The following is a 225,859-nucleotide window of genomic DNA, read 5'->3' on the forward strand; positions in this document are numbered from 1 at the left end:
CGCCCGGGCAAGATGCCCAGCGCGTACACCGGGCGGTCGTAGACGGCCTTGAGTTCCCGTGCGAGCACGGGCATCCCGCCCGATCCTGTCCCGCCGCCGAGGCCACCGACCAACACGATGGCGTCGGCCTGGGAGGTGATCCGCCCCTCCAGAGCGTCCATGACCTGATCGGCGTCGGCGTCCATGACCTCCGCGCCGAGTTCGTTGTCGCCGCCGACGCCGTGGCCCTTGACGCGGTCCTGGCCGATCAGTTGTGTCTCGATGGTCAACGACTGGAGGTCCGCGCGGGCGGTGTTGACCGCCAGCGCGCCCGTCACCGCCCCGAGATCCATCTCGTAATCGAACTCCGCGATGGCCTGGGCGAGTTTGCCCCCGGCCTGGCCCACCCCGATGAGAACGACCTGCATACACAGCCACACGTGGCCCCCACAGTCAATCGTTTCGGGACGTCACTGGGGCCGAGTCACTTTTGCCGGTCGCGGCCTAATATTCATGTAGTATGGGTTTCGGTAGTTACGACGAGTCCGAACAAGACAACCAGGAGTACGACACGGACTTCGAAGACGACGACGGGGTCTCGACTGCCGAAAACACCCACGAGGGCGACGTGGAATACGAATTTTCGGCCTCGAACGACGAGTTGCTCGACCAACTCGAAGACATCAAAGAGACCTGAGGCGGTTCGCGCGTGAAGTCGGGAGCCCGCGTGCTCGGCATCGCCGCCTCGGACGCCGACCGAACGAGTACAATTGCCGGCGCGGTCGTGCGAATCGACCGCGTCGTCGACGGTGTGACGCTGGGGACGATTTCTGTCGGTGGGCGCGACGCGACCGCGAGCGTCCAGTCCGTCATCGACCGGGCGGATCGCCCGGACGTCGCCGCCGTGCTGATCGCCGGCATCGCGCCCGCGTGGTTCAACGTCATCGACCTCCACGCGCTCGACGCGCCCGGCCCGGTGATCAGCGTGAGCTTCGAAGCGAGTCCGGGCCTCGACACCGCGATCGAACGGGAGTTCGAGGGATCGGCCCGGGAGTGGCGCCTCGCGACCTACCGTCGCCAACCCGAGCGGCACGCCGTGTCGGTCGACGGCGAGACGCTCTACGTCCGATCGGTCGACGCGTCCCCCGACCGCGCTCGCGTGATCGTCCGCGAAACGACACCGGAGGGCGGCCGTCCCGAACCACTCAGAGTCGCACGCCTGATCGCCCGGGCCGCCGCCGAGCGTCGGCGGTCGGAAGACTCCTGACGCTCGCTCTCGACGCAACGGTATGGACGACTGTACGGTCGATTCGTGTCGGAAGTGTGACGGTCTCGTCGCGTCACGCTCGCGGATCGTGAACGGCGTGGGGCCGACGGATGCGGATCTCGTCTTCGTCGGTGAAGCTCCCGGGGAACAGGAAGACAGCGACGGCGAACCGTTCGTCGGGCGCAGCGGGTCGATACTCGACGAGGCACTCCGCGATGCCGGGGCCGAACGGGCCGCCGTGCGGATCACGAACGCCGTGCGCTGTCGCCCGCCGGACAATCGCGACCCCCGAGCCGGGGAACTCGCGGCGTGTCGTGACCATCTCGATGCGGAACTCGCGGCGATCGATCCCCGCGTGACCGTCGCGCTCGGGAAGGTGCCCGCCGAACACCTTCTTGGACGTTCAGTCGCCGTCACCAGCGAGGCCGGATCGGTCGAGACGGTCGCGCTGGGGGGCCAGCCACGCGACGTGATGATCTCGGTCCACCCCGCCGCCACGCTGTACGATCGCTCCCAGCGCGACACCTTCGACGCGACGATCGCAAATGCCGTCGAAATTGCCGATATCGGGTCCGATCAGGCCAGTATTGCTGATTTCTGAGTCGCATCGAGATCCAAAGCCAAATTACCCGGGCATACGTTTGGTCGCTTATGAGTGGAGATTCCGATCCGTACGAAAGCTTCCGATCACAGGTCGAAACGGCGGCCGAACACCTCGACGTCAGCGACGGCGAACTCGAACGACTCTCTCGGCCCGAGCGCCGCCTCGAAACGAACCTGACCGTCGAACTCGACGATGGGAGCCTGGAGACCGTTTCGGCGTTCCGCTGTCAGTTCGACGGGTCGCGCGGCCCGTACAAGGGCGGCCTGCGCTATCACCCGGCGGTCAACCGCGCCGAGGTGACCGCACTCGCGGGCTGGATGTCGATCAAGACCGCCGTCGTCGACATCCCGCTGGGGGGCGGGAAAGGCGGCATCGCGATCGATCCCGCCGACTACAGCGAGGACGAACTCGAACGCCTGACGCGGGCGTTCGCGACGGAGCTCCGGCCGATGGTCGGGCCCGACCGCGACGTGCCCGCGCCGGACGTCAACACCGGGCAGCGCGAGATGAACTGGATCAAAGACACCTACGAGACGCTCGAACGCACGACTGCACCGGGCGTCGTGACGGGCAAGAGTCTCGCGAGCGGCGGGAGTCTCGGGCGCGTCGAGGCGACGGGGCGATCCGTGCTGATCACCGCGCGCGAACTCCTCGCGCGTGAGGGCCGCTCGCTGGAGGACGCGACCGTCGCGGTCCAGGGCTACGGCAACGCCGGGTGGATCGGTGCGCGACTGCTCGACGAGGCCGGCGCGACGATCGTCGGCGTCTCCGATTCGAGTGGCGCGGCCATCGCCGAGGACGGTCTCGATCCGGTCGCCGTCAAAGAGCACAAATCCGAGACCGGCAGCGTCGTCGGTGCCGCGGGGACGACCGAGGGCACCAACGAGGACGTCCTCACGATGGACGTCGACGTGCTGGTGCCCGCCGCGCTGGGTAACGCCGTCGACGCCGATCTGGCGGCCGACCTCGAGGCCGACGCGATCATCGAGGCCGCGAACGGCCCGCTGACGCCCGACGCCGACGACGTGCTGGCCGACCGAGACGTCGAGGTCGTGCCGGACGTGCTCGCCAACGCCGGTGGCGTCGTCGTCTCGTATTTCGAGTGGGTTCAGAACCGCACGCGCAACCCGTGGAGCGAACAGCGCGTCAACGAGGAACTCGACGACGTGATCGTCGCCGCGTACGACGACATCTGCGAGACCCGCGAGCGCATCGGTGCCGACCGGAATCGGACCGCCGCGTACGTCGTCGCGCTCGAACGCCTTCGGACTGCGGCCGACCAGGCCGGTCAGTTCGCCTGAGACTGCGCCGTCGACGCGGTCGATCGCGACCATTTTAAGCGACCGGGCGAAGCGCCTGTATGCCACGCGACCGATCCGACGTCGACGATCTCCGCCCGTTCGAGTTCAGAGCGCCCGACGAGGTGCTCGACGCCGACGCGGTGTACACCGTCTTCGAAATCGCCCGTCTCCTCCAGGGGCTGGACCCGGACGCCGACCTCGACCCTGGCACCGAGGACGTCCTCCTCGACTGGGCGATTCCGTGGATGGTCTGCAATCGCGAGTCATTCGTGTTTGCCGAACCCGAATCCGCCGACGAACCCGGCTATTACGGTCTCGCGGACGCCTGAGCCGGTCGCTCACCCGGATCAGTCTCGATCGGCTTTCACCGGAATTTGGCCGCTTGCAAGGCGAGTTCGACGTCGTGCAGTGGGTCGGTCGTGACACTCGGCCCGTGTCCACAGTGCATCGCCTCGAAAGCTCCGTCCCCGACCGTGTCGAGGACATACTCGATCGACTCGATCAACTGGCGGCGATCGCCACCCTCCAGGTCGGTCCGCCCGAATCCACCGTTCGCGAAGACGAGATCACCGGCGAACGCGATTCCCGGGTCGGCGGCGTACAGCACGACGTGATCGGGCTTGTGTCCCGGTGTATGGAGCACCTGATAGGTGTGATTGCCGATCTGCACCCGATCGCCGTCCGCGAGTTCGCGATCCAGATCGTCGACGCTCGAATCGTACGCGACGACCTCGGGATCGAACGCCGCGCGGACGGCCCCGAGCGTGCCGACGTGGTCGGGATGGGTATGCGTCAGAACGACGGCGTCGAGGGTCTCGACGTGGGCCTCGATTTCCCCGACGGCGTCGAAGTCGTTGCCCGCATCGACCAGGACCGTCCGCTCGCCCTCGACGAGAAAGGCGTTGCTCGAAAACCCCTGCACGGTCGCCGCGATGTTGGTGATCATACCAGGAACTCGACCGTCGGCCTGTTGAGCGTTGTCGTTTTCGAGCACCGGCACCGTGACGGGACACCCACACTGATTTGTACGAGGAAAGCAAACCTTCCGAAGAGTGCCGATGTCAGAATCTGATCTACCCGTCGTGCTCATCGTCGAGGACGAACCGGACGTAGCAGAGACATATAATCTCTGGCTCGAGGAAGCGTACGACGTCCGGATGGCCCACGACGGCGACACCGCGATGTCGAAACTCGACGAACAGGTCGACGTCGTCCTTCTGGATCGGATGATGCCTGGGCTTTCGGGTGACGAAGTTCTCGAACGGATCCGGGACAGCGGGTTCGACTGTCGGGTCGCGATGGTCACCGCGGTCGAACCCGATTTCGACATTCTGGAGATGGGCTTCGACTCCTATCTGACGAAGCCGATCCGCAGCGAGGAACTTCGGACGACCGTCGACAAACTCCTCGATCGGTCGACCTACGACGAACTGCTCCAGGAGTACTACTCGCTCGTCGAGAAACAGGCCACGCTCGAAGCGACGAAGAGTAGCGCCGAACTCGCTGACAGCGAGGAGTATACGAATCTGACCGAACGCATCGCTGAACTCCAGGACGAACTCTCCGAGACGCTCGGGAGCATCGAGGACGACGACGAGTTCGTCGCCCGCGTGTACGATCTGGACAATGGCCACGAACAGTAACACCACCGAGACAATGTACGATCTATCTGCCGTCGTCGACATCGACGCGCTGTCCGAGGTCAGGCCGGGGTCGAGTGTCCTCGTCGCCGGCCCGGCGATGACCGGCAAGGACGACCTCGTCTACGACATTCTGGCCGAGGGGAGTCGCGAGGGCGAGGGTGCGGTCATCGTCTCGACGGGGACCCGCGCCGAGTCGGTCGTCGAGCGGTATCGCGAGCGCGTCGGGTCCGACGAGTTCGGCCTGGGTGTCGTCGACTGTGTGTCGGACTCCGAAGACACCGATTTGGAGGACGTCATCACCCACCACGTCAACTCGCCGGGCGATCTCACCGGGATCGGCATCGGGATCACCAAAGCACTGGACGGCCTCCAGAACCGTGAGATCGACCGGGGTCGCCTCGCACTCACGTCGCTGTCGACGATTCTGACCTATACCGATCAGAAGACGGTCTTCAAGTTCTGTCACGTCCTCTCTTCGCGCCTGGAGGCCGCCGACTATCTGGGTCTCTTCACCATCGACACCGGGGCCCACGAAGACCAGACCGTCCAGGTCATCAAACAGGCCTTCGACGGCATGATCGAAATTCGCGAACGGGACGGGAAGCGCCAGGCCCGCGTGCAGGGGTTGACGCCCGCGCCGACCGACTGGGCCGATCTCTAAGGATCGACGCTACTGGGCGTCGAGATCGCGCTGTCGGCCCGTTGGCAACTGCGAGCGCAACTCGCCGTGGAGGTACAGTCCGACACCGATGGGGATGCGTTCGCCGTCGAGGTCGTGGGTGACGATGACGTATCCCCAGTCGCCGTCCCAGTCGAGGTCCTGGCTGTCACCGGCGAGGAAGCGCCTCGCCGGCGTCTCGTCGAGGTTGACGACACACTCACTCGCCGCCGCACCGAACTGCTGGGCCGCACTCGTCGTCGGCTTCCAGTGTTTTTGATCGGCGCGCAAGACGACCATGCCCAACGCTTCGATTTCGACCGGCGAGTCCAGATCGCCACGGAACGCCCAGATCTTGCCCTTGCCGCGCTCCCAAAAGGAGTACTCGTCGAACACGGCAGGCTCGATCCCGAATCGCTCCGCGAAAAACTCACAGATTGCGGCCCGAGAGGGGCGATGCTCGCGGTCGCGCTCGGCCTCGGTCTTCGCGACACGGTCGAATCGCGTCCCGACGTGGTCGTCGGTCATTCTCCCACCGCCAGTTTCGCGACGAAAAACCCGCCCGTGTCGTTGTGGTGTGGGTAGACCCGTCGCGTTCGCGTGAGTCGATCGTCGAAGTCCTCGCCGTCCCACGCGGTCAGGCCGTCGGTCCCGTCGAGGGGCAGATCGATTGCGACAGGTCTGCAGGTCTCGGTCTCGACGACGTGATCGACGACGCGTTCGTTTTCCTCGGGCGCGAACGTACACGTCGAGTAGACCACCGTCCCGCCCGGCCGGGTCGCCTGGATCGCCCGCGAGAGAATTCCCTTTTGCACGCCCGCGATCGAGCGGACGCGATCGAGCGACCACTCCTCGAAGGCGTCGGGGTTCTTCCGGACCGTCCCCTCACACGAGCAGGGCACGTCGACGAGCGCGTGATCGTACGAGTCGCCGCCGAACGGGGCGAGACTGTGGGTGCGGGCGTCCTCGTGGGTGATCGCGAGGTTCGTCACGCCGAGTCGTTCGGCGTTCGATCTGAGCGCAGAAATGCGCCCGAGATTGGCGTCGGTGCCCACGAGCAGGCCACGATCGTCCATCAGCGCCGCGAGTTGAGTCGTCTTCGAGCCTGGTGCGGCACACGCGTCCCAGACTCGATCGCCGGGACTGGGGTCGAGCACGGTCGCGGGCAGCGCCGAGACTTCCTCCTGGCCGTGGAGCCAGCCGTGAACGTACGGCCAGTTCGCGCCCGGCTGGTCGTCAGGCAGGCGTAACAGGTCGGGATGCCAGTCGACGCGCTCGGTCGCGATGTCGCTTTCCGCGAGCTCGCGTTCGGCGGCCGATCGCGTCGCGCGAAGCGTGTTGACGCGGACCACCGTGGGCAACGGTCGCTCGCAGGCCGCCCGGAACGCCGGGACGTCGTCGATAACACTCTCGTAGCGGTCCAGCGGATCCATTCGTCCGCACTGCGCGACCCGATCGTTTGGCCCTTGCGAAAACCCAGGAGCGGCGGTGCGGTCTCGACACGGACCGCCTCAGACGGCGTCGCGGGCGTCACGGATCGCCGCCTCGAACTCGCTCACCAGATCGGTCGCGCGGTCGGCGGTGTCGGCCTCGGCGTAGATTCGAACCAGCGGTTCGGTCCCGCTCGGGCGGGCGAGCACCCACCCGTCGTCGTACTCCAGGCGGAACCCGTCGGTCCGATCGACGGTCGCGCCCGATTCGGTGGCGACGCGTTCGATCGCGTCGAGCATCGCTGTGCGCTCGGCCTCGGAGTCGTAGTGGACGTTCTCTCTGACGATGTAGCTCCCCGAATAGGGCGCGACGACCTGACTCGCGGGCGCGTCTGCGATCAACTCGCAGAACCGCGCCGCGGTGTACGCGCCGTCCCGGATCGCACCGTAGGCTGGAAAGAGGATGCCGCCGTTGCCCTCGCCCGCGATCGGGACAGATCGACCGTCGGATTCGAGGTCGGCGATCCGGGAGACGATGTGAGTCGACCCGATCGGGGTGTACTCGACGCTCGCACCCGCGGCGTCGGCGACCTGGCCGAGTCGGCGGGACGTGCTCACCGCGGTGACGACACTGTCGCCCGCGCCGAGTTCGGCGTCGGCGAGCGCCGCGAGCGCGGCATCGCCCTCGATCTGTGTGCCCGTCTCGTCCACGAAGATGGCGCGATCGGCGTCGCCGTCGTGAGCGATGCCCAGGTCGGCGTCCGAACTCGCGACCGCCGCGCGAAGATCGGCCAGGTTCTCGGGGACGGGTTCGGGGTTCCGGCCGGGGAATCGACCGTCAGGCTGGGCGTTGATCGTCCGGACCGTACAGCCCAACTCGCGGAAAATAGCGGGGCTCGTTACCGATCCAGCGCCGTGGCCGGGGTCGATCACGACTGTCAGGTCCGCACTCGCGATGCGCTCACGGTCCACGGCGTCGACGACCCGCTCGACGTATCGGTCGCGGGCGGTCTCGACGGTTCGGATCTCCCCGAGTGCGTCCCAGTCGGCGTTGGTCGTCGCGCCAGATTCGAGTCGCGTCTCGATCGCTTCGAGAGCGTCGATCTGGAGTTCGAGGCCGTCGGAGCCGACGAGCTTGATACCGTTGTGTGCGGGCGGGTTGTGCGAGGCCGTGATCATCATCGCCGGGATCGATTCGGTCGCGGCGTACGCCTGGACCGCCGGGGTGGGGAGGACGCCCAGACGGTCGACGTCGAGGCCCGCACTCGCGAGCGTCCCCGCCACCACGCTCGCCAGCGCCGGCCCGCTCGTTCGGGTGTCGTGGCCGATGGCGATCCGGTCGGCACCGGCCGCGTGCCAGTGCGCCCCGACCGCAGTCGCCAGTTCCATGACCGAAGCGGGCGTCACGCTTTCGTTGACGACCCCGCGCGTCCCACTGGACCCGAACACTTCCATTGGATCCCACCGTCGGAGACCGGCGGGCATAGAGATTCCGGATTCGGGGCCGGGACGCCATCCAACAACTATTCCCGGCGTCGGGCGAACCCCGAGTCATGAGCCAGGACCTCGCGGCGACGCTCCGCGCCGCCGACGCCGTCGAGTTCGGTGAGTTCGAACTCGCTCACGGCGGCACGAGCGATTACTACGTCGACAAGTACCGCTTCGAGACCGATCCCGACTGCCTCTCGACGATCGGACAGGCGTTCGCCGCCGCGATCGACACCGACAGCGTCGATAGCGTCGCAGGCGTCGCGCTCGGGGCGGTCCCGCTGGTCGCCGTCACGAGCGTCGAGACCGGCCTGCCCTCGGTGATCGTCCGCAAGTCCGCCAAAGAGTACGGCACGGCCAATCGGATCGAGGGGTCGATCGCAGAGGGTGATCGCGTGGTCGTCCTCGAAGACATCGCGACGACGGGCACGAGCGCCCGGGAAGCCGCCGAGGCGCTCGAAGCGGCGGGCGCCGAGGTCGTGCGCGTCCACGTCGTCGTCGACCGCGAGGAGGGCGCCCGCGAGACGCTTGCCGAGGCGGGGTTCGAGATGGCGAGTCTGCTCACTGCGAGCGACCTGCTGGACGATCGGTCCGCGTGAGCGGTCGGGGAGGATCGATGACAGGGCTCCCGGCAGGTCCGGTCGGGACCGAGGGCCTTTCGAGGGGCCCGCCCCAATCGAGTGTATGAGCGAGATCGAACTGTACGAACTGCCGGGCTGTCCCTACTGTGCGAAAGTCAAGCGGAAACTCGACGACCTCGATCTGGAGTACGAGATCCACCAGGTCCCCGCCAGTCACAGCGAGCGCGAGGCCGTCGAGGCCGTCTCCGGGCAGACGGGCGTGCCCGTCCTCGTCGACGAGGCCCACGACGTCGAGGGCATGCCCGAGAGCGCCGATATCGTCGCGTACCTCGACGAAACCTACGGCGACGGGGCGGCTTGAGCGGACCCGGACCCGACCGTTCCGAGGGGTCAAGTGCGTGGATCGCGTGCAAAATCTATCCATCGATTAGCCAGCTATGAGTGATGACGTCATCGAAGTTCGCGGTGCCGAGCAACACAACCTCCAGGACGTGGATCTGACGATCCCGCGTGAGGAACTCACCGTGGTCACAGGGCTCTCGGGGTCCGGGAAGTCCTCGCTCGCGTTCGAGACCATCTACGCCGAGGGCCAGCGCCGCTACATCGAGTCGCTGTCGGCGTACGCCCGGAACTTCCTCGGCCAGATGGACAAACCGAACGTCGAGTCGGTCGAGGGGCTCTCCCCGGCGATCAGCATCGATCAGAAAAACGCCGCGAACAACCCCCGATCGACCGTGGGGACCGTCACCGAACTGCACGACTATCTCCGACTCCTCTATGCGCGCGCCGGCACGCCCTACTGTCCGGAGTGTGGCCGCGAGGTCGGCGAGCAGTCGGCCTCGACGATGGTGGATCGCATCCTCTCGCTGCCGGAGGGGACGCGCGCGAAGATCGCCGCGCCGGTCGTCCGCGACCAAGAGGGTGCGTTCGAAGACCTGTTCGACGAGTTGGTCGGTGAGGGGTACTCCCGGGTGGAGGTCGACGGCGAGACGGTCGATCTGACGGTCGATCGGCCCGCCCTGGACGAGAATCTCGCCCACTCGATCGACGTGATCGTCGACCGGATCACGGTCGACCCCGCGGCCAGAGCGCGGATCACCGACTCCGTCGAGACCGCTCTGGAGGAGAGCGACGGGCTCTGTCGTGTGATCCTCCCCGACGCGCCGGACCTGGACTTCGCGGGCACCCGGTCGCGTTCGACGGGCGACCTCGCGGACGACGACGAGCGGTTGATCGTCGATTTCTCCGAGGAGTTGGCGTGTACGCACTGCGGGATCGACTTCAGCGAGATCGAGACCCGATCGTTCTCGTTCAATTCGCCGCACGGGGCCTGTCCGGAGTGTGAGGGACTGGGCGAGACCAAAGAAGTCACCGACGACCTCGTCGTCACCGATCCCGAACAGCCGCTCAAACACGTCTTCGAGCCGTGGAGTTACGATCGAACGTACTACAGTCGACAGCTCGACAACGTCGCCGCGCACTTCGGGGTCGATCTCGACACGCCGTTCGCGGACCTCGACGAGTCGATTCGCCGGCAGTTTCTCTACGGGACGGACGATCTGGTCCACTTCGAGTGGACGACCCGGAACGGAACCCGCGAGAAGACCGAACGCTTCGAGGGCGTGATCCCCAATCTCGAACGCCGGTACGTCGAGACCGACAGCGAGGGCACCCGCGAGCACATCGAGGAGTACATGGCCACGACAACGTGCCCGGCGTGTGAGGGCACGCGGCTCAAACCCGAATCCCGGTCCGTGCTCGTCGCCGGCACGTCGATCGACGAGATCGGCGAGATGTCGATCGGCGAGGCCCGCGCGCATTTCGAGGATCTGGAGGCCGAACTGGACGAGCGCGAGCGGACCATCGCCGCGGAGATCCTCAAGGAGATTCGCGCTCGGTTGGGCTTCATGACCGAGGTCGGCCTGGAGTATCTCACGCTCGATCGTGAGGCCTCGACGCTGTCGGGCGGGGAGAGCCAGCGGATCCGCCTGGCGACCCAGATCGGGTCCGGCCTCGTGGGCGTGCTCTACGTTCTCGACGAGCCCTCGATCGGGCTTCACCGCCGGGACAACGAGCGCCTGTTGAACACGCTCGAAGAACTGCGCGACCTGGGGAACACCCTGCTCGTCGTCGAACACGACACTGCGACGATCCGCCGGGCCGACCGTGTCGTCGACATGGGGCCCGGCCCGGGTCGGCGCGGCGGGCGCGTCGTCGCGAACGGATCGATCGAGGAGGTGATCGACACCGACGAGTCGATCACGGGCGACTATCTCGCGGGGCGGCGGACGATCGACGTTCCCGACGAGCGTCGCGATCCCGATGGGACGCTCACGATCCGGGGCGCGCGCCAGCACAACCTCGGGGACCTCGACGTCGAGATTCCGCTCGGGACGTTCACCGCGATCACGGGTGTCTCGGGGTCGGGCAAGTCGACGTTGATGCACGACATTCTCTACAAGGGGCTCGTCCGGCGGATGAACGACACCGACGTGAACCCGGGTGACCACGACGCCATCGACGGCATCGAGAACATCGAGACCGTCCGGCTGATCGATCAGTCCCCGATCGGGCGGACGCCGCGATCGAACCCCGCGACCTACACCAACGTCTTCGATCACGTCCGCGAGTTGTTCGCGGAGACCGACCTCGCGAACCGGCGGGGCTACGACAAGGGTCGATTTTCCTTCAACGTCTCGGGCGGGCGGTGTGAGGCCTGCGGCGGGCAGGGCACCGTCACTATCGACATGAACTTTCTCTCGGACGTGGAGGTGCTCTGCGAAGAGTGTGACGGGCGGCGATACAACGATGCGACCCTCGACGTCACCTTTCGCGAGAAGACGATCGCGGACGTCCTCGACATGGAGGTCAGCGAGGCGCTCGACTTCTTCGACTCGCACCCGGGCATTCGACGGCGTCTCCAACTCCTGGAGGACGTGGGCCTGGGCTACATGCGCCTGGGTCAGCCGTCGACGACGCTCTCGGGCGGGGAGGCCCAGCGGATCAAACTGGCAGAGGAACTCGGCAAGCGCGACACGGGTGAGACGCTCTATCTGCTCGACGAACCGACGACCGGCCTCCACCCCGAGGACGAGCGCAGACTCGTCGACGTGCTCCACCGCCTGGTCGACGACGGCAATACGGTGGTCGTGATCGAGCACGAACTCGATCTGGTGAAAAACGCGGATCGCGTGATCGACCTCGGCCCGGAGGGCGGTGTCGACGGCGGTGACCTCGTCGCGCACGGCACGCCCGAAGCGGTCGCGCGCACGGAGGCGTCTCACACCGGGCGGTACCTGCGCGAGTTGCTCCCTCGGGTCGACCTCGACGGGCCCGCGGCGGACGATCGCGCAGCACCGCCGGCCGCCGACGACTGATCGAGCGGCCCGAATATATTCGACACAGGAGGGACTGGGGCAGTCCCGTCTGAGCACCCATGTCGACAGCGTTGGATGTAGACGGGACCGTCGATTCCGACGCGGTCGCCCGTCAGGTGTCCGCCCGTGCCGAATCGATCGAACGGACGCAGATCGATGTCGCGATGTCGAAACTCGACGAACAGCATCGCGAAACGGCGGTCGCGTTCACGGATCCAGTCGTCGAAGACCTTCTCGACGGTCCGCTCGACGCTCCCCGGCTGAACAGACTCATCGGTACCGACTCTTTTTCCTCGATGTCCCTGTGCTCGGTGCCGAAAAGGGCCGGGCCCGATTCTCTCGCCGGCACGTCTGCCGAGTGGACGCCAGCACCCCAGATTCTATATAGCGACATACACTTTATATACGCAATTTCGAACACAGTCGTGTGTCGTCATACCGTACAATCGAGCGCGACACTCGACAGAATCCGATTCTCGGACTGCCTTCTGAAGACTGATCGGGACTCCCGTTGGCCCATCGTCCGTACTACTCCCGAGTGACGTCGACCCGACCACAGAGTTTTGGCGATCGCTTTCGATGCTCGACTGAAAATGGAGAGAGCGTGGCACGCAGCAACCAGCGAGGAGACACTCGACGCTCTCTCGACGAGTCACGAGGGATTGAGCAGTGACGAAGCGGGGGATCGCCGCGACCGATACGGACCGAACACCATCGGAGAGGGCGACGTCATCAGTCCAGTCTGGATTTTCCTCCATCAGTTCTCGAGTCCCCTCATCTACATCTTGATCGGGGCTTTCGGGGTCACGATCGCGATCGGCCATTACGCCGACGCGATCGTCATCGCACTCGTCCTCGTGATCAACGCCGTCATCGGGTTCGTCCAGGAATACCGCGCAGAAAACGCGATGGCAGCACTCGCGACACTCGTGTCTCCGAAAGCACGAGTCCGTAGAGCGGGGCGCGTGTCCAAAATCGACAGTGCGGAGCTGGTGCCCGGCGATGTCGTGTTGCTCGAATCCGGCGACATCGTCCCGGCAGACCTCAGATTACTGAACACGACCGAGTTACGACTCAACACCGCGATCTTGACCGGAGAGTCCGCACCCGTCTCCCGTGCGACGGCCCCTGTCGACCCCGAGACGAGCGTCGTCGATCGGCAGAATATGGCGTACATGGGGACCACCGTGTCCTCGGGCCGGGGCGTCGGTGTCGTGGTCGAGATTGGTGAGGACAGTCAGATCGGGACGATCGCCGGGCAGGTCAGAGCGACCGAGCGCGCACCGACGCCGCTCCAGACACGGATGCACCGATTCGGCAACCGGATCAGCGTCGCCGTCCTCGGCCTCGCGGTCGTCTTGATCGCCATCGGGCTCTGGCAGGCGATCCCACTCGCGGACGTCTTCTTGCTCGCGGTCGCCACCGCGGTCTCTGCGATACCCGAGGGGTTGCCGGTCGTCATGACGGTCGCACTCGCCGTTAGCGTTCGCCGGATGGCCGGGCGGAACGCGATCATCCGGCGGCTTCCCGCCGTCGAGACGCTGGGTTCGTGCAGCGTGATCGTCTCCGACAAGACCGGGACGATCACCGAGAACCGCATGGCGGTCCAACGGCTGTGGACCGCCGACGGCGTCGTCGACGTGGGTGCCGCCGAGGATCCGGACGGCGCTTTTCACCAGCGCGACGGACCCGTATCGATCGAGTCCGGATCACCGGTGTACGACACCTTACTCGCTGCGACGCTGGCGAACGAAGCGACGATCGACGAACGCGACGACGGGTCGTTCGAACCGGTGGGTGACCCCACGGAAACCGCCCTTCTGGTGGTTGGCAGGAAAGCGGGTCTGGATCAGGACGAACTCCTGGAAGACGCCCCACAGATCGGTCATCTCCCCTTCGAATCTGATCACCGATACACAGCGTCCGCACATCTCGTCGAAGGCGCCCCCGTCACATACGTCAAGGGGGCTCCCGAGCGCGTCGTCACGATGTGTGAGACCATCGAGACGGTCGACGGGCCCGAACCAATCGAAGAGCACGACGTCCTTGCGCACGCCGACGACCTCGCCGGCGACGGCCTCCGCGTCATCGGGATGGCTCGTGGCGACGGCGACCTGACGAGCGGCGAGCCAGAGGGGTTGACGTTTCTCGGGTTCGCGGGGATCATCGACCCGCCACGCGAGGGCGTTCCCGAAGCGATCGACGCGTGCTATCGCGCTGGAATCGACGTCAAGATGGTCACCGGCGACCACGCAGCCACGGCGAAAGCCGTCTCCGAACAGGTCGGCATCGCGTCCGAACGTGTTCTCACTGGTGACGAAGTGGCCGCCCTCTCCGATGCGGAACTGACCGATCGTCTCAGGACGACGGCCGTCTTCGCTCGCATCGCTCCGGCACAGAAACACCGGATCGTCACGCTTCTACAGGCCGACGACGAGATCGTGGCCGTCACGGGCGATGGCGTCAACGACGCGCCGGCGCTGAAGGCCGCTCATATCGGGGCGGCGATGGGGATCACCGGCACGGACGTCGCGAAAGAAGCGAGTGAGATGATCCTCACCGACGACAACTTCGCGACGATCTACGCCGCCGTCGAGGAAGGTCGCACCGTCTTCTCGAACATCCGGAAGGCGACGACGTTCCTCCTCGCGACCGGGGTCGCGCTCGTGCTCGCGATCCTCGCCGCGTTCGGCCTCGCCGTCGGTGGTGTCATCCCGCGGGACGGGGCGGGCCTCTTTCCGCTATTGCTCGTCCCCGCACAGGCGCTGTGGTTGAACGTCGTCAACAACGGCATCCAGGACGTCGCGCTGGGGTTCGAACCCGGCGAGCGCGAACAGTTCGAACGCCCACCGTACCGCCCCGACGCGGGGATACTGTCGCGCCAACTCCTCGAACGGACGATCGTCGTCGGCATCTGGCTCGCCGTCCTCGCACTCGCGGTCTTCTGGTACGAGTTCACGCTCGGGATGACGCTCGGCTACGCCCAGACGGCAGCGCTGACCACGATGGTCGTTTCGATGGCGCTGTTTCTCGGGACCTGTCGGTCCGAATCCCGATCTGTGTTCGAGAAGAGCCCGTTTTCGAATCCGCTCCTCGTCGGCGGGACGATCGCGGCACTCGCTGTCCACGGTATCGCTATTCACGCTGGCCCAACGCAACTCCTACTCGGGGTCGAACCGATCGCTCTCGACACCTGGACCCGTATCCTCGTCATCACACCGACCGTCTTGGTCGTCGCAGAACTGCACAAACACTGGCGATCGGACTGAGCGGCCCCGATATCGGTGTGGACAGCGCTTGTACCGTGGGTATCGACCCCACCGTCTGGCAACGCCGCTGTGTATAGCGATATATGATTGATCTATCGTGACTGGGCCCGCGATGAGGGTCGAACCGAGCGAGCCCATGTATCGAGTCGAGTCATCGGTCCGTGATGGCGAGAACGATGCTCACCATCGCGGGAATCGACGTGGTGAATGGCCGATCGACCCGTTTTGACGCCATCCTGGAGGCCCGTCTTCGTCGTTCGAACCCCTGGGGTCACGTCCGGAAAACACCATCGCTCGGGAGAGGGCCATCGACACGTTCGCGTGCCCGATGTGCCTGAGTGGCCGACGGTCGCAGTCCCCAATGGCCCCACTATACAGAATAAAAGCACTTATTTTGAGTATCGGGACCAGTAAACTGCCTCTGAACGCAATCTATTTGCGTTTGTAGGCCCATATTATGGGCACGATGGTACCACAAAAAAGGATACGAAATTGCGGTCGCCATCACCACTCTCACCATCGCTCCGGAGGGATCTCTCGATGAGTGACGCGGACAGCGTGGTGAAGACGTACATGCCCGAAGCGCAGAAAGACGAGTGGCGCGACCACGCCGACGAACTGGACATGAGTCTCAGTGAGTTCGTCCGGACGATGGTCCAGGCCGGGCGGCGTGGCTTTCTCGACGACGTGGGGTCGACAGCCAAGAACGATGGCCTCGACGAACGGGTTCTCGCGGCGCTCTCGGAGGAGCCACGGTCCTGGGACGAACTGCGAGACCACCTCGTTACCAGCGTCGAAGACGACCTCGAAGCGACGCTGACACGGCTTCAGGACGACAGTCGTGTGCGATACAGCGGCCGGGACGGAGGGTACACGATCGTCGATGACGCCTGAGTTGGAGACCAAGGCGACACGATCGTACCTCGACGACCTCTCGGTGCAGGGCCGCAGCGATCGGACGATCGACGCGTATCGACGGGTGCTGGCGGACTACGAGGCGTTTCTGGATCGCCGGCACTCGGCCCCCGACGAGGCGACCTATCGTGACTGTCTGCGCTGGGTCGACTCGATCCGGTCCGATCACGCCGAGAGCACGGTCGCCACCTACGCCTCGTATCTCCACCGGTTTTACGCCTACATGACCTCGATCGGCGCATTCGACGACAACCCGATGTCGATGGTCGTCGAGGAGATGAGCGAATCGATCGATAGCGATCCCACACGCCGCGATCTCTCGATCGAGGACATCCGGGCACTGGTCGCCCGGATCGACCATCCCCTGGAGGTCGCCGTCGTGATGACGTTGCTCAAGACGGGGATTCGCGCCGGAGAGCTGTGCAACCTCGATCAGCGCGACCTGGTCCTCGCGGACGACCCGCGCGATGTCACGGTCCGTGGCCAACTCGAATCCCGCGAGGCGGCCCTGTACATCGATTCTCAGCCGTCTCGGGGAGCCACGACCAACGGCGAACGCCGCGACGAGTCCAACAAGCGCCAGCGAGACACGATCATTCCCGTCGACGACGAACTAAGCGGTGTCCTCCGGCGCTGGCTGGCGATCCGGCCAGACCCGCGAACGGCGGCCCGCCCGCTCTTTACGCGGACTGGATCGGGCTGGGGCACCCGCCTCCGTATCGAGACGGTCCACCGCATCGTGACCGATCACGCCGCTGCGATGGGGTGGTATCGCGACGGGGCGTCGGCGGGCGAGAACGTCACGCCACACTATTTCAGACACTTCTTCACGACGTATCTCCGGGATCGCACGGGTGATCGTGGGATCGTCCAGTATCTCCGGGGCGACGTCGCCCAGGACGTCCTCGACACTTACACGCACAACTGGGGCCAGCGGGTGCGTGAAGTGTATCTCGACGCGATCTATGCACTCGATTGAGGCGTTCTCCCGCCCGATACGGCAGTTATAAATCGCATATCGCTATACAAAAGCGACTATAGGCTGGCCGGGTGGGCCACTGATGCAGCCACACGCTGAGCCTACTGTGTGGGCGAGAGAATCCATCTCGACGAGGTCGGCGCCGTCTCCGAACAGATCTGCAAATCCGACGCGCGCCAGAAACGATACCAACTGAGCGACGGTGATCGGGAACCCACGAATGCAGAGGCCTGGTCTCGGGAGGCCGAGAATCCACGAGTGATCGATCGACCGGGATTACCGCCGGCAACGACTTCACGTTCGTCAGCTACCCTGGCGAGGAGTTCGCTTCGAGGCCTCCTGGGTCCTCGGCCCGTCGGTTCGTAACTTTGGACGATCCGAGGCGGAGTTCTCGGCTCCATATCAATCTCCCAGCCAGGCCTGTCGCAGTCTCTCGACCTCCACGTCGCTGATGGCCTGACTCGCACGGCGATCCGGCGTGGCATCGACACCGGAGCGTTTCGCGACGTGGACCCGGATCGCACAGCCCAGTTTCTGGTGACGATCGTGCTGAGCGGTCTGTTCCGCCGAGCGACGGCAGATACCGTCGATACCGAGGCCGTCAGGGCCGAAGTGGACGCGTACATCCAGTCGCGTCTCTTGGCGTAGAGCACGGTTCGACCCGATGGCCCGGTTGGGGTATGGTCACATATACCCTCTATCAGTTGAGAGCTTCGACGCGCTTAACCGCCCCGCGTGACTATTCTGGCGAGAATGAGCGGAGCCGTTGCGGTCATCGAATTCGTACTCACCGCCCACGCGTACAACGAGACCCCGAGTATGGACCCGGACGACCTCCCCCCGGCCCACCGTGCGGTCTACTGGGACGGCGGCGAGATCGAACGTCCGCTGACCCCGAGCGTCGAGGGCGCTCGCGAGGCGACCGGCGTCGAACAGCCCTGGGAGACCGTCGCAGAGCTGATGTTTACCGACTACGACGACTTCAACGACGTGCTCTCCCTGACCGACGCCGAGATGGCCGACGAGTGGCTTCTCGAACGCATCAGGGCCGACGACCTCCGAGCGAATCCGGTCCTCGCACGTCGGTACGAAGCGGAGTTCGACGCGATCGACTACGAGGAGGTCCGCGATCAGGCGCGCCCGGCCCGGGCCGACCGCGTCTGGATCGATACGCTTCTCGAAGAGTACTTCGACGAGGAAGAAACCGAGGAGATGCTCGATCTGGTGGACATCCGCGCGCCCGAAGAGGTCGATATCCGGATGGAGCATCTCGTCCTCACCGAAGACCAGGAAGACGAGATCAACAAGTTGGTCCAGGCGATCGAACATCGCGATTACCTCGCTCGCATCGGGTTGCGCGAGATCGGGAAACTCCTCTTCGTCGGCCCGCCGGGCACCGGGAAGACCTCGGTCGCCCGCGCGCTCGCCCACGAACTCGACCTCCCCTTCGTCGAAGTGAAGCTGTCGATGATCACCTCCCAGTATCTCGGTGAGACGGCCAAAAACGTCGAGAAGACCTTCGAGGTCGCCAAGCGCCTCTCGCCGTGTATCCTCTTCATGGACGAGTTCGACTTCGTCGCGAAGACCCGCTCCAGCGACGAACACGCCGCGATCAAACGAGCCGTGAACACCCTCCTCAAATCTATCGACGAGGTGAGCCTGATTCAAGATGAGGTCCTCCTGATCGGCGCGACCAACCATCCCGACCAGTTGGACGCTGCGGCCTGGCGGCGCTTCGACGAGATCGTCAACTTCCCCAAGCCCGACCCCTCGATGCGCTCCGATATCCTCCGGATCGTCACGCGCGATATGGAGATCGACGACTTCGATCCGGACGCGCTGGCGAACGTCACCGAGGGACTGACCGGGAGCGACCTGCGACTCGTGCTCAGAGAGGCCGTCCTCGAAGCGCTCACCGAGGATCGGACCACACTCACACAGGACGACCTCGAAGACGCCGTCGCGAACTTCGAAGAGCGTGACAACTTGAAGAACCTCGATATGATCGAGGGCGATCACGACGCGCTCGTCGCCGGCGGGACGCCGGGCGAGCACGACCACGACCACGATCACTGATCGACGGCGATCTGTCCGGTCGCCAGCGTCCACCGACCCACCAGACCGGCGGACCATTTATGGGCCGTCGCTGGCAACACGGAGGTATGGTCCAGTGTGAGATGTGCGGGGCGGCGACGGCGGATCCGAAGACGATCAAAGTCGAAGGGGCCGAACTCGAGGTGTGTGCGGACTGTGTCGACTTCGGCACCGAAGTCCGGACGAACACCGGGTCGAACACGTCGACGAAGTACTCGACCAGTTCCTCGTCGTCCGAAAGCAACTCGACCACCACGACGACGAGTTCGAGCAGTAGCGGTGGCGGCGGCACAGGCCCGGACATCTTCGACGACCTCGACGAACTCGCCCAAGATTACGACGAGCGCGTGCGCGAAGCGCGCGAAGCCGAGGACCTTAGTCAAGAGGACCTCGCCAGTCAACTCAACGAGAAAGCCAGTTTGATCCGGAAGATCGAACGTGGCGAGACACTGCCCAGCGACGACGTCCAGCAAGAGCTCGAAAGCGAGTTGAACATCGACCTCTCGGCGGGCGGATCGGGCGCCGACGAGGACTGGGAGAGCAGTTCCGCAGCGAGCGGAACGACACTCGGTGACGTCGTCGAGCGCAAGGAGTAGTCCGACACCGACAGGGCGTCGCGACCGTCTCGAAACCTATTTTCCTGCGGACGGCGGGGATCCGACTGGATGTTCGTTCTCGTCAACCTCAAGACGTACCCGTGTGACCCGATCGCGGTCGCGACCGCCGCGGCCGACGTCGCCGACGATACCGGCGTCCGCGTGGGCATCGCCCCGCAGGCCGCCGACATCGCCCGCGTCGCTGAGACCGGTGTCGAGACCTGGGCCCAGCACGTCGATCCGATCGACTACGGGTCGAACACCGGCCACACGCTGGCCGAGACCGCTGCCGAGGCCGGTGCGACGGGCACGCTGATCAACCACAGCGAGCACCGCCTGAAACTCGCTGACATCGATGGCTCGGTTCGGGCCGCCGAGCGCGCGGACCTCGAAACCTGCGTCTGTGCGAACAACCCCGATCAGATCGGCGCCGCGACCGCCCTCGGCCCCGATTCGGTCGCCGTCGAACCGCCGGAACTGATCGGCGGCGACGTTTCGGTCGCGACGGCCGACCCCGACATCGTCACCGACGCCGTCGAGGCCGCTGGCGCAGTCGACGAGTCGGTCGACGTGTTCTGTGGCGCGGGCATCTCGACGGGCGACGACGTCGACGCCGCGGGCGACCTGGGCGCGACGGGCGTCCTGCTCGCCAGTGGCGTCGCGAAAGCCGACGATCCCCGGGCCGTCCTCGAAGACCTCGTCGACCCGGTCGCCTGAAACGACTACCTGCCGCCCTGACGGGCAGCTATCGCACCATCGTAATGAGCAGTTTCGTCCGCTCTGTCGCGTCGACGGCGTGGGGTACCTCCGCCGGCATCAACATACTCTCGCCCGCTACGAGGTCGTGCTCGTCGCCGTCGAGTGTGATCGTCACCGTCCCGTCGAGCACCTGGACGAGCGCCTCGTGTGGGGCGGTGTGCTCGCTGAGCCGTTCGCCAACGTCGAACGCGAACACCGTCAGCGTCGCGGATTCGCGGTCGATCAACGTCCGGCTGACGACCGCGCCGTCCTGATAGTCGATCAGGTCGTCGAGCGCCAGTACCTCGCCAGCGATGTCGTCGACTGCGTCGGTCACGAGCGGGCTTCGGCCCCCAGGTCCATGAGTCGTCGGGGGAACCTGTTCGGGTCGTCGGCAGTGCCGCTGCCGCGATCAGAGCGTTCAGGCGCCTAGAGGGCGTAGCCCTCTCTGTGCCGGACGGGCACCTCCCTGGCGTCGACACCGGGACCGACCGGATCGTCGCCCACGTCGACATGGACTGTTTCTATGCGGCCTGTGAGCGACGCCGCGAGCCCGAACTGCGAGGCGAACCCGTCGTCGTCGGGATGGGCTACGAGTCCGGATCGTCGGGTGGTGTCGTCGCGACCGCGAGCTACGAGGCCCGTGCGGTCGGCGTCGAGAGTGCTCAGCCCATCGAGACGGCCCTCGATCGTCTGCCGCGACGAGGAGGCGAGAGCGACACCATCGAGAGTGACGCGGACAGCGAGACCGACGCGAGCGATGCGAACATCGAGACCGGCGCGGACGGCGACACCGACGCCCCAACCGGGATCTACCGGCCGGTCGATCTGAACTACTACGAGTCGGTCAGCGACGAGGTGATGGCGATCCTTCGGGAGCGCGCCGACCGCGTCCGTGCCGTCTCGATCGACGAAGCGTACCTCGACGTGACCGATCGCACAGATTGGGACGACGTCGCGGGCTTCGTCGACGACCTTCGAGCGGCAGTCGACCGCGAGGTCGGTGTGACCGCGAGCGTCGGTGTCGCGCCGACGATGAGCGCCGCGAAAGTCGCGAGCGATCGCGACAAACCCGACGGCTGTACCGTCGTCCCGCCGGGGTCGGTCCGGGAGTTCTTCGCGGAGCTGGACGTCGAGGCGATCCACGAGGTCGGCCCGACGACCGCGCGCGAACTCCGCGAGATGGGCATCGAGACGGCGGGCGATCTGGCCGGCGCAGACGTCTCGACGCTCGAATCGAGATTCGGGGAGCGCGGACGCACGATCTGGCGCTATGCCCGCGGTGAGGACGACCGCCCGGTCGAACCGATGGGCGCCCCGAAGAGCTTCTCGCGGCAGTCGAGTTTCGCAGCGTCGACCGCCGATTCCGAGCGGCTCCACGACCGTCTGGACGACCTCGCCCGCGCGGTGGGCGATCGCGCCCGCCACCGTGACGCGCTCTACCGGACGATCGGGGTGCGTGTGGTCACGCCGCCGTTCGACGTGCACACTCGCGAGCGCAGTCTGCCCGGCCCCGTCGCGGATCGCGATCTCCTGGTCGAGACGGTCCACGACCTCGCCCGCGAGTTCGAGGGGGATCGGGTCCGCAAGGTCGGCGTCCGCGTGTCGAATCTGTCCTTCAGCGAGCGCGAACAGACCGCACTCACGGGGTACGGGGGCGGCGGCGATCGACGCCGGCCACCGCAGCGCTCACTCGCGGACTTCCGAGACGGGTCGGACGATCACCTTTAGGGGCTCGGCCCCGCGAACGCGGGTATGGACGTCGGCATCGTCGGCCAGACCGACAAGCCACGCGTCGCTGACCTGGTCGACCGACTGATTACGGTGATTCGAGACGCCGGAGCGGCCCCGATGGTCGAGTCGGTCACGGCGTCGATCGTCGGCCCCCACCGGGACGACGTCGCACGGATCGACCACGCCGATCTCGATACCTGCGATCTCGTCGTCAGTCTTGGTGGGGACGGCACCTTTCTGCACGCCGCTCACGGCGCCGGAACGACGCCGATCGTGGGCGTCAATCTGGGGACGGTCGGGTTTTTGAACGCGATCACGCCCGAGGAGGCGACCGCGACCGTCGAAGCCATGATCGTAGACTGGCGGGCCGACGCGCTGACCGTCCGCGAGCGCCCCCGCTTGCGCGCGGAGACGCCCGACGGATCGCTCCCGCCGGCCGTCAACGAAGTCACCGTTCGTGGCCGGCGTCGCGGCCCCGGTGGCCGATTCGATGTCGCGATCGCGGTCGACGGCGACGCGTATCACACTGCTCGTGTCGACGGTGTCGTCGTCGCGACACCGACCGGGAGTACGGCGTACAACCTCTCGGAGGGCGGCCCGATCGTCCACCCCGATTGCCCGGGCACGATCGTCACGCTCCAGGCCGCCGAGCCAGGGATGCCCTCACTGGTGGTGCATCGCGACCAGACGGTCTCGATCACGGTCGAGGCGGCCCCGAATGTGGCCGCAGTCAGCGACGGCCGCCGATCCGAGTCGTTCGACCCGCCCGTGACGGTCGATCTCCGCCAGGACGGCCCCACGCTTCGTATCGCCGGCCCAGACGACTCGTTTTTCGACGGCCTCGACAAACTCCGGTGAACGGAGTTCTCGATCCGTCGATCGATACGCTTTCCGGGGTGGGTCGCCAGCGATCGGTCGATGACCGAGGAGTTCGAGGTCGTGCCGGCAGTCGATATCGAAGACGGACGAGTGGTCCAACTGGTCGGTGGCGAGCGCGGGACCGAGACGGCCTATGGCGAACCCAGCGAGGCCGCCGAGCGATGGATCGAGGCCGGGGCGGAGCGACTCCATCTCGTCGATCTCGACGGCGCGTTCGACGGCGAGCGCGCGAACGCCGACGCGATCGACGCGATCGTCGACCGCGTCGACGTGCCCGTCCAGATGGGCGGCGGGATTCGACGGCGGTCGGACGCCGCCCAGTTGCTCGACTCGGGCGTGGATCGGGTCATTCTCGGGACGGCCGCGATCGAGACGCCCGAACTGGTGAGCGATCTGGCCGCAGAGTATCCCGACGGTGTGATGGTGAGCCTGGACGCGAGCGCCGGCGAAGTCGTCGTCGAGGGCTGGACCGAGGGCACCGGGCTGAAACCGATCGAGGCCGCTCAGACGTTCGCAGCGAAGGGTGCAGCGGCCATTCTGTTCACCGACGTCGACACCGAGGGGCGGATGGACGGCGTCCGCGCCGATCGGGTCGCGGAACTGGTCGAAAGCGTCGACGTGCCCGTCATCGCGAGCGGCGGCGTTGCCGATCTCGACGACGTTCGCGCGCTCGCAGCGGCCGGTGCGGCGGGCGTCGTCGTCGGGACGGCGCTGTACGAAGGCGCGTTCGAACTGAGCGAGGCTCAGGGCGCCGTTCAGCGCTCCTGAAGCGTGACTTCGACGGCGGCGTACGTCTCGAAGAAGGGTTCGAACCCGCCGGAGTGACTCCCGACGGCCCGACGCTCGCCGTCGATTTCGACGACCAGACTGTTCTCTGTCGGGAACGCCGTCGTCGGGTCTCCGACGAGGCTCTGGCGAACCTCGACGATCGGAATGTCGTCGTGGTGTTCGCGGTCACCGGACTCGACGTTCTGGACGACGAGGTCCGCCGCGAGGTCGTGGCCCTCCATCTGGTGGAGCGCCGCGTTCGTCACCGAACTCCGGAAGAACCCGTAGGTGTGAGGGAGTGGGTCGGGCGCGGAGATGAACTCGGTGTCGCCCATCGGCCAGACGTTGCTCATGATGTTGCCGAGAAAGCCCCCGGCGATCGTCGGCATCGTAAAGGAGAGTGCGCTCTCCTCGCCGTGACGCCCCGAGAGCACCGCATAGGGCCCGACGACGCCCCGCGTTTCGTCCGCGATGACCGTCACCGGCGGTTTCGCCGACCAGGTTCGAAGCACACGCGAGACCTCGCCCGGATCGTCGAGGTCGTCGAGCGTCGAGGAGACGCCCGGCGGGACGAGCATGAGATAGACGATCACGCCACGGTCGACGGCATCGGAGAGCACGTCTTTCAGTTGGGCGAACTCCGTCGCGGGGACGACGACGAACACCTCGCCGTCGGCGGTCTCGATCGCTGACCGGGCGCGTCGGCGGACCGTCGATCGCGAGCGGACGATTTCGAATCCTGCAGGTTCGTCGCCGCCGCCGTAGGCGTCCTCGATCGCGCCTTCGAGGTCTTCGATCTGCGCGGTGAACTCGGCGCTGACCTCGTCGGGGGGTCGGGCCCGGACGGTCGTCGGACTCGTCGACTCGTCGATGGTGACGAGTTTGCGATCCGAGAGCGTCTGGACCACGTCGTAGATGTAGCCCGTCGAGACGTCGGCGCTGTCGGCCAGGTCACCGGTCGTCTTCGTCCCCGATCGCAAGACGGCGAGGTAGGCGTCGATCTCCTTTTCTGAAAGGCCGAAGGTCGTGAGGTGCTGGCGGATGATTGCGGCGGTCATGATTGATTATCTTTATTATTTCAGCAAAATATTTTTCCGTGCTGGGAACGTGTGCCCGATATGCCCGATACTCGCGAGTCCACCGGTCGGGACGCGTCCGATCGACGGTGGACGGTCGCCATTCTGGCCTTCGTCGCGCTCTCCGGTCTCGGGATGCAGATGCGAGGGGCGCTCATCCCCGAACTGCAGAAAGCCGGCCAGTTCGGTATCGGTGAGGGCGTCGCCGGACTGATCGCTCCGGCGGGCACGCTGGGATACGTCGTGACCGTGCTCGTCGTCGGAGCGATCGCGGGTCGACTGGCCGCGCGGCGTACCATTCTGGTCGGACTCGCCGTATCGGCGGTCGGCGTCCTCGGCATGGGGCTGGCCCCGGGATTCGGCGTGTTTCTGGGACTGCTCGTGGTTCGTGGGCTCGGAACCGGCGTCGTCCGCGGGCTGGATCGGCCGATTCTGAGCCATTTATATCCAGAGGCACGCGGGCGCGTGTTTAATCTTTATGACCTGGCCTGGGCCATCGGGTCCGCACTCGGTCCGGTCGTGATGAGCGTTGCCATCGGCCTCCAGGGCGCAGCCATCGTCTATCGCGGTGCGTCGATCAGCGTCGGCCCGGTCGACGTACTCACCGCGGGCCAGTCACTGCTTTCGGGTGGCTGGCGACTCGCCTATCTTGGGATGTTCGTCGGATTCGTCGTCCTCATTCTCGGGATCACGAGACTCGACAGCCCCTCGATCGATCAGGAGCGCGCACTGGACTGGGACGCCGTCCGCGAGTTGGCGCGCGTTCCGGCGGTCGTCGCGACCGTGCTCGCACTCGCCTTTCACACCGGGCTCGAAGGCGCGCTGTTCATCTGGTTGCCCACGTTCGGCATCCAGGTCAGTGACCTCGGACAGGCCCAGGCGAACGTCCTGTTGAGCGTGTTTACGGTCGCGTACGTCCCGGGGCGGGCCTTCTATACGATCACGAGCGAGCGGTTCGGCTACGGCCGACTCGTGGTCGCTATCGAACTGCTCGTCCTCCCGGTGTTCGTCGGGACCTTCTTTTTCGCAGAGGGGTGGGCCGTCTTCGCCGGCGTCGCCCTGCTGGGTGCGCTCGTCTCGGGGGTCTTCCCGACGGTCGTCGCGTTCGGGACCGAGGCCGCCCCGGAGTACAGCGCACCGATCAACGCCGTCTCGCTCGCGACCGGGTCGATCATGCTCGCGGTCGTCCCGGTCCTCATCGGCGTTCTCATCGGTCAGGTCGGCATCCGTGCCGCGTTACTCGTCCCGCTCGCGATGAGCCTCGCGGTCGCACCGGTCGTCCTCGCTGGGTTGGTCGCCCGCGACGGGAGTCTCCGGGCGGCGCTCGCGGCCTGATAGGCTGCCGGGATCCACACCGTCTAACCGTTCCAGGGCGAAACGTGAGTATGCAGAACGCGGGCTGGCAGGCGGGACTGGGTCGCGTCGAGCGGGCGATACTCGAACAGTACCAGAGTGGCTGGCCGGTCGTCGAGCGACCCTTCGAGGCGATCGGTGCGGCCGTCGACGCCCCCGAACCGGCGGTGAGCGCGGCCGTCGAGGGCCTCCTCGATCGGTCACTCGTCCGCCGGGTCGGGCCCGTGTTCGACCCGCCGCGCATCGGTAGTTCGACGCTCGCGGCCGTCCGCGCTCCCCCCGACCGCGTCGACGCAGTCGCCCAGACCATCGACGCTCACGACCGGGTGACCCACGATTACGAGCGGGACTCCGAGTGGACGCTCTGGTTCGTCGTCACCGCGGGGTCACGGGACCGTCGCGACGCCGTCCTCGCAGACATCGAGCGCGAGACCGGCCTCGAACCGCTCGTCTTGCCCATGCAAACCGCGTATTACGTGGATCTGGAGTTTCCCGTGCTGGGATCGGACCCGCTCGCGACCGGCGAGCGCACGACCGTCGACCCGACACCGATCGACGCTCACGCCGCCGACGATCTGACGCCGCTCGACGAACAGATCATCCTCGCGAGCCAGGACGGCTTGCCCCTGTCGACCACGCCGTATCGAGACCTCGCGGAGACGATCGACGCCGACCCCGACCGCGTCCGGGCCCGCCTCGACTGGATGCTCGATCGTGGCTACGTCAAGCGGATCGGAGCGGTCGTCGACCACCGAGCGACTGGCTTTACCGCCAACTGTATGGTGGTCTGGGACGTTCCAGCGGCCGCCCTCGACGACGTGGGCACGACATTCGGCGCGGATCCCGCCGTGACGCTGTGTTACCACCGCCCACAGCGGCCCGCCCGTGACTGGCCCTATTCGCTGTTTACGATGATCCACGGCCGCGATCGGGCAGCGGTCGACGCAAAAATCGACGCGCTCGACGCGTCGGTCCCGTACGGTCACCAGCGCCTCTATACCACGGCCGTCCACAAACAGACCGGCGCGCGCTACGAGGGCCTGCTCGACTGACTCAGAGTCTGGAGCGCGTCACTCGCGGTCGGCTTTGAACTGGGGCGAGCCGTCCTCGTGGAGACGGCGTGAGACTCGCGCCACGTCGGCCTGGCGGTCAGCATGCAGCGCTTCCAGCCGATCACGGAGGCCGTCGTGCTGGCGAGCGAGGATCTGGACCGCCGACAGCGCGGCGTTGTAGGATTTGCCCGCGTCGACGGCGACGATCGGCGCGCCCTGGGGCATGCCGATCACCGAGGGGAGCGACTTCTCCTGGACGGGGACGCCGATCACCGGCAGCGGGTAGGCGATCGACGCCGTCATGTTCGGCAGGTCGGCGGACTTCCCGCCCGCGCCCGCGATGATCACGTCGATCCCCCGGTCGGCGGCGGTCTCGGCGTACGTATACATCAGTCCGGGCGTGCGATGCGCCGAGACGACGAACGTCTCGAAGGTGAACCGGTCAGCGGGCGGATCCGAATAGCTAGTTTGCTCGGCAAAGCCCAGCGCCGTCAGCGCGTCGTAGGCGCCCTCGCGGCCGGTCTCGGAGCCAGCCATCACGTCGAGATCCGAATCCGAACCCATGATGATGCCGATGTCGGGCGTCACGGCGGGGTCGCGATCGCGGTCGGCCTCCGCACGCAGGTCAGCGTCCAGTGCGTCGAGCGGTTCGGGTGTCATGGGCGAGACTGACCGGGCGGCGATCAAAACCGTTCCCTTTCGGTCCGCGTACGCACGGTCCTCCGGACCGCTCGTGTTCCACGGTCCTCCGGACCGCTCGTGTTCCACGGTCCTCCGGACCGCTCAAGTCGCTGGACGCCAAAGCCCGACCGTGTCTGCGCTCGATTCGGCTCGTGTCGTGCTTCGTGACCTACTCGGTCGTGGTGACGATCGACCACTCACCGAGCGCGTTCGGGATCTCGACACTGGCGATCGCGTGATCGCGATCGTCGGGTGTGAGGCCCTCAGCGGTGACGTTCGAGCGACGCGGCCCGACGCGGCCGTGATCGAGACGAGCGAGCGGCCACTCGTGTTTGCGGTCGAAGGCGACGACGTCCTTGCGATCGAGCGCGATCCCGAACGACTTCGCGGGCGGGTCGACACCCTCGACGTGCTCTAACAGCCTTACTCGAACGAGAGCGAGTCGCGATGGTGGCGGATCCGATCGAGAGCGAGGTCCGGTTCCATACCAGCGTCGTCGACCGTCGTCAGGTGCCCCATCTTCCGCAGGGGTCGAACCTCCCCTTTTCCGTACCAGTGGAGCGCGACGCCCGGTGCGGCGAGCACGTCGTCGACGCCCAGTAGCGTCGCCGGGCGGGACTCGCCCGCACCGAGAACGTTCGCGCTGACGGTCGTGGCGCGCAGGTCGGTCGCGCCGAGCGGCCGGCCCGTCACCGCGCGGGCGTGCTGTTCGAACTGCGAGGTGATCGCGCCCTCGATCGTCCAGTGTCCGGAGTTGTGCGGGCGTGGGGCGACTTCGTTCAGCAGGATCTCACCCTCGGAGGTCTCGAAAGTCTCGACACCGAAGACGCCACGCCCGTCGAGTACGTCGAGGACGCGTTCGGCAACGTCGGCGGCCTGATCGCGTGTCTCCGCACAGGTCCGCGCGGGCGCGACCGTCTCGCGGAGGATCTCGTCCTCGTGGATCGTCTCGGTGACGGGGAAGGTGTCGCGCTCCCCGTCGCCCTGGCAGGCCATCACGGCGAGTTCGCGTTCGAAGTCGACGAACTCCTCGATCATCGCCGGGCCGGCCACCGCGTCGAGCGCCTCGGCCACCTCGCTGTGGTCCTCGACGAGGACGTTGCCACGCCCGTCGTACCCGCCACGCCGGGCTTTCAACATTGCGGGCGTGCCGAGTTCGTCGAGTGCGTCGCGGGCCGATTGCTCGCCGTCGACGGCCCGGAATTCGGGGACCGGGATGCCTGCGTCAGCGAACGCCTGTTTTTGCTCGAATTTGTCTGCGATCGTCGCGAGCGTGCTCGGTTTGGGGTGAACCGGCGTCCCCGTCTCCGCCTCGATCGTCGCGAGGGCCCCCTCGTCAGCGAGTTCGATCTCGTAGGTCAGCACGTCGGCACGCTCGGCCACCTCGCGGATCGCGGCCTCGTCGTCGAAGTCGGCAACGATGTGATCGGTCGCGACGGGGGTCGCGGGCGCGCGCGGTGTAGGATCGAGAACGACGACGTCGATACCGAGCGGACTGGCCGCCTCGGAGAGCATCCGGCCGAGTTGGCCACCGCCGACGACACCGAGCGTCGGCCCGGGAGTCGAGAGTGTCATGCGCGCGGTTGCGAGGGCGGCGATAAAAGCCGACCGAAACGGGGCCCGGTCAGACCCACGCCGGGTTCGGTGGTGCGTCCAGGCCCGCCGCGTCGAGCGTGGGCTCGTGGAAGAACATCACGAACGGATCGGCGCTCGGGTTGTCGGGTGACGACGCGCGTAGCCGATAGGTCGCGCTGACGTACTCGTCGGTCGTCTGGCGGACGAACTGGTCGTCGGCACCGTCCATCGTGACGATCACCGGCACGTCGTTCTCGATGGCAGTCTGGAGCCCACCCGACTCCACGTGGCATTCGAGGGCCGGATCGGGGTAATAGAAGTACCACCCGAGCGGGAGCGTGTCCCACCAGCCACCGTCTCCGTCGCCGTTCCGGCCCATACACAGCGGTCGGGTGTACCGATAGGTGTCGAGATCACCGACGATACCAGAACCGTACAACACCACGTCGGTGCCGTCGTTTACCTGGACCAACCGGTCCATGGTGTCCATTCCCTGGCGCATCTCCATGTCGGCGGGTTGGGCGTACTGAACGAGCGGGTCGTCGTCGGGTACGGGGTCGATGAAGGCCGCGTTCACCCCCGTCGTGGCCATGTAGCCCCCGGACGCGAGGACGAACACGACCGCCAGGCCGACGCTCAGCGCGTCGTGGTCGAGATGCGCCGACCACCCCGCTCTGATGACGGTCCCGAGACCGATCGCGGCGGGGATCGAGAGTGGGACGAGGACGTGTGTCGCGATCCACGCCGCCTCGATGTCCATCCCGGCGGGGTAGCCGACGATCGATGCCGCGCCCGCATAGGTCAACATGGTCGGGACGACCCAGTGGTCACGCCCGGCGAACCGAAGCGCGACGAACCCGATCAGTGCCGCCGCGAGCGTCGGCCAGGTGTACTTGCCGAGGACCTGTAGGAAGAACCCCGCATGGTCTTTGTACTCATCCGTGAACGCTGGTTCGTCGTCGGCGCGGTCCTCACCTACCGCCGGGAGCCACTCCTGGTACTCGCTGATCACCCGGTCTGTGGTGTGCCCGATCATCTCCGTGAACTTCCACTCGACGACGCCATCGAGCGCCCCCTGTGGCCTGCCCGGCAGGACGTTCATCGGTTCGATCTCCCCCGGGTAGACGTTCGGGATGTCCGTCACGCCCTCCCAGAAGCCCACGGTGTCACCGACCGGATACTCACCGGTATCTGAGGGTGGGTTCACGCCAGCCATACCGGCCCCGCGCGGCGCGAACATGAACAGCAGGACGAACAGCAAGACGACGATGGCGAGCATGACGTCTCCGGCGTAGCGAGCGGCGTAGTACTCCCCGACCGGGACGGTCAGCTCCGGAATCGAAGCGTCTGCGACCTCGCCACGGGACCGACCGACGGCGACGGCCCGCTTTCGCATCCCGCCGAGAAGGTGAGCCCGTACGTCCCGGCCGCCGAGGACGGCATCGACCGGGCCAGCGGCCATCGAGGGGAGCGACTCGCTCAGGCGATCGGTCTCGACGCGGTGAAGCAGTTCCCGGACGACGAGATGTCCGAGAATCAGACCGAACCCGCCGACCCACGTCAGGGGATAGAGAATGCCGTTCTCTTTCGAGGCCAGCCCGAATCCCGCGAAGATCGCAGCGACGTAAAAGTACTCCACTCGACCGGTATCAGCGAGTTTGACGAGTGCGCCGAGCGCGACGAACATGAACGTCGCGACGAGCAGATCGCTCCGCATGAACCGCGAATAATAGAGGAGAATCGGGCTGATCGTGAGGATGATCGCGGCGATGAGGACCTCGTGATCTCTGAGATGGTTGCGATAGAGCAGCGTCCCGACCGGGAGCAGGCCGCCGACGATCGCCACCGGCAACCGCATGGTGAAGTCGTTCGCGCCGAAGAGGTAGAACACCCAGCGGCCGACGTGCTGGACGAACGGGCCGTGGATGATGTGTCGATACTCGAAGTGCCCGGTGTCGAGGAAATGCAGCGTCCAGTGAGCGACCCGGCCCTCGTCGAAGTGGGCCGGACGCGCGCCGAGCAAGACGATTCTGGCGATCAGACCGACGATCGCGATCGCGACCACTCCCAGCACGATCGGATCGCGATCGGCCAGAATCGGCGGCAGACGGCCCTGGAGCGCTTGCCAGCGGTCTTCGATCCCCCGATCGAGAGCGTCACCCATACACATACCAGACTGGTCCTGCCTAAGAACGGTTCCGGTTCAGGACGGCGTTCGAAGACGGGTCACAACGATTACGGGTGGCCCTGTGATAGTCTGCGTATGGCCGATCACGCTCGACTCGTCGTCATCGGATCGGGGATCGCCGGACTGACCGCCGCGATCTACGCCGGCCGATCCAATCACGATCCACTCGTGCTCAGCGGCGACGAACCCGGTGGACAGCTCACGCTCACGACCGATGTCGAGAACTATCCGGGTTTTCCCGACGGCGTCGATGGGACCGAACTCGTCCAGCGCATGCGCGAGCAGGCCGAGCAGTTCGGCGCGACCGTCCGATCGGGCCGAGTCGCAGACATCGACGCTTCCAGCCGACCGTTCCGACTCGAACTCGTCCACGGCGACGTCATCACCGCCGACGCCGTGATCGCCGCGAGCGGGGCGAGCGCACGCACGCTCGATATTCCCGGGGAGGAGGAGTTGATGGGGTTCGGCGTCTCGACGTGTGCGACCTGCGATGGGGCCTTCTTCCGTGGCGAAGACATGGTCGTCGTCGGCGGCGGCGACGCCGCGATGGAGGAAGCCGCCTTCCTCACCAAGTTTGCCGACACGGTCACGCTCGTCCACCGCCGCGAACAGTTCCGCGCCGAAGACTACTGGATCGATCGTATCGAGGACCACGTCGACGCGGGCGACGTCGAGATCATGCGAAACACCGAACTGACGGCGATCGAGGGCTCAGAGGAGGCGGGCGTCGATCACGTCGAGATCGTCTCTCATCCCGAGGGCCACCCCAAGCGCCGCCAGGCCGACGGGGAAGTGGTCGACGAGGACACCCTCGACGTGGGGGCGGTCTTCGTCGCGATCGGACACGTCCCCAACACGAGCTATCTCGAATCGACCGACGTGCGCCTCGACGACGCGGGCTATATCCACGTCGCGGGCGGGCGTGGCGGTGGCCAGACGGCGACGGACGTCGAGGGTCTCTTCGCCGCCGGCGACGTCGTCGATCACCACTACCAGCAAGCGATCACCGCGGGCGGGATGGGCTGTGAGGCCGCGATCGACGCCGACGCGTTCCTCGAAGACGAGTGATCGACCGGAAGGACCTTCCGACGCGACGGCAACGGTCAGACATGGACGCAGAGTCCCTCGATACGACGACCGTAACGCTCGACGCCGACGGTGAATCGATCGAACTCGACGTTCCGACTGGCGTGTTCGACGTCCTCGCGGAGGACGAACCTGCCGTCGAGGTCATGGCCGACCTCGCGCTGTTCGAGTTGACCCGGAACGTCCACGCTGCGGCGAATCACAGCGAGATCGAGACCGACGTGCCGCTCGACGACGTGGAAGACGAAGTGCTCGACCTGTTCGAAGAGCGCTTCGAAGTCTCCTTTGCCGAAGCGACCGGTCACCAGCACTGATCGCACGCTGAGATCCCGTGGTCTGAGCCGGGTGAAATCAGCTCCTCAGTCTGTTTTGATGTCCAATAGGTCGCTGTTCCGGATCCAATCGAGATACTCGGCCAGCCGATCGGCCGACTGGAGCGCGTCGATCGTGTCGTACGATGCGCGCAGTTCGTCGTTGGAAAAGACGGTGTGGATCTGGTCGTGACACGGCCGACACAGTTCGACGGTCGGGCTCTCGGCGCGCTCCTCGGGGCGGAGATGATGCTCCTGGATCACGCGTGGGTCGTCGATGCGGTCGTCGGGAACCACGCGACCACAGAGTTCGCACGTGGTGGTCATCTCGGTTGGCAATACGTGAGACAGCCACCTATGGATGGTGCCGACGGACACGTTCGACTCCGATACGTCGTGACAGGGCTTCTGCTCACTTCGTTTGCAGAGGCTTGCTCACGGCTCACGAGTTCGCCGTTCGCATAGAATCGAGGCCTCACTCCGTTCGGCCTCGCAGTCCGCCCTCCCCGATTTGAACACCGGAAGACGACTCCGCTCGCTCCGCTCGCGGATTGCGACTTCCGAGCACGAAATCGGCTCGGTCGGATTTGCGTCGCAAATCCGCCCTCCCCGATTTGAACACCGTGAGACGTTCCGGGCGTGCGGCGCGACGCGCCGTTCCGGGACTGCGACTCACGAGCTCAAATCGTGTCGGCTGTCCCTCACGGTCAACACCGTTCGCTATCGCTCACGGATATTGTAGTTCAGTCCGCCCTCCCCGATTTGAACACCGGAAGACGCTCCCGCTCGCTCCGCTCGCGGATTGCGACTTCCGAGCACGAAATCGGCTCGGTCGAATTTGCGTCGCAAATCCGCCCTCCCCGATTTGAACGCCGTGAGACGTCCCGGGCGTGCGGCGCGACGCGCCGTTCCGGGACTGCGACTCACGAGCTCAAATCGTGTCGGTTGGATATTTCTGCTCACTTCGTTCGCAGAAAATCCGCCCTCCCCGATTTGAACGGGGGACAAGTCGATCTACAGTCGACTGCTCTACCAGTCTGAGCTAAGGGCGGGCACAGACGAACGCATGATAGCGTCGGGTTTAACGGTTTCCGTTCGTCGCCGTGACCGCCCCGGCGCCACCAGATCTCGACTGGGGACAGCACCGATGAGACAGGCGACGTATACACCGGCAACGACCGCGTTCAGTCGAGAGCACGTCGAATCGGGGTTCCAGAGTCTACTACAAAAATTGATTATGGTAGCCAAACTTTTATCCCTCACGCCGTTGTGGTACGAAGCGCGTAAGACGACCGTCTTACACGCACCCTGATCCGGCGGGAATCGACTCCTGCCGTGTCCGAGGGCGTGTAAAACGCGGATCGGCAACTGACCGGCCCGTCTTACCCCAACCCCCCCCCAAATAACCATGGAGCGTGTGACCCTGCGGATCCCCAAACAGCAGATCGAGGACGTTGAGCGAATGGTCGAGACCGGTGAGTACCCCAACAGAAGTGAAGCCATCCGGGCTGCCGTTCGGGAGATGCTCGACGAGCGCGATACCGGCCCGACTCGACCCTCCGAAAAACGCAAGCGGCGCAACTACGCCCAGGTGTAACCATGCAGGACATCGTCCAGGAGGCGCTCGAACACGAGGAACAGGAAGAGCGGTCGGTGGACACCGACGTCGACGGGTTCGGTGACCCACGGATCGTCATCGTCGGGTGCGGTGGCGCCGGCAACAACACCGTCAACCGACTGTACAATCTCGGTGTCGACGGCGCGGACACCATCGCGCTGAACACCGACAAGCAGCACCTCAAGATGATCAAGGCCGACACGAAGATCCTCGTCGGCAAGTCCCTGACCAACGGGCTCGGTGCCGGTGGCGACCCCTCGATGGGCGAGCGCGCCACCGAGATGGCCCAGGGCACGATCAAAGAAGTGCTGGGCGACGCCGACCTGGTCTTCGTCACCGCCGGCATGGGTGGCGGGACCGGCACCGGTGCGGCGCCCGTCGTCTCGAAGATCGCCAAAGAGCAGGGCGCGATCGTCGTGGGCATGGTCTCGACGCCGTTCAACGTCGAGCGCGCCCGCACGGTCAAAGCCGAGGAAGGCCTCGAAGAGTTGCGCACCGAGGCCGACTCGATCATCGTCCTCGACAACAACCGCCTGCTCGATTACGTCCCGAACCTCCCGATCGGGAAGGCGTTCTCGGTGATGGACCAGATCATCGCTGAGACCGTCAAGGGAATTAGCGAGACGATCACCCAGCCGTCGCTGATCAACCTGGACTACGCGGACATGACCTCCATCATGAACCAGGGCGGCGTCGCGGTGATGTTGGTCGGTGAGACCAAAGACAAGAACAAGACCGAAGAGGTCGTCAAAGACGCGATGAACCACCCGCTGCTCGACGTGGACTACCGCGGTGCGTCGGGCGGCTTGGTCCACATCACGGGTGGGCCCGATCTCACCCTCAAGGAGGCCGAGGGCATCGCCCAGAACATCACCGATCGGCTCGAAGCGGACGCCGACGTGATCTGGGGCGCGCGTATCCAGGACAACTACAAGGGTAAAGTCCGCGTCATGGCGATCATGACCGGCGTCAAGAGCGCCCACGTCCTGGGCCCGACCGCTCAGAAGCAGGCCAACAAGTCCCGCGCAGCGATCGAGGACGAAGAGACCTTCGACGCCAGCCAGAATGTCGGCGGGCAGTCGAGCGGCCAGTCCGCCCCGAGCGCAGAGTTCGGCCAGACCGACGGCGGTCGCGAGACCGTCAATCGCACGAACGGCCTCGATGTCATCCGGACCGACGACTGACGACCCACGCAGTACTGTCGCTCGAAGATCACTCTTTTCGTCTGGCGCACCGACGCCGCAGTGCACCCGCCAGTTGTGGTCACGACGATACCTGCCCGGGACCTGCAGGCGTTTATCCCTCCGGGAGCTAAGGCGGCCAATGAACGATAGCGTTCTGGAGACGATCGGATCGCCGCTCGTCCGGATCGGCGGGCCCACCGGTGCGACCGTCGCCGCGAAACTCGAAGGATTCAATCCCGGAGGATCCGCGAAAGACCGGCCGGCACGGGCGATGATCGAGGCCGCCGAGCGCGATGGCGTCCTCGAACCGGGCGATCGGATCGTCGAACCGACCAGCGGTAACACCGGCATCGGCATCGCACTCGTCGGCGCAGCCAACGGCTACGACGTGACACTCGTGATGCCCGCAGGGAAATCCGCCGAGCGCCGCCGCCTCATGCGGGCCTACGGCGCCGATCTCGAACTGATCGAGGGGTCGATCTCGGACGCCCGCGAGCGGGCCGCCGAACTGGCCGACGAGTCGGGTGTCGTCACGCTGGATCAGTTCGAAAACGCCGCGAACCCGGGCGCTCACGAGGCGACCACCGCGCGTGAACTGCTCGATCAGGTCGACCGACCGATCGACGCGCTCGTCGTCGCCGTCGGGACGGGCGGGACGCTCTCTGGGCTCACACGAGGGCTCAGAGCAGGTGGTCAAAACCCGCTGATCGTCGCCGTCGAACCCGACGAGAACGCCTTGCTCTCCGGGGACGACCCCGGCGACGACGAGTTCCAGGGGATGGGCCCGGGCTTCGTCAGCCCGAATCTCGACGAAAGCGCGATCGATCGGATCGAACGCGTCGCCATCGGCCCTGCCGAAGACGAGTGTCGTCGACTCGCCAGCGAGGAAGGAATTCTCGTCGGCCAATCGTCAGGTGCAGCGAGTCTGGCAGCGAAACGCGTCGCGCGCGCGTTCGTGGGTGGCGAACTCGACACCGACGCCGACGACCCGCTGGTCGTGACGGTTTTCCCCGACAACGGCGAGCGATACCTCTCGACGGGGCTGTTCGATCGAGAGGAGTAAGGTTAGACGCGTGCCGTCAGTGGCTGGCGTCTTCGTACACCCAGGGCTCGTCCGCGCGCTCGTAGCTGACGAGTTCCTCGTCGTCGAAGAAGAGGTCGATCTCGCGCTCGTTCGCGCCCGGATCCTCGTGATCGGAGCCGTGGATGATGTTCTGCGAGAGGTCCAGCCCGAAATCGCCCCGGATCGTCCCCGGTGCGGCCTCGGCGGGGTCGGTCGCGCCCATCATCTGGCGGACCTGGCGGGTCGCGTCCGCACCTTCCCAGACCATCGCGAGCACCGGGCCCGAGGTGATAAACTCGACCAGATCGTCGAAAAAGGGCTTGTCCTCGTGCTCGGCGTAGTGCTCGTGGGCCAGTTCCTCGCTAATCTGCATGAACTTCGCGCCCGCGAGTTTCAGCCCACGCGTTTCGAGCCGGGAGACGATTTCGCCGGTCAACCCACGCTGGACGGCGTCGGGCTTGGCCATCACGAAGGTGCGCTCGTCGTGGTGGCTCACCGTTCGTCCTCCGTCCATTCGAGGGACTTGGATTTTCGCCCGAGGTCGCTATTTTTCTCGCACTTCGAGGAGCAGTAGACGAGTCTCGTCCCGTCCGTGCGGACGAACATCGTCCCCGTTCCGGGTTCGATCTCGCTGCCGCAGTAGTCACACTCGCGCGTCCGCGGCATGGTCACTGCCCCCCGATGGCGTCGGCCTCGCGAGCCGTCTCGCGCAGCTGGATCACGTCACCCTCTCGGACCGGGCCGAGCACGTTACGAGTGATGATCCGGCCCGTGTTCTCGCCCTCCTGGATCCGGCATTTGACCTGCATGGCCTCGCCGTGCATCCCGGTCCGGCCCACGACCTCGATGACTTCCGCGGGCGTGGAACCGCCGTCGGCGGACTCTTCGGCGCTCATCGGTGATCAGCCCCGGAGTTCGTCGACCTTGTCAGCGACGTCTTCGACGTCGCTTTCGGCGTCGCCCGAATCGGTGATCGCCGCCGCGGCACAGCCGACGTCGAGACCGATGGCCTGGCCGATATCGTCCTGAGCGCCGACGAAGACGAACGACACGTCTTTCTCGTCGGCCAGGTCCGGCAGGTGCATGACGATCTCTTCGGGCTGGACGTCCTCGGCGATGAGTGCCAACTCGGCGTTGCCGCGCTCGACGGCTTTGGTTGTCTCGTTGGTCCCTTTCTTGACTCGGCCTGTGTCCCGAGCGACTTCCAGGGCGGACAGTGCGTCCTCCTGAAGGTCGACCGGCACGTCGAAATCTGCGTATACTGGCATTGTGGTCACCTCCCGCGCGTGGGCTCACACTCCCCCGCCGTCGGGGTCACCGCGACCCCGGGTGGCCGTCCACCGGGTCCGAAACTGGCTAGGAGCATCATCAACCCCGCGCAGGGTGTACTCGTGGGTGGTCGGCGGCCCTTCAAAGGGGTTTCGAACGCAGACCGCGATCCGCTCTGCGGCGCCCACAGGATCGATTCTCACCCGTTTTCTCACACGAATAGTGTCGTCGACGGCTGTGAACGAGCGTGGTTCGGCCTCACGATAAAGTAAATGTAGCTATATAGAATCGTCACGTCGCCGACGCACACCAGTTCGAATTCTGATTCGGTTCGCAGCGGACGAGTTCCAGGTTCTGAGCCCCCTCACTCCGACGAATCGACGCTCTCCGCACGAAACTCCGACGCGTAGTCCTCGACGAACGTTCGCACGCTCCGTGGCTCACGACCGAGGATTCGTCGGCAGTCAGAACTCACGCGGGCAGCCAGGCCGACCCGCGCTACAGTGTAGATACCACACATGAGCGCGACGAACGTGAGCGGGTGTCCCCGTCGGTACATCCGCCACGCGAACGAGAACAGCGACGGCCGCGAATAGGAAATGGGCCGATCCAGAACGTCCGCGAAGATCATTGCGACGGCGTCGTAATCGAGCGCCTCGGGCCCGGTCAGGTCGTACGCCTGGTTCGCGTGGCCGGCCTCGGTCACCACGGTTGCAGCCACTTCACCGACGTCCCGTGCGTCCACGAAACTGGTTGTCCCGGTGCCCGCTGGCACGAGGATCTCGTCGTTCTCGACGATGTCCCGTCGATGGACGCCGAGGAGATTCTGCATGAAAAACGAGGCTCGCAACAGTGTGGCGTCGAGGTCTGCCGCCAGAACGTGCTTCTCGATGCGGTGGTGTGGGACGAGAACGTTCGTCTCGGCCCCGAGCGTCGAGAGATAGGCGATCTGGGTCACGCCGACACGATCGGCGGCGTCGACGAATGAGATGACTGCTGCGGTGTCCACGGTCGGTGGCCGCATGAGGAAGACCTGATCGACGTCGGCCAGCGCCGCGCCCCAGGTCTCGGGCTTCGAGAAGTCGAACGCGACCGTCGCTCCGGCAGTCTCGATCTCGGCGGGCACCGACTCTGGATCGCGAACCCCGCTTCTGACCTCGACGTCACGGTCCGCGAGCGCGCTGACCACGTGGTGGCCGACCGTCCCCGTCGCGCCCGTCACGAGGATCCGCTCGGTCACGGGTCGGCCCCCCAGGATCTCCGCGGCCGAATGGCGGGTGCAGTGTCCATATTCGACAGAAGGGCGCCAGGGAAGTATACGATGGCGTCGGCGGTGATCGAACGAGTCGACTCGGTCTCCTCTGCGGGCGACACTCAAGGGCCCGGAGTGCAAAGCAAGACCGTGACCACCCACGTGCTCGTCGCCCTCGACGGGTCGCCACTCGCCGGAGACGCACTCGATCACGCCCTCGAAACGTTCGACGGGCCGATCACGGTCCTGAACGTCGTGACACCGATGGACAATGCGATGAGCGAGGGGGCGATCCTCGACACGGAGTCCGACCGGATGGCCGAGGCCGAAGACCGTGCGAACGAACAGGTCGAGGCCGCCTGTGATCGGACCGATTCGGCTGACCGGGAGGTCGAGACGATCGTCGAGACGGGCGATCCCGCCGATCGGATTCTCGACGCGGTCGACGCTCACGAGATCGATCACGTCGTGATGGGCTCTCACGGCCAGCCACGTGGCGAACTCGCACGGCGATTGCTCGGGACAGTCTCGACGGCGGTGCTGGGCGAGGCGAGCGTGCCGGTGACGGTCGTGCGCTGACCCGAGCTGACGAGCGAGCGGGCAACGAGGCCCGGACCAACAAGCTATTATCGTCCTGGCGGCGAACTGAGGGTGATTCGATGGTCGTCGGCTCAGGTGTCGTGACGCTCGTGATCGCCGCGATCGCGAGCGCCTTCATGGCGTGGTCGATCGGGGCAGGATCGAGCGGATCGACACCATTCGCGCCCGCGGTCGGAGCGAACGCGATCACCACGCTCCGGGCGGGATTACTCGTCGGACTTATCGGGTTCGCGGGCGCGGTCCTCCAGGGCGCGAACGTCTCGGAGGCCGTCGGGCGGGAACTCATCGGTGGCGTCACGCTCTCGCCGGTCGCCGCGACGATCGCGCTCGTGATCGCGGGCGGTCTCGTCGCGATCGGCGTCTTCACGGGCTACCCGATCGCGACGGCGTTCACCGTAACGGGTGCGGTCGTCGGGACGGGCCTGGCGATGGGTGGCGCGCCGGCCTGGGACAAGTACCTCCAGATCGGGGCGCTGTGGGTGCTGGTCCCGATCCTCGGCGGCACCGCGGCGTACGCCCTCGGGCGCGTGCTCAAGGATCGACTGGTTCCCGCTCGGGTGGCCGTCCCCCTCCTCGCGGCAGTCGTCTGGGCGATCGTCGTCAACATGCAGTTCGCACTACTCGGGCCGGCGGGCGAGGGCCGATCGACGGTCGGTGCGATCGCCGCGAACCTCGACGGCGGGACGGCAGCTGTCGGTGTATCGACACTTCTGTTCGCACTCGGCGCGGGCGTGCTCGTCTACTGGCGCATCCAGGGCGATCCCGCAGCCACGAATCGCGAGTTCTTGCTCGTCCTCGGCGCGCTGGTGGCGTTCTCGGCGGGCGGCACACAGGTCGGGTTGGCGATCGGACCACTCGTTCCCTTGCTCGACCCGTACGGCATCCCGCTCGTGGCTGTCCTCGTCGGTGGTGGCCTCGGCCTCCTGATCGGCTCCTGGACCGGCGCGCCGCGCATGATCAAAGCGCTTTCACAGGACTACTCGTCGCTCGATCCCGACCTCTCGATCGCCGCGTTGATCCCCTCGTTTGCGATCGCGCAGGTCGCCGTCTTCTTCGGCATTCCCGTCTCCTTCAACGAGATCATCGTCTCCGCGATCGTCGGTGCCGGCTTCGCCAGCACGGGGAGTGCAGTCAGTCGCGAGAAGGCCGTCAACACCGTCGGGGCGTGGGTCGGGTCACTCGTGCTCTCTCTGGTGGTCAGTTTCGGTGCGTACTCCGCCGTCGCGGCCGTCCTGGTGTAGCGGCGTTATACGATCCCGTCGATGTCGATCGGGTCTTCGATGTCGCCCATGACGGCTTCCAGCAGGTCGGTCACGGTTACCATCCCGACGACCCGTCCGTCCTCGATGACGAGCGCGAGTTCCTGGTGTTCGGCCTGAAACTGATCGACCGCGTCGCTCACGTCGACGTCCGGCGAAAGCGTCATCGGCGGGGCCGCGACCGTTTCGAAATCGAGCGTGCCGTCGAGGAGTTCGTCACGATGGCTCGCGAGGATCGGCACGTAGACGATCCCACGGAAGTCCGTCAACGTCTCACCGATCAACGGGTATCGGGTGTGTGGCTCCGCAGACAGGCGATCGATGTTCTCTGCGAACGTGACCTCGGTCGAGAGTGGAACGATGTCTTCGGCGGGAACCATGACCTCTCTGACGGGTTGTTCACCGATATCGAGGGCGTTCATCACCTCTTCGCGCCGGTCGTCGGAGACGCCACCGCGTTCGAGGATCGACCCGAGTTCGGTCCGCAGGTCCGCTCGTGATTCGATGACGTCGGTCTCGGCCTCCAGCCACGCACCGGTCATCTCGACGCCGAACAAGCGCAGCGTCGCCTTGGCGACCCCGTCGCCCAGCGTGATGATCGGTGCGATCACCCAGTGAAACCAATAGAGCGGGCCAGCGCCGTACCGACAGACGAAGCGCGAGCGCTCGACACCGAGGTACGTCGGGGTCTGCTCGCCGTGGGTCAGGTGGACGAGATTGATCAACAGGAAGGCCAAAATCCCACCAGACCCGACGCTCGCGAGCGCCGAGTTCGCGAACAGCGGTTCGAACACCGCCGCCAGCGCGGGTTCGGCCACGATCCCGACTGCGATCGACGAGGCGGTGATCCCGACCTGGCAGGTCGTCAAGTAGAGTTCGAGGTCCTGGGTCATCGCCCACGCGCGTTCGAGACCCCGAGACCCGTCGAGAAACTCCGCTTCGGTGAACTGTCGGGCCCGTGTGAGCCCGAACTCGATCGCGACGAAAAACCCGTTCGTGAGGATCAACCCCACGCCAGCGAGGATCCGCAGTGTGATCTCGATCGAGTCCATCGGGCGACGGTTCGAACGGCACCATGAAGAAATCGATGGTAGGTGTCGACCACAGCGGCCTTGTGCGCCCGCCGAGTGGTGGCGATATGCTCGCGGACCTGGCGGGACGACTGCGTGCCGAGGCCCGCCGGACAGATCATCGACGCCTGCTCGTCGTCGCTGGATCCCCAGAGCGAACCAAAAAGCGACTGCCCGACGCTCTCGATGGAGCGGACCTCGACCCCGCGCGGACGACCGTGATCGGTGATCGCGATCTCTGGACCTGTGAACGCCTGGCTCCGAACGCGTCGAGTGATCTGCTCGGGACGACCCGGGAGGCCGTCGTGATCGACGCGCACACCGCGATCCGCCCGAACGCACTCGGGCGTGGCGTCGGGGCGGTCGAGGGAGGGGGACTGGTCGTCCTCGTGACGCCGCCGTTCGAGGAGTGGCCCGAGCGTCGCGACGCCTTCGACGCGACGATGGCGGTTCCGCCCTATCAGACCGACGACGTGACGGGCCACGTCCGTCGCCGCCTGATCGAGACGCTGCACGCCCATCGTGGCGTCGCGATCGTCGACGTGGACCGCGATCGGGTGATCGACGACGGCAGTGTCGATCGCGATCCCACGGCGGTCGCGACCGACGACGGACCAGCGGTCCCCGACGACGCGATCTTCCCCGCGGCGGCCTACGAGGCCTGTCTGACTGGCGATCAAAGCGACGCGCTCGCGGTGTTCGAGGCGCTCACCGACCCGCCACAGGCGATCGTCCTCGAAGCCGATCGCGGCCGTGGGAAATCGAGCGTCCTCGGACTGTCTGGAGCGGCGCTGGCGGCCGAGGGCCGTGACGTCCTTCTGACGGCGCCGACGGCGCGCAACGCCCACCCCGCGCTCGATCGGGCCCGTGCGCTGGCGGACCGACTCGGTGCGTCCGAGCCGACTGCCGAAGGCGACACGATCGCCGTCGGTGACGGTCAGGTCCGGTTCGAACCGATCGCTGACGCCACCTTCGACGCGGACGTGATCCTCGTCGACGAGGCGGCAGCGGCCCCCGTGGATCGGCTGACCGAGACGCTCGACTGCGATGCCGTCGCGTACGCAACGACACTCCACGGCTACGAAGGGACGGGCCGCGGGTTCGAGGTGCGCTTTCGCGAGCACCTCGACGACTCGCGGCACGCAGTCCGTGACGCGTCGATCGCACGCCCGATCAGGTGGGCCCCCGCCGATCCGATCGAAGTCTGGCTGTTTCACGCGCTCGCGCTCTCGGCCAGCCCCGCTCCAGACGCACTCGTCGCGGACGCGACCCCCGAGACGGTCACCGACCGCCATCTCGACGCCGTGACACTCGCCGGCGACGACCGCCTGCTCGGTGAGGTCCTCGGCCTGCTCGCACTCGCACACTACCGGACCGAACCCGACGACGTGGTTCGGATCCTCGACGCACCGAACACGTCCGTCCGCGCTTTGTTGGTCGACGGCCACGTCGCCAGCGTCGCCGTCCTCGCCGCGGAGGGCGGCCTGTCGGCGGACTGGCGCGAGCGCCTCTACGGGGGCGAACGCATTCGCGGGCACATGCTCCCGGACGTGTTGACCTCGCAGTGTCGCGACCCCGACGCCGGCCAGCCCACGGGCGAGCGCGTCATGCGCATCGCGACCCATCCCGCCGCCCGCCGCGAGGGCCTCGGAACGCGATTGCTCGACGCGATCCGGGCCGACACCGACGCCGACTGGGTGGGTGCGGGGTTCGGCGCGAATCGGGGCCTGCTCGCGTTCTGGGATCGCGCGGGCTTCGACGTGATCCACTGCTCGCTCACGCGCAACGATCGCAGCGGCGAGCACTCCGCGATCGTGATCGACGGCTGTACGCCCGCCGGCGAGCGCCTCCAGGAGCGTCACGTCGCGTGGTTCGCCCGTCGGATCGGTGGCGTCCTCGGCGACCCACTCGATCACCTCGATCCGGATCTGGTCGCCGCCGTCCTCGCTGGCTGTCCCGCGACGGTCGACCCCGATCTGAGCACTCCAGAGTGGCGCGTCCTCGCTGGCGCGGGATCGGGACAGGGCCTCTACGACGCCGCGCCACGGGCCTTCCGTCGTCTCGTCCTAACGGCGCTGATCGCGCGCTCGGAGCCGCTCGACGCTACCGACCGCCGACTGCTCGTCGGAAAGGCGCTGCAGGGCCGCTCGTGGGACGCGGTCACCGACCTCGTCGACGTGCACGCGCGCTCGAACGCGATGCGATCGTTTGGCGACGCGATCGATCGGCTGCTGGCCGATCACGCGCCCGACTGGGTCGTCGAGGGCCGCGATCGACCGGAGTGACGCTCGGCGGCGTCGGGATCGCGCTCCGACGCTCGGTGCCGTGTCGCGCCACGACGGTGCTCGATCGAGGGGGCTCCGACACACTCAAGCGGGCGCGTCCGGACCGAACAGGCATGGAGTATCACGAGGCGGTCTCCTCTCTTTTCGATCTCCACCGCTACGGCACCCGGCCCGGAACCGACGCCTGTCGGGATCTCCTGGCCGAACTGAGTGATCCACACGCCGATCTCACCGCCGTCCAGATCGCCGGATCGAACGGCAAGGGCTCGACGGCCCGCATGCTCGAATCCGTGCTGCGTGAGGCGGGACTCACCGTCGGCACGTTCACCTCACCACATCTCGAGGACGTGCGCGAGCGCGTCAGAATCGACGGCCGGCCGATCAGACGCGCCGAACTGACCGCGTTCGTCGAGCGAATCGATCCGATCGTCACCGATCGCGCCCAGTCGGGTGCGGCCCCGACCTTCTTCGAGGCCGTGACGGCGCTCGCGCTCTGGGCGTTCGATCGGCACGCGGTCGACGTGGCGATCCTCGAAGTCGGCATCGGCGGGCGCTACGACGCGACGAGCGTGGTCGACCCCGCCGCGAGCGCGATCACGACGGTCACGCTCGAACACACCGACACGCTGGGCGAGACGATCCCCGAAATCGCGCGCGACATGGCCGCCGTCGCGCCCACCGATCGGCCGCTGGTGACGGCGACGAGCGGTGAGGCCCGGGCGGTGATCGACGACGAGACCGCGATCACGACCGTCGGCGGACCCGACGACGACGTGTGCGTGACCGATCACGGCCGCGAGGGCCTCCGCTGGGGCGTCGGCCTTTCTGGCGGGGACTGGTCGGTCGAGACGACCCTCGACTTGCTCGGCCCCCACCAGACGCAGAACGCCGGCGTCGCCGCCGCACTCGCCCGCCAAATTGCCGCTCCGGACGAGCGGGCGATCACCGACGGCCTGGCGCGGGCGACCTGGCCCGGCCGGTTCGAGGTGCTCGATCGCGACCCGCTGGTCGTCCTCGACGGCGCACACAACCCGGGGGCGTGCGAGCGACTGCGCGAGACGCTCGCGGCCTTCGAGTTCGATCGACTCCACATCGTCGTCGGCGCGATGGCCGACAAAGACCATCGCGGCATGGCCGAGGCGCTCCCCGAGGCCGATCGCATCGTCGCGACCCGGCCCGCGAACGATCGCGCCGAGACGCCCACGGTGCTCAGTGAGACGCTCGGTGACGCTCACCCCGGCGCGACGCGAGTGATCGAACCCGACGTCGAAGACGCGCTGGAGGTGGCGCTCGCTGGGGCCGAGCCGTCGGACGCCGTCGTGCTCGCAGGGTCGCTCTATGCGGTCGCCGAGGCGCGCTCGGGGTGGACCCGGACCGTCGTCGAGCCCCGAATCGACGATGACCCGTCGCTCGACGCGCTGTTCGACCGGGCCAGCGTCGCGGACAACGCGATCGACGCGCGACAGCGAACGCTGCACACCCGATTGCCCGTCGCCCACGCCCGGGCGCTCGACCACGCGATCGAATCTGCGGGCGGATCGTGCTGGATCTCGGGGTACGCCGACCGGACGGGTCCGGTCGACGTCGTCGTGATGGCGACCGAGGCGACCGTTCGGCGAGCACTGAATGCCGCCGACCTGCCGACCACGGTCGAGAACCGCCTGCGCGATCGGATCGGACGTGCGGGAGCAGGTGAGGTCGCTCCCGACTGGCCCTGGGCCGACGACCCGGCGATCATGGGCATTCTGAACGTCACGCCCGATAGCTTCCACGACGGCGGGGAGTACGACGAGGCCGCCGACGCGATCGACCGCGCCCGCGAGATGATCGCGAACGGCGCCGACATCGTCGACGTGGGCGGCGAGTCGACCCGTCCGGGGGCCGATCCGGTCGACGCCGCGGTCGAGCGCGACCGGGTCGTCCCGGTGATCGACGCGATTGCCGACGACGTCTGTGTCTCGGTCGACACCCGCAAGGCGAGCGTCGCGCGCGCGGCGCTTGCGGCTGGCGCGGACATCGTCAACGACGTCTCGGGCCTGGAGGATCCCGCGATGGTCCCGACGGTCGCCGACAGCGACGCGGGCGTCGTCGTGATGGACAGCGCCGACACGCCGGTCGATCCCACGCGATCGGTCGCCTACGACGACGTGGTTCGGGACGTGATCGACGCATTGCGCGATCCAGTCCTGCGCGCCGAACGCGCCGGCATCGATCGCGATCGGATCCTCGTCGACCCCGGCCTGGGGTTCGGAAAGACCGCCGCAGAGAGTTTCGCGCTGCTCGATCGCATCGACGAGTTCCACGCGCTGGGCTGTCCGGTCATGGTCGGGCACTCCCAGAAGTCGATGTTCGAGGCGGTCGACCGGCCCGCCGGGGACTGCCCCGACGCGACCCAGGCGGGCACGACGCTCGCGGTGGCCCGCGGCGCGGACGTGATCCGCGTCCACGACGTCGAACGCGCGGTCATCGCCCGCGACGTCGTCGAGACGGCCCACGCGACCCGGTTCGATCACTGACCCGCCAGTAGTCATTACTGTCCGCCGCCCCTCCGTGGCGTATGGCATCGGCCCCCTCACCATCCGTGCTCGTCGTCGACCCCGACGACGACCGGCGGGCAGCGACCGTCGCGGATCTCGAACACGTCGATCCGGACCTCGACTGCAACGAGGCCGGTGACGAGGCTGCCGCACTGGAAATCGTCGAGAATCGCAGCATCGACGCCGTGATCACCAGCGCAGATGTCGATGGCGTCACCGGGCTCGAACTGTCGGCGTCGATTCGCGATCGTCAGCCTGATGTCTCGATCGTGCTCCACAGCGACGACATCAGCAATCTCGACACCGAGTCCTACAGCGACGTCATCGTCGAGTATCTCCCCCGTTCGATCCCCGATCGTGGGGCGGCCCTGCTCACACTCGTTCGTGATCTGGTCAGCGAACACCGGCAGGTCGCATACCCCGTTCCCGACGACGAACGACAGCGACTGGCCTCGCTCCGGCGGTACGACGTGCCAGGCATGAAGATCCAGACGACCGCCGACCGCCTCTCCGAGTTGGCTCGTGGCCACCTCGACGCGACGATCGGGTTCGTCGGACTCGTCGACGCCCACTTCGAGGAGTTCATCGGCTGTGCCGGCGCGGACTGGGGGTCAGAGGACCGCGAGAAGACGATCTGTACCCACACCGTCTTCCAGAACCGGGCCCTCGTCGTCCCCGACGTGCACGACGATCCGCGATTCGCGGGCATCGAGTGGTTCGAGAAGGAAGGCATTCGGTCGTACGCGGGCGTTCCCATCCGGTCCGAAGCGGGTGAACCGATCGGAAGCTTCTGTGTCGTCGACGACGCTGTTCGGGCGTTCACCGATCGCGAGGTCGAGATTCTTTCTGAATACACGACCGAACTCGAAGAACAACTCGAACTGCGCCACGCCGTTCTGAGTGGTGATTCGAGTGGCGTCCTCGGAGGCGCCGATGAGTGACGCCTACACCGTCGACGGACTCCCCTTCGACCCGATCCCCGCCGGGCGCGCGATCCTCGTCGTCGGATCGGGCATCGGCGGCGCACGAACGGTCCAGTCCCGACTGCTCGTCGGGCCACCCGACGAGGCAATCCTGATCGTCGCCGCCGATCGCGGCGTCGTGACGACCGTCGAGAGCCTCCGCGAGGTCGATCCGGACCTCGACGGCGACCGCATCGTCGCGATCGGCTGTTCGGGCGAAGAGAGCGGGACCGACGGGGTCCGCACGCGATCGGTCTCGACGCCGACGGATCTGACCGGCATCGGCATCCAGTTCAGCGAAGGCCATCGCAATCTTGAACTGGCGGGCTACGACCGCGTGCGGTCGGGGATCGCCTCGCTCACGACGCTGGTCTCGACGGCGACCGAACTCCGCCCGATCTACCGCTTTCTGCACTCGTTTACGGGCCACGTCAGATCGCGAGACGGGTTGCTCGTCTGTACGATCGACGACGCCACCGTGACTGACGACGTGTTCCACACCATCGAGAGTTCCTTCGACGCCCGGATCGACGTCGAGGCCGACGACGAGCGGCGGGTTCGACTCCGGGGACTGGCCGGTCAGAGCGACGAGTGGCTGCCGTTCGAATAGGGGATCGACAGGGTTAACGAGTGCGACGACCGCTCATCGATCGATGACGGCCTACACCGCGACCGTGACGGTCAGTCTGAAGACGGGCGTCCTCGACCCCGAGGCCGAGACCACCGCCCGATCGCTGGATCGACTCGGGTTCGACATCGAGGATCTCCGCTCGATGGACCGCTTCGAGATCGATCTCGACGCCGAATCGGCCGACGCCGCCGCCGAGCGCGTGACCGAGATGACCGAGCGCCTGCTGGCCAACCCGACGATCCACGATTACGAGGTCAGTGTGGCCGACCGAGACGCATGACGGTCGCCGTCGTCCAGTTCGGCGGGAGCAACTGCGATCGCGACACCGTCCGCGCGCTCGCGGATCTCGGCATCGACGCCGAGCGCGTCTGGCACGAGGACGGTCTGCCGAGCGATCCCGACGGGATCGTCCTCCCCGGCGGGTTCTCCTACGGCGATTACCTCCGGGCGGGCGCGATGGCCGCCCACTCGCCGGTCATGGAGTCGGTGCGTGCGGCCGCCGCCGAGGGCGTCCCCGTGCTCGGCATCTGCAACGGCGCACAGATCGGCTGTGAGGGTGGGCTCACTCCGGGAGCGTTTACCACCAACGAGAGCGCGCGCTTCCAGTGCGAACACGTCCACTGCCGCGTCGAGAACGGCGACACGCCCTGGACCCAGGCCTACGACGAGGGCGAGATCATCACGCTGCCGATCGCCCACGGTGAGGGGCGCTACGAGATCGGCGACGACCGCCTCGCGACCCTCGAATCCGAGGATCGTGTCCTGTTCCGGTACTGCACGCCCGACGGCGAAGTGACGCCCGAGGCCAACCCCAACGGCTCGAAACACAGCGTCGCGGGCGTGATCGGTGACGCGGGCGATCACGTCGCCGTGATGATGCCTCATCCCGAGCGCGCGACGCTCGAAGTGCTGGGTCAGACAGAAGGGCGCGGCGTCCTCCAGGCGTTTTCGCACTGATCACTGTCGCGACGCCGGGACGCGGATACCCTGGCGGTCGTTGCGACGGGGTCAGAGGTGGTCAAGCAGCGCCGCCGTCACCGCCTCGCGCTCCTCGAAGTGGACCCAGTGGCTCGCCTCGGGGAACCGCTCGACACGGAGGTCCCCAATCCAGTCGTGGTGGTCCGCGACGAGCGCCGGGACAAGCGCCTCGTCGTCCTCGCCCCAGCACAGCAGCGTCGGAACATCGACGGGGTACTCCGGGACGCCGCGGGCACGGAACAGTTCCCGAGCGTACCACCGGCCGACGCCTCGATACCAGTTGACGACGCCGGTTGGGGTGCCAGGCCGAGCGAAGGCACGCCGTAAGCGCTCGACATCGTCGGTCGTGAGGGCATCGGGATCGACGGTTCCGTCGTAGATTGATTCGAAGATGGCGAAGTCGTCTCGAGCGAGGCCCCACTCCGGAATCTTGGGTATCTGAAAGTACCCCACGTACCACGAGCGCCGGAGTTGCGCGAGGGTCGTGAGGTGATGGCCGTAGACGGAGAGGTGGGGACTGTTCAGAACCGCCAGGCGCTCGACGGCGTCGGAATGGACGTGGCCGAGGTGCCAGGCGACGAGGCCACCGAAGTCGTGCCCGACGATCCGAGCGCTCTGGCCCCCGAAATGCTCTATCAAGTCCAGCACGTCGCCGGCGAGATGATCGGGCCCGTAGGATCCGGCACTGGCCGGCTTCGAAGACCGGTTCGCCCCGCGCATGTCCATGGCGACGACGTGGAAGCCCGCCTCGGCGAGGGCAGGTATCTGGTGGTGCCAGGTCCACCAGCACTCCGGGAAGCCGTGGAGGAGTACCACGATCGGGCCGTCGCTGGGCCCGGCCTCGACGTAGTGAATGTCGACGTCGTCGAATTCGGCGCTGCCGTGAGTCCAGGGCGCGTCCTCGAAGTCTGCATCGATCGGCTCCGCGTCCGTGAGTGACTCGGTAGCCATTGCGTCCGCTTCACCGGGTCACAGTGTGATGGTTTCGATCCGGCCCGCCCCACGGAACGCAAGCGGTTTGCGCGGGCCACGCCGGGTCTCCGGCAATGGCCACGTTCACCGCGACGGTGCGACTCGAGTGGGGCAAACTGCGACTGCCATTCCGTGGTCGCGCTGGATCACGTCGCGGTGATGATGCCCCACCCCGAGCGTGCGACACTCGAAGTGCTGGGTCAGACGGAGGGTCGCGGCGTTCTCACGCCGTTTTCGCACTGATCGACGCATCGATCCGCTCTCGGGGGTCGAGATCGCGGCGGTCGCCCCGTCAGGCGTCGAGCACCATGCCGTACGATCGCTCGCGATCGAGTACTTCCTTCCAGGTCTGTTCGCAGTCACAGTCCACTTCGTCGAACACCGCTGGCTCCTGGCGGCGGTCGAAGTCCTCGATCGCCCGCGCGACCAGGTCGTCACACTCTCCGCAGTTGTGGGGCCCGCGATCGCTGCCCTTCCCCACTGGGTCGGAGACGACGATGGCGTCGGTGTCGGCGGTCCGTTCGAGGACGCTGGCGACCGACCACAGCCACGGCGGGCGGTAGCCGTCGGCGTGGTACAGGTCCTCGACGAGGGTGTACTGCTGGACGTTCGTCGGATTGACCGAGACGGTGTGGGCGTGGTCGGCACACCGCCGCACGGACTCGACGGCGTCCGCCAGGGCCTCGCGCTCCGAGAGGAACGGTGGCTTGAGCAGGAGATACGCCTTGATGCCGACGTCCGCATCGGCGGCGACCTCGCTCGCGGCGGCGAACTCTTCGAAGGTGAACACCTTGTTGATACACTCCTGGCGGATCCGATCAGAGGCCGTCTCCAGGCCCACGGCGATGTCGATCTGGGGGCCGATCGCCGCGAGCGGGTCGAGTCGGTCCGCGGTGATGAACTCCGGGAGCGACTCGACGAGCACGCGTTCGCGGTCGCCGAAGCGTTCGACGATCGCCTTTCGGGTCGCTCCAGACAGTTCGCGCTCGTCGAGAAAGGATCCGGAGGTGTACAGTTTGACCAGCGGGGCAGGTTCGTCGAGCGCGTCGGCCTCGTGGGCGGCGATCGCGTCGATCTGTGCGAGGATGTCCTCGCTGGCGACCTCGCCGTCGGGGACCGACTCGGCGACGTAGCCACACATCGTACAGCCGCCGGCACGGGCCCACCGACAGCCACCGGTGTTGAGGACGGCGGTGAGACTCGTCCGGACGCCGTCGGGGGTCAGATCCTCGTCGGTCCACACTCGAATCGGCTCGCGGGGGTCGTACTGCTCGTCGTTGCGCGCCCGGATCTCGCGCATGACGCCGTTGAAGGCGTTCGTCGCGTCGGGGCGGCCCTGGCTCATGGGGTCGATATCCCGGCCACGGCCTTAGGCGCTCCGACGCGGCACGGCTCTGCGACGCGCCCCGTTACTTCAGCGTCGTGCCGATCCGCGTCGCGCTCTCGGAGCTCTCGACGCGCTTCTCGCGCGTGAGCGGATCACGGAGTGTAAGATAGGCGAAGACGACGAGATTCGGCAGGACCTGCCCCGCCGCGAACCACCGGTCGAATCCCGTGCCGACGGCGATCGTGTAGGCGTTCAACGCGACGAGGACGACCAGTACGACCAGCGCCAGGATCCGAGCCCACCGCTGTTCGAAATACAGAGCCATGGCGACGCTGGCGAGTGCCGTCCCCACTGCCGTCGTTCCGACCGCACCGACGATCGAGAGTGTCGTCGCGTCCCCGAACGCGACCACGACGTCGGTCATCCCGTCGACGAGCGTTGCAAGACCGAGGATCGCGAGATAGAGTGCAACCACGAGCCCGCGCATGCGAAGTGTCATCGTTCGTGTCGGTGGACGCGAGAAAACAAGTTATAGGTATCGGAAGACAACTCGCCCGTGTCGTCGGACGGTCTCAGACGGCGGGTCCGTGCCGTCTGGTGATCGCCAGCGCTCCCTGGACACTTGTGCGGGCACAGTGGCGCGGTCCGTCTGGGAGTTCCAGTCAGTGACCGTCGCTCGTGTCGACCGGCGATTCGAGTCGCGATCGACGGTGCGGGTCGGGCGTGGGCTCGTATCGAGCCAGGAACGCGCCCGAGAGCGCCGTGGGGGCGAGCGAGCAGAGCGCAGCGACCCACAGAATCGGATCGACGAGAACAGCAAGCGCCCCCGCACTCAGCGCGGCGAACGCCGCCGCTGCGACCACTCCGATCGGGCGCGCCCACCGGTGTTCGGAGTACAGCGCGATGGCGGCCGCGACCAACGCGACACCGATCGCGAGGACGAGGGCTGCCCCGATCAGACCGAGAGCGTCCGCGAGCGGTGTCGTCCGAGACACCACGGCTTCGAGTAACGCCGATCCCTGGTGGAGGACGACGATGCCGGCGCTCCCTAGATACGCGCCGACGAGCAGACCTCGCGTTCCGATCGCCATCGATGGGTCTCGGGCCCGCGACCCCAAAGGGACGTCGAAGCAGGAACTGGCCCCCGCAAGCCCCTACCGCGTCTCGACGTGACGGACTTCACAGGCGATCCCGCGCGTACTCGCAGCCATCTCGGGGCCGCTCATCGTCGCGCGCCCGACGGCGAACGCCGAGGGGCCCTCGAAGACCACTTCGTCACCCACCCGAATGGCGGGATCGGCGTCGACGACGCCCGGCGCGAGGACGCTGCCGTGCGGAACGAAATCGTCGATCGTCGCCGTGAGCGTCGGCACGTCGGCGTCGAGCCACCGCCGCGCGCCCGCGAGCGAGAGCGCGAGCGTGCCGTATTCGGGGACGACCGCCGCGAGTTGGGTGCCGTCGCTGGCGTGCGCGCGGAGTTTGGGGTGGAAACTCTGCACGGAGAGATCCTCGAAGATCGCGTCGCCCGCGCCCGCACCGAACTGGTAGTCCGCGATCGAACGAACGATCGCGTGCTGGCGGGCGCGCTTGCGATACCGCTCCTGGCCCGCGAGTGCCTCGTCCAGGCGGTCGAGCGCGCTTTGATCGCGCGGGTGGGTCTCGTCGGCGGTCCAGACGATGGGGAGATCCAGGTCCCGGGTCGCGCGCTCGACGATCGGCCGGTAATCGGCGGGCACGTGAGCGATCACGCGCTCGTACTCTTGTGCCCTGAGATACCGTTCGAGCGCGTCGGCAACGACCGCCACCTCCGTGTCGGTCCAGGATCCCGTCACGACGGTGTCGTAGTGCTGGGCGGGATAGGTCAGTTCGAGTTCCTGGGGGACGACGCCGAGCGGCGAGGTGAGCGAGACCTTGTGCGCGCGGTAGTCGATCGCGCCGCGGAACTGGCCGTGACTCGGGGAATCGCCATAGGGTTTGGTCGCAGAACAGGGAACCAGGACGGCCGTCTCGGAGAGGCGCGCCGAGAAGCGTTCAGCGACGCGCTCGGCAAACCGGCGGATCTCGACCCGTCGGAGCGTCGCGTCGCCGGTCGCGGTCATCGATGCGTTCCGGACGAGTGGGGTGCGCTGTTCGAGGTAGTCAGTGTCGTCCAGCCGTTCGATCGCCTCCGCCAGCCAGCGCGCCTGTTTGGACTGGCCTTCGAGGTAGTCGCGCAGACGCCCCTCGTGGATCCGCTGGCGAACCGTCGCGATCGCGGCGTCGAGTGCGGCGACGTTGTGTGTGACACAGTCGTCACGATCGAACGTGTCGGGCGTTGCCGATCGGCAGGCCGAACAGGCACACGGGAGATCGGTGAGGTCCTGCAGGCGGCGCGACCCCTCGACGGTGAGATACCGGCCCTGACGCCCCGCGACGACCGCGCGGTCGGCGTCGAAGAGGTCTGCGCCGGCATAGGCGAGTGTGGCGACGAGCCGTGGCGTCGCGAGCCCCGGAAGGTAGAGCGCGGTGTCCGAGGGGATCGCCTCGCGGACCGCGACGACGCGATCGACGATCGCGCGCGCATCCCTGTCGACGGCGGGCGCACCCGAGAGGACGTACGCGTCGGTGCCGCGATCCCGGGCGGTCTCGGGCGTGACGACTGCCGCCGTCGGCGCGTCGTAGTCGGCGGTCGGCTCGTCGAACGTCGTCTGGATGTCGGTGGGCGTGCCCGCCGGGAACGCCCGGTGGGGCAGGACGGTCAGCGCGTCGCTCGTTGGGTCGACCGATCGGTCGGTGACCCACTCGCTGCCCGCGTCGACGAGCGCGTCGTCGACCCGACCGGGTGTCTGGAGTGGGTCGTCCAGGCGGACGGTGCCCAGGCGTGCGGGCCCGTCGCGCCGAGTGACTTCGAAAAACTGGGTCATGCCGTCGTGTCGGGATGGGTCCTCAACACCCTTTCGGGGTGGATCGATCGACCGCGATCCAAACGCAATAGACCCCCCGGGCCGAACGGGCGGGCAATGACAGCGTGGTTTCGCGTCATGACCTACAACGTCCGGTACGACAACCCGGACGATGGCGCTCACGCCTGGCCGAATCGCCGCCGATCGGTCGCCGGAACGCTCCGGTTTCACGATCCCGCACTGATCGGCCTGCAGGAACCACTCGATCACCAACTCGACGATCTGAAAGACGATCTCTCGGGGTTCGCCTGGGTCGGCCGGCCCCGCGTCGACGGCGATCGAGACGGTGAGTACACGCCGATCGGCTACCGGACCGATCGGTTCACACTCAAAGACCACGACACGTTCTGGCTCTCCGAGACGCCCGAGGAAGCGGGCAGTCTCGGCTGGGATGCGCGTCACCCACGGATCGTCACCTGGGCACGCCTCGAAGAGGCCCGGACGGGGACGACGTTTCTCCACGCGAACACCCACTTCTCACACGACGGGCGAAAGGCCCGCATGGAGAGCGCACGCCTCGCCCTCGATCGGCTGGACGACCTGGCCGACGGCGCACCGGTCGTCCTGACGGGCGATTTCAACGCTGCGGTCGACGATCCCACCTACGACGCGCTGCTCGATGGGCCGCTCGACAACGCCATCGACCGGTCTCGCCATCCCCACCACGGGCCGAAGACGAGCGTCTCTGATTTCGAGCGACTCGTTCCGAGCCGAAAGATCGACCACGTCTTCGTCACCGAGGACGTCGACGTACGCCAGCACGGCGTCTGTGCCGATCTGCGCTCGGAGACCGCCTATCCCTCCGATCACTTGCCGGTCGTCGCGGACTGTCGGGTCCCCGAGTAGTTGGCCGGTTCGGAGACGGTCCACAGTGCGACCCCAGCGAGTCCGATCGTCACGGCCCCGACCGCGAGCACGAGATACAGCGTTCGAATCGTCGTGAACTGATAGACCGGGCCAGCGACGAGTTCTCCGATCAGCCGACCGAGTCCGATCCCGAACGCCGAGAGGACGGTCTGTGCAGTGGCGTCGATGCCCTCGGGTGAGAGGCGGTGGGCGAGTTGGACCGTCGCGTAGATCATCGAGGCCGCGCCGAACCCGACGAACACCTGCGCGAACAGCGCGGTCGGGACCGCACTCGTCAGCCCGAGCGTCGCGAAACCGACGACGAACGCCACCGCCCCGAGCACGACGGCGCGTCGGTCGTCGACGCCCTGGCGTGCCAGCGCGACGAGCAGACTCGCCTCCGCGACGGTCTTGACCAGCCACGCGACACCGGTGAGCGCCTCCCACTCAGCGATCGTCCCGAGATACACGGAGAGGTAGACGTCGCCGACGATGGCGACCGCGCCGTAGAGCGCTGCCGTCCCGAGCAAGACCGCGTACGGCGGGTGCGTCACCATCGCGATGGCCTCACGACCGATGTCGACCGAGAGGTCCGCCTCGGGCGCGGGGACGCCCCGGACGACCACGACCGTCAGCGCCATCCCGACCGCGTAGACGACGAACACCGATTGCAGCCCAAATCCAGGAACGACGACCGGGCCGAGAGTGAGCCCAGAGATTGCGATCGGGCCGAGCACGAGGCCCGTCACGACGAGGCCGCTCGCGAGCGCGCCGATCCCGTAGGCGATCGACCCGAACGCCCGGACCGTCCCGAAGGGGAGTCCACGCGAGATCACCATCGCGTTCGCCACGGGGACGATCGGTGCGCGAAACACCGAGACGATCAGCGTCGCGCCGGCGATCACCAGGAAGGTCACGGGCAGCGATTCGGCAAGTGGGCTGAGGAGTGTCGCGGACAGCGACTCGGCGGCCGGATAGACGAGTGCGGCCAGCCCCGAGACGACCGCGCCGGCGACGAGGACGGCCTTCGTGCGCCCGGTGCGATCAGCGATCACGCCCCAGACTGGCTTGGCGAGCAGGCCGCCAGCGACGAGTAACCCGCCCAGCACGCCCATCTGCGTGCCCGTGAGGCCGATCGATTCGAAGAAATCGTTTCGATACGTGAGAAAGACGTTCGCCGCGGCGAAGTAGACGAAATAGACGAGTTGATACCGACCCTGCGGACCGACCCCGGCCCAACGGCTCGCGAGCGACGACATACGGCCGGTTGATCATCGCCCGGGGAAACTGTTGCGCACCGCTCCCGAATCAACAGATCAAGACCTATATCAGCGGACGGGCCAACCCTCAAACATGGACGTCGGACTCATCATCCTCGACGGTTGGGGCATGAACACGGACTCGAACGTGCGCGACGCCGTCCGCTCGGCTGACCTGGAGAACTTCCCGCTGTACTGGAAGATTGGCGCGCAAAATCAGCTCGATCCCTCGGGTCGGCGGGTCGGCCTCCCGGACGGCCAGATGGGCAACAGCGAGGTCGGCCACCTCAACATCGGTGCCGGCCGGGTCGTCAAACAGGACACCACCCGGATCACCGACGACATCGAGGCCGGCACGTTCGTCGAGAACGAGCAGTTGGTCGCCGCGATGGACTACGCCGACGCGAACGACGGTCGCGTCCACTTCATGGGCCTGCTGAGCGACGGCGGTGTCCACTCCCGACAGACCCACCTGCACGCGCTGATCGAGATGGCGGCCGACCGTGACGTCGACGCCGTCACCCACGCCTTCATGGACGGGCGCGACACCTCACCGACCGCGGGCGCAGGCTATCTGGAGGACCTCCAGGCCGTGATCGATGCGGCCGGCACCGGTGAGGTCGCGACGATCACCGGACGATATCACGCGATGGACCGCGATCAGAACTGGGAGCGCACGGTGAAAGCCTACGATGCGATCGTCGAGCGCGAGGCCGAGTTCACGGCCGCCGATCCCGTCGTTGCGGCCGAGGACTCCTACGACCGCGACACCACCGACGAGTTCATCGAGCCGACGCTGATCGAGGATCGCCCGGCACTCTCGGACGGCGACGCGGTGATCTTCTTCAACTTCCGGTCGGATCGCGCGCGCCAGTTGACGCGCATGCTCAACGCGATCGACCCGGACTGGGAGTACGAGTTGGATCAGCCCGAGATCCACTACGTGACGATGACCGAGTACGACGAGACGTTCGACCTGCCGGTCGCGTACGCCCCGAACCAGCCCGCGAACACACTGGGCGAGGTGCTTGCCGACACGGGCCACACCCAGCTTCGCATCGCAGAGACCGAGAAGTACGCTCACGTCACCTACTTCCTCAACGGCGGGCGCGAGGTCGAGTTCGACGGCGAGATTCGCGAGATCGTCCAGAGCCCCGACGTGCCGACCTACGACCTCCAGCCCGAGATGAACGCCGAGAAACTCACCGATCGCGCGATCGACATCGTCGAATCCGACGACCCCGACGCGATGGTGCTCAACTACGCCAACCCCGACATGGTCGGCCACACCGGCGACTTCGAGGCCGCCAAGGAGGCCGTCGAGGCCGTCGACGAACAACTGGGTCGCCTGGTCGACACGCTCAAAGACGCCGGGAGTGACATCCTCATCACCGCCGATCACGGCAACGCCGACGACATGGGCACTGAGGAGGATCCCCACACCGCCCACACCACCAACCCCGTCCCGATCGTCTATCTCTCGGAGACCGGCGACGACGGCGGGCGCGACGTGCGCACGGGTGGGTCGCTGTGTGACCTCGCGCCGACGATGCTCGATCTGATGGACGTCGAGCAGCCCGAAGAGATGACCGGCGAGACGCTGCTGGAGTAGTCTCGCTACGGCGGACAGGTCTTCTCGATCAGCGCGACGAAGCGATCGATCGCATCCGAATCGTATTTCTCGACCGCGTCGACGGTCGGCCTGGCGTTGGTCTCGCCGACGACCGGCCCGTCGGGCCCGACGAGGAGGTCGACCCCGAGGAAGTCGACGTCGAGCGTCGCGGCCACGCGTTCCGCGAGGGCTCGAAGGCGCTCGTCAAGGTCGACGCCCTCCGCTCGGGCCCCACGGTGGACGTTGTGTCGCCAGCGCCGATCGTCGGGGTGCCGACGCTCGACACCCCCGACACAGGTGCCGTCGATCACCATCGCGCGGACGTCGCGGGCCTGGGGAACGAACGCCTGGAGCAGGTAGCTCTTGTCGCCGGTCGCCGCGTAGTCCTGGACGAGATCGATGTAGTCGACGATGCCCGCGAGCGTGTCGGGGTCGGGCGCACGGGTCACGCCAACGCCACGCGTCGTCGAGGTCGGCTTCACGACGACGGGATACCCGATTGCGTCGGCCGCCGCAAGCACGGCTGCGCGATCGGCGGGATTCGAGACCAGTCGTGTCGTCGGCGTCGGCAGGCCGGCCCGCTCCAGGCGGGCGTGGACGGCGGCCTTGTTCCGCGAGGTCAGCACGTCGCTCCGATCGTTGATCCAGGGTCGGTCGGCCGCCGCCGCGAGTGCCGCGCCTTCGACCACCCGTGAAGGAAAGACGAGTCCGATATCGAAGGCTGGCCAGTCCGGATCGGCCAGATCGATCACGCGGCCCGAGACCGGCAGGCCGACCACGGTGATCCCGTGATCGTCGAGGACACGGTCGAGACGCTCGAAGGTCTCGCTCTGTGTCGCCATCCCGAGCGTCGTCATACCCGTTGGGTGATCCGAGCGGCATTAAATTCCAGGATTGGGGCGACGGACCGTCGGCACGGAACCCTTTTCGGCCGTGCTGGCCTACGACCGGCAACGATGGGACTCGGCGGCTCGGATATGTACCGACAGCAGATCCTCGATCACTACAAGAACCCGCGGAACTACGGCGAACTCGACGACCCGACCTTCACCCACGAAGGCGAGAACCCGATGTGTGGCGACAATATCACGATCGACGTCGCCCTCGACGAGAGTGAGTCGACCATCGAGCGCGTCGCCTTCCACGGGGACGGTTGTGCGATCTCACAGGCGTCGGCGTCGATGCTCACCGACCGCCTGGAGGGGATGGCGATCGAGGAGTTAGAGGCGATGGACCGCGACGACGTCATCGACATGCTCGGCGTCGACATCTCGCCGATGCGGGTGAAGTGCGCGGTGCTGGCCGAGAAGGTCGCTCAGGACGGCTACGAAATCTACGCCGGCGAGAAAGACCTCGATCAGACGACGACCGAAGAGTAATGGGGTGAGCAGGGATACCGACCGGAATTTTTCTGTAGATTCAGTATTCCCGGTATGACCCAATACAGAATAGTATCCAAAAGTCATCTGACAACGATTGAAACCCTTTTGCCAAAGAATACGCCAGAATGGGTCTCCTCTAGCAGACGAGCCCCATACAGAGATTAATTCCAATAACCACTCAAATCAGAAAAAGTAAGATCTTTGGATTTTCACAGTTTCTTCCAAAGATAAATCTCCCGTTAGATAATCGTCTTTTGAATCTAGCACATCACTAGGGTTGAGAACATCATTTGGCTTGTTTTTTGATCTATAGTAATTGAGTAAAGAACCATCAACGGGAAGAGAGTCTTCCATCGAAACTGACTTGTCAACAACATCAGGACACTCCCATGATGTTTTTTCCCACGGATTCGAACCACATGGGTTGTCCGGAAGCTGAATTGGTTTTTCATCCGGGAATACCTCGTTCCGCACCGTCGCATTCAATCGGCGTCCAGGCAAATACAACCCATAATCACGATACGTCGGAGGGAATATTCCAGAGTCTGTCGACGGTTCACCATCCCATTCTGAATATGGTGATTTACTCGGTGGCATCCATCCATGTCGGAAAACCACTCTGTGGAACTGTCCATCAGCAGGTACTTTAACCTCAACTTCATCGACTTGTATCTGAAAGTTTGGCAGAATACTATCAGAGAAAACGAATTTGTCCGAGCAGGGATGATACTCTTGTTTCCAGGACGAATCCTTGTCTATTTCAGTCAGTCCACAATCATCACCATCGCTGCTAAGACCGCTCACCAGTGCCTGTGCTAAAGCGGCAGCCCCTGCGGCATAGGGGTAATTAAAACTTGCAGCTGTAATTATTGTAGACAAAGCAGCGGACCCAATACTATATCCTTTATTTTCGATTTCGTTAGATAATTCCTGAGTTAATTCCTCGACCTGATCTTCGGGTAGTTTTCCATCAGTCGGTTCGATAGAACTGTCAAATATATCGCTCCAATTCGCTCCCCCATCATATCTATCATCAGCAAATCCACCCCAACTAGCTTCTTGTTTTGTATTTTCGAATTCGTTGCGCCATAAGCTTATATTCACTCCAGATTCAGCTTTGAAACGGTGTAGTAACCCACTTACACCGGATATTTTCGCATCTCCAACTATTGTTCTCGGCTTGTCAAATCTGTTATTACTAGCAGGCCAAAACTCATTCACTGCCGTTACCAGGACAAACTTGTGCGAAATTTTAGCGTCGTTCTCATTGTGGTTGAACCCCTTGTACCCCAAGTTTGTATTCGACTGAAGCCACACGTCTTGATTGGTGAGGTCACTGTCCGACTCATCAGGGTTTCCACCGAACCGTCGATAAACCGTTTTATGTGACCGTGGAACCTCCCAGATGATGTCTGATTCAGATTGATCAGTCGCTGCTTCGACCGACGTTGATGCTGCCGTAATCGAACCCATCACCCCAGCGCCGACAGTAATATTTCTGATGAAATCCCGCCGACTCAGGTTGGTTGGATCAACCATAATTGTGAATTTACTCCAGCTTTAATAAGGTTTTCCTTGCGCGAATTATCCCTCCAAGCGAACAGTCGAAAGCTATCGTTTCTACTTATGTTATACCTTACTCGAACGTGCCGACGACGCTACTGTACTCTTCAGCGACGGCGTCCCAGTCGACCACGTCGAAGAAGGCGTCGACGAAGTCACCACGTGCGGGGCCGTAGTCGTGATAGTAGGAGTGCTCCCAGACGTCGAGCGCCAGGATGGGGTGGGCCCCCCAGAGTGCGCCCTGGTCGTGTTTGTCGACGACGACGTTGCGGAGTTGGCCAGCCTTCGAGTCGTACACCAGCAGCGCCCAGCCACCGGCAGCGGACGCGGCGGCCTCGAACTCGCCTTTCCAGCCCTCGTAGGAGCCGAAGTCTTCTTCGATGCGCTCGCGGAGCGACCCCGACGGCTCGCCGCCACCGTTCGGGGACATGTTCGTCCAGAACAGTTCGTGAAGATACGCACCACAGCCGTTGTGCGTGACCGAGCGCAGCGCGGCGCCGCTCGACGCGAAGTCGCCGTTCGCGCGGTTCTCGGCCAGCGTCTGCTCGGCCGCATCGAGGCCGTTCACGTAGCCCTGGTGGTGGGTGTCGTGATGCCAGGTCAGCACTTGCTCGCTAATCGACGGTGCGAGCGCGTCGTAGGCGTACGGAAGGTCGGGGAGTTCGGGGTGGGATCGTTCGGACATTGCAGGTCGGACCTGTAGCGGGGGCGAGAAAAAGATTGAGATGGGAAACGTTACCAGGGGCCGGACCGGCACCGGTCGGACACGATGACGGATCTGGTCGAGACGGCAGTGCCGGCCTGGATTCCAGCAGTAGGTGCATAGCGCCCGCCCACGGCCTCGATCGAGTCATCGGCGTCGCCAGACGACGATACCGACGAGGACGACGAATACGAGGCCCACGATCGCGACGGTCGCCGACCGGTGCATCCACGGATACCGGGCGACGTGCCACCAGGGATACGAGAACGCCGCACGCGACGCGGACGACGCCGAGTCCGACCGGTCGGCGCTCGCGTGGACGCCCACGATCGACCCGTCCCACGAGCTGATCGCGACAGTCCCGTTCGCGACGGCCGGTCGCGAGTAGATCGGTGCCCGGACCGTCCGCGTCCACACCATCGATCCGTTCTCGATGGCGATCAGCGAGCGATTCGCCCGCGATCCCGGATCGATCGCGCCCTCGGAGAGGCCTGCCCCGTTGTTCGTGCCGACGTACACCCGATTACCTGCCGCAGTCGCCGGGCTGAGTCCACCACCGTCGATCGGAGTGCGCCAGCGGCGATCACCGGTCGCGGCGTCGAGGGCGACGATCGCCGGGTCCGTCGAGACGTAGAGCGCGCTCCCGTCGTGGGTAAGCGCCGTCGGCCGGCCGTCGAGATCCGAGACCGCTCGACTCCAGCGCTCGTCGCCGGTCTCGGCGTCGTAGGCACCGAGTGTGTCGTCGTCGAAGACGTACACGGCCTCGCTACTGGTCGCCACGGGCGCATCCCACTCGTTCAGCTGTCGCCGCCACCGTTGCTGACCGGTCCCGGGGTCGAGCGCGGTCAGGTTCCCACGATCGGCGTGAATATCGTCGGACCGCACGATCAGCGAGTTACCGGCGACTCGCGGACGCGTATCGGGATGGGGCCCGCCAGGTTTGTGCCATCGAATCGATCCGGTCTCGACGTCGAGTGCGTACAGGCCCGACTGATCGACGTAGGCCACCCCGAACGCGACCGTCGGCGGGGCCACGCCGGTCGCCCACCCCTCCGTGAGTTCACGCTCCCACCGTCGGTCGCCAGTCTGCGCATCGACCGCGATGGTGTGCGCCCCATTGAGCATGATGGCGACGACTCCCGACCCGACACCTGGCTCGATCGACATCGAGGGTGTCGATCGGTTCCACCGCTCGGCGCCGGTCTCGGCGTCGACGGCCACGACCGACGCGGTACTCCGCGCGTAGAACCGCTCGCCGTCGGTGACGGGGGCCGTCCCGGACGGCGATCCGAGGAACTGCTGCCACCGCTCGGTCCCGGGGGCGCCCCTCGCAGCGATGCGGCGTCGCCGGGTGTCGGTCCGGCCGCGACCGTCCGTGATCGCGAGGCGAACCGTCTGGCTGCCGACCGCTGGCGGGTCGACCGTGATGGTCGACTCGTCGGTCGCGCGCTGCTCGCCGTCGACCCACCACGTCGTGCGTTCGATCGTACTCCCCGGCGTGAGCGACTCGGTCGCCGAAACGCGAATCTCCTCGCCCGATCGATCGACGGTCATGCGGGCGTCCGGCCATCGGGGGCCGGAGTCGTTCGACCGGACCGTCGAGTCGGCCGGCGAGACGCTCAAAGAGTGCCACTGGATCGATAGATTCGACCCGTTCAATTCGATCGGGGTATCGCTATCGGGGTCGAAGTCGGTCCGTTTCGCGTGGATCCTCCCGGTCTCACGATCGAGAGCGAGCAGTTGGTCGGCTTCCTGCGTGTAGAACCCGGTGAACACGAACAGTTCTCGCGGACCGAGTGCCAATGGATCGTATCCGACGTCCGTCGCGTTCGTTCGCCATCGAGTCCGGCCGGTGGCCCGATCGAGCGCGACGACCGAATCGCTCTCGGAGGCATAGTCGGCCGGAATCGTGGCGTAAATCGTCTCGTTGGCGAGGATCATGTTGAACCCCCCAATTCGGTCACGGTGCCACTCGACGACGCCCGTGTCGATGTCGACCGCTTGAATCGAGTCGCTCTGGAGGAACAGTCGCCCGTTCGAGACGGCCGTCTCGTGGATGCCCTCCCGTCTGAACGCCGACTGCCACTCGATCGATCCATCGACCGCGTCGAGAGCGGTCACGCGATCTTGTGTGAGATCGCGTTCGGGCACCCGCAAACACCCGAGTGTGGAGACGAGAACCGTTCCGTTTCCGACGTGTGTCGTCTGGACGCAGGCACCCCGCAGGTCCGTCGTCCACTGAATCCGACCGGTCTGAGCGTCGATCGCGTAACTGGTGAGGTTCCGCCCGTCGGGCCCCGGGGTCTGTGCCGTCACGTACAGCGACCCGTACGCTTCCTCGATCGCCGTCGGGTCCTGACCGTCGAGGGCGACCCGCCACCGTTCGCGGCCGCCCTCGCGGTCGAGCGCGCGGACCGTTCCGTTGTCGTCGACCACGTAGATCGCCGCGTCAGTTCGAACCCCGACCGATTCGTTCGGTCCGATCGACGGACCCGCCCCGCCGTCGAGTTCGCCGCCAGCGGTACCGTCGTGGGCACTGTCAGCACTAGCGGTTCCCACAGTACCACCGATCACGAGCAGTGCCACCGTGACGAGAACTACGAGGACTGCGATCCGTACGATCGACGAAGACGACCGCTGAACGGGCCTATCGAAATCGAACGATAACGCAGCATTCATACGTCGATGGGGTCGTTCGTCTCGACTATCGACGAACTGATGAATAGTCCTTTCGTTTCGCCAGGGAGATCACTCGTCACCACGCGCCCGTTCGAACGTCGCGAGCGCACGCTCGCGGGCATCAGCGTGATCGACGATCGGGTCGGGATACGCGGTGTCGATCCGATCGCGCGTCGACTGATCCAGGTCGGGCCATTCGTGGATCGTCTCGGTCGAGACCTCACGGAGTTCGGGGACGTACTCGCGGACGTACTCGCCGTCTGGATCGTGGCGTTCACACTGCGTCGTCGGGTTGAAGATCCGGAAGTACGGCTGGGCGTCCGTTCCCGTCGAGGCCGCCCACTGCCAGCCACCGTTGTCGTTGGCGGTATCGTGGTCGATCAGGCGCTCGCGGAACCACTGGTAGCCCTCGTACCAGTCGATGAGGAGGTCTTTGGTGAGAAACGCGGCGACGATCATGCGCACGCGATTGTGCATCCACCCCTCGGCGAGGAGTTGGCGCATCCCTGCGTCGACGATCGGATAGCCCGTTTCGCCGTGTTTCCAGGCTTCCAGGCCGTCGGAGTCCTCACGCCACATGATGGGGCGGGCGTATTCTTTGAAGTTCTCGGTGACGACTGACGGCTCGAAATACAGGACGTGCCGATAGAACTCCCGCCAGGCGAGTTGATCCTGAAACTCGAAGACACTCTCCTCGGCGTCCCCGTCGGGCGCGGCCGCGCGGGCCTCCTCGGTTTCCCGGTAGACCTCCCGGGGGCCGATCAGGCCGAAGGCGAGATACGGCGAGAGCCGTGAGGATCCGTCCCCGGCCGGATAGTCACGCGCGTCGGCGTATTCGTAGATCGGCCCATCACAGAACGTCGCGAGGCGGTCGCGAGCGGCGCGCTCGGTCGCGGCCGGGACCTCGGCGTCGGGGGGCTCCAGATCTAGCGCGTCACGAGTGGGCATCTCCCCGTCGGCATCGACGAACCGGTCCGCATCTGGGGCCGCATGAGGGTCTTCGACCGGCCGATCGTGCCACTTCTTCGAGAAGTAGGTGAACACCTGATAGGGGTCGCCGTCGTTTGTCGTGATCGTCCCGGGGGCCTGCAGGAGGTCGTCTTCGACCGCCTCGCGGTCGATCCCACGCTCGTCCAGCGCGCGGCGAACGGCCGCGTCACGCTCGCGGGCGAGGCCGGAGTGGCCCCTGGCCCACGTCACCAGGTCGGCGTCGTGGGTCGAGGCGAGACGGGGGACGAGCGTCCGCGGATCGCCCCGTTCGACCAGGAGTGTGCCGCCGTGTTCACGATAGGTCTTGCGCAGCGAGGCGACGGCGTCGTACAGGAAGCGTAGCCGGGCGGCACCGGCGTAGTCCATCAATTCTGGATCGAAGACGAACAGCCCCAGGAACGGTCCGTCGTCGGCCGCGAGCGCGGCGTTGTCGTCGACTCGGAGGTCGTCGCGATGCCAGTGGATGCGCATAGCCAGGTCGGCGGGCCGGCCGACAATAATCGCTTGGGCTGGTCAGGGATCGTCGACTCCGGCCCCACCAACCTGCCCTAGATGCGCTGTTCGGCGTCCTCAGCGAGTTCTTTCATGCGTTTGCCCACCCGACCCGCCTCGGAGAATTCGTCGTCACTCATCGCGTTCGCCAGCGCGTTCCCGAGGACGAACACGGCGTGTTTGTGCTCGCTTTTCGATTTGTGAACGTCGTCGGGCGTCACGTCGATGTCGCGGTACGGGTCGAACAGACTCGACGGAATGTCGTCCTGTCGATCGAAATACCCCATAATAGTGACCATATTGCCGTGGAGTTCGAGAAGCTCGTCTTTGTGCATCGTTGAATTCGATACGGCCGAGAAGACATTAAACGTTGTTCGAGAAGGGTTCGCAGACCGGAACGACCGACCGGTGAGGAACGCGCGAACCAGTTAGAAGACGTACTCGTCGTCGTGCCCCATCATCCCGTCCTCTTCGAGGCCCGGTTCCTCCTCGTCGTCCATCGGCCCGCTGGTCTTGTACGCTTTGAGCCCCGTCGAGAGGAGGTCCTCGATAGCCTCCTCACGATTGACGAACTCCCCTTGTTCCACCAGTTGGGCGATCTGCATTTCGAGATGTTCGGGGATGGTGATTTCGACTTTCGGCATCGGATAGTTCCCCGTTCGACTCTTGGTCCTTAAGGCTAACGGGGATGGTACCACGAGCGATACCAGCTACGCCGGTCGACGAATCGAGTCGTGGACGAAAACGACGACCGACCGGTCACCCGCCTCGTCGAGGTCGTGGTGAGTGCCCCGGTAGTCCTCACCGAGTCGACCACGGAGATCGTTTTGCAGACTGGTCGTCGTGATCACGATCGGTGGCGGTGTGTCCCCGACGGCCGAGACGCTCCGGACACTCGCGAGGTCGGCGTTGGACTGTTCGGTGTACCAGGGCAACGGCATCCGGGCGTGCCACGCGCCCGTCGCCGGCGGCAGGTCGACCCGCGATTCGTCCATCTGGAGGCTACTCCCGACGAAGAGGACGTCCGGGCCCGCACGGTCCGCACTCGCCACGCGATCGATGGCGTCCGTGACGGTCCGGAGTTCGCCCGGCGGTTGGGCGTAGTAGACGATTTCGTGGCCCGTCTCGCCGTGGGCGCTGTCGTGGGGGGCGACGTAGCTGGTCTGGACGACGATCGCACCCATCCAGACCGCCGCCCCGACGAGCACGAAGGCGAGACCGACGGTCGCGACCGATCGCGTCACCGACTGGTCGTCGGCGGTCGCGCGTCGCTCATCGAGTGCCCGAATCGCCCGGCCGGTCGCCGCGATACCGACCGCCGCGGGCACCGCCAGCGGGACGATCGCATGCACCGTCGACCACGGCACGGGCAGGTTGTTCGCGAGGGGATAGCCGAGTGTGGCCGCGCCCGCACAGAACGCATAGAAGGTCACGATCGGACGCGAGGGCTCTCGATACCGATCGATCAGCGCGCCGATGGCCCCGAACACGGTGACGACCGTCGCGCCGGTCAGCATCGTCTTGAACGTATCGACGAGATAGGGGAGATACGCGTGCTCCTGGATCCCGCCGAGCACCCAGTAGTCGATGGCGTCGAGAAACGCCTGGCCGGTCGCCGCCCACAGCACCGCCGGGAGCGTCAGAAACTCACCGGTGAGTGCGGCCCAGAGTCCGATCTCCTGGCCGGGGCCCGCCCGGGGCGCGTAAAAAAAGACGATCATCGCGACGGCGAGTACGGCAGCGACGACGCCGTGATGAAACCAGAAATCGAGGTCGGCAAGTCGACCCTCTCCAGCGTCGTCCGAGGTGTGGGCCGTGCCCGCTGCGGCCGGCCAGAGCGTCGACCGGACCGTCCGAGAGACCCACCACGATCGTCCCGCTTCGAGCATCCGCGTGTCCGCGACGAACACCAGACCGCCGACGATCGTGATGATCCAGAGGAGGAAACTCTCCTTGGTCGAGGCCGCGACACCCAGACTCAGACCTGCGCCGTAGAGGTACCGGGGATCGCGGGTGTCCATCGTCCGGACGACCAGGCCGACCGCGACGAAGATCAGCGCCGCGAGTGGGAGGTCCTTGCGCATGAACCGCGAGTAATAGAACAAGACGGGGTTTGCCGCGAGCAGCGCCGCCAGCGCGACGAGTTCGCCGTCACTCAGATGCTCACGGTACAGCCACGCCGCCACCGGCAACAGGCCGCCCATCAGCGCGGGCACGAGCCTGGCCGTCGCGTCCGAGACGCCGAACAGGTCGAAGACGAGCGGGTTCACGCGGACGTAAAACGGGCCGTGAAGGATGGGACGATAGCTCCAGGATCCGTTCTCCATGAATCGGAGCACCCAGTAGCCGAACCAGGCTTCGTCGTAGTAGAACACCCGAAAGCCCAGTGCGATCAGCCGAACGGTGACCGCGAGCAGTGCGATCAGAACGATCACCGAGAGCACCGGTCGGTCGCGAATGCGATCCGGGAGCCAGTCCCACCCAGGTGGCGTGTCCATCACTCACAACGTGGCCAATATCGGTCAAATGTCTTCTGTTATACTGTCGGTCCCGAGGTCACTCCGCGACGGGGAGATCGAGCGGTGCGCCGTCGACGGTGACGGTTGGATCGCGAACGACGCCGTCGAGGTGGATCGAGGCCTCCGTGGTCCCGCCGATCGAGGCGTCGTCACCGATCGCGAAATGGACCGTTCCGGCCGCCTTCTCGTCGAGCAGGACCGATCCGACGAGATCGGCCACGGCGGTGTTCGTGCCGATGCCGAACTCCGCGAGGTTGTACGCGCCGTCGCCCGACGTTTCGGCCGCGGCGTCGAGTTCCGCGCGGAGTGCGTCGTCGTCGACGTACGTGACCGTCCCGGCAGTGACGTCGATCGAGAGCGTCCCGTCGATCGCACCGTGGGGCATCATCGTCCCGTCGACGACGATCCGGCCCTCGACGTGGAGCGGGCTGACGAACACCTCGCCCGCCGGCAGGTTCGAGAAGTCGCCCGGGCCGTGGACGATCCCGGTATCGCGATGCCACGCGCGATCGCCCGGTCGAACGGTCACGTCGGTCCCGCGCGGCGTCGTAATCTGGATCTGTTCGGCGCCGCTGACGGCGTCGTACACGCGATCGCTGGTCGATGCGATCGCCTCGTAGTCGGCGTCGAGGCCGGTCTCGAAGACGGGTTCGGTGATGCCCGGGAGTGTCGCGATGCGTGCGCCCGCCTCACAGGCGGCTTCACGAGCGCGCGTGTGACTGATGCTTTTCGTCGTCGGCGCGAGCACGACGTCGGCGTCGGCCATCGCCGCGCCCACGGGGGCCGGTGGCTCCTCGCCGTGCTGGTCGCCCGGCGTGTAGGTGAGCATCGAGGCCGCATCGGTTCGCTCGGCGGCGGCCGCTCGGAGCGCCGCGCCGATCGCCTGGCGCTCATCGTCGGTGACGATCAGACAGGATTCGTCGCTCGCGAGGCCCATACACTGATCGATCGCCGTTCTCGCCGGCCCGCGGAGTCGCTCGTCGACGGTGTCCATGGCCGCGCTCGGGGGGCGGGCCCATTCAGTCCATCGGTCAGGACACCGACAGCGTCTCGACCGCGTCGGGACCGACCGGTGCGGTCGTATCGAGGATGGCGACCGCCGGATCCGCGGGGGCCTGTGGGAACGGGAGGCCGCCGGGATTGATTTCGACCGTGCCCGACAGGTCGTCGAGCGTGCGCTCGTGGGTGTGGCCCCGGCAGACGTAGTCGTATGCACCGCTGGCGAGCAGCGCTTCGACGATCGGTTCGCTCGTGCCGTGGTAGACCGCGAACTCGCGGTCGTCGAGGGTCAGGTGGGCGAACTCACCGTGATACGTTCCGAACGCGTCGATCGTCTGCGCGAGCGCCCACTCGCCGTCGTTATTGCCCCGAACGGCGTGGAACGCGAACGATCGATCGAACGGCGTCGCCGCGAACGGCGCGACGATATCTCCACAGTGGATCACGGTGTCGACACCGCGCGATTCGAACGTCTCGACCGCCTGATCGACCGCCGAAAGATCGTCGTGGGTGTCGGAAACGATGCCGACGAGCATGGAGTGGACTGCGACCGGCGACGGAAAAGGGATGGCGATTGCGTCGACTCGGTCACGACGTCGACTGGGTCACGCAACCACTCGATCGGCGTGTCGACCCGATCGGGCCGTCACTCGATCAGGCCGTCTGGGTCGCCTGCTCGATCAGCACTTCGGCGGCTTCGAGTTCCTGGCCCGTGAGCGCGTTGAGGTACGCGCCACCGGCGATCGAGATGTGGTCGTAGTCGTCTTCGCTCAGGCCGTACATCTTCAGCGTCCGAGCGGTGTCGCCGCCACCGATCACTGAGAAACAATCGGTGCGACCGATCGCCTCGATCAGTTCGACCGTCCCGTCCGCGAAGCGCTCGTCCTCGAAGACGCCGACGGCGCCTTTCACGAAGACGGCGTCCGAGTCCTCGATGATCGGCACGTACGAATCGATCGTGTCGTGGCCGATGTCGAGGTACGGATCGGTCTTCTCCGTGATGTCGTCCAGTGCGATCTCCGCGCGCTCGCCCGAATCGTCTTCGAAGGCGAAGTCAGTCGGGAGTTCCAGCTGGTCACGGCTGGTCTCCAGGATGTTCGCCAGCGTGTCCTCGGTCTCGGCGTACTGGTCGTCGAGCAGGTCCATGTCGCCGACGTCCATGCCGACGGGCTTGCCGTCCGCGCGGTGGAACAGTTCGCCGGGAAGGCCACCGACGAGGAACGTGTCGATGGCGTCACCGAGGTTGTTGATGACGCTGATGACGTCCTCACTCTTGTTGCCGCCGAGCACCATCGTGACCTGTCCGTCGGTCTCGCGGGCGCGTTCGGCGACGCCGGTGTTGTACTCGTACTCGCTTTCCATCACGCGACCGGCGTAGGCGGGCAGGACGAGCGGGAAGCCGACCGTCGAGGCGTGCGCGCGATGGGCCGCCGAGTAGGCGTCGTTGACGTACGCGTCGAAGTAGGGCGCAAGCGTCTCGACGAACTCGCTGTCGGCGTGTTCTTCGGGCGGTTTCTCGGGGAGTTCGTCGTCGTTCATCCGGGTGTTCTCCAGCAGGAGAATCTCGCCCGCCGAGAGCCCCTCGATCGCCTCGATTGCGTCGTCGCCGTACGTGTCGGCAACGAACTGGATGGGTTTGCCGACGTACTCCGAGAGGATATCGGCGTGCTGGTCGAGCGAGACGAACGTGTCCCGACCGGGGCGGCCCTGGTGGGCCATCAGCACGACCCGATGCTCCGAATCGGCGAGTTCGCGGACCGTCTCGGCGTACCGGTCGAAGCGGTGGTTGTCCTGGACTTCGCCGTCTTCGACGGGCGAGTTCAGGTCGATGCGCACCAGGACGCGCTGTCCGGGTTCCAGATCGTCGAGTGTGTTGAATTCAGCCATGGGTTGAACGGAACCGAATCGCGAGTGATCGAAAAGCGGTGCGTCTCTACGCGACGTGTTCGGCGACGCGGAGCATCTGGCCCGTGTAGCCCATCTCGTTGTCGTACCAGGCGAAGATCTTCGCGAGTTTGCCACCCTGAACGGTCGAGGTCTTGTTCAGGTCGACACACGAACCGTACTGCCAGCCCAGCACGTCACGCGAGACGATCGGGTCCGAGGTGACGCCCATCGACCCTTCGAGTTCGCCGTTGGCGTACTCCTCGAAGGCAGCGTTGATCTCCTCGACGCCCGGATCGCCGGGCAGGTCGACGACGATTTCGGTGATCGATCCGCTCGGGACCGGGACGCGAATCGCCATCGCCTCGAACTTGCCCTGCAGTTCGGGGAGGATCTGCGGGGTCGCGGTCGAGGCGCCGGTCGTCGTCGGCACGATGTTCTCGGCGGCGGCCCGGCCACGTCGGGTCTTGGATTTGGGGCCGTCGACGATGGACTGGCTGCCCGTGTAGGCGTGGATCGTCGTCATCTCGGCAGCGTCGACGCCGAACTCCTCGAGGAGGACGTACATCGGCGGCGAGACGCTGTTCGTGGTACAGGAGGCGGCGGAGACGACGTCCTCTCCGTCGTACTCGTCGTCGTTGACGCCGTAGACGAACTGCGGGACGGGGTCGTCGCCTTTCGGCGGGGCCGAGATGAGTGTCTTGTCGGCACCGGCGTCGAGGTGGGCTTCGGCCTCGTGTTTCTTGCGGAAGATCCCGGTCGACTCGACGGCCACGTCCACGTCGAGGCTGTCCCAGGGCAGGTCAGTGGGGTCCTGAATGTTGTACAGGGAGATGTCGTTGTCGCCGACGGTGAGCGTGTCACCGTTCAGGTCGACGTCGTATCCGAGGTTGCCGAGCACCGAGTCGTATTTCGTGAGGTACTCGGCCTGCTCGAAGTCCATGATGTCGTTGATCCCGACGACTTCGACGTTGTCGTTCTCGAGAGATGCGCGGAGGGTACAGCGGCCGATACGGCCGTACCCGTTGATGCCGATCCGGACGGGGTCAGATGCACTCATTTTTGAAGGCTCCACTTTGAAATTGCTACACATACGAGTAAATGTTTTTCGATTCCGCCCGGCGGTGACGAGACGGGTCGTGAACCGATTGGTGGCCCGTGGAGACTGGCCCCGTGATCGCAACTGTCTCGAACTCGGAGTGACGCCGACAGAAGGCTTTTGATTCCGACCAGTCAACACCGGGTATGCGACGAGACGATCGCGACGACCCCTTCGACGACTTCTTCGAGGACATCGAGCGGATGATGAACAACATCATGGGCGGCGATTTCGACATGCACGTCGAACACTACGCGGGCCCGGGCGCGCCAAACGGGGTCCCCAACGAGGCCCCCGGGGAGACGGCCACCGACGCCCACGTCGACATCTACGAGGAAGACGCCATGCTCCGCCTGGTGGCCGACCTCCCGGGCGTCGAGAAAAGTGACATCGATCTCAAGTGTGACGGCGAAGTCGTCACGATCGAGGCCAGCGGCGAGCGCCACAACTACGACGAGCGCGTCCGACTGCCCTGTGCGGTCGACGAGACCTCGGCGTCTGCGACCTACAACAACGGTATCCTCGAAGTCGAGTTCGACCGCGCGGACGACCCCGGCGCGAGCATCGATCTCTCCTGACTCGACCGGACGCTTTTACTCACTCGGCCGCCGACGCGTCTGTATGTCACCGACAAACCGTCTCGCGGTCACCTGTCCGGCCTGTTCGCCGGATCGGGAGACCGTCCACGAAGTGCTCTCCGAGGGCGGACAGTTCACCGTCCGGTGTAGCGAGTGTGATCACGTCCACAAGACCGACCCACCGAGCGAGGAGACTGCCTCCAAATCGGTCGTCGTCTCCCAGGACGGCGAGTCCTGGACCGCCTCCACGGAGGTGCCCGTCGACGAGACGATCGCCGTCGGTGAGGAGTTCGTCCTCGAAACCGACGCAGCGATCGTCACCGCGCGGATCACCAGTCTCGAAGTCGAGGACGGCCGGGTGTCGAGTGCGCCCGCCGACGAGGTCGAGACCATCTGGACGCGCGCAGTCGGGAACGTCACCGTCGACGCGACGGTCCACCCCGCCAGCGGCACTCACGACGAGACCGCGAGCGCGACCCTCCAGGTGCCGGGCGACGAGGAGTTCGCGGTGGGCGAGACGATCACCGTCGACGACCGAGAGGCGACCCTCCAGCGCTTCCAGTTGCGCGAGGACGCCCGCGGCTACGATCGCCGGCGCTACGAGCGTGACGGCGACAGCGCGCCCGCCAAAGACCTCGATCGCATCTATCTCCAGTCGACGGACTCGACGGCCTGGTCGGCCTGGTAATGCCCGGGGAGCGAGCCGACGAACGCGCCGACCTCGTGGAACGCCTGCGAGCGCGCGTCGACGACGACCGGGCGCTGGGTGCGATCGAGCGTGTCCCACGTCACGCGTTCGTTCCCGCCGCGCAGCGCGCGGCGGCCTACGAGGATCGGCCCCTGCCGATCGGGGACGGCGAGACCATCTCCGCGCCGCACATGGTCGCGATCATGCTCGCGGATCTCGACCTCTCGGCGGGTGATCGCGTCCTCGAAATCGGGACGGGGTGTGGCTATCACGCCGCGGCGACCGCCGAACTCGTCGGGCCCGAAAACGTCTACAGCGTCGAGTATCACGCCGATCTTGCCGAGCGCGCTCGCGAGACCCTCGCCGCGACGGGGTACGGGGCGATCAGCGTCCGCCACGGCGACGGCCACGACGGCTGGGCCGCGCATGCCCCCTACGACCCGGCGTATCTGACCTGTGCGGCCGACGCGATTCCCGACGCGGTGCGCAAACAGGTCCGCGAGGGTGGGATCGTCCTCGCGCCGATCGGCCGGGGCGTCCAGCGGTTGATCCGGGCGGAGAAGACCAGCGAGGGGTGGACCGAATCCGATCGCGGTGGCGTGCGCTTCGTCGAGATGCACGGGTGACCGTTTGGGCGGACCGTCCAATCGGCCGGCAGCATCGATCGAAGCCGACCCGCTCTACGACCGCAACGCCTCTTCCCGTTCACTCCCCTCCAGCGTTTGCTCTTCCAGATCGGTCGCGACGACCGCTGGCTTGTACGCCGCGCCGTCGATCGGACCGCGATCGCTGACCGACGATTCGACGTACCGCTGGAACGCCCGCCGCTCGGGAGGCAATCGCCCGTAGAGGACGTCGTCCTCGACCAGGTCGTACACCGGAATCCGTGGCGAGAGCAGCGTGTTCTCACCGACGACCGAGCCCGCACCGACCACGAATCCGGAGGTGACTCGGGTCCCCGCGCCCAGCGCGACGTCGTCTTCGACGACGACCGGCGTGCTCTCGACGGGTTCGAGCACGCCACCGATCGTCGTGTTCGCGCCCAGTTTGACGTTCTCACCGATCTGTGCACACGATCCGACCACGTCGTTCGAGTCGACGAGCGTTCCGTCGCCCACGTGGGCCCCGATGTTGACGAACGCGGGGCTCATCAAAATCGCATCGCTCCCGATCGCCGCGCCACGGCGAATGACCGTCCCGTCGGGGGTGTTGCGCGTCCCCCGATCGGCCAGATCCGCGGTCTCGCGCAGCGGGAGCACGTCGTGGTAGGTGACGCCGCCGTGCTCGCGTGGCTGGGTCTCGAACAGCGTAAAGGTTAGGAGAATGCCACGTTTCACCCACGCGTTCGCCACCCACTCGCCGTCCTGGCGCTCGGCGGCACGGATCTCGCCCGTTTCGAGCGCGTCGAGAAAGCGGTCGAGCGTCGCCAGATCCTCCGCGGTCGCACTCGCGGCGTCCAGGCCCGACTCGGAACGCTCCCAGAGCGCGCCGACGTCGCGTTCGAGGCTCATCGGTCGCCCTCCACGTCGACCACGTCGGCAAAGTCGTACCAGCCCGGATCGCGGCCGTCGATCCAGGCCGCGGCGTCGAGTGCGCCCGCGGCGAACACGCCACGGTCCTCCGCGCGGTGGGCGAGCGAGACGACTTCGTCGTTGTCCGCGAGCATGACCTCGTGTTCGCCCCGGATGGTGCCGGCGCGGCGGACGTGAACGCCGACCTCGTCCTCTTCGCGCGGCTGGATCCCCTCGCGCCCGTAGACCGTCTCGTGGGCGCGCTCGCTGTCGATCGTTTCGAGGATGGTCTCGGCGGTGCCGCTCGGGGCGTCACGTTTCCCGTTGTGATGGGTCTCGGTCAACTCGATGTCGTAGCCCGGGAGCCCCCGCACGGCGGTCTCGACGGTCTGGAGGAGGACCTGGATCCCGCGCGCGAAGTTCGCGGCTTTCAAGACCGGCACCGACTCGCTGGCCGCATCGAGGGTCGCGCGGTGGTGGGCCTCCAGCCCGGTCGTTCCGGTGACGATGGCGACGCCCGCCTCGGCACAGACCGGCGCGGCCTTTGCGATCGCTTCGGGAATCGAGAAGTCGACGAGCACGTCGACCCCTCGATCCGCGAGTAGCGTCGCGAGGTCGTCACTGGCTTCGATCGGTGGCTGTGCGTCGGGTCGTGGCTCGGCGTCGACGGCGGCGGCGAGGTCGGCGTCGTGGCGATCCGTGATCGCCTCGACGACGGCCCCACCGGTTCGTCCGTCCGCTCCGAGCACGGCGACGGTCGTCATATCGGGGGCTGCGGACGGTGCGGACAAGAATGGGTCGATCTTACGTCGAGACCGTCGAGGGGCGCTCCGCACCGTCGAGATCGGCCAGGACGCGTTCGAGGTGCTCGCGGTGGTGCTCCGAGAGGCGCGTCAGCGGTGAGCGAACGACGCCGGTGCCGTGCCCGCGGATCGCCATCGCCTCGGTGACGGGGATCGGGTTGGTCTCGACGAACAGCGCACGCGTGAGCGGCCCAAGTTCGTGATGGAGCGCGCGAGCGCGATCGAAATCGCCGGCGCGGGCCGCACCGACCATCGCACAACTCCGCTCGGGTTCGAGGTTCGCGAGGACGCTGATCGCGCCCGTCGCGCCGATCGACAGCATCGGCAGCGTGAGGCCGTCGTCTCCGCTGAGCACGACGAACTCCTGCTCCCGCGTGCGCTCGACGATCTCGGAGATCTGGCCGAGATCACCCGAGGCGGCCTTCAGCGCGACGATGTTGGGGTGATCGGAAAGCTCGACGACGGTGTCGGCGGCGACGTTCTGCCCGGTCCGCGAGGGGACGTTGTAGACGATCTGTGGGCAGTCGATCGCATCAGCGATCGTTCGGTAGTGATCGATCAACCCCGACTGTTCGGGTTTGTTGTAGTACGGCGAGATGAGAAGCAGGCCGTCCGCGCCCGCCTCGACGGCACGCTCGGACAGCGAGAGCGCCTCGCGGGTGTTGTTCGACCCCGTCCCGGCGATCACGGGCACGTCCTCGACGGCGGCGGTAACGGCTTCGATCACCTCGACGTGCTCGTCGTGGGTGAGTGTCGCACTCTCGCCGGTCGAGCCGACCGGAACGAGGCCGTCGACGCCCGCGCGTTCCAGTCGCTGGGCGTTCGCTCTGAGCTGGTCGAAATCGATGCGTTCGTCCTCGGTGAACGGCGTCGTCATCGCTGGATAGACGCCTTCGAACTGGTGGTCTGTCATCGGTGAGTGTGTGGGTTGTGTGACGATCGGTGAGCGCACGAGGCGTCGATTCGGACCGACCCGCGACGGGAGTGCTAGGCCCGCCGCGAGTCTCGCTATCGACGCTTCGGACGCGAGGAAAGGACACGGACCCCCCGGTGGCGAGCCTGTGGGGTCGCGTCGGTCATACATGACGGTGACCACTGGGCTCTATTCAATGTTCCGACACGGAGATACCGACAGCCCGACCGGGTACGTGGTCCAGCGAGCACCGTCTTGAGCACAATCGTTATTGCATGGGAAAAACAAGACTATCGTATGACCGACGATTGGCGCGACGAGATCGAGGCCCAGCGCGACCGCAAGACCGAGTACTTCCGCGACCATCCCCGGTCGCCTGCACCCGACGATTTCGCCGGCCTGGATTTCTACCCCATCGACGCCGACTACCGATTCGACGTGGTCCTCGATCCGTACGACGATCCCGAGACGGTCGCCGTCGAGACGACCGCCGACGGCGAGCAGCGCTATCGCCGCGTCGGGTCGTTCACGGTCGAGATCGACGGCGAGACGGTCACGCTGGACGCGTTCGAACCCGTCAGCGGTGAGGACCGACTGTGGGTCCCGTTTCGGGACGCGACCAGTGGGGCCGAAACCTACGGTGCGGGACGGTATCTCGACCTCGAACCGGAGAGCCACGAGACGGCAGCAGGCTGGATCCTGGATTTCAACGAGGCGTACAATCCGACGTGTGCGTACAATGCGGGCTACGAGTGCCCGCTCGTGCCCGCGTCGAACTGGCTGGAGGTGCCGATCGAGGCCGGCGAAAAGGACTATCCCGGTGACCCGGCCGATCCGATGGGCCACCAGCACTGAGTCGACTCCGGGCCGAGTGTACAGTTTCAGTTCTCGCGCAGCGTGAACCACCAGTCGCGGGCGTCGTAGCCCTCGGCGTCGGCTTCGTCGAGACGCGCTGCGGCCTCGGCTTCGCTGCTCGGCGGCGGGAGGAGCACGCTGTCTCCGAACGTCTCGTTTGCGGGCCAGTCGGCGGGCGTCGCGATACCCTCGTCGTCGGATTTCTGGAGTGCACGAATCGAGCGGAGGATCTCGTCGATGTTCCGCCCGATCTCTTTGGGGTACTGCAACATCTGGCGGACCGTCCCCTCGGGATCGACGATCAGCACGGTCCGGACGGTGTTCGTCCCCGTCTCGGGGTGGAGCATGCCGAGTTTCGCGGAGACGATTCCCGTCTCGTCAGCGATGACCGGAAAGCCGATGTCGACGCCGAGTTCCGCCTCGATCCAGTTCAGCCACTCGATGTGGCTGTGCACCCGGTCGACCGAGAGGCCGATCAGGTTGACGCCGAGTTCCTCGAACTCCTCGCGGCGGTTCTCGAAGGCGACGAACTCCGTCGTACAGACTGGCGTGAAGTCACCGGGATGGCTGAACGCGACGAACCACTCGCCCGCGTAGGCATCGGGGAGCGTCAGTTCGCCCTGCGTGGTCTGGACCTCGATCTCGGGAAACGACTCGCCCAGCATCGGTGGGCGCGGCGTGTAGGTATTCTCCATACGATCAAGCGTAGGCCCGCCGTCGACAAAAACGACCGTGGTTTTCAGTGGGTTACAAATCCGCTCCGAATCCGACGGCTGCGCCGTCGTCGCGGGCCCGGGCGGCCGCGTCGTCGATGTCGAACTCACGGACGACCGATCCGTCCTCGATCAGCGGTTCGAGCAGCGGTTCGCCCGCGGACTCGTCACCGGCGCCCGCGCGCGTGATCGCGTGGCCACCCTCGGGCGTCCGATACACCTGCTTCGCGCCCGAGAGCTTGCCGCGCTTGGCCGCCGGTTCGCCCTCGACGGCGACGATGTCGAGGCCGAAATCCAGCGGGTCGGCGTTGCTGACGTAGCCACCGACGCCGAACCCGTCGACGTGCGCGCGGAGCGCTCGCAACTCGTCGGGGCCGAGCCCACCCGAGACGAAGATGCCGACGTCGTCGTGGCCGCGCGCGTCGAGTTCCCAGCGGACCTCCCGGACGATGCGTTCGAAGTCACCACGGCGCGAACTCGTCGTGTCCAGCCGAACGCTGTCGAGGCCGTCGACGGCTTCGGCGGCCCGGATCGCCTCGTCGACCTCGTCGCTGTAGGTGTCGGACAGGGCAACGCGAGGGACGTCCGGATCGACGGCGGCGTCGAACGCCTGCCAGGCGGCCTCCTGTTCGCCCCGCCCGAAACAGATCATCAGTGCGTGGGGCATCGTCCCGCCGGCCTCCCGATCGATCACCGCGCCCGCCGCAACGTTCGAGATGCCGTCCAGCCCACCGATCAGTGCCGAGCGCTCGACGACCGCACCGAGACTCGGGTGGACGTGCCGAGAGCCGAAACTCAGCACCGTCGAGTCGGGGGCAGCGTTTCGAACCTCCAGCGCGCGCGTCGCCATCCCGGACGCGTGTGAGAGAAATCCGAGTAGCGCGGTCTCGTACCGTGCGAACGAGGCGTATCGGCCCTCGATGCGCATGACGGGCCCGCCGTCGAACAGACGACCTTCCGGGATCGCGAGCACGTCGATCGGCAGGCCCTCCAGGAGGTGGGCGGCGTCGTCGAGACCCGCGAGCACCGACCAGTCGCCGGAGGGGAACTGCGAGGCGTTGACCTCCGCGACGACGTGTGGATTCCGTCCGGCGTGTGCGAGCGTGCGTTCGGTGCGATCGAAGTACGCGTCGGTCGCCGCGCCGGAGGCAATGGCGTCCTGATCGACGACGGTGAACGGACCCTGGGTCATAGCTGTCGGTCGATCGGGGTGGAAAAAAGCAGTCGGATTCGGTCGGCGGCTACGCGCGTCGCCACCACGTCAGGCCGACCAGTGTGACGGTCGCGATAACGAGTGCGAGGACGGGGCCAGGGCCCGGGCCGAAGCCAGTCGACTCCCGGGTGATCGGTTCGAGGTCGCCGCGCTCGGCGGTGCCCGTGGTCGGGACTTCCCGTACCGATCCGGCGTGGACCGCATCCAGAGCGTCGATCGACGGGGCGTTGACGATCCGCACGGTCGCCCCGTCGCGCTCGACGGCGAACGCGTCCGCGAACGGGCCCTCGACGACCCGATAGACGTTCTCGTAGCCTACGACGGCCTGCGCGTCACGCACACCGAGCAACTGCCGGTAGCCCTCGTGAAACTCCCGGGCCTCTTCAGGAGAGTCCCAGACGGTCTCGACGACGTAGCCCGTCTCGTTGGTCGCGGCCGACTCGTCGGTGACGTAGGGGACCATCCGATCGCCGTCCCACCCCGCAGTGTAGCGGTGATCGTAGGCGTAGGGGGCCAATGCGTCGACCTGGCCCGTCGAGTCGTTGTATCGCAAATGGTCGGATCGCGGGATGACGCTCCGTTCGCCGTCTGTCTCGTAGGACGGATACCACATCGCGACGAACCAGCCAGCCTCACCGAACGAATCGTCGTTCGGCGCGTCCGTCCGGTTCAGCCGATCCCAGGAGTCGTTACTCCGGTCTTCGATCGTCACCGTGGTCGGATCGTCGGTGCCGTACGCCTCGGGGTGGATGATCTGCTCGGTCGAGTCGGGTGGGTCGTCGTAGACCGCGTCGACGGCGTCCCAGCCTTCCGTCTCGCGGAGGTGGCGGACGAACGCCGGGCCACTGCTGTAGGGCATATACTGGATCTGGAACAACCCGATGTGTGGCTCCGAGGAACTGTTCGCGCTGGACCCTCGATCGTCGGGCTGGAGGCAGGTGTCGGCCCAGTCCTGGGTACACCGCCGCTCGTAGAGGTGATCGACGTAGTTGCCGTCGCCCTCGACGATGCCGTTCCGGGCGTTGACCGCTTCGGTCGTCCGGTTTTCCGGCTGTGGAATGTCGAACTGCTGATCCTGGAGTGCGTGATACAGCTCCTGGGAGAGCGTGATCTCGTCGATCTTGGGGTGGGTCGCGTTCTCGGAGACCAGCGTGATCGCCTCGTCGCTGGGCGCGTAGTACCCCTGGACGTTCCCCGTCGAATGACGCTCCTGGATCGCCGCCACGTCGGTCGACTCGCCCACGAGAAACAGCGACTCGGCGGCGACGTTGTCGAGGAGGCGTTCCTCCCGCGAGACGTTGGCGTACCCCGAGGACACGTCGGCGGCGTGCTCGTCGCGGGTGATCACCCGGACGGGCGGCCGACTCTCGAACTCGACGCCACGGATCACCTCGACGCGCGCCATCGTGCGAGCGACGACCGCCTCGCGCTCGTCGGCGTCGAGGCCGTCGTTCGCGTCGACATCGATCGATTCGTTGTACCAGACGCCGTCCTCCCAGCCGATAGGGTCGCCGGCCGGGTCCGGGGGTGCCGCCGTGACGACACCCGAGAGCGCGGCGATCGCGAGGACCGCCAGTGCCAGTCCGGCGATCACCCGAACGCTGTGCATGGACTCCCTTCCGGGCCTGTCGACATAACTGGTGCGCCGACGCCAACGACGTGATCGACGGCCCGGCGTCACGTGATCGACGGTCCGGCGTCGGCCGAACGTTCAACTGGCCCTCGATCGAACGGCGGCGTATGGACCCCGATCGCACGGCGCTGATCGTCGTCGACATGCAGCGGAGTTTCTGCCATCCCGACGGCAGTCTGTACGCCCCGCCCTCGGCGGACGCCATCGACCCCTGTGCCGACCTCGTCGAGCGCACGCGCGCGGCGGGCGGGACGGTCGTGTTCACCCGGGACGTCCACCCGCCCGACCAGTTCGACGACGCGCATTACTACGACGAGTTCGACCGCTGGGGCGAACACGTCGTCGAAGGGTCGGCCGACGCCGCGCTGGTCGACGCGCTCGATCCCGCGGACGCCGACCTCGTCGTCGAGAAACACACCTACGACGCGTTCTATCGGACGCAACTGGAGGGCTACCTCGACGCCCACGGGATCGACGACCTGGTGATCTGTGGCACGCTCGCGAACGTCTGTGTGTTGCATACGGCGTCGAGTGCGGGCCTGCGGGATTTCCGCCCGATCCTCGTCGAGGACGCGGTCGGCTTTCTCGACCCCGACGATCGAGCGTACGCGCTCGATCACGCCGACTGGCTGTTCGGTGAGGTCCGCACGCGCGACGAGATCGACTTCGACTGATTCAGAGCCGAAAGAGCCCGATGGCGACGATCGAACAGTCTCGACCGAGCGTCACACTCCCTCCTGGAGACGGTCGTACCGCTCGACGAACGCCGCTTCGCAGTTCGGACAGCAGAAGTGATAGACCCGCCCGTCGATCCGGCGGCGTTCGCCCTCGCTGGTGACGCTGTTGGAACACTCGACACACGAGATATCGAGGGTGGCGTCGTCGAGGGCCACCGTCGAATCGACGTCGGTGAGCACCGAGACCTCGACCCCGTCGATCACCGAGCGGTCTGTGTGGGCGTCGAGAAACGCCCACGCGTCGATCTCCTGGAGGTATGCGACGACGATCAGATCGCCGTCGGCGGTCCGGTAGCGGTGATCGACGGCCGACACGTCCGCGAGATCACTCGCGACCGTCTCCATCGCGGTCGGATCGGGCGAGATCCGAATCTGGACGGGCGTCCCCGCGTCGAGAATCGATCGATCCACGTCGATCGTGAACCGCTGGATGACACCCATCTCTCGAAGCCGGTCGATCCGGTCGGAGACTGCCGGACCGGAGAGGTCGACCGCGTCAGCGATGTCGCTGAACGGCCGGCGACCGTCCGAGAGCAGGAGGTCCAGAATCGTTCGATCCGTCTCGTCGAGTCCACGCATGGCGTACCAATACCACCCCGTTCACAAACCGGTTGTGACCGCTCGCGGGCCCACGACACCGGAACCTGCGCTGTCGAGGCCCGCAGTGGGGCGTGAATCTTTTCATCCGTTCGGCACCTACGAAGAAGGGATGACAACATCACGAACTGGGATCGCTCTGGTGGGGATCGTGGCGGCGTTGCTCGTCACGAGTGGGGTCGCCGTCGCGGCCCCGTCGATTTCGGCGTCGGCCGGCGACGCCGCGCCCGGCGAGACGGTCACCGTCGAGATGACGGTCCAGGAGGTGGGAGTCCTGTCAGTGACGGGCATCCCAAGCGACTGGGAGATCGAATCGTACGACAGCGCGGGCGGAACACCGCAGGTCGGGACGACCGACGGCGCACAGAAGATCGGGTGGACGTGGAACGAGGACCGATCTGCCGACATCTCGGTGACGCTCGCCGTGCCCGACGACGCGAGCGACGCCTCGCTGACGATCGAAGCATCGAACATTGCCGACGAGACTGTCACGGAGTCGCTGACGGTGGCCGTCGAGGACGGGAGCGACGACAGCGAGAGCGACGGTGGCGATGGTGGGGTCGGCGGTGGTGAGAACATCGACATCGAGACCGACGACCCGACGACGGAGGCGAGCGACGAGTCGACCGCCGAGGACACCGAAACCGAGTCCGAGGACACCGGGGCTGACACCGACGAGGCGACGACCGACGACGCTGCCGACGTGAACGAAGGCGGCGCGGAGTCGTCCCCGACCGAACAGTCGGACAGTTCACCGACCGACGCCGGCGGGCCAGGCTTTTCGGCCGCGCTGGCGCTGATCGCACTGGTCGCTGTGGCGGCACTCGCCCGGCGTGCGTGATGGGTCAGATCGCTGTTTGAGCCTCAGACAGACCCTTGACGGTCGGGGCCGTGGAGCGTGTATGGGACGGCTGCTGGGGATTACGCACCGAACGGAGACTCCGCCGGACGGACCGCGCGTGCTGGATCTGGACAGCCCGGACGGCGAGGCCGCGATCGACGCGCTCGCCTCCGAGACGGCGCGACGACTCCTCTCGGAGTTGTACGAACAGCCAGCGACGCCGCCGGAACTCCGTGACGCGGTCGAGACCTCCCTGCAGAACGTTCACTACCACCTCGACCAGCTTTCGGAGGCCGGTCTGGTTCGTGACGGCGGCGTGAGCTACTCCGAGAAAGGCACGGAGATGACGGTGTACGAACCGGCGGGCGAGGCCCTGCTCGTCGTCGCGGGCGAACGGTCGGTTCGCGATCGGATACGGGTGCTGGTGACACGGATGCTCGGGAGCGTCGCGGTCCTCACGGTCGCGACGCTCGCGTTCGCCGTCGGGATCGACCTGTTCGGCGTCGGTGGGTCGGCCGACTACGGTGACGGAGCTCCCGAATCGGGCGGCGACGTCGGACTCCAGGCTCAGGACACCGCGAGTCAGGCGGCCAGCCAGACGACGATCGATCCCGTGCTCGCCTTTGCCCTCGGGGGCCTGGTGATCGTCCTCGTCGTCGGTGTGGTCTGGGCCGTCCGGTCCGCGGACGTGCAAATCCGGACATAGTAAGGCGTTTGGCCCCGACCGACCCAGATCGAGTATGGAGCCCGAGTCCGTCTCCGAGATCGGTCCAGAGCGGCGAGAAGCGCTGTTCGAGCGGGACTCCGGGATCGGTGAGATCCGCACGGACGCCCGCGAGATCGTCGAGCACGTGCGGGCCGACGGTGACGACGCGCTCCGGGAGTGCGCCGCGAAATACGATGGCGTCGAGATCGACGCGATCGAGATCACCGACCGGGCCGCCGACGCCTACGACGCCATCGATACGGCTGCTCGCGAGGCGATCGATCAGGCCATCGCGAACGTCGAAGCGTTTCACGCGCGCCAGGTGCCCGAGGACTGGGATCTCGAACGCGAGGGGGTGCGTCTGGGCCGGCGGTATCACCCGCTCGATTCGGCGGGCGTGTACGCACCCGGCGGGACGGCCGCCTACCCGTCGAGTGCGATCATGGGGATCGTCCCCGCGCGCGTCGCCGGCGTCGATCGTGTCGTCGTCGCGACCCCGCCCGCCGAACAGATCAACCCCGTGACGCTGGCGGCGATCGACGCCGCCGGGGCGGACGCCGTCTACCAGATGGGTGGGGCACAGGCCATCGGCGCGCTCGCCTACGGCACCGAGACGGTCGCTCCGGTCGACGTCGTCGTCGGGCCGGGCAACCGGTGGGTCACCGCCGCCAAGGAGTACGTCCGTGGCGACGTCAACATCGACATGCTCGCCGGGCCGAGCGAGGTGATCGTCGTCGCCGACGAGACGACCGACCCCGATCGGGTCGCCGTCGAGATGCTCGCCCAGGCCGAACACGACCCGAACGCCGCCTGCGTGGCAGTCCTCACCGACCGGGAGGTGGCCGAGCGATCGATCGAACGCATGGAGGCACGGATTCCCGACCGCGAGCGCGCGGACATCATCCGCGAGGCCCTGGCCAACGAGTCGAGTGGCGTGTTCGTCGCCAGTTCGACGGCCGAGGCGATCGCGTTCGCGAACGAGTATGCGGGCGAGCACATCTACGTCGACACGGCCGACCCCGAGGCGACGATGGCCGAGATTTCGAACTACGGGAGCGCATTCCTCGGCCCGTACACGCCCGTCGCAGCGGGTGACTACGCCAGCGGGACGAACCACGTCCTGCCGACCGGCGGGACGGCCAGTCTCCAGGCCGGCCTCTCGGTGGACGACTTCGTGCGGTCTGCGACGGTCCAGCGGCTGGATCACGAGGGTCTCGCCGACCTGCGCGAGACGATCACGACGCTCGCTGATCGTGAGGGACTGGAGGCCCACGCCGCGAGCGTCGACGCGCGGTTCGAGGAGTAAGGGGCGGTCGGGACCGCCGCCGACGATCGGTCAGGACGGCAGCGGATAGAGTCGGCCGTCGGCCCGGACGACCCGAACGGTCTCGCCGGCGTCCAGATCGTCGGGCCGCGGAATCGAGACGGTCTCGTAGCTGTCTGGATCGATCACCTGGATTGCGTTCGCGTCTTCGACGGTGACGAGTGTCGTCTCGGTCGCGTCCGCGCGGTTTCCGAGCACCTCGAACGATTCGTCCGCCTCGAAACGCTCGGGCGCGCCGGTCGCGAGTCGCCGGCCACGATAGGTCTCGCCAACGCTCTCGATCACGAGCGGACCGTCGCCGTCCGCGGGATCGACGATCGCGCCCTCGCTGTGGGCCGGCAGGCGAACGGCGTAGGTCACACGATAGACCTCGTTGCCGTCGCCGTCTTCGGTCACGAGCGTACTCGACTCGCCGATCCGGCCGCCGAGGTCGTCCTGAAGGCGACGAGCGACCTGTCGGCCGAGTTTCGGCGTCGAGAGTTTGGCGTCCAGGCCCGCTTCGACCAGGCCGCACTCGGTCATGAACGCGTCGCGATCGCCAGATTCGGCGGCGTCTGCGACGACCGAGCGGACGATCGCCTCCGCGTCCGCACACTCCTCGTCGGTCGGGGTGCGATCGATCGCGCGGAGTTGGACGACGCTGCCGTAGGAGCCACCGGCGATCCGCCCGCAGCGCGTACAGGTCCCGTGGCCGATCTTGACCGGGACCGTCACGGTCTCGGAGACCACCTCACCGCGCAACGTCCCGGTGAACTCCGAGTGGACCTCGACGGTCGTCTCGTCGACCTGCTCGGGCGCGACTGCCCAGGTGACGTCGTCGGCGTCGACGTGGACGCCCACCGCTTCCGTGACGGCGTCGATCGCGACGTCGACGCGGTCATCGGCCTCGACGTCGACCCAGCGATTGCCCCGCTGGACCGCCCCGCAGTGCGCACAGAGCTGAATTTCGATTCGGTCGGGCGCGGTGACGAGGTCGTACTCCTCGATCGTGCAGGGCACACAGAGCCCACGCCCCTCGGGGTCCGCCGTGTTCTCGACGGGGTCCCCACAGCGCGGACAGAACCGGCCCGATCCTGGCATACTCGCGATTCACGACGCGTAATCAAAAGCACGGCGCTCTCCAGGGTGGGGGCTTGTCCGGGCCGCACTGCAGCGACCGACCCTGCGACGCGCTCGCACGACCGGTGTGTTTTTTGGGCCGAGTGGCCCAATACCCATATGGAGTGGTCGACAGACTGGGGCCTCCGTGGGCGGATGGCCGTCACGATGGGCCTGCTGTTCGCGGTGTATCTGGTCTTCGTCGCCGTGTTGACGTTGTATTTCGAGAACATGCTGTTCGCGGTCGTCCTCCTCGGTGGGTTCTCGCTCGCTCAGCTGTTCTTTAGCGAAAAGCTCGCGCTGTACAGCATGGGGGCCAAACGGGTCGACCCCGAGGAGTACCCCGACCTCCACGACGCGGTCACACGGCTCTCCCAGCAGGCCGATCTGCCGAAACCCGACGTCGCGGTCGCTGACACCCGGACACCCAACGCCTTCGCCGCCGGGCGCTCACAGTCGTCGGCGACGGTCTGTGTCACGACGGGACTGCTCGACACGCTCGATCGCGAGGAACTCGACGGCGTGCTCGCCCACGAACTCGCTCACGTCAAGAATCGCGACGTGATGGTGATGACGATCGCAACCTTCCTCTCCTCGATCGCGTTTTTGATCGTGCGATGGGGCTGGCTGTTCGGCGGTGGCGGCCGCGATCGACGCGGCGGCGGTGGCGGTGGCGTGATCGTCGCGATCGGACTCTCGCTCGTGGTCTGGATCATTTCGTTCCTGTTGATTCGCGCGCTCTCACGCTATCGGGAGTACGCCGCCGATCGGGGCGGGGCGGCCATCACCGGCCAGCCGTCCGCGCTCGCGAGCGCGCTCGCGAAGATTTCCAACCGGATGGACCGCGTGCCCAACGAAGACCTCCGCGAACAGAGCGAGATGAACGCGCTGTTCGTGATCCCGATCGACACCAGCATCGTCGGCAAACTGTTCCGAACCCACCCGCCGACCGAGAAGCGCATCGATCGACTGCGCGATCTGGAGCGGGAACTCGAAACGGTCTGATCGATCGGCGGCGTCGGTCGTCGTGTGGGCTACTCGTAGGCCTCGACGAACTCACCGACCGCTTTCGAGACGTCACGATGGGTCACGAACGAGGCGATGGCGGCTTTCGCCTCGATGAATCGCTCGGGGTGGGTTTCGAGGGCGTCCGAGCCCACCTGTTCGCGCGAGGCCTGAAAGTCCTGATACTGGTCCTGGAGGAACGGCGGGTAGGCGTCGAGTGAGACGTCCCCACGGGGTGGGATCGCCCCCTTGATCCGGTTGAAGGTTCGCAGTCCGGTGGGTGACCCCGCGAATTCGAGGAACTCGCGAGTGGCCTCCCAGTCGGACTCGTCGATCGTACTCGCGGCGACAAAGGCGTCCATCCCCATCGCGTAGACCCCATCGGTCCCGGGGAACGGGACGTGATCCCAGTCCTCGCGGTAGTCGAAGTCCTCGACGTCGGCGTACTCGCCGCCGACCCAGTCGCCCTGGTGGAAAAACACCGACTCGCCGTCGAGGAACCGCCGGTTGGCCCCGACCATCCCGACGAACGTCGCGTCGTCACTCGCCAGATCGGCGTACGCGTCGAGCAGTTCGATCGACGTCTCGATCGCGCCACGGTGCTCGTGGGGGTTCCCGTCGGTGATCGACCGATAGACGTCGACGCCGAACTGGCCCGTGAGGATCATCGAGAACAACTGCAGCACCGTCCAGGGGTTTTTCATCGGTTGGGCCATGCCCAACTCGCCCGCCTCGTCACAGATTTCGAGCACCTCCAGAAACTCTCGGGGGTCTGAGACGCTCGCCGGATCGATCCCGAGGCGGTCGACCGCCGCCGTCCGATAGAAGAGGTTGTTGATCCGGTGGATGTTGATCGGGATCGCGCGATACGACCCCTCGATCCGAGAGAGTTCGCGCGGACCGTCGAGATAGCCCGATTCCATGTCTGTGTCGGTCCAGACGTCCGTGAGGTCACGGAGCGCGTCGACGTCCGCATATGGGCGAAGACTCTCGCCGGGCCACTCGACCCAGATCGAGGGGGGATCCTCCGCGAGAATCCGCGATTTCACTGAGAGACTCAGATCGTCGTAGAACGTATCCGTCAGGGTGGATCCGGCCGACCGGTCGCGATACTCGTCGAGCAGCGAATCGAGTGGTTTGCGACCGTCGCCGTCCGCCCAGGCGTGGGCGATCTCGACGGTGCCAGCACGACGCCGGTCGGCGTCGGTCGAAGTTGCCATCGCGCCATCGTAGGGGCGTCCTCCTGATAAAATTCTCTGGCCGATTCACAGTCGCGATTTCTGGAGCGATCGGCCTCTCGGGGGTCAGTCCCCGTCGGCGTCGGCAATCGACCCCTCGGCGGGCGCGAGGCGACCGACGTACTCCTGGAGGACGGCGCTCTCGGCGCGGTGGAGCGTCTCGCTCACGGTCGATTTCGCCAGATCGACCCGGTCGGCCAGTTCCGTCAGCGTACAGTCTCGGGGGACGTCGTAGTACCCGGCGTCGACGGCTTCCCTGACGAGATAGCGCTGGCGATCGGTCAGCAGTGAGGATGGACTGATCTCCTGGCGGAGGCGTTCGACACTGTACTCGACGCCAGCGGCCTCGAACTGATCCGCAAGGATGGACAGTCGATCCTGGGGGCCCGTCACCTCGATCGTCGCGCGCCCGTCCGAAATCTCGACGGGCATCTCCAGGGGGACGCCCGACCCACGCGCGGATTCGAGCAGGAGGTGATCGCTGGTCGAGAACTGGACGACGATCTCCGTGCCGCCGCGCTGGAGGAGATCCACCTGTGAGACGGCCTCACGAGCCTCCATCTCGTCGACGATCGGCGCGGGATCGTCGGCCTCGACGATCGCGATCGCCGTCCCCTCGTCGTCGTCACCGACCGCCGCGAGCACGCGAACGCGGGCGTCGGGGTGAGCGCGTGTGAGGTCACCGATCCAGGCGTCAGAGGGAACGGCGATCGCGAGCGTCGCCCGTGGCATATCTGGAGCACGGCCAGGTGACCGAAAAACCGTTCGGGTCGGCGGCGACCGTCCCGATCGATCGGGTGGAATGGGGCAAAGCGCGCCGCTTTTGGGAGTGGCCCGCCGAGCGCGCGTATGGAATGGGACGCCCAGGACCTCGACGGCTTCGAGACGTTTCTCACGCTCGGTCGCGTTGTCACGCCCCGCCCGATCGGGTGGATCTCGACGACTGGACCCGCCGGTGACAACGTCGCGCCGTACAGTTTCGTCACACCGATCGCGGTCGACCCGCCGGTGATCGTCTTCCAGGCCGCCCCCCACCGCGACGGCAGCCAGAAAGACACCGCGCGCAACGTCGCCGCCACCGAGTCGTTCGTCTACAATCTCGTCACCAAGGAGTTGATGGAGGCGATGAACGACACGGCCCGACAGGTCGACGACGAGTTCGCGACCGCGGGGATCGACCCCGCCGAGAGCGTCGCCGTGGAGGCCCCACGCGTCGCCCAGGCCCCCGCCGCGATCGAGTGTTCGCTCCGCGAGACCGTCGACATCGAGGGAACCGCAGTGATCTTCGGGGCGGTCGAACGCGTCGCCGTCGAGGATTCGTACGTCGCAGACGGCCTGCCCGACGCCGAAGCCATCGCGGACGACGTCGTCGGGCACGTCATCGACGACGTGTACGCGACTCTCGACACGTTCCGGAAGGCCCAGCCGGAGTGACCGACTGAGTCCGGTTCGATAACCGGAGGGACTGTCCGAACCGGGCCAGCACATCGTTCTGCATGGTGTCGAGCGGCGGACTCGGTGTCGGAACGTCTCATCGAGTTCTGGGGAAGCGCGGACGAATACTGGGCGGCAGTCGGCGGCGATCCACCGCGGCCCTACTGATAGACCGACACCACCACACACGAACCATGACCACGCTCCACATCACCGTCGGGGACCGAGAACAGCTTCGAGACGAGACGCTTCGTTTCGTGCAGGCCGCCGAGGCCGACGATGTCACCGACCGAGACGGGAAAGCGGTCCTTCAGTTCGGGAGCTACGACGATTTGGTCGACAGTCTCACGCCACTCCGATTGGACCTCGTTCGGGCCGTCGTCGAACACGACCCCGAAAGCATGCGTGAAACCGCCCGGATCGTCGATCGTGACGTCTCCGACGTGCATTCGGATCTGAAACACCTGGAGGTTCTCGGCGTCCTCGAACTCGAAGCGGGCGGCCCCGGCGGTGCGATGCAACCGATCGTTCCGTTCGATCGTATCGAGATACACATCGATTACCCACTCGTCGAAGAGTTCGGCAGCGACGGCACTCCTGCGAGCGCCTGAGTCACCCCAGGTGCGGTTCGTTGTCTGGGTCGTCGAGGAGCTGTCGGACCCCGCGCCGGACGGCCTGATCGCTCTCGATCTCGGGCTCCCAACCGAGCGCGGAGAGTTTCTCGATCGAGAGGCGCATCCGCGGGACGTCGCCGGTCCAGCCCCGATCGCCGCCGGTGTACTCGTGTGTGGGATCGACGCCCATCTCCGAGGCGACGATCGCCGCGATGCGATCGACCGAGGTGGTGGTCCGGGTCCCCAGATTGTAGGTGTTCACCGGCCGATCGGTCTCGCGGATTACGTGACAGATCGCGTCGATGCACTCGCTGAGAGCCATATAGGACTTCTCCTGGCGGCCGTCGCCACGGATCGTCAGCGTCGACGGATCCTCTTGTAGTTTGTAGACGAAATCGGGGACGACGCCCGCGCCGAAGCGGGGGCCGACGATGTTCGCGAACCGGAAGTTCCAGACCGTCATGTCGTGACTGTGGGCGTACACCGAACACAGCGCCTCGTCCGAGAGTTTCGCCGCGCCGTACTCGCTGATCGGCTCCAGGGGGGCGAAGTCCTCGGGGGTCGGGCGCGGGGCCTCACCGTACACCGTCGACGAAGAGGTGTAGACCAGTGAGTCGACCCCGACCGCATCCATGCGTTCGAGGACGCTGTAGGTCATCCCGGTGTTGGTCTCGAACTGCTCGCGCGGGCGGTCGGCGTCGACGTACTTGTCGGCCGCGAGGTGCGCGACCAGATCGACGTCCGCGGTGATGACGTCGGTCAACACGCCGTCGTCGAGGATGTCGCCCTCGACGAAGTCGGCGTCCGCTGGAACGCTCGATCGAATGCCGTTCGAGAGGTCGTCGACGACCACGACCTCGTTGTCTGGAAGGAGTCGCGCTGCGAGTCGCGATCCGATCAGGCCTGCGCCGCCAGTGATCACGACGCGCTGATCCGTGAGATCCATACCCGGCGATTCACCGGCGCGAATAAAGTGGTTGGGTCTCCGTGCCGGAGACGATTCCACGCGTCCCGTTAGTTGAAGAAGAAGGCGCGCATGACGTCGACGACGGTCGGCAGGGGCGCGTCACCAGTCAGATAGTCGCCCTGGGCCGCCATGACCTCGGAGGGCTGGAGTTCGCCGTCCTCGCCCGCGTAGATCGCCGCTGCCGAGGGGTTGGCGAGGAACTGTTTCACGGTGTCGCCCATGTAGTCGCCAGTCGTCAGCGTCCACTCACAGGGCAGTTCGGAACACTTCTCCGGAATGGGTTCGTCGTTGTACGGCGTGCCCACGCTGCCGTCCGTCTCGAAGCCAAAGTCGACCATGTTGGGGTCCCACAGCGGGTCGAACACCCAGGCCGTCGAGTGGACCGGACGGGTGCGCAACCACTCGACGACGTGTTGGCCGTAGTCGGGGTCGTGTTCGGCCCAGTCCGAACCTTCGACGGTCGACTCGGTCACGCCACCACCGGCCGCGAGATCAGCGTCCGGATCGAAGCCCCACTCACTCATGACGACCGGGACGACTTCCCAGGCGGGCCGCTCGTCGTAGGGGACGTCTCCACCGTCGTAGTTGACCGGCGTGACCCAGTCGTCGTAGTCGGCGGGTTCCGTCGGATCGTGAGCGGGATAGATGTGCAGCGTGTACGCCAGGTTCTCGCCGTCGAACTCCTCGATGACGGCACCGGCGGTCAACTGGGAGTACCGCGGTGAGCCGACCAGCACGAGGTTGTCGGTGTGTTCGCGAATCGCGTCGACCCACGGCTGGGCCGTCGTCTTCCAGTTGCTCCAGAAGTCGACGAGCGCCTGCCCCGAAACACCGTAGTTCGGGTTCCCCTGGGGCTCGTTGTACATCTCGAAGATGACGTGGTCCATCTCACCGTACCGCGCGGCCACGATATCCCAGAAGTTGATGACTTCGTCGCTCAGAGCCTCGTTGGGACTGAATTCGCCGCCCTCGGGAGTGCTCCCCCACGGCATGTTCCGGTGGCGGTGGTAGTCGATGATCGCGTACGCTCCGTTGTCGGCACACGCCTGCACCGCGGCGTCGAGGTGCTCGTCCATATACGCGACGAGTTGCTCGTCGGTGAACGCCGGGGGTTCCGGACCCTCGCCGGGAGGGTGCTCCCCGATGTCGACCGGCTGAACCGGCAGGCGCACGACGTTCGTGTTCCAGCCGTCGCTCTCGTCGGTCACCATCTCGATCGCCTGGGCCGCGGTCTTCCCGCGGGCCGGTGCGGTGACGTCCACACGCTTCGGATCAGCGATGTTCACGCCGTGGAGGTCGATCTCTTCGCCGCCGGCCGTCAGTTTGTTCCCGTCGCGTTCGATCGGCGGGAGGTGATTGTCGGCGGCAGCGGCCCCCATCAGCCCGCTCCCGACCGTCATGGCACCCGCTGCCCCCGTCGCTTTCAGGAACGTCCGTCTCCGAACGCTGTCGACTGTCTCCTCCGGTCCCCGCTCCACAGATTGTCGGCGCTCTCGAACCATCGTTTCAGGTATACGCCCGCCGAAACATAAAAGTAATCGGTCTCTATGCGTGACGTCGATCTGTCAACCTCTCCCCGCCCGGCCGCGCGGAGAGAAACGCCTTTGTCTGCCTGGCCCGGCGAGTGGGTGTGTCCGAGCAGGCCGACGCCGGGACCGCCGTCGAGGCGGTCCTGCCCGAATTCACCGACGCGTTCCCGTTCGAGCGGTTCAACGCGATGCAGTCGGCGGCCCTCCCCGCGGTGCTCGAATCGGACGCGAACCTCGTCCTCGCGTCCCCGACCGCCAGCGGGAAAACCGCCATCGCGGAGGCCGCCATCGCGAAGACGCTCAGCGCCGGCGGGACGGCGTGTTTTCTCGCGCCGATGCGCGCGTTGACCAACGAGAAAGAACGCGAGTGGGCCCGGTTCGAGGCGTTGGGCTACACCGTCGAAGTCGTCACCGGCGAGCGTGACCTGGATCCAGCGCGGGCCCGCCGCGCGGACGTGCTCGTGATGACCCCCGAGAAGGCCGATTCGGCGACCCGGAAACACGACAGTCGGCGCTACGACTTCGTGACCGAGGTCGACACGGTCGTCATCGACGAGGTCCACCTGCTCGATTCCGATCGCCGCGGGAGCGTCCTCGAAGTCACGATCGCGCGCTTCCGGCGGCTCTGTGACCCCCGAATCGTCGCGCTCTCGGCGACGATGCAGAACGTCGCAGAGGTCGCGGACTGGCTCGACGCGCCCGAATCGGCGACCTTCGCGTTCGACGATTCGTACCGACCGGTCCCGCTGGAGGCGGGCGTCGAGACGTACACCCACGGCGACAACGCCTTCGCAGACAAGTATCGCCGGCTCTATCGCGCGCTCGACCTGGTCGAGCCACACCTCCGCGAAGATGGCCAGGCGCTCGTGTTCGTCGCGTCCCGACAGGATACGGTCCGCGCGGCCGAGAAGACGCGTGACGAACTCGCCGAACGCGACGTCCCGGTCGGAGCGCGTGGCGATTACGACTTTCACACCGACGCCGAGGCCCTCTCGGACGACACGCTCCGCCAGTCCGTCCTCGACGGCGTGGGCTTTCACCACGCCGGCCTCGCGACCGAGGACAAGAACCTCGTCGAGGAGTGGTTCCGCGACGGGACACTCGACGTGCTGTTCTCGACGTCGACGCTCGCGTGGGGCGTGAACCTGCCCGCACGGTGTGTCGTGATCCGCGACACCAAACTCCACGATCCCCTCGACGGCGAGGTCGAGATGAGTCCCCTCGACGTCCTCCAGATGCTCGGGCGCGCGGGCCGTCCGGAGTACGACGACGTGGGCTACGCCTGGGTGGTCTGCGATCGCTCTGACGAGCGCCGATATCGCCGCCTCCTCGCGGAGGGCCGGCCGATCGAGTCCCGCCTGGCCGACGATCTGGAGACGCATCTCAACGCCGAGATCGCACTCGGGACCATCACCTCGATTTCCGGGGCGATGGACTGGATCGGGTCGACGTTTTTCGCCGTGCGTGCGGGCGACGATCGCGACGTTCGCGCGACCGTCGTCGCAGCGATCGAGGGCCTCGTCGAGCACGGGTTCGTCGAGCGCGACGGCGACCGCCTCGAATCGACCGCGCGGGGCCGTCTCGCCTCGAAACTGTACTTGCGGCTGCAGACTGCACACCGGTTCGCGCGGATCGCCACGGAGGACGATCCGAACGATCGAGACCTCCTCCGGGCGATCGCGACCGCCGAGGAGTTCGACTCCGTGAGCGCGCGATCGGCCGAAAGCGACGCGATCGAGGCCGTCCTCGGGACGGGCGCGAACGCGGGTGAAGACCTCGACGCGGGCGCACGAAAGGTGCTCGCGATCTGTGAGGCGAGTCTCTCGGGGACGATCCCCGCCGCACTCAAATCCGACGCCTGGGTCATCAAACAGAACGCCCTCCGGCTGTGCAACGCGCTCGCGGCCTTTCTCGACCGGTTCGGAACGCCCGAGCGCGCCAATCGCGCGCGACGACTCGAAGCCCGTCTCGAACACGGCATCAGCGCGGACGCGATCGGCCTGACCGCTGTCGACGGGATCGGTGCGTCACGAGCGCGCAAACTCGCGGCCTCCGAGATCGCCTCGCCGTGGGCGCTGCAGTCCGCGTCGATCGAGAGCCTCGAAGCGGCGGGCCTCTCTGCGGGCGTCGCTGAGCGCGTTCACGAGCAATCCCAGGAGTTGCCCGCGATCGACATCGACTGGGAGGGGCTTCCAGACCGGATCGCCCCGGGCGACCAGGAGATTCGCGAGCTTCCGATCGAAAGTGTGGGTGGGGGCGCTCACGCCGGGATTCGCGTGACGGCGAACGGCCGCGAGATGACTAGCGACGAGACGTATCTGGGCGAGACGACGGTGCCTATCGCGCTGTTCGGGGCCGACACCGACGCCATCGAGATCGAGATCAGCGTCACCTTCCCCCGAGAGCCGCTCCCGACCGTCCGGGAGTCTCGGACGGTTGTCGTCGAGTAGAGGTGTCTACCTCCCCACCCCGTGCAGGTAATTGCCAAAGATAGATACCCAACCAGTCCGAGACAATTTCGATATACATTCTTGAACCAACCGTCTCGTCTCCCAAATCCCGTGACCAATTATAGTGAGATTCAAAACATAGATATATTATGCAGTCAATTCGACCAAATGAATCGATTACCTCGGATGGGGTCACAGTTACGTGCAAAACCGGTGAAGACTGCCATACAGAGATGGAATGCGTCCCAGAAGGACATTATGCGCGTAATATTTGCGACGATCATCCAGCATAACCAATATAAAGGGCCCACGTATTCACAATGAGTTTAAATCTATTCAATGGAATAATGATTGTGGGGATCATCGTGTCTGCCGTCTCCACTGGTTATGGACTCGTCGTCGATGGAGTCAATACGAACACACTCGGTGGGATCGCAATGACGGTGGCGTTCGGTTTTTCCTTGGCCTATATAGATATTGAACCGACTGGCTTCGTAAAATATAGCGTTCTCGGCGGGGCGGCCGTCGCATACGGGGCGTCGATTCTGCTTTTCCTCAATCAGCTCCGAGTATAATCGGGCTCAAGTAGAAATTGGCGATCCTATCACTACTCCTAGATATTTTGGATCCGCTTCCTCACAGACGGTCAGGCCGTAAAGTCGCCACTCCCCGTCATTCAATCAACGCGAGCAGGCGCTCTCGCAGCGTCGCGGGGTCCCCGACGAGTTCGTCGGGCACCGACCGGTCGACGCCGTCGTGGACGCCGGTGTACCCGATCGTGTACGCGCCCGCGGCGACGGCCGCGCGTGAGCCGTTGGTCGAGTCCTCGACGGCGACGCAGTCGGCCGGTGATTCGCCCAGGGCGTCGATCGCGCGCTCGTAGACGTCGGGTTCGGGCTTGCCGCGCTCGACGTCGGCCGCACTCGCGATCGTATCGAACGCCTCGGTGAGGTCGAACGATTCGAGCACGAGGTCGATCCAGTCGTGAGGCGAGGAGGTCACGAGCGCGACGCTGGCCCCCCGGTCGTGGAGCGCGTCGACGAGTTCGGGAAAGCCGTCCATCAGACCGGCGTCACCGCCGTAGATCTCCCGTCCGGCCGCCTCGAAGAGTTCGTCACACCGCTCGCGGTCCACAGCGGTCTCGTAGTTCGCGTCGAGATAGTCGTAGATCTCCCGGTAGTACATCCCAGTGATCTCCGCGGGATCGGCCGATCCGTCGGGGACGACCGCGGGCAGGATGGTCTCGCGTTTGTGGCGCTGCCAGGCGGCCTCCGAATCGATCACCACGCCGTCCATGTCGAACAGGACTGCGGCCATGGACCGACTGCGGGGGCCGAACGGATAGTCCTCCCGCTCGGGTGGAGTGACCGGGCCGGACCGATCGAGTCGAGAGGGACCGAATTTTGTACACGTCGCCCGTGATCGACCGTATGGACATTGGGCGAACGCTTCGGGACGGGTTTCTCACGGGGATCGTATTGCTCGCACCGCTGGCGATTACGATCGCAGTCCTCTCTTTCCTCTATGGACGGCTCACTGGATTCACCGAGTCGCTGCTCGGTCTCGTCGGTGTCGCCTCGACGCCGATCATCAACGCGCTGGCACTGATCGTGCTCGTCCTCGCGATCGTGGGGATCGGAATCGTCGTCCGACGAGGTCTGGTCGGCGTGTACCTGATCTCGGGGTTCGACCGCGTGATGGAGACGATCCCGGTGGTCCAGGCGATCTACACCGCCGCGCGGCAGGCCTCGAACGCGCTGATCGGTCACGAAAACCAGTTCGAACGGGTCGCACTCGTCGAGTGGCCTCGCGAGGGCGTCCACACCATCGGCTTCGTCACCGACGATACGCCCGCAGAACTCGCGACCGCCCTCGACGATCGACCCCACTACAACGTCTTCATCCCGATGAGTCCGAACCCTATGGGTGGCTTTCTCGCGATCGTCCCCGAAGAGCGTCTGACCATGACCGACGTCAGCGTGGGACGCGCACTGCAGATGGTGATCACGACCGGGATGAGCAGCGAGAACGAGCTCTCGATCGACGACCTCCGGACGATCTGACCGACCGGGGTCCGGGATTGGTGACGGTAGGTTGAAATCAAGGCCCCTCTATGCCCCGGTATGGGTTGGTACGCCATCCAGCGGGTGGACGACGCGATCGATCTCACACGCGATCGCCTCTGGCCGATAGAGCGGGGGACGTGGCTCCGATTCGCCCTGATCATGTTCTTCGTCGGTGGGGGCGGCGTCGGGGTCCCGACGTTCGGCCAGTCGTTTTCAGGGGGCGACCCTGGATCGAGCGATCCCTCCGTCGGCCTCGGTGCGATCCCCGAATGGGTCATCGTGGCAGTGGTCGCGCTCGTCATCCTCGGAATCGCCCTCGCGCTCGCCCTCGGAGTGATCGGCGCGCTGATGGAGTTCGTCTTCGTCGAGAGCCTCCGATCGGACCGAGTCGAGATTCGCGCCTCGGGCCGGCAGTTCGGGCCCAAAGGGCTGCGCCTGTTCGGATTTCGTCTGGCGATCGGCCTGATCGTCGTCGCCGTCTTCGTCCTGCCGATCGTCCTCCTCGCCGCGGTGTTCTACGGCGGTGGCGCTGTCGCGTTCGCTTCGCTGCTCGTGATCTTCACGCTCCTCTCACCGTTCGCGTTCGTGTTCGCCTTCGTCGTCGGGGTGATCGATGGGTTCACCACCCACTTCGTCGTCCCGATCATGATCCTCGAAGATCGTGGCGTGCTCTCCGCCTGGAAGCGGTTCTGGGGCCCACTGAAACGCGAGTGGAAACAACTCGTGGTCTACCTCGTCGTGATGTTCGCGATCAGCGTCGCCGTCGGCCTCCTCGGTGGGATAGCCGGCTTCGCCGTCGCCATCGTGCTGGCCGTTCCTCTCGCGGTCTTCGTCGTTCCGATCGGAATGATGGTGATCGCCGTCGGCAGTGGCCCGCTACAAATCGCCGGACTCGTCGCCATCGTCGTGCTCGTCGCACTCTACGTGATCGCGTTGGTCGTGACGGGGCTCCTGATCAACACGCCTCTCGAAACGTATCGCCGGTATTTCGCGTTGCTCGTACTGGGTGATATCGACGACGAGTTCGACATCATCCCCGACCGACGGCCCGCGATCGAGGGGTGAACAGCGGCTCCCGACACGCTCTCGGAGCGTTCCGGAATCGTTTTGGCCCGTCTTCGCACAGCCCCCATATGACGACCCACTCGACTCGGGAGTTCGTCGCCACGGATCGACTGATCGACCGCCCGACGGGAGGCCGATCGTAATGGTCGACGTCGAGTCGTTCGTCGCGGACGCTCGCGAGGAGATCGCAGCGGAGATCGGAGCGGGCGAAGCGATCATCGCACTCTCGGGCGGCGTCGACTCCTCGACGGCCGCCGCGCTCGCGTACGACGCCGTCGGTGACCAACTGACCCCGGTCTACGTCGACACGGGGCTCATGAGAAAAGGCGAGACCGAGCAGATCCGCGAGACGTTCGCGTATATGGACTCGCTGCGCGTGATCGACGCCCAGGAGCGGTTTCTCGACGCGCTGGAGGGCGTGACCGATCCCGAGGCAAAACGCCACGCGATCGGTGAACAGTTCATCCGCGAGTTCGAGACCGTCGCCCGCGAGGTCGGCGCGGACCACCTCGTCCAGGGGACGATCTACCCCGATCGGATCGAGTCGGAGGGCACGATCAAGTCCCACCACAACGTCGGTGGCCTGCCCGAGCGGATCGATTTCGAGGGCATCGTCGAGCCGATGCGCGATCTGTACAAAGACGAGGTCCGCGAGGTCGCCCGCCACCTCGATCTCGACGCTCTCGTGGCCGAGCGGATGCCGTTCCCCGGGCCCGGACTCGCCGTGCGCATCATCGGTGAGGTCACCGACGAGAAACTCGCGGTCGCGCGCGAGGCCACCCACGTCGTCGAAGACGAACTCGACGAGTACGACCCCTGGCAGGCCTTCGCCGCCGTGCTCGGCAAGGCCACCGGTGTCAAAGGCGACAACCGCGTCCACGGCTGGGTCGTCGCCGTCCGGTCGGTCGAGTCCCGCGACGGCATGACTGCCCGCGCTCAGGAAATCGACTGGGAAACGCTCCAGCGCATCCAGTCACGGATTACGGGCAGCCACGATGCGGTCGCCCGTGTGGTCTACGACGTGACCCACAAGCCGCCCGCGACGATCGAATACGAGTAGCGTCCGCGGCGCTCGACCACGAGGAGCAGTCCGTGAGGCTCAAATCAGTCGCTCCCGGAGCGTGCCCATGCACGTCGTTCTCGCCGGTCGCCACACGAACGGACTCCAGGCCGCTCTCGACGACGCCGAGTGTTCGGTCAGTCACATCGACGAGGTCGTCGATCGGTCCGCTCTCGACGACGCGGACATCGAATCGGCGGACGTCTATCTCCTCACCGAGATGGATCAGGCGACGACGATTGCGGTCGCGAAAGACTGCAATCCCGACGTTCGCGTCGTCGTCTACGACGACGCCTCACTGCCCGATTTCGCCAGTCGGCAGACCGACGTCGCGGTCGATCCCGCACTCGTCGATCCCGAGACGGTCGTCGAGACGCTGACCGAGGACGCGGCCTGACACGGAGAACCGATCGGGTCCACTATCGTACAGAGCTCAAGCGCTATCCTCGGGGTCGAACGAGAGTGCGGCGTCGTTGATGCAGTACCGCTTGCCCGTCGGGTCGGGGCCGTCCTCGAAGACGTGGCCCAGATGGCCCTCACAGCGCGCACACACGACTTCGGTGCGCTCCATGCCGTGGGATCGATCGGGACGCGTCTCGACGGCGTCGCTGTCAGCGACGTCCGCGAAACTCGGCCACCCGGTCCCGGAGTGGAACTTCGCGTCCGAGTCGAACAGGACCGCCTCACAGCCCGCACACCGGAACAGCCCGTCCTCGTCGACCTCGACGAGGTCGCCGCTGAATTTGGGTTCGGTCCCGGCCTCGCGGAGGACGTGATACGCGCGCTCGGAGAGTCGCTCGCGCCACTCGTCGTCGGTCTCGGGGAGGTCGTCTGTGTTGGCCATACTGGAGGAAGGCCCCCCAGCCCCAAGAACGACGGCCTGCCGGCAGGACGGGCGCCCGGCCGCGAGACCAGGACCCGACTCAGGCGAGCAGGTCCTCGATGGCCTCCATGACGGAGGGCTTCTGGAACGGTTTCGTGATGTAGCCGTCCGCGCCGGCCTTGACGGCCTCTTTCATCTTCTCTTCTTGACCGACGCTCGTACACATCACGATCGGGATGCTCGGATCACGCTCTTTGATGTCCGCCGTGGCCTCGATGCCGTCTTTGATCGGCATCACGATGTCCATCATGATCAGATCGGGGTCGTGTTCCTCGGCCAGTTCGACGGCCTCGACCCCGTTTTCGGCCTCGGCAGCGATCTCGAAGTCGGTCGCGAGGATTTCCTTCAGAAGGTTTCGCATGAATTCCGAATCGTCCACGATAAGGACGCTGTCGACCATTGCGTATGTGATCGGTTCGCGCCGTCAAGAATGTTGGCGTCTGGACCCGACGACAGCGGCCAATCACGACCGGGTCTCGGGCACGATCAGCCCGATCGTATCACTCGGGGAGATATTCACACCGGTCTCGCCCGGAAGTTCTGCGATCGGCGCGCCGTCCGCGACCAGACTCGCCGGGCCGTCGACGGTGATCGTCACCCCGTCGACCACCCAGTGGTCGGGATCGGTCTCGAACGGGCCCATGGGCGCGATAGCCAGCAGGTCGGCATCACGGGACAGTACTGGCGCGCCGACCGAACGGGCGTAGTCGGCCGATCCCGTCGCCGTCGCGGCGACGACGCCGTCGGCCCGAACGCGATCCAGACGACGACCGTCGTCCTCGACCGTGACGGTCGCGACGCGATCGGGGCCGTCGGCAACGATCGCGAGGTCGATCAGCGCCCGGTAGCGGTCGGGATCGACGGACGCGACCGCGATGGGAAATCGTCGGAGTGTCCACGCTCCCGATCGAAGCGCCTCGATCGCCGCCTCGATGCCGTCGGTCGCGACGCCCGGAACGTCTCCTGGCGGGTCGACGGGGAGGATCGTCTCTGCACCCGCTGCGATCGCCGCTCGGAGGCCCGCACGCCCCACTGCGGCGACGGCGTCCGCCTGCGCTCGCTCGACGACGGGGATCGCCGGCGGTGGGTCACCCCCCGGATCGACCCAGGCGAGCGAGAGGGCGGGTGACGGCTCGGCCATCGCCGTGGGTTCCGCCGAGACTCCCAAAAGGGTGCCGACTGGCGACGGAAGGGAGTCTTTATATCGCGCGATGGCACATCGATCCCTATGCGGGATCGACTGGCGTCGTGGCGACCGCGCATCGACGAGGCCATCGAATCGCTACTCCCGCGAGAGATCGACGAGGAGTATCTGCAGCGGTTTTTCGGTGATCCGTCGTACGCGTACGACCCCGATGCCCTTCAGATCGCCCTCGCCGATCCGATGTGGGACCTCCTCGATCGCGGTGGGAAACGCTGGCGGGCCGTCCTCTTTCTCGTCCTCGTCGACGGGTTGGGGGCCGACCCCGACGAGTTCGTCGAGTACGCCTGCATTCCGGAGATTCTCCACAACGGGACGATCGTCGTCGACGACGTCGAAGACGGCGCGGAGATGCGCCGCGGCGACACGGCGTTACACCTCGATCGGGGGACCGACATCGCGCTCAACGCCGGTAACGCGATGTACTTCCTGCCGCTGAAGGTCATCACGCAGAACCCCGCGGGTCTCGATGCTGCGACGCGACTCGAGACCTACGAGATGCTGATGCACGAACTCAATCGGACGCATCTCGGCCAGGGGATGGACATCGCCTGGCACAACGAGCCGGAAATCCACGTTGGCGAGGACGAGTACCTCGAAATGACGGCGTGCAAGACGGGGTGTCTCGTCCGGATCGTCACCCGTCTCGCGGCGATCGTCACGGGTCAACCCGACGACGTCCAGGAGACCCTGGGTGCGTACGCCGAAGACCTCTCGATCGCGTTCCAGATCAGCGACGACGTCCTCGACATCGAAAATACGCTCGACCAGGCCGGTGAGTTCGGGAAAGCGTTCGGCAACGACATCCGCGAGGGCAAGAAGACGCTGATGGTGATTCACGCCGCCGAGCACGCCGACCCCGAGTCGGTCGCCCGCCTCGAAGAGATCCTCTGGGCCGAGGAGACCACCGACGACGAGGTCGTGGAGGCCATCGACATCCTCCAGTCGACCGACAGCGTCGAGTACGCGCGCGACCGGGCCGCCGAGTTCGCCGCCTCGGCGACGGCCCATCTCGACGATCTGGATCTGGATCCCGAGGCCGCCGACGCGCTCGAAGCGTTCGCCACCTACGTCGTCGATCGCGACCGCTGAGGCCGCTCCCACGCGTGCGGGTCACTATCCTCTGTCGGCGTCGAACCGGTCAAGAGTCTCCACGTCGTAGCCAGGCGCGTGAGCGACAGTCGATCCGGACCGCTAACGGTAGACCGCCCGGACGCCGAGTCGGCGTTCCGGGTCGACGCGCCGTTCGACCCCGCCGGCGATCAGCCAGACGCGATCGACGAGTTGGTCGCGGGCTACGAGGCCGGACACGACGAACAGACGCTGCTGGGCGTGACGGGATCGGGCAAGACCAACACCGTCTCGTGGGTGATCGAACAGCTGCAACAGCCGACGCTGGTGATCGCCCACAACAAGACGCTGGCCGCTCAACTGTACGAGGAGTTTCGAACGCTGTTTCCGGACAACGCCGTCGAGTATTTCGTCAGCTACTACGACTACTATCAGCCCGAGGCGTACGTCGAGCAAAGCGACACCCACATCGAGAAAGACGCCTCGATCAACGACGAAATCGATCGCTTGCGCCACTCCGCGACGCGATCGCTGCTGACTCGCGAGGACGTCATCGTCGTCGCCTCGGTGTCGGCCATCTATGGGCTGGGTGACCCTTCCCAGTACACCGACATGGCACTCCGCCTGGAGCGGGGCCAACAGATTGGTCGCGAGGAGGTCATCGCCCGACTGGTCGATCTGAACTACGAGCGCAACGACGTCGACTTCACCCAGGGGACGATCCGCGTGCGGGGCGACACCATCGAAGTCTACCCGATGTACGGCCGGTATCCCGTGCGCATCGAGTTCTGGGGCGACGAGATCGATCGACTGTGCAAACTCGATCCGATGGAAGGCGAGGTTGTGAGCGAAGAGCCGGCCGTCATGGTCCACCCCGCCGAACACTACTCGATCCCCGACGAGCACCTCCAGCGCGCCATCGAAGAGATCGAACAGTTGCGCGACGACCGTGTCGCGCACTTCGAGCGCCAGGGCAATCTCGTCGCCGCCCAGCGCATCGACGAGCGCACGACCTTCGACCTGGAGATGCTCGCGGAGACGGGCTACTGTTCGGGCATCGAGAACTACTCGGTCCACCTCTCGGATCGCGATTCGGGCGATGCCCCGTACACGCTCCTGGATTACTTCCCCGACGACTTTCTGACGGTGATCGACGAGTCCCACCGAACGGTCCCCCAGATTCGCGGGCAGTACGCAGGCGACCGCTCGCGGAAGGAATCGCTGATCGAGAACGGATTCAGACTGCCGACCGCCTACGACAACCGGCCGCTGACCTTCGACGAGTTCGAGGAGCGCACCGATCGGACGCTGTACGTCTCCGCGACGCCCGGCGAGTATGAGCGCGAGCAGAGCGGCCAGATCGTCGAACAGATCGTCAGGCCGACTTACCTCGTCGATCCCGACATCGAGGTCGCGCCCGCCGAAGGCCAGATCGAAGACCTCCTCGACCGGATCGCCGCGATGCCCGAGGACGAGCGCGTGCTCGTGACGACACTCACCAAGCGCATGGCCGAGGACCTCACCGAGTATCTCGACGAGGCGGGCGTCGACGCCGCGTACATGCACGACGAGACCGACACGCTCGAACGCCACGAACTGATCCGCTCGCTCCGCCTGGGCGAGATCCAGGTGCTCGTCGGGATCAACCTCTTACGAGAGGGCCTGGACATCCCCGAGGTGTCGCTGGTCGCGATCCTCGACGCCGACCAGGAAGGATTTTTGCGGAGTGAGACCACGCTCGTCCAGACGCTGGGGCGGGCCGCGCGCAACCGCGAGGGGCGGGCTGTCCTCTACGCCGACGACTCTAGCGACGCGATGGAGGCCGCGATCTCGGAGACCGAGCGCCGTCGCGAGATCCAACGCGAGTTCAATCGAACCCACGACGTCGAGCCGCAGACTATCGAGAAGCCCGTCGGCGAGACGAACCTCCCCGGCAGCGAGACTGACACCTCGGAGGCGGCAGGCGTCGATCCCGAGGACAGCGAGGCCGCCGCCGAACTGATCGACCAGCTCGAACAGCGCATGGACGAGGCCGCAGGCAACCTGGAGTTCGAACTCGCGGCGGACATCCGCGATCGAATCCGAACGCTCCAGCAGGAGTTCGACCTCGGGGCGGACGACGTCGGCGTCCCGCCCGAGACGGGCGAATTTTAATTGACCTGCACGGGGATCCACCAGACCCGCGAGCGCCCACCGACTTTCTTGCTCGTCACGTCGGTCGTGTCCTCCAGATCGTGGAGTTTGTTCAGCGCAGTGCGTCGCGAACAGCCGAGTTCGTCAGCGACCTCGCTGGCGGTCAGCGGTTCCGCGTAGTCGTCACGATCCTTGAACACCTCGATGACGGCTGATTCGGTGTATTCGACGTCACGGCCGGGAGTTGCCATAGCGGCAGTATGTGACCATACCACATAAACACCTACCTTCGTGGGTACACCAGTCCCGTCGATCGCGCACCTGAACCGGTGACCGACCGCCAGTCATCGCGGGACGGCGTGGGTCGCGGCGGCTTTGAACGTCGCGACGACGCTCGTTCCGACCGCGATGTCGAGCAGATCCAGACTCGCTTTCGTCACGACGACGGGGACGGCCACTCCTTCGGCGGCCACGGTGACGGTCGCGATGGATTCGCCGGCCTCGACGTCGCTGACGGCCCCACGGAGCCGATTGCGCGCGCTGGTGTCGGTGGCCGGCGGCGCGGTGTCGAGGCGGTGCAGCGTGATCGCGTCGGCGCTGAGGACGACATCGACCCGATCGGCGTCTTCGTAACAGACGGCTCGAAACTCCCCGGCGTCGGTCGCGACACGCGCGAGTTCGCCGTCGCGTTCTCGCACCGCCCCTTCGATGGCGACCTCCTCGGTTCGAGCGGTGCCCGCGAGCGCGGCGCGCAGGCGGTCGAATCGGGCGAGGAGGTCCCGGGCCGTGTCGGTCAGCGTACTGCCGCCGCCGTCGGGGCCGCCGCGCTGGCGGTCGAGCAGCGGGCCGAGCGCGTCTTCGAGGTCTGAAACGCGGTCGTGAGCGTGCGAATACGACCGGTCGAGCGCGTCGGCGGCGGCCGAAAGCGAGCCCTCGCGCTCGACGGCCCGGAGCAATCGGACGTCGGACCGATCGACTGCGATGCCGTCGACGACGAGGCGGGCCTCGAACGCGGCCTCCATACGCCGCACTCGGCCGGTCGGCTCAAAAACCCGGCGTCCGGGCGGTGCGGGCTCCCCAACCGTTATATCGTAGCGGGCATATCGACGTCATATCCCGGATGATACAACGCCCCGATCGGCCCACCCGGCGCGCCGTGCTGGGCGGGTGTGGCGGACTCGTCGCGACGTTCGCTGGCTGTTCCGGTGCGTCGGGGGCGACCGTGCTCGCGGCGGGGAGTCTCGCCGCAGGGTTCGAGGATCGCGTCGGCCCGGCGTTCACCGAGACGACCGAGTATGCCTACGGCGGCGAGTACCGCGGGTCGAACGCCCTGTTGCGGATGGTCTGTGAAAAGCAACGCCGCCCCGACGCGATCGTCAGCGCCGACGCGCAGTTGTTGCGTGACCGCCTCCGGCCGGAACTGGCCGACTGGGACGTCGTCGTGGCAACGAACGAAGTCGTGATCGCCGCCGACCCGTCGACAGCGGTGGGCCAACGCCTCCTCGACGGCGAGTACTGGCCCGACGTGCTCAGATCGAGCGAGGCCACCGTCGCGCGGACCGACCCCGACCTCGACCCGCTGGGCTATCGGGCGCTGCACCTTTTCGAGTTGGCCGAACGGTTCTACGACGAGCCAGGCCTTGCCGACGCCCTCGAAGTGGCGACGACGGTCACGCCGGGCGAGGCCTCGCTGCTCGCAGGGGTCGAGACCGGCGAGTACGACGCGGCGATCGCCTACCGAAACATGGCGGTCGATCGCGACCTGGGCGTCCGATCGCTCCCGCCGGCGCTGAACTTCGCAGACATCGCGCGGGCCGAGCAGTACGCCGAGGTATCGTATACGACGAGCGATGGCCACACCGTCCACGGACGACCCGTCCGCTACGCCGCGACGGTCCCCGAGACCGCCCCCGACCCCGCCGCGGGCCGCGCGTTCGTCCGATTTCTGGCCGATCGGGCCGACCTGCTCGACGCGGTCGGCCTGACCACCGGCGATGGCGTCCCGGTTTACTCGGGGGCGGTCCCCCGGGAGGTGCGCGCGTGAGCGTCGTCGATGCGGCCCGTGACGACCGATCCTGGCCCGGAACGACCGCCGTGAGTCAGCGCTCGATCGTCGCGCTGCTCGGCGCGGTGCTCGTCGTCTATCTGGTGGTCCCGCTAGTGAGTTTTCTCGCCAGCGGCGGGCCCCTCGTCACCGAGCTAGGCGAGCCAGCCACGCTCGCGGCGGTGCGCACCTCGCTGGTGACCGCACCCGTCACGACGCTGCTGGCGACCGTCTTCGGCGTGCCACTGGCCTACACGCTCGCCCGCTATTCGTTTCCCGGAAAGCGACTCGTCGAGGCGCTGGTCGTCCTCCCGCTCGTGATCCCGCCGGTCGTCGGCGGCGTCATGTTGCTGACCGCCGTCGGGCCCGGAACCCTCGTCGGACGGGCCGCCGCAGCCGTCGGCATTTCGATCACGGGCGGGTACGCCGGGATCGTCCTCGCCCAGACGTTCGTCGCCGGCCCGTTTCTCGTCGTCGTCGCACGCTCGGGGTTCGCCGGCGTCGATCCGACGCTCGAACGTGCCGCCCGGTCGCTCGGGCGCGGTCCGATCGAGACCGCACTCGTCGTGACGCTCCCGCTCGCGAAACGGAGCATTCTCGCGGGGATCGCACTTACGTTCGCCCGCGCACTCGGCGAGTTCGGCGCGACGATGACCGTCGCCTACCATCCCCACAGCCTCCCCACCCGCACCTGGGTCGCGTTCGTTTCCGGTGGCGTCGAGGCTACGCTCGCACCCGTGGCGTGGCTGCTCGGGGCCGGCCTCGCAATCGTGATCGTCCTCCAGTGGCTGGGCGGATCGGTTCGATGAGCCTCGCACTCGACGGTCTGGCGATCGCATACCCCGACGCCCGGATCGGGCCGATCGATCTGACGGTTCCGTCCGGCGTGACCGCGGTTCTCGGGCCCTCGGGGGCGGGCAAGTCCACGCTGTTGGAACTGATCGCGGGGTTCGAGACGCCCGACAGCGGGACGATCACGCTCGACGGGGCGCGCCTCGACGGTCGACCACCCGAACGGCGACCCGTCGGGATGGTCTTTCAGGACGACGCGCTCTTCCCCCACCGCTCGGTCCGCGAAAACATCGCGTTCGGGGCGGCGGAGAGCGTCGATACCGCCGCCATCGCCGAGCGATTCGAGATCGGAGAGTTGCTCGATCGCGATCCGGCGACGCTCTCGGGCGGGGAATCACGACGCGTCGCGCTCGCCCGGACGCTCGCGAGCGACCCCGACGCCCTTTTGCTCGACGAACCGCTCGCGAGTCTCGACGCCCCGATCCGGCGTCGCCTGCGGCGTGACCTCGCCGCCCGACTCGCCGCACTCGACGTCCCGGTCGTCTACGTCACCCACGATCAACGGGAGGCGGCGGTCGTCGGTGATCGTCTCGCCGTCCTGTTCGACGGGACACTCCACCAGGTTGGGCCGACCGATCGGGTGTTCGACCGGCCGGCGACCGAGCGCGTGGCTCGCTTTCTGGGCCACAGCGTCGTCGAGGGACAGGTCGTGTCGCGAGACCCGCCCCGGATCGACTGTGGCCCCACGACGGTGCGGGCCTCGATGGTGGCGAGCGGACCCGCGGTGTCGGTCGCACTCGACCCATCGGCGGTCGACCTCCGACCGGCGGACCCGTCGAGCGACGACTCAGCGGCCGCGAGTAATCGCCTCGATGGGGAGATCGATCGAATCGTCGACCGCCAGACCGACACGATTGCGACGATATCGGTGCCCGGCCTCGGGCCGATCGAGGCTCGCGTAGGCCGATCGCGGGCCGACGAACTCAGCGAGGGTGAGGACTGTGTGGTCGCGATCGATCCGGGCGACATCGTCCCGATCGAGTAGTCACCAGCGCTGGTGGACGGCGTCGTAGACCGATTCCTCGTAGATATCCCGAATCGCACCGTGGACCCGGTGATCGAGCGGGCGGCGATCCGCGACGGCGACGTTCTCTTGGATGTGCTCGGGCGAGGTCGACCCCGGAATCACGGACGTCACGGCGTCGAAATCCAGAATCCACCGGAGTGCGGTCTGGGCGAGCGTGAGATCCTCGGGCACGTACTGTTCGACGGCCTCGACGGCGTCGAGACCGTCCTCGAACGGCAGGCCCGCGAAGGTCTCGCCACGGTCGAACGCCTCGCCGTCGCGGTTGAAGTTCCGATGGTCGTCGTCGGGGAACTCCGTGTCGCGATCGATCGCACCGGTGAGCAGACCGCTCGCGAGTGGAACGCGCGCGATCACGCCCACGTCGCGCCGGGCAGCCTCGTCGAAAAAGAGGTCGGCGGGCCGCTGGCGAAACATGTTGAAGATGATCTGGACGGACTCGACGCCATCGTACTCGATGGCCTTCAGGCCTTCCTCGACTTTCTCGACACTCACCCCGTAGTGGCCGATCTTGCCCTCACGCTGGAGCGCGTCGAGTGCCTCGAACGTCTCGGGTTGATAGTACACCTCCGTCGGTGGGCAGTGCAACTGCAACAGATCCAGCGTGTCCGTCCCGAGGTTGTCCAGCGATCGATCGACGAACCGTTCGAGGTGCTCGCGATCGTATCCCGCTGGCTCGTGAGGGTCGAGGCGTCGGCCCGCCTTCGTCGCGACGAACACGTCGTCGCGATCGTACTCGGGGTCGTCGAGGACCGCACCGATGTGTGACTCGCTCCGTCCGTCGCCGTAGACGTCGGCGGTGTCGACGAACGTCACACCCGAATCGAGTGCCGTCCGGATCACCTCGCGGCCAGTCGCGTCGTCTACGTCGCCCCAGGCCGCGCCGCCGATGTTCCAGGTGCCGAGGCCGACGGCCGAGAGTTCGTGTCCGGTCGAACCGAGTTCGCGAAACTCCATACCGGCGCTTTGCGCGGCGGTCACTTCAGCCCGTGGGTCAGGCGCCGGGTTTGTGACGATCGTAAAAGGAGACGGCGAACGTCCCGCGGAACGGCACCATGATGATCTGAATAACGAAACTGTAGGCGGTGATCCCGAGCGACGCGACGATCGACGACGTCATCAGATCGATGCTCGATGGGCCCGCACTGGAATACGCGAGGGCGAAGGGGGCGACACCGATGACGATAATCGGCAGCGAGATCAGAAACGCGATGCCGAGATTGATCAGCGAGTAGCCGATCGTATAGAGGAAGTTGTGACGGACGAGCGCGGCGCTTTTCTTGTATCCTTCGATTACATTACTCTTGTCGACGACGATCGCGATCCGATAGAACTGGACGAAAAACATGAACAGCGCGTAGATGAGCAGCACCACGCCAGCGACTGCGATCCCGACGATCGCCCCACCACCGGTGAGTGCGGCCAGTTCTGGTTCACCACCGGTCCCGCTGAACGCCGAGGCGATGGCGAAGCCGACGGTAAAGACCAAAATCATCGACGCGACAAAAACGAACACGAACCCGATGACCACCTCGATGAGCGTCCCACCGAGCAACGGTAGATAGCGGTCTTTCCCCATCTGTTTGAACGTCTCCAGTGAGGTCGTTCCGCGGTGGAGGCCCTCGTAGGCCATTGCATAGAGGCCGGCGAGAATGAAAATCGACACGAAGAACGTGGCGATCGTGAGGAAAAACGGGAGTACCGGAACGCCGATCTGACTCATGAGCGTCTGGGGAAGGACCAGCGCGGCCATCATGAGCCCGACGGCGAACAGGATCGTGTTTTCGGACAACACACCGATAGCGTCTTTGAGTGATCGAATGACGGCCATACACCGATTCCCACGTGGGGGAGTCAAGAACCTACTGCATTCGATCGACTGTTCGACTCGAAATACCGATTCCAGAGCCGTCCTCGGTGGTCACTCCCAGTACTCGACCTCGGCGCCCAGATCGAGAAATCGCGATATCGACCGATCCTCGCTGTCCCCACCGGGCGGTGCACCGACGAACAGGCCCACGGCGTCGCGGTCGGGATACACCGTCACGTCTGGATCGTTCATCGTGGAGACCGCGAGCAGACGACAGCCGTCGGGCCCCGCTTCGATGGCGTGGGTGCCGCGCTCGTCGGCCGGCAGCGCGACGTAGTCGCCCGCCCGAATCTCGTGGGCGTCGGCGTCGGGCCCAACTCGATCGTCGCTGACCCCTCCAGGAGTAGATGGCCTCCTCGTTGGCGGTGTGGTAGTGTCGTGGCCACCCCGTCGCCCCGGGATCGTACCCCTAGAGGCTACAGCCGATGGCGTCGCCCGCTGTCTCCGCGCCGAGTTGCCGCCGGCGGACCCCGCCGCTCTCGATGTCGGTCGACACGTCGTCGCTCGCGATGCGATCGTCGTCCATGAAATCGTCTCGTACTAGTGGGACAAATAGTCTACCGGGGCCAGACGGCCACGGGAGTCGTCGGGACTGACGGACACACGTCACAGGTCAGTATCGCAGGAATTATTATCAAACGAATGACCCCACGACCGATCGGAGGACCCCGACGATATCCTCACGCCGATCGCGTGAACAGGACCGGTACGCTCACGCCCGGAGTTCGGCCAACCGCTCCCGCCCGGGCGCGATCAGGCGATCGAGATACTCCGCGAGTGCGTCTTTGGCGTCCTGGGGGTGCAACTCGCCCGAATCCAGATCGGTCGCGAGGTCCTCGTACTCGTCGTACTCCAGATCGCCGCCGTACTGGTCGGGCCGTTCGACGACGACCGTCTCGAATCGTGGGAACACCTGGTACTCGAACAGTTCGAGCACGGGATTGACCAGATCGCCCTCGGGGTCGCGCTCGGGCGGGCAGAAGGCGTCGCCGACTTTCTGCTCGATCGTCGCGCGGTCGTCCTCCATCGAAATTGTGGTCCCCTCGCTACTGGACATCTTCCCCTCGCCAGTCGCCAGATCGCCGACGATCGGGGTGTGCAGACAGGTCGGGGCGTCGTAGCCCACCTCGGGCAACTCGTCGCGCGCGAGCATGTGGACCTTGCGTTGGTCGAGGCCACCGACCGCCAGATCGACGTCGAGATAGACGATGTCGAGCGCCTGCATCAGCGGGTAGAACACGTGGCCGACGCTGGCGGTCTGGCCGCTCTGGAGTTCGGCCATCGCACGCTGAGAGCGATTGAGTGATGTCGTCGTCGCGAGCTGGAAACAGTCGAGGACGTAATCGTCGTCGAACTGGAACTCCGACCCGAAGACGAACTCCGTCGCCTCGTCGTCGAGGCCGTAGGCCAGAAACTGCTCGCGCATGCGCTCGGCGGTCTCTCGAATCTCGTCGAACGTGCCCTTGCCGTTGAGGTAGGCGTGAACGTCCGCGAGCAAGACGACGACCTCGAAGCCAGCCGCCTGCAGGTCGAGCAGTGCGTTCGCGGTGATCAGGTGGCCCACGTGGAGCACGCCGGAGGGTTCGTACCCGACGTAGACGCGCTTGCCCTCGGGATCGGCACAGAGCGCGTCGAACTCCTCGTCGGTGACGACCTCCTCGGCGGCGGCCACGAGCGAATCGGCTGTCATACCGACCGCTCCGCCGGTGACCCTCAAAGGCGTTCTGAACCGCCCCGACCGGATCGTCAGCGCCGTCGGCGAGCGAGTGCGAGTCGAACACTCACGATCGTCGCACTCGCGATCATGAGGAGGATCTCCAGGCCCGACCACGCGATCGGAAAGGTCCGCTCGACGTTCGCAGGTTCCGCACCGGGCGTCGGGTCGACGCCCGTGCTGTAGAAGGTGTTCTGAGTCGTCGAGGCCGGTTGGGTCGGGTCGGGCGAGAGATCCACCACCGTCTGGACGATCCCCCGCGTGGTCGAGAGTTCGATCTCACCGTTAAGGGTGTAGAACTGGTCGTGGATCGGCCAGAACAGGTTCACGCCGTTCGAGAACAGGTCCGGGCCGATGCCGGCAAAGACGACGACGGCGACGACGAGCCACCCCAGGCGAAGGCGGCGCGGCGTTCGGGCGGCGACGACTCGGCGGACGAACGACGCCCAGCGCTCGCGGAGTCGCTCGAACATCGATCTGCCGATGTCCTCTCGCGCTGGTTCGGGCACCCCGATGCGACTCACGACGAGCACGCCAACCGCGAACAGCGCCGGCCAGACGAGCGTGTGCCCAGCGGCACGGTGAGCGCTCTGGATCACCGGCGAGAGGAACACGTCCATGTCGACGAGGGCGACGGCGAGCACGGCGACGCCGAGCGCGCGCCCGTCGAACTCCTCGCCGAGCAGCGCCGCGGTGAACAGCCCCGCGAGTGCCATATGCACCAGCAACGACGACATATTCACCGCATAGATCGGACGCCCCGTAGCCGTTGTGGCGGCCCCGACAGATTCAGGCCCGTCGTGACCGAGCGCTCTGTATGGACGGCGACGCCGACCGACTCGCCGAGCGCATCGCCGGCGAGATCGCACTCAGTGACGACCCCGGCGGGACCCTCCGGAAGTGGCGGACCGATTTCGAAATCTCACAGACCGATCTCGCCGCCGAACTCGACGTCTCGCCGTCGGTGATCTCCGATTACGAGGGCGGGCGACGCGACCCGGGCATCGGCGTCGTCCGCCGGACCGTCGCGGCGCTGATCGCCATCGATCGCGAGCGCGGTGGCCGCCACGTCCGCCGCTCCGCGCGCGTGCGCTCGGCGGGGTTCGATCGCGCGATCGTTCACGACCTCCGGGAGTACGCCGCGCGCATGCGCACCGAGACGTACTTCGATCGGCTTGGCGTGACGCCCGTGACCGACCCCTCGGGTGGGGTCGCGGGCCACACCGTCATCGACAGCATCGAGGCGATCACGCGACTCTCCAGCGAGGAGTTCTACCGGCTGTACGGCCGCTCGACCACGCGCGCGATGATCTTCACGAACGTCACCCGTGGGGAGTCACCGCTGGTCGCGATCCGGGTGGTCTCGCCGACGCCCGACGCGGTGATCCTCCACGGGATCGATAGCGACGAGGTCTGGGAGCACGCTGCCGACCTCGCGCGCATCGACGGCTACGCGCTCGGTGTCTCGGACGCGCCACTGGAGGAATTTCTGGATCGTCTCGCCGAGATCGAATAGCGTCCGACCGGCGCTGGGGCGGTCGCAGGGCGCTATTCGACGTAGGTGTACTTGCGCTCGCCCATCCGGCCCCACCCGTCGAAGACGAACTCCCTACTCGGCGTCGTGAACGGATCGACGTCGGTCGTCTCGTCGTAGTCGTGCACCTCGTGGATCGTCTCGTATTCGGACCACGAGATGTCGTACCGATCGTCGAGTTGATCCTCGACGTTCAGCTGTTCGATCTCCGCTTCCCATCCGTCCTGGACGGTCTCGGCGTGGATCTCGGCCTGGGCACCGCTGCCGTAGGAGGCGACCAACAGGTGCTCGCCAGCGAGGTCCACGCCGGCCTGGGCGGCCTCGCGCAGGCCCGCCGCGCGGGCGAGATGGACCGACCCCGTGTACCAGTTGCCGACGTGCCGGGAGATAGCGAGCGTGGACTCGATCGTGTCGTCGTACCACTCGGCGTAGCGGTCGGTCTCACCGAGCGCGTCGGTGTACTCCGAGAGCGCGTCCATGAACGCCTCGTCGTCTGCGAAGTCGTCGCGTCGGGGCTGGCGACCGATCTCCGATTCGAGAGCGTCTTCGATGTCGGTCCCGCGCATGAGGTGTCGGAAGCCCAGCACGGCGGCCTTCCGGACCATCCCCGGGAACGGCGTGTGGAAGGGGACGAGCGCGAACTGGTCGGGGTGGGTATCGCCCCACGATCGCTCGAAGTCGGTCAGCGCCTCGCGCATGCGGGCGAGATACACCTGCATCGAGCGCTTGCCGTCGACGCTGGGGAACTGCTGATTGGGCTTGAGAAAGTCCGTCTCGTCGGCGCTGCCGTAGCCCTGATCGGGGTCGACCGTCACTAGATCGGGGTCCTCGTCGACGAGCATCGCGACCGCGCCCGCGCCCTGGGTCGCCTCGCCCGAATCACCGCGTTCGTACAGCGCGGTGTCGGTCGCGATGACGAGTGCCGCTCGCCCGCGATTCTTGCCCGCTTCGATCCAGTTGACGGCGTCGTCCAGGGCTTGAGTGCCGGCGATACAGGCGAACTTGCGCTCGCCTTTGTTCGCGTGGTGGAAATCACCCTCGAAGACCTGTTCGAGACAGCCAGCGACGTACGTCGAGACGGGTTTGGCGTGGTCGAACGCCGACTCGGTCGCCACGTCGATCCGCCCGATGTCGTCCGGCTGAAGGCCTTTGCGCTCCATCAGGCGTTTCGCTGCGTTCGCCGCCATCGTGACGATGTCCTCGTAGGTGTCCGGGAAGGAACTCGCGTGCAGACCGAGCCCCTTCGTGTATTTCGCGGGGTCGTCGTCTTTCTCGGGCGCGAACGTCTCTGCGAGGTCGAGTTTCAGATTGCCGGTCCGAATCTCGACGCCGTCGATCCCTGTTGGCATACCCAGATGTCACCCACAGCCCTACATAGAGGTGTCGACTGTGTTTTCGACGATCGTCGTAAAATTGGGGCGGGGGAACAGCTATATTTGATTGCCGGACGCGAACCGTGTATGCACGACCTCCCGGACCAGTTTCCATCGGACACGCTCGAACCGGGGACCCACCTTCTGGGACTGAGTCTCCCGATGCAGGGCCTCGCACGCCTCAGCGACCTCTTTATCGCTCACGGACTCGAAGTGGGAGACGACTGCATACTCATTACGACGGATCGAGGTGCGGGAGACGTTCTCCAGACTATCCAGGAACTCGCTGCCGACCCCGTCTTGGAGCGGTTCGTGATCGTCGACGCGACCGGACAGGAGTACGAGGGCGAATCTCCGTGTCAGATCGAGTCAGTCGGATCGCCGGGCGATCTGACCGGGATCGGTATCGGGCTCACGAAGGCCATCGACGCCCTCGAACCGGACCCCGGCGAGTTCCGCGTCACGGTCGATTCGGTCTCCTCGCTGCTCGTCCACGCCGGCTTCGATCGCGTCTACCAGTTCATGCATATGGTCGTCAATCGCATCGGGAGTCGGGGTGGGACCGGCATCTCGTTGCTCGCTGCAGACACCGACGCCAGCGAAGTGAGCCAGTTCGAAGGGCTCATCGACGGTGTGATCGACGTTCGAAGCGGCGACGACGGGGGAGAGTACCGGGTTCGTGGAGCCACCGGGACTGGCGATTGGTATCCGATCGACGACACGAAATCGACCCAGCCGACCAGTGATCGATCGGCAGCGAAAGCCCCGACAGACGATATCGACGTCGAAGTGCCGCGCTCGTTCTCGGCGTTCATCGAGAGCGTCAATTCCAGAGGGTTGACGCTGACGATCTGCAATCCAGACACGGCTATCGACGACCAGTTCACCGACTACTTCGACCGACACAACGTCGGCGTCAGAAGCGCCGACCTGACGACGGAGACGCCGAGAGGAGCCGCGATCCTCCACCGCGACGCCGAACCGATCGCCATGAGTTCGATCGAAAATCTGCGCGCCGCAATCACTCTCGAATCGACAGAATCGCTCCAGGATCCGGCGTTGAAGCGCCCTGCCGTGCTTCGACACGTCCACCGCAACGAGTTCTCGGTCGCGAACGGATCGCGCATCGAACTCACCCGAATCAGCCGCCTCATCGAGGGGCGAGCGCTCGAAACAGGGCGTGGTGCGCTCCATACTGGGTTTCAGCGGTTACAGCGCATCGACGACGACATCGGCACACAGGCGTTCTACGAGGCGATCGGCGCCACCGACGTGATTGTCCACGTCTACGGGGCCTCCGCAGACATTCCCGACGGAGCCGCCGACGTGGTTCATACGGCCGAAGACGGTGAACTGCTCGACTCGTGGTTCGTCGTCTACGATGGGGGTGGCGATCCAGACAAGATGGCCGCACTCGTCTGCGAAGAGATCGCTCCCGGAGAGTACTCGGGCGTCTGGAGTTACAAGCCGGCGGATGTGATCGCGGTCTTCGAGTATCTAGAGACCACGTACGGCGAGCAACCAGTCACCGCCGATTGATGGGCTATTCCCGACGGAAGAGATCGCCAGTTTACGTTCCAAACAGGCTGTTGTGGACGGGCGCGTAGTCACGCGACTGCTCGACGGTATCGGTGATCGCTGACCCCTCGGGCCCCTCCGCGAGGAAATCGGCCAGCGGCGGCCCGACGTTCTCGGGTTCGACGAGAAAGGCGTCGTGACCGTGATCGGACTCGATGACGTGGTGAGCGGTCTCGGCACCGGCCGCACGGAGCGCGTCAGCGAGCGCTTCGCCCTGTTCGACCGGGAAGTGCCAGTCGCCGGTAAACGACATCACCAGCGCCTCGCCGTCGAACGCGCCGAGAGCGTCCTCGTCGGACTCGAAGCCCGCCGAGAGGTCGTAGTTCTCGGTCGCACGCGTCAGGTAGATGAAACTGTTCGGATCGAACCGCCCGACGAACGTCTCGGCCTGATAATCCAGATACGACTCGACGTCACGATACGGAAAGTACTGGGCGGTCGGGTCCGCGGGGAAGGTTCGCTGGGCGTCCCGGCCGGCCGACCGGCGGCCGAACTTCCGATCCATCGACGCCTTCGAGAGGTACATGACGTGGCCGATCTGGCGGGCGACCGCCAGTCCCTCGGTCGGCCGATCCTCGCGGTCGTAGTACTCGCCGCCGCGGTAGGCCGGGTCCGCGAGCACCGCGCGGCGTTTGATGCCGTGGAGTGCGAGCGACTGGGTGTCGAGTCGGGCGGCCGTCGCGATGGGCACGATCCGATCGACGTGATCTGGGTGGCGTTTCGCCCATTCGAGGACGTTCATCCCGCCGACGCTTCCCCCGACGATCGCATGCAGATGGGGCACGCCGAGTTCGTCGAGCAGGCGGCGCTGGGCCTCCGTCCAGTCCGCGACGCTCACCGGCGGGAAATCGGGCCCATAGGGTGCGCCCGTCTCGGGATTCTCGCTTGCAGGCCCCGTCGTGCCGTAACACGATCCCGGGACGTTCGCACAGACCACATAGAAGTCGTTGGTGTCGATGGCCTTGCCCGGTCCGACGATGTCGTCCCACCAGGCCCGTGCCTGGCCCGCCGTCGCGTCGTCGGCCTCGCGATGGCTCGCGACGTGGGCGCTGCCCGTGAGCGCGTGACAGAGTAACACGGCGTTGTCGCCCGTAAACTCGCCGTAGGCCTCGTAGGCCACTTCCAGATCGGGAATCGACTCCCCGCAGGCGAACTCGAACTCCCCGACCGATACCGTCTCACGCTCCACGTTCATCTCAATCCACCGCCTCGAACGCCGATTCGAGGTCCGCGATTATGTCACTGACGCCTTCGATGCCGACCGAGAGGCGGACCAGATCGGGCGTGACGCCACTCTCGCGCTGGGCCGCTTCGTCGAGATTCGCGTGGGTCGTACTCGCGGGGTGGATGATCAGCGATTTCGCGTCGCCGACGTTCGCGAGGAACTGCGCGATCTCGGTCTCCTCGCAGACCGCCTTTCCGGCCTCGTAGCCCCCGTCGAGGCCGAACGCGATCATCCCGCCGTAGCCACCCGAGAGATACTCGCTCGCGGTCGCGTGGGTCTCGTGATCAGGAAGGCCGGGATAGGACACCCACGCGACGGCGTCGTGATCGGTCAGCCACTCAGCGACGCGCTGGGCGTTCTCGCAGTGGCGTTCCATCCGGACGGCGAGCGTCTCGACACCCTGGAGAGTGGCCCACGCGTCGAACGGCGTCTGGCCGTCGCCGAGACTCCGGATCGCGCGATGCCGGGCCGCGACGGTGAAGGCCCGCTCCCCGAACCGCTCGCTGAAGTTCACGCCGCGAAAGCCCGGGTTCGGCGCACCGAGTTCGGGAAACCGGTCGGGAGAGTCGCCCCAGGGGAACGATCCGCCGTCGACGAGGACGCCACCGACGGTCGAGCCAGAGCCGTGGATCCACTTCGTCGTCGACTCCCAGACGACGTCTGCGCCGTGCTCGATGGGGTTACAGAGCGCCGGCGTCGCGAACGTGTTGTCGACGACTAGCGGGACGCCGTGGTCGTGCGCGACGTCGGCGATCGCTTCGAGATCGGGAGTCACCAGCGAGGGGTTCGCGATCGTCTCGCAGTGGACGTACGCCGTCGAGTCGTCGATGGCGTCGGCGTACGCCGCCGGATCGAGCGTGTCGACGTACCGGGCCTCGATACCCCGGCGGTTGGCGGTATGCGAGAGATAGCCGTGGGTTCCGCCATAGATCGATGACGCCGAGACCACATTGTCGCCGGACTCCGCGAGCAGCGTCGTCGCGACGTCGAGCGCGGCCATCCCCGAGTCGGTCGCGACCGCGTCGACGCCGCCCTCCAGATCGGCAAGCCGCTGTTCGAGGGTGCGGACGGTCGGGTTGTCGAACCGCGAATACACGTTGCCCTCGCCTTCGAGAGCGTACAGGTCCGCGGCGGTGTCCGCGTCCTCGAACGCGTACGAACTGGTCTGGTAGATCGGCGGTGCGACCGCCCCTGTCTCGGGATCCGGAGACTGGCCCGCGTGGAGACACCGCGTGCCGAAGGTCCGTGGCGTGTCGTCGGTCATGTATAGAGTGCATATCTCCGCGCGTATCTATAACTCGGAGTTACGGCAAGAATTGGATCGGGTCGCTGATCGCCCGTCACCCCCCCCCCGATCAGGGATCCAAGGAGTCGAGAATCCCGTTCGGGCCCCGACAACACCGACCGGTATCTCGGTCGCCAGTCGTGAAGAGAGTATCCCGTTCCGGGCGCGTCGCCCACCGACCCGCCGGGTCTGGGCCCATAGCGGCGTCACCGCTCACCGCGGACCCTTACCGCTGGCAGAACGCGAATTCCGGGGCCTCGCGAAGGGTCGGTCATGAGCACACACCAGATCGGACACGGAGCCGTCGAGTTTCTCGGGAACCTCCGGAGTGGTGCGTATCGCGAGGTCACGATGACGCTCGCGACGCTCGCCGTCATCGCGGGATCGATCGTCTTCTTCCCCGGTCGCGACGGGGTCACGAGCGGTCTCCAGTCGGAGGTGACGCCCGGCCTGCTCGCGCTGTTCGTCGTGGTCGCCGTCCTCGCGGGCGCGATCAAGGGGATGATCGGGTTCGGATACGCCCTGATCACGACGCCCATCTTCGCGTCGGTGATCGACCCGACGCTCGCAGTCGTCGTCCTCGCGATTCCGCCCTGGATGCTCAACATGTACCAGATCGGCGAGACCGACACGGGCCTGACATTCGTCCGCGAGGAGTGGCCACTGCTCGCGCTGGCGGTCGCCGGATCGGTGCTCGGCGTGATCGCGCTCGCGGAGTTCGAGGCCGGCCCGATCGTGCCCTTCCTCATCGGCGTCGTCATCCTCGGGTACGTCGTCTTCCAGGTCGGCCAGAACTTCGTCACCGTCGACCGGGCCCACCACCCGTTCGCGCTGGGGACGGCGGGCTTTCTGGAGGGCGTGTTGCTCGCGGTCGCGAATCTCGGCCCGTTGCTCCCGGCGTACTTTCACACCTTCGAGCGTGACGTCGAGCGCTACATCGGTGGCCTCTCGATGGTGCTGGGAACGATCTTCACCGTTCGAATCGTCCAGATGACGCTGTTCACCGACCTCATGACGACCTATCGGCTGTGGCTGGGGTCGGTCATCGCGGTGGTCACCGTCGTCGGCCTGTTGATCGGCACCGAACTCCGCCGACTCGAAATCGATCAGGAGCGCTTCAACTGGTTCGTCGTCGGCCTCCTCTTTGTCATCACACTCAACATCTTCCGGAACACGATCCCCGCGCTGCTCCCCTGACCGGACTGGCTATACGTACGAGAGGACCCGAGCATTCACACGTACGAGACGACACGAGCCATTCCCGCTTCGAGATGGTAGAGGTTGTGACAGTGGAAGAACCACTCGCCGGGGTTGTCGGCGTGGAAATCGATGGTTTCCTGGCCCATGTGTCCCGGGACGACGACGGTGTCTTTGATCGCATCGCCCACGCGGAAGAAATGGCCGTGGAGGTGCATTGGGTGCGGAACGGGACTTTGATTGCGCATCCGAATGCGGACGTGCTCGCCCTCCCGGATCCGGAGCGGGTCCGCGTCGGGGTAGACCTGCCCGCCAATCGCCCAGGCATTGGGGCCGGCCGCGGACAGCGTGAGATCGAACTCCCGATCGGGCGACCCGTCGATCCCCGACAGCGATCCGACCGCACGGAGGTCGTCGTACTGAAGGGCACGCCCGTCCGTCGTCGATCGTTCGGGCGTCGCGTCGCTGTCTGCGTGCTGGAGGACCGCCCGCGCGCCCGGTTCCGGCCCCTCGATCGAGTCGGCCTCGATCGCCCACGCCCCGGGAGAATCGGCGGTGACGATCGCGTCGTACCGCTCGCCAGGGCCGAACGTGAACGAGTCGACGGTCACTGGCTCGACCGGCCGGCCGTCGGCGTGAGAGATTTCGAGGGGGTGTCCCGCGACTCGCACGCGAACGATGGTCGCACTGCTGGCGTTGACGAAGCGGAGACGAACGCGATCGCCCCGATCGACGTCGATCGTCGGCGGGTCGTCGGCCGGACGCCCGTTCATCACCAGTCGCTCGTAGCTGGGCCGATAGTCGTCGTCCATGCCACCCATGCCACCCATTGGCCCACCGTCGCCGCCAGCACCGGCCGGTTGCGGCGCGCTGTCGAGATAGTCGTCGACGACGAGCACCTGGTCGGCGTCGTAGTCTACGTGAGCGTCGTCCTCCTCGACGACGAGTGGACCGGCCAGCCCACGGTCGAGCTGGAGGCCGACGTGGCTGTGATAGAAATAGGTTCCCGGCGGATCCGCCCGGAACTGATACTCGAAGGAGTCACCCGACGCGATGGGCGCCTGGGTCACGTCGGGCACACCGTCCATCGCGTTCGCCACCGGCAGGCCGTGCCAGTGGACGGTCGTCGGCGCGGGGAGATCGTTCGACACCGAGACGCCGACGACGTCGCCCTCGGCGGCCCGGAGTTCCGGGCCCGGAAACGCGTCGTCGTACAGCCAGGTCGACTTCGAGACCCGGTCGGATGTCCCCGGACCGGCCGTCAGCGCGACCGACTCGTCCACCGGACCGGACGGTGGCTCGCGCGGTTCGACGGGTGCGTCTGCGGCAGTCAGTCGATCACTGTCTGGATCTGAAGGGCTATCGGCTGAACACCCGGCGAGCGCCGTCAGTCCGGCCCCGCCGAGGATCTGTACCGCTCGCCGTCTCGGAATACCGTGGGTGTCGTGTGTCATGGTCTGAATCGAGTGTCGGTTCGAAAGTCGTGTGGGAGATGCGAATAACTGCAAGCCGGTCGTCGGTATCGCGCTCGACCCGTTCGGGCAAGCTTCGAGAGCCAGTCGTCGGCTGTCAAATCGCTTCGAACGGATAGGGGAACGTAATACGCACCCTACTCCTCCACCCCTTATATAGTGTCTGATGGCCACAATACTGGGCGACCGAGAGGGTGGCTGGCCTGTCGGTCGATCGCTGCTCGTCGATGCCATCCCCGCGCCGTACCGGAGTTATTTTCTTCCCGACCGCAGACCGTCCAGACGTGTACAGAAAAGGTCACATCGGCATCGGAATCGCGCTGTACGCCCCCGTGGCGTTCTGGCTGGCGTCGGTCGATCTGATGGGAGCATTTGGGGTCGGCCTCGTCTGTGTCACGTTCGTGAGCTATGCCCCAGATTTCGACGTCTGGCTCCCGCTGGTCGCGCATCGCGGCGCGACCCATACCGTCCTCGCGGCCGTCCTCGTGAGTCTGGCCATCGCTGGCGGGAGCGTCGCGCTCGGTGTTCAGAGCGGACTGATCGCCTCATCGCCCGGAGCGATGGGCACCACCGGTGGATTCGTCGTCGGAGTCACACTGCTTGGCTACCTGGGCCACCTCGCGGGCGACGCGCTCACACCGATGGGGATTCGACCGTTCCGGCCGGTCTCGAATCGACGCTACTCACTCGACCTCGTGACGGCGAGCAACGAGACCGCGAACACGGCGTTCGCCACCGTCGGGACGCTCGCGCTCTCGGGCGCGCTCGTGCTCGGTGTCGACTTTCAGGACGGCGTCGTCGACGTGGTCGCGGCGATCTGAGCGGGGATCCCTACCTGAAGTCACCGATGCGCGTAGTACGCGACCAGCGGCCCGTCCCCGTCGGCAGTCTCGTCGACGCGCGCGAAGCCGATGCGCTCGAACTGGACCATCGCGTCGGGAGCGTACGCCGTCATTCCAGGCTCGGCGGAGCCCGTCACATCACCGTCGGGCGTTCGAAGCCGCGTCTCGACGGCACGATCTGCGGGCACCCAGTGGATCACGTCGACGCCCTCGTCGTGGATCACGCTCGTTTCGGCCTCGACGTGTTCGAAGCCCTCGGCGGTGCGGCGGACACAGCCGAAGCCCTTGAGCCAGACGCGATCGCCGACGTCGGGGCGATCACGCTCTTCGACCAACACCGCGTCCCCGACCGGGATCACGCGTCGCCCGCGATCCTCGTGGTCGGGATGGACCGGCGGGTGCCCGGCCTCGGGCCCGTCGAGGACCGGGACCTCGACTGCGGGGCCGATATCCGCGTCTTCGGGGGCGTCGCGGACGAAGAAGGCGCGATCGGCGTCGTCGTCGATCAGATCCCGGTTCGCGCTGTACACCGACGACATCGCCAGATCGACGTTCGAGGAGGACGTGCCGAGTTCGATCATCGCCGCGACGATGGCCTCGCCGCGGATCCCCCGCCGGCGCAGACTCGCGATCGTCGGCGCGCGCGGATCTGCCCAGCCGTCCAGATCGTCCGCGGCGATCAACTCCTGGATCGACGAGGTCGAGAGTGGGACGTCGTAGGCGTCGACCTGGACGTGCCCCCAGTGGACGACCTCGGGATACTCCCAGTCGAAGTAGTCGTAGACGAACTGCTGGCGTTTGGCGGAGTCTTGCAGATCGATCCCGCGGATGATGTGCGTGATCTCGGTGAGGTGATCGTCGATCCCGCTCTGGAAGTCCAACATTGGCCAGCAGCGATACGCGCTGGCGTCCTCGCGCGGATGGGGTGTGTCGATCATCCGGAAGGCGACCCAGTCCCGCAGCGCGGGGTTCTTGTGGGTAATATCGGTTTTCACCCGGAGGACCATCTCGCCGGAGTCGAGTTCGCCGGCGACCATCTCGTCGAACTCCTCGTGGACGGTCTCGGGAGCTTTCTCGCGGTGTGGGCAGGCCTCGCCCGCGTTTTTCAGCTCCGAGAACTCTTCGCCCGGACACGAACAGGTGTACGCGCCGCCCTGATCGATCAAACGGCGTGCGTGCTCGTAGTAGGTTTCGACGCGATCGCTCGCGCGGATCACGTCCGCCGGTTCGAAGCCGAGATACTCGATCGCGTCCAAGATTGCGTCGTACGCGTCGAGATCCGGGCGTTTGGTCTCGGGGTCGGTGTCGTCGAACCGGCAGATGAAAGATCCGTCGTACCGGTCGGCGTAGGTCCCGACGACCGCGGCCATGCGAGCGTGACCGATATGCCAGGGGCCGTTGGGATTGGGCGCGACACGCAGACGGACCTCTTCGACAGCGTCGACACCGGAAAGGTCACCGAGCGGGTCGTCGTCCTCGTCGTCGTCAGCGTCGAGTTCTGCGACGCGGTCTGGCGCAATCTCTTCGAGGCGCTCGCGCTGTTCGGCGGGCGAGCGGTCGTTCACACTGGCGACGACCGGCCCGATCACGGCCGGAATCTCGTCGCCGTACTCTCGAAACTCGGGGTTCTCGCCCATCAGTGGGCCCATGATCGCGCCGACCTGGGCGTCACCGCCGTGTTTGAGCGCGTTGAACAGCGCGTCGGCTTCGGCCGCGCGTTCGACGCGGTCGCGAAGGTCGTCGTCCATGTCGGGTCTGGCAGGCCGGCGGTCCTAAACCCCTCGGGATCGGTGCCACCGTGGCCCTCATCCGAACGCGACCCACTCGCTGTCGAGGTCGAAACACCGAGATCGAAACGAACACGAAAGACGCGCCCGCTCAGTACTCGCGTTCGACGAAATACTCCGCGATGTCACCGAGGCGGTCGCGGGCCTCGTTATCCGGGAGCGCCTGGAGATGATCGCGGCCGCTCGCGACGTGGTCGTGGGCGAGGTCGCGTGCGTAATCGATGCTCCCGACGGCTTCGAGGCGTTCGATAGCCTCCTCGACGGTGGCCTCGTCGATCGCGGAGATGTCGTCGTCGGGGACGAGATCGGTCACGTCGACGCCCTGCTGGCGGGCGTGGACGGTGACGATCGTCTGTTTGTTCTCGGCGAGGTCGCTCCCGCGACGCTTGCCCAGGGTCTCGGTCGACGCGGTGAGATCCAGCAGGTCGTCCTGGATCTGAAAGGCCTTGCCCACGTCGATCCCGAAGTTGTAGAGCGGATCGACGTAGTCGTCCGCGCCGGCGAGCAAGGCGGGCATCGCCGCCGAGGCGCCGTACAGCACGGCCGTCTTGCGCTCGACCATTTCGAGATACTCCGCCTCGGTGATCGCGTCCTGATCCTCGAAGCCGATGTCGATCGTCTGGCCCTCACAGATCTCCGTACAGGTCGCCGCGAGTTCCGACAGCGCTCGCACGGAGTGCTCGGCGGCAGCGCCAGTTTCGAGGAGGTTCTCGAAGGCCTTCGAGTACAGCGTGTCACCCGCGAGGATCGCGGTTTCGAGGTCGAACTCCTCGTGGACCGCGGGGACGCCCCGACGCATCTCGTCGTCGTCCATGATGTCGTCGTGGATTAGCGTGAACGTCTGGACGATCTCGATGCTGACCGCGGCGGCCATCAGATCGATCCCACCCGCGAGCGGGAACTCGCGATAGTCCTCGCTCAGCGGGTCGACGTCAGCGATGGCCTCGCCCGCGAGCAAGACCATCGTCGGGCGCAGACGCTTGCCTCCGGCGTCGAGCAGGTATCGCGACGCCTCGTAGAGGCGCTCGGGGAAGACGATCGGCACGTCGTCGGGCAGCGCCTCGTTGACGAGTCGCCGGCGATCAGCGATCGCCGCCGTGACCGCGTCGGAGTGCTGGGCGGCCATCCTTACTCCACGAGTTGGATCATGTTCCCGTTGCGTGTGATATGCAGGTCCTCACCGATCTCGAAGCCGAAGGCCTCGGCCGTATCGACGTACGGCGCGAACCCTTCCATGCTCTGGTGGGCCGGGATGAGGTTGTCGGGACGGAGCGCCTCGAGCATCTCGTAGTGGCCCTCGCGTCGGAGGTGGCCCGAGACGTGGATGTCGTCGTAGATGCGTGCACCCTGCATCCCGAGCAGTCGTTCGGCCTGGTACCGCTGGCCCTCGTTGGTCGGTTCGGGAATGACGCGTGCCGAGAAGACGACCTTGTCACCGTTTTCGAGTTCGTAGGGCGTCTCGCCGCGTGCCATCCGGGTGAGCATCGCGCGCGGTTCGCCCTGGTGGCCCGTGACGATCGGGAGGTAGTCTTCCTTGCCCTCGGACATGATCTGCTCGAAGGTTCGATCGACCGACTTGCGGTGCCCGTACATCCCCAGATCGTCCGGGAAGTCGACGAAGTCGAGTCGTTCGGCCGTCCCGGAGTATTTCTCCATCGACCGGCCGAGCAGGACGGGCTGGCGACCGATGTCGTCTGCGAACTCGACGAGGCTCTTCACGCGCGCGATGTGACTGGAGAACGTCGTCGCGACGATCCCCCCGTCGTAATCTTCCATGCTCGTGAGCGCGTCTTTGAGGTGCCGACGCGCGACGGATTCGGAGGGTGTCCGGCCTTTCTTGCCGGCGTTCGTACAGTCCTCAATGTAACAGAGCACGCCCTCGTCACCGATCTGGCGGAACCGATCCATGTCGATCGGGTCGCCGATGACGGGGTCGTGATCGATGCGCTTGTCCAGGCCGTAGACGACCGCCCCCTCGGGCGTGTGCAGGACGGGATTGATCGCGTCGATGACCGAGTGGGTGACGTTGACGAATTCGAGTTCGACGCCTTCGGAGATCGACATCGTCTCGCCGGCCTCCATCGCGCGGAGGTCGTTTTCGACGCCGAACTTCTCCTCGCTGTCGATCTCCTGTTTGACGAGTTCGAGCGTGAACGGACTCGCCACGATCGGTGCGTCGTATCGGTGGGCGAGTTTCGAGATCGCACCGATGTGGTCGAGGTGACCGTGCGTCGGCACGATCGCCTGGACGTCGCCCTCCAGGTCGCTCATCACTCGATCGTCTGGGATCGCGCCCATGTCGATCAGATCGAGGCTGTGCATCCGCTCGGTTTCGACGTTGTCGTGGATCAGAACCTTCGAGAGGTTCAGCCCCATGTCGAAGACGACGACGTCGTTGCCGGCCCGCACGGCCGTCATCTGTCGTCCGACTTCCTCGTAGCCGCCGATGGTCGCAATTTCGATTTCCATGGTTTCCTCCGAGAGCCGCCACCACGGAGTGGACCCGACGAACAGGAATCGACGCGGAAGGTCTCGAACGGCGACTCGCCCGGCCAGGCCGTCCGGCGTCTGCCGTAGCCCCCGGCGAGTCGTCCGTCAGTTCGCGTTCCCTCGGCCGCCGGGTCCGTCCCGCAGCGGCCATACGCTCGGTTGGAAGCGGATACACGACGGGCCGTCTTAAGTGCGGTGGTCCGAGGGTTCGAGCGCCGGTGTGTCCGACCCCGCGCAGGGAGCGCGGCGAACGGTCGGTTTATCGGGCCCGCGGGCGCACCGTCTACTACGCGATGGCCCTCACCAAACGCATCATTCCGTGTATCGACGTGGACGTAGACGAGGACGGCGACGCCGCCGTCTACACCGGCGTCAACTTCGAGGACCTCGAATACACCGGCGATCCGGTCGAAATGGCGAAGGCCTACAACGAAGCGGGGGCCGACGAGTTCGTCTTTCTCGATATCACCGCCTCCGCGGAGGGCCGCGAGACGATGCTCGACACGGTCGAAGAAGTCGCAGACGAGGTGTTCATCCCGCTGACCGTCGGCGGCGGGATCCGGACGCGCGACGACATCAAGGAAACCCTACGCGCGGGCGCGGACAAGGTTTCGATCAACACCGGGGCGATCGAACGGCCCGACCTCATCGCAGAGGGCGCGGCGGCGTTCGGCAGCCAGTGTATCGTCATCTCCGTGGACGCGCGCCGCCGATACGACGAACAGGGCGAGTACTACGAACAGATCGACGGCGAGTCGGTCTGGTTCGAGTGTACCGTCAAAGGCGGGCGCGAGGGCACCGGCATCGACGTCGTCGAGTGGGCCCAGGAGGCCGAATCACGGGGTGCCGGCGAACTGTTCGTCAACTCCATCGATGCCGACGGCACCAAAGAGGGCTACGACGTCCCGGTCACGCGGGCGGTCTGTGACGCCGTCTCGACGCCCGTCATCGCCTCGTCGGGGTGTGGCAGCCCCGAACACATGGCGGAGGTGTTCGAAGACGCGGGCGCGGACGCCGCGCTCGCGGCGTCGATTTTCCACTTCGGAGAGTACACGATCGAGGAGACCAAGGCCGCCCTCGACGAGCGCGGCATTCCCGTCCGTCTGTAGGCTCGGCCCCGCCTGTACGCCCGGTCTGTACCTGCCTGCCCGGTCTGTACGCCTGATCTCCCGGCCGATAGTCGTGTGGTTTTTCGATCCCCGACGCGAACAGCCGTCGATGACGCGGGCGTGTCCGTCGTGTGGCGACCCTCTCGACGACAGGACGACGACGTGCCCGTCCTGTGGGGCGGTCGTCGGGACCGAAGTGGTCTGGGAGTGCCCCGACTGTGGCCGCATCCATCAGAAGCACGCGCCGCCGTGCAGTCGGTGCGGGGCCCCGACGCTCGATCGGACCTACCCCGAGTACGATCTCTCGGACGTCTCCCGAGGCGTCCGCTACCGCGACGTCCTCGACCGCGAATACCTCGCGGTGGGGGCGATCGTGTTCGTTTTGCTGGCGGCCGGCATCCTGGGCGCAGTCGGCGTGATCGACCTGCCGGACGCCACGGGCCCGACTGGACCGACCGCGCTCGACGCACCGGGCCACCACGACGAGTTCGCCGGCCACGAGACGAGTCGTATCGAGACGGTCTGGCTCTGGGGCCTGTCGGATCGCCGCGAGCGACTGGGGCGGTCCGACCTGCGGCGCTCGGACACACTCGATCGGTACGCGACCGTGTTCGCTCACGCCGCCGTCGTTCGCGATCACCGGCCGGCGGCGACCGTCGAGCCACGAGACGCACTCCCATCGGCGCCGGCCGAGTGTGAACGGATCCGCCTCTACGACGCCCGGATCGATCGAGCGGACCTGACCGACCGATCGACGCCACGAGCGATTGCGAGCGATCTGACGCTCGATGTCGGGAGTGATCGACCATCACCGGAGACGGCCGACGCGACGCTAGCCGGCATCCACGTCCACGTCGGTCCGGAGGGAGCGCTCTACCTCTCTGTGGCGATCTGCTGACCAGCGAGACAGTCCGCAGAGCGAAAATCAGGCCGCCGCTTCGAACGCCGCAGTGAGCGCGTCGGCTTTCTCGCGCACGCGCTCGGTCCCGGCTTCGAGCGCGTCCAGCGCGTCGGTCTCGTCGTCGGTCTTGATCGTCAGGACCGGTTCGGTCTGCCCACCCGATTGTTCGGGATTCACGTCGTAGGTCGCGGCCTCGACGCCGTCGGTTTCCAGGAGGGCCCCTTTGATGACGTTCATGAACGTGTGGTCCTCGCCGGCGATTTCGATCGAGAGGCCGGTATCGGACCGTTCGATCACACGGAGATCCATGCTGATTCCTACGGGACCGGCCGGAAAACGGTTTCGACACTGCAGGTGGTTCAGGTCACGGACTGGGGTCGAGAGGCCCCTCGGCCGGAGAGAGGGCGCATCAGGCAGTAGTTTTCATTGTCGATACCGAATATAGTGGCCGATTATACACGGTGAGATCAACACAGGAAACAGCTATCAGGCGAAATATCCGGTATAATACCGAATACGAAGCCGGTTAGATTATCGCTGAAATGGTTGCTGACCGCTACCTTAGTTATCGGTATAGATAATTAAGTCGAGATCCTTTATTGGACAGACGGGTAAGTATAGCTTACAATGAGCCCGACCCCCGATACAACGACCGATCGCATCGCTGCCTCCGTCACCCGGCCCAAAGTCGTGATCGCCCTGCTACTGGTCGCGCTGGCGAGCGGGGCTGTCCTCGCGAGTGTGACGCTCAACGACGGTCCGGACCCGGACAGACTGAGTGCCCACGAGGGGACGATGAACGACAGTGAGAACCTGAACGTTCTGCACATGAACGTCTCGTACACCGGATTCACAGCCGATTACGTCAACGTGACCATCAACAACACTGATACCGCCAACGCTCACGACGTGAACGTCTCCGTCCAAGTGCTGAATGGGAGTTCACCCGTCACCGACGCGAGCGAGAACAACGTGAACATCGCCGCCGGTGGAACGCACAGAGTGGACATCGAACTCCCTGCCAACACCGAAATATTCGACTTCGACATCATCAACGTGTTGGTGCAAGAACTGAACTGATCCATCGCTTCGTCGGCTGACTGATGGGTTCAGATCGGTCGTTGCGCGTTGGTTCGGCACCTTGCTGACGATGTATCGTCTCTTTCTTGCTGTCCGCTACACAACGTACTGGTGAGACCGGGAGTCGTAGTCGTGACTCACGAATATGGTGGATCGAAATCCTCCCCGAACCAGCCGCTGGTCGGGAAGGATATAACGACGAATGTGCCGTCGACGGTCGACGGCTATAACGCCGAGTTACAGACGCACGACGTTCGTCGCGCGGGGGCCCTTGGGGGCCTGTTCGATGTCAAATTCGAGCTCCGTCCCTTCCGTAAGATCCTCGCCGCCGACGTCTTCCATGTGGAAGAACACGTCGTCGTCAGCATCCTCGGTTTCGATGAAGCCGTAACCGCCCGTGTCGTTGAAGAAGTCAACCGTACCGGTTGCCATTGCAATTATTCAGAGTTCGGGTTCACGGTTAAGGGTTGCGTCTGATGGGCTCCGACGGTCGTGTCACCACGCCTCACGGACGAATGAGCACATTCAGGTGCCCGGACCGATGGCTGCGGGTGTCCGCGCCGATGGCCTCGACCCCTCAATCGACCTGAAAAAGGTTCTCAGCGCCGGACTGACCGGAGCGATCAGTTCTCTTCCTGGGAGGCGTCTTCCTCGGACGCGTCGTCGGGGGCGTCGGCTTCGCTGGCCATCTCCTCGCTGACCGTCTCTTCGACGGTCTTTTCGACCGTTTCCTCGACCTGTTCGGCCATCTCGTCGACGCCCTCACTCACGGTCTGCTCGACCGTCTCCTCGACTTGCTCGTTCACCGTCTCCTCGACCGTCTCTCCGACTGTCTCTTCGACCTGCTCGCTCACCGTCTCTTCGACCGTCTCTCCGACCGTCTCTTCGACCTGCTCGCTCACCGTTTCCTCGACCGTCTCTCCGACTGTCTCTTCGACCTGCTCGCTCACCGTTTCTTCGACCGTCTCTCCGACCGTCTCCTCGACCTGTTCGCTCACCGTTTCTTCGACCGTCTCTCCGACCGTCTCCTCGACGCGTTCGGCAATGTCCCGGGTCATCCAGTCGGGATCGAACCGGGACATCTTCCACCCGATGTGGATGACGTACGCGACCAGCGCGCCCAGACCGAACGCGATGCCGACGCGCGTCTCCGCAATCAAGATGATACCGATCGAGACGAAAATCAGCGTCCCGTAGGCCAGATCGACGATGAAATCGACACGAGACGGTTTCATCGGCCCGCCACCACCGTACGACACGAAGCGTATTTCGATCGCATAAGGGTGGGTTGTGCACGGAGACAGGAATACGTACTCGTTTCGGCCCGTCGGACGGGACCGGCAGTCGGTTCGCCACGGCGCTCGGCCAGTGGCGACCAGGCTCTTCGAGACGGATCGCCCACCCTTAAGGGAGCAGAACGGAATCACTCCGTATGGTCGAAGTCCTCTTATTGATCGGTATCGCGGTCGCGCTCTTCGTCGGGTTCAACATCGGTGGCGCGACGACAGGCCCGGCGTTCGGGCCTGCAGTTGGTGCGGACGCACTGTCGAAGACCGTCGCTGCGGGGCTGATGACGGTGTTTTTCTTCGTCGGAGCGGTGACGCTCGGTCGTCGTGTCGTCCAGACGCTCGGCAACGATCTCGTCACGAACACGAACGTGTTGACGATCGAATCGAGCATCGTCGTGCTGTTTTTCATCGGTGGTGCGCTGTTCGTCGGGAACTACTACGGCGTGCCCGCATCGACGTCGATGACGGCCGTCGGGGCGATCGCCGGTCTGGGTGTCGCAACGGGGACGCTCGACTGGGCGGAGATGGGTGGGATCGCGATCTGGTGGATCGTCGCCCCGATCGTCGGTTTCTGGGTCTCCGGGATGATCGGGCGGTACCTCTATCCGCGCCTCAACCGCTGGGTGGCGATCACGACCACCCCCGGGCCGCTCATGCAACTCGACCGGTCCGGCGTCGTCCCGGTCCCGGAAGCGGGCCCCAACACCACTCGGCGTGAACTGTTCGGTGGGATCGTCGTCATCGTGATCGGCTGTCTGATGGCCTTCTCGTCGGGGACGTCGAACATCGCGAACGCGATCGCCCCACTGGTCGGGGCGGGAGCGGGCACGGACATCGCCGTCCTCCAGATGAACCCGATGATCGTGCTCGGCAGTGCGGCCGTCGCCGTCGGGGCCTTCACGATCGCCCGGCGAACGCTCGACACGCTCGGCAACGACATCACCGACCTGCCGCTGACGGCGGCGATCGTCGTCGCGATCGTCTCCTCGACGATCGTCGTCGGCCTCTCGGCTATCGGCGTACCCGCTTCGTTCGTCATCATCGCGACGACATCGATCGTCGGACTGGGCTGGGGCCGGGCCACACGGACCGCGACCTTGCCCGAAGTGCTGTCCGGCGAGAAAACCCCCGACGTGTCGGTCGGTGCACTTGCCGCCGAGGAGAGCGGCGCGGACGTCCCCGACATCGGTGAGGAAGAACCCGAAGACATCCCGAGTGCCGCCGATCTGTTCGATCCCGCGACGACGGGCCGTGTAATCGTCCTCCAGAACGTCGTCCCGATCCTCTCGACAGTCGGTGCATCGATCACGTTCACGATCCTCTTCCAGTTCGTCTGGTAAGCAGGCCTCGGGCCACTGGCCCCCATCGGTTAGATCGCCACCGACCCAACGCTCACCGACGGGCCAGAGGGCATATCCGTCCCGCGTCCGGCGTACAGTCGTGAACTCACACGACGTTCGCCGCCAATGGGCCGACCAAAGCGGCGCTTACTCGCCCGAGTACTACGCGCATCACGGCCCCGACGAGCGCAGTGAGGCCGTCCGCGAGCACCTCGACGAGACCGTCGGCGCGGGCGCGAGCGTCCTCGAACTCGGCTGTAGTTCTGGCCGCCACCTCCAACATCTGTTCGCGAACGGCTACGACGACCTCACGGGGATCGAACTCAACGGCGACGCCGTCGACGTGATGGCCGAGACCTATCCCGCGCTGGCCGAGACGGCGACGATCCACGTCGGTGCGATGGAAGACGTCCTCCAGGAGGTCGACGACGACGCGTTCGACGCGATATTTGCGGTCGAGACCCTCCAGCACGTCCATCCCGACGCGACCTGGGTGTTCGACGAGATCGCACGCGTCACGAGCGACGCGCTCGTCGTCATCGAGAACGAAGGTGAGGACCATCCCGACCGCGAGGCTGGCGTGACCGACGTCGACGGCTTTCCACTCTATTTCCGCGACTGGGAGTCGATATTCACCGACTGCGGGCTGAACTCGGTCGCCGCGCGCGAGGGCACGCGCGACACGATTCGATTGTTCCGAACCCCGGACCACGATTGAGGACTGGGCGGGTCCGATGACGGGCGAATGACCACTCACGCAGGGCGATACGTTTCGAGCGTGTAGCCCTCGTGGCGCGTTTTCTCGGTGAGCGTCCAGTCGGCACCGATCTCGGGAAATGACGCATCACCGTCGTACGTACCGTCGATCCGGCTGATCAGGAGCCGATCACACTCCGGAAGGAACGCCTCGTAGATCGCTGCGCCACCGAGGACGTACAGCGTCTCCGCACCGCGGTCACGGGCGGCTGCGACGGCCGCGTCGACGCTCGTAACGAACTCGGTCGTCGCCTCAGAGGACGTGCGCTCGGATCGGCTGAGGACGATCTGGTGTGCGCCCGGTGGATTCTCGAACATCTCGAAGGTACGCCGCCCGATCGCCACGGTCGCGTCAGCGACCCGAGCGCGATAGCGCTCGACCTCGTGGGGGAGATCCCAGGGAAGCGTCGGTCCGTCACCGATGACTCCGTTCTCCGCGACCGCAGCGACGGCGACGAGTTCGGGGTCAGCGTCGGACCGGTCAGCCACTGACGGTCACTCCTCGTCCGGAGACTCGTCGACGTCCGCGTCGACGTCGGCGGAGGACTCGTCGTCCTCGGCGGGCACTGCGTGAATCCGCACCGTCGAGACGCGAACGCCGTCGACGACAGTCACCTCGACGTCGAGGTCGGAGAGCGTGACCCGATCACCGACCACCGGGACGTCGTCGAGACGGTCGAGGACGAGACCGCCGATCGTCGTGATCGAGGCGGCGTCGAAGCTGACATCGAACAGTTCTTCGACCGCCGAGAGGGGGACGCCGCCGTCGACGACCGTCCCGTCGTCGTCCTGTCGGATCGTCGGCTCGCGGTCGTCGTGATCGAACTGATCGCGAATGTCACCGACGATGGCTTCCACGGCGTCTTCGACGGTGACCAGGCCTTCGAAGGCGCCCCACTCGTCGACGATCACGGCCATCTGCTGGTGGTCTTCGCGGAATCGGAGGAGCAGGTCGCTGATCGTCGTCGTCTCCGAGATCACGAGGACGTCACGGGCGAGGTCGCCCACCAGAGTGTCGGCGTCCTCGACGGCGAGGAGGTCCTTGGCGTCGACGAACCCGACGACGTCGTCGCCGTCGAGCACCGGATAGCGGGTGTGACCGAACTCCCGAACGGCCGTTCTGAACGCATCGGGCGTGTCCTCGGGCGCGAGACTCACCACGTCGGGTTGTGGCACCATGATCTCTCGCACGTCCACGTCGTTGAGATCGAACACGCGTTCGATCATCTCGACTTCCTCGGCGTCGACGTGGCCGGCCTCACCCGATCGGGCGAGCACGCGACGGAGTTCGCGCTCTTCGAGGGACTCGTCGGTCTCGGAGGCGGGCGGGATGCCGATCATCCGGGTGAACAAATTCGCCGTGCCGTTGAACACGACGATCCCCGGGTAGAACAGATAATAACAGAAGGTGAGCGGCGGCGCGACGAACAAGGAGAGCCGCTCGGCTTCCGCGATCGCGATCGTCTTCGGCGCGAGTTCACCGAAGACGACGTGGAGGAACGTGATCGTCCCGAAGGCGATGCCAAAGGAGACCAGATGGAGGAGACTCGTGGGGAGCACGGACCCGAGCACCGGTTCGAGCAGGTTGGCGATCGCGGGTTCACCAGCCCACCCCAGGCCGAGCGAGGCGAGCGTGATCCCGAGTTGAGTCACCGCGAGGTAGTTGTCGAGATTCTCCATGATGCCCTGGAGCGCGCCAGAGCCTGGCCGGTCTTCCGCGACGAGTTGCTCGACGGACGTCGAGCGGACCCGAACGAGTGCGAACTCCGAAGCGACGAAAAAGCCGTTCAACGCGACCAGAAACAGCGCGATCAGCAGTTTCCCGGAAGCGATTGCGATCTCTACCATGCCGGCCACCCCGTACCGATCCCAGTGTCGTCGGTCATACCGGGTTCTCTCGGTGAAGGCATATAAATGGTCGAACGCGAGACGCGATCTCCCTGCCTCGCGGGGAGACCGATCCGCGCGCCGGACAGCGAGGCGCTCTTGAGGGTGGCCCCCCTCGGTCGGGTCGATGGCACTCTGGGGGCTGCTCCCGGCGACGACGCCCGTCCACGTCGCGCTCGTGATCGCCGCGACGGCCGTGGTCTGGGTCGCGAGCGACGGACTGGAATCGTCCGCCGATCGACTGTCGGCCCACTACGGCCTCCCCGCGGTGATCCAGGGGTCGGTCGTCGTCGCCGTCGGGTCGAGTTTTCCCGAACTGTCGAGCGTGATCGTCACCTCGATCAAGGGCGTGTTCGACATGGGCGTCGGCGCGATCGTCGGGTCGGCGATCTTCAACGTCCTCGTGATCCCCGCGGTCGCCGGCATCGTGACCGACGAGCCAGTCGACGCGAACCGCCCGCTCGTCTTCAAAGAAGCCCAGTTCTACATGCTCGCCGTCGCGGCGATGGCGATCACGTTCGCGCTCGCGGTGATCTACGAACCCGCCGCGGGGACGCTCGTCGGGACGATCACCCGGCCGATCGCCGCGTTACCACTCCTGCTCTATCTGCTCTATCTATTCATCCAGTATCAGGACGTGAGCGATCACGACGCTGGTGAACGCCCCGACGACGTTCGAGTCGGCTACCAGTGGGCCGTCCTCGCGGGGAGTCTGATCGTCATTCTCGTGGCGGTTCACCAGCTGGTCGAGGGCGTCGACGGCCTGAGCCAGACGTTCGGCGTGCCGGAGTTCCTCGCGGGTGTGACGATCATCGCCGCCGCGACGAGCGTCCCCGACACGTTCGTCAGCGTGCGCGCGGCGCGCGCGGGCAACGGCCTCACCAGCATCGGGAACGTCCTCGGGTCGAACACGTTCGATCTGCTCGTCGCGATCCCGATCGGCGTGTTGATCGTCGGAGAGGTGACGATCAACTTCGGAGTCGCCGTGCCGATGCTGGGCGTTCTGACGGCCGCGACGGTCGCGCTGTTCGTCTCGTTGCGCACCGATCTGGAACTCAGTGATCGGGAGGCGTACATGCTCCTGGGCATCTACATGGTCTTTTTCACCTGGGTCGTCACCGAGACGATCGGCCTGACCCACGTCCTGCCGCGGTGATCGCGTGCCAGAGGCCCGCCATCGACCGTACCCTTTTCAGGCCCGCCAGCGAATCGCCCGACATGTACGTCCGCGACGCGAAAAACCGAGAGGAAGTCTGGCTTCTCGATCGGATCGAGGAGATGGGGCTCGACGAGACGTCGTTCCGGTCGCGGGACTACGTCATCGCGATCGACGAGGACTCGGGCGAGAAGGCCGGCTTCGGCCGCCGTCGCGTCCACAAGACCGACGAAAATCGCGTCTGTGAGGTCACCTCGATCGGCGTCGTCGAGGAGTGGCGCAACCAGGGCGTCGGCGCGCACGTCCTCGAACGACTCGTCCAGCACGCCGCCGACGACGACTTCGAGACGCTGTATGCACTCTCCGATCGGCCGGAGTACCTCGCGCAGTTCGGCTTCGAGTCGATCGCTGAGGGTGACCTCCCCGCCCCGCTCGCGGATCGTCTCACCGAGAAACGCGAGTCGATCCAGCCAGATGCCGTCCCGCTCGCACTCGCGATCGATCAGTTCAGCGTGCCGACCGACCACCGCGAAGCGTTCAAGGCCGCCGAACCCGACCGCGAGGAGTCCGCCCCCGAGACCTCCCCCGAAGAGTTCGGGATCGACCCCGAGGAAGCCACCTACAAGTACGACACCGGGGACTGATCGACAGACGATCGGCCCTATTCGAGGCGGACGGCCGTCCCGTAAGCCATCACTTCCGCGCCGCCGTTGGCGATCTCTGAGGTCTCCAGGCGCAGGTTCACGACCGCGTCCGCACCCATCTCAGCGGCGTCGGCTTCCATGCGGTCGATCGCCTCGTCACGGGAATCACCCAGCAGCGTGGAGTACGCCTTGAGTTCGCCGCCGGTAATGTTTCGTAGACTCTGTGTGAAATCGCGTCCGGCGTTGCGGGCCTTGACGACGTTCCCACGGGCGATGCCGAGGACCTCTGCGATCTCTTCGTTCGGGAGCGTCTCGGTGTTCGTGAGCTCCATGGTGGACCGATCGGCAGGCAATTCTATAATTGTTGTGATGAGTCGAGCCACCAGCCAGAGCGTCGAGCCTGCGACGAGGAGACAGTCTCAGAGCGACGAATCACCGGCCTGGAGTGGGCTGTGAAGCGTGACACGGCATGTCGTCGCGCTGGGGGTGCGAAAGCCCTATCATTGGCGGCCCGGACGTTGAGGGTATGAGCGCCCCCTCGGGTGAGTACTACACCGACGAACGCTGGCAAAACTGGCTCGATCGCATCGCAGACGCCGATATCGACACCGAAGACGAAGACTCCGCACGTCTCCTCTTGAACCTCCAGGACGACGCGGCCATCGCCGTCGCAAAGATCCTCACCGACTACGAGGAGGGCGATATCGACGAGGAGGTCGCTCTCGGTGAACTCGAAGACATCCGAGAGGTCGTCCTCGCTGAGACCGACCTCGACGACGAAGACAAGCGCATGCTCGTCGACGGTGTCCAGACCTCGCTCGTGGCGGTGTTCTACGCCGCCGAGGAGTACGTCGCCGGCGGCGTTGCCGACGAAGGGACCGTCGGTGAGTATCTCGCCGCGGCCGAGGAGGCCGAACAGGACGAGGACCTCGACGCCGCGCTGGGCTACTGCGCACAGGCCGGCACACAGATTGCCGACGGCGAATCGCTCGACCGCGAGGTCGCAGACGACCTGGATTTCGGACTCGTCGTCGAGTGGGCCAACGGCCTCGACAGCCTCGAAACGGCGATGGCTGACCCCGAACTCGTCGAGGAAGACGACGAATAGGGGCCGAGTGTCGATTGCGATACTGGCCGGGAACGTTTTTTGTGGCGACTGCGAGTACCCACAGCGATGGACTCGCTCGGTGACACGCGCGGCCAGTCCACGCAGATCGGCGCGCTCCTGTTGTTCGCGATCCTGGTCGTCGCGCTCGCGGGCTATCAGGCGAGTGCCGTTCCGGCCCAGAACGCGGCCGCGGAGTTCGAACACAGCGAACGCGTTCGTGGCGACCTCCTCGGCGTTCACAACGCCGTCGTCTCGGTGTCCGAGGGGGACAGTGAGTCGGTCCTCGTCGAGCTGGGACTGCGGTACACCCCACGGCTGTTCGCCGTCAATCCGGGGCCCGTCACCGGGACGCTCCAGGTCGACGACGGACCGCCCTGGAACCGATCGCTGGTGATCGACAACGCCTCCGCAAGTGGCGAAACTGGCGATTACTGGGACGGGTCGGCCCGGGCGTTCGACACCAGCGCAATCCGATACCGTGCCGCGTACAACGAGCACACGGGCGCGGGCGAGTTGATCGCAGAGAATACCGCCCTCTACGCGCAGTTCGACGAGCGTCGGGTGTCGACGACCGGGCAGGCGCTGATCGACGGGCGCGTCGTCGGGCCACGCGTCGTCCAGGGCTCGTTCAGGGAGGACGGCACGCGGGCGACGAGCGTGCCGATCCGCGCGATCAGCGCCGACGGCACGGTCGTCCCGGTCCGCGGGCAGGGCGGCCCCGTCACGGTGACCGTGCCGACGCGACGCTCCGCAGCGGAGTGGCGGGATCTGCTCGACGAGGACGGCCAACTGGCGGACGACTCCGGTGGGTACGTCGAGCGCGTCGCGCCCGGGGAGCGACCGGAGACGGTCCAAATCCAACTCGCGGCGGGCGAGACCTACCTGCTCGACAGCGCGCTCGTCGGGGTCGGATCGGTCGGCCAGCGCCCCGAGGCGGCGTATTTGACGAGTGACGCCGCGCCGGTCGTCCCGGAAGGCACGAGCACGCGCGTCACGCTCACCGTTCGGGACGCGTTCGACAGCGGCGTGAGCGGCGACACCGTCCGGGCCGCGGCCCGGCGCGCGGACGCGTCGGTCACGCCACGCGAATCGACCAGTGACGCCGCGGGCGCAGTCGTCGTCACCTACACCGCCCCGGCCAATATCAGCGGCACCCAGACGACCGACTACGTCGACGCCAGCCTCGACGTCGACCCCACGGACGGCGTCGACGGGACGACCGCCCGGAACGTCTCGATCCCCGTGCTCGTCCGGAGCGGGGGCCCGAGCGGCGACGGCAGCGGGTCGACCACCGAATCGAACCCGGTGGCGTTCCACGACGGTGACGGGACGACCGAACCCAACGAGGACCCGACCCTCCCGCCGAACGATCCGGTGGGCGATATCGCGAACTTCGTGGGCCTGACGACCACGAGCGGGAGTGCGACCCTGAGCGAGGCCGAGACCGGGCAGGGTGCCTCCCGACAGTACGACCTCCGCGTCGGGGTCGACACCGATGGGGTCCCCCAGGGCACCCACATGGTCCGGGTGACCTACAGCTACGACCGCGGCGCCGACGCCGAAGCGTTCGGCCTGACCGCCGTTCGGCCCGACGGCACCGAGATCTCGGGCACGCGATACGACCTGCCGGTGACCGATGGGACGCGTACCGAGACGTTCGACCTCGATCCGACGACGGACAGTGTGATCGACGATTCGGGACGGTTGGTCCTCAGAATCGACGACACGCAAGGACAGGGCGACCGCACTCAGGACGTCGTGACGATCGATCGGCTGGTCGTCCTGACCGACTGAGAACCGTATGACTCGAAATCGATCGGTCGTGACCGCCGCTCAGTAGAACTCTTTGACGAGTCGGTCGGCGCCCTCGGGCGCTCCCTCGGGCAGGTCGTTCATCGGCTGGTCGGGGCCGCGCACGGCGTCGTAGGGCACGCTGTCGTCGTCACGGTAGAGCACGCCGATGTACTCGGTGTCGGGGTCCACGATCCGATCGTTCGCGCGCTCGGCGTTCGTCGGGTCGTGATCGGTGTCGGCCAGATCGACCACCGAATCCCGGAAGTAGTCGTAGGTGTCGACGTCGTTGAACGTGACACACGGTGAATAGACGTTGACGAAGCCGAACCCGTCGTGTTCGATCGCCTCTTTGACGATCTCCGCGTGGCGCTGGCTGTGCGACGAGAAGGACTGCGCGATGAAAGTGCCACCGGCGGCCATCGCGAGCGCCGTCGGATTCACCGGAGCCATGTTCGTCCCCTCGGGTGAGGTGGCGGTCTCGAAGTCCTCACGACTCGTCGGGGAGAACTGGCCTTTCGTCAGGCCGTAGATCCGATTGTCCATCACGACGTAGGCCATGTCGACGTTCCGCCGGAGTGCGTGGACGAAGTGTCCGACGCCGATCGAATAGCCGTCGCCGTCGCCGCCCGCGACCATAACTTCGAGATCGGGGTTGGCCATCTTGACGCCGATCCCGACGGGGAGTGCGCGGCCGTGGACGCCGTGGATCGCGTAGCTGTGCGTGTAGGTGCCGATCTTGCCCGAACAGCCGATGCCCGCGACGATGAACGTGTCGTCGGGACTCGCGCCGGTCTCCGCGAGCGCCTTCATCATGCCGTTCATCGTCCCGAAGTCACCACAGCCGGGACACCATGTGGGCTGTTTGTCGGATTTGAAGTCGGTGAAGTGTGTCTCGGAACTCATGCTCGGACCTCCATGACCCGCTCGACAATGCGATCTGCGAGTTCGTCGGCCGTGAACCGGACGCCGGTGTATTTCCCGATGCGATCGACTTCTTCGAGAACGTCGCCTTCGATGACGTCCGCCAGTTGACCGGTCGCGTTACACTCGACGACGACCGTCCGCTCGGCCGCCTCGATGGGCCCCGAGAGGTCGGGCCGAGGATACAGGTACGGGACCGTCAGGACGCGCACGTCGATTCCCCGCGATTCCAACTCGGGCAGCGCCTCGCGGATCGCACCCTCGTTCGAGCCCCAGGAGACGACGAGCGTGTCGGCGTCGGGATCACCGAACTCCCGCCAACTGAGGTCCTCGCGCTCGCGGGCGGTCTCGACTTTGTGCTGGCGTTTGTCGACCTGATCGACGCGCTCGTCTTCGGCCTCGGTGCGATGGCCGCGCTCGTCGTGTTCAAGGCCGGTCGTCATGTGCGCGGCGTCGACGGTCCCGGGGAAGGCTCGCGGACTGATCCCATCGTCGGTGACGGCGTGGGGCTGGAAGTGGCCGTCGGCGTCGGTCCAGTCCGCCACGCTCTCCTCGTAGCCCGGCCCGGCGACCTTTCCACGATCGATCTCGACGCTGTCGACGTCGAAGCGCTCGGGCGGGAACGTCTGTTCGGTGACCGCCATCGAGAGGTCCGAGACCAGAAAGACCGGCACCTGGTAGCGCTCGGCCAGATTGAACGCCTCGACCGTCCGGTCGAAACACTCCGCGATCGTCGTCGGCGCGAGGACGAACCGTGGAATCTCGCCGTGACCACCATAGAGCAGTTGATTCAGATCGCCCTGTTCCTGTTTGGTCGGCATCCCCGTCGAGGGCCCGGAGCGCATCACGTCAGCGATCACGAGCGGCGTCTCGGTGGTGGCGATCAGCCCGATCGTCTCGGTCATCAGGTCGATCCCCGGGCCCGACGTGGCGGTCATCGACCGCGCGCCCGCCCGGGCCGCGCCGAGCGCCATGTTGATCGCGGAGAGTTCGTCTTCAGCCTGGACGACCGTCCCGCCGAAGTCCTCGATCCGCCCGGTGAGATACTGCATCACGTCCGTCGCGGGCGTGATCGGGTAGCCCGCGTAGAACCGACAGCCTGCGGCGATCGCGCCCATGCCGATCGCCTCGTCGCCGTTGAGGAGGACGTAGTCGGCGTCGGTCGTCTCGATCGCGTAGTCGGTGTCGATGTCGAACTCTCCACGGACGTAGTCCCGGCCGAGGCGGGCCGCCTCGCGGTTGTTCGCGACGATCGCCTCGCCTTTCGTCCCGAAGCGCTTGACGAGCGCCTCGTCGAGATAGTCGACGGGAAAGTCGACGACCGCCGCGGCCGCGCCGAGCGCGACGACGTTGCGCATGATCGCGCCGCCGGCCTGCTCGGCCAGATCCTGCAGCGGGACCGACAGGCCGATCGACTGGTCGGGAATCTCGACGTCCTGCATCGAGGTGCGCTCGCCGTCGTAGATGACGACGCTCCCGTCGACGAGTTCGTCGCGGTTCTCCTCGATCGTCCGTTCCGTGAGCGCGATCAACACGTCGAGGCGGTCGACGACGCTCTCGACACGGTCGACCGAGGTGCGGACTTTGTACGCGGTGTACCCACCGCGGATCCGCGAGGCGAAGTCCTTCGATGTAAAGACGTGACGACCGGCGCGAGCCAGAGCCTGTGCGAAGATCTTCCCTGTCGAGTCGATCCCGTCACCGGCCTCGCCGCCGATCGCCCAGTTGAGGTCCGAAGCCATGCTAGGGAATGGATATCCCGCCGGCGAGAAAAAGGCTTCTGCAGGTGGCAGTCTGGGCGGGGTGTTCGATTTCCACCCGAGGGGACTGAAACGAACGGCGACGGCCACTGTCCGTTACCCAAACGCCGAAGACGGCGGCGCGTGTCACGGGTCGTATGGACCACGAATCGACGCAGATCAGCGCCGTCGAATCGGTCGGCCCCGACGCGGTCGCCGTCACGATCGACACGCCCGACGGGTTCGACGCCGCGCCTGGCCAGTTCGTCTCGCTGTCCGTCCCCGAGAGCGACGAATCGCGCTTCTATACGGTCTCGTCGCCGTCCGTGACGGAGACGTTCGAGGTCACGCTCACGATCGATCCCGATGGCACACTCGCACCCCTGATCGCGGAGCGGGCGGTGGGCGATTCCATCGAGGTCGCGGGGCCGTTCGGTGACGCTCACTACGATGGGCAGGCCCGCCCGCTCGTGCTCGCCAGTGGCCCGGGCGTCGGTCCCGCGGTCGCCATCGCTGAACGCGCACACAGCGAGGGGGCCGACCCAGCGATCGTCTACCGTGACGCGACGGTGATTCACAGCGACCGTCTCGACACGCTGGCCGACGCGGGCGTCCCCGTCGTGATCCTCGACGCCGACGCCGACCTGCGTGATCCAGTCGCGACGGCGCTCGATCGCGACCCCGACGTCGTCTTCGTCTACGGGTTCGCGGCCTTTATCGACGACGTCGAGGCCGCCGTCGCAGCGGCGGACGCAGACCCCGCTGACGTCCGCGTCGAGAACTTCGGGTAGTCGATCGGACGCGCGTCCAGTCCGAATCTGCAGACCGCGAGCGCCTCGTCAGCGAACCGTCGTGTTATTTGCTGTCGTCGCCCACCAATATATAAGCGTGCCGGCCAAGAGTTAAACCGTTAGATATAGTAGTGTGCTACCGAATAGCATGTTCGAGCGCTTCTCCCGGGGGTACTACCTCGGGCGGATGTACGTCGAACCCCACGACGGGGATCGAGCGACGATGGCAGCGTCGCTGCACGAGCGCGTCAACGACGAACTCTACACGCCCGACGAGGGTGTCCAGCGACTGGACTTGCCGGTGGTCATGAAACTCGGGTCGACACACTTCACGGTCGTCGGGGCCGAGGACGTACCGAGCGATACGCTCGCCGTCCCGAAGTCGGTCGTCGAGGCCGCAGACCTGAAAAATCCGCCCAGTCGCCGGGAGGTCCTGCTCGCGAAAGCCGACCGGGCCGTCCAGATCCTCCAGACGAGTCTCGGCCTGCCCGGGACCGACGACGTGAGTCCACACGTGGGAACTTAGTGGGTCGCCGCCTTCTCGTCGGGCATGCTCGATACTTTGCTCGGCCGGACAGCCCTCAAAGAGCGCATCGCGGACCTCGAAGCCGAGCGCGACGACCTCGAAGACGAACTCGACGCCGAGCGCCAGCGCCGCTCGACGGCCGTGACCAAGCGTCAGGACGCCGAGGAGCGGATCAACCGCCTGGAAGACCGGATCGCAGACCTCGAAGGCCAACTCGACACCCAGGACGTCACGACCGACGGGCCCCAGGTCCGTCACGACGCGGTCCTCCGGGGCGCAGACATCGATGCGATGCTCGACCGACTCGAATCGTATCGGACCGACCCCGAAGCCACGGTGACCGCCTACATCGACGACGGAGCCGTCTCCGAAGCGCTCACGGAGGCGTTCGGTGACCGCTGGCCGCTGGTCGACGACGCCCGCCCGTGTCTCGCGGTGACCGACGACCGGGACCTCATCGGCGCGACCCTCTCCGTGCCGCGCCCGCCCGATCCATTCGTCAGCTTCGACGACCGCGTGCAGATCGAGCGGTCGTGGTTCTCCGAACCGGACCGGTACACACTCGCCGTCGTCCGCTCGGATCTGTTCGCGATGGGCCGATACGAAGACGGTGAGCGCACCGGATTCCGGGGGTTCGACGCCGACCTGATGGAAAACCACTCGAAAGGCGGGTTCTCACAGGCCCGTTTCGAACGCCGTCGCGACGAACAGATCGACACGCACCTCGATCGGTGTCGGGCCGTTTTGGTGGAACTCGATGCCGACCACCTCTCCGTTGTCGGTGAGCGGTCGGCGGTCGACGATCTCAGGGAGTTCGCGGACTATACGGCGACCTCGGACGCGCGCGGATCGCCCGAGGAAGCGCTCGCGACCGCGCGGCGCGACCGCTGGGCCGTACGATATCGAGCGGTCTGAAAAGGAGTGAGTTTACTCGAACGTCTCGGCGGTCGAGGAGCTACTTTCGTAGCCAGGGACGCCGTTCATCGCGCCGTAGCCGACGACGAAGATGGCGTACCCGCCGAGGACTGCCAGGCCGATCACGAGAATCAGGGCCCGGAGGTTCGGCGGCACGACTGGTGCATTGTTCACGACTTCCATGCCGGCCGCCGTGGCGGCCTGAACCGTTTCACCGTCGGCGTTCGTGCCGACGTACAGCGGAACGTTGTTGCCGGCGAGAACTTCGATCAGCCCGATCACGACTGTCGAGAGGAGTAGCAGGCCACCGCCGACGCCCATTGCGATTCGATCGACCATCGTCTTAGTGTTGTCTGTCATTTTTGGTCACCTCGTGTTAGCCCAGGAAATACCGCAAGACCGGATTTTGTTTGACCACAGCCGTGTCTTCGACGATGGCGTCGAGACCCCAGACGCGGCCTGCGCCCAGGACGATCATCGTCACGAAAAACAGCAACCCCATCAGGTCGCTGTTGACGATGCCGTGGCCCCAACCGACGTTGATCGTCACGAAGAAGACCATGAGCATGACCCCAAAGAACGATGCTGTCCGGACGAGCAGGCCGACGAGCAGGCCAAGCCCGATGAGCGTCTCTCCGAGCGGGATCATGAGATTGACCAACGCCAGGGGTGCTCCCGACGCGAACGGCGCGACGACGCCCTCCATCAGCGTTCCCTGAGCGGCAAATTTGAGGTAGCCGCTCGCGTCGAACGCTTCAGCACCCAGGAATTTCGTAATTCCGGCGTGGAAAAACCAGAACCCGACGATCAATCTGAGCATGAACGTCCAGTATGCCAACCAGTTACTCGGTAGCTGATACGATACATCTCGACCGAACAGGTCCGCGTTTATTTCGTCTGGCATTCGTATCTGCCTCCGTGTGATGTTTTTGCACACCTCTACTTATATGCCGCCACTCGTTTTCAAATCTTGAAAACACGATGAGGGCGTGGCGTACTGTCGTTTGGGTATTTTAATCTTATTTTTGCAGAATCTATATTCGGTTATTTTTCATAGTAGTCTCGTGAATCATTCTAACCGATTGAAAAACACGATCGAGCCTCCATCGAGACGTGACCGAACTCCCTCCCCTCCCCCATCGAGACACGATCGACCCGGACCGAACATTGATGGTCGTTCCATGGTGACATACTATCATGGGCAAGCGCATCCTGGTGCCGGTCGACGGGTCCGAACAGGCCCACTGTGCCGCGGATTTCGTCGTCGAGGAGCATCCGGACGCAGTCATGGTCCTTCTCCACGTGATCAACCCCGCAGACGCGGGCTACAACGTTCAGGCGTCGATCCCGACGTTTTCGGAGGACTGGTTCGAAGGGCAGAAAGACCGTGCGCGAGGGTTGTTCGACGACATCGAAGCCGACGCGGAAACCGCGAACGTTCCCGTCGAGCGCGTGATCGAAGTCGGCAAGCCGACACAGGCCATCGTCGAGTACGCCGAAGACAACGACATCGATCAGATCGTCATGGGCAGTCACGGACGCGCGGGCGTCACCCGAATCTTGCTGGGCAGTGTTGCCGAGACGGTCGTGCGTCGCTCACCGGTCCCCGTGACGGTCGTCCGGTGAGTCACTGCGATCGGCGGACACGCCTCAGAAAATCGAAGTCTGGTAGACCGAGATACCGTCGTCGGTGAGTTCGTACGGCTTGGTCTCACGGGAGTGGTTCGTATCGCGGATCTTCTGAATTTCGACCGCGAGACGAGTCTCGCGGTTCTCCTCGCGAACGTATCGCATCAAGAAGACGGCGTCGGTCAGATACTCGATGATGCCGTACCGCGATGCGTGTGAGACGCTGTCGGACGCTTCACTCGTCAGGCAGGTCGAGACACCGATCCGCTTGAGCGAGCGCGCGAACTCGTGGATCTCCGAGCGACGCTGGGCCCGATCGGAGTACATCATTTCGAGGACGGACACCGAGTCCACGACGAGACGGTCGGCCCCGAACCGCTGGATCAACGCGGGCAGTTCGTCCTGAATCGTATCGAGACTGTTCGCCATCTGAATGGGGTCCATGTCCACGACCGCGAGTCGGCCATCGTCGATGTACTCTTCGAACGGCCAGTCTCGCTCGCGGGCCGCTGCGATGACGCTGTCACGGGACTGCTCTAAGGCGATGAAGACTCCTTTCTCGCCGGATCGAAGCCCCTGTCGGAGGAACTGGAGCCCGAACGTCGATTTCCCGGCGCCAGGCGGCCCGATGACGACGATCAGCGAGGTCTCGGGAATGCCACCCCGAATCATCAAATCGAGGCCCTCGATCCCGAGGTCGATCCGTGGCACGCTCGATTCGAAGTCGTCGAACTCCTCGTCGAGATCACCAGCGGGCGCCTGGGCCCCACCGAACGGAGCCCCCTCAGGGAAGTCATCGCGACTCCCCTCTGCGCCTTCGTCGGGCCTGGACTCCGCCGGAGCGGACGCTTCGGGCGGAGACTGGTCCGATCGCTGGTCGCCATCGGACTCACGGAGCGCACGTTCGAACCAGTCCTCGGTCACGACTGGCCCTCCGCAGAGCGCGCGATCATGGTACCCCTAGACGGTTCCACTGGATTAAAGCTACTCGCCGGCCGAGGACACTCTCGGCACCACTCCTCGGAACAGTCAGGTCTCGGTGTCGGGATCCGCTGGCGACCGGGCATCACTCGTCGGACGGGTCCGAATCCGCCAGTACAGGCCGCCCGTAGCGGCGATACCGACGGCAAGGGCGACACTCCCGATGACGATCCGTTGGGCGACGGTCACGAAGAGCACGCCGAGTGCGAGTGCGACGAGTGCGACGTTAGCTTCGAGAACCGAGAGCAGGAACGCCCGCTGGACCGCCGGATCGACCGCATCAGCGTGCGCGCTCGGGGCGGAATCTCCAGCGTTCGAATCGGCGTTCGAATCGACCACGGACGCGATTCGCCTCCGCGGCTCAAAAACGGTTCGTGACGATCACAGCATGTCGTCGAGATCGATACCGGCCGAACTCTCGATCCAGGCCAGCGGGTCGGAAGCGTCCTGGAGGACGAGACGGTCGTCAGTTCGGTACCCTTCCACTGTCCGGATGGCCGCCGGCTCGACCGCGTTCGCTCCGTGTGCTTCCTCGACTGCCTGGCCGTGCATCCGGTCGGACATTGCTACGCGCTGTGGTACACGATGCCAAGGTAAAGTCGTATCGGTCGCTGCGATTCCCCCGCGTGGATCGTGGGCGTTTTTGTGTCGCGGCCGATTGGAGAGGGCATGAACGGTCCGGAGCAGGCGTCGCTGACGTCGTTCGACGACGAGCGTCCCGCCGCGGCCGAGGCGGCGGCCGTCGCCGGCGGGGACGTCGCGGCCATCGACACGTTCGACCCCGATCGCGAGAAGTACCCCGACGCCGACGGCACGGTCGATCTCGCCGTCGTCCAGGTGGACTACTCCGTCGAGGGGTCGGGCGCCGAGGAGTACCCCGTCATCCACGTGTTCGGGCGACGGCCCGACGACGAGTCGCTCGTTCACGTGCAGGTCCACGAGTTCCGGCCCTACTTCTACGCGCCGACCGCCGATATCGACCCCGAGGCCATCACGGCCCGCGATCGGATGACGGGAACCGAACCGGGCTTCGAGAGTATTCGAGGCGAGGATCTGATCCGGATCTACGGACAGACGCCCCGTGACGTCGGGCAGATCCGCGACGAGTTCGATCATTTCGAAGCCGACGTCCTCTTCCCGAATCGATTTCTGGTCGATCTCGACGTTCGCAGTGGGATCCGTGTGCCCGCACGGTGGGTGGACAGCGAGGATCGCGTCGCCCGTGTCCCCGTCGAGGAGGTCGAGGCCGTCGACGTCGACGCCGACGCGCGCATCCACACGATGGACATCGAGGTCGACGACCGATCGGGCTTCCCCGAGGACGGCGAGGAACCGATCGTCTGTCTGACGACCCACGACTCTTTTACCGACGAGTACATCGCCTGGCTGTACGACGCCCCCGACGCGACCGTCGACCCGCCCGCCGTCCTCGACGAGTACGAGCCACTGGAGAGCGACTTCGAGGCCGACGTGCGCGTGTTCGACACCGAGGCGGCGATGCTCGACGCGTACATCGACTATCTCGATACGAGCGACCCGGACGTCATCACAGGCTGGAACGTGGACGACTTCGACGCACCCTTCCTGATCGATCGACTCCAGGTCCTCGACCGTCGATCCGATCGCGACCTCGATATGAATCGCCTCTCGCGAATCGGTGAGGTCTGGGAGTCCGACTGGCAGGGCCCAGACATCAAGGGCCGGGTCGTGTTCGACCTCCTACGGGCGTACAAGCGCACGCAGTTCACCGAACTCGAATCCTATCGGCTCGAAGACGTGGGTCAGGCCGAACTCGACGCCGGGAAAGAAACCTACACCGGCGACATCGGCGACCTCTGGGAAGATGATCCGACACGCCTCCTGGAGTACAACCTCCGTGACGTGGAGCTGTGTGTCGAACTCGATCGCAGCCAGGACATCATCGCTTTCTTCGAGGAGGTCGCGACCTTCGTGGGCTGTAAACTCGAAGACGCGCCCACGCCCGGTGACGCCGTCGACATGTACGTGTTGCACAAGGCCTTCGGCAAGTTCGTCCTCCCCTCGAAGGGCACCGTCGAGTCCGGCGAGGAGTTCGAGGGCGGGGCGGTCTTCGACCCGATCAGCGGGATTCGGGAGATGGTTTCTGTTCTAGATTTGAAAAGTCTCTATCCGATGTGCATGGTAACAATTAACGCATCGCCCGAGACCAAGGTCGATCCCGCCGAGTTCGACGGCGAGACCTACCGTGCACCCCCGCCGAGCGACCAGCACTACCGGACCGAACCCGACGGCATCGTTCGGGAGATGGTCGACGAACTCCTGACAGAACGCGAAGAAAAGAAGTCACTTCGAAACGATCACGAGCCCGGTACCGACGACTACGAGCGCTACGACCGGCAGCAAGGAGCTGTAAAGGTTATTATGAACTGCTTTACCCCGGACACCAATGTCTTGACGCCGTCCGGGGTTCGAAACGTTCGGGACCTCGACGTCGGCGACGATGTATATTCGATCGACCCGGACACGCTCGACGTGGAGGTCAAGCCGGTCACCGAGACCTGGGCCTATCCCGACTACGAAGGAGAACTCGTCGACATCGAGACGGACAAGATCGACTTCGGGGTGACGCCGAACCATCGAATGCTCGTTCGCAAGGACGAGACGAACGGGATCTCGTGGGACGAAGACGACTACCGCTTCGTCGAGGCTGGCGAGTTGGACGACGCGACGAACTACCAACTCCCCCACGACTGGTCGATGGACCACTGCGACCCGATCGAGACGGTCGATGTGACCGAGTGGATCGACGGCGAGTACGAGGTCTGGGTGCGTCCGTCAGTCCACGGGCACACGTTCACTGCAGAACTCGGCTGGACGCCGCGACGCGTGCCGAAAGCCGACGTCGGCGAGGTCGGCTACGTCTTCACGGCCGAGGAGTTCGAAGCCCACCGCGAGTACGTCGAGTCGGTCTGTGAGTACAGTTTCGTCCACCGCGAATCCGGCCGGAAGTGGATTCCTCGAACGTACGACGGTGACGACGTCGTCGAACTGCTCGCGTGGTTCGTGACAGAGGGTAACGTCTACACGTCCGAAGAGAAGGAGTTCGGCGAGAATTTCCGCGGGAGTGCGACGACGGTACAGATCGCCCAACAGCGAGTGAGTGTCACGGACGGCGGTGATTCGGACGACGGAAGGGACGCAGACGGCGACCACGCAGCGATCGGGCGGCTTCTCGATCGGATGGGGTTCGATTACTACGTGGACGACCGGGCCTACCGGTTCACCTCGAAGCTGCTGGGCGATCTATTGACCGATCGGTGTGGAGCGGGGAGTTTCGAGAAGCAGATCCCAGACATCGTCTTCGACCTCGACGAGTCCCAGAAGCGACGGTTCCTCGAAACGCTCATCGACGGTGACGGCGACAAGCAGCCCGGGTCCTGGCGATATTCCACGGCGAGCGAGCAGTTGCGCGACGACGTATTGCGTCTCTGTACGCATCTCGGCTATACGGCGAGTTTCAACCGCGACAGCGACGCCTGGCGAATCTACGTCACCGAGAATTCGAAAAATACGCTCCGAATGCACCGTAGCGGATCGCGTTCTACCGCCGAGAACGGGGTCTACTCCGTCACCGTCGAGGACAATCACACCGTCCTCGCGGGCCGAAACGGTCGGTTCCAGTGGGTCGGCCAGTCGCTCTATGGCGTGTCTGGGTGGGATCGATTCAGACTGTACGACAAGGACAACGCCGCCGCCGTCACCGCCACCGGACGGGCCGTCATCGAGTACACCGAACGGGTCGTCGACGAGTTGGGCTACGACGTGACCTACGGCGACACCGACTCGGTCATGATCAGTCTCGCCGATATTTCTTCGACCGAGGAGGCCATCGAACAGTCGTTCGATATCGAGGAGGCGATCAACGCCTCCTACGACGAGTTCGCGCGCGAGCAACTGAGCGCCGAGGAGCACCGCTTCCAGATCGAATTCGAAAAACTGTATCGCCGCTTCTTCCAGGCCGGCAAGAAAAAGCGCTACGCGGGCCACATCGTCTGGAAAGAGGGGAAAGAGGTCGACGACCTCGACGTGACGGGCTTCGAGTACCAGCGCTCGGACATCGCCCCGATCACCAAACGCGTTCAACACCGCGTGCTGGAGATCATCTCCCGAGAGGGCGACATCGACGCCGTCGCGGAGTACCTGACCGACGTGATCGAGGACTTCCAGGCGGGCAACGTCGACCCCGAGGACGTGGGCATCCCGGGCGGCATCGGTAAGCGCCTGAACAACTACGAGACCGACACCGCACACGTGCGCGGGGCGAAGTACGCCAACTGCGTGTTGGGCACGAACTTCGGGCGCGGGTCGAAGCCAAAGCGCCTCTATTTGCGCAAGGTCCACCCCGATTTCTTCGAGGCCCTGGAGGACGAACAGGACCTCGACCCCGCCGAGGACCTGATCTACGGCGAGTTCAAACGCGACCCGGACGTCATCTGTATCGAGTACGCCGAGCAACTGCCCGAGGCGTTCGAAATCGACTGGGATCGCATGCTCGACAAGACGCTCAAAGGTCCCATCGAGCGCGTCATCGAGGCCCTCGGGTTGACCTGGCAAGAGGTCAAATCGGGCCAGGAACAGACCGGGCTCGGCCAGTTCGCAGACTGATCGGATCGGCTGACTGGCTGGCGAGCTCTCTGGACGCTACTCGACGGTCCAGTCGGTCGTGACGCCGTCCGACCCGATACGGACCTCGACGCCCTCCTGTGGCTCGATGCGCTCCTCGAACAGCGTTTCGCCGTCGCGTTCGATCGTCAGGATTACCGGCTCGCCGTTTCGATGCGGCGTCAGATCGAGCGCCTCGTTCGGTTGGAGGGAGACCTGCTCCGCGAACAGGGCTTCGCGTTCGCCCGACTCGCCATCACTTGCGGGCATCAGTTCGACCGTACAGACGCTCGGATCCGCCCGCCAGCTAACCACTTCGAGTCCGAGCGTGACGTCGGGTGTGGGCCCATCCGACTCGGTCGTCGGCCCATTCGTGACTGCGTCCGTCGTCGCGTCGCCGTCCGATCGGTCGAGACACCCAGCGACCGCCCCGAAGAGACCCACCCCACCGAGCGCGAGGAACCGACGGCGGTCCATGCATCTGAGTCCCGTTTACAAGATACTTGAAATCGGCGGTGAGTGAGCCCTTCATCGATTGAACCCGCAACTCTGTCCTACCAGGCCGGCACGAAACACCGACACGCTTTCCTTCACGAAAAATTTCCCTTGGTTGTTCACCAACTCGAAGTCTGCTCCTAGCGCAACCGTTATGGGTTCGACCACCTCATTTTCGGGTGACCTAAAGATGGCTACGCTCGAACTGTCTAACCTGCACGCGAAGGTCGCCGAAGACGGCGGCGAACAGATCCTCGATGGCGTCGACCTGGAGGTCGGCTCCGGCGAGATTCACGCACTGATGGGCCCGAACGGCAGCGGAAAGTCGACGACCGCGAAGGTCATCGCGGGCCACCCCGCCTACGAGGTCACCGACGGTGAAGTGAACCTCCACCTCGATGGCGACGAATTCGAGGACCTCGAGGTCGACGAGGCAGACCTGCACTGGAACCTCCTCGATCTCGAACCCAACGAGCGCGCGGCGCTCGGCATCTTCCTCGGGTTCCAGTATCCCGCGGAGATCGAGGGCGTCACGATGGTGAACTTCCTCCGAACGGCGCTCAACGCTAAGCTCGACGAGCGCGCCGAACTGTTCGAGGACGAAGACGAAGACGCTGAGGCCGACGAGGACGACGCGGGCTACGAGACCTCACCGATGGAAGGCCCCGTCGACGAGGGCGAAGTCGGCGTCGAGGAGTTCCAGGCGATCCTCTCAGAGAAGATGGAGCAACTCGACATGGACGAGTCGTTCGCGAACCGATACCTCAACGCGGGCTTCTCCGGGGGCGAGAAAAAACAGAACGAGGTGCTCCAGGCCGCGATCCTCGAACCCGAGATCGCCGTGCTCGACGAGATCGACTCCGGGCTGGACATCGACCGCCTGCAGGACGTCTCGAACGGCATCGAAGCGCTGCGCGACGAGCAGGGCACGGGCGTCCTCCAGATCACCCACTACCAGCGCATCCTCGACTACGTCGAACCGGATCACGTCCACGTCATGCTCGACGGCCAGATCGTCAAATCCGGCGGGCCCGAACTCGCGGAGAAACTCGAGGATCGCGGGTACGACTGGGTCCGCGACGAAGTCTACGAGGCGGCATAGGGTGATACAATGAGCTCCGACGATCTCCAAGACACCAACACGGAAGCACGATTCGAGTTCAAGAAAGAGCAGAAGGCGGCGGAAGTCGCCGAAAAGGGCCTCACCGAGGAGACGGTCCGGATGATCTCCGAGGACAAAGACGAGCCCGAGTGGATGCTCGAACGGCGCCTGAAAGCCCTGAACGTCTACCAGGAGATGCCGATGCCGACCGACTGGCCCGGTCAGCCCGACCTGAGCGACGTCAACGTCGGCGAGATCCTCCCGTACATCCGCCCGGACATCGAGACCCGCGGCGGCGAGGACGACTGGGACGACCTCCCGGACGAGATCCAGGACACGTTCGACAAACTGGGCATTCCCGAGGCCGAGAAGAAGGCCCTCTCGGGCGTGGGTGCCCAGTACGAGTCCGAAGTCGTCTACCAGAACATGAAAGAGGAGTGGGAGGACAAAGGGGTCGTCTTCATGAACATGGACAAAGCCGTCCAGGAACACCCCGAGATCGTCCGGGAATACTTCATGACCCGGGCGGTCCCACCGACGGACAACAAGTTCGCCGCGCTCCACGGCGCGGTCTGGTCCGGCGGGTCGTTCGTGTACGTCCCCGAGGGCGTCACGGTGCAGATGCCGATCCAGGCGTACTTCCGGATGAATTCGGAGGGCATGGGCCAGTTCGAACACACCCTCATCGTCGCCGAGGAAAACAGCGAGGTCCACTACATCGAGGGCTGTTCGGCACCCCAGTACGCCACGCACAACCTGCACTCGGGTGGCGTCGAGGTGTTCGTCAAAGAGGGCGCTCACGTCCAGTACTCGACGGTGCAGAACTGGTCGAAGAATACGTACAACCTGAACACCAAGCGCGCGATCGTCGAGAGCGACGGCCGGATGGAGTGGATCTCCGGGTCGATGGGCTCGAAGGCGACGATGCTGTACCCCTCCAGCGTCCTGCAGGGCCCCGGCGCGAGCGACAATCACATCACCATCGCCTTCGCGGGCGAGGGCCAGAACATCGACACCGGCGCGAAGGTCTATCACAACGCCCCCGACACGAAATCGACGATCGAGTCCAAATCGATCTCGAAAGACGGCGGGCGGACCAACTACCGTGGCCTGGTCCACATGGGCACGAACGCCGCGGGCGCGTCGACCAGCGTCGAGTGTGACGCGCTGATGTTCGACAACGAGTCGACCAGCGACACGATGCCGTACATGGAGATCCGCGAGAGCGACGTCGACGTCGCCCACGAGGCGACCGTCGGCAAGATCGGCGACGAGGACGTCTTCTACCTGCAGTCGCGCGGCCTCGACGACGACGACGCCAAGCAGATGATCGTCGCCGGGTTCATCGAGCCGATCACCGAGGAACTCCCGATCGAGTACGCCGTCGAACTGAATCGGCTGATCGAACTGGAGATGGAGGGGAGTCTCGGATGACCGCGAGCACTCATCAGTCGCCGTCGGTGACCGCGTCGACCGTCGAAGAGATCTCCGAGGGCCTGGGCGAACCCGACTGGCTCACCGAGATCCGCCTGGAGGCCTTCGAGGCCCACGACGAGTTGCCCCAGCCGGAGGTCATCCACACGCCCGGACGCCGATGGACGAACCTCGACGACGTCGATCCCGCCGCGCTGGCCGATCCCGACCAGAGCGCGAGCGCGAAAGATCGGATCGAGGCCGACGGCGCGGAGGTCCTGGCGTGGGCCGAGGCCGTCGACCAGCATCCCGAAGTCATCGAGGAGCACTTCGGATCGGTCGTCGACCCCCAGCGCGATTCGTTTACCGCGCTCTCGACGGCCCTGTTCAGCGCGGGCACGCTCGTCTACGTGCCATCGGGCCAGGCCGCCGAGGACGTGACGATCCGCACCTCGATGGGCGCGCGATCGCTGTTCAACTACACGCTCGTCGTCGCCGAGGAGTCCGCCTCGGTGACCGTCCTCGAACGTCAGTCCAGTGCGGCGACCGACGCGACGGATCGATACTACAGCGGCGTGGTCGAGGCGGTCGCGGGCGAGAACGCCTCGATCGAGTACGGCACGCTCCAGAATCTGGACAGCGACACGACCGCACTCGGCGTCAAGGCCGGCGAAGCCGACCGTCACGGCACGATCGACTGGTTCGAGGGCAACCTCGGCGGCGGCCTCGTCAAGGCCAGCGTCGAGACCACGCTCGCGGGCGACGGCTCCGAGACCCGCATCGTCGGGGCCTTCTTCGGGCACGACGACCAGCACGTCGACGTCGCCTCGCGTGTCGATCACGAGGCCGAACACACCACGGCCGACCTCGTCACGCGTGGCGTCCTCGACGATCGGGCGCGCTCGGTGTACGAGGGCGTCCAGAACGTCGGCCGCGAGGCCTGGGACACGAGTTCGTTCCAGCGTGAGAACACGCTCATGCTGAGCGACACCAGCGAGGCCGACGCCTCCCCGAAGCTGATCATCAACAACCACGACACCGAGGCCAGCCACTCCGCGACGGTCGGCCAGGTCGATTCGGAAGACCTGTTCTACATGACCTCGCGGTCGATCCCGGACCAGGCCGCTCGCGACATGCTCGTCGAGGGCTTTTTCGAGCCCGTGCTCGACGAGGTCACCCTCGACGAACTGCGTGAGGACATCCGCGCGTTGATCGCGGATCGCCTCGAAACCCGGTAGATCGCTTTTCTCCGTTCGTTCTCTCGACAACGCGGGGCCCGATAGTGTGGTGCGCACCGTCGAAAACCGATCATCGACGCTGCAGCGTCCTCAGGCCCATCGACGAGTGCAAAGACATATTCGAACCGATGACGACATCCAATACCAATGTCATCAGAGACGGAGCCAGGGAGAACACACTGGCGAACGGCGGAGACCCATGCGTAGCGGTGGACTCACCTCCCGACGACGGTTTCTGTCCGTCCTCGGGGCAGGCACACTCTCCATCGTCGGGGCCACCGGTCAGACGGCGAGTGCAGAGACTGAGCGATCAAACTGGGCCTACGACACCGGTGAGGGGTTCTGGGACAGTTCACCGACTGTCGTGAACGGAACGGTCTTCGCGGCCGGGACAGAGACGCTGTACGCGATCGATGCGAACGCGGGCACTGAACGATGGGTCCACGAGTTCGATCACCTCGGAACGTCTTCGCCAGCCGTCGTCGATGGAACGGTGTTCGTCGGGGACCAGAACGGCGTCGTCACGGCGCTCGACGCCGAGACCGGGGCCGAGCGGTGGGCGTTCGAGACCGACGATGTCGTCGACTCCTCTCCGACGGTCGTCGACGGAACGGTCTTCGTCGGGAGTTGGGACGACAGCGTCTACGCCATCGATGCCGAAACGGGCATCGAGCGCTGGTCGGTCGAGACCCACGAGGGGGTCGTGTCCTCACCGGTCGTGACAGGCGGCGTACTCTACGTGGGGAGTATGGACGGGCGACTCTACGCACTGGATGCAGCGACTGGGACCGAACAGTGGCGTTTCGAGACTGACGGACCGATCAATGCGTCACCGACAGTCGCATCCGGGACGGTGTTCGTCCCCAGTTTCGACAGGCACCTGTACGCCCTCGATGCGAAGACTGGCACTGAGCAGTGGTCAGTCGAACTGCATCCCCCCATAGACTGGGATTTTGGGGGCTACACCGGACGGCTCCGATCGTCACCGACAGTGGCCAATGGAACCGTCTACGTCGGGAGCTTCGGGAAGGCCCTGCACGCGCTCGACGCCGAGACAGGCGCCCTGGAGTGGCACTTCGAATCGGAGCATGTGTTTCAATCCTCACCGACGGTCGTCTCAGACACAGTGTTCGTCGGCAGCAACAGTGGAGGCGTCGTCGCACTCGATACGGCCGATGGGTCGACTCGCTGGGCGGACGAGAACGCCCCAAGTGTCAGCGCCTCACCGACGGTGGCCGATGGAACCGTCTTCGTTGTCGACTACGACGGAGTGATTCACGCGCTCGACGCTGACGTGATAGGCTCTGGCGAGGGATCACGCGCTCGACTCGGCACGCTCGGACACCACGGTAGCTGGCAGTATGCGGACCAAGAGATCGACATCCCCGGGGGCCTCCTCATGACGGCCCGACGATCCCTCCAGGATCCGGGAATTCCGGAACTCCTGGTCGGGGGCGGAATCGTCGGGTCCGCTGGTTTCCTGGCCCACAAGAAGTGGAATCGCAGTCGTCCTGGAGAGAACGGGTAGTCGAACGGTCAGCTATATGGTTTCGAACAGCGCGAGCACGTCCTGCAAGTCGACCGTGCCGTCACCCGAGAAATCGTAAAACTGCGCGTCGTCCTGGACCGCGTCGCTGTCCATCTGCTGGAACAGCGTGTTCACGTCGGGGAAGTTCACCGCCCCATCACCCGAGAGGTCCTCGTACAGGCCGTCACCGTCCGGATCGGTCGGCATCGGTCCGTCGATCGAATCGGGCGCCGCGACCCGGACCGTCGACCAGGGGTACGACGGTGGCTCGCTGTGGAATCGGTCGAGCGTCGCGTACAGATTAGTAGCGCCGGCAGCCTGGCCGGTGAGTTCGATCGCACCGACGAATGGATCGTCGGTTTCGAACGCCTGGATAAGAAACGGTTGCGGGTACGTGATAGTCACTGCCGATCCGTCGTCAGCGATCTCGACTGTCGCGGGCGGAAACGACTCGTCCGACTGATCGTAACCATCGAACATCCACTCTTCCTCGTCGAACACCATCGGTGCAGCGTCCGTGATCGACGCCGTACAGGGGTCGACGAGACTGGCCTCGACGACGACCTCCTCCGAATAGTGGAGATCCGGAGGCGAACCGACCAGCGTCCGACACTCCAGTGGAACGACGACCGATTCGCCCGGTGCGATGGCCGAGCCTGGAGTCTTCGCGTACACGTCCGTCCCCGGATCTGCGATGAGGCTGGTAATCTCCTGGTAGCCGGTGAGTGGACGCGACCGCTGTCCATCTGCGTCGATCGATCGAACCGTGATGAATCCGCCCTCTCTGATCGTGATGCGGTTCACTCCTGGCTGGACACGGTCGACGACGTCGCCGTCGACACGAACCTCGACCGAGTCGAACGACGGACACTCAGCGCCGTCGACGTCCCAGTACACGTCGATGGTGTTGCCCCACTCCACGAGGCCGAGATTCGAGATTCCGGGCGGTGGTCCGGAGGCCGCCTCCACCTCGATCGGTGTCCAGTTCGAGAACGCTTCGGACTCCGACTCCAGAGACACCGATACGTCGAGTGCCGACCCGCCCGCGTCGGCACCAACGAATTCGACCGACCCGATGCGGAGCGGATCGGTGAGTTCGATCGCCTCGTCGAGTTCGACCGTCGCCGTGAACGAGACGTCGTGTGATCGAGACTGCTGATAGCCCTCCTCGGGGGTCGTCGAGACCGACGCGGCGATATCGGTATCGAAGGTGTAGTCCGTAATCGAGACAGCACAGGGCGAGGAGAACTGCACGTCGATCGTGATCGGGCCTTCGAGCCAGATCGGGTGATCCTCCAGGCCCGGGTCGAGCACGATATCGGCCGCCGCCGTCTCTCCGACCTCGATCAGCGACGCATCGAGATCGAGGTGCGTCCTGACGATTCGAGCCTTGTCTCCGGGAACGGCTTCGATCGTGGCCGGCGACGACTCCCGGCCATCGTCCGTGACCGCGACGATCTCGTAGGTTTCCGATCTGCCGCTCTCCGGAGAGAAGTGTATTCGATCGACGCCGGCCGGGACGGTGCGTTCGACGCCACCGCCACTGACGCGGTAGTGATCGACGACACTGGAACACGGATCGACGCCGGACCAGGTGAGTGCGATGCCGAACCCAGTTGGCGGGCGGACGACATCCACGTCCCACGGCGCTGGCACCGACTCCTCGGCCGCTCCCGACAGCCCCGCTCCCAGGCCGACGACCGCACTCCCGCCGATCACCGCGAGGAAGCGCCGCCGTGAGTGCGATCCGTCCGGTCGGTCCCCGCTCACCTGTGGTCTACCGATCATATCGTAATTTTATATTGAGCGAGATGAAATAATTTTCCCCACACGCTGTCGTGGAATCTGTCCGACGCTGTCGACTCCGTCTGCGACCCGGTCGTCAGTCCCGGACGGTCGAATCCCGCGACAGACCGGGACGAGATTCGGATACGATCGAAACGAATCTCGGTCGGTACTCGCCTCCATACGGTCTGGCTGCGGAAATATTATGTTTTTTGAGGTCGAAATCAAACAAGACGTGAGGGGAATCCTAGAACCATGACACAGTTACCAGAAGACGACCGTCAGACCGTGACACGCCGAGGAGTGATCAAGGCCGCCGGCGCGGGCCTCGCGACGACAGGGCTCGCTATCACCGGGCCGATCGGCTCCGCGTCGGCGGGCGTGCCGACGCCGGCGCTCCACACCGAGGGCCGGTGGATCAAAGACCCGAGCGGGAACACAGTTCGTCCGCGCGGGTTCGCGACCGCGTCGGTCGATTACGTCGCTCGAAGCTGGTACTCGTACCCACTCGTGCCCTCCCAGGGCAGCGGGCTCTCCATTCTGGAGTGGGCGACCAGCGACCAGCACGGGTGGTATCCCAACCACGTCCGCCTGCCGGTGACCTCCGAGGTGTTCACCGCCGATCAGTTCTCACTCGACGGGATCATCCAGGACCACCTGCGACCGGCGGTCGACTACCTGAAAGTCCGCGGCCAGTACGCACTAATCGACTTCCACCTGATCCGGCCGTACAACGATCAGGGGTACGCTGACGACGATTCAGAGTACGAATATCGTGCGGGCGAACTGATGGAGCTGTTCTGGCCCGCCGTCGCAGAGGAGTTCGCTGACGACGACAACGTGATCTTCGAGCTGTTCAACGAGCCGACACTCCCCGCCGGATGGGGCACGGATGACGCGACGATCTGGGAGATGTGGAGGACAGCGGCCCAACCGTGGGTCGACACGGTCCAAGAACACGCTCCGGCACGCCCGCTCGTGATCGGGTCACCGTCCTGGACCTCCTACCCACACATGGCGGTCGACGACCCGTTCGACGGTGACAATCTGATCTACGCGGGCCACATCTACCCCGCGAACGGCGATCCCTACGAGGAGAATTCGGACGGCTCGGGCCCGTTCGACCAGACCTACGGCGCGCCCGCCGAGGACGTGCCCGTCTGGATCACCGAGTTCGGGTGGGACCCCAACGGTGGATCGGTCGATCAAGGGACGACCAGCGACTGGGGCGAACCGTTCCGCGAGTGGATCGAGAGCTACGAGAACGTTGGCTGGTCGGCGTGGTGTTTCGACGATACGTGGGCCCCGACCTTCTTCGAATCGTCGGGCCAGGGCCACAGCGGCGACTGGACGCTCAAAGACGGCAGCGACCAGCACGCGGGCTTCATCAAATCCTGGCTCGCGGACACCCGCGACGAGCAAAACCCCGAGCCAGCGGTCGCAGACGACCAGGCCCCGCCCGCGCCGACCGGGCTGAGCGTCGATCGCGTCTCGGAGATCTCCGCGACGGTCTCCTGGAATAGCGTCACCGACGAAGGCGAGGCCGGCCTGCTCAAATATCAGCTGTTCCTCGACGGCACGAGGACGACCGAGGTCGGGGCCGACACCACGACGGCGACCGTCGACGGCCTCGATCCCGCGTCGACCTACGAGGTGAGCGTGATCGCCGTCGACGCCGCGCGCAACGCCTCGCCCGAGGCGACGACCACCGTCGAGACGCTCGCGCGCGACGAGGGCCAGTCGGCGTTCGTCGATCAGACGGTGCCCTGCCGGATCCACCTCGAAACGTTCGACGAGGGCGGGCCCGGTGTCGCGTACTTCGACACCGACGCCGCCAACCAGGGCGGGTCGACGTATCGCGATGCCGGCGTCGACATCTCCGAGAGTGCGGACAACCGCTACATCGCGAATCTGAACGCCGGTGAGTGGATGGAGTACACCGTCTCGGTGCCCGAAGCCGGATCGTACCCCGTCCGGGTCAGCTTCGCCGGAACGGCCAGTCCCGCCGCGACGGTCCGCGTCGAAGGCGACGGCGAGTCGGTCAGCGGCAGCGGGTGGCAGACCGGCGGCTGGGAGTCGTGGGCCGACACCCGGATCGGCGACATCAGCCTCTCTTCGGGTGAGCACGTCATCCGGGTCGTGGTCGAGGAGTCGGGATCGAACCTCGACTGGGTCCAGATCGGGGACCCCGAATCGACGACCCCGCCCGAGCCACCCGAGACGACTCCCGAAGAGCCGGGTTGGCCGGCCGGGGCGTCCGATCCCGACGGTGATGGTCTGTACGAGGACCTCTCGGGTGACGGAACGGTGAACTTCCCCGACGTGAACACACTGTTCCAGAACACGGATACAGCGAACGTCCAGAACAACACACAGTTCTACGACTTCGACGGCGACGGGGGCGTCGACATGCAGGACGTGCTCGCGCTGTTCGAGATGGTGTGATCACAGATGACACGACACACAGATCACTCCGAGCCCCGATCGACGACCACCCGCCGCCGGTTCCTCGCCGCCGCGGGCGCGAGCGCCGTCGGCGGTCTCGTCGGACTGCCCGCGACCGCCGCGCCGGGCGGCGAGTTCGTCGGCACCGAGGGGACGTCGTTCACGCTCGGTGGCGACCCACTGTATCTGAATGGCTCGAACAACTTCTGGATCACCAACCGGTGTGCCGAGCGCCAGCGCGTCGACGACGTGTTTCAGCTGTACGAGGAGATGGGACTGAACCTCGTGCGGACCTGGACGTTCTGTGAAGGGCATACCGACTGTCACTGTATGCAGCCAGAGCCGGGCGTTCACGACGAATCGGCGCTCAAACACCTCGACTACATCGTCGCGCGAGCGCGCGAGCACGGCCTGCGACTCGTCCTCACCTTTGCAGACTTCTGGCCCCACAGCGGCGGGTTCGATCAGTACGTCGAGTGGGTGACCGGCAACAGCGGGAAGGGGTATCGTGCGGCCTTCTACGTCAACGAGGAGATCCGCGAACTCTACCGGAATCACGTCGAGACGATCCTGACGCGGACGAACTCGATCACCGGCGTCGAGTATCGCGAGGATCCGACCATCGCGATGTGGGAACTCGCGAACGAGCCACGTCTCGAACCCAAGTGGGCCGACCAACTCAGCATCGACGACCGCGTGGGCGCGTTCGAGGGATGGATGGACGACATGTCTGCGTACGTCAAAGACCTCGACCCGAATCACCTCATCTCCTCGGGCGTCGAGGGCTTTTTCACCCGACCGGACGGCGAGAACTTCCTGTACTCGGACTGGACTGCCCAGGACTTCGAGTCGGTCCACCAGATCGACGGCATCGACGTCTGCTCGTTCCACATGTATCCCCACCACTGGCCGGGGCTGGACCTCGAACCCAACGCGGGCGCCGAGACCGTCGCGACGGGCGTCGAGTGGATTCGAGATCACGTCCAGGCCGTCGAGGAGACGGTCGGCAAGCCGCTGTATCTCGGTGAGTTCAACGTCAACGCCGACTCCCAGTCGGTCTCGATGCGCCAGGATCGCCTGGAGGCGTGGTACGACGAACTCGACGCGGGCGACGCCGGGGCGGCGACCGCCTGGCAACTCGTCCTCGAATCGACATCGGATCACGACGGGTTCCAGATCTATCGTAACCAGTCCGGGCCGATTCTGGAAGCCTACGCCGATCGCGTCCGAGCCAAATCTGGTGACGGATCGACTCCAATCGCTGACCTCTCGGGACCCGAGGACCTCCTCGTCGGTGAATCCGGGGCCTTTGGGGCGTCGTATAGCTTCGACCCCGACGGCTCGATCAGCGACTACGACTGGTCGTTTGGCGACGGCACGAGCGGGTCGGAGTCCGCCCCCGTCCATCGGTACAGCGCGCCTGGAACGTACGACGTCGACCTGACGGTGAGCGACGAAACCGGCAACGAGGCGACCGACAGCACGAGCGTCACGGTCGAAGACGTCCCCGAAGACACGATGATCGTCGAAGGGGCCGGCAAGACGGTGAGTGACACCACGTTCGAGGCCCATCTCGCGACCGTCCCCGTCTCTGGTGATTTCACCCGCGAGGCCCACCTCGACTGGATGGACGCGACCGCTGGCGACGCCCAGGCTGGACTCATCGTCGTCGACGATCCGGCCGACTGGTCCTCACTCGGCGCGGTCACGCTCACCCCCGACGACGGGGCCGAACAGACCCGCGCCTACAGCGGGACAGTCTGGCGCGAACGCGCCGAAGACGACAGCACGCCACCGATGGATCTGCGTCTGGAGCGCGCTGGCGGCACGATCCACTGCTCGGTCTCGCCCGACGGCGAATCCTGGACCGAGATCGAATCCGGCGAGATCGATATGAGCGAAGACGCGTTCGTCGGCGTGTACGTCTCCTCGAACAGCCCCGAGACGCTGTGTACGGCCCGCTTCGACGACGTATCGTGGCTCGATGGCTTCGAGAGCCGGGATATGGGCGATGTCGCCGTCGCGGGCGCAGCGACGATGGGTGGTGGATCGGACCCCGAGGGCCCGACCTGGCCGATCAACGCGACCGATCCCGACGGCGATGGCGTCTACGAGGACCTCTCGGGCAACGGCGTCGTCGACTTCCCGGACGTGAATCGACTGTTCCAGAACACGGACACGGCGGACGTCCAGGACAACGCTGACTTCTACGACGTCGACGGCGACGGGGACGTCGACATGCAGGACGTACTCGCGCTGTTCGAGATGGTCTGACCGCGAGGACAGGCGACCGCTCGGGCCGGTCGCCCGCCGGACCGAGGATTTATTCGAGTGCTCCGGCCAGAGCGTGTATGGTGACCGTGCTCTCCGGTGGGACCGGGTCCCCGAAACTCCTCGCCGGGGCAAATAGCGTCTTCGATCCCGACGCGACGACCGTCGTCGCGAACACCGGTGACGACGTCGCGCTCGGCGGACTGTTGGTCTGTCCGGACGTCGATACCGTGCTCTTTCTCGGTGGTGACGAACTCGACCGGGAGACCTGGTGGGGGATCGCCGGCGATTCGACCGCCACGCACGACGAACTCCAGCGGCTCGCGAGTGCGGCCGGTCTCGACACCGGGCCGACCTATCTCCCCCCGGAGGCCCAGACCGATGGCCCCCGCTGGGCACGCTGGCGACGGTTCGCGGGCTACGGCGAGTTCATGCTGATCGGTGATCGCGACCGGGCGATCCACCTGACTCGGACGGGCCTGCTCCGCGAAGGCCGATCGCTCACCGCCGCCATCGATCGACTGACCGACGCGCTCGACGTGCCCTGGACCGTCCTGCCGATGAGCGACGATCCCGTGGCGACGATCGTCGAGACACCCGACGGGCCGATGCACTTCCAGTCCTTCTGGGTGGCCCACGACGCCGAGCCCACGATCGAGGACGTGCAGTTCCGGGGCACGGACGACGCCCGAGCCACCGACAGCGTCCTCGACGCGCTCGACGACCCCGTCGTCGTCGGCCCGTCGAATCCGGTGACGAGTATCGGCCCGATGCTCGCTGTCGATGGAATCAGCGAGGCGCTGGAGGAGACTCCCGTCGTCGCCGTCTCGCCGTTCATCGACGACGAGGTGTTCTCGGGGCCCGCCGCCGAACTGATGGAGGCGGTCGGATACGAGCCCTCGACGGCGGGCGTCGCGGAGGCGTATCCCTTTGCCGACGCGTTCGTCCTCGACGGTCGGGACGGAACCGACCTCGATCGGCCCGTGGTCCGCACCGACACCGCGATGGAGACAGACGGCGACGCCGCCCGGGTCGCCCGAGCGTGCCAGGAGGCGCTGGAGGCGATCGACCGATGAGGAGGTGCCGATGAGCCCCGACTCCCGGGCCGAACCGAGCGCTACCGAGCGGACGCCCGCCCAGGCCGCGATGCTCGCGCTCCTCCTGGAAGTCGCGGCGACGCCGACGCCGGGTAACGTCGACCGCGCGCACGATCACAGCGATCTGCGCTTCGAGCACTTTCTCGCCGGCGCGGTCGGTGCGCTCGACGGCCTCTCGATGGCGGCCCGCCCCGACGTGGGCCTCGGACGCGCGTTCGAGCGGGCCGTGGCGGGCATGGCCACCCAACGCGGCGGCAACACCCAGTTCGGTGGGCTCCTCGTGCTCGTCCCGCTGGTGCGGGCCCAGGCCCACGGCGCATTGACCCGCGACGGGGCGCGCGCCGTCGTCGATCGGACGACCGTCGCGGACAGCGTCGCCTTTTTCGAGGCGTTCGATCACGTCGACGTCGCGGTCGACGAGCCACCGCCTGCGCTCGCAGACTGTGACGTGCGGGACGCCGACGCGGCCATTCAAGCGGTTCGAGAACGGGAGATCGACCTCGGGGCGTTGCTCGTCGCGGACGCCGCACGCAACGCGATCGGCCGGGAGTACGCCGACGGGTTCGAGCGCACGTTCGCGATCGCACGGCGACTCCGCGCGGGCGAGGGCCCAGTCCTCGATCGGGCGGCGGCAGTCTGGCTCGACACGCTCGCGGACCAGCCAGACACGCTGATCGCGATCCAGCACGACGCCGAGACGGCACAGTGGGCGAGCGAGCGCGCACAGGCCGTCCGCGAGGGGAAAGCGAGTCTCGACGCAATCACCGCGAGCTTTCAGGAGCGATCGATCAACCCCGGGACGACCGCCGACCTGCTCGCCGGTGGCCTGTTCGTCGCGCTCCAGCGGGGGCTCACGGTATGAGCGCCTGGCCACTCGATCTCCGGGGCGTGACCGAGACGGTCGTGACGACGCCCGCGGGCGACGGCACACACCGCGTCGCCGCGATGGGGATCCACGCCGGCGATCCGGTGTGGGCGCGGACCTACGGCGGAAGCCAGACACACGCAAACCTTCGCGCCTGCGGAGAGTGCGTCGTCCACTTCACGCGCGACCCCGCGCTCGTCGTCGAGGCCGCACTGGGCGAGCAGTGGGTCGCGGACCCACACCTCGGCGCGCCCGCCCGGGTCGAGATCGAGGCTCGGGAGATCGATCGCGGCGAGGCAGGCGAGACGCCGTGGACCGAGTGGGCGCTCGACCCCGTCGACGCCACGGTCGAGCGGCGGACGGTGCCCCGGATCGAACGCGCGGTCGGCGCGGTCGTCGAAGCGGCCGTCGCGGCCTCGCGTCTGGGCGTCCCCGACACCGATCGGGATCGACTGCTCGAACGGATCACGGACGCCGAGTCGGTCGTCGACTCCTGTGGCGATCAACGCGCGCGGGCGGCGATGCGACGGCTGCACCAGTTGCGTGCGGACCCCGCGGCAGAGTGACCGGACGAGTCGAATCGCTTATGACGGCGAGTCGGCAATCGACCGTATGGCCATCAAACCCGCCTACGTCAAGAAGACCGCAACGCTGCTGATGGAAACGTATCCCGACGCCTTCGGGACGGACTTCGAGCGCAACAAAGACCTCGTCGAGGCCGTCACCAACATCGAGTCCAAAGGCGTCCGCAACCGCATCGCGGGCTACGTCACCCACAAGCGCGCGGGCCCGACCGCCGAGTAGGGACAACGCTTTTTATCGGTCCGCGATCAGACGGCCCATGGACTGGCCGCACGACCCGGACGGCGACGAGGGCAGCGAAGGCCGACGCAAGTACGGCCACGCGGTGCTCGTCAAGACCGTCGACGAAGACGAATTTCCGCTCGCGATCCCGGCGTATCTCGACGAGTACGGTGACTACCCCGTCCGGATCGACGCGGATCGCGTCGTCAGCGTCGCAGAGATTTTCGAGGGTGTCGACGCCACAGAGATCGACGACATCCAGTCGTATCACCAGATCGTCGGTGACGCGATGCGCGCGAACGGGCAGTGGGGCCTCGATCGCGACGCTGCATAGCGTGACGCACGTTGGGTCACGAATCGATAGCGCGACTTCGCATAACGTGACGAGTCGTCCCGTCGCGGGTCGTCCCGTCGCGGATCGTTCCGTCACGGGCCGTCGCGTCACGATTTCGTGATCGATCTCGGAACGAAGGAGAGTTATTCGACCGGTGCCGATCCGCGAACGTGCCGAACACGCAGGTCACTCTCGTCCAGATCGACAACTACGGTCCCTGGACGGTCACGCCGGAGCCCAGACGCGAGGTCGACCTCCAGACGCTGCAGTCACGGCTGTACGCCGACCTCTCCCAGCAGTTCGGATCGCGCGGCGGCTACGTCTTTTTCACCAGATTCGACAACATGATCGCCGTCACGAACGGCATCGACGAATCGGTCCACCGGCAGGTCCAGACCTCGATCCGCAATCGCTACCCCGTGACGACGAGTTTCGGGATCGGTGTCGACCCCTCTCCCGCGGTCGCACTCGAAGCGGCGACCGAAGCGATCCAGGACGCGGGGAGTGCCCAGGACGCCGAGCGGCGCGAGGTGCTGTCCGGCTCGATACTCGACGAGTCCGCGGACGACGACCTCACGATCGCACACTTCGACGTCAACGACGCGACCGAGCGGTTGACCGATCGCCTCGACGCGTTCGCGACGTTCGCCCACATCGAACGCGGCTACGCCGAACTGATGGCGCACTTCTACGAGGCCCACGAGGGCCTGGCCTTTTTCGTCGGCGGTGACAACGTCATCGCGGTCTGCCCCGACCTGGATCGAGCAGCGTTCGAGGAGACGATCGCCCACGTCGACGAGGCGGCGGGCGTCGATCTCAAGGTCGGCGTCGGTGGCGGCGCGACCGCCGAGTCGGCGGGCATGGCCGCCAAACACGCCCTCGAACGCTGTCGCGAGAACGGCCACGACGTCGATATCGACGACTCGGCTCAGTAGCCTTCGCCGTGCTCGATCGGGCCCGAAAACGTCGAGTAGAGCACCCAGAAGTAACTGAGTACGAACGGCATCAGAACAAGCGTCATGAGCGTCATGAGGTTCAAGGGGAGTGGCTGGACGATCGCCGTCTCGACCGTGAGGCCGACAGCGGGATCGATCGTCGGATAGAGGAGGAGTGCGACGATCGCCACCAGCGCGTACACCATCCCGGCGGTGCTCACCCAGGCGGCCTGGAAGCGATCCGCTCGGATCGCCCACGCGTACACCCCGGCGGCGACGAGGGTCGCGACGACGAGGGCGATCACCGGCACCGAGAGGATGGCCCCACGCATGTCCGGCCGAAGCGCGACCAGGTAGCCAATCGCCAGCACGATCGCCCCGAGATAGCCCGCGAGGGCGGTGAGGCCCCTTCGTTCGAGCGAGGTCTGGAGATGCCCGGGTTCCGAGCGCGTCCCGATAAAGGCTGCCGCGTCGACGACACACAGCGCGACGAGCGCGAGGCCCACGACGACGCCGGGGACGGTCACGAGTTGCTCGGCGCCGACGAGCCAGTTGCCCGCGAACATCCCCAAAAAGAACGGCGAGAGGACGCTCCCGACGACGAATGATCGGCCCCACCAGCGCCGCCAGGTCGGATCCGCGCGCTGTTCGTACATCTCCGGGGCGATCCCGCGCAGGATGAGCGCCCCGAGAATCGCGAACATCAGCAGGTAGTGCCGGCCGAACAGGTTGGCGTACAGCGGCGGGAACGCCGCGAACATCGCCCCGCCGAAGACGATGAGCCACACCTCGTTGCCGTCCCAGAAGGGCCCGACGATCGCGAGCAGCGTCTCCCGCTCGTGGTCGTCTTCGGCCCGGGCGAACAGGACGCCCGCCCCGAAGTCGAACCCATCGAGGAAGATGAAGGTTCCCAACAGGGCAAAGAGCAGCACGAACCAGAGTCCGGTCAACGGCAGGCCAAAGAGTGGCCCGCTCGTGAGCGTCTCAAGCATCGCTGGTCACCTCCTCGGCCATGCCGACATCGGCGGCCGACGGCGGTCCGTTGCGGATCATCCACCGAACGACGGTGACGTAGACGACGAGCAAGGCGCTGTACCCCAGGACGAACCCCGCGAGCGTCAGCGTCGCCTCGCCGCCGGTCAGCGAGGTCGTCACCCCCTCGGCGGTCCGAAGCGATCCGGAGGGTCCGTCGAACAGCCAGGGCTGGCGGCCCACCTCGGTGACGATCCACCCGAGTTCCGTCGCGAACAGACCGCCGCCGGCCGACAGCACGAGTGCGTACAACAACCGTCGGTCGGTCGTCAGGCGGCCCTGTGACCACCGATAGCCCGCCCAGAGGCCGAGGGCGATGAACCAGAAGCCCAGCGCGATCATCAAGCGGAACGACCAGAACACGTACGCGACGGGCGGCATGCCCTCGAACTCGTTCAACCCCTGTATCTCCGCGGTCGGATCACCCCCGCTCGCGAGGAAGGAGGCCCCGCCGGGGATTCCGATGATGAACAGATCAGTCGTGCGCGGATCGGTAAAGCCCTCCAGATCCGTCGGGACGGCAACGAGCGCCTCGACGACCCCCGAGTCGGTCTCGTAGATGGCCTCCATCGCGGCGAACTTCTGCGGTTGAGTCTCGTGGACGTGCCGGGCATAGGCGTCGCCCTGGATCGCCTGCAGCGGCGCGGTGATCAGGAGTGCGACGACACCGACCTTGAGCGCGAGCGTCCAGAACTCCGGATCGCGGTCGCGAAGCACGTGATAAGCCGCGAGGCCGGCGAGGAGGAGCGCGACGGAGATGACCGCTGCGGTCTGCATGTGGACGAACATCCAGACGAACCGCGGGTTGGCGTACGCCGCGATCGGATCGGTGAGGTGGACGACCTCCATCCCACCCTCCTCGACCATCTCGTAGCCCCGTGGCGTCTGCATCCAGGAGTTCGCGATCAGGATCCAGACCGCCGACAGCCAGGATCCGAGCGCGACGAGCACGGCCGAGAGCATGTAGAGTCGATCGGAGACGCGCTCGCGCCCGAACACGAACACGCCGAGGAACGTCGATTCGAGGAAAAACGCCATCATCCCCTCGGTGGCGAGCGGCCCACCGAACAGTTCACCGACCGCCGTCGAGAACGTCGCGAAGTTCGTCCCGAACTCGAATTCGAGGACGATCCCCGTGACCGTTCCACAGACGAACGTGATCGCGAAGATCTTCGTCCAGAACCGCTGGTGACGGGTGTAGATCGGGTCGTCTGACCGGATCGACTTCCACGTGAAATACACCAGAAACGGTGCGAGGCCCATGCTGATCGCCGGAAACAGGATGTGGACGGCCGTCGTCAGCGCGAACTGCAGACGGCTCGCCAGGACAGGATCGATCATGTGTGGCTGTGAAATGAACTCATGACGGTTTCCAGTGAAGCAGCCTCAAATACCAGTGCCATCGTTCTCGGTCACCGGGAAGAGACTGGGCGGTTTAATTTGCGCGCACGGAGCGGAGAAACTGACTTTCCGGAGCCCGTTGGGCCGTGTCGAGGACTATATCTCTTTATCAACAGCAGGACGCTTTGGTTAGCGATCACCTCACTGGCGGACCCACCAGAGCGCGCCACCGCCGCCCCCGAGACCGATCAGTCCCAGCCCGGCTGCAATCGGGAGGGCATCGATACCACTCCCTTCCGTGTCCTGTTGTCGTGGTTCTGCTGTCTCGGTCGGTTCGACAGCTGGTGATGGTGTGTCTCTGGCTGGTTCGGTCAACGCATACACCAATCCATCGAAACTCCCGATGTAGACGGTCCCGTCCGCCACCGACGGTGACTGGGGCACCCAATCGCCGGTTTCGTACTGCCACTGTACTGTTCCGTCTGTCGCGTCCAGTGCGTACACACTGTCGTCATCACTCCCGACGTAGACGGTGCCGTCTGCGACCGCCGGTGAAGAATGTATCTCGTCGTCCGTTCGGTACTCCCATCGTTTGGTGCCGTCGTCCGCATCCAGGGCGTAGACAGTGTTGTCCCAACTCCCAATGTAGACGGTGGTATCTGCGATCGCTGGTGACGAATTTATGACACCATTCGTTGTCTGACCCCACTCGACGCTGCCGTCTTCGGCGTCCAACGCGTACACGATCCCCTCGAAATTTCCGACGTACACGGTGTCATTCGCCACTGCCGGTGACGACGACACGCCACCAGTGGTTTCGTACCGCCACTGGACAGTGCCATCCCCGGCGTCTATTGCGTAGATACTGTCGTCCCAACTCCCCACGTAAACCGTCCCATCGACGATTGCCGGTGATGAATGCACCTCGTCACCCGTTTCGTAACGCCACCGTTCGGTCCCATCGTCCGCATCGACCGCGTACACATGATTATCGAGACTCCCGACGTACACGGTCCCGTCCGCGACCACTGGCGAGCAGTTCAGTTCACCATCAGTTTCGAAGCGCCACTGAATGGTGCCATCGTCTACGTCCAGTGCGTACAAACGATTGTCCCAACTCCCGATATAGACCGTTCCATCGTCCACTGCCGGTGACGAATGCACCTCGTCACCGGTCTCGAACTGCCACTGGACGGTGCCATCGCCCGCATCAATGGCAGACACACGACTGTTGGTGCTCCCGAGGTAGACGGTCCCATCCACGGCTGCCGGAGACGAATCGTTAGGGGCGCCAGTTTCGTACTGCCAGCGTTCGGTCCCATTAGCAGCATCGATCGCGTACACACTGTTCTGAGTTCCGACATAGACGGTGCTATCTCTCACCGATGGTGAAATAGTCCCGTCCGCGACTGCCGATTGGCTTCTCTCCCATCCCCCAGTCTCAAAGCGCCACTTGACGGCCCCATGGGTTCGGTCAAGTGCGTACACGTTGCCGTCGTAACTTCCGACGTGGACGGTCCCATCCGCTATCACTGGTGATGAGTTCACCCAGTCGTCAGTTTCGAAGCGCCACTCGACGGCCCCGTCTCTCGCGTCCAGTGCGTACACATTGTTGTCGAAGCTCCCGACGAACACAGTCCCATCCGCCACCGCCGGCGATGAGTTGACCCTGTCACCGGTATCGAAACGCCACTCTTCGGAGCCTCCACTCGCGTCCACCGCGTAGACGGTGTTGTCGAAACTCCCGACGTACACGGTCCCGTCCGCGATCGCCGGCGACCCCATCACGGTATCCTCAGTTTCGAACTGCCACTCGACAGTGCCATCTCCGGCGTCCAGTGCGTACACGTTGTTGTCGATGCCCCCGACATAGACGGTTCCATCCGCCACTGCTGGTGTACAATGGACCTCTGCCCCGGTTTCGTATTGCCACAGTTCGGTCCCCTCGACCGCGTCCAGTGCGTACACACTGGCGTCGCCACTCCCGACGTAGACCGTGCCATCAGACACAACGGGTGAAAAATACATCCGAGCGTTGGTTTCAAACCGCCACTGAACGGCCCCACTGGCCGGATCCACCGCACAGACAGTCCCATCGGCCGTCCCGACGTAGAGGGTACCGTTAGCCAGGACTGGTGTGGTTTTGACGGGCGAACTCAAGCGGGTGCGCCACCGGACTGACCGATCGGCCTCCGAAAGGGCGACGACACCCCGAACAGTGCCGAGATACACAGTGTCGCCGTCGGCCGTGGGCGACGATTCCAGTCCGGAAACATCCGGGAAGTGCCATTCAGGGGAGACGCCTGTAACCGGACCAGTCGTGTCCGCTGCGTGCCCCGTATTGGCGTCGTCGTATCCGAACTGGTGCCAGTCGTCGGTGCTCCGGTGAGCCGTGACTGTGTGGGTCCCTGCAGTCAGGACGCTCCCCCCGAGTATCGTCGCCCCACTCGCTCGTAAAATCTGTCGACGGGTTGGCGATTGCTGCATACGTGCAACTTGTTGCCGGTCCACTTCGGGGCTCCGCATTTCGACTGTCGAACCACGGCGTCGCACGTGCGGGTCTTCGAACGGTCCTCGGTCACTCCGATCACGATGGCGGGGTCCGAACAATGAAGCCCGACGCGACCGAGACGCCAGTCGATGGCCGACATTCAGGAAAAGACAGACACGATGGCCGACAGGCCGTCGGGTGCAACGATCGACTGGCCGTGGGCCCGCGAGCACGCACTGGCGGTGACGGGTCTGCTGACACTCATCGCGTACCTGCTCGTCGGGCTGACCTTCGCCGGCGTGCTCCCGTGGCCGTCGATCGGCCGAGAGACCTCGGAGTTGCTCGCGCGTGTTGTCACGGTGCTCAACGGGATCTCGCTGACCTTCCTGCTCGCGGGCGTCTATTACATCCACAACGACCGGGTCGCCCGTCACCGCACAGCGATGCTCGCGAGCGTCGCGACGATCGCACTGTTTCTGGTCGTCTACCTCCAGAAAGTCGGCGGTGGCGGGACGATGACCTTCGACGGGCCAGCGATGGTCGGGCTGGTCTACTTCCCGATGCTCGCGATCCACCTGCTTCTCTCGGCGCTGGCGGTTCCGCTGGTCTCGTATGCGCTCGTCGTCGGTCTCGTCACACCGATCGACCGTCTCCCCGAGACCGCTCACCCGCGGATCGGCAGGTGGGCCGCTGGCACGTGGACGTTGAGTCTCGTCCTCGGGATCGTCACGCACCTGCTGTTGACTTTCTATGGGTGGGAGTACGTCGTCGGGCCGTACTAGGCCGAGCGGCGGGGAAATCGGCGGAGCGGTGGAAAAAAGCGATTCGAGCTACTCCAGACCGGTTTCGGTGTCGTCCGGGGCCTCCTCGCCGTACCGACCGGAACCGATGTCGTACTCGCTGAAGAGGTACGCCGCGCCGAGACCGAACAGTCCGACGCCAGCGATCGCGAGGAGGGGCAGTCCGCCGCCGCCCGACTCCGGGACGTAGGGATAGGACAGCGAGAGATTCTCCGTGATCGCCTCGGCAGGCGGCCAGATCCCCGATCCCACGTCGTCTGGCGGATCGCTCTCCGTCGCGGGTCCGCCGGGTTCCTCACAGACGATGCGCCCGACCATCCCGAGGCCCTTGTGCGGGATGCAGTAGTAGTCGTACGTGCCTGGCTCCTCGAAGGTGTAGTCGTAACTCGCGCCCGACTCCTCGAAGACGGTGCTGTCCCACGAGTCGGCCGCCTCGGGGATGCGCCGCGTGCTGGCGCCCTGGTTGTCCTCGGTGTAGGCCGTCGCGGAGTGACTCCCGCTCTCGTTGACCCACCGGACGGTGTCGCCCGGTTCGACGTACAGGCCGACCGGGTCGAAATAGAAGTCCGTCCCGTCGGTGTACATCCCGATCACGTACGGGTCGTCGGCGGTCCCGCTGCCTGCCCGTGGATCGTCTGCGTCCTGGGCGGCACCCACTCCCGCGCCCACTGTGGCCGCCGATCCGACGGTCGCGAGGAAGGCTCGACGTCTCATACGTCGATCGACGGGATCGAGGGTCCTGACTCTGGGGGTAGCCAGTCCGGATCGCCGCGGGCGGGTCCTTTATAATCCACCGCCGTCAGATAGTCGCACGTACATGTGCCGGGCCCGCGACCACGTCGGAGGGGATGGTAATGAGACGTGAGACGGTGGTGATCGCCCTGTTGATCGGGGCCGTACTCCTGCCGATGTGGGCGCTCACGATCGAGACCGGCCACAACAGCTTCGAGGAGATCGCCGTCCAGCCAGCCGAGAACAGTTCGCTCGCGCCGACTGCTGGCTTCCTGCCGACACCGACGGAAGTGTCCGTGTACGTTTCGGGCGTGTTGAGTTGGCTCGGCGTGTTCGCGATCTTCGGCTTCCTGGCGTTTCAGGTCAGATTCGTCGACCGCATCGGGCGCGCGGGCGAGCCACAGCACGGGTCGGCCGACGACCTGCCGGGCGTGCCATCGTTCGTCGAGAGCGAGTTCCGCGAGATCGTCGCGTACTGGCCGGCGCGGGCCGACCTCGCGGGCGTCGCGCTCGTCGGTCTGTTCGCGTTTTTGACCGTCCTCTTTGCGACGCTGTTCGCCGTCGAGACGCTCGGCGCGGCACGCCTGCAGTTCCTCGGCCTCTACGCTGCACTGGGCAGTTTCTCGCTGGCCGAACTCGTCGTCTGCTATACGACCTACTTCCTGCCCTCGATCACCGTCGCAGAACAGAGAGATCACTCATGAGCGATCCGGAGTCAGAGACAGACACAGTCGCATCGACCGCCGAGGGCGAGCAGAGCCGGGAGGAACTGCTCCGGACGACCCGGCGCAACGCCGCGACGCTGTTCGCGGGTATCGCCGGGACCGCCGCGATCGGCAGTTTCGCCGTCACGGGCCTGGTCGGCCTCGATCGGGCCGCCCTCGAGGGCGGCCCCGACCGCCTGTACGCCGAGGGCGTCCGCCTGGTCGACGAGGCAGGCGAGACGCTCGGCGTCGACGCCATCCCCGAGGGCAGCGGCGAGACGATGACCGTCTTCCCCGAGGCCGAAGGCGGTGGCCCGATCCGCACGCAGGAGGCGACGACGGTGCTCGTCCGGTTCACGGACGGCGACTACGAGGACCCGACGACAGTGTCCGGGACGGTCGCCGGCTACGCCGCGTACTCGCGAGTCTGTACGCACGCGGGCTGTATCGTCTCCCAGCGCAGCGGCCCCGACGGCCAGTACTTCCTGTGTCCGTGCCACCAGAGCGAGTTCGACCCGCTCGAAGGCGCGAGCGTCGCGGGTGGCCCGGCGACCAAACCGTTGCCACAGCTCCCGATCGGGCTGACCGAAGACGACGAACTCATCGTGGCGACGGGTGAGTTCGACGATACGATCGGGCCAGGGTGATACCATGCAGGGTCCACCCATTCCGTCGCTCGACGATCTGCCCCACATCCAGCGGAACGTGTACGACTGGGCCGACGACCGCCTCGACCTGGAGGACTCGCTGTTCGGCAAGGCGTTCCCCGAGGACAAGTACGGCTCTTTCCTGCTGGGTGAGATGGCACTGTTCAGCTTTCTCATCCTGATCGGGACGGGCGTCTTCCTGGGCTTTCTCTACCGGCCGGGGTCGGAACTGGTCGTCTACGAGGGCGCGGCGGCGCAGTTCGCGGGCCAGGAAGTGCCCGTCGCGTTCGCGAGCGTGCTCAGAATTAGCTACGACGTGCCCGCGGGGATGTTCATCCGGATGGTCCACCACTGGGCCGCCTACGTGTTCATCGCCGCGATCGGGCTCCACATGTTCCGGGTGTTTTTCACCGGAGCCTATCGGAACCCACGCGAACTCAACTGGGTGATCGGCGCGACCCTGCTCTTTCTCGTGCTCGGTGAGGGGTACATGGGGTACGCGCTGCCGTTCGACAACTACGGCGCGACCGCGACCGCGATCGGGTTCGAAATCGCCGGGTCGATCCCCGTGCTCGGCGAGTTCGTCCGCGGCCTCGTCTTCGGTGGTGGCTGGCCGGACAACGCCGGCACGATCTTGCCCCGACTGTACTTCTATCACGTCGTCGCGCTCCCGCTGGTCATCGGCGGGTTGCTCGCGGCCCACATGGGCTTGCTCGTCCGGCAGAAACACACCGAACAGCAGTCCGCGCGCGACCCCGACGAACTCGCGGGCGTCGACGGTGACGACGACTCCCGCGTCGTGGGCATGCCACTCCTGCCCAACCAGGCGGCGATCACGATCGTGGCCTTCCTCGGTGTGTTCGGCGTCATCGCGCTGCTCGCCGGCTTCTTCCCGGTCCAGCGGTTGCCGCTGTGGGGGCCCAGCGATCCGACGACGACGCCGCCGGGCGTCGCGCCCGACTGGTTTATCACCTGGGTGTTCGGTCTGCTCAAACTCGTCGGGCCGATTCCCTATTCGGAGTTCGTCGGCGGCGTCGTGATCCCGGGCCTGATCTCGAACGTCCTCGTCATGTGGCCCTTTATCGACTGGTCGGACGACGAGGCGCACTTCACGGCCGATCCGATCCAGCGCCCCGCGCCGACGGCAATCGGCGTCGCGGGCATCACGTTCATCATCATGCTCTCGATCGCCGCCCAGAACGGAGCGGTCGCGAGTGTCGTCGGCATGGAGACCGGGGCCGTGATGTGGCCGCTGCGCATCCTCGTCGCCGTCGTGCCCGCGCTCTGGGGGTTGATCACCTACGCCGTGCTCAAGCGCGGTGTGCGTCGGCGTGCGGCCGCCGAGGCGGAGTAGCGTGGACCGACCGACGCTGCCCGCGCGCCGCTATCTCTGGGTCGATCGAGTGACCAAAATGCTCGCGCTCGCCTTGCTCTCGATGGCGCTCGTCCCGGAGTTTTGGCCCGAGATTTCGTGGCTGCTCGGACTGGCGGGCGTCGCGGTCGGCGTCGTGACGGTCGTGATCCGGCCCGCCGAGGACGAGCCTTCAGAAACGTCGACCACAACGCAGTGACCGAGACGCACTATTCGACGTAGACGGTCGCGACCATGCCCGCCGCGAGGTGCGGGATGCAGTAGTAGTGATACCAGCCCGGAACCTCGAAGGTGTGGACGAACTGCTCGCCGGGCGAGATTGCGCCGCCACCCCCGAGTTCCTCGACGAACGACCTGACGGCGTTCACCTCGTCGTCGAACCCACCCGAGGCGAAGAAGGCGGCTCCAGTGGGAAGTCGGTACGGGGCCGAATCGGCCGCTCCGGCACCCGACGGCTCCGAATCGTGAGCGTGATCGTGATCTTCGTGGCTGTCGGTCGTTGTCGTCGGTTCCGCGTCGTGAGAATGATCGTGATCGTCGTGACTCTCTGTCGTTGTCGTGGGCTCCCCGTGGTGTTCGTCGCCCGAGTGGCCCCCCGACCCGTGGGTGTGCTCGATGTCGAGCATCTCCTCGACGGTGCTGTGGGCGGGCGTCGCCGCCGTGACGGTGTGGTTGCGCGATCCAGTGTTCTCCCAGACGACCGGGTCGCCGACGGTCGCGCGGTGGGTAGGCACGCCACGGGGGACCCAGTCGGGCGCGTGATCGGGCACCGCGATCGACTCCCGGGGAACGAACGCGTTCGAGGTCATCCCCACGTCGAACGCGTCCTCAGCAATGACGCCGAGACACCCGCTCAGACCAGCCAGCGAGGCCGCGCCCGCCGCGAGAAAACCACGTCTGTCCATGCCCGGTGTAGCGCCGAGCGCACCTAATACGGTTCGGTCGCGGGGCACGCGTCGGGGATGCGAGGAGTTTTGCATCGCCTCGCCAACGTTCGACCATGGCGGAGTGGACGGACCGAATCACGGGGGTCGGGCGTGCGATCGACCACTGGTGTCGCCGGCACGCGCTCGCGATCGGAGCGGGAACGTTGCTGTCGACGGCCGCACTGCTCGCGCTGGGCTGGTACACCGCCGCGATCGGCGCGGGCGCGACCTGTAACGCGACTTATCCCGGCTGTGCCGGACAGCTCTCACCGATCGGGCTCTCGGTCCCGCAGTTCGTCGAGTGGCTCCACCGGTTCGTCGCGATGTTCGTCGGGTACGCCATCCTCGGGAACGCCATCGTCCAGTGGCGAGCCCACACGGGCACGCGCATCTCGCGCAGCGCGGGGCTCGCCGCCCTCTTGCTCCCGCTGCAGGTCGTCTTCGGCGCGGCGACGGTCACGATCGCCGGCCTGTTGCCCGGCGGGTACGCCCCTCCGACACAGATTCTCCACCTCGCGGCAGCACTCGGTATCTTCGTGAGTCTCGTCGCCTCGATCGTCTGGCTCGACATCGCGCGCGGCGCGGGTCCGACCGCCCGGCGGCTGACCTACGCCGCGGCGGGTGGGATCTCGCTCGCGGCGCTGCAACTCGCGGTCGCGCGCGGCGGTGCGCTGACCTTCCGCCCGCTGGTCCAGACGACCCACCACCTGGTCGCGATCGGTCAACTCGCGGCGTTTCTCACGCTCGCGATCTGGGCCCGCGAGATCGGTCGGCGTCGGCTCACGGCGCTCGCCGGCGGCGGGGCCGTCCTGAGCGTCGCGACGATCGCTCTCGTCGTCGGCGTCGTCCCGATCACGCGCCCGATCGAACTGCTCGCGATGGGGCTGATCGCTATCCAGGGCGCGCTGTTCGTGACGATGGCGTATTCGGGTGGGGACGGCCCAGTCGAGACCCCGGCTCAGACGATCGAGATCGAATAGCGCGCGGTCGAGAAGACGACCCAGTCAGTCTCGCGCCGAATTGGCCACGACGACGAGACTCGACGCCGCCATCGCGACAGCGGCGATCAGCGGGTTGATCAGGCCCGCGACGGCCGCCGGCAGCGTCACGGCGTTGTAGCTCAGCGCCCACCCGATGTTCGAGCGCACGCGCGAGCGGACGGTCCGCGCGTGGACGAACAGGCGTGCGACAGCATCGAGGCCACCCTCCAACACGGTCGCGTCCGCGGCCTCCGAAGCGAGTTCCGTGCCAGACGCGAACGCGACGCCCAGATCGGCGGCTGCGAGCGCGGGCGCGTCGTTGGTCCCGTCACCGACGACCGCGACCGAGCCATGTGCCGAGCGCAACCGGCGGACCGTCTCGGCTTTGGCCTCGGGGAGCACACCGGTGAACACGTCGTCGACGGCCGGGTGACTCGCGAACGGCTCGATCGAGCCCTGGTCGTCGCCGGTGAGCACGACGATCCGACGCTCGACATCGAGCGCGTCGAGCGCGTCCGCCCAGCCCTCACGCGGGCGATCACCGACCGCGATCAGGCCCTCCACGCGGCCGTCGATGCCGACCGCGGTGACGACGAGGCCGTCAGCGCGGGCGCGATCGATCGCCGCGGCCCAGCGGTCGGGGACGTCCCACCCGTCGAACAGATCGGGATGGCCCAGCCGAACCGATCGCCCGTCGACGGTCGCCGTCGCGCCACGCGGAAGTTCCGCGAACTCCGCGATGTCGGTGTCCGCGAGATCGATCTCCCGATCCGTGGCCGCCGCGACGATGGCGTCGGCGATCGGGTGGTCGGCCTCGCGCTCGATCGCGGCCGCGACGCGGAGCACGCGCGCGGGATCGGCGCTTTCGACGCGATCGACAGCCATCTCGCCGGTCGTGAGCGTCCCGGTCTTGTCGAGTGCGAGCACGTCGATCGTCGGGAGCGATTCGAGCGCGGCGGCCTGCGTGACGACCACACCGTCGCTGGCGGCGCGATCGACGCCCGCGGCGACCGCCAGCGGGGTGGCCAGGCCAAAGGCACAGGGACACGAGACGACCAGGACGCTCACGCCGACGACGATGCCGCGCGCGATCGACCCGGTGGTCCCGATCCACCCGATCGCGGCGAGAACGGCGAGTCCGATCACGAACGGGACGAACACCGCCGCGACGGTGTCCGCGAGTCGCTGCGCGCGGGTCTCGCCGGACTGCAGCGACCAGAGTTCGCCCAGGACGCGGTCGTACGTGCTCGTCGCGTCCGGCCCGACTGCGACGATCAGCCGTCCGTCGACGGGGACGGTCCCGCCGACCACGTCGTCGCCGGGCGCGACCGGGCGCGGGTCGCTCTCGCCGGTCAGCAGCGACTCGTCGACAGCCGCCTCGCCCTCGACGATCGTGCCATCGACGGGGATGCGATGCCCGCGCTTGACGACGACGTGATCGCCCGGCGAGACCGCCTCGATCGCGCGGGTGACCGTTTCGCCGTCCTCACGAATATCGACCTCCGAGATGCGGCCGAAGTCCAACTCGCCGAGTCGGCCGAGCGCGCGGCGCTTGACGCGCGTCTCGACGAAATCGCCGATCGTGACGACCGCGACCAGTGCGGTCGAGACGTCGAAGTACACCTCCGTGCCGCCACCGAGCACGACCGCCATCGAATAGCCCCACGCCGCGAGCGCGCCACCCGCGACGAGCACGTCCATGTTCGGCCGGCCCGAGACGAGGCTGACGTACGCACCCCGGAAGATGGGATAGCCCACCAGGCCGAGAATGAGCGTGCTGACGATCGGCAGCGGGAAGAAGACCATCATGCGCGCGCCCGTCGTCGTGTGGAACGACTCGGGGTAGATCCCCAGGTGAACGGGGTAGATGAAAAACGTGTACAGCGTCATCACCACCATCAAGCCCAGCGCGCCGAGGACGGTCCGGAGTTCGTCACGACCGAATCGCTCGCGCTCGCTGGCCTGCGTGCCGACCTCGGGGATCGCCGCCCGGTAGCCCATGCGCCGGACGAGATCCGGGAGGTCGTCGGTCCCGATCCGGTCGGGATCGTACTGCACCTTGAGCATCTCGGTGGCGTAGGAGGCTTCGGCGGCGTAGACGCCGTCGTGGTCGGTCGCGGTCCCCGCGACGAAGCTCTCGCAGGCCGAACAGTGCATGCCGTCGACGGTCAGAAAGGCCGTCTCGGCGTCGTCGGGAACCGCGCTGTCGGTCGCTGGCTGGTCGAGCGCCTCGGGATCGACGTCGCCCAGCGTGCGCGAGATTTCGAGACAGCCCCGACAGCAAAACTCCCCGTCGACCTCGGGGTCGGTCACCGGCGGGTCGGGCGTCTCCAGGTCACACAGCGTACAGGTCATGAGAGTGGCATAGCGTGTGGAATCGGAATCGTCGGGACAGGGACACCGAGCGTCGCGAGACCCATGAGCAGCGGGACGAACCCGAGGACGACGAAGATCGCCCCGAGCGCGCGGTCGATCGTCCGGCGACGCGCTCCCGAGATCGCGCCCGCGGTCGTGCCAACGAGAAACATCGCGGGGATCGTGCCCAGGCCGAGCGCGGCGAGCGCGCTCGCGCCCGCGATCGGGTCACCCGACGCCGCAGCGTAGGCGTACGCCGGATACAGCAGTGGGCAGGGGAGGATTGCGTGGAGCGCGCCGAGCGCGACGATGCCCGGCCCCTCGACGAGGCGATCGACGTGTCGGGAGACGCGCTGGGTGACCGTCGCGAACAGGCGTCCGCCCGGGCCTTCGGGGAACAGTGTCGCGCCACCGCCACCGCGCAGGCGCGCGAGACCGAGCGCGACGATGAGCACCCCGACGACGACGCCGACGACCCCGCGGACGAGCGTTCCGATCGCCGCGAGATCGGCCGCGCCGTAGACGAGCGCACCGATCGTCGCGAGCAGTGCGCCGACGACGGTGTAGGAGAGCGTCCGGCCGAGGTTATACAGCGTGTGCTGGCGGATCGCGAACCACGTCGGGGGGCCGGCGTCACGTTGGACCCGGTCGCCGTAGGTGGTCGCGAGCGGGCCACACATTCCGATGCAGTGGGCCCCGCCGAACAGGCCGATCGCCGCGAAGACCGCGAGGTCGAAGACGGCCATCACGCGATCGGTCGGCCTCGCCCACCCGATTCGGGCCGTCCGAGCGCCCCCGATGCGACGATCCCTGCGATCACGCGCCGGCCCGCGACTGTCCGTAACTGGTGCCGATCACGAACGCGATCGCTCCGTAGATCACCATCGACGGCAGGACCATCATCGCGACCGTCGAGGCACTCATCCACGGCAAGGCGATCAGCGCACCCACACTGACGGCGATCACGGCGGCGAGCGCGCCAGCTGCAGGCAGCAAGTCGAGTTCCATACGATCGACTCACACGGCCATCCCCATAGACGTTCGGCCCGTCCGCTGCCGATCGGGTCACGAGTGTCGGCTGGCGACCAAGGCGGCCAGCCCCACGAACGCGCCGAGGCCGACACCCACGGAGACCGCGCCGTACACCGCGAGGTTGAGCGGCGATATCTGAAAGGTGATCGGGCCGAATGCAGCGACGTTGCCGGCGTCGATCGTGAGCGCGAGCGCGAACCCGAACCCCGCCGCGAGGACGACCGCGACGAGATAGATCCCCACGACGGCCTGCCGCCCGGAGATTGCGATCGCCGGTTCGGCCGCCGCGCTCTCGACCCCTTCGTCGGTCGCTGAGTGGCCACTCCGGTCGTCGCCTGTCAGGTCGGTGCCCGCCCGCGAGTCCTTGCCCGGTGACTCGGTATCGGTGTCCACGGGGGAGGTTCTCACCGGATAGCCATTCCTTTTGCGCTCCCGGTCCCACTCCCCGATATGAACGACAAAGAGCGACTCATGCTCGTCCTGATCGTGATCGTCCTACTCGTCGCCGCGGCGGGGTTCGCGGTCGTCCTGATGAACTGACTCGTCGGTCCCGCCGTCGGTGACCGCCGGCCCGCGTGTGCTCTCGAACCACGCCCAGTCACGGGTGTACTGGCCGACGGCAGCGAGTTGCCAGGGGTCGCCGTCGGTGACGGTCCGCTCGGCGCGCAACGACTGGATCATGTTCCAGACCCACAGCGCCGTACTGATCGTGATGAGGATCGCCCCGAGCGTCGCGACCTGGTGCCAGGTCGCGAACTTCGGCAGGTAGGTCGCGTACCGCCGGGGCATGCCGCCGTAGCCCAGGAACATCATCGCGAAGAAGGTCACGTTCGACCCGACCAGGGCGAGCCAGAAGTGTCCCTGTGCGAGTCGCCGGTTGTACATCTTCCCGGTCATCATCGGGAAGAAATAGTAGGTCGCGCCCATGAGCGCGAACCCGATCATCCCGTAGACGATGAAGTGGAAGTGACCGACGACGTAGTAGGTGTCGTGCATCACGAGGTTGAACGGGATCGCCGCGAGGAAGACCCCGGTGACCCCGCCGATGATGAAGTTCTGGAGTGCACCGAGCATGAACAACATCGGTGCGTTGAGGCGAATCTTCCCGTTCCACAGCGTCGCGATCCAGTTGAACACTTTCACGGCACTCGGCACTGCGATCGCGATCGACACCGCCATGAACGACGTTCGGAGGCGCGGGTCGAGCCCGGTCGTGAACATGTGGTGGGCCCACACACCAAATGATAGCACACCGATCGCGATGGTCGAGTAGACGATGAACTTGAACCCGAACAGCTTCCGACCCGCGAACTTCGGGAGGATGAGGCTGACCAGCCCCATCGGCGGGAGCACGAGGATGTACACCTCGGGGTGGCCGAAAAACCAGAAGAGGTGCTGATAGAGGATCGCACCGCCACCTGCGGGGTCGAAAAACAGGGTCCCGAAGTTTCGATCGAGTAAGATCATCACGATGACCGCGCCGAGCAGTGGGAACACGATGACGATCAGAAACGACTGGGTGAGGATCGTCCAGCTAAAGATGTCGAGTTTCGACCAGGGCACCGTCGTCGAGTCGCGGGCGGCGACGATGGTCGCGATGAAGTTCATCGCGGACATCGTCGTCGCGATCCCCGAGAGGTGAAAGCCCAGCAAGAACAGATCGATCCCGGCGTTGGCCTGCTGGGTGACCAGCGGCGTGTACATCGTCCAGCCCATCGACGCCGGCGCGATGCTCAAGCCGAGCGGTTTGAGGAAAAAGCCCGACCACATCAACAGCGTCGCGGGCGGGAGGATCCAGAACGCGATGGCGTTGACGCGCGGAAACGCCATGTCGTCGGCGTCGACCAACAGTGGGATGACGTAGTTCCCGAACGCCGCGATAAAGGGCGCGGCAAACAGGAACAGCATCGTGATCCCGTGGGTGGTCATCAGCCCGTTGTAGTACTCCCGGGTCATGAAATCGGCCCCCGGTCCGAGAAGTTCCAGGCGCATCAACAGGACGGTGCCACCGCCCCACGCGAACGCGACGACGCCGAACACCCCGTAGAGCTTTCCGATGTCTTTGTGGTCGACGGTCGTGAGCCAGCGCAACAGTCCGACGGGTTTCTCCGCTCCGTACCGCCTCGTCGTCGCCGTCTCGCCGCCCGATATCGGTGTCGCCCAGCCCTCGACGCGGGCGAGCCAGGCGAACACCGCCACGAGAAGAGCCCCCATGACGAGCGAGACGACGAGCTGTGGAGGAACTGCCATTGGATCGGTATACGACACTCGGGAGTATATAGGATCGGAAAGCGACAGGATTGCCTGCTACTTCTCGGTCTCGTCGGGTGATCGACGAGGAGGGTCGCGCTCGTCGAGGCCGACCCCCGCCGGTTCGACCTCTCCACCCGAGCGCTCGATCGCCTCGACGGCCACCTTCGTGATCCACGCGAGTGCGAGCAGCGGGATCAAGATGAGGAGATACTGCTGAATCCCGGGGACGAGGCCCAGATCCGACCACGGGTCGAGCAACGCGATCATCGCGACGAAACCGAGCAGGACGGCCATCGGCACCAGATTGACCGTGATGTCGAGGACGACCTGCTTGTCGAAGGTGCGGCTCATACGCCGCATAGACGATGTCCGGACTCAAAAATTCGGGTACCGGCAGGCCCGACCCCCACTACGAGTTCGAGGCAGAGTTCGACGGCGCGACACCGGTCGGGTTACGAGGACGTGGCGTCGAGGGCGCCGAGAACCAGCGCGGCGCCGACCGCCAGGAGGCCACCGACAACGACCGTGAACGCGCGGGTGTAGAGATCGAACTGCACCGAGACCGCACTGAACCCGTACAGCACGCCGCCGATCAGGACGATCGTCCCGCCGACGATCAGTGCGCCGCGGCGGTGACTGTCGACGTAGCCCGTCTCGACGAGGATGCCGACGACGCTGCCCGCGAACAGGACGATACCCGCGACACCCACGGGCACGAAGATCCCACCGAAGAAGACGCCGAACTCCGAGAGGGCCAGTCCGAGCGCGATCAACAGTGGCCAGGGACTACTGCGATCGAACTCCTCAGCGACGCCAGTCGACTCGACCATAGGACGTGTTCGCACTCCTGAAGTAGAAACCCACCGGTGCCGGTCATCGATGCCACCCCCCGCCAATCACCGGCCAGACCCGTCCAAACACCGGCAACGCCGACCGGCTCTCGGCGCGGTTCCGTCCCCAACACGGCCGGATTGTCCACTTTCTGACGCCGCGCGCGACGTGCGGTGATCCGTAGCATGTGCATCTTGGACACGGCTCTGCGATAAGTATCCTTCGTAGGTAGTAGGCATCGCTCTGAAAAGCTTCATATTACCGGGGCGCAGAGGTTGCGCTAGCGCACGCTACCGGCCCGTCTGCACACGGGAGGAACTCAACAAATGCGAAACGCCAAAATCGTCTGTACACTTGGACCAGCGTCTGACTCGAAGGCACAGATCCGCGATCTCGCGGAAGCAGGGATGTCCGTCGCTCGTCTGAACGCCAGCCACGGCAGCCCCGAGGACCGCAAAGACGTCATCGACCGCATCCGTGCAGTCGACGAGGAAGTCGACCGCAGCCTCGCGGTCATGCACGACATTCCCGGCCCGGAAGTCCGGACCGCCGACATCGACGAGCCGATCTATCTGGAGGGAGACAGTCGCGTCCGATTCTTCGAGGGCGACACTGCGACTCCCGAGGACGTCGGCCTGTCGGTCGACATCTCGGTCGTCGAACCCGGTGACAGTGTCCTCCTCGACGACGGTCGGATCGAGACCACCGTCGAAGAGGTCGACGGATCGGACGTCTACGTCCACATCGAGAACGGTGGCGAACTGAAGGCTCGGAAGGGCGTCAACGTGCCCGGCGTCGATCTGGACCTTCCTTTCCCGACCGAGAAAGACCGTCGTGAACTCGAAGTCGCCGCCGAGAAGAACGTCGATCTGGTCGCCGCGAGTTTCGTTCGCGACGGCAGCGACATCATCGAGATCAACAACACCCTCGAAGAGTTCGGCGCGGACGTCCCCGTCGTCGCCAAGATCGAACGGAAAGGGGCCGTCGAGAACCTCGACGACATCATCGAGGAGACCTACGGCGTGATGGTCGCCCGGGGCGACCTCGGTGTCGAACTCCCTCTGGAGAAGGTTCCGGTCTTCCAGAAACAGATCATCCGCAAATGCAACGAGGCGGGCATTCCGGTCATCACGGCGACCGAGATGCTCGACTCGATGGAACAGTCCCGCCGCCCCACGCGCGCGGAGTCCTCCGACGTCGCCAACGCCGTCTTCGACGGCACCGACGCGGTCATGCTCTCCGGCGAGACCGCGATCGGCGCTCACCCCGCCCGCACCGTCGAGACGATGCACGACATCGTCCGGGCGACCGAACAGAGCGACGTCTACGAGCGGATCCGCGACGAGCGGGTCCCGCCGTCGGACGAGTCCCAGGCCGACGCGCTCGCCCACGCCGCTCGCACGCTGGCCGACGACCTCGACGCCGCTGCGATCGTCGCCGCGAGCGAGTCGGGGTACACCGCACTCAAGACCGCGAAGTTCCGCCCGAGCGTTCCGATCGTCGCGACGACGCCCAACGACCGCGTCCGCCGGCAACTCGGCCTCTCGTGGGGGATTCACTCCGTGACCACGCCGTACACGACCGAGGGCGCGGACGCGATCATCCACGAGTCCGTCCAGGCCGCACTCCGGACGAACGTCGCTGAGAGCGGCGACACGGTCGTCGTGGTCTCGGGGATGATGACCGACCTCGAAGGCGTCAACACCTCGAACATGCTCAAGATACACATCGCCGCGGAGACGCTCGTCTCCGGGGAAGCGATCGTCTCCGGACTCGCGACCGGACCGCTGGTCCGGGTCGAGGACGGCGACGTCGGATCGGTCCCCGACCGGGCGATCCTCGCGATCCCTGCCGACTTCGACGGCGACATCGAGGGCGACATCTCCGGGATCGGCGGCATCGTCGACGCCCGCGAGACGCGCATCTCACCGATCACGTCGGTGGCACGCGATCACGGCGTCCCGATGATCATCGACGCGGCCGTTCCGACGGGCGTCGACGACGGAACGACCGTCACCATCGACGCCGAGCGGGGCGTCCTCTACGAAGACGTCGTCAGCGACTACTCGGCATAACCGCCGCAGTCCCCGTCGCTCGGATCGAATCGACCGCCGACCGGGGTTGATCCGGTCGCTGGTCGGCCGCCGACGTCCCACCCGAGTAGCGGCCAGCCCGGAATTTTTGTCAGATAAAATAACCATGGTGGCGCGAGTAAATATGTGCAATTAAGTAGCGGTGGTTCCTCTGGACGAGCATATGGCAGTCTTCGCCGGGGTCGATCTGGGTGCGACCTACGTCCGCGCCGTGATCGGAGACGCCGAGCACGACGAGCTGGGGATGCACAAACGACCGACACCACAGGGCCCGAGCGGCATCGAGGTGACCGAGGCCGTGTTGAGCGCCATACGGCGAGCCTGTGAGGAGGCGGGCGTCGATCCGACCGACCTGGAGGGGGTCGGCATCGGATCGATCGGCCCGCTCGACCTCGCGGAGGGGGTCATCGAGAACCCGGCGAACCTGCCGGACTCGATCGACCGGATCCCGCTGACGGGGCCGATCGAGAACCTCGCAGAAACCAACCGGGTGTACCTCCACAACGACGCCGTCGCGGGCGTCATCGGCGAGCGGTTCTACAGCGATCGCAACCCCGACAACATGGCGTATCTGACCATCTCGACCGGCATCGGGGCCGGCGTCTGTGTCGACGGGACCGTCCTGCACGGCTGGGACGGCAACGCCGGCGAGGTGGGCCACCAGACGATCGATCCCGACGGCGTGATGACCTGTGGCTGCGGTCGCGACGGCCACTGGGAAGCGTACTGTTCGGGCGACAACATCCCCCGATACGCACGCACGCTGTTCGAACGAGAGGACTGGGAGACCGATCTGCCCCTGCATAGCGACGATTTCTCCGCGGTCGACGTCTTCGAGTTCGCGGGCGACGACGCCTTCGCGGACTACATCATCAATCGGATCGCCCTCTGGAACTCGATCGGCGTCTCCTCGATGGCCACCGCGTACGCGCCGCTGGTGATCTACATCGGTGGCGCCGTCGCGATCAACAACCCCGAGTTGGTCGTCGATCCGATCCGCCAGAAGATGGACGAGATGGTGTTCGTGAACGTCCCCGAGATCGAGATCACCCAGTTGGGCGACGACGTCGTCCTCAAAGGTGCGCTCGCGAGTGCCCGGACCGGCGGGACGGGCGACCGTAAAGAACTCGACTCCGCGACGGTCTGAGCGGCGTCAGGCCTCGATATCGACGACCATCACGGGCACGTCTGCGTTTTTCACGACCCGATCGGTCACGCTCCCCATCTTCGCGAGACGGTCCCGACCGCTGCGCCCGTGGGTCCCCATCACGATCAGGTCGACGGCGTTGTCCTCGCTAAAGGCGATGATGTCCCGATACGGAATGCCACGCTCCAGGTGGCCTGTAGCTTCGACGCCGTCGTCTTCGAGGCGGGTCACCGCGTCGTCGATGGCCCGATCGCCTTCCTCTTCGAGCGAGCGAATGACGTCCTCGGTGGCGTCCTCGGAGGCGGCCTGGTACATCCGTTCGTCGAGGACGTAGAGCACGTCGACGGAGGCGTCGAACGCGTTCGCGATCGATGCGGCGTGTTCGAGCGTTCGAGCCGTCCCCGTCGACCCGTCGGTCGGCACGAGAATGCGGTCGTACATACACGGGAGAGAACCCCGAGACTCAAAAACGGTGGTGGCCGTCGGGCCCTGGCCAGCCGTCTGAGACGGCGGGCTGTCTCGGTCACCCGGTGAAATGCGGGTGATTGCTGACCCGTCGCGGGAGATATCGCTGGACACGGGGGAGTTCACCGATGTCCGCGTCGACCTGATCGATCAGTTCGTCGATGGTCAGATCGTGCTCGGTGTCGGCCGAGCGGTCGTTGACGCCGATCTCCTCGCCCTCGATCTCGCGGTCGCCGACGACGACGTAGTAGGGCGTCCAGTCGGTCTCGGCGCGAGCGATGCGTTTGCCGACCGACTCGTCGCGGTCGTCGACGTCCGCGCGGATCTCGGCGTCTTCCAACTGATCGACCAGATCCAGACAGTAGTCGGCGTGGCTGTCGGGGTCGACGGGGATGAATCGGACCTGGGTCGGGGAGAGCCACGTCGGCAACTGTGGGGTGTCCATGCGCGCAGTCTGTTCGAGCAGGGCGGCGACGACGCGTTCGATCCCGCCCGACGGCGAGTAATGCAAGATCGGCGGGTGGAACTGGTCGGTGCCGTCCGAATACTCGATATCGAATCGCTCGGCGCTCTCGACGTCGATCTGGACGGTCGGGTTCTCGATCGGCCGGCCGAGGCCATCGATCGCCGCGAAGTCGATCTTCGCCGACCAGTAGTGGTGCCGTTCGGGGATGATTTCGAGCAGCGACGGCGTATCGAGATCCGCGACCAACTCGTCGATCCACGTCTCGTTGTCGTCGTAAAACTCCTGGGTCACCCGGATCGCCGGGACGTAATCGAGATCGAGGTCGTCGGCAGTCTCCAGGGAGAGTTTCGCTTGCGCCTGGAGTTCCGCGCGGGCCTGATCCATGTCCTCGGTCGCGGTGTGCATGTCGGGCATGGTGAAGGCTCGCAAGCGCTTGAGCCCCGTCACCTCTCCGCGCTGTTCGCGGCGGAACGAGTACATCGACATCTCGTAGATCCGCATCGGGAGGTCGTTCACCGAGATGTGCATGTCTCGCATGATCGAGAACTGGCCGAAACACGCGGCGAACCGCAGCATCATCCGGCGATCGCCCGAGTCGAACCGGTACTGGCGCTCCCCGAACTTGCCGGCGTGTTCGTCGATCGAGCGCGCGCCCAGATCGTACATGATCGGCGTCTCGACGGGCATCCCACCGTACTCGACGACGAGGTCGTTCACGTACTCGATGAGTGCATCCCGAACGAGTTTTCCCCGGGGGTACCAGCGCAGGTTCCCCGTATCGGAGAGGTCGTCGTAATCGACGAGGCCTTTCTCGCGCATCAAAGAGACGTGGGGTGGCTCCTCGCCTTCGCTGGCGACGATGTCCTGGACCTCGTCTTCGATAAAGGCCGTCATGTCGTCGTCGACCTCGTCTTTCGCCGCGATCGCGGACTCGCTCGATCCGTCGGGGAACAGGACGCGCCAGTCGCTGGGCGCGCGCGGTTCGTCCTCGGGTTCCTCGTCGGGCGCCTCGTGAGAGACGTGTCGGGAGAGTTCGGAGAGCGGGTGGCCCTTACACGAGATCTCGAAGGCCTTGTACCAGCCGAAGGGTGCTCGCAGCACGCTGTAGCCCTCGGCTTCGAGGCCCGCTTCGAGGTCCTGCATCACCGTCTTCGCGGAGTCAGGATCTGCGAGGTCCTCGCTCAGGTGTGCGTACGGATAGAGCACGACGTCGGTCGTGTTGAGTTGGCCCGTGACGTCGTCGAGTTCCGCGAGTGCGTTCTCGACGACGCCGTCGATGCTCTCGGCATCGTCGCTCTCGACGCTGATGAAGACCGTCACGCAGTCTTCCATCCGTCCGTCCATCGGGACCCCCTCGGTCTCACCGAGCCCGTCGGCCGCTTCCTCGGTCGCCTCGAATTCGAGGTGATCCGAGTGAATGAACAGCAAACGCATATCCCTACCTTCCGATGGGCGGCCAAAAGGGTGCCGAAAGCGTGGCCGTCAGAGTGCGGGCGGTGAGACGGCCGACGGCACTCACACCAGCAGTGTCTTCGGGGCCTTGGGGACGACCAGCACCTTCGAGCCCATCGGGACGGCGTCCGCGACGTGGTCACGGGCGTGCATGAGACACTCTTCGACGAGTTCGGGGTCCTCGCTGTCGGTGATGTAGGCGTCGGCGTGACGCAACGATCGGACGGTGACGAACCCACGCTGAGCCCCAGGTTCGTACCCCTCCAGCATCGCCTGATAGCACGATTCGGCGTCGTCGGCGTTCGAGAGCCAGTCGTAAAAGCGGTCCTCACCCCGGCCCGATCCGTACCCCTCGTCGAGGACGGCCGGAACGACCACGCGCCCACCCTCCTTGACGGGTGCGCCGTCCGAGAGCACGACGTAGGTGATCCCGCGCGTCGTCTGGTACAGCTGGGCGTCCTTGGGCGCACCCACCCCGGAGATCACGACGTCGTACTCGTCCTCGACCTCGTAGGCCAGCGCGTCGCGGGCGTCCTCGGCCAGGTCGCGCACGACTGCACCGGAATCGCCCGCCGACGCCGCCAGGAAGCCCTCGGGCCCGGGCAAGACGTTGAGACAGAAGTCCAGGCCGATCTGCTCGCCCGCGGTCTCGACGGCCTCGCGGAACGGGTTCCCGTCGATTGTGCCCAGTTTGACGGCGTCCTGACTGAGCATCTCCGGGCCGTGGGTGAACTTGATGATCGCCTCGCCGCCAGCACCGATGACGACCGTCTTCGCGCCGCCCGAGAAGCCCGCGTACTGGTGGGGTTCGCTCTGCCCGGTCGTCAGCACCCGGTCGGCCTCGGCGACGGGTTCGTACACCTCGACGGGGACGTCGCCGACCTGGCCGACTTCGACGACCTCGTCGGGGTCGTGATTCTCCGCGAGATCGGCGTACTCGCCGAGTTCGTCTTCGATCTGCTCTTCGTCCATCGGGCCGTGGAGGCCCAGGCCAATGACGATCGTGACCTGATCGCGGTCGACACCAACCTCGGCGAGTTCGTCCATCAGCACGTCGACGAGGACGCCATCGGGCGCGTCGCGTGTGACGTCCGTGACGACGATCGCGATGTCGTCGTCTCCGTCGACGCGGTCGGCGAGTGGCTCACCGTGCGGGTCGGCGACGGCATCTTCGGCGGCTTCGCGCACGTCGATCGGGTCTCCGCCGGGCAGTTCCGCGACGGTCACCGAACAGCCGGGCAAGTCGACATCGAGATACTCGTCGCCGTGCGGGACGCTGAAACTCATCGCTCGGCGAGACGGTCGGCCCGCACAAATCAGTTGCCCCCGAGGGTAGCGTGCCAGTCTCGGGCATCAGAGACGGTGACTTCTTGGGACAGTTGGACGCTGTCAGTCTGTAACCCGACCAAGCGCACTATCCAGTTGCGCTCGGCAACTGCCTGAAGAAGGTGCGATGGATCGACTGGCAGCAAATTTACACCCTCCGCCGAGTTTTGTCTATGTATGGGTCTTGGAGAAACAGTCGATTATCTCGCCGAGGAACTCGATCTCGAACGGAGCGATCACGTCCGAGAGGTCGGCCAGTCGGTCGCGGATCTTCGCGACTAATTTAAACCGGTTTTCGAAGTCACGTTCGACGAGTCCAGTTTCCAGATACTCGATGAACTCCTGTTTCGTCGGGCCAAGGTCACCACCGTCGACTGGTCCAGTCGTCTCAGTCCGCCCACTCGACCAGGCGCGCGTACACCGGATCACTCTCCAGGGCCTCCCGATCGCCGACGAGGACGAGCGCCTTCTTCGCCCGGGTGAGCGCGACGTTCACACGACGATAGTCCTCGAATATCGGCCCGTCGAGCGATCCCGTCCCGACAAAGGAGAGGACGATCACCTCACGACTCGACCCCTGGAAGCGATCGACCGTGTCGACGGTGATCGATTCGGGCACGCGGCGCTCGATCGCCGCGACCTGCGCGCGATAGGGCGCGATCACGCCGATCGATTCGTCGGGCACGCCCGCCGCGCGATAGGCCGCGACGATCTCTTCGACGGTGTCGGCCTCGCGGGGATTCACCGCGCCCTCGTCGTCCCCGTCGGGATCGACGAACGCGACTCGCCGGCGGAGGTGAGCGGGCAACGCCGCGGCGTCGACGCTCGCGAGGTCTGCGATCTGCTGGGCGGCAGTCTCGCCGTCCGCGGGGCGCAGCCGTCCGTCGTAGAACTCCCGAGAGGGGAACGCCTGGATGCGCTGAGCCATGCGGTACTGCTTGGTCAGCATGACGCCGGCCTCGGGATAGGTGTCGATGAGGCGCTCGAACAGCGATCGCGAGAGGGTCGCCCCCGCATCGGGGTCGCTCTGGACGACGGGCGGCAACTGGTGGTGGTCACCGACGAGGACGAACCGATCCGCGAGTGCGATCGCCGCGAGCGCACCCGGTTCGGTCAACTGTCCGGCCTCGTCGATCACCGCGACGTCGACCGACTGCTCGCGCATCACCCGCGAGCCACAGGTCGCCGTCGTCGCGGCGATCACGTCCGCCTCGCGCAGCGTCGCTGCGCGTTCGTCCGGGTCGCCCGCCGGATCGAGTCGGCAGTCCGCGACCGGTTCGGAGACGCCGCTCTCGGTGCCCATCCGGACGACGCTCACCCCGCGCTCGCGGATCGCCTCGACGGCGGTGTCGACTGCGCGATTGGTGAACGCCGAGACGAGCACGCGCTCGCCGCGTTCGACCAGCGCGTCGACAAGGCGGGCGAGCGTGTAGGTCTTGCCCGTCCCGGGCGGGCCGTGGATGAGCGCACAGTCCTCGGCGGCGACCGCCCGGCGGACCGCGCGGTCCTGAGCGTCGTTGTTCGGGACGAAGGTCGCGTCGACGTCTTCGAAGGATGGGGCGCGCCGCTCGAACAGCACGTCCTTGCGCTCGGGCGGGCGCGCCAGCACGGCGTCGTGGATCGCCGTCAGCATGCGATCCACCCCGATGTCGGAGGGGTAGATGTCGAGTCGGCAGAGATCGAGTGGCTCGTCGGTCGTGACGATCACGTCGGCGGCGTCTTCGGACGCATCTGTGCCGTCCGCATCTTCGCCGCTCGCATCTGCGGGCGACCCACCGAGTCGCTCGACGCGCGCGAGTTCGGCGCTTCCCCCGACCGGATCGCCGTCGCTCGCGAGCACGATGTCGCCCTCGCGGATCTTCGAGATGGCGCCCGTCGAGCGCGCGCGGAGTTCCCAGCGGCCGTCATCGCGCTGAGTCCGGCCGCACGGGTCGAGATCGACGAGCGCGCGGTCCGCGTCGGCCCGGTCGTCGGCGGACTGCTCCCAGAGATCGGTGAACGAGGAATGGATCGCGTGCCGCTCGGCCTCGATCGCGTCATAAAACTCGTCGACGTACTCGCGTTCGGCGCTCGGCAGCGCTTTCCCGACCGCGCCGGCCTTGGAGTGTTGATCCAGCCGGCCCGCGAGCGCCATGCAGGTGTCCTGTTCGAAACAGTACTCACAGGTCGCGTCGGCCTCTTCGCCGGTCGGGATCGCGCGCTGGGCCTCCATCGCGGCGATCTCGTTGCGCGCGCGGATGACGAATCGCATGAGGCCATCACCGATCGAGAAGTCCTTGGCGGGCGAGAGGTCACCGCCGATCTCGGTGCGCTCGACGGCGGCGTTTTTCGTATACAGGAGCGTTCCGGTGTCGGGCGCGGCCTCGCGGTCGCCCCCGGAGAGCAAGAGTGCGTACGCCGTCGCCTGGATCTTGTCCTCGAAGCGTGGCTCGCGACGGGTGTTCTTGCCCGTCTTCAACTCGACGGGCGCGCCACGCCGGACGGCGTCGGCCCGCCCCTTGATCGACAATCGCTCGTCGATGAGCGTGATCTCCGAGCGCCACTCGCTTTCCGCCGGTGCGAACTGCTGGCCGCCGTCGGGCAGCGATCCCTGAGCAAGCCAGCCCTCGATCGCGCGAGCGTGATCACTCACGTCGTCACGCACCGTCGCGGCGTCTTTATCGAGCAACCCGAGTTCGAGACCGGCCTCGTGGACCCGGCGCTCGACGGCCGCCTCGCTGTCGATCCCGCGGAGGAGGTCACCGAAGACCTCGTGGACGATCGTCCCCTTGACGACGGGGTACGCCAGCGGCGTCCCGGTGAGTTTGTCGAGATAGTACTGCCGGGGGCACTGGACCCACTCGCGGATGTCGGTCACGTCGACGACGACGTCGGGTTCGACGACGACGGTCGCGGATCGGTCCGCGAGCCACGGGTCGCCGTCTTCCAGATCGTAGAAAGCGACCTCCATGCCGGGGTCGAGAACCGCGGCCGTCTCGGTCCACTTCCCGAGGAGGTCGACCGCGACGGGGTCGGATCGACCCTTGTCCGGACGGATCGTGACGGTGCGGCGATCGCCCGGCGTGTCCTCGACGTCCGAAATCGACGCGACGGGGCCCCGAAGGTGCACAGGGTCGGCAGGGTCGGTCCGAGTAAAGACGTGTCGGTCATCGAACGGCGGTGGCGGGTCGGTCGATCGGCAGCGCGTGGCTGACCGCTCAGACCATCTCGAACAGCGCGAGCACGTCCTGTTGGTCGACGATGCCGTCGTCGGTGAAGTCGTAATACGCGCTGTTGTCCTGGATCGCGGCGCTGTCGGTGTTCTGGAACAGGCGATTCACGTCGGGGAAGTTCAGCGTCCCGTCACCCGAGAGGTCCTCGTACAACCCGTCGTCGTCGGGATCGGTGGGGCGGACCCCGTCGACCGCGGGCGGCCCGTCGGCACCGCTCCCGTCGGGTTCCTCGCCGTAGACCAACTCGCCGTCGAGATACACCGGAATCTCCGGGACGACGCTCGCGCCGTCGGGGTCGATCCCGCGATAGCTGTGGTCGTTGGTGGGGTCCCAGTGCGGTTCGAAGTCGTCGGCCTGGGCGGCGATGAGCGCGATCTGCAACTCCCGCTTGCCGTAGATATCGGGGCCGGACCAGTCCATATCGACGTAGTAGATGCCGGCCTCTTCGTCCCAGGCGTGCGGACCAGTCACATCGCACTCGCCCTCGTAGCGGGCCTCCTGTTCGTCGTACATGACCGCAACCTCCACGGCGTCGATGGTCTGGCCCGCCTCGCGGAGTTCGCTGATGTCGAAGAAATATCGGGCGCTGAGGCCGTCTTCGTAGTGGGGCGGGTTGAAGGATCGATTGTACAGCGTGATCTTCGCCTGGGTGCGCGCATCGGTCTCCTGGGCGAGTTCGGCAGTCACGAAATAGGGGTCGATCGGCGGTTCCATCGGCGGGAACCGCTCGATGGTGTCGTCGAGCGGCGGGTCCTGTGGTGGGAACTCCTCTATCGGTTCGCCCTCGTGGTAGTACTCGACGAAGCCCGCGAGCGCGCCCACCAGTCCGACGTTGAAGTCGATCGCGACCTCGTTGACATCGTACTCACTGGTCACGTCCTCGTGGACGCCCTCTCCGTCCGGGCCGCCGACGAGCGCACCCCACAGCGTGTGGCGATGCTGGCTTGGATCGTCCATGCTGTTGGTGAGCGACCCGTGAGCGGCGCGGTGGTGGGGATGTTCGGCGTGGGCTTTCCCGTCCTCCCCGCCATCGGCCCCGAACCCCACGATCAACGAATACCCGAACGGGTTCTCGCCCATGATGTAGTCCATCTGGGTTTTGGCCCAGTCGGTCAACGCACGGGCCTTCTCGGTGTCGCGATACTTGCGATACACCATCGCACAGAACTGCGCAGCGGCGTTGTATCGGGCCGATCCCCACGTCGTGAGCACGCTGAAGCCGTCCGGAGTGGTCGCGATGTAATCGGTGTCACCGTCTTCGTGATCGACCGCGCCACCGGTCCAGTATTCCAGATTCCAGCGCGCGATCGACCACCACCGCTCGTTGTCGGTCGCGGCGGCGAGTTTCAAGAAGACGCCCGACCAGACGGTGTCCCAGGAGTGAATCCAGATGTTTTCCCAGTTGTCGCCCGCGCTGTCGATGATGCGCCGGAGATAGCCGGTGAAGTTGCCCTCGCTGTCGGTCTCGGTAATGTGTTCGATGTAGTGGTCCTCGCCGGTCGCGATGTGCAACCAGACGGCGGCCCAGGCGAGTTCGTCGTCGTCGTACGTCGATCCGTAAAAGCCGCCGTTGTACCCCAGACCACGATTCGACCGCGCGAACGGGTAGAGTGCTGTCGCGGCGTCGAGACACTCGGCGGCGTAGTCGGGGTCGTCGTCTTCGAAGACGAGACTCGCCACGGCGAGTGCGGCGGCCGCGCCCGCCGTCTGATCGCTCCCTGGCTTGTCTTCGGTCGCGAAATAGGCCGGGCGGGGTTGCTCGCTGGTCCGCTGGAGTTCGGGCGGTCCCCAGTAGTCGTGGTCGGCAACCCCCTCACCGACCTGATAACAAAAGGCGACGACGTCGCCGTCGTCGTTGCGGAACGTGCTCTTGAGGAAGTAATCCGTAAAGCCCCGGAGCAGGCGCGTGGCCTCCTCGTACTGTCCGGCCGCTTTGAACGCCTCGGGGAACTCGTACAGTTCCCAGGCGAGCGTCGACGCCGAATAGGCCTGTGGCAGGCCGAACTTGACGTGGTCGCCCGCGTCGTGATACCCACCGGAGAGATCGACCGTCCCGGTGCCCTCCGGGTCGAGAATCTCGCGGTGGTCGTCGATGAACGACTCGGAGAGGAAGACACCGTTCTCGCTGGCCCCTTTCTCCGAGATGGGTTCGAGCGGGATCTCCTGGTCGGTCAGGTGACAATCACCACGCCACGGAAGCCGATCGTCCTCGGCTTTCGGCCCACACCGGTTCGCGTCGTAGAAATACAGCGACTGCTGGAGAGCGTGCGCGTAGTTGTACTCGCCCGATTCGGTTTTCGCTGGTGTTCCCGCCAGGCCAGTGCCCGTGAGGAGCGGACTGCCGGCCATCGCGAGTCCAACGCCGGCAGCCAACGCCGAACGCCGGGTGATCCACCCGGGTCGACGACCCGTCGCGGTCGATCCTGGCGTGTCCGTCGAGTTCGTCTCTGTGTCTGAACGTTTCATATGTGAACCTCCACCCACCCATTTTGATTCGAACCCGATACCGGAAAATTTTGCGGTTCACCCCACCTAAACCGCCGATTTACAGAAAATTACTGAAGAAGGACAACGTGTTTCGGCCCGGCCGTCAGACCATCTCGAACAGTGCGAGCACGTCCTGCATGTCGACGTCACCGTCGCCGTCGAAGTCGTAGAAACTATCGTTGGCCTGGACCTCGGGCGAATCCGCGTTCTGGAACAGGGTGTTCACGTCCGGGAAGTTGGCGGTGCCGTCGCCGTTGATGTCCTCGTAGCGGCCGTCGCCGTCGGGGTCGGTCGCGCCGGCCGGCCACGTGGGTTCGTCGGGCGTGGGCGTCGTCGTGGTCGGCGTCGGGTCCGTGGGCGTCGGGGTCGTCTCCGAGGACCCCTCACCAGGAACCATATCGTTGGCTTTCTCTTCGAGCACCTGACGGACGTACTCGCCCATGTCCGCGCCGTCGAGGGCGACCCAGTCACACGGCAAATCCTCACAGTGCGTGGGGATCGTTCCCGAGTAGGGGTCACCGATGGCGTCCTCGGAGTCGTCGGTCGGGAAGTCGCGTTCGACCATCGCGGAGAGCCAGACGGGGTCGAAACACCACGCCGTCCAGGAGAGTTCGTTCTCCTCCAGCCACGCGAGGAACGGTTCACCGAACTCCTCGGTCGTCCCGATGGTCGGGTAGGCCCCGATGTCGGTCTGCCAGCCGAACTCCGTGACGAACAGCGGGACCTCCTCGTGGCACTCGTAGACGCCCTCGCCGTTGTTCTGGTCGGTCGCGTCGTCGTCCTCGCCCTCGATGGTGCCGTCCCAGTCGCCGGTGTCGCTGATCGAGTGGCCAGGATAGATGTGGTAGGTGTAACCGAGGTTCCCACCGTCGGGTTCCTCGACGAGCGAACCCTCGGGGTACTGGGACCACATCGGTGACCCGACGATGGTGAACGTATCGCTGTGCTCGCGGATCGTGTCGATCCAGGGCTGGCAGGTTTCGACCCAGTCGCTCCAGATGTCCGCCGACCAGCCGTTGACGACGGGCGTCCCACCCATGTTCGGCGCGGTCGGTTCGTTGTACATCTCGTAGATGACGTGATCCTCTGCGGCGTAGCGTGGCGCGACGACGTCCCAGAACAGCTGGACCTCCTCGGAGAGCGTCGGGTCGTCCCACGGGAGTTCGCCCTCGCCCCAGTGGCGATGATAGTCGACGATGGCGTACGCCCCGTTTTGCTTGCAGCGCTCGACGGCGGGGTCGAGGTGGTTCTCACAGTAGCTGAGGAGTTCCTCCTCGGTGAACGTGATCGGCTCGTGAACGCGGACGTCGGCGTGAGGAATCGGTGGCAGGCCCGCGACGTCGCCGGGATGGATGGGGAGTCGGATCACCCGCGAGTTCCAGCCCGCGGACTCGTCGGTCGCGAAGTCGATGACCTGTTCGGTCGTCTTCCCACGGGCCTGAGCGGTGGCGTTGATCCGCCGGGGATCCGCGATGTTGACGCCGCGAAGCACGACCTTCTGGCCGGTCGGATCGACGATGTCGGCCCCCGACCGTTCGAGCCGAGGGGTCGGAATTCCACCCGCGGTCGGCGTCCCGATCGCGGAGAGTGCGAGGCCGCCGGCGGTCCCCGCCGCGACGGTCTTGAGGAACGTTCGCCGGGACTGTCGGGCGGTCGATGCTGGTGTCGAGTCGGTGTGGTCCTGGGTCATGGGTGAACTACCGGATCGCGCCGTCGCAATCGAACGGTCTTAAATTTGTGGCCAATGAGTATAAAAATTATCGTCGCTCGGCCGGCAGGATCGCCTCTCGTTCGACACACCGACGGCGGCCACCCCCCGAGACCGACGACGGTCCACTCTATCTCCGCCCAGAGGACCAAGATCACGCCCGCCAGTGACGACAATGTTTCGCGTCGACAGCCTATGAAACGATCGTGATACGTGACGGAGACTGTTTCGATACGTATCATCTATACGAACAAATGTCCCGGTCGGAATCGATCGATAGCTCGATAGTGTTTCTCTTGATTCGATGGTTCAGTTTCAAAAACATCGGTCGCCAACCAAGTCGTTGGCCCCTGATATTTTTACCCCATCCCGCCGTCGGCCTCGGACATGGCATTGCGTGGCGGTGTGGTCGTCGTCGCCGGCCGGACACCCGACACCGTCGATCGGGTGGCGACCCGACTGCGTGAAGATCACACCGTCCGGGTCGCGTACCCGTCGACGGACCTCGACGCGCGGATCGACGACTACTGCGACGTGCTGGTCCTCCTCGATACGGACGGCGTCGGGCCACTTCCGGAGCGGACCGAACGGCTCCCGCAGGTCGGCCTCGTCGGGGATCCCGCGGCGCTCGGGACGACTGTCGACACGACAGTCCCTCCACCGATCGACGACGTGGACGTCCGATCGATGGTCCGGCGTCTTGCGGCCCGAGCACGGTTCTGTCGCGCACTGCGTGCTGCCTACGACGAGGCCTGCCACCGGGTCGAGAGTCAGTCTCCCGGTGGTGCCCCCACCGTCGAGCAGTACCGCGCCGAGGTCAACGACGTGTTGGCCGCGATCACGACCGCCGAGGCGTTCGAACTGCTCGGTGGCCCGGTCGACTGGGACTGATCGGACCGAGCGGAAACGTTTTTACTCGCGCTGGTCGGCACGCCTGTATGGACGAACGAGCCGAAATTCTCGCTGTACTCCGGGAGAACGCCCGGTATTCGGTCACCGAGATCGCGGAGATGACCGACTGCGAGGAGTCGACCGTCGAATCCGTCGTCGACGATCTGGAAGACGACGGCGTCGTTCGCGGCTATCGCGCGGTCGTGGACTGGTCGAACGCCGAGCGATCGCGCGTCACGGCGATGGTTGAGTTGAACGTCACACTCGATCGGGAGACCAACTATCGGGACATCGCTGATCGCATCGTGAAGTACCCGCCGGTCGATTCGTTGCGCCTGGTGAGCGGCGACTTCGATTTCGCCGCAGAGGTCTCGGCCGAATCGATGGAGGAGGTCTCCCGGTTCGTCAGCGACGAGATCGCTCCGATCCCCGAAGTGACCCAGACGGTGACCCACTACGTCATGGAGACCTACAAAGAGCAGGGCATCGCGTTCGGTGACGGTGACGACGACGATCGACTCTCGATCTCGCCATGACGATCGAACCGTCCGAACGGGTCGACCGCGTCGGACCGTCGGGGATCCGCCGGTTTTTCGAACTCGCGGAGGAAGTCGACGATCTGATCTCGCTGGGCGTGGGCGAACCCGACTTCTCGGCCCCGTGGACCGCCCGCCAGGCCGCGATCGACTCGCTGGAGCGGGGCAAGACCTCGTATACCGCCAATCGAGGGAAACGCGAGTTGCGCGCGGCGATCGCCGCCGATCTCGCGCGGTACGACCTGACCTACGACCCCGACGACGAAATCGTCGTCACGACGGGCGTGAGCGAGGCGCTGGATCTCGCGCATCGCGCGCTCGTCGATCCGGGCGACACCGTCGCCGTGGTCGACCCGAGTTACGTCTCGTACGTCGCGAACGCCACGTTCGTCGGGGCCGACGTGCTCCGCGTGCCGACACGCGACGACGAGTTCGTCCTCACTCGATCGTCGCTGGAGGCCGCGGGCGCAGCGGACGCCGACGTCCTCCTGATGGGCTATCCGAACAACCCGACGGGCGCGACGATGACCCGCGACCAACTCGAACCGGTCGCTGCGTTCGCCCGCGAACACGACCTCACGGTGTTCAGCGACGAGATCTACGCGGAGTTGACCTACGGACACGATCACGTCTCGATCGCCGCGCTCCCGGGGATGCGCGAGCGAACCATCGTCCTCAACGGGTTCTCGAAGGCCTTCGCGATGACCGGTCTGCGCCTGGGGTACGCCGTCGGCCCGCCCGCAGCGATCGACGCGATGAACCGGATCCACCAGTACACGATGCTCTCGGCCCCGACGACCGCCCAGTACGCCGCGATCGAGGCGCTGGATTCGTGCGCGGACGCCGTCACCGAGATGCGCGACCAGTACGACCGCCGGCGGCGGGTCGTCCTCTCGCGGTTCGACGAGATGAACATCGACTGTTTCCGGTCGAGTGGAGCCTTCTATGCGTTCCCCGAATCGCCATGGGACGATTGTGAGGCGTTCGCGGAGGCGCTGATCGAGGCCGAACAGGTCGCGATGGTCCCTGGGACGGCGTTCGGGCCCGGCGGGACGGACAATCTGCGCGTCTCGTACGCGACCGATATGGAGAGTCTCCGCGAGGCCCTGGACCGCGTGGAGCGGTTCGTGGAGGCGTTCCCCACCGAAGAAGCGTTCGAAGCGGATCGGTGAACCGGCCGATATTCGGGAGAAAACGGGCCGAAACCTGACGTAAACCTTTTTTCCCCACATCCCATGTTGTCGACTAATGGCAATCGATGACACAGAGGGGGACGAGGAGTCCGGGTCCTCGTTACTCGGTCGGACCCGGGGCCGCGACGAGGATCAGTACTCGTGGGAGGACTTCAGGCGCGAGTACCACGATTCCGGGCGCTTCGATCGAAGCGAGTACCTGGGATTCGACCCGCAGCGGACCGACGACCGTGTCCGGCGCGCGGCGGCACAGGCCCGTCCGCTCCTCGAACCGGTCGAGGATTACGCCGATCCGTCCCGGCACACGGTCGTCAAAGGCGAGTACGACTGGGAACATTTCAAACAGGAGTACTACTTCGAGGCTGACGGATCGCGCCCGCGCGACAGCGAGGGCGAGGTCGTCCCGTTCGACGCCAGCGAGTATCTGGGGTTCGACCCCGCCGAGACCGAGGGGCAGTTGAGCAACGCCGAGAACATCGCGAGCGAACTCGACGAGGTGGTCGATCGGCGGACCGTCGACGTAAACGAGGACCTCGACGAAGACGCCTTCTTCTCCACCGTCGAGGGGCACACGACCGTCGCGAACCGGTACGATCTCGAAAAAGCCGTCCCGATGGCAAAGAAACTCCACTTCGACGAAGTCGAGCGCTACTGGGTGAACAAGCCCTACGCGTTCGTCGTCATCTTCCACTCCCGGAAGGAAAACGAGACCAAATACTACGTCATCCAGCCGTATCGCAACGAGATCGAACTCGATGTCGCGGACTTCATCGCCGGCAAACTCAAGACCGCGATCCGGTACTCCGACGACGAAATCGCCGTCGAGGGCGGCGAATCCGAGCGCGCGGCCGTGATCGACCGGGAGACGCTCCGCCTGCTCGACCGATACGACGTCTACGACGCCCCCGGCAGTGGGGGGATCGGCGGATCGCTGTTCGGCGGCGACCGCGAGAGTCCGGACCTCGAAGGCGGCCTGGACGGCATCTCCGTGCGGCCCGAACCCGCGGTACTCGCTGAGGATCGAGACGTGCTCAACGAGTACGAGGTCGAGAAACTGCTCTACACGCTCAAACGGGACTTCATCGGCTACTCGAAGATCGATCCGATAAAACACGACATCAACGTCGAGGACATCTCGTGTGACGGCTACGAGGCCCGCGTGTTCGCGTACCACACCGACTACGAGCAGATCATCACGAACGTCGAGCACGGTACCAAAGACCTCGACGACTTCGTCGTCAAACTCGCCCAGCGATCGGGCAAAGGTATCTCGAAACGCCAACCGCAAGTCGACGCGACACTCCCCGACGGGTCGCGTGCCCAGTTGACCCTCGGTCGCGAGGTGTCCGACCACGGGACCAACTACACCATCCGTCAGTTCAAAGACGTCCCCTTTACCCCGATCGACCTGATCAACTGGAACACGTTCAACCTCGACGAGATGGCCTTCCTGTGGCTCTGCATCGAGAACCACAAGTCGATGATCTTCGCTGGCGGGACGGCGTCCGGAAAGACCACGTCGCTGAACGCGGTCTCACTCTTTATTCCCTCGAACGCAAAGATCGTCTCGATCGAGGACACCCGCGAGGTCGAGTTGCCCCAGCGCAACTGGATCGCGAGCGTCACCCGCCCATCGTTCTCGGAGGACGCCGTCGGGGACATCGACGAGTTCGACCTGCTGGAGGCCGCACTCCGTCAACGCCCCGACTACATCGTCATGGGTGAGATCCGTGGTGAGGAGGGGCGAACGCTGTTCCAGGTCATGTCGACCGGTCACACCACCTACACCACCTTCCACGCCGACTCCGTCGGTGAGGTCATCAAGCGGTTCACGACCGAACCGATCAACGTCTCGAAGACGCTGTTTACCGCGCTGGACCTGGTCTCGATCCAGACCCAGACTCGGGTGGACGGGCGGAAGGTCCGCCGGAACAAGACGCTCACCGAGATCAACGAGTACACCCCCGAAAACGACGAGATCAACGTTCGTGACGTCTATCAGTGGCAGGCCGACACGGACGCCTACATCCAGATGGGGTCCTCGAACACCCTCGAAGAGATCAAGTTCGATCGCGGGTGGGACCAGGAGCGTCTGGACGAGGAGCTGTTCAAGCGCCGGATCGTGCTCGCGTACCTCATCAAAAACGGTCTCAACACCTACACCGAGGTCGCAGCGACGATCCAGGCGTACATCAACGATCCGGACACGATCCTCACCCTGATCGCCAACGAACAGCTCGAACGATCGCTGGAAGACCTCCGTGAGATGGAGTCCGTCCAGATCGAGGTCGATCCCGACAAAGAGGAGATGGTGCCCAGGCCGGACCCGCCGGCGGACCTCCTCGAAGAGACCACCGACATCCTCGACGACGCCGAGGAGACCTTCGAGCACTATCGAAGTATGGAGTCGCCTGACATCGTCGCCGCGCTGACCGAGACCATCGCCACCGAGGACGACGAGGACGACTTCGGTCAGTTCGTGCCGAAAGCCGAGGCGGGGGCCGGCGAGGACTGATGAGCTTCGCGACCGATTCCCCGAGCGGTCAGATCGGCAGCGGAAACACCTTCGGTGACGCGTTCTACCCGGTGTACAAGCGACTGTTCGACGAAGACGGCGACTTCGTCGCCAGCGTCGACACCAAGCTTGCCGAGGCGCGGATGGGCGACAACGTCGAGATGTTTCTCTCGAAGGCTCTGGCCGTCGGCCTCATCGCCGGTGGCGCGCTCACGGCCGTCGGTCTGCTCATCGGCGTGTTGCTCGTCACCGTCGTCTTCGGCGGTGCCCCGTCGTTTTTCGGACTCACCTTTCCGGAACCCATCCTCACCATCGTCCAGATTCTGAAGATTCCGTTCGTCGTTCTCGTCTCGGGGCTCGTCTTCGGGTCGACAGGATTTCTGACGGGCTTTGGGTCGCTCGTGTCGGTCCCGTACTTCCGATCGAGCGCCCGTGAGCGAGAGATCAATACGCTGCTCTCGGACTCGGTGTCCTTTATGTACGCCCTGTCGATCGGGGGGCTGAACCAACTGGAGATTCTCAACGCGATGGCCACCTCCGAGGACACCTACGGTGAAGTCTCTCGGGAGTTCCAGACCATCGTTCGCGAGACCCAGTACTTCGACATCGACTACCGGACCGCGATCCGGAATCAGGCGCTCCGAACGCCCAGCGACGAGTTGAGTCAGTTCCTCACCGACATGCTGTCGATCGTCAACTCGGGCGGGGACATGACGCGATTCCTCGAAGACCAGAAGAACAAGCAGATGCGGACCGCCCAGCAACAACAGGAGCGCATCCTCGACACGCTCGAACTGTTCGGGGAGATGTACATGACGCTCTCCTTGTTCCCCCTACTCCTCATCATCATCCTGGTCGTCATGGAGTTGATGACCTCCGCCTCTCAGCAGATGCTCCTGCTCGGGGTGACCTACGTCCTGATTCCGATGATCAGCATCGGATTTTTGGTCGTCATCTCGACGGTGACCCAGGACGAACCTGGCGATGGATTCCTCGAACCGGACAGCGACAGCGGGACGGAAGTCACGGGCAAGAACATCGACGTGCTCGATTTCTCCTTCGTCAATCAGTTCGTCGGAGAACACAGTATCTTCGATAAGATCAAGAGCAAAGAAGGGACCCACAACGTGATGACGGTCATCAAGCGACCGCACATCTTCTTCCGGGACTACCCGATGACGGTCCTGATCGTCACGGTCCCCGTGTCGCTGGTCGCACTCGTCGCCGCCCTCCTGCTCGGGTGGGCGAACCTATCGATCGATGCGATGACCACGTCGCCGTTGCGCGAGACGTTCATGTGGTTTTACCTGCCGATGTACATCAATCTCGTTCCGCTGACGGTGTTTTACGAGTGGAACGTCCGGTCCCGGCGAGGGGTCATCGGATCGCTCTCCGACAACCTCCGGAAACTCGCGAGTGCGAACGAGACGGGGATGACGCTGCTTGAATCAGTCAAGGTCGTCTCCGATACCTCCTCGGGGACGCTCGCCGACGAGTTCGACGCCATGCACGCCAAGGTGCGATACGGCACCGATCTGAAGACCGCCCTCCGAGAGTTCAACAACGACTACCACATCCCCCGATTGGCCAGGACGGTCAAACTGATCAGCGAGGCTCAGGAGGCGTCGAATCAGATCCAACACGTCCTCTCGACGGCCGCCCAGGCCAGCGAGAATCAAGACGACATCGACCGCGAGCGCATCTCTCGAACGCGGATGCAGGTCGCGATCATCCTGATGACCTACATCACGCTGCTCGGCGTGATGGCGCTGCTCAAGGTGCAGTTCCTCGAAAAGATGGGCACGCTCGTCACCGAGGTCGGGGCCAACAGTGGGAGCGCGCCCGGCGGCGGCATGGGCGGGCAGTTCCAGTCCGAACTGCTCCAGGGCGGGTTCATGTCCATGCTGTTTTTCCACGCGGTCACGATCCAGGCGCTGGCCTCGTCGTTTATCGCGGGCTACGTCCGGGACATCAAGATCCTCGCCGGCACGAAGTACGCCGTCGGCCTCACGACGCTCGCGCTCATCGTCTGGATCGCCGTCACCAACATGGGCGGAGCGTGAGTCTCCGCCGGAAAATAGGGCGGAGCGTGAGTCTCCGCCAATACAATCGGGCGGAGCCGAATCACTCGTCGTCGCGAATCAGATCACGGATCGCAGCGCGGTCGACCGTCCCCGACGCCGTTCGGGGAATCGTCTGCACGACGGTCCACGTTTTCGGCCGTGCGGGTGCGCGAAGGTGCTCGCGAGCGTACGCATCGAGAGTCGCCGTCGCACTGTCCGGGAGGGCAGCGTCGTCCGTGACGACCGCCGCGCCGACGCGCTCGCCCCACCGATCGTCCGGAATACCGACGACGGCGACCGCCTCGACGGCCGGGTGTTCGCCGACGACACGCTCGACGGCGTGCGGATCGATCGTCTCACCGCCGGAGACGATGCGGTCGTCGAGTCGACCCGCGACGAACAGAAATCCGTCCTCGATCGATCCCAGATCACCCGTTCGCAGCCCCGCCGCCGACCACTCGCCCGACTCGTCACAGTAGCCCGGCGTGACGCTCGGCCCGTCGACGACGATCTCACCCGTCACGCCAGAATCGACCGCCGCACCCGTCTCGGGATCGCGAATCGTGACATTCACCCCGTCGAGCGGGCGGCCCACGGTGTCGATCCGATCGTGGAGGTCGTCGGGCGTCGCGATCGCGACCCCCGAGGCCGTCTCGGTCGTGCCGTAGGTCGGCCAGAGCGGGACGCCCCGATCGAGCGCGTGCCGGCGGAGGGCGGTCGGCACGGGCGCGCCCCCGACGAGCACGGCCGACAACGCATCGGGGGGCGACCACCCCGCGTCCAGCAGCGCCGACAGCTGTGTGGGGACGAGAGAGACGCCCGTGAGCGAGTGGTCAGCGAGCAGCGCTCCGATCCGCTCGGGATCGGGCGGGCGCTCGACGACGGCGGTCGTCCCCAGCCCGATCGCTCGAACGATCGGCATGAACCCGCCCATGTGGTGGACGGGAAGCGGGTCGAGCCAGCACTCGGCGGCCGATCCCAACCGGTCGGCCCAGCCACCCACGCTCGCGGCGAGCGTTCGAACCGCGAGTCGCACGCCACGGGGCCGCCCGGTCGTCCCGGACGTAAAGGCGACGACGGCCTCGCGCTCGGCCGCCCAGTCGGTGGGCGGGACGGAAGCAGACGGGGTGCCGTCCCCGAGCGCCGCAACGTCGATCAGGCGCGTATCGAGATCGCGATCGGCCGGTGATTCGACGACGACTGCGGCGGGGTCGGACACGTCCAGACACTGCTGGACCGTCCGATCGGGCGCTCCGGGGTCGAGCAAGACGGCGCTCGCGCCAACCCGCCAGATCGCCCCGAGGACGGCGACGAAATCAGCGCGATCCTCGACACAGACCCCGATCCGAGGGCCCTGAGCGTCTGGATCGGCCCCACGGTGGTCCCGGAGTCCCACCGCCCACGTTTCGACGCGCCGATCGAGCGCCTCGAAGGTGACGCTGTCGTCGCTCGCGGGCCAGCGGATCGCAGTCCGATCGGGGGAAACGGCCGCCTGGCGTGCGATCGGATCGCACTCGCCCGGGTCGACGGCCGTCACGCAGAGACCGCCTCGATTCCGAGCCCGGGCCGATCCGGCAGCGTCAACTGGCCGTCCGCGATCGTCGCGGGATCCGGTGCCAGATCGCGCTCCAGTCGATCACCGGTCGCGAGCCCCGACGGCGCGACGGCGGGCAGACTCGCCGCGAGATGGGCCGCGGCGGTGCGGGCGAGAACGGCGTCGACGGTCGTCGAGACGACGACATCGAGGCCGGCGTCGATCGCGCCGCGTGCGACCGTTCGCGTGCGTTCGAGGCCGCCGAGCGCCATGGGCTTGCAGACGAACGCGTCGGCCAGATCGACGAGCGCGAGCGGATCGCTCGCCTGGACGACCGACTCGTCGAGGGCGATCGACACGCCGGTCTCGGTACGCAACTGCCGGAGCGCAGCGTGGGCCCCCGCGCCGACCGGCTGTTCGATCAGATCCAGCGCGTCGGCCTCGGGCGTGGAGAGCACTGCGCTCGCGAATGCGGGTGACCAGGCCCCGTTGGCGTCAATCCGGACGGCGACCGCGTCGGGGACGGCCGCTGCCACCCGGGCGATCCGCTCGCGCTCGACGGCTGGATCGTCGGCTCCCGCCTTGCACTTGACCGCGGGAAAGCCCTGTTCGGCGGCCGCTCGCGCGCGCTCGGCAGTCTCTTCTGGAGAGAATCGACCGATCGTCGCGTTCAGCGGCACCGCTCCGCCCGACCCCCCGAGCGTCGCCCACAGCGGTTCCTCGTGCAAGCGCGCCTTGGCGTCCAGGGCCGCACACTCGACGCCGTGGCGGGCCGCGGGACGCGCGATCGGGTCGAGACGATCGACCGCGCGTTCGAGGCCGTGCCGCGCGGCGTTCTCGCGGGCCTCACCGAGGGCGTGCTCGGTCGCTGCGAGCGGTTCGGTCCAGCCAGCGAGTGGGGTCGCCTCGCCGATACCGGTCGTTCCCTCGTGGGTGACGGTGACGACCCACCCGTCGCGGTCCGCGATCGTCCCGTCGGCGGTCGCCAGCGGTGCGTCGAGTGGCAGGGAGAATCGCTCGATCTCCACTCAGACCACCACCGGGAGTGCGAGGCCGACCGCGAACGTGATCGCGTGGACGACGGTCAACTGGCCGGTGCGTTCGAGAGCATCGTTGAGCCGTTCGCCCGATTCTCGGCGGACCGTCCGGACGAGAAGGGCCGCGCCCGGCAGCGTCACCAGTGGCAGCGCCACCGCGAGTGTCACCCCGTCGACGGCGTCGAGGGCGCCGGCGATCGCGAGACCGAGCGGGACGAGATAGGCGACGGCGACGAGCGCGACGTACTCAACCCGGGCCCAGTCGTCGCCCAGCCGAACCGCGAGCGTGATCTTACCCGCCGCGCGGTCGTCTGCGCGATCGCGAACGTTGTTGACCACGAGAATCGCCGTCGCGAGCGCCGCCATCGGGAGACTCGCGACGATCGCGAGCGTGCTGATCGACCCGGGCGGTGGCGCGATCGGGAATTGGGCGCCGGCGATGGCCGCCGCCTGAACGTAGTACGTTCCCACGACGGCGAAGACACCGAAATAGAGAAAGACGAAGACGTCTCCGAGCCCGTAGTAGCCGTATGGGTAGGGTCCGCCGGTGTAGAGGATTCCCGCGGCGATCCCCGAGAGGCCGACGAGTACGATCGGGACGCCGCCGACGAAAACGAGATACAGGCCGACGACGACCGCGAGCGCGTAGGTGATGGCCATCGCCGTGGCGACCTGCCGGGGTTCGATGAGGCCGCCTGCTGTAACACGAGTAAAGCCCTCGCGATCGGGGTCGTCGACGCCGTGGCGCGCGTCGAAGTAGTCGTTCGCGAAGTTCGTCCCGATCTGGATGAGCAGCGCGCCGACGAGCGCCGCGATCGCGGGGCCGATGGCGACGACACCCTCGACGACGGCGACCGCCCACCCGACGACGACGGGCGCGGCCCCCGCCGGAAGCGTCTGTGGCCGGGCGGCCATGAGCCAGGCGCGCCCGACCGACGGAGTCTCGGACATACCCGCGCTCGGAGGGCCACCCCCACAAGCGTACCGCTCGGGGACGCCACCGACACCCCTAATTGTCGGCCACACCGACTCGGCGAGCATGGACGTTACACTCACGCCCGCGACCGTCACGGGCCAGGCACGCGCACCCCCCTCGAAGAGCTACACGCATCGTGCGATCCTCGCGGCGGGCTACGGAGGCGGAACGGCGACCGTGCACAATCCGCTCGTCAGCGCGGACACCCGGGCCACGATGGCCGCCGTCGAGGCCTTCGGGGGACGGGTCGAGCGCGGCGACGACGCCGTGACGATCACCGGGTTCGACGGCCGGCCCGACGTACCCGACCGGATCGTGAACTGCGAGAACAGCGGAACGACGATGCGCCTGACGACCGCGACGGCCGCACTCGCAGACGGCCTCGTCGTCCTCACGGGTGACGAATCGCTGCGCTCGCGCCCGCAGGGCCCGCTGCTCGACGCGATCGAACAACTCGGCGGGCGGGCCGAGAGCACGCGCGCGAACGGGCAGGCCCCGCTCGTGGTCGGCGGGCCGATCGACGGCGGGCGCGCGGCGATCCCCGGCGACGTCTCCTCGCAGTTCATCTCCGCGCTGTTGATGGCCGGCGCGGTCACGCCCGACGGCCTCACGGTCGATCTGGAGACCGCACTCAAGTCCGCCCCGTACGTCGAGATCACACTGGACGTGCTCGACGCGTTCGGCGTCGCAGCCAGCGGCGAGGGCCGGGAGTGGTCGGCCCCTGGCGGGCAAACCTACGCCGCCAGCGACGGCGAGTATCGCGTGCCGGGCGACTTCTCGTCGATGTCGTATCTGTTGAGCGCGGGCGCACTCGCCGCGCCCGAGGGCCTCCGCGTCGTCGGGGCGGAACCGAGCGCCCAGGGCGACGTGGCGATCGTCGAGCACCTCCAGGCGATGGGCGCACCCTTGCGCTGGGATCGCGAGGCGGGGACGATCGACGTGGAGCGTGGCGCGCTGGAGGGGATCGAGGCGAGCGTCGCGGACACGCCCGACCTGCTCCCGACGCTCGCGGCCGTCGGGGCCGCCGCCGACGGCACGACGCGGATCGTCGACTGCGAGCACGTCCGGTACAAGGAGACCGACCGCGTGTCGGCGATGGCCGACGAACTGGGCCGGATGGGCGCGTCGGTCACCGAACACGACGACGAACTGCTGGTCCACGGGTCGGAGACCGATCTGGAAGGGGCGCGCGTCGACGGGCGTGGCGACCACCGCATCGTGATGGCGCTCGCACTCGCGGGCCTGGTCGCCGACGGCGAGACGACGATCGAAGGCGCCGAACACGTCGACGTCTCCTTCCCCGGATTCTTCGAGACGATGGCCGAGTTGGGCGTGGACGTCGTGCGCTCCGATTGACCTCAGAGGAGCACACGACCGGCGATCAGCACGAAAAAGACGGCGTTCGAGGCGGCGTGAACGACGATCGGGACGGTCAACGTTCCGGTGCGCTCGTAGGCCACGCCGAACACGACCGAGGTCAGCCCGATCATACTCGCCCCGAGGAGGGCGACGAGTGGTGATCCCGGCGCCACCGTGAGGTGCAACGGGACGAAGAGGAGGCTCGCACCACCGATCGCACCGACCGGGCCGGTGACGGTCCGCAATCGCCCCTGGATCGCGCCACGAAAGAGCAGTTCTTCGACGATGGGCGCGAGCACCGCCCCCACGATCGCGAGCACCGCGTACACCACGGGAGCGGCCCGGACGAGATCCGCCCCGTAGGCCGTCGTTTCGGGGTCGAGTTCCCCGAGGACCGCGCGCTGGGCGGCGCCAAGCGCCGTCGCGAGGACCACCGCCCCGACGATCACGCCGGCCTCACGACGGCTGGGCCAGTCGATCGAGACGGACGGCCCTGCGGAGCGAAGATATCCTCCAGCGACGAGCGCGAATGCGACCACTTCACCGGCGGCCATCGCGAGGGCCGTGAGAACCATCGCCTCGGACTCGGCGCCACCCCAGATCAGCGCGGCACGGATCGTCGCGCCGACGACCACCATCGCGATCATCGCGACCACGAACAGCGCGAGAACCGTCAGCACTGCTCGCAGGCGATCGTTCGAGGACGCCAACCGCTCGACACCGAGGGGAATCGACATGTCTCGCGAGTCGGCCACGAGACCGGTAATCGTGTCGATTCGACCCACAGTCGTCGAACGGTCCGCCGTCGATCGACCCGCACCCCGACGACCGAGTACGGGACCGTCGGGAGAGCCCGACCGTGGCAGGGCGAATCGAGGACGTTTATTTGACTGCCCGACCAGGATCCGTCGTGCAGCGTTCAGCGACCGACAGAGGTGGGATCGTCCGATCGACCCGACGGAACGCGCTGGTCGCGTGGCTCCTGGTGGGAATCATCGCCGTGATCGCTGCGGGCAGTCTCGTTGCGGGCGACCCGCTCTGGGCCGGGTTCGCGGCGACGGTCGCGGTCCTCGCGGCGGTCCCCGCGATCGTCACCCGTGAGCCCACGGCGATGATCCCCGCGGAGGTGATCGCCGTCGCCGCGCTCCCGGTCCTCGGGCGATCACTCGGCGTCGATGCGACGCTGACGGCCGTCGCGACCTACCTCTCGGTCGCGGCCGTCGCGCTGATCGTCGCGGTCGAACTCCACGCGTTCACTCGCGTCGAGATGAACGTCGCGTTCGCCATGCTGTTCGTCGTGGTGACGACGCTCGCGGTCGCCGGCTGGTGGGCCGTCGCCCGGTGGCTCTCGGATCTCTATCTGGGCACGGCGTTGCTCGGCGATCCCGCCCTGTCGGCGGACGCCCACGAAGCGGCGCTGATGTGGGAGTTCGTCGCGTCGGCCCTCGCCGGCCTCGTCGCTGGTCTCCTCTTCGTCCCGTATCTCGGATCGCGATGGTCCCGAGGTGATCGGCAATGAGACCCGACTGGCTCAGACTCTCGGCCGACCAGCAGCGCCGGTTGACCTGGCTCATGCAGGTCGTGATGGTCGGCCTCCTCTTTGTCGGCCTCGAACGCGGATCGGTCGCGATCGTCGTCAACGTCGCGATCGGCCTCGCCGTCATCCAGATCCCCTCCGTACTCGAACGCGACCCGTCGGTCGCGATGGACCCCCGACTGACGCTGTGGATCACGACCGCAGTGTTCTTGCACTCGGTGGGCGCGGTCGGTCTCCCCGGTGGGAGCGGGCTGTACAAATCGGTCCCGTACTGGGATTCGATCACGCACACGCTCTCCTCGTCGATCGTCGCCGCGGTGGGGTACGCGACGACGCGAGCGATCGACGAACACACCGATCGCGTTCGACTTCCGGACCGGTTCGTCTTCGTGTTCGTCCTGTTGTTCGTCATGGCGTTCGGCGTCGCCTGGGAGGTCATGGAGTTCACGACCAGTCGGGCGGCGACCGCGCTCGGTGGGGCGCCCGTGTTGACCCAGTACGGCATCGACGACACGATGACCGACCTCCTGTTCAACACTGCCGGCGCGCTGATCGTCGCCGCGCTCGGGTCGGTGTACGCGATCGACGAGTTGGGCCTTCAGTCGATCGTCGAGTCGCTGCTCGATCGGGTGAGTTGAGGACGGCGGTCTCAAGTGGATCCAGGGTGAAAATCGACCGTGTTCGTCGGCCACGCGTTCCTCGCGTTCGGGGTGATCGCTCTTCTGGCGGCCAGACTCGGGGACCGCGTCGGCGTCGACCCAGAGCGTCGGGTCAGCCTCGTGGGGCGATCGATCTGCGTCGCGATCGCGCTGGGCATCGTCGCCGCACTCGCGGCGTCGCTGCCCGACCTCGACGTGTTGCAGGCGGTCGCCGTGGTCGCGATCGGTCACACCGAGGGTCCGCTGATCGATCAGTTGCGGGCGGCCTCGCGGGCGACGCACCGACTGACCACTCACTCGCTGGTACTGGCCACGCCGATCGCCGCGGGGATCGCCCTCTGGACGCGTCAGCGCTGGCTCGGGAGTGTCGCCTTGCTCGGTCTCGTCGTGGCTGTCGCGCTGGCGAGTGGGGCCGTCGCGGCCGCCGTCCTCGGCGCAGTGGTGATCGGAGCCGCCGGGATCGGAAGGCTCGCCGCCCGGTGGGCTCTCGACGCTCGCGCGACGGGAGCGGCCGCGTTCGTGGGCCTCGCGATCCACCCATTCACCGATCTGTTCACCGGGACGCCACCCGCGATCGCCGCGCCGCTCGGTCTGACCGTCCTCGACGCGCGGATCGCGCCGTTCGTCGACCCGTTCGCGAACCTCCTGCTCGCGACCGGCGCGGAACTCGTCGCGATCTGGGTCGGTGTCGGCGTCGCCGCGTGGCTCTCCGAGCGCTCGGTGCGCGATCTGATCCACCCGGTCGCGGTCGTCGGGATCGGATTCGCACCGGTCCGGGCCGTCCTCGACACGCCGAGTGTGGACGACGCCGTTCCCTTCGTCGCGACGCTTCTCGTGGTCGGACTGATCGGAACTGTGGCGGTCGAACTGGTCGACCGCCGCTCCACGGGTGTCGTCCGGCCGCTCTGTACCGGGCTGGCGACGATCACGGTCGGCACGGTCGCCGCCGCGCTCGCGATGGCGATTCTCTGAGGGTCTGTCGCTCAGACCACGACGAGCACGACCCCGAGCATCGAGACGATCGCGGGGGCCACGAAGCGAACGACGATCGAGGGGCCCAGCACACCAGTCCGCTCGTAGGCGACACCAGCGATCGCGGATTCGAGGAGCACACCCGCCACGGCCCAGAGGACGGCGGGACTGAATCTGCCAGTGACGACGACCACGAACACCGCGTGCAGGATCGCCGTCAGCCCGATCGCGACGGGTGCCCCGAGCACCCCGAGTCGGCGCTGTATCGCCGCCCGAAAGAGGGTCTCCTCCCCGACCCTCCGCCCACAGAACGCGAGAATGCCGATCAGGGTGAGCACGATCGACTGCCAGAGCGGAAGAGCGCCGAACGCCCCGACCACGGCCGACGACGGCCGATTCATCGCCGACACCACCGTACTGGCGACGGCCACGGCCGTGACGACGAGCAGTGCGATCGCCCCCACGACGACGAGTGCCCGGTCGTGATCGGGCCACCGAACCTGCGGTCGGTGACTGTCGACCGACAGCACCGCCGCCCCGACCGCTCCAGTGACCACGAGAACGATCCAATCGGTGATCTGGACGTACCTGAGTGCCAGACGACCGATCGACTCCACCCACGACGTGTACATCAGCCTGATCCCCGCGAACACGAGCACCGACGCCAGCGCCGCGATGGCGACGGCCTCGACGACGGCCCACCCGCGCTCGCCGAGCATCGATCCGACGGGATGGGTCGGTGCCTGCCGTTGGTCCATAGCGGGCGCTCGACCCTCGTCGAAAAAGTCCCGTCGATCCACCGTCACGATCGCTGCACGGCACGGCGAACGGACTGGTCCGAAGACCGCTGGAGCTACGCCAGTCTCTCGATATTCTCGCGGTTCCACCGCGAGAGGACGAACAAGTCGCTACGCGAGTTCTTCGATGTTCGCGACGATTTCGTCGGCGTACTCCTCGGTGCCCAGCTTCTCGGCGCCCTCCAACTGGCGTTCGAGGTCGTAGGTGACCTTGCCCGACGAAATCGTCGCCTCGACGGCGTCACGCACGAGATCCGCGGCCTCCGTCCAGCCCATGTAATCGAACATCAGACGGCCCGAGAGGATCATCGCGGTCGGGTTGGCCATGTTCTGGCCGGCGCGTTTGGGCGCGGAGCCGTGGACCGGCTCGGCGAGCACGCGGGCGTCACCGAAGTTCGCCCCGGGCGCGATGCCGAGGCCACCGATCTGAGCCCCGGCGGCGTCCGAGAGATAGTCGCCGTTGAGGTTCGGCATCGCGAGCACGTCGAACTCGTCGGTCCGGAGTTGCATCCACTGGAGCATGGCGTCCGCGAGGCGCTCTTCGACCATGACGGCGTCCTCGGGGATGTCGACTTCGTCCTGGGTCTCCCACAGCGAGTCGGGCGCGGCGAAGACCTCCTCGTCGTCGTACTCCTCGTCGGCCACCTCCATGCCCCACTCACCGAACTGCCCCTCGGTGAACTTCATGATGTTGCCCTTGTGGACGAGCGTGACCTTGTCGCGGTCGTGCTCGATGGCGTAGTCGATGGCCTTCCGGACGAGTCGTTTCGAGCCGAACTCCGTGATCGGCTTGATGCCGATGCCGATCGGGCCGTCGTGCATCATGTCGTCGTAGCCCATCTCCTCCTCGACGAACGCGCGGACCTGCTCGACGTCGTCGGTGCCGGCCTCCCACTCGATGCCGGCGTACACGTCCTCGGTGTTCTCCCTGAAGGTCACCATGTCCATCTCTTCGGGCGCTTTCATCGGTGACGGGACGCCGTCGAGATAGTAGGTCGGGCGGACGTTCGCGTAGAAATCCAGCGTCTGCCGGAGCGCGACGTTCAGCGACCGGAAGCCCGCGCCGACGGGCGTCGTCAGCGGGCCCTTGATCGCGACGCGGAACTCGTCGATCGCGTTGACGGTGTCCTCGGGCAGGTTCTCGTCGTACCGTTCGCGACCCGACTCGCCAGCGTAGACGCGCATCCAGGCGATCTCACGACCCGTCGCCTCGGCGGCGGCGTCCAAGACTTTCTGGGCGGCCGGACCGACGTCTGTCCCGATCCCGTCCCCGTGGATGATCGGGACGATCGGATTCTCGGGAATGTCGAGTTCGTCTGCATCTTCGTCGACGACAGTCACCGGTTCGCCCGAATCGGGCACCGATACCTGATCGTAATCGTATCCCATGAAAATTAGTTCGGTGTCGGACCCATCAAACTGCCGCTTTCGGTGAAAGACGCACCGGCGACCGACGGCAGGGCCGCTCAGTAGAACTGCCGGCCGGTCTCCTCGTCGACCTCGTCGGGGCGCTGGAAGCGCTGTTCGATCTCCTCGTAGCGGTCGCGGGTCTCACTGGTGACCGACGGCTGGACCTCCTCTAAGGCGTGCTCGAAGTGCTCGGCGTTCACGAGCACGTTGCCCAGCGAGTCGTCGATGGCTTCGGGATCGACGGTGTTGACGAACTCCCGGGTCGCGGCCATCGCGGCCTCACGGCAGACCGCCTCGACGTCCGCGCCGACGTAGCCCTCGGTCCGCGCGGCCAGATCGTCCAGATCGACGTCGTCGGCCAGCGGCTTGTCGCGGGTGTGGACTGCGAAGATCTTCCGGCGGCCCTCCTCGTCGGGCACGGGCACGTGGACGTGTCGGTCCAGTCGTCCCGGCCGGAGCAAGGCGTCGTCGATCAGATCGGGCCGGTTCGAGGTCGCGATCACGACGACGTCTTCGAGCGCTTCGATGCCGTCGAGTTCAGTGAGCAGTTGGCTGACGACGCGCTCGCCAACGTTCGAGTCACCGACCGACTGGCCGCGCTCGCCCGCGATCGAGTCGATCTCGTCGAAGAAGATCACCGTCGGGGCGTTCTCGCGCGCCTTCGAGAACACCTCGCGGACGCCTTTCTCCGACTCGCCGACGAACTTGTTGAGCAGTTCGGGGCCTTTCACGGAGATGAAATTCGACTGGGCCTCGTTCGCGACGGCTTTCGCGAGCAGCGTCTTGCCCGTGCCGGGCGGACCGTAGAGCAGGACGCCTTTCGCGGCGTCGACGTCGAGGTGATCGAAGACGGTGCCGTACTCCAGGGGCCACTGGATGGTCTCGCGGAGCCGTTCTTTGGTGTCGTCGAGCCCACCGACCTGGTCCCAGGTGACGTCGGGCACCTCGACGAACACCTCACGCAGCGCCGATGGCTCGATCCCGCGGAGGGCGTTTTTGAGGTCGTCGTCGGTGACCTCCAGGTCTTCGAGCACTTCGGCGTCGATCTGTTCGCTCTCCAGATCGATGTCGGGGCGGATCCGCCGGAGAGCGTTCATCGCGCCTTCCTTCGCTAACTGCTCGATGTCCGCGCCGACGAACCCGTGGGTGTTCTCGGCGTACGCTTCGATGTCGATCTCCTCGGACAGCGGCATCCCGCGGGTGTGGACCTGCAGGACCTCCTTGCGGCCCTCTTTGTCGGGGACGCCGATCTCGATCTCGCGGTCGAACCGGCCGCCACGGCGGAGCGCGGGATCGATCGCGTCCAGGCGGTTCGTCGCGCCGATGACGATGACCTGCCCGCGCTCTTCGAGGCCGTCCATCAGGCTCAGCAGTTGGGCGACCACGCGGCGTTCGACGTCGCCCTGGGTCTCGCCGCGTTTGGGCGCGATCGAGTCGATCTCGTCGATGAAGACGATCGCGGGCGCGTTCTCCTCGGCCTCGTCGAAGACATCACGGAGTTGTTCCTCCGACTCGCCGTAGAACTTCGACATGATCTCCGGGCCGGAGATCGTCGTGAAGTACGCGTCGATCTCGTTGGCGACGGCTTTCGCCATCAGCGTCTTGCCCGTCCCGGGCGGGCCGTGGAGCAAGACGCCTTTCGGCGGCTCGATGCCGAGCTGGTTGAACAGCTCGGGGTGGCGCATCGGCAACTCGATCATCTCGCGGACCTGTTCGAGTTCGTCGTCCAGCCCACCGATGTCCTCGTAGGTCACGTCAGGGGTCTCGCGGTCGTCCTCACCGGTGGGCTCGCGGATCTGCTCGGCGGGCTTCTCGCTGACCGTGATCTCGGTCTGGTCGGTGACGACGACCGTCCCGCTGGGATCGGTCTCGGCGATCTTCAGGGGTATCTTCTGGCCGCCGACCCCAGAGACCGGGCCCAGGCCGAGCGAGAACGGGACCGTCTGCCCCTCCGTGACGGCCTGGCCGGAGAGCTTGTTGCGCACGTGCGGGCCGACGTTGCCCCGCACACGCAAATTCTGAGGCAAGGCGACGGTGATCGAGCGGGCGGGCTTGACGTCTGCGGCCTCGACGGTGACGGTGTCGTCGACGCCGACGCCGGCTTCCTGTCGCAACTGGCCGTCGATCCGGACGATCCCCTGACCGGTGTCTTCGGGGTAGCCCGGCCAGACGCGCGCGACCGCGCGACCGCCGTCAGTACCGCCGATGACGACGTAGTCGCCGTTCTCCAGATCCAATTCCTCCATGGCCTGCCGATCGATCGCGGCGAGACCGCGGCCGGCGTCTTTCTGCTTGAGGGGTTTGACGCGCAGTTTCATGCGTTCACCTCGACGGTGAGCACGCCGTTTTGCATAAGTGCTGTCGTGTCGCCAGTCGGAACCTCCAGTTCGTACTGATCCTCGTCCGTCACGACGATCACGGTGTCTCCGACCACGTCGACGGTGGCCTCGGTCACACCGAGGTCCGCCGCGATCACCGTCCGGTCGTCGTATTCGAACCGCCGTACCGGCGCGTCTGCGATTGCCTGTTGGGCTGTCATCCTAACCAGACGTAAGCAGGAAAAGTATATAAAACTTTCCCCTCATTTATAAATAAACGGCCGTTTTACCCGATTCGATAGTATTGCGGTTCACACGTCCCTGTCGCTCGGAGGGTCGCGGGGGACGAGTCCACACCGGGGTGAACCGGGCCCGGGAGCGGTCCGTTCAAGTGGGAGAAGTAGCTACGAACCATCAACGAATGAGCGAGGATTTCTACGAGGTACTCGGGGTCTCCCGAGACGCCGATAGCGAGGAGATCAAGTCGGCGTATCGCGATCTGGCCAGCGAGTACCACCCCGACGTGAGCGACGACCCCGACGCCGAGGAGAAGTTCAAGAAAGTCAAGAAGGCCAAGGAGGTCCTCACCGACGACGAACAGCGGGAGATGTACGACCAGTTGGGCCACGACCGGTACGTCGAGGCCGACAAGCGCGGCGCGACCGAGAACGGCGGCGCGGGCCGACGACGCCAGCAGGGCAACCCGTTCGGTGGCGGTGGCATGGGCGACATCTTCGATCAGTTCTTCGGCGGCGGTGGCCGCTCGCGCGGGCAAGACCGCAACCGCCCACAGCAGGGCCGCGACCTGCGGACCGACCTGACGATCGACCTCGAAGACGCGTTCCACGGCCGGGAAACTCAGGTGACGGTCAGACGCCCGACCGAGTGTGAGAGCTGTGACGGCGCGGGCCATCCGCCCGACGCGAGCTCTCGGACCTGCGACGAGTGTGACGGTCACGGACAGGTCACGACCGTCCAGCGCACGCCGATGGGCCGGATTCAACAGACCCAGACCTGCCCACGGTGTGACGGGCGGGGCGAGGTGTTCAGCGAGACGTGCAGTGAGTGTCGGGGCGACGGCGTCGTCCGCGAGAAAGCCACCCTCCAGGTCGAGATTCCCGCCGGCATCCAGGACGGCCAGACCCTGCGGATGAACGGTGAGGGCGCACCCGGCGAGAACGGTGGCCCGCCGGGCGATCTGTTGATCGACGTCTCGATCGAGGATCACGACGTCTTCGAGCGCGACGGGCGGGATCTCCACCGCCGGGTCGCCGTCTCCTTCCCGCAGGCCGTCTTCGGCGACGAGATCACCGTCGAGACCATCGACGGCGAACTCAAAATGGACGTGCCCGCGGGCACGCAGTCGGGCGAGGTGTTCCGCCTGCGCGGCGAGGGCATGCCCCACCTCCACGGGCGACGCCAGGGCGATCTCTACGTGAAAGTCCAGGTCGTCACGCCCGACGATCTGACCGAGGAGCAACGCGAAGCCCTGAAAGCGTTCGCGGAGGCCGGCGGCGAAGAGATCGACGTCGATCGCGGCTTTTTCGAGAAGCTGAAAGACACGTTCTAAACCAGTGGGTCCCCACGCCGGGCGAGACGCGGCTACGTGGGCGCGACGGTCGTGGGTTCTTCCTCGAACAGTTGTTCGAGCAACGCCCTGAGAGCGTGACGGAGGTGCCGGTTGACCGTCGGCTGTGAGACGTCGAGCAGGTCGGCCACCTCCTGGCCGGTCGACTCCCGGGGCCACTCGAAAAAGCCCGCGAAGAAGGCCGTCCGGAGCACGGCCAACTGGCGGTCGGTGAGCCCCTCGAACAGTCCCGCGACGAGTTCCTGACGGGTCTGCGCGTCACGCGTGACGTTTTTCCGCGCCAGCAGCTCGACGCTCGGGTGGCGCTCGCGGATCATGTCGACGAACTCCCGGACGTCGGTCCCGACGGGCACGTCGACGACGACCTCGATCTCGTCGCCGTCGGCGCCTATCGACCGCGGAACGCCGCCGTACTCGACGAGTCGGGCAGCACAAACCGTGCCCGCGACGGTCGCCTCGAACAGCGTCCGGCCCTCGTCGCCGCCGATCTGGCGGTACTCGCGCACGGCGTGGAGCTCGTCCAGCACGTCGGCCATAGCCGCCGGATCGGCGTCCTCGACCTCGAAGAACAGTGGCGAGGCGTCTTCGGGGCGACTCGCGAGGCCGACGTACTCGACGGTGGCGTCGGCGGCAGCCGCGACGCGGCCCAGAAACGTCTCTTCGCGGTCCAGTCTAAGTCGGAGTTCGACGAACTCGTCGGTGTACAGCGCCCGGAAGGCCTCCAGTGCCCTGATCGCGTTCGCGATGTTCTCTCCGAGCTCCTCGAAGATGCGCCGTTCGAGGTCACCGAACGCGCCGGCCTCTGTGGCGTAGACCGTGAGCACGCCGTAGCTGTGCTCGTCGATTTCGAGCGGGACGGCGACGAGCGACGCGAACTCTTCGACCAGCGCGTGCTTGCGCCACGCCTCGTTCGTGACGTTGTCGACGACCGATCGGACGACCACGGGCTCGCCGTCGGTCGCGGCCTGGACCGACGGGTCCGGCGTCGGCGCGTCGGTCGACAGCGAGACCGCATCGAGATACGCGTGGCCCTCGCCGGCCCAGACTCGCGGGACGAGACTGCCATCGTCGAGAGAGCCGATCCAGGCGAACACAGTGTCGCCGCTCTCGACCAGGCGCTCACAGACCGCCGACTCGATCTCCTCGCGCGTTCTGGACCCGACCAGCGACCGGTTGATGCGGCGGATGGTCTCGGTGATCTGGATCTGGCGACGGAGCCGGCGGTTCTGGGCCTCCAGCTGGCGTTGTTTGTCCTGGAGGGCGGCGTCGCTCTCCAGTCGGGAGAGTGCCGTCGCCATCGTCGCGGCGAGCGTCTCCGCGAGGCGGCGATCGTCCGGTCTGACGTCGGCGTCGTCGGTGGCGGCCAGGAGCACGCCGTGTTCTCCGATCGGCACGAGGAGGGCGCAGTTCACCGCCGACGTCAGGATCTGGGTCCCGTCGAGCGCCCTGTCGTCGGCCGTGACGACCTCGCCCGACGCGTAGGCCTCCCAGAGGAGGTCGCCGGCCCGGGGGTCGTAGCCAGCGGTCGGCTCGGAAGCGACGCGCTCGAACGGCTCGGAGACCGCCGCCGGTTCGAGCCGTCCAGTCTCCTCGTCGAACAGATAGACCGCGATGCAGGGCGGACCCAGAACGCTCACGCCAGCGTCCAGGACCAACTCCGCCATCGCCTGCACGGAGTCCGCCTCGATGACCCCTCGGGCGAGTTCGTGGAGTGTCTGGAAGCGGCGCTCGTTTTCCTTCCGGTCGGTGATGTCCTGGAGCGACCCCCGGACCGCGACGACCCGGCCGTCCTCGACGGCCGGCTCTGCGATCGATCGGATCCAGCGGTCGCCCTCGGGTAGCGCGTCGAGGCGGACCTCCATGTCGTAGCGTTCGCCCTCCTCGATGGCCGCCGTCAGCAACCGCTCCATGTACGCCTGGTCGTCGGGGTCGTACAGCTGGATGATCTCCTCGGGCGTGATCGGTTCGTCGGGCGAGAGGCCGTGGATATCGTAGAACTCCTCGGTGGCCTCGAAGGTGTAGGGCTCCTCGCGGACGTCGAGTTCCCACCCGCCGACGTGGGCGGTCCGTTCGGCCTGTTTGAGGAGGTCCTGAGTCCGCTCTAACTCGCGTTCGCGCTCCCGGAGTTCCGCCGTCTGCTCGTGGCGCTCGGTGACGTCGTGAGCGGAGACGACCAGCGAGACGATATCGCCGTCGTCGAAGACGGGCCGGATCGTCCCCAGGCTGGCGTACGTCTCGATGTCGGGACCCTCGTGGTGGATCTCGTACTCGACGTACTCGCCGGCGGCGGCG

General features: G+C 65.9%; 213 protein-coding genes, 1 tRNA gene and 2 pseudogenes (2 of these 216 only partly in view). 108 read left to right on the forward strand and 108 right to left on the reverse strand.

Translation table 11 applies throughout. From position 1 onward, the window contains the following. Positions 1–407: the start of a tubulin/FtsZ family protein gene (locus HARCEL1_RS06060; protein ID WP_108381664.1), read on the reverse strand. The gene continues 676 nt to the left of window position 1, outside the view; only the first 407 of its 1,083 coding nucleotides appear in the window; its start codon is at positions 405–407; the stop codon falls past the left edge of the window. A gap of 92 nt (positions 408–499) precedes the next feature. On the opposite strand from HARCEL1_RS06060, the gene HARCEL1_RS06065 reads away from it, so the two are divergent. Genes HARCEL1_RS06065 through HARCEL1_RS06085 form a run of 5 tightly spaced genes read left to right on the forward strand, consistent with a single transcriptional unit; the run spans position 500 to position 3,480 of the window. Then, the gene (locus tag HARCEL1_RS06065) at positions 500–676 is read left to right on the forward strand and encodes a DUF5786 family protein (protein ID WP_108381665.1); all 177 of its coding nucleotides are present in this window, start codon (positions 500–502) and stop codon (positions 674–676) included. Positions 677–688: 12 nt separating this feature from the next. Then, a complete protein-coding gene (locus HARCEL1_RS06070) occupies positions 689–1,246 on the forward strand; it encodes an endonuclease dU (RefSeq protein ID WP_108381666.1) in 558 nt (185 codons plus the stop codon). 22 nt (positions 1,247–1,268) lie between these two features. Beyond that, on the forward strand, positions 1,269–1,847 hold the full coding sequence (locus HARCEL1_RS06075) for a uracil-DNA glycosylase (protein ID WP_108381667.1): 579 nt from the start codon (positions 1,269–1,271) through the stop codon (positions 1,845–1,847). A gap of 50 nt (positions 1,848–1,897) precedes the next feature. Next, entirely contained in the window at positions 1,898–3,151 is a 1,254-nt protein-coding gene (locus tag HARCEL1_RS06080) for a Glu/Leu/Phe/Val family dehydrogenase (protein ID WP_108381668.1), read from the forward strand. A 59-nt stretch (positions 3,152–3,210) separates the two neighbouring features. After that, the gene (locus HARCEL1_RS06085) at positions 3,211–3,480 is read left to right on the forward strand and encodes a DUF5827 family protein (RefSeq protein ID WP_108381669.1); all 270 of its coding nucleotides are present in this window, start codon (positions 3,211–3,213) and stop codon (positions 3,478–3,480) included. A gap of 35 nt (positions 3,481–3,515) precedes the next feature. On the opposite strand, the gene HARCEL1_RS06090 is transcribed toward HARCEL1_RS06085, so the two are convergent. Beyond that, on the reverse strand, positions 3,516–4,097 hold the full coding sequence (locus HARCEL1_RS06090; protein WP_108381670.1) for an MBL fold metallo-hydrolase: 582 nt from the start codon (positions 4,095–4,097) through the stop codon (positions 3,516–3,518). Between the two features lie 112 nt (positions 4,098–4,209). Here HARCEL1_RS06090 and HARCEL1_RS06095 point away from each other — a divergent pair, with 112 nt between their 5' ends. Next, the gene (locus HARCEL1_RS06095) at positions 4,210–4,794 is read left to right on the forward strand and encodes a HalX domain-containing protein (protein WP_108381671.1); all 585 of its coding nucleotides are present in this window, start codon (positions 4,210–4,212) and stop codon (positions 4,792–4,794) included. A 13-nt stretch (positions 4,795–4,807) separates the two neighbouring features. Further along, on the forward strand, positions 4,808–5,455 hold the full coding sequence (locus HARCEL1_RS06100; protein ID WP_108384124.1) for an RAD55 family ATPase: 648 nt from the start codon (positions 4,808–4,810) through the stop codon (positions 5,453–5,455). Positions 5,456–5,464: 9 nt separating this feature from the next. Here HARCEL1_RS06100 and HARCEL1_RS06105 read toward each other — a convergent pair whose 3' ends face one another. From HARCEL1_RS06105 to glmM, 3 genes are all read right to left on the reverse strand, one after another. Next, positions 5,465–5,980, reverse strand: a complete 516-nt coding sequence (locus HARCEL1_RS06105) for a DUF7122 family protein (RefSeq protein WP_108381672.1) — start codon at positions 5,978–5,980, stop codon at positions 5,465–5,467. Continuing rightward, the gene (locus tag HARCEL1_RS06110) at positions 5,977–6,885 is read right to left on the reverse strand and encodes an RsmB/NOP family class I SAM-dependent RNA methyltransferase (protein WP_108381673.1); all 909 of its coding nucleotides are present in this window, start codon (positions 6,883–6,885) and stop codon (positions 5,977–5,979) included. Before HARCEL1_RS06110 ends, HARCEL1_RS06105 begins: the two co-directional genes overlap by 4 nt. 78 nt (positions 6,886–6,963) lie before the next feature. Beyond that, positions 6,964–8,337 (reverse strand): phosphoglucosamine mutase, encoded by a 1,374-nt coding sequence (glmM, locus tag HARCEL1_RS06115; protein ID WP_108381674.1) that lies wholly within the window; start codon positions 8,335–8,337, stop codon positions 6,964–6,966. 98 nt (positions 8,338–8,435) lie between these two features. On the opposite strand from glmM, the gene pyrE reads away from it, so the two are divergent. The 9 genes from pyrE (at position 8,436) to tpiA (ending at position 20,898) form a co-directional block, all read left to right on the forward strand. Beyond that, positions 8,436–8,969, forward strand: a complete 534-nt coding sequence (gene pyrE / locus HARCEL1_RS06120) for an orotate phosphoribosyltransferase (protein ID WP_108381675.1) — start codon at positions 8,436–8,438, stop codon at positions 8,967–8,969. Positions 8,970–9,054: 85 nt separating this feature from the next. Next, positions 9,055–9,312, forward strand: a complete 258-nt coding sequence (locus tag HARCEL1_RS06125) for a glutaredoxin family protein (RefSeq protein WP_108381676.1) — start codon at positions 9,055–9,057, stop codon at positions 9,310–9,312. A 76-nt stretch (positions 9,313–9,388) separates the two neighbouring features. Beyond that, complete coding sequence (gene uvrA / locus HARCEL1_RS06130) at positions 9,389–12,328, forward strand: excinuclease ABC subunit UvrA (RefSeq protein WP_108381677.1); 2,940 nt, start codon at positions 9,389–9,391, stop codon at positions 12,326–12,328. Positions 12,329–12,921: 593 nt separating this feature from the next. After that, on the forward strand, positions 12,922–15,597 hold the full coding sequence (locus HARCEL1_RS06140) for a cation-translocating P-type ATPase (protein ID WP_108381679.1): 2,676 nt from the start codon (positions 12,922–12,924) through the stop codon (positions 15,595–15,597). A 540-nt stretch (positions 15,598–16,137) separates the two neighbouring features. Next, on the forward strand, positions 16,138–16,491 hold the full coding sequence (locus HARCEL1_RS06145; protein ID WP_108381680.1) for a DUF5805 domain-containing protein: 354 nt from the start codon (positions 16,138–16,140) through the stop codon (positions 16,489–16,491). After that, positions 16,481–17,491 (forward strand): tyrosine-type recombinase/integrase, encoded by a 1,011-nt coding sequence (locus tag HARCEL1_RS06150; RefSeq protein WP_108381681.1) that lies wholly within the window; start codon positions 16,481–16,483, stop codon positions 17,489–17,491. The genes HARCEL1_RS06145 and HARCEL1_RS06150 overlap by 11 nt, the downstream gene beginning before the upstream one ends. Positions 17,492–18,244: 753 nt before the next feature. Next, positions 18,245–19,567: an ATP-binding protein gene (locus HARCEL1_RS06155; RefSeq protein ID WP_108381682.1), complete on the forward strand. Its 1,323-nt coding sequence runs from the start codon at positions 18,245–18,247 to the stop codon at positions 19,565–19,567. Between the two features lie 86 nt (positions 19,568–19,653). After that, on the forward strand, positions 19,654–20,181 hold the full coding sequence (locus tag HARCEL1_RS06160) for a multiprotein bridging factor aMBF1 (protein ID WP_108381683.1): 528 nt from the start codon (positions 19,654–19,656) through the stop codon (positions 20,179–20,181). 69 nt (positions 20,182–20,250) lie between these two features. Continuing rightward, positions 20,251–20,898, forward strand: a complete 648-nt coding sequence (gene tpiA / locus HARCEL1_RS06165; RefSeq protein WP_108381684.1) for a triose-phosphate isomerase — start codon at positions 20,251–20,253, stop codon at positions 20,896–20,898. A 28-nt stretch (positions 20,899–20,926) separates the two neighbouring features. Here the strand turns inward: tpiA and HARCEL1_RS06170 are convergent, their stop codons facing one another. Then, complete coding sequence (locus tag HARCEL1_RS06170) at positions 20,927–21,256, reverse strand: cupin domain-containing protein (RefSeq protein ID WP_108381685.1); 330 nt, start codon at positions 21,254–21,256, stop codon at positions 20,927–20,929. A gap of 113 nt (positions 21,257–21,369) precedes the next feature. Between HARCEL1_RS06170 and HARCEL1_RS06175 the strand changes: the two genes are divergently transcribed. Genes HARCEL1_RS06175 through hisA form a run of 3 tightly spaced genes read left to right on the forward strand, consistent with a single transcriptional unit; the run spans position 21,370 to position 24,300 of the window. Next, the gene (locus HARCEL1_RS06175; protein ID WP_108381686.1) at positions 21,370–22,650 is read left to right on the forward strand and encodes a DNA polymerase Y family protein; all 1,281 of its coding nucleotides are present in this window, start codon (positions 21,370–21,372) and stop codon (positions 22,648–22,650) included. A gap of 24 nt (positions 22,651–22,674) precedes the next feature. Beyond that, positions 22,675–23,511 carry an NAD(+)/NADH kinase gene (locus HARCEL1_RS06180; protein WP_108381687.1) on the forward strand — a complete coding sequence of 279 codons (837 nt, stop codon included), beginning with the start codon at positions 22,675–22,677 and terminating at the stop codon, positions 23,509–23,511. 60 nt (positions 23,512–23,571) lie between these two features. Beyond that, positions 23,572–24,300 carry a 1-(5-phosphoribosyl)-5-[(5-phosphoribosylamino)methylideneamino]imidazole-4-carboxamide isomerase gene (hisA, locus tag HARCEL1_RS06185; RefSeq protein WP_108381688.1) on the forward strand — a complete coding sequence of 243 codons (729 nt, stop codon included), beginning with the start codon at positions 23,572–23,574 and terminating at the stop codon, positions 24,298–24,300. Here the strand turns inward: hisA and HARCEL1_RS06190 are convergent. Beyond that, a complete protein-coding gene (locus tag HARCEL1_RS06190) occupies positions 24,288–25,358 on the reverse strand; it encodes a TrmB family transcriptional regulator (protein ID WP_108381689.1) in 1,071 nt (356 codons plus the stop codon). The two genes, hisA and HARCEL1_RS06190, sit on opposite strands and share 13 nt — an antisense overlap. 60 nt (positions 25,359–25,418) lie before the next feature. On the opposite strand from HARCEL1_RS06190, the gene HARCEL1_RS06195 reads away from it, so the two are divergent. Both HARCEL1_RS06195 and ahbB read left to right on the forward strand, forming a co-directional pair. Further along, on the forward strand, positions 25,419–26,711 hold the full coding sequence (locus HARCEL1_RS06195; protein WP_108381690.1) for an MFS transporter: 1,293 nt from the start codon (positions 25,419–25,421) through the stop codon (positions 26,709–26,711). A gap of 44 nt (positions 26,712–26,755) precedes the next feature. Next, the gene (gene ahbB, locus HARCEL1_RS06200) at positions 26,756–27,781 is read left to right on the forward strand and encodes a siroheme decarboxylase subunit beta (RefSeq protein ID WP_233357424.1); all 1,026 of its coding nucleotides are present in this window, start codon (positions 26,756–26,758) and stop codon (positions 27,779–27,781) included. An 18-nt stretch (positions 27,782–27,799) separates the two neighbouring features. On the opposite strand, the gene purE is transcribed toward ahbB, so the two are convergent. Continuing rightward, positions 27,800–28,441 (reverse strand): 5-(carboxyamino)imidazole ribonucleotide mutase, encoded by a 642-nt coding sequence (gene purE / locus HARCEL1_RS06205; protein ID WP_108381692.1) that lies wholly within the window; start codon positions 28,439–28,441, stop codon positions 27,800–27,802. A 151-nt stretch (positions 28,442–28,592) separates the two neighbouring features. Here purE and HARCEL1_RS06210 point away from each other — a divergent pair, with 151 nt between their 5' ends. Then, entirely contained in the window at positions 28,593–28,880 is a 288-nt protein-coding gene (locus HARCEL1_RS06210) for a hypothetical protein (protein WP_159077043.1), read from the forward strand. A 5-nt stretch (positions 28,881–28,885) separates the two neighbouring features. Here HARCEL1_RS06210 and HARCEL1_RS06215 read toward each other — a convergent pair whose 3' ends face one another. After that, a complete protein-coding gene (locus tag HARCEL1_RS06215; protein ID WP_108381694.1) occupies positions 28,886–30,037 on the reverse strand; it encodes a 5-(carboxyamino)imidazole ribonucleotide synthase in 1,152 nt (383 codons plus the stop codon). A gap of 49 nt (positions 30,038–30,086) precedes the next feature. Further along, a complete protein-coding gene (locus HARCEL1_RS06220) occupies positions 30,087–32,201 on the reverse strand; it encodes a flippase activity-associated protein Agl23 (protein WP_159077044.1) in 2,115 nt (704 codons plus the stop codon). Between the two features lie 99 nt (positions 32,202–32,300). On the opposite strand from HARCEL1_RS06220, the gene HARCEL1_RS06225 reads away from it, so the two are divergent. After that, positions 32,301–33,293 (forward strand): NAD(P)/FAD-dependent oxidoreductase, encoded by a 993-nt coding sequence (locus tag HARCEL1_RS06225; RefSeq protein ID WP_108381696.1) that lies wholly within the window; start codon positions 32,301–32,303, stop codon positions 33,291–33,293. A gap of 41 nt (positions 33,294–33,334) precedes the next feature. After that, on the forward strand, positions 33,335–33,625 hold the full coding sequence (locus HARCEL1_RS06230) for a DUF7545 family protein (RefSeq protein WP_108381697.1): 291 nt from the start codon (positions 33,335–33,337) through the stop codon (positions 33,623–33,625). Positions 33,626–33,670: 45 nt separating this feature from the next. Here the strand turns inward: HARCEL1_RS06230 and HARCEL1_RS06235 are convergent, their stop codons facing one another. Both HARCEL1_RS06235 and HARCEL1_RS06240 read right to left on the reverse strand, forming a co-directional pair. Further along, positions 33,671–33,949, reverse strand: coding sequence for a hypothetical protein (locus tag HARCEL1_RS06235; RefSeq protein WP_108381698.1), 279 nt, complete (start codon positions 33,947–33,949; stop codon positions 33,671–33,673). Positions 33,950–34,600: 651 nt separating this feature from the next. Then, positions 34,601–34,674, reverse strand: a tRNA-Tyr gene (locus tag HARCEL1_RS06240). A gap of 356 nt (positions 34,675–35,030) precedes the next feature. Between HARCEL1_RS06240 and HARCEL1_RS06245 the strand changes: the two genes are divergently transcribed. The 3 genes from HARCEL1_RS06245 to HARCEL1_RS06255 all read left to right on the forward strand — a co-directional run bounded on the left by HARCEL1_RS06245 (position 35,031) and on the right by HARCEL1_RS06255 (position 37,487). Continuing rightward, positions 35,031–35,219 (forward strand): ribbon-helix-helix domain-containing protein, encoded by a 189-nt coding sequence (locus HARCEL1_RS06245; protein WP_108381699.1) that lies wholly within the window; start codon positions 35,031–35,033, stop codon positions 35,217–35,219. 2 nt (positions 35,220–35,221) lie between these two features. Then, on the forward strand, positions 35,222–36,424 hold the full coding sequence (ftsZ, locus tag HARCEL1_RS06250) for a cell division protein FtsZ (RefSeq protein WP_108381700.1): 1,203 nt from the start codon (positions 35,222–35,224) through the stop codon (positions 36,422–36,424). A gap of 139 nt (positions 36,425–36,563) precedes the next feature. Next, entirely contained in the window at positions 36,564–37,487 is a 924-nt protein-coding gene (locus HARCEL1_RS06255; protein ID WP_108381701.1) for a PLP-dependent cysteine synthase family protein, read from the forward strand. Between the two features lie 16 nt (positions 37,488–37,503). On the opposite strand, the gene ndk is transcribed toward HARCEL1_RS06255, so the two are convergent. The 5 genes and pseudogenes from ndk to HARCEL1_RS06280 all read right to left on the reverse strand — a co-directional run bounded on the left by ndk (position 37,504) and on the right by HARCEL1_RS06280 (position 39,996). After that, positions 37,504–37,983, reverse strand: coding sequence for a nucleoside-diphosphate kinase (ndk, locus tag HARCEL1_RS06260; RefSeq protein ID WP_108384126.1), 480 nt, complete (start codon positions 37,981–37,983; stop codon positions 37,504–37,506). Beyond that, positions 37,983–38,153, reverse strand: a pseudogene (locus HARCEL1_RS06265) (50S ribosomal protein L24e); the annotation flags it as partial. The pseudogene HARCEL1_RS06265 and the gene ndk, both read right to left, overlap by 1 nt. 2 nt (positions 38,154–38,155) lie before the next feature. Next, a complete protein-coding gene (locus HARCEL1_RS06270) occupies positions 38,156–38,383 on the reverse strand; it encodes a 30S ribosomal protein S28e (protein WP_108381703.1) in 228 nt (75 codons plus the stop codon). Positions 38,384–38,389: 6 nt separating this feature from the next. After that, complete coding sequence (gene rpl7ae / locus HARCEL1_RS06275; protein ID WP_108381704.1) at positions 38,390–38,755, reverse strand: 50S ribosomal protein L7Ae; 366 nt, start codon at positions 38,753–38,755, stop codon at positions 38,390–38,392. Positions 38,756–39,120: 365 nt separating this feature from the next. After that, complete coding sequence (locus tag HARCEL1_RS06280) at positions 39,121–39,996, reverse strand: SDR family oxidoreductase (protein WP_108381705.1); 876 nt, start codon at positions 39,994–39,996, stop codon at positions 39,121–39,123. 162 nt (positions 39,997–40,158) lie between these two features. Between HARCEL1_RS06280 and HARCEL1_RS06285 the strand changes: the two genes are divergently transcribed. Continuing rightward, on the forward strand, positions 40,159–40,587 hold the full coding sequence (locus tag HARCEL1_RS06285; RefSeq protein ID WP_233357426.1) for a universal stress protein: 429 nt from the start codon (positions 40,159–40,161) through the stop codon (positions 40,585–40,587). Positions 40,588–40,667: 80 nt separating this feature from the next. After that, positions 40,668–41,849 (forward strand): inorganic phosphate transporter, encoded by a 1,182-nt coding sequence (locus tag HARCEL1_RS06290; protein WP_108381707.1) that lies wholly within the window; start codon positions 40,668–40,670, stop codon positions 41,847–41,849. A gap of 5 nt (positions 41,850–41,854) precedes the next feature. Here HARCEL1_RS06290 and HARCEL1_RS06295 read toward each other — a convergent pair whose 3' ends face one another. Continuing rightward, complete coding sequence (locus HARCEL1_RS06295) at positions 41,855–42,919, reverse strand: CNNM domain-containing protein (RefSeq protein ID WP_108381708.1); 1,065 nt, start codon at positions 42,917–42,919, stop codon at positions 41,855–41,857. Positions 42,920–43,005: 86 nt separating this feature from the next. Between HARCEL1_RS06295 and tmcA the strand changes: the two genes are divergently transcribed. The 6 genes from tmcA (at position 43,006) to purQ (ending at position 50,309) form a co-directional block, all read left to right on the forward strand. Next, on the forward strand, positions 43,006–45,222 hold the full coding sequence (tmcA, locus tag HARCEL1_RS06300) for a tRNA(Met) cytidine acetyltransferase TmcA (protein ID WP_108384129.1): 2,217 nt from the start codon (positions 43,006–43,008) through the stop codon (positions 45,220–45,222). 113 nt (positions 45,223–45,335) lie between these two features. Further along, positions 45,336–47,738: a dihydropteroate synthase gene (gene folP, locus HARCEL1_RS06305; RefSeq protein WP_108384132.1), complete on the forward strand. Its 2,403-nt coding sequence runs from the start codon at positions 45,336–45,338 to the stop codon at positions 47,736–47,738. A gap of 41 nt (positions 47,739–47,779) precedes the next feature. Continuing rightward, positions 47,780–48,700 (forward strand): GAF domain-containing protein, encoded by a 921-nt coding sequence (locus tag HARCEL1_RS06310; protein WP_108381709.1) that lies wholly within the window; start codon positions 47,780–47,782, stop codon positions 48,698–48,700. Then, on the forward strand, positions 48,693–49,331 hold the full coding sequence (locus HARCEL1_RS06315; RefSeq protein WP_108381710.1) for a DUF7504 family protein: 639 nt from the start codon (positions 48,693–48,695) through the stop codon (positions 49,329–49,331). Before HARCEL1_RS06310 ends, HARCEL1_RS06315 begins: the two co-directional genes overlap by 8 nt. A 43-nt stretch (positions 49,332–49,374) precedes the next feature. Beyond that, entirely contained in the window at positions 49,375–49,632 is a 258-nt protein-coding gene (gene purS / locus HARCEL1_RS06320; protein WP_108381711.1) for a phosphoribosylformylglycinamidine synthase subunit PurS, read from the forward strand. Beyond that, the gene (gene purQ / locus HARCEL1_RS06325; RefSeq protein ID WP_108381712.1) at positions 49,629–50,309 is read left to right on the forward strand and encodes a phosphoribosylformylglycinamidine synthase I; all 681 of its coding nucleotides are present in this window, start codon (positions 49,629–49,631) and stop codon (positions 50,307–50,309) included. Before purS ends, purQ begins: the two co-directional genes overlap by 4 nt. Positions 50,310–50,360: 51 nt before the next feature. Here purQ and HARCEL1_RS06330 read toward each other — a convergent pair whose 3' ends face one another. Continuing rightward, entirely contained in the window at positions 50,361–51,281 is a 921-nt protein-coding gene (locus tag HARCEL1_RS06330) for an alpha/beta fold hydrolase (protein WP_108381713.1), read from the reverse strand. 165 nt (positions 51,282–51,446) lie between these two features. Here HARCEL1_RS06330 and HARCEL1_RS06335 point away from each other — a divergent pair. Beyond that, positions 51,447–51,545 (forward strand): annotated as a pseudogene (locus HARCEL1_RS06335) (phosphoribosylformylglycinamidine synthase I); the annotation flags it as partial. A 49-nt stretch (positions 51,546–51,594) separates the two neighbouring features. On the opposite strand, the gene HARCEL1_RS06340 reads toward HARCEL1_RS06335, so the two are convergent. The 4 genes from HARCEL1_RS06340 to arcS all read right to left on the reverse strand — a co-directional run bounded on the left by HARCEL1_RS06340 (position 51,595) and on the right by arcS (position 55,532). Further along, positions 51,595–52,647, reverse strand: a complete 1,053-nt coding sequence (locus tag HARCEL1_RS06340) for an archaeosine biosynthesis radical SAM protein RaSEA (protein WP_108381714.1) — start codon at positions 52,645–52,647, stop codon at positions 51,595–51,597. Between the two features lie 64 nt (positions 52,648–52,711). Beyond that, positions 52,712–53,128, reverse strand: coding sequence for a hypothetical protein (locus HARCEL1_RS06345; RefSeq protein ID WP_108381715.1), 417 nt, complete (start codon positions 53,126–53,128; stop codon positions 52,712–52,714). 163 nt (positions 53,129–53,291) lie between these two features. After that, a complete protein-coding gene (locus tag HARCEL1_RS06350; RefSeq protein ID WP_108381716.1) occupies positions 53,292–53,720 on the reverse strand; it encodes a hypothetical protein in 429 nt (142 codons plus the stop codon). 63 nt (positions 53,721–53,783) lie between these two features. Further along, positions 53,784–55,532 (reverse strand): archaeosine synthase subunit alpha, encoded by a 1,749-nt coding sequence (arcS, locus tag HARCEL1_RS06355; protein ID WP_108381717.1) that lies wholly within the window; start codon positions 55,530–55,532, stop codon positions 53,784–53,786. Between the two features lie 96 nt (positions 55,533–55,628). Here arcS and HARCEL1_RS06360 point away from each other — a divergent pair, with 96 nt between their 5' ends. Further along, positions 55,629–56,417, forward strand: a complete 789-nt coding sequence (locus HARCEL1_RS06360; RefSeq protein ID WP_108381718.1) for an endonuclease/exonuclease/phosphatase family protein — start codon at positions 55,629–55,631, stop codon at positions 56,415–56,417. Here HARCEL1_RS06360 and HARCEL1_RS06365 read toward each other — a convergent pair. Then, positions 56,378–57,676 carry an MFS transporter gene (locus HARCEL1_RS06365; protein ID WP_108381719.1) on the reverse strand — a complete coding sequence of 433 codons (1,299 nt, stop codon included), beginning with the start codon at positions 57,674–57,676 and terminating at the stop codon, positions 56,378–56,380. The two genes, HARCEL1_RS06360 and HARCEL1_RS06365, sit on opposite strands and share 40 nt — an antisense overlap. A gap of 94 nt (positions 57,677–57,770) precedes the next feature. Here HARCEL1_RS06365 and gpmI point away from each other — a divergent pair, with 94 nt between their 5' ends. Continuing rightward, the gene (gene gpmI / locus HARCEL1_RS06370) at positions 57,771–59,288 is read left to right on the forward strand and encodes a 2,3-bisphosphoglycerate-independent phosphoglycerate mutase (protein ID WP_108381720.1); all 1,518 of its coding nucleotides are present in this window, start codon (positions 57,771–57,773) and stop codon (positions 59,286–59,288) included. 5 nt (positions 59,289–59,293) lie between these two features. Here the strand turns inward: gpmI and HARCEL1_RS06375 are convergent, their stop codons facing one another. Further along, positions 59,294–60,145: an ATP-grasp domain-containing protein gene (locus tag HARCEL1_RS06375; RefSeq protein ID WP_108381721.1), complete on the reverse strand. Its 852-nt coding sequence runs from the start codon at positions 60,143–60,145 to the stop codon at positions 59,294–59,296. Positions 60,146–60,244: 99 nt separating this feature from the next. Here HARCEL1_RS06375 and sufU point away from each other — a divergent pair, with 99 nt between their 5' ends. Then, entirely contained in the window at positions 60,245–60,667 is a 423-nt protein-coding gene (gene sufU / locus HARCEL1_RS06380) for a Fe-S cluster assembly sulfur transfer protein SufU (protein WP_108381722.1), read from the forward strand. Positions 60,668–60,853: 186 nt separating this feature from the next. Here sufU and HARCEL1_RS06385 read toward each other — a convergent pair whose 3' ends face one another. The 11 genes from HARCEL1_RS06385 to gap all read right to left on the reverse strand — a co-directional run bounded on the left by HARCEL1_RS06385 (position 60,854) and on the right by gap (position 73,559). Then, on the reverse strand, positions 60,854–62,209 hold the full coding sequence (locus HARCEL1_RS06385) for a twin-arginine translocation signal domain-containing protein (protein ID WP_108381723.1): 1,356 nt from the start codon (positions 62,207–62,209) through the stop codon (positions 60,854–60,856). A 97-nt stretch (positions 62,210–62,306) separates the two neighbouring features. Next, a complete protein-coding gene (sod, locus tag HARCEL1_RS06390) occupies positions 62,307–62,918 on the reverse strand; it encodes a superoxide dismutase (RefSeq protein ID WP_108381724.1) in 612 nt (203 codons plus the stop codon). A 165-nt stretch (positions 62,919–63,083) separates the two neighbouring features. Further along, positions 63,084–65,495 (reverse strand): outer membrane protein assembly factor BamB family protein, encoded by a 2,412-nt coding sequence (locus tag HARCEL1_RS06395; protein ID WP_159077045.1) that lies wholly within the window; start codon positions 65,493–65,495, stop codon positions 63,084–63,086. A 189-nt stretch (positions 65,496–65,684) separates the two neighbouring features. Then, complete coding sequence (locus HARCEL1_RS06400; protein ID WP_108381726.1) at positions 65,685–67,076, reverse strand: cryptochrome/photolyase family protein; 1,392 nt, start codon at positions 67,074–67,076, stop codon at positions 65,685–65,687. A 77-nt stretch (positions 67,077–67,153) separates the two neighbouring features. After that, a complete protein-coding gene (locus HARCEL1_RS06405; protein ID WP_108381727.1) occupies positions 67,154–67,432 on the reverse strand; it encodes a UPF0058 family protein in 279 nt (92 codons plus the stop codon). 93 nt (positions 67,433–67,525) lie between these two features. Beyond that, entirely contained in the window at positions 67,526–67,741 is a 216-nt protein-coding gene (locus HARCEL1_RS06410) for a ribbon-helix-helix domain-containing protein (RefSeq protein ID WP_108381728.1), read from the reverse strand. A 66-nt stretch (positions 67,742–67,807) separates the two neighbouring features. After that, the gene (locus HARCEL1_RS06415; RefSeq protein WP_108381729.1) at positions 67,808–69,595 is read right to left on the reverse strand and encodes a flippase activity-associated protein Agl23; all 1,788 of its coding nucleotides are present in this window, start codon (positions 69,593–69,595) and stop codon (positions 67,808–67,810) included. Positions 69,596–69,653: 58 nt separating this feature from the next. Continuing rightward, positions 69,654–70,610 (reverse strand): aminopeptidase, encoded by a 957-nt coding sequence (locus HARCEL1_RS06420; RefSeq protein WP_108381730.1) that lies wholly within the window; start codon positions 70,608–70,610, stop codon positions 69,654–69,656. A 37-nt stretch (positions 70,611–70,647) separates the two neighbouring features. Next, positions 70,648–71,151, reverse strand: a complete 504-nt coding sequence (locus HARCEL1_RS06425; protein ID WP_108381731.1) for a metallophosphoesterase — start codon at positions 71,149–71,151, stop codon at positions 70,648–70,650. Between the two features lie 118 nt (positions 71,152–71,269). After that, the gene (locus HARCEL1_RS06430; protein WP_108381732.1) at positions 71,270–72,502 is read right to left on the reverse strand and encodes a phosphoglycerate kinase; all 1,233 of its coding nucleotides are present in this window, start codon (positions 72,500–72,502) and stop codon (positions 71,270–71,272) included. 46 nt (positions 72,503–72,548) lie between these two features. After that, the gene (gene gap, locus HARCEL1_RS06435; protein WP_108381733.1) at positions 72,549–73,559 is read right to left on the reverse strand and encodes a type I glyceraldehyde-3-phosphate dehydrogenase; all 1,011 of its coding nucleotides are present in this window, start codon (positions 73,557–73,559) and stop codon (positions 72,549–72,551) included. A 185-nt stretch (positions 73,560–73,744) separates the two neighbouring features. Here gap and HARCEL1_RS06440 point away from each other — a divergent pair, with 185 nt between their 5' ends. Genes HARCEL1_RS06440 through HARCEL1_RS06450 form a run of 3 tightly spaced genes read left to right on the forward strand, consistent with a single transcriptional unit; the run spans position 73,745 to position 75,490 of the window. Then, positions 73,745–74,176, forward strand: a complete 432-nt coding sequence (locus HARCEL1_RS06440; protein WP_108381734.1) for an Hsp20/alpha crystallin family protein — start codon at positions 73,745–73,747, stop codon at positions 74,174–74,176. A gap of 43 nt (positions 74,177–74,219) precedes the next feature. Then, on the forward strand, positions 74,220–74,864 hold the full coding sequence (locus tag HARCEL1_RS06445; protein ID WP_108381735.1) for an HVO_0476 family zinc finger protein: 645 nt from the start codon (positions 74,220–74,222) through the stop codon (positions 74,862–74,864). Continuing rightward, complete coding sequence (locus HARCEL1_RS06450; RefSeq protein WP_108381736.1) at positions 74,864–75,490, forward strand: protein-L-isoaspartate(D-aspartate) O-methyltransferase; 627 nt, start codon at positions 74,864–74,866, stop codon at positions 75,488–75,490. Before HARCEL1_RS06445 ends, HARCEL1_RS06450 begins: the two co-directional genes overlap by 1 nt. Positions 75,491–75,544: 54 nt before the next feature. Here HARCEL1_RS06450 and HARCEL1_RS06455 read toward each other — a convergent pair whose 3' ends face one another. Genes HARCEL1_RS06455 through dapA form a run of 3 tightly spaced genes read right to left on the reverse strand, consistent with a single transcriptional unit; the run spans position 75,545 to position 78,091 of the window. Beyond that, positions 75,545–76,375, reverse strand: a complete 831-nt coding sequence (locus tag HARCEL1_RS06455) for a 2,3,4,5-tetrahydropyridine-2,6-dicarboxylate N-succinyltransferase (RefSeq protein ID WP_108381737.1) — start codon at positions 76,373–76,375, stop codon at positions 75,545–75,547. Continuing rightward, a complete protein-coding gene (dapB, locus tag HARCEL1_RS06460; protein ID WP_108381738.1) occupies positions 76,372–77,139 on the reverse strand; it encodes a 4-hydroxy-tetrahydrodipicolinate reductase in 768 nt (255 codons plus the stop codon). The genes HARCEL1_RS06455 and dapB overlap by 4 nt, the downstream gene beginning before the upstream one ends. 40 nt (positions 77,140–77,179) lie before the next feature. Continuing rightward, positions 77,180–78,091, reverse strand: a complete 912-nt coding sequence (gene dapA / locus HARCEL1_RS06465) for a 4-hydroxy-tetrahydrodipicolinate synthase (RefSeq protein WP_108381739.1) — start codon at positions 78,089–78,091, stop codon at positions 77,180–77,182. Between the two features lie 297 nt (positions 78,092–78,388). Here dapA and HARCEL1_RS06470 point away from each other — a divergent pair, with 297 nt between their 5' ends. Continuing rightward, a complete protein-coding gene (locus HARCEL1_RS06470; protein WP_108381740.1) occupies positions 78,389–78,946 on the forward strand; it encodes a DUF1684 domain-containing protein in 558 nt (185 codons plus the stop codon). Between the two features lie 26 nt (positions 78,947–78,972). Here the strand turns inward: HARCEL1_RS06470 and HARCEL1_RS06475 are convergent, their stop codons facing one another. The 3 genes from HARCEL1_RS06475 to HARCEL1_RS06485 are packed head-to-tail and all read right to left on the reverse strand — an operon-like array spanning position 78,973 to position 82,481. After that, positions 78,973–79,641 carry a peroxiredoxin gene (locus HARCEL1_RS06475; RefSeq protein WP_108381741.1) on the reverse strand — a complete coding sequence of 223 codons (669 nt, stop codon included), beginning with the start codon at positions 79,639–79,641 and terminating at the stop codon, positions 78,973–78,975. Positions 79,642–79,693: 52 nt separating this feature from the next. Beyond that, a complete protein-coding gene (locus tag HARCEL1_RS06480; protein WP_108381742.1) occupies positions 79,694–80,851 on the reverse strand; it encodes a nicotinate phosphoribosyltransferase in 1,158 nt (385 codons plus the stop codon). A gap of 49 nt (positions 80,852–80,900) precedes the next feature. Beyond that, positions 80,901–82,481, reverse strand: a complete 1,581-nt coding sequence (locus HARCEL1_RS06485; RefSeq protein ID WP_108381743.1) for an Hvo_1808 family surface protein — start codon at positions 82,479–82,481, stop codon at positions 80,901–80,903. Between the two features lie 131 nt (positions 82,482–82,612). On the opposite strand from HARCEL1_RS06485, the gene HARCEL1_RS06490 reads away from it, so the two are divergent. Further along, positions 82,613–83,179: a cysteine hydrolase family protein gene (locus HARCEL1_RS06490; protein ID WP_108384134.1), complete on the forward strand. Its 567-nt coding sequence runs from the start codon at positions 82,613–82,615 to the stop codon at positions 83,177–83,179. A gap of 51 nt (positions 83,180–83,230) precedes the next feature. On the opposite strand, the gene HARCEL1_RS06495 is transcribed toward HARCEL1_RS06490, so the two are convergent. Next, on the reverse strand, positions 83,231–83,821 hold the full coding sequence (locus HARCEL1_RS06495; protein ID WP_108381744.1) for an AsnC family transcriptional regulator: 591 nt from the start codon (positions 83,819–83,821) through the stop codon (positions 83,231–83,233). A gap of 130 nt (positions 83,822–83,951) precedes the next feature. Between HARCEL1_RS06495 and HARCEL1_RS06500 the strand changes: the two genes are divergently transcribed. The 3 genes from HARCEL1_RS06500 (at position 83,952) to hisD (ending at position 86,692) form a co-directional block, all read left to right on the forward strand. Continuing rightward, positions 83,952–84,680, forward strand: coding sequence for a PGF-CTERM sorting domain-containing protein (locus HARCEL1_RS06500; RefSeq protein WP_159077046.1), 729 nt, complete (start codon positions 83,952–83,954; stop codon positions 84,678–84,680). 61 nt (positions 84,681–84,741) lie between these two features. Continuing rightward, the gene (locus HARCEL1_RS06505; RefSeq protein ID WP_108381745.1) at positions 84,742–85,386 is read left to right on the forward strand and encodes an ArsR/SmtB family transcription factor; all 645 of its coding nucleotides are present in this window, start codon (positions 84,742–84,744) and stop codon (positions 85,384–85,386) included. A gap of 34 nt (positions 85,387–85,420) precedes the next feature. Then, the gene (hisD, locus tag HARCEL1_RS06510; RefSeq protein WP_108381746.1) at positions 85,421–86,692 is read left to right on the forward strand and encodes a histidinol dehydrogenase; all 1,272 of its coding nucleotides are present in this window, start codon (positions 85,421–85,423) and stop codon (positions 86,690–86,692) included. A gap of 30 nt (positions 86,693–86,722) precedes the next feature. Here hisD and HARCEL1_RS06515 read toward each other — a convergent pair whose 3' ends face one another. After that, positions 86,723–87,790, reverse strand: coding sequence for a 60S ribosomal export protein NMD3 (locus HARCEL1_RS06515; RefSeq protein ID WP_108381747.1), 1,068 nt, complete (start codon positions 87,788–87,790; stop codon positions 86,723–86,725). Positions 87,791–87,928: 138 nt separating this feature from the next. Here HARCEL1_RS06515 and htpX point away from each other — a divergent pair, with 138 nt between their 5' ends. Then, positions 87,929–88,813 carry a zinc metalloprotease HtpX gene (htpX, locus tag HARCEL1_RS06520; protein ID WP_108381748.1) on the forward strand — a complete coding sequence of 295 codons (885 nt, stop codon included), beginning with the start codon at positions 87,929–87,931 and terminating at the stop codon, positions 88,811–88,813. Between the two features lie 29 nt (positions 88,814–88,842). Here htpX and HARCEL1_RS06525 read toward each other — a convergent pair whose 3' ends face one another. Beyond that, on the reverse strand, positions 88,843–90,033 hold the full coding sequence (locus tag HARCEL1_RS06525) for an ABC transporter substrate-binding protein (RefSeq protein ID WP_108381749.1): 1,191 nt from the start codon (positions 90,031–90,033) through the stop codon (positions 88,843–88,845). 84 nt (positions 90,034–90,117) lie between these two features. Then, complete coding sequence (locus tag HARCEL1_RS06530) at positions 90,118–90,783, reverse strand: helix-turn-helix domain-containing protein (RefSeq protein WP_108381750.1); 666 nt, start codon at positions 90,781–90,783, stop codon at positions 90,118–90,120. 117 nt (positions 90,784–90,900) lie between these two features. On the opposite strand from HARCEL1_RS06530, the gene HARCEL1_RS06535 reads away from it, so the two are divergent. Beyond that, positions 90,901–91,485, forward strand: coding sequence for a flavin reductase family protein (locus tag HARCEL1_RS06535; protein WP_108381751.1), 585 nt, complete (start codon positions 90,901–90,903; stop codon positions 91,483–91,485). A 194-nt stretch (positions 91,486–91,679) separates the two neighbouring features. After that, a complete protein-coding gene (locus tag HARCEL1_RS06540) occupies positions 91,680–92,096 on the forward strand; it encodes an HVO_A0114 family putative DNA-binding protein (RefSeq protein ID WP_108381752.1) in 417 nt (138 codons plus the stop codon). A gap of 1 nt (position 92,097) precedes the next feature. Here the strand turns inward: HARCEL1_RS06540 and HARCEL1_RS06545 are convergent, their stop codons facing one another. Both HARCEL1_RS06545 and HARCEL1_RS06550 read right to left on the reverse strand, forming a co-directional pair. Further along, entirely contained in the window at positions 92,098–93,045 is a 948-nt protein-coding gene (locus tag HARCEL1_RS06545) for an NAD-dependent epimerase/dehydratase family protein (protein WP_108381753.1), read from the reverse strand. 68 nt (positions 93,046–93,113) lie between these two features. Then, entirely contained in the window at positions 93,114–94,466 is a 1,353-nt protein-coding gene (locus HARCEL1_RS06550; RefSeq protein ID WP_233357427.1) for a glycoside hydrolase family 5 protein, read from the reverse strand. Positions 94,467–94,696: 230 nt separating this feature from the next. Between HARCEL1_RS06550 and HARCEL1_RS06555 the strand changes: the two genes are divergently transcribed. Beyond that, entirely contained in the window at positions 94,697–97,045 is a 2,349-nt protein-coding gene (locus tag HARCEL1_RS06555) for a DEAD/DEAH box helicase (RefSeq protein ID WP_233357428.1), read from the forward strand. Positions 97,046–97,717: 672 nt separating this feature from the next. Here the strand turns inward: HARCEL1_RS06555 and HARCEL1_RS06565 are convergent. Next, positions 97,718–98,362, reverse strand: a complete 645-nt coding sequence (locus tag HARCEL1_RS06565; RefSeq protein ID WP_108381756.1) for an HAD family hydrolase — start codon at positions 98,360–98,362, stop codon at positions 97,718–97,720. A 113-nt stretch (positions 98,363–98,475) separates the two neighbouring features. Here HARCEL1_RS06565 and HARCEL1_RS06570 point away from each other — a divergent pair, with 113 nt between their 5' ends. From HARCEL1_RS06570 to HARCEL1_RS06585, 4 genes are all read left to right on the forward strand, one after another. Continuing rightward, positions 98,476–99,108, forward strand: coding sequence for a DUF502 domain-containing protein (locus HARCEL1_RS06570; RefSeq protein WP_108381757.1), 633 nt, complete (start codon positions 98,476–98,478; stop codon positions 99,106–99,108). Between the two features lie 60 nt (positions 99,109–99,168). Then, on the forward strand, positions 99,169–100,176 hold the full coding sequence (locus HARCEL1_RS06575; RefSeq protein ID WP_108381758.1) for a DUF7544 domain-containing protein: 1,008 nt from the start codon (positions 99,169–99,171) through the stop codon (positions 100,174–100,176). A gap of 142 nt (positions 100,177–100,318) precedes the next feature. After that, positions 100,319–101,236 (forward strand): glutamine-hydrolyzing GMP synthase, encoded by a 918-nt coding sequence (guaA, locus tag HARCEL1_RS06580; RefSeq protein ID WP_108381759.1) that lies wholly within the window; start codon positions 100,319–100,321, stop codon positions 101,234–101,236. A 67-nt stretch (positions 101,237–101,303) separates the two neighbouring features. Beyond that, positions 101,304–101,633, forward strand: coding sequence for a DUF7126 family protein (locus HARCEL1_RS06585; RefSeq protein WP_108381760.1), 330 nt, complete (start codon positions 101,304–101,306; stop codon positions 101,631–101,633). 36 nt (positions 101,634–101,669) lie between these two features. Here HARCEL1_RS06585 and msrB read toward each other — a convergent pair whose 3' ends face one another. The 3 genes from msrB to HARCEL1_RS06600 all read right to left on the reverse strand — a co-directional run bounded on the left by msrB (position 101,670) and on the right by HARCEL1_RS06600 (position 103,260). Then, the gene (gene msrB / locus HARCEL1_RS06590; RefSeq protein WP_108381761.1) at positions 101,670–102,080 is read right to left on the reverse strand and encodes a peptide-methionine (R)-S-oxide reductase MsrB; all 411 of its coding nucleotides are present in this window, start codon (positions 102,078–102,080) and stop codon (positions 101,670–101,672) included. A gap of 79 nt (positions 102,081–102,159) precedes the next feature. Then, on the reverse strand, positions 102,160–102,519 hold the full coding sequence (gene cheY, locus HARCEL1_RS06595; RefSeq protein ID WP_108381762.1) for a chemotaxis protein CheY: 360 nt from the start codon (positions 102,517–102,519) through the stop codon (positions 102,160–102,162). 63 nt (positions 102,520–102,582) lie between these two features. Next, entirely contained in the window at positions 102,583–103,260 is a 678-nt protein-coding gene (locus HARCEL1_RS06600; protein WP_108381763.1) for an NAD(+)/NADH kinase, read from the reverse strand. Positions 103,261–103,347: 87 nt separating this feature from the next. Here HARCEL1_RS06600 and HARCEL1_RS06605 point away from each other — a divergent pair, with 87 nt between their 5' ends. Both HARCEL1_RS06605 and uvrB read left to right on the forward strand, forming a co-directional pair. Beyond that, positions 103,348–104,412: a polyprenyl synthetase family protein gene (locus tag HARCEL1_RS06605; RefSeq protein ID WP_108381764.1), complete on the forward strand. Its 1,065-nt coding sequence runs from the start codon at positions 103,348–103,350 to the stop codon at positions 104,410–104,412. Positions 104,413–104,490: 78 nt separating this feature from the next. Then, positions 104,491–106,545 (forward strand): excinuclease ABC subunit UvrB, encoded by a 2,055-nt coding sequence (gene uvrB, locus HARCEL1_RS06610; RefSeq protein ID WP_108381765.1) that lies wholly within the window; start codon positions 104,491–104,493, stop codon positions 106,543–106,545. On the opposite strand, the gene HARCEL1_RS06615 is transcribed toward uvrB, so the two are convergent. Together HARCEL1_RS06615 and HARCEL1_RS06620 are read right to left on the reverse strand one after the other, a co-directional pair. Continuing rightward, positions 106,542–106,775: an HTH domain-containing protein gene (locus tag HARCEL1_RS06615; RefSeq protein ID WP_108381766.1), complete on the reverse strand. Its 234-nt coding sequence runs from the start codon at positions 106,773–106,775 to the stop codon at positions 106,542–106,544. The genes uvrB and HARCEL1_RS06615 overlap by 4 nt on opposite strands. A 93-nt stretch (positions 106,776–106,868) precedes the next feature. Continuing rightward, positions 106,869–107,546, reverse strand: a complete 678-nt coding sequence (locus HARCEL1_RS06620; RefSeq protein ID WP_108381767.1) for a TOBE domain-containing protein — start codon at positions 107,544–107,546, stop codon at positions 106,869–106,871. Between the two features lie 98 nt (positions 107,547–107,644). Here HARCEL1_RS06620 and HARCEL1_RS06625 point away from each other — a divergent pair, with 98 nt between their 5' ends. The 3 genes from HARCEL1_RS06625 to HARCEL1_RS06635 are packed head-to-tail and all read left to right on the forward strand — an operon-like array spanning position 107,645 to position 110,405. Beyond that, positions 107,645–108,568 carry an extracellular solute-binding protein gene (locus HARCEL1_RS06625; protein ID WP_108381768.1) on the forward strand — a complete coding sequence of 308 codons (924 nt, stop codon included), beginning with the start codon at positions 107,645–107,647 and terminating at the stop codon, positions 108,566–108,568. Further along, positions 108,565–109,377 carry an ABC transporter permease subunit gene (locus tag HARCEL1_RS06630; RefSeq protein WP_325047907.1) on the forward strand — a complete coding sequence of 271 codons (813 nt, stop codon included), beginning with the start codon at positions 108,565–108,567 and terminating at the stop codon, positions 109,375–109,377. Before HARCEL1_RS06625 ends, HARCEL1_RS06630 begins: the two co-directional genes overlap by 4 nt. Beyond that, positions 109,374–110,405, forward strand: coding sequence for an ABC transporter ATP-binding protein (locus tag HARCEL1_RS06635; RefSeq protein ID WP_108381769.1), 1,032 nt, complete (start codon positions 109,374–109,376; stop codon positions 110,403–110,405). The genes HARCEL1_RS06630 and HARCEL1_RS06635 overlap by 4 nt, the downstream gene beginning before the upstream one ends. Here the strand turns inward: HARCEL1_RS06635 and HARCEL1_RS06640 are convergent, their stop codons facing one another. The 5 genes from HARCEL1_RS06640 to HARCEL1_RS06660 all read right to left on the reverse strand — a co-directional run bounded on the left by HARCEL1_RS06640 (position 110,406) and on the right by HARCEL1_RS06660 (position 114,765). Continuing rightward, complete coding sequence (locus HARCEL1_RS06640; RefSeq protein WP_108381770.1) at positions 110,406–111,401, reverse strand: aldo/keto reductase; 996 nt, start codon at positions 111,399–111,401, stop codon at positions 110,406–110,408. It lies immediately after the preceding gene. A gap of 37 nt (positions 111,402–111,438) precedes the next feature. Then, positions 111,439–112,275 (reverse strand): DUF7847 domain-containing protein, encoded by an 837-nt coding sequence (locus HARCEL1_RS06645; protein WP_108381771.1) that lies wholly within the window; start codon positions 112,273–112,275, stop codon positions 111,439–111,441. Positions 112,276–112,365: 90 nt separating this feature from the next. Continuing rightward, a complete protein-coding gene (locus HARCEL1_RS13740; protein ID WP_233357429.1) occupies positions 112,366–112,506 on the reverse strand; it encodes a hypothetical protein in 141 nt (46 codons plus the stop codon). Positions 112,507–113,026: 520 nt separating this feature from the next. Then, positions 113,027–114,004 carry a tyrosine--tRNA ligase gene (locus HARCEL1_RS06655; RefSeq protein WP_108381772.1) on the reverse strand — a complete coding sequence of 326 codons (978 nt, stop codon included), beginning with the start codon at positions 114,002–114,004 and terminating at the stop codon, positions 113,027–113,029. Between the two features lie 56 nt (positions 114,005–114,060). Next, positions 114,061–114,765 (reverse strand): metal-dependent hydrolase, encoded by a 705-nt coding sequence (locus HARCEL1_RS06660; RefSeq protein WP_108381773.1) that lies wholly within the window; start codon positions 114,763–114,765, stop codon positions 114,061–114,063. Positions 114,766–114,845: 80 nt separating this feature from the next. On the opposite strand from HARCEL1_RS06660, the gene HARCEL1_RS06665 reads away from it, so the two are divergent. After that, positions 114,846–115,544 (forward strand): helix-turn-helix domain-containing protein, encoded by a 699-nt coding sequence (locus HARCEL1_RS06665; protein ID WP_108381774.1) that lies wholly within the window; start codon positions 114,846–114,848, stop codon positions 115,542–115,544. A 32-nt stretch (positions 115,545–115,576) separates the two neighbouring features. Here the strand turns inward: HARCEL1_RS06665 and hmgB are convergent, their stop codons facing one another. Beyond that, positions 115,577–116,911 carry a hydroxymethylglutaryl-CoA synthase gene (hmgB, locus tag HARCEL1_RS06670; protein ID WP_108381775.1) on the reverse strand — a complete coding sequence of 445 codons (1,335 nt, stop codon included), beginning with the start codon at positions 116,909–116,911 and terminating at the stop codon, positions 115,577–115,579. Between the two features lie 111 nt (positions 116,912–117,022). Between hmgB and HARCEL1_RS06675 the strand changes: the two genes are divergently transcribed. Further along, positions 117,023–118,474, forward strand: coding sequence for a DUF7504 family protein (locus HARCEL1_RS06675; protein ID WP_108381776.1), 1,452 nt, complete (start codon positions 117,023–117,025; stop codon positions 118,472–118,474). 31 nt (positions 118,475–118,505) lie between these two features. Here HARCEL1_RS06675 and metX read toward each other — a convergent pair whose 3' ends face one another. Together metX and HARCEL1_RS06685 are read right to left on the reverse strand one after the other, a co-directional pair. Beyond that, a complete protein-coding gene (gene metX / locus HARCEL1_RS06680) occupies positions 118,506–119,708 on the reverse strand; it encodes a homoserine O-acetyltransferase MetX (RefSeq protein WP_108381777.1) in 1,203 nt (400 codons plus the stop codon). Between the two features lies 1 nt (position 119,709). Further along, positions 119,710–121,002 (reverse strand): O-acetylhomoserine aminocarboxypropyltransferase/cysteine synthase family protein, encoded by a 1,293-nt coding sequence (locus tag HARCEL1_RS06685; RefSeq protein ID WP_108381778.1) that lies wholly within the window; start codon positions 121,000–121,002, stop codon positions 119,710–119,712. A gap of 294 nt (positions 121,003–121,296) precedes the next feature. On the opposite strand from HARCEL1_RS06685, the gene HARCEL1_RS06690 reads away from it, so the two are divergent. Beyond that, the gene (locus HARCEL1_RS06690; RefSeq protein ID WP_108381779.1) at positions 121,297–122,220 is read left to right on the forward strand and encodes a sulfite exporter TauE/SafE family protein; all 924 of its coding nucleotides are present in this window, start codon (positions 121,297–121,299) and stop codon (positions 122,218–122,220) included. A 35-nt stretch (positions 122,221–122,255) separates the two neighbouring features. On the opposite strand, the gene HARCEL1_RS06695 is transcribed toward HARCEL1_RS06690, so the two are convergent. Next, on the reverse strand, positions 122,256–123,503 hold the full coding sequence (locus tag HARCEL1_RS06695) for a multicopper oxidase family protein (RefSeq protein WP_233357430.1): 1,248 nt from the start codon (positions 123,501–123,503) through the stop codon (positions 122,256–122,258). Between the two features lie 473 nt (positions 123,504–123,976). On the opposite strand from HARCEL1_RS06695, the gene HARCEL1_RS06700 reads away from it, so the two are divergent. Further along, positions 123,977–124,513, forward strand: a complete 537-nt coding sequence (locus tag HARCEL1_RS06700; protein ID WP_159077047.1) for a metal-dependent hydrolase — start codon at positions 123,977–123,979, stop codon at positions 124,511–124,513. A 20-nt stretch (positions 124,514–124,533) separates the two neighbouring features. Here HARCEL1_RS06700 and HARCEL1_RS06705 read toward each other — a convergent pair whose 3' ends face one another. The 3 genes from HARCEL1_RS06705 to HARCEL1_RS06715 all read right to left on the reverse strand — a co-directional run bounded on the left by HARCEL1_RS06705 (position 124,534) and on the right by HARCEL1_RS06715 (position 128,790). Next, on the reverse strand, positions 124,534–126,282 hold the full coding sequence (locus HARCEL1_RS06705) for a glutamate--tRNA ligase (protein WP_108381782.1): 1,749 nt from the start codon (positions 126,280–126,282) through the stop codon (positions 124,534–124,536). 130 nt (positions 126,283–126,412) lie between these two features. After that, complete coding sequence (locus HARCEL1_RS06710) at positions 126,413–127,447, reverse strand: polyprenyl synthetase family protein (RefSeq protein WP_108381783.1); 1,035 nt, start codon at positions 127,445–127,447, stop codon at positions 126,413–126,415. 2 nt (positions 127,448–127,449) lie between these two features. After that, positions 127,450–128,790, reverse strand: coding sequence for a ribonuclease J (locus HARCEL1_RS06715; protein ID WP_108381784.1), 1,341 nt, complete (start codon positions 128,788–128,790; stop codon positions 127,450–127,452). A 314-nt stretch (positions 128,791–129,104) separates the two neighbouring features. Here HARCEL1_RS06715 and hisF point away from each other — a divergent pair, with 314 nt between their 5' ends. Then, positions 129,105–129,920, forward strand: a complete 816-nt coding sequence (hisF, locus tag HARCEL1_RS06720) for an imidazole glycerol phosphate synthase subunit HisF (protein WP_108381785.1) — start codon at positions 129,105–129,107, stop codon at positions 129,918–129,920. Between the two features lie 109 nt (positions 129,921–130,029). Next, positions 130,030–130,818 (forward strand): zinc ribbon domain-containing protein, encoded by a 789-nt coding sequence (locus HARCEL1_RS06725; protein WP_159077048.1) that lies wholly within the window; start codon positions 130,030–130,032, stop codon positions 130,816–130,818. Positions 130,819–130,845: 27 nt separating this feature from the next. Here HARCEL1_RS06725 and HARCEL1_RS06730 read toward each other — a convergent pair whose 3' ends face one another. Next, positions 130,846–131,130, reverse strand: coding sequence for a DNA-directed RNA polymerase subunit L (locus HARCEL1_RS06730; protein ID WP_108381787.1), 285 nt, complete (start codon positions 131,128–131,130; stop codon positions 130,846–130,848). A gap of 318 nt (positions 131,131–131,448) precedes the next feature. Between HARCEL1_RS06730 and HARCEL1_RS06735 the strand changes: the two genes are divergently transcribed. Then, positions 131,449–131,901: a hypothetical protein gene (locus HARCEL1_RS06735; protein ID WP_108381788.1), complete on the forward strand. Its 453-nt coding sequence runs from the start codon at positions 131,449–131,451 to the stop codon at positions 131,899–131,901. Positions 131,902–132,138: 237 nt separating this feature from the next. On the opposite strand, the gene HARCEL1_RS06740 is transcribed toward HARCEL1_RS06735, so the two are convergent. Further along, positions 132,139–132,333 carry a cold-shock protein gene (locus tag HARCEL1_RS06740; RefSeq protein WP_108381789.1) on the reverse strand — a complete coding sequence of 65 codons (195 nt, stop codon included), beginning with the start codon at positions 132,331–132,333 and terminating at the stop codon, positions 132,139–132,141. Positions 132,334–132,524: 191 nt separating this feature from the next. Continuing rightward, complete coding sequence (locus tag HARCEL1_RS06745; RefSeq protein WP_108381790.1) at positions 132,525–133,136, reverse strand: hypothetical protein; 612 nt, start codon at positions 133,134–133,136, stop codon at positions 132,525–132,527. Positions 133,137–133,333: 197 nt separating this feature from the next. Here HARCEL1_RS06745 and HARCEL1_RS06750 point away from each other — a divergent pair, with 197 nt between their 5' ends. Continuing rightward, positions 133,334–134,530 carry an inorganic phosphate transporter gene (locus HARCEL1_RS06750; protein WP_108381791.1) on the forward strand — a complete coding sequence of 399 codons (1,197 nt, stop codon included), beginning with the start codon at positions 133,334–133,336 and terminating at the stop codon, positions 134,528–134,530. A 100-nt stretch (positions 134,531–134,630) separates the two neighbouring features. Continuing rightward, the gene (locus HARCEL1_RS06755) at positions 134,631–135,248 is read left to right on the forward strand and encodes a class I SAM-dependent methyltransferase (RefSeq protein ID WP_108381792.1); all 618 of its coding nucleotides are present in this window, start codon (positions 134,631–134,633) and stop codon (positions 135,246–135,248) included. A gap of 35 nt (positions 135,249–135,283) precedes the next feature. Here HARCEL1_RS06755 and HARCEL1_RS06760 read toward each other — a convergent pair whose 3' ends face one another. Further along, complete coding sequence (locus HARCEL1_RS06760) at positions 135,284–135,775, reverse strand: dihydrofolate reductase (protein ID WP_108381793.1); 492 nt, start codon at positions 135,773–135,775, stop codon at positions 135,284–135,286. A 6-nt stretch (positions 135,776–135,781) separates the two neighbouring features. Next, positions 135,782–137,134 carry a hemolysin family protein gene (locus HARCEL1_RS06765; protein WP_108381794.1) on the reverse strand — a complete coding sequence of 451 codons (1,353 nt, stop codon included), beginning with the start codon at positions 137,132–137,134 and terminating at the stop codon, positions 135,782–135,784. A gap of 166 nt (positions 137,135–137,300) precedes the next feature. On the opposite strand from HARCEL1_RS06765, the gene HARCEL1_RS06770 reads away from it, so the two are divergent. Continuing rightward, positions 137,301–138,329: a sodium:calcium antiporter gene (locus tag HARCEL1_RS06770; protein ID WP_108381795.1), complete on the forward strand. Its 1,029-nt coding sequence runs from the start codon at positions 137,301–137,303 to the stop codon at positions 138,327–138,329. Between the two features lie 62 nt (positions 138,330–138,391). After that, a complete protein-coding gene (locus HARCEL1_RS06775) occupies positions 138,392–138,973 on the forward strand; it encodes a GNAT family N-acetyltransferase (RefSeq protein WP_108381796.1) in 582 nt (193 codons plus the stop codon). A 17-nt stretch (positions 138,974–138,990) separates the two neighbouring features. Here HARCEL1_RS06775 and HARCEL1_RS06780 read toward each other — a convergent pair whose 3' ends face one another. Beyond that, positions 138,991–139,305, reverse strand: a complete 315-nt coding sequence (locus HARCEL1_RS06780) for a YbjQ family protein (protein WP_108381797.1) — start codon at positions 139,303–139,305, stop codon at positions 138,991–138,993. Positions 139,306–139,499: 194 nt separating this feature from the next. On the opposite strand from HARCEL1_RS06780, the gene HARCEL1_RS06785 reads away from it, so the two are divergent. Both HARCEL1_RS06785 and HARCEL1_RS06790 read left to right on the forward strand, forming a co-directional pair. Continuing rightward, a complete protein-coding gene (locus HARCEL1_RS06785) occupies positions 139,500–140,081 on the forward strand; it encodes a DUF2150 family protein (RefSeq protein WP_108381798.1) in 582 nt (193 codons plus the stop codon). Between the two features lie 66 nt (positions 140,082–140,147). Then, positions 140,148–141,875 (forward strand): hypothetical protein, encoded by a 1,728-nt coding sequence (locus HARCEL1_RS06790; protein ID WP_108381799.1) that lies wholly within the window; start codon positions 140,148–140,150, stop codon positions 141,873–141,875. A gap of 39 nt (positions 141,876–141,914) precedes the next feature. Here HARCEL1_RS06790 and HARCEL1_RS06795 read toward each other — a convergent pair whose 3' ends face one another. Then, positions 141,915–142,778, reverse strand: a complete 864-nt coding sequence (locus tag HARCEL1_RS06795; protein ID WP_108381800.1) for a 2-oxoacid:ferredoxin oxidoreductase subunit beta — start codon at positions 142,776–142,778, stop codon at positions 141,915–141,917. Continuing rightward, complete coding sequence (locus HARCEL1_RS06800) at positions 142,775–144,538, reverse strand: 2-oxoacid:acceptor oxidoreductase subunit alpha (RefSeq protein ID WP_108381801.1); 1,764 nt, start codon at positions 144,536–144,538, stop codon at positions 142,775–142,777. Before HARCEL1_RS06800 ends, HARCEL1_RS06795 begins: the two co-directional genes overlap by 4 nt. A gap of 155 nt (positions 144,539–144,693) precedes the next feature. Between HARCEL1_RS06800 and HARCEL1_RS06805 the strand changes: the two genes are divergently transcribed. The 3 genes from HARCEL1_RS06805 (at position 144,694) to HARCEL1_RS06815 (ending at position 146,767) form a co-directional block, all read left to right on the forward strand. Then, on the forward strand, positions 144,694–145,326 hold the full coding sequence (locus tag HARCEL1_RS06805; RefSeq protein WP_108381802.1) for a ferredoxin--NADP reductase: 633 nt from the start codon (positions 144,694–144,696) through the stop codon (positions 145,324–145,326). 148 nt (positions 145,327–145,474) lie between these two features. After that, complete coding sequence (locus HARCEL1_RS06810) at positions 145,475–145,852, forward strand: DUF5802 family protein (protein ID WP_108381803.1); 378 nt, start codon at positions 145,475–145,477, stop codon at positions 145,850–145,852. Positions 145,853–145,876: 24 nt separating this feature from the next. Continuing rightward, positions 145,877–146,767, forward strand: a complete 891-nt coding sequence (locus HARCEL1_RS06815) for a Vms1/Ankzf1 family peptidyl-tRNA hydrolase (RefSeq protein ID WP_108381804.1) — start codon at positions 145,877–145,879, stop codon at positions 146,765–146,767. 12 nt (positions 146,768–146,779) lie between these two features. Here HARCEL1_RS06815 and HARCEL1_RS06820 read toward each other — a convergent pair whose 3' ends face one another. Together HARCEL1_RS06820 and HARCEL1_RS06825 are read right to left on the reverse strand one after the other, a co-directional pair. After that, positions 146,780–147,127 carry a hypothetical protein gene (locus HARCEL1_RS06820; protein WP_108381805.1) on the reverse strand — a complete coding sequence of 116 codons (348 nt, stop codon included), beginning with the start codon at positions 147,125–147,127 and terminating at the stop codon, positions 146,780–146,782. Positions 147,128–147,143: 16 nt separating this feature from the next. Continuing rightward, positions 147,144–147,671, reverse strand: a complete 528-nt coding sequence (locus HARCEL1_RS06825; RefSeq protein WP_108381806.1) for a TQO small subunit DoxD — start codon at positions 147,669–147,671, stop codon at positions 147,144–147,146. 293 nt (positions 147,672–147,964) lie between these two features. On the opposite strand from HARCEL1_RS06825, the gene HARCEL1_RS06830 reads away from it, so the two are divergent. Then, the gene (locus HARCEL1_RS06830; protein ID WP_108381807.1) at positions 147,965–148,393 is read left to right on the forward strand and encodes a universal stress protein; all 429 of its coding nucleotides are present in this window, start codon (positions 147,965–147,967) and stop codon (positions 148,391–148,393) included. A gap of 24 nt (positions 148,394–148,417) precedes the next feature. Here the strand turns inward: HARCEL1_RS06830 and HARCEL1_RS06835 are convergent, their stop codons facing one another. The 3 genes from HARCEL1_RS06835 to HARCEL1_RS06845 form a co-directional block, all read right to left on the reverse strand. Next, a complete protein-coding gene (locus HARCEL1_RS06835) occupies positions 148,418–149,320 on the reverse strand; it encodes a KaiC domain-containing protein (RefSeq protein ID WP_108381808.1) in 903 nt (300 codons plus the stop codon). 105 nt (positions 149,321–149,425) lie between these two features. Continuing rightward, positions 149,426–149,716 (reverse strand): DUF7322 domain-containing protein, encoded by a 291-nt coding sequence (locus HARCEL1_RS06840; protein WP_108381809.1) that lies wholly within the window; start codon positions 149,714–149,716, stop codon positions 149,426–149,428. Positions 149,717–149,758: 42 nt separating this feature from the next. After that, the gene (locus HARCEL1_RS06845) at positions 149,759–149,941 is read right to left on the reverse strand and encodes a DUF7331 family protein (protein WP_108381810.1); all 183 of its coding nucleotides are present in this window, start codon (positions 149,939–149,941) and stop codon (positions 149,759–149,761) included. A gap of 105 nt (positions 149,942–150,046) precedes the next feature. On the opposite strand from HARCEL1_RS06845, the gene HARCEL1_RS06850 reads away from it, so the two are divergent. Beyond that, positions 150,047–154,021 carry a DNA polymerase domain-containing protein gene (locus HARCEL1_RS06850; RefSeq protein WP_108381811.1) on the forward strand — a complete coding sequence of 1,325 codons (3,975 nt, stop codon included), beginning with the start codon at positions 150,047–150,049 and terminating at the stop codon, positions 154,019–154,021. Between the two features lie 36 nt (positions 154,022–154,057). On the opposite strand, the gene HARCEL1_RS06855 is transcribed toward HARCEL1_RS06850, so the two are convergent. Further along, on the reverse strand, positions 154,058–154,495 hold the full coding sequence (locus HARCEL1_RS06855) for a hypothetical protein (RefSeq protein ID WP_108381812.1): 438 nt from the start codon (positions 154,493–154,495) through the stop codon (positions 154,058–154,060). Positions 154,496–154,703: 208 nt separating this feature from the next. Between HARCEL1_RS06855 and HARCEL1_RS06860 the strand changes: the two genes are divergently transcribed. The 4 genes from HARCEL1_RS06860 to HARCEL1_RS06875 all read left to right on the forward strand — a co-directional run bounded on the left by HARCEL1_RS06860 (position 154,704) and on the right by HARCEL1_RS06875 (position 159,794). Then, positions 154,704–155,615, forward strand: a complete 912-nt coding sequence (locus HARCEL1_RS06860) for an ABC transporter ATP-binding protein (RefSeq protein WP_108381813.1) — start codon at positions 154,704–154,706, stop codon at positions 155,613–155,615. 9 nt (positions 155,616–155,624) lie between these two features. Further along, on the forward strand, positions 155,625–157,049 hold the full coding sequence (gene sufB, locus HARCEL1_RS06865) for a Fe-S cluster assembly protein SufB (RefSeq protein WP_108381814.1): 1,425 nt from the start codon (positions 155,625–155,627) through the stop codon (positions 157,047–157,049). Further along, positions 157,046–158,266, forward strand: a complete 1,221-nt coding sequence (gene sufD, locus HARCEL1_RS06870; protein ID WP_108381815.1) for a Fe-S cluster assembly protein SufD — start codon at positions 157,046–157,048, stop codon at positions 158,264–158,266. Before sufB ends, sufD begins: the two co-directional genes overlap by 4 nt. A gap of 199 nt (positions 158,267–158,465) precedes the next feature. Continuing rightward, a complete protein-coding gene (locus HARCEL1_RS06875; RefSeq protein ID WP_108381816.1) occupies positions 158,466–159,794 on the forward strand; it encodes an outer membrane protein assembly factor BamB family protein in 1,329 nt (442 codons plus the stop codon). Positions 159,795–159,806: 12 nt separating this feature from the next. Here the strand turns inward: HARCEL1_RS06875 and HARCEL1_RS06880 are convergent, their stop codons facing one another. Next, positions 159,807–161,582 carry a hypothetical protein gene (locus HARCEL1_RS06880; protein WP_108381817.1) on the reverse strand — a complete coding sequence of 592 codons (1,776 nt, stop codon included), beginning with the start codon at positions 161,580–161,582 and terminating at the stop codon, positions 159,807–159,809. 252 nt (positions 161,583–161,834) lie between these two features. Here HARCEL1_RS06880 and HARCEL1_RS06885 point away from each other — a divergent pair, with 252 nt between their 5' ends. The 8 genes from HARCEL1_RS06885 (at position 161,835) to HARCEL1_RS06920 (ending at position 170,330) form a co-directional block, all read left to right on the forward strand. Next, positions 161,835–164,024, forward strand: coding sequence for a cellulase family glycosylhydrolase (locus tag HARCEL1_RS06885; RefSeq protein WP_108381818.1), 2,190 nt, complete (start codon positions 161,835–161,837; stop codon positions 164,022–164,024). Between the two features lie 6 nt (positions 164,025–164,030). Beyond that, a complete protein-coding gene (locus HARCEL1_RS06890) occupies positions 164,031–166,298 on the forward strand; it encodes a PKD domain-containing protein (RefSeq protein ID WP_108381819.1) in 2,268 nt (755 codons plus the stop codon). A gap of 77 nt (positions 166,299–166,375) precedes the next feature. Continuing rightward, a complete protein-coding gene (gene cofD, locus HARCEL1_RS06895) occupies positions 166,376–167,371 on the forward strand; it encodes a 2-phospho-L-lactate transferase (protein WP_108381820.1) in 996 nt (331 codons plus the stop codon). A 10-nt stretch (positions 167,372–167,381) separates the two neighbouring features. After that, positions 167,382–168,254, forward strand: coding sequence for a triphosphoribosyl-dephospho-CoA synthase (locus HARCEL1_RS06900; protein WP_108381821.1), 873 nt, complete (start codon positions 167,382–167,384; stop codon positions 168,252–168,254). Continuing rightward, positions 168,251–168,823: a DUF447 domain-containing protein gene (locus HARCEL1_RS06905; protein WP_108381822.1), complete on the forward strand. Its 573-nt coding sequence runs from the start codon at positions 168,251–168,253 to the stop codon at positions 168,821–168,823. Before HARCEL1_RS06900 ends, HARCEL1_RS06905 begins: the two co-directional genes overlap by 4 nt. Before the next feature lie 46 nt (positions 168,824–168,869). Next, a complete protein-coding gene (locus HARCEL1_RS06910; RefSeq protein ID WP_108381823.1) occupies positions 168,870–169,061 on the forward strand; it encodes a 30S ribosomal protein S17e in 192 nt (63 codons plus the stop codon). A 37-nt stretch (positions 169,062–169,098) separates the two neighbouring features. Continuing rightward, the gene (locus HARCEL1_RS06915) at positions 169,099–169,395 is read left to right on the forward strand and encodes a DUF5785 family protein (protein WP_108381824.1); all 297 of its coding nucleotides are present in this window, start codon (positions 169,099–169,101) and stop codon (positions 169,393–169,395) included. Positions 169,396–169,565: 170 nt separating this feature from the next. Beyond that, complete coding sequence (locus HARCEL1_RS06920; RefSeq protein ID WP_108381825.1) at positions 169,566–170,330, forward strand: GTP cyclohydrolase IIa; 765 nt, start codon at positions 169,566–169,568, stop codon at positions 170,328–170,330. Here HARCEL1_RS06920 and HARCEL1_RS06925 read toward each other — a convergent pair. From HARCEL1_RS06925 to HARCEL1_RS06935, 3 genes are all read right to left on the reverse strand, one after another. Further along, complete coding sequence (locus HARCEL1_RS06925; protein WP_108381826.1) at positions 170,324–171,322, reverse strand: cytochrome d ubiquinol oxidase subunit II; 999 nt, start codon at positions 171,320–171,322, stop codon at positions 170,324–170,326. The genes HARCEL1_RS06920 and HARCEL1_RS06925 overlap by 7 nt on opposite strands. After that, positions 171,315–172,703 carry a cytochrome ubiquinol oxidase subunit I gene (locus HARCEL1_RS06930; RefSeq protein WP_108381827.1) on the reverse strand — a complete coding sequence of 463 codons (1,389 nt, stop codon included), beginning with the start codon at positions 172,701–172,703 and terminating at the stop codon, positions 171,315–171,317. Before HARCEL1_RS06930 ends, HARCEL1_RS06925 begins: the two co-directional genes overlap by 8 nt. Before the next feature lie 201 nt (positions 172,704–172,904). After that, positions 172,905–175,229 (reverse strand): beta-alanine-activating enzyme beta-propeller domain-containing protein, encoded by a 2,325-nt coding sequence (locus HARCEL1_RS06935; RefSeq protein WP_108381828.1) that lies wholly within the window; start codon positions 175,227–175,229, stop codon positions 172,905–172,907. Positions 175,230–175,343: 114 nt separating this feature from the next. On the opposite strand from HARCEL1_RS06935, the gene HARCEL1_RS06940 reads away from it, so the two are divergent. Beyond that, the gene (locus tag HARCEL1_RS06940; RefSeq protein WP_233357303.1) at positions 175,344–175,976 is read left to right on the forward strand and encodes a DUF420 domain-containing protein; all 633 of its coding nucleotides are present in this window, start codon (positions 175,344–175,346) and stop codon (positions 175,974–175,976) included. Between the two features lie 48 nt (positions 175,977–176,024). Here the strand turns inward: HARCEL1_RS06940 and HARCEL1_RS06945 are convergent, their stop codons facing one another. Continuing rightward, positions 176,025–176,708 (reverse strand): plastocyanin/azurin family copper-binding protein, encoded by a 684-nt coding sequence (locus HARCEL1_RS06945; RefSeq protein ID WP_108381829.1) that lies wholly within the window; start codon positions 176,706–176,708, stop codon positions 176,025–176,027. A gap of 140 nt (positions 176,709–176,848) precedes the next feature. Between HARCEL1_RS06945 and HARCEL1_RS06950 the strand changes: the two genes are divergently transcribed. Genes HARCEL1_RS06950 through HARCEL1_RS06965 form a run of 4 tightly spaced genes read left to right on the forward strand, consistent with a single transcriptional unit; the run spans position 176,849 to position 179,648 of the window. After that, complete coding sequence (locus HARCEL1_RS06950; protein WP_108381830.1) at positions 176,849–177,430, forward strand: hypothetical protein; 582 nt, start codon at positions 176,849–176,851, stop codon at positions 177,428–177,430. Beyond that, the gene (locus HARCEL1_RS06955; RefSeq protein ID WP_108381831.1) at positions 177,427–178,077 is read left to right on the forward strand and encodes a QcrA and Rieske domain-containing protein; all 651 of its coding nucleotides are present in this window, start codon (positions 177,427–177,429) and stop codon (positions 178,075–178,077) included. Before HARCEL1_RS06950 ends, HARCEL1_RS06955 begins: the two co-directional genes overlap by 4 nt. A 4-nt stretch (positions 178,078–178,081) precedes the next feature. Then, complete coding sequence (locus HARCEL1_RS06960; RefSeq protein WP_108381832.1) at positions 178,082–179,431, forward strand: cytochrome b; 1,350 nt, start codon at positions 178,082–178,084, stop codon at positions 179,429–179,431. A gap of 1 nt (position 179,432) precedes the next feature. Further along, entirely contained in the window at positions 179,433–179,648 is a 216-nt protein-coding gene (locus tag HARCEL1_RS06965) for a hypothetical protein (protein ID WP_108381833.1), read from the forward strand. Between the two features lie 10 nt (positions 179,649–179,658). On the opposite strand, the gene HARCEL1_RS06970 is transcribed toward HARCEL1_RS06965, so the two are convergent. After that, entirely contained in the window at positions 179,659–180,354 is a 696-nt protein-coding gene (locus tag HARCEL1_RS06970) for a plastocyanin/azurin family copper-binding protein (RefSeq protein ID WP_108381834.1), read from the reverse strand. Between the two features lie 95 nt (positions 180,355–180,449). Between HARCEL1_RS06970 and HARCEL1_RS06975 the strand changes: the two genes are divergently transcribed. Next, positions 180,450–181,355 carry a COX15/CtaA family protein gene (locus HARCEL1_RS06975; RefSeq protein WP_108381835.1) on the forward strand — a complete coding sequence of 302 codons (906 nt, stop codon included), beginning with the start codon at positions 180,450–180,452 and terminating at the stop codon, positions 181,353–181,355. Between the two features lie 24 nt (positions 181,356–181,379). On the opposite strand, the gene HARCEL1_RS06980 is transcribed toward HARCEL1_RS06975, so the two are convergent. The 7 genes from HARCEL1_RS06980 to HARCEL1_RS07010 form a co-directional block, all read right to left on the reverse strand. Next, the gene (locus HARCEL1_RS06980; protein WP_108381836.1) at positions 181,380–183,710 is read right to left on the reverse strand and encodes a heavy metal translocating P-type ATPase; all 2,331 of its coding nucleotides are present in this window, start codon (positions 183,708–183,710) and stop codon (positions 181,380–181,382) included. Continuing rightward, positions 183,707–184,456, reverse strand: coding sequence for a sulfite exporter TauE/SafE family protein (locus tag HARCEL1_RS06985; RefSeq protein ID WP_108381837.1), 750 nt, complete (start codon positions 184,454–184,456; stop codon positions 183,707–183,709). Before HARCEL1_RS06985 ends, HARCEL1_RS06980 begins: the two co-directional genes overlap by 4 nt. 70 nt (positions 184,457–184,526) lie before the next feature. Next, complete coding sequence (locus HARCEL1_RS06990) at positions 184,527–184,718, reverse strand: DUF7333 family protein (protein WP_108381838.1); 192 nt, start codon at positions 184,716–184,718, stop codon at positions 184,527–184,529. Between the two features lie 57 nt (positions 184,719–184,775). Beyond that, the gene (locus tag HARCEL1_RS06995; RefSeq protein ID WP_108381839.1) at positions 184,776–185,135 is read right to left on the reverse strand and encodes a DUF7520 family protein; all 360 of its coding nucleotides are present in this window, start codon (positions 185,133–185,135) and stop codon (positions 184,776–184,778) included. Between the two features lie 102 nt (positions 185,136–185,237). Continuing rightward, a complete protein-coding gene (locus HARCEL1_RS07000) occupies positions 185,238–186,992 on the reverse strand; it encodes a cbb3-type cytochrome c oxidase subunit I (RefSeq protein ID WP_233357304.1) in 1,755 nt (584 codons plus the stop codon). A gap of 57 nt (positions 186,993–187,049) precedes the next feature. Further along, entirely contained in the window at positions 187,050–187,346 is a 297-nt protein-coding gene (locus HARCEL1_RS07005; RefSeq protein ID WP_108381840.1) for a DUF6684 family protein, read from the reverse strand. Between the two features lie 101 nt (positions 187,347–187,447). Then, positions 187,448–187,825 carry a DUF7541 family protein gene (locus HARCEL1_RS07010; protein ID WP_108381841.1) on the reverse strand — a complete coding sequence of 126 codons (378 nt, stop codon included), beginning with the start codon at positions 187,823–187,825 and terminating at the stop codon, positions 187,448–187,450. Between the two features lie 327 nt (positions 187,826–188,152). On the opposite strand from HARCEL1_RS07010, the gene pyk reads away from it, so the two are divergent. Both pyk and HARCEL1_RS07020 read left to right on the forward strand, forming a co-directional pair. Beyond that, a complete protein-coding gene (pyk, locus tag HARCEL1_RS07015; protein ID WP_108381842.1) occupies positions 188,153–189,901 on the forward strand; it encodes a pyruvate kinase in 1,749 nt (582 codons plus the stop codon). A 181-nt stretch (positions 189,902–190,082) separates the two neighbouring features. After that, positions 190,083–191,066 (forward strand): ROK family protein, encoded by a 984-nt coding sequence (locus HARCEL1_RS07020; protein ID WP_108381843.1) that lies wholly within the window; start codon positions 190,083–190,085, stop codon positions 191,064–191,066. A 6-nt stretch (positions 191,067–191,072) separates the two neighbouring features. Here HARCEL1_RS07020 and HARCEL1_RS07025 read toward each other — a convergent pair whose 3' ends face one another. From HARCEL1_RS07025 to HARCEL1_RS07050, 6 genes are all read right to left on the reverse strand, one after another. Continuing rightward, complete coding sequence (locus HARCEL1_RS07025; protein WP_108381844.1) at positions 191,073–191,507, reverse strand: universal stress protein; 435 nt, start codon at positions 191,505–191,507, stop codon at positions 191,073–191,075. Positions 191,508–191,589: 82 nt separating this feature from the next. Further along, positions 191,590–193,431: a threonine--tRNA ligase gene (locus HARCEL1_RS07030; RefSeq protein ID WP_108381845.1), complete on the reverse strand. Its 1,842-nt coding sequence runs from the start codon at positions 193,429–193,431 to the stop codon at positions 191,590–191,592. Positions 193,432–193,512: 81 nt separating this feature from the next. Further along, positions 193,513–194,736 carry a lactate racemase domain-containing protein gene (locus tag HARCEL1_RS07035; protein ID WP_108381846.1) on the reverse strand — a complete coding sequence of 408 codons (1,224 nt, stop codon included), beginning with the start codon at positions 194,734–194,736 and terminating at the stop codon, positions 193,513–193,515. A 427-nt stretch (positions 194,737–195,163) separates the two neighbouring features. Next, entirely contained in the window at positions 195,164–197,884 is a 2,721-nt protein-coding gene (locus HARCEL1_RS07040) for an AAA domain-containing protein (protein WP_108381847.1), read from the reverse strand. Positions 197,885–197,972: 88 nt separating this feature from the next. Next, on the reverse strand, positions 197,973–200,453 hold the full coding sequence (locus HARCEL1_RS07045) for a glycoside hydrolase family 9 protein (RefSeq protein ID WP_108381848.1): 2,481 nt from the start codon (positions 200,451–200,453) through the stop codon (positions 197,973–197,975). A gap of 124 nt (positions 200,454–200,577) precedes the next feature. Next, positions 200,578–202,164: a cellulase family glycosylhydrolase gene (locus HARCEL1_RS07050; protein WP_108381849.1), complete on the reverse strand. Its 1,587-nt coding sequence runs from the start codon at positions 202,162–202,164 to the stop codon at positions 200,578–200,580. 405 nt (positions 202,165–202,569) lie between these two features. Between HARCEL1_RS07050 and HARCEL1_RS07055 the strand changes: the two genes are divergently transcribed. From HARCEL1_RS07055 to HARCEL1_RS07075, 5 genes are all read left to right on the forward strand, one after another. Next, positions 202,570–203,073, forward strand: coding sequence for a hypothetical protein (locus tag HARCEL1_RS07055; protein WP_108381850.1), 504 nt, complete (start codon positions 202,570–202,572; stop codon positions 203,071–203,073). Positions 203,074–203,120: 47 nt separating this feature from the next. Next, positions 203,121–203,609 carry an Lrp/AsnC family transcriptional regulator gene (locus HARCEL1_RS07060; protein ID WP_108381851.1) on the forward strand — a complete coding sequence of 163 codons (489 nt, stop codon included), beginning with the start codon at positions 203,121–203,123 and terminating at the stop codon, positions 203,607–203,609. Continuing rightward, entirely contained in the window at positions 203,606–204,781 is a 1,176-nt protein-coding gene (locus HARCEL1_RS07065) for a pyridoxal phosphate-dependent aminotransferase (protein WP_108381852.1), read from the forward strand. The genes HARCEL1_RS07060 and HARCEL1_RS07065 overlap by 4 nt, the downstream gene beginning before the upstream one ends. Before the next feature lie 76 nt (positions 204,782–204,857). Further along, the gene (locus HARCEL1_RS07070; protein ID WP_108381853.1) at positions 204,858–207,317 is read left to right on the forward strand and encodes a type II/IV secretion system ATPase subunit; all 2,460 of its coding nucleotides are present in this window, start codon (positions 204,858–204,860) and stop codon (positions 207,315–207,317) included. Next, positions 207,317–209,380, forward strand: a complete 2,064-nt coding sequence (locus HARCEL1_RS07075) for a type II secretion system F family protein (RefSeq protein WP_108381854.1) — start codon at positions 207,317–207,319, stop codon at positions 209,378–209,380. The genes HARCEL1_RS07070 and HARCEL1_RS07075 overlap by 1 nt, the downstream gene beginning before the upstream one ends. A gap of 61 nt (positions 209,381–209,441) precedes the next feature. Here the strand turns inward: HARCEL1_RS07075 and HARCEL1_RS07080 are convergent, their stop codons facing one another. The 3 genes from HARCEL1_RS07080 to HARCEL1_RS07090 are packed head-to-tail and all read right to left on the reverse strand — an operon-like array spanning position 209,442 to position 212,902. Then, positions 209,442–210,917 carry a class I adenylate-forming enzyme family protein gene (locus HARCEL1_RS07080; RefSeq protein ID WP_108381855.1) on the reverse strand — a complete coding sequence of 492 codons (1,476 nt, stop codon included), beginning with the start codon at positions 210,915–210,917 and terminating at the stop codon, positions 209,442–209,444. Next, on the reverse strand, positions 210,914–211,942 hold the full coding sequence (locus HARCEL1_RS07085) for a mandelate racemase/muconate lactonizing enzyme family protein (protein WP_108381856.1): 1,029 nt from the start codon (positions 211,940–211,942) through the stop codon (positions 210,914–210,916). The genes HARCEL1_RS07080 and HARCEL1_RS07085 overlap by 4 nt, the downstream gene beginning before the upstream one ends. Further along, a complete protein-coding gene (locus tag HARCEL1_RS07090) occupies positions 211,943–212,902 on the reverse strand; it encodes a 1,4-dihydroxy-2-naphthoate polyprenyltransferase (protein WP_108381857.1) in 960 nt (319 codons plus the stop codon). 88 nt (positions 212,903–212,990) lie between these two features. Between HARCEL1_RS07090 and aroA the strand changes: the two genes are divergently transcribed. Next, a complete protein-coding gene (aroA, locus tag HARCEL1_RS07095; protein WP_108381858.1) occupies positions 212,991–214,283 on the forward strand; it encodes a 3-phosphoshikimate 1-carboxyvinyltransferase in 1,293 nt (430 codons plus the stop codon). A 2-nt stretch (positions 214,284–214,285) separates the two neighbouring features. Here aroA and HARCEL1_RS07100 read toward each other — a convergent pair whose 3' ends face one another. Further along, positions 214,286–215,023, reverse strand: coding sequence for a CPBP family intramembrane glutamic endopeptidase (locus HARCEL1_RS07100; protein WP_159077050.1), 738 nt, complete (start codon positions 215,021–215,023; stop codon positions 214,286–214,288). 173 nt (positions 215,024–215,196) lie between these two features. Between HARCEL1_RS07100 and HARCEL1_RS07105 the strand changes: the two genes are divergently transcribed. From HARCEL1_RS07105 to HARCEL1_RS07115, 3 genes are read left to right on the forward strand one after another with little or no spacing between them, the layout of a single operon-like run. Beyond that, positions 215,197–215,805 carry a hypothetical protein gene (locus tag HARCEL1_RS07105; protein WP_108381860.1) on the forward strand — a complete coding sequence of 203 codons (609 nt, stop codon included), beginning with the start codon at positions 215,197–215,199 and terminating at the stop codon, positions 215,803–215,805. Then, on the forward strand, positions 215,802–216,461 hold the full coding sequence (locus HARCEL1_RS07110; RefSeq protein ID WP_108381861.1) for a hypothetical protein: 660 nt from the start codon (positions 215,802–215,804) through the stop codon (positions 216,459–216,461). Before HARCEL1_RS07105 ends, HARCEL1_RS07110 begins: the two co-directional genes overlap by 4 nt. 39 nt (positions 216,462–216,500) lie before the next feature. After that, the gene (locus tag HARCEL1_RS07115) at positions 216,501–217,454 is read left to right on the forward strand and encodes a metal-dependent hydrolase (RefSeq protein WP_108381862.1); all 954 of its coding nucleotides are present in this window, start codon (positions 216,501–216,503) and stop codon (positions 217,452–217,454) included. An 11-nt stretch (positions 217,455–217,465) separates the two neighbouring features. Here HARCEL1_RS07115 and HARCEL1_RS07120 read toward each other — a convergent pair whose 3' ends face one another. The 4 genes from HARCEL1_RS07120 to HARCEL1_RS07135 form a co-directional block, all read right to left on the reverse strand. Continuing rightward, positions 217,466–218,212 (reverse strand): CPBP family glutamic-type intramembrane protease, encoded by a 747-nt coding sequence (locus HARCEL1_RS07120; RefSeq protein WP_108381863.1) that lies wholly within the window; start codon positions 218,210–218,212, stop codon positions 217,466–217,468. A 150-nt stretch (positions 218,213–218,362) separates the two neighbouring features. Continuing rightward, positions 218,363–219,640: an NADP-dependent isocitrate dehydrogenase gene (icd, locus tag HARCEL1_RS07125; protein ID WP_108381864.1), complete on the reverse strand. Its 1,278-nt coding sequence runs from the start codon at positions 219,638–219,640 to the stop codon at positions 218,363–218,365. A gap of 77 nt (positions 219,641–219,717) precedes the next feature. Beyond that, on the reverse strand, positions 219,718–221,979 hold the full coding sequence (locus HARCEL1_RS07130; RefSeq protein WP_108381865.1) for a CDC48 family AAA ATPase: 2,262 nt from the start codon (positions 221,977–221,979) through the stop codon (positions 219,718–219,720). Beyond that, positions 221,976–222,200, reverse strand: a complete 225-nt coding sequence (locus tag HARCEL1_RS07135) for a DUF7127 family protein (protein WP_108381866.1) — start codon at positions 222,198–222,200, stop codon at positions 221,976–221,978. The genes HARCEL1_RS07130 and HARCEL1_RS07135 overlap by 4 nt, the downstream gene beginning before the upstream one ends. Before the next feature lie 200 nt (positions 222,201–222,400). Here HARCEL1_RS07135 and dnaJ point away from each other — a divergent pair, with 200 nt between their 5' ends. Beyond that, a complete protein-coding gene (gene dnaJ / locus HARCEL1_RS07140; protein WP_108381867.1) occupies positions 222,401–223,549 on the forward strand; it encodes a molecular chaperone DnaJ in 1,149 nt (382 codons plus the stop codon). Between the two features lie 32 nt (positions 223,550–223,581). On the opposite strand, the gene HARCEL1_RS07145 is transcribed toward dnaJ, so the two are convergent. Next, positions 223,582–225,859, reverse strand: partial view of a bacterio-opsin activator domain-containing protein gene (locus tag HARCEL1_RS07145; RefSeq protein WP_108381868.1) — the 3' portion only. It continues 947 nt past the right edge of the window; only the last 2,278 of its 3,225 coding nucleotides appear in the window; its start codon lies off the right edge, out of view — the gene reads right to left on this strand; the stop codon is at positions 223,582–223,584.

The organism is Halococcoides cellulosivorans (assembly GCF_003058365.1).
GTDB classification, from domain to species: Archaea; Halobacteriota; Halobacteria; order Halobacteriales; family Haloarculaceae; genus Halococcoides; species Halococcoides cellulosivorans.

Bases quoted from the DNA above. Each gene is read 5' to 3' on its own strand.
- HARCEL1_RS06415 (WP_108381729.1), bottom strand. From the start codon at position 69,595: ATGGACACGCCACCTGGGTGGGACTGGCTCCCGGATCGCATTCGCGAC.
- HARCEL1_RS06845 (WP_108381810.1), bottom strand. From the start codon at position 149,941: ATGTCCGACCGGATGCACGGCCAGGCAGTCGAGGAAGCACACGGAGCG.
- folP (WP_108384132.1), top strand. From the start codon at position 45,336: ATGGAGTATCACGAGGCGGTCTCCTCTCTTTTCGATCTCCACCGCTAC.
- HARCEL1_RS06365 (WP_108381719.1), bottom strand. From the start codon at position 57,676: ATGTCGTCGCTCGCGAGCCGTTGGGCCGGGGTCGGTCCGCAGGGTCGG.
- HARCEL1_RS06410 (WP_108381728.1), bottom strand. From the start codon at position 67,741: ATGCCGAAAGTCGAAATCACCATCCCCGAACATCTCGAAATGCAGATC.
- icd (WP_108381864.1), bottom strand. From the start codon at position 219,640: ATGGGATACGATTACGATCAGGTATCGGTGCCCGATTCGGGCGAACCG.
- HARCEL1_RS06105 (WP_108381672.1), bottom strand. From the start codon at position 5,980: ATGACCGACGACCACGTCGGGACGCGATTCGACCGTGTCGCGAAGACC.
- HARCEL1_RS06600 (WP_108381763.1), bottom strand. From the start codon at position 103,260: ATGGCCGAGCCGTCACCCGCCCTCTCGCTCGCCTGGGTCGATCCGGGG.
- HARCEL1_RS06425 (WP_108381731.1), bottom strand. From the start codon at position 71,151: ATGCTCGTCGGCATCGTTTCCGACACCCACGACGATCTTTCGGCGGTC.
- HARCEL1_RS06570 (WP_108381757.1), top strand. From the start codon at position 98,476: ATGGACATTGGGCGAACGCTTCGGGACGGGTTTCTCACGGGGATCGTA.
- htpX (WP_108381748.1), top strand. From the start codon at position 87,929: ATGGAGTGGTCGACAGACTGGGGCCTCCGTGGGCGGATGGCCGTCACG.
- HARCEL1_RS06180 (WP_108381687.1), top strand. From the start codon at position 22,675: ATGGACGTCGGCATCGTCGGCCAGACCGACAAGCCACGCGTCGCTGAC.
- HARCEL1_RS06350 (WP_108381716.1), bottom strand. From the start codon at position 53,720: ATGGCGATCGGAACGCGAGGTCTGCTCGTCGGCGCGTATCTAGGGAGC.
- HARCEL1_RS06100 (WP_108384124.1), top strand. From the start codon at position 4,808: ATGTACGATCTATCTGCCGTCGTCGACATCGACGCGCTGTCCGAGGTC.
- hisA (WP_108381688.1), top strand. From the start codon at position 23,572: ATGACCGAGGAGTTCGAGGTCGTGCCGGCAGTCGATATCGAAGACGGA.
- HARCEL1_RS07045 (WP_108381848.1), bottom strand. From the start codon at position 200,453: ATGAAACGTTCAGACACAGAGACGAACTCGACGGACACGCCAGGATCG.
- HARCEL1_RS06990 (WP_108381838.1), bottom strand. From the start codon at position 184,718: ATGGAACTCGACTTGCTGCCTGCAGCTGGCGCGCTCGCCGCCGTGATC.
- HARCEL1_RS06830 (WP_108381807.1), top strand. From the start codon at position 147,965: ATGGGCAAGCGCATCCTGGTGCCGGTCGACGGGTCCGAACAGGCCCAC.
- aroA (WP_108381858.1), top strand. From the start codon at position 212,991: ATGGACGTTACACTCACGCCCGCGACCGTCACGGGCCAGGCACGCGCA.
- HARCEL1_RS06715 (WP_108381784.1), bottom strand. From the start codon at position 128,790: ATGGAAATCGAAATTGCGACCATCGGCGGCTACGAGGAAGTCGGACGA.
- HARCEL1_RS06795 (WP_108381800.1), bottom strand. From the start codon at position 142,778: ATGAGTTCCGAGACACACTTCACCGACTTCAAATCCGACAAACAGCCC.
- HARCEL1_RS06885 (WP_108381818.1), top strand. From the start codon at position 161,835: ATGACACAGTTACCAGAAGACGACCGTCAGACCGTGACACGCCGAGGA.
- HARCEL1_RS06535 (WP_108381751.1), top strand. From the start codon at position 90,901: ATGGAATGGGACGCCCAGGACCTCGACGGCTTCGAGACGTTTCTCACG.
- HARCEL1_RS07055 (WP_108381850.1), top strand. From the start codon at position 202,570: ATGGCATTGCGTGGCGGTGTGGTCGTCGTCGCCGGCCGGACACCCGAC.
- HARCEL1_RS06735 (WP_108381788.1), top strand. From the start codon at position 131,449: ATGAGCCCGACCCCCGATACAACGACCGATCGCATCGCTGCCTCCGTC.
- HARCEL1_RS07075 (WP_108381854.1), top strand. From the start codon at position 207,317: ATGAGCTTCGCGACCGATTCCCCGAGCGGTCAGATCGGCAGCGGAAAC.
- HARCEL1_RS06345 (WP_108381715.1), bottom strand. From the start codon at position 53,128: ATGACACTTCGCATGCGCGGGCTCGTGGTTGCACTCTATCTCGCGATC.
- HARCEL1_RS07135 (WP_108381866.1), bottom strand. From the start codon at position 222,200: ATGACAGCCCAACAGGCAATCGCAGACGCGCCGGTACGGCGGTTCGAA.
- HARCEL1_RS06090 (WP_108381670.1), bottom strand. From the start codon at position 4,097: ATGATCACCAACATCGCGGCGACCGTGCAGGGGTTTTCGAGCAACGCC.
- cheY (WP_108381762.1), bottom strand. From the start codon at position 102,519: ATGGTCGACAGCGTCCTTATCGTGGACGATTCGGAATTCATGCGAAAC.
- HARCEL1_RS06310 (WP_108381709.1), top strand. From the start codon at position 47,780: ATGGCATCGGCCCCCTCACCATCCGTGCTCGTCGTCGACCCCGACGAC.
- HARCEL1_RS06985 (WP_108381837.1), bottom strand. From the start codon at position 184,456: ATGGCCGTCTTCGACCTCGCGGTCTTCGCGGCGATCGGCCTGTTCGGC.
- HARCEL1_RS06750 (WP_108381791.1), top strand. From the start codon at position 133,334: ATGGTCGAAGTCCTCTTATTGATCGGTATCGCGGTCGCGCTCTTCGTC.
- HARCEL1_RS06900 (WP_108381821.1), top strand. From the start codon at position 167,382: ATGAGCCCCGACTCCCGGGCCGAACCGAGCGCTACCGAGCGGACGCCC.
- HARCEL1_RS06095 (WP_108381671.1), top strand. From the start codon at position 4,210: ATGTCAGAATCTGATCTACCCGTCGTGCTCATCGTCGAGGACGAACCG.
- HARCEL1_RS06665 (WP_108381774.1), top strand. From the start codon at position 114,846: ATGGACGGCGACGCCGACCGACTCGCCGAGCGCATCGCCGGCGAGATC.
- HARCEL1_RS06585 (WP_108381760.1), top strand. From the start codon at position 101,304: ATGCACGTCGTTCTCGCCGGTCGCCACACGAACGGACTCCAGGCCGCT.
- HARCEL1_RS07035 (WP_108381846.1), bottom strand. From the start codon at position 194,736: ATGAGTTTCAGCGTCCCGCACGGCGACGAGTATCTCGATGTCGACTTG.
- HARCEL1_RS06315 (WP_108381710.1), top strand. From the start codon at position 48,693: ATGAGTGACGCCTACACCGTCGACGGACTCCCCTTCGACCCGATCCCC.
- HARCEL1_RS07090 (WP_108381857.1), bottom strand. From the start codon at position 212,902: ATGTCCGAGACTCCGTCGGTCGGGCGCGCCTGGCTCATGGCCGCCCGG.
- HARCEL1_RS06905 (WP_108381822.1), top strand. From the start codon at position 168,251: ATGAGCGCCTGGCCACTCGATCTCCGGGGCGTGACCGAGACGGTCGTG.
- HARCEL1_RS06785 (WP_108381798.1), top strand. From the start codon at position 139,500: ATGAGCGCCCCCTCGGGTGAGTACTACACCGACGAACGCTGGCAAAAC.
- sufB (WP_108381814.1), top strand. From the start codon at position 155,625: ATGAGCTCCGACGATCTCCAAGACACCAACACGGAAGCACGATTCGAG.
- HARCEL1_RS06405 (WP_108381727.1), bottom strand. From the start codon at position 67,432: ATGCACAAAGACGAGCTTCTCGAACTCCACGGCAATATGGTCACTATT.
- HARCEL1_RS06145 (WP_108381680.1), top strand. From the start codon at position 16,138: ATGAGTGACGCGGACAGCGTGGTGAAGACGTACATGCCCGAAGCGCAG.
- ftsZ (WP_108381700.1), top strand. From the start codon at position 35,222: ATGCAGGACATCGTCCAGGAGGCGCTCGAACACGAGGAACAGGAAGAG.
- HARCEL1_RS06790 (WP_108381799.1), top strand. From the start codon at position 140,148: ATGGACTCGCTCGGTGACACGCGCGGCCAGTCCACGCAGATCGGCGCG.
- HARCEL1_RS06375 (WP_108381721.1), bottom strand. From the start codon at position 60,145: ATGACGACGCTCGGGATGGCGACACAGAGCGAGACCTTCGAGCGTCTC.
- HARCEL1_RS06615 (WP_108381766.1), bottom strand. From the start codon at position 106,775: ATGGCAACTCCCGGCCGTGACGTCGAATACACCGAATCAGCCGTCATC.
- HARCEL1_RS06525 (WP_108381749.1), bottom strand. From the start codon at position 90,033: ATGGCAACTTCGACCGACGCCGACCGGCGTCGTGCTGGCACCGTCGAG.
- HARCEL1_RS06640 (WP_108381770.1), bottom strand. From the start codon at position 111,401: ATGGAGTTTCGCGAACTCGGTTCGACCGGACACGAACTCTCGGCCGTC.
- HARCEL1_RS06660 (WP_108381773.1), bottom strand. From the start codon at position 114,765: ATGTCGTCGTTGCTGGTGCATATGGCACTCGCGGGGCTGTTCACCGCG.
- HARCEL1_RS06620 (WP_108381767.1), bottom strand. From the start codon at position 107,546: ATGGAGGCCGCGTTCGAGGCCCGCCTCGTCGTCGACGGCATCGCAGTC.
- HARCEL1_RS06565 (WP_108381756.1), bottom strand. From the start codon at position 98,362: ATGGCCGCAGTCCTGTTCGACATGGACGGCGTGGTGATCGATTCGGAG.
- HARCEL1_RS07030 (WP_108381845.1), bottom strand. From the start codon at position 193,431: ATGCGTTTGCTGTTCATTCACTCGGATCACCTCGAATTCGAGGCGACC.
- dapB (WP_108381738.1), bottom strand. From the start codon at position 77,139: ATGACGACCGTCGCCGTGCTCGGAGCGGACGGACGAACCGGTGGGGCC.
- HARCEL1_RS07020 (WP_108381843.1), top strand. From the start codon at position 190,083: ATGGCAGTCTTCGCCGGGGTCGATCTGGGTGCGACCTACGTCCGCGCC.
- HARCEL1_RS06930 (WP_108381827.1), bottom strand. From the start codon at position 172,703: ATGATCGATCCTGTCCTGGCGAGCCGTCTGCAGTTCGCGCTGACGACG.
- HARCEL1_RS06815 (WP_108381804.1), top strand. From the start codon at position 145,877: ATGCTCGATACTTTGCTCGGCCGGACAGCCCTCAAAGAGCGCATCGCG.
- HARCEL1_RS06575 (WP_108381758.1), top strand. From the start codon at position 99,169: ATGGGTTGGTACGCCATCCAGCGGGTGGACGACGCGATCGATCTCACA.
- tmcA (WP_108384129.1), top strand. From the start codon at position 43,006: ATGCTCGCGGACCTGGCGGGACGACTGCGTGCCGAGGCCCGCCGGACA.
- HARCEL1_RS06470 (WP_108381740.1), top strand. From the start codon at position 78,389: ATGACCGACGATTGGCGCGACGAGATCGAGGCCCAGCGCGACCGCAAG.
- HARCEL1_RS06710 (WP_108381783.1), bottom strand. From the start codon at position 127,447: ATGGCCGCCCAGCACTCCGACGCGGTCACGGCGGCGATCGCTGATCGC.
- HARCEL1_RS07130 (WP_108381865.1), bottom strand. From the start codon at position 221,979: ATGAAACTGCGCGTCAAACCCCTCAAGCAGAAAGACGCCGGCCGCGGT.
- HARCEL1_RS06515 (WP_108381747.1), bottom strand. From the start codon at position 87,790: ATGCCAGGATCGGGCCGGTTCTGTCCGCGCTGTGGGGACCCCGTCGAG.
- HARCEL1_RS06800 (WP_108381801.1), bottom strand. From the start codon at position 144,538: ATGGCTTCGGACCTCAACTGGGCGATCGGCGGCGAGGCCGGTGACGGG.
- HARCEL1_RS06975 (WP_108381835.1), top strand. From the start codon at position 180,450: ATGGCGGAGTGGACGGACCGAATCACGGGGGTCGGGCGTGCGATCGAC.
- HARCEL1_RS06880 (WP_108381817.1), bottom strand. From the start codon at position 161,582: ATGATCGGTAGACCACAGGTGAGCGGGGACCGACCGGACGGATCGCAC.
- HARCEL1_RS06500 (WP_159077046.1), top strand. From the start codon at position 83,952: ATGACAACATCACGAACTGGGATCGCTCTGGTGGGGATCGTGGCGGCG.
- HARCEL1_RS06360 (WP_108381718.1), top strand. From the start codon at position 55,629: ATGACAGCGTGGTTTCGCGTCATGACCTACAACGTCCGGTACGACAAC.
- metX (WP_108381777.1), bottom strand. From the start codon at position 119,708: ATGAACGTGGAGCGTGAGACGGTATCGGTCGGGGAGTTCGAGTTCGCC.
- HARCEL1_RS06220 (WP_159077044.1), bottom strand. From the start codon at position 32,201: ATGGGTGACGCTCTCGATCGGGGGATCGAAGACCGCTGGCAAGCGCTC.
- hisF (WP_108381785.1), top strand. From the start codon at position 129,105: ATGGCCCTCACCAAACGCATCATTCCGTGTATCGACGTGGACGTAGAC.
- msrB (WP_108381761.1), bottom strand. From the start codon at position 102,080: ATGGCCAACACAGACGACCTCCCCGAGACCGACGACGAGTGGCGCGAG.
- purE (WP_108381692.1), bottom strand. From the start codon at position 28,441: ATGACACCCGAACCGCTCGACGCACTGGACGCTGACCTGCGTGCGGAG.
- dapA (WP_108381739.1), bottom strand. From the start codon at position 78,091: ATGACAGACCACCAGTTCGAAGGCGTCTATCCAGCGATGACGACGCCG.
- HARCEL1_RS06150 (WP_108381681.1), top strand. From the start codon at position 16,481: ATGACGCCTGAGTTGGAGACCAAGGCGACACGATCGTACCTCGACGAC.
- HARCEL1_RS13740 (WP_233357429.1), bottom strand. From the start codon at position 112,506: ATGAACGATCCAGACGTGACGGTGTATCCCGACCGCGACGCCGTGGGC.
- HARCEL1_RS06330 (WP_108381713.1), bottom strand. From the start codon at position 51,281: ATGGCTACCGAGTCACTCACGGACGCGGAGCCGATCGATGCAGACTTC.
- HARCEL1_RS06950 (WP_108381830.1), top strand. From the start codon at position 176,849: ATGAGACGTGAGACGGTGGTGATCGCCCTGTTGATCGGGGCCGTACTC.
- HARCEL1_RS07065 (WP_108381852.1), top strand. From the start codon at position 203,606: ATGACGATCGAACCGTCCGAACGGGTCGACCGCGTCGGACCGTCGGGG.
- HARCEL1_RS07050 (WP_108381849.1), bottom strand. From the start codon at position 202,164: ATGACCCAGGACCACACCGACTCGACACCAGCATCGACCGCCCGACAG.
- HARCEL1_RS06540 (WP_108381752.1), top strand. From the start codon at position 91,680: ATGACCACGCTCCACATCACCGTCGGGGACCGAGAACAGCTTCGAGAC.
- arcS (WP_108381717.1), bottom strand. From the start codon at position 55,532: ATGACCCAGTTTTTCGAAGTCACTCGGCGCGACGGGCCCGCACGCCTG.
- HARCEL1_RS06235 (WP_108381698.1), bottom strand. From the start codon at position 33,949: ATGACCACCACGTGCGAACTCTGTGGTCGCGTGGTTCCCGACGACCGC.
- HARCEL1_RS06655 (WP_108381772.1), bottom strand. From the start codon at position 114,004: ATGACAGCCGATTCGCTCGTGGCCGCCGCCGAGGAGGTCGTCACCGAC.
- HARCEL1_RS07000 (WP_233357304.1), bottom strand. From the start codon at position 186,992: ATGGCAGTTCCTCCACAGCTCGTCGTCTCGCTCGTCATGGGGGCTCTT.
- HARCEL1_RS06725 (WP_159077048.1), top strand. From the start codon at position 130,030: ATGACGCGGGCGTGTCCGTCGTGTGGCGACCCTCTCGACGACAGGACG.
- HARCEL1_RS06675 (WP_108381776.1), top strand. From the start codon at position 117,023: ATGCACGACCTCCCGGACCAGTTTCCATCGGACACGCTCGAACCGGGG.
- HARCEL1_RS06495 (WP_108381744.1), bottom strand. From the start codon at position 83,821: ATGCGTGGACTCGACGAGACGGATCGAACGATTCTGGACCTCCTGCTC.
- HARCEL1_RS07010 (WP_108381841.1), bottom strand. From the start codon at position 187,825: ATGGTCGAGTCGACTGGCGTCGCTGAGGAGTTCGATCGCAGTAGTCCC.
- HARCEL1_RS06645 (WP_108381771.1), bottom strand. From the start codon at position 112,275: ATGGCCGTCATTCGATCACTCAAAGACGCTATCGGTGTGTTGTCCGAA.
- HARCEL1_RS06805 (WP_108381802.1), top strand. From the start codon at position 144,694: ATGGACCACGAATCGACGCAGATCAGCGCCGTCGAATCGGTCGGCCCC.
- HARCEL1_RS07110 (WP_108381861.1), top strand. From the start codon at position 215,802: ATGAGACCCGACTGGCTCAGACTCTCGGCCGACCAGCAGCGCCGGTTG.
- tpiA (WP_108381684.1), top strand. From the start codon at position 20,251: ATGTTCGTTCTCGTCAACCTCAAGACGTACCCGTGTGACCCGATCGCG.
- HARCEL1_RS06765 (WP_108381794.1), bottom strand. From the start codon at position 137,134: ATGGTAGAGATCGCAATCGCTTCCGGGAAACTGCTGATCGCGCTGTTT.
- HARCEL1_RS06440 (WP_108381734.1), top strand. From the start codon at position 73,745: ATGCGACGAGACGATCGCGACGACCCCTTCGACGACTTCTTCGAGGAC.
- uvrA (WP_108381677.1), top strand. From the start codon at position 9,389: ATGAGTGATGACGTCATCGAAGTTCGCGGTGCCGAGCAACACAACCTC.
- HARCEL1_RS06290 (WP_108381707.1), top strand. From the start codon at position 40,668: ATGGTCGTCGGCTCAGGTGTCGTGACGCTCGTGATCGCCGCGATCGCG.
- HARCEL1_RS06270 (WP_108381703.1), bottom strand. From the start codon at position 38,383: ATGAGCGCCGAAGAGTCCGCCGACGGCGGTTCCACGCCCGCGGAAGTC.
- HARCEL1_RS06910 (WP_108381823.1), top strand. From the start codon at position 168,870: ATGGCCATCAAACCCGCCTACGTCAAGAAGACCGCAACGCTGCTGATG.
- HARCEL1_RS07060 (WP_108381851.1), top strand. From the start codon at position 203,121: ATGGACGAACGAGCCGAAATTCTCGCTGTACTCCGGGAGAACGCCCGG.
- HARCEL1_RS06420 (WP_108381730.1), bottom strand. From the start codon at position 70,610: ATGGACACCGTCGACGAGCGACTCCGCGGGCCGGCGAGAACGGCGATC.
- HARCEL1_RS06155 (WP_108381682.1), top strand. From the start codon at position 18,245: ATGAGCGGAGCCGTTGCGGTCATCGAATTCGTACTCACCGCCCACGCG.
- HARCEL1_RS06190 (WP_108381689.1), bottom strand. From the start codon at position 25,358: ATGACCGCCGCAATCATCCGCCAGCACCTCACGACCTTCGGCCTTTCA.
- HARCEL1_RS06445 (WP_108381735.1), top strand. From the start codon at position 74,220: ATGTCACCGACAAACCGTCTCGCGGTCACCTGTCCGGCCTGTTCGCCG.
- HARCEL1_RS06490 (WP_108384134.1), top strand. From the start codon at position 82,613: ATGGACCCCGATCGCACGGCGCTGATCGTCGTCGACATGCAGCGGAGT.
- sufU (WP_108381722.1), top strand. From the start codon at position 60,245: ATGGGACTCGGCGGCTCGGATATGTACCGACAGCAGATCCTCGATCAC.
- HARCEL1_RS06940 (WP_233357303.1), top strand. From the start codon at position 175,344: ATGGCCGACATTCAGGAAAAGACAGACACGATGGCCGACAGGCCGTCG.
- dnaJ (WP_108381867.1), top strand. From the start codon at position 222,401: ATGAGCGAGGATTTCTACGAGGTACTCGGGGTCTCCCGAGACGCCGAT.
- purS (WP_108381711.1), top strand. From the start codon at position 49,375: ATGACGGCCTACACCGCGACCGTGACGGTCAGTCTGAAGACGGGCGTC.
- HARCEL1_RS06475 (WP_108381741.1), bottom strand. From the start codon at position 79,641: ATGGAGAATACCTACACGCCGCGCCCACCGATGCTGGGCGAGTCGTTT.
- HARCEL1_RS06400 (WP_108381726.1), bottom strand. From the start codon at position 67,076: ATGCGCATCCACTGGCATCGCGACGACCTCCGAGTCGACGACAACGCC.
- HARCEL1_RS06110 (WP_108381673.1), bottom strand. From the start codon at position 6,885: ATGGATCCGCTGGACCGCTACGAGAGTGTTATCGACGACGTCCCGGCG.
- HARCEL1_RS06890 (WP_108381819.1), top strand. From the start codon at position 164,031: ATGACACGACACACAGATCACTCCGAGCCCCGATCGACGACCACCCGC.
- hisD (WP_108381746.1), top strand. From the start codon at position 85,421: ATGGAGCCCGAGTCCGTCTCCGAGATCGGTCCAGAGCGGCGAGAAGCG.
- guaA (WP_108381759.1), top strand. From the start codon at position 100,319: ATGGTCGACGTCGAGTCGTTCGTCGCGGACGCTCGCGAGGAGATCGCA.
- HARCEL1_RS06770 (WP_108381795.1), top strand. From the start codon at position 137,301: ATGGCACTCTGGGGGCTGCTCCCGGCGACGACGCCCGTCCACGTCGCG.
- HARCEL1_RS07120 (WP_108381863.1), bottom strand. From the start codon at position 218,212: ATGGACCAACGGCAGGCACCGACCCATCCCGTCGGATCGATGCTCGGC.
- HARCEL1_RS06125 (WP_108381676.1), top strand. From the start codon at position 9,055: ATGAGCGAGATCGAACTGTACGAACTGCCGGGCTGTCCCTACTGTGCG.
- HARCEL1_RS06860 (WP_108381813.1), top strand. From the start codon at position 154,704: ATGGCTACGCTCGAACTGTCTAACCTGCACGCGAAGGTCGCCGAAGAC.
- HARCEL1_RS06935 (WP_108381828.1), bottom strand. From the start codon at position 175,229: ATGCGGAGCCCCGAAGTGGACCGGCAACAAGTTGCACGTATGCAGCAA.
- HARCEL1_RS06740 (WP_108381789.1), bottom strand. From the start codon at position 132,333: ATGGCAACCGGTACGGTTGACTTCTTCAACGACACGGGCGGTTACGGC.
- HARCEL1_RS06550 (WP_233357427.1), bottom strand. From the start codon at position 94,466: ATGACGGTCGGGAGCGGGCTGATGGGGGCCGCTGCCGCCGACAATCAC.
- HARCEL1_RS06230 (WP_108381697.1), top strand. From the start codon at position 33,335: ATGGACGCAGAGTCCCTCGATACGACGACCGTAACGCTCGACGCCGAC.
- HARCEL1_RS06875 (WP_108381816.1), top strand. From the start codon at position 158,466: ATGCGTAGCGGTGGACTCACCTCCCGACGACGGTTTCTGTCCGTCCTC.
- HARCEL1_RS06820 (WP_108381805.1), bottom strand. From the start codon at position 147,127: ATGACAGACAACACTAAGACGATGGTCGATCGAATCGCAATGGGCGTC.
- hmgB (WP_108381775.1), bottom strand. From the start codon at position 116,911: ATGCCAACAGGGATCGACGGCGTCGAGATTCGGACCGGCAATCTGAAA.
- HARCEL1_RS06980 (WP_108381836.1), bottom strand. From the start codon at position 183,710: ATGACCTGTACGCTGTGTGACCTGGAGACGCCCGACCCGCCGGTGACC.
- HARCEL1_RS06065 (WP_108381665.1), top strand. From the start codon at position 500: ATGGGTTTCGGTAGTTACGACGAGTCCGAACAAGACAACCAGGAGTAC.
- HARCEL1_RS06430 (WP_108381732.1), bottom strand. From the start codon at position 72,502: ATGGCTGAATTCAACACACTCGACGATCTGGAACCCGGACAGCGCGTC.
- HARCEL1_RS06340 (WP_108381714.1), bottom strand. From the start codon at position 52,647: ATGAGCCAGGGCCGCCCCGACGCGACGAACGCCTTCAACGGCGTCATG.
- pyk (WP_108381842.1), top strand. From the start codon at position 188,153: ATGCGAAACGCCAAAATCGTCTGTACACTTGGACCAGCGTCTGACTCG.
- HARCEL1_RS06705 (WP_108381782.1), bottom strand. From the start codon at position 126,282: ATGGACGACGACCTTCGCGACCGCGTCGAACGCGCGGCCGAAGCCGAC.
- HARCEL1_RS06925 (WP_108381826.1), bottom strand. From the start codon at position 171,322: ATGCTTGAGACGCTCACGAGCGGGCCACTCTTTGGCCTGCCGTTGACC.
- glmM (WP_108381674.1), bottom strand. From the start codon at position 8,337: ATGGAAGTGTTCGGGTCCAGTGGGACGCGCGGGGTCGTCAACGAAAGC.
- HARCEL1_RS07005 (WP_108381840.1), bottom strand. From the start codon at position 187,346: ATGAGCCGCACCTTCGACAAGCAGGTCGTCCTCGACATCACGGTCAAT.
- rpl7ae (WP_108381704.1), bottom strand. From the start codon at position 38,755: ATGCCAGTATACGCAGATTTCGACGTGCCGGTCGACCTTCAGGAGGAC.
- HARCEL1_RS06625 (WP_108381768.1), top strand. From the start codon at position 107,645: ATGATACAACGCCCCGATCGGCCCACCCGGCGCGCCGTGCTGGGCGGG.
- HARCEL1_RS06505 (WP_108381745.1), top strand. From the start codon at position 84,742: ATGGGACGGCTGCTGGGGATTACGCACCGAACGGAGACTCCGCCGGAC.
- HARCEL1_RS06810 (WP_108381803.1), top strand. From the start codon at position 145,475: ATGTTCGAGCGCTTCTCCCGGGGGTACTACCTCGGGCGGATGTACGTC.
- HARCEL1_RS06075 (WP_108381667.1), top strand. From the start codon at position 1,269: ATGGACGACTGTACGGTCGATTCGTGTCGGAAGTGTGACGGTCTCGTC.
- sufD (WP_108381815.1), top strand. From the start codon at position 157,046: ATGACCGCGAGCACTCATCAGTCGCCGTCGGTGACCGCGTCGACCGTC.
- gpmI (WP_108381720.1), top strand. From the start codon at position 57,771: ATGGACGTCGGACTCATCATCCTCGACGGTTGGGGCATGAACACGGAC.
- HARCEL1_RS06685 (WP_108381778.1), bottom strand. From the start codon at position 121,002: ATGACCGACGACACGCCACGGACCTTCGGCACGCGGTGTCTCCACGCG.
- pyrE (WP_108381675.1), top strand. From the start codon at position 8,436: ATGAGCCAGGACCTCGCGGCGACGCTCCGCGCCGCCGACGCCGTCGAG.
- HARCEL1_RS06825 (WP_108381806.1), bottom strand. From the start codon at position 147,671: ATGCCAGACGAAATAAACGCGGACCTGTTCGGTCGAGATGTATCGTAT.
- HARCEL1_RS06480 (WP_108381742.1), bottom strand. From the start codon at position 80,851: ATGACCCAGGGTCCGTTCACCGTCGTCGATCAGGACGCCATTGCCTCC.
- cofD (WP_108381820.1), top strand. From the start codon at position 166,376: ATGGTGACCGTGCTCTCCGGTGGGACCGGGTCCCCGAAACTCCTCGCC.
- HARCEL1_RS06255 (WP_108381701.1), top strand. From the start codon at position 36,564: ATGAACGATAGCGTTCTGGAGACGATCGGATCGCCGCTCGTCCGGATC.
- HARCEL1_RS06775 (WP_108381796.1), top strand. From the start codon at position 138,392: ATGTACGTCCGCGACGCGAAAAACCGAGAGGAAGTCTGGCTTCTCGAT.
- sod (WP_108381724.1), bottom strand. From the start codon at position 62,918: ATGTCCGAACGATCCCACCCCGAACTCCCCGACCTTCCGTACGCCTAC.
- HARCEL1_RS06955 (WP_108381831.1), top strand. From the start codon at position 177,427: ATGAGCGATCCGGAGTCAGAGACAGACACAGTCGCATCGACCGCCGAG.
- HARCEL1_RS06385 (WP_108381723.1), bottom strand. From the start codon at position 62,209: ATGGTTGATCCAACCAACCTGAGTCGGCGGGATTTCATCAGAAATATT.
- HARCEL1_RS06745 (WP_108381790.1), bottom strand. From the start codon at position 133,136: ATGAAACCGTCTCGTGTCGATTTCATCGTCGATCTGGCCTACGGGACG.
- HARCEL1_RS06450 (WP_108381736.1), top strand. From the start codon at position 74,864: ATGCCCGGGGAGCGAGCCGACGAACGCGCCGACCTCGTGGAACGCCTG.
- HARCEL1_RS06245 (WP_108381699.1), top strand. From the start codon at position 35,031: ATGGAGCGTGTGACCCTGCGGATCCCCAAACAGCAGATCGAGGACGTT.
- HARCEL1_RS06945 (WP_108381829.1), bottom strand. From the start codon at position 176,708: ATGAGACGTCGAGCCTTCCTCGCGACCGTCGGATCGGCGGCCACAGTG.
- HARCEL1_RS06850 (WP_108381811.1), top strand. From the start codon at position 150,047: ATGAACGGTCCGGAGCAGGCGTCGCTGACGTCGTTCGACGACGAGCGT.
- HARCEL1_RS06195 (WP_108381690.1), top strand. From the start codon at position 25,419: ATGCCCGATACTCGCGAGTCCACCGGTCGGGACGCGTCCGATCGACGG.
- HARCEL1_RS06140 (WP_108381679.1), top strand. From the start codon at position 12,922: ATGGAGAGAGCGTGGCACGCAGCAACCAGCGAGGAGACACTCGACGCT.
- HARCEL1_RS06080 (WP_108381668.1), top strand. From the start codon at position 1,898: ATGAGTGGAGATTCCGATCCGTACGAAAGCTTCCGATCACAGGTCGAA.
- HARCEL1_RS06690 (WP_108381779.1), top strand. From the start codon at position 121,297: ATGAGCACACACCAGATCGGACACGGAGCCGTCGAGTTTCTCGGGAAC.
- HARCEL1_RS06605 (WP_108381764.1), top strand. From the start codon at position 103,348: ATGCGGGATCGACTGGCGTCGTGGCGACCGCGCATCGACGAGGCCATC.
- HARCEL1_RS06970 (WP_108381834.1), bottom strand. From the start codon at position 180,354: ATGGACAGACGTGGTTTTCTCGCGGCGGGCGCGGCCTCGCTGGCTGGT.
- HARCEL1_RS06915 (WP_108381824.1), top strand. From the start codon at position 169,099: ATGGACTGGCCGCACGACCCGGACGGCGACGAGGGCAGCGAAGGCCGA.
- HARCEL1_RS06960 (WP_108381832.1), top strand. From the start codon at position 178,082: ATGCAGGGTCCACCCATTCCGTCGCTCGACGATCTGCCCCACATCCAG.
- HARCEL1_RS06485 (WP_108381743.1), bottom strand. From the start codon at position 82,481: ATGCACAGCGTTCGGGTGATCGCCGGACTGGCACTGGCGGTCCTCGCG.
- HARCEL1_RS06545 (WP_108381753.1), bottom strand. From the start codon at position 93,045: ATGGATCTCACGGATCAGCGCGTCGTGATCACTGGCGGCGCAGGCCTG.
- HARCEL1_RS06215 (WP_108381694.1), bottom strand. From the start codon at position 30,037: ATGACACTCTCGACTCCCGGGCCGACGCTCGGTGTCGTCGGCGGTGGC.
- HARCEL1_RS06730 (WP_108381787.1), bottom strand. From the start codon at position 131,130: ATGGATCTCCGTGTGATCGAACGGTCCGATACCGGCCTCTCGATCGAA.
- HARCEL1_RS07070 (WP_108381853.1), top strand. From the start codon at position 204,858: ATGGCAATCGATGACACAGAGGGGGACGAGGAGTCCGGGTCCTCGTTA.
- HARCEL1_RS06780 (WP_108381797.1), bottom strand. From the start codon at position 139,305: ATGGAGCTCACGAACACCGAGACGCTCCCGAACGAAGAGATCGCAGAG.
- HARCEL1_RS06635 (WP_108381769.1), top strand. From the start codon at position 109,374: ATGAGCCTCGCACTCGACGGTCTGGCGATCGCATACCCCGACGCCCGG.
- purQ (WP_108381712.1), top strand. From the start codon at position 49,629: ATGACGGTCGCCGTCGTCCAGTTCGGCGGGAGCAACTGCGATCGCGAC.
- HARCEL1_RS06855 (WP_108381812.1), bottom strand. From the start codon at position 154,495: ATGGACCGCCGTCGGTTCCTCGCGCTCGGTGGGGTGGGTCTCTTCGGG.
- gap (WP_108381733.1), bottom strand. From the start codon at position 73,559: ATGAGTGCATCTGACCCCGTCCGGATCGGCATCAACGGGTACGGCCGT.
- HARCEL1_RS06085 (WP_108381669.1), top strand. From the start codon at position 3,211: ATGCCACGCGACCGATCCGACGTCGACGATCTCCGCCCGTTCGAGTTC.
- HARCEL1_RS06295 (WP_108381708.1), bottom strand. From the start codon at position 42,919: ATGGACTCGATCGAGATCACACTGCGGATCCTCGCTGGCGTGGGGTTG.
- HARCEL1_RS06455 (WP_108381737.1), bottom strand. From the start codon at position 76,375: ATGAGCCTCGAACGCGACGTCGGCGCGCTCTGGGAGCGTTCCGAGTCG.
- HARCEL1_RS06160 (WP_108381683.1), top strand. From the start codon at position 19,654: ATGGTCCAGTGTGAGATGTGCGGGGCGGCGACGGCGGATCCGAAGACG.
- HARCEL1_RS07025 (WP_108381844.1), bottom strand. From the start codon at position 191,507: ATGTACGACCGCATTCTCGTGCCGACCGACGGGTCGACGGGGACGGCT.
- HARCEL1_RS06225 (WP_108381696.1), top strand. From the start codon at position 32,301: ATGGCCGATCACGCTCGACTCGTCGTCATCGGATCGGGGATCGCCGGA.
- HARCEL1_RS07100 (WP_159077050.1), bottom strand. From the start codon at position 215,023: ATGTCGATTCCCCTCGGTGTCGAGCGGTTGGCGTCCTCGAACGATCGC.
- HARCEL1_RS06530 (WP_108381750.1), bottom strand. From the start codon at position 90,783: ATGCCACGGGCGACGCTCGCGATCGCCGTTCCCTCTGACGCCTGGATC.